The 229,961-nt window shown below is 73.0% G+C and carries 190 protein-coding genes, 11 tRNA genes, 4 pseudogenes and 1 riboswitch (2 of these 206 only partly in view); of the genes and pseudogenes, 105 read left to right on the forward strand and 100 right to left on the reverse strand.

Annotated features, from left to right (window positions below; translation table 11 throughout):
- Together ACZ7KX_RS09905 and ACZ7KX_RS09910 are read left to right on the forward strand one after the other, a co-directional pair.
- On the forward strand, positions 1-900 hold the 3' portion of the coding sequence (locus tag ACZ7KX_RS09905; RefSeq protein WP_470326053.1) for a pyridoxamine 5'-phosphate oxidase family protein. The gene continues 12 nt to the left of window position 1, outside the view; only the last 900 of its 912 coding nucleotides appear in the window; its start codon lies beyond the left edge, outside the window; the stop codon is at positions 898-900.
- Between the two features lie 11 nt (positions 901-911).
- Positions 912-1,226, forward strand: a pseudogene (locus ACZ7KX_RS09910) (peptidoglycan-binding protein); the annotation flags it as partial.
- Positions 1,227-1,253: 27 nt separating this feature from the next.
- Here the strand turns inward: ACZ7KX_RS09910 and ACZ7KX_RS09915 are convergent.
- From ACZ7KX_RS09915 to ACZ7KX_RS09935, 5 genes are all read right to left on the reverse strand, one after another.
- The gene (locus ACZ7KX_RS09915) at positions 1,254-2,006 is read right to left on the reverse strand and encodes a TrmH family RNA methyltransferase (RefSeq protein ID WP_470326054.1); all 753 of its coding nucleotides are present in this window, start codon (positions 2,004-2,006) and stop codon (positions 1,254-1,256) included.
- 335 nt (positions 2,007-2,341) lie between these two features.
- On the reverse strand, positions 2,342-4,456 hold the full coding sequence (locus ACZ7KX_RS09920; RefSeq protein ID WP_470326055.1) for an FUSC family protein: 2,115 nt from the start codon (positions 4,454-4,456) through the stop codon (positions 2,342-2,344).
- Positions 4,457-4,465: 9 nt separating this feature from the next.
- The gene (locus ACZ7KX_RS09925; protein ID WP_470326056.1) at positions 4,466-5,758 is read right to left on the reverse strand and encodes an HTTM domain-containing protein; all 1,293 of its coding nucleotides are present in this window, start codon (positions 5,756-5,758) and stop codon (positions 4,466-4,468) included.
- Positions 5,755-6,417: a DUF5819 family protein gene (locus ACZ7KX_RS09930; RefSeq protein WP_396549908.1), complete on the reverse strand. Its 663-nt coding sequence runs from the start codon at positions 6,415-6,417 to the stop codon at positions 5,755-5,757. Before ACZ7KX_RS09930 ends, ACZ7KX_RS09925 begins: the two co-directional genes overlap by 4 nt.
- A gap of 120 nt (positions 6,418-6,537) precedes the next feature.
- Positions 6,538-7,767, reverse strand: a complete 1,230-nt coding sequence (locus ACZ7KX_RS09935) for a rhodanese-like domain-containing protein (protein ID WP_470326057.1) — start codon at positions 7,765-7,767, stop codon at positions 6,538-6,540.
- Positions 7,768-8,015: 248 nt separating this feature from the next.
- Between ACZ7KX_RS09935 and ACZ7KX_RS09940 the strand changes: the two genes are divergently transcribed.
- Positions 8,016-10,877: an ATP-binding SpoIIE family protein phosphatase gene (locus ACZ7KX_RS09940; RefSeq protein WP_470326058.1), complete on the forward strand. Its 2,862-nt coding sequence runs from the start codon at positions 8,016-8,018 to the stop codon at positions 10,875-10,877.
- Between the two features lie 51 nt (positions 10,878-10,928).
- Here ACZ7KX_RS09940 and ACZ7KX_RS09945 read toward each other — a convergent pair whose 3' ends face one another.
- On the reverse strand, positions 10,929-11,621 hold the full coding sequence (locus tag ACZ7KX_RS09945) for a hypothetical protein (protein WP_350526472.1): 693 nt from the start codon (positions 11,619-11,621) through the stop codon (positions 10,929-10,931).
- Between the two features lie 277 nt (positions 11,622-11,898).
- Positions 11,899-13,728, reverse strand: a complete 1,830-nt coding sequence (locus ACZ7KX_RS09950; RefSeq protein WP_402806152.1) for a phosphatidylglycerol lysyltransferase domain-containing protein — start codon at positions 13,726-13,728, stop codon at positions 11,899-11,901.
- 342 nt (positions 13,729-14,070) lie between these two features.
- On the opposite strand from ACZ7KX_RS09950, the gene ACZ7KX_RS09955 reads away from it, so the two are divergent.
- Together ACZ7KX_RS09955 and ACZ7KX_RS09960 are read left to right on the forward strand one after the other, a co-directional pair.
- Positions 14,071-14,721 carry a response regulator gene (locus ACZ7KX_RS09955; protein WP_470326301.1) on the forward strand — a complete coding sequence of 217 codons (651 nt, stop codon included), beginning with the start codon at positions 14,071-14,073 and terminating at the stop codon, positions 14,719-14,721.
- Complete coding sequence (locus ACZ7KX_RS09960) at positions 14,718-15,863, forward strand: sensor histidine kinase (RefSeq protein ID WP_470326059.1); 1,146 nt, start codon at positions 14,718-14,720, stop codon at positions 15,861-15,863. Before ACZ7KX_RS09955 ends, ACZ7KX_RS09960 begins: the two co-directional genes overlap by 4 nt.
- Before the next feature lie 89 nt (positions 15,864-15,952).
- On the opposite strand, the gene ACZ7KX_RS09965 is transcribed toward ACZ7KX_RS09960, so the two are convergent.
- A tRNA-Leu gene (locus tag ACZ7KX_RS09965) sits at positions 15,953-16,036 on the reverse strand.
- A 420-nt stretch (positions 16,037-16,456) separates the two neighbouring features.
- On the opposite strand from ACZ7KX_RS09965, the gene ACZ7KX_RS09970 reads away from it, so the two are divergent.
- The 6 genes from ACZ7KX_RS09970 to pknB all read left to right on the forward strand — a co-directional run bounded on the left by ACZ7KX_RS09970 (position 16,457) and on the right by pknB (position 24,983).
- Positions 16,457-17,323, forward strand: coding sequence for an FhaA domain-containing protein (locus tag ACZ7KX_RS09970; RefSeq protein WP_396549896.1), 867 nt, complete (start codon positions 16,457-16,459; stop codon positions 17,321-17,323).
- Between the two features lie 46 nt (positions 17,324-17,369).
- Positions 17,370-17,936, forward strand: a complete 567-nt coding sequence (locus ACZ7KX_RS09975; protein ID WP_470326060.1) for an FHA domain-containing protein FhaB/FipA — start codon at positions 17,370-17,372, stop codon at positions 17,934-17,936.
- A gap of 53 nt (positions 17,937-17,989) precedes the next feature.
- On the forward strand, positions 17,990-19,615 hold the full coding sequence (locus tag ACZ7KX_RS09980) for a PP2C family protein-serine/threonine phosphatase (RefSeq protein WP_396549892.1): 1,626 nt from the start codon (positions 17,990-17,992) through the stop codon (positions 19,613-19,615).
- 160 nt (positions 19,616-19,775) lie between these two features.
- Positions 19,776-21,152, forward strand: coding sequence for an FtsW/RodA/SpoVE family cell cycle protein (locus ACZ7KX_RS09985; protein ID WP_350526487.1), 1,377 nt, complete (start codon positions 19,776-19,778; stop codon positions 21,150-21,152).
- Positions 21,149-22,606, forward strand: coding sequence for a peptidoglycan D,D-transpeptidase FtsI family protein (locus tag ACZ7KX_RS09990; protein ID WP_470326061.1), 1,458 nt, complete (start codon positions 21,149-21,151; stop codon positions 22,604-22,606). Before ACZ7KX_RS09985 ends, ACZ7KX_RS09990 begins: the two co-directional genes overlap by 4 nt.
- Positions 22,607-22,865: 259 nt before the next feature.
- The gene (pknB, locus tag ACZ7KX_RS09995; protein WP_470326062.1) at positions 22,866-24,983 is read left to right on the forward strand and encodes a Stk1 family PASTA domain-containing Ser/Thr kinase; all 2,118 of its coding nucleotides are present in this window, start codon (positions 22,866-22,868) and stop codon (positions 24,981-24,983) included.
- Positions 24,984-25,152: 169 nt separating this feature from the next.
- On the opposite strand, the gene ACZ7KX_RS10000 is transcribed toward pknB, so the two are convergent.
- The 5 genes from ACZ7KX_RS10000 to ACZ7KX_RS10020 form a co-directional block, all read right to left on the reverse strand.
- Positions 25,153-26,001 (reverse strand): class E sortase, encoded by an 849-nt coding sequence (locus ACZ7KX_RS10000; protein WP_470326063.1) that lies wholly within the window; start codon positions 25,999-26,001, stop codon positions 25,153-25,155.
- 37 nt (positions 26,002-26,038) lie between these two features.
- Entirely contained in the window at positions 26,039-27,151 is a 1,113-nt protein-coding gene (locus tag ACZ7KX_RS10005) for a class E sortase (RefSeq protein WP_470326302.1), read from the reverse strand.
- Positions 27,148-27,810 carry an aminodeoxychorismate/anthranilate synthase component II gene (locus tag ACZ7KX_RS10010; protein ID WP_470326064.1) on the reverse strand — a complete coding sequence of 221 codons (663 nt, stop codon included), beginning with the start codon at positions 27,808-27,810 and terminating at the stop codon, positions 27,148-27,150. Before ACZ7KX_RS10010 ends, ACZ7KX_RS10005 begins: the two co-directional genes overlap by 4 nt.
- Positions 27,811-27,864: 54 nt before the next feature.
- Positions 27,865-28,044: a hypothetical protein gene (locus ACZ7KX_RS10015; RefSeq protein ID WP_350526482.1), complete on the reverse strand. Its 180-nt coding sequence runs from the start codon at positions 28,042-28,044 to the stop codon at positions 27,865-27,867.
- A 69-nt stretch (positions 28,045-28,113) separates the two neighbouring features.
- Complete coding sequence (locus ACZ7KX_RS10020; protein WP_396549880.1) at positions 28,114-28,878, reverse strand: DUF881 domain-containing protein; 765 nt, start codon at positions 28,876-28,878, stop codon at positions 28,114-28,116.
- A 170-nt stretch (positions 28,879-29,048) separates the two neighbouring features.
- Here ACZ7KX_RS10020 and crgA point away from each other — a divergent pair, with 170 nt between their 5' ends.
- Positions 29,049-29,297, forward strand: coding sequence for a cell division protein CrgA (crgA, locus tag ACZ7KX_RS10025; RefSeq protein WP_189913287.1), 249 nt, complete (start codon positions 29,049-29,051; stop codon positions 29,295-29,297).
- A gap of 360 nt (positions 29,298-29,657) precedes the next feature.
- Here the strand turns inward: crgA and ACZ7KX_RS10030 are convergent, their stop codons facing one another.
- Positions 29,658-30,551, reverse strand: a complete 894-nt coding sequence (locus ACZ7KX_RS10030; RefSeq protein WP_470326065.1) for a rhomboid family intramembrane serine protease — start codon at positions 30,549-30,551, stop codon at positions 29,658-29,660.
- A gap of 215 nt (positions 30,552-30,766) precedes the next feature.
- On the opposite strand from ACZ7KX_RS10030, the gene ACZ7KX_RS10035 reads away from it, so the two are divergent.
- A complete protein-coding gene (locus ACZ7KX_RS10035) occupies positions 30,767-31,480 on the forward strand; it encodes a DUF5324 family protein (RefSeq protein ID WP_470326066.1) in 714 nt (237 codons plus the stop codon).
- A 90-nt stretch (positions 31,481-31,570) separates the two neighbouring features.
- On the opposite strand, the gene ACZ7KX_RS10040 is transcribed toward ACZ7KX_RS10035, so the two are convergent.
- The 13 genes from ACZ7KX_RS10040 to dnaA form a co-directional block, all read right to left on the reverse strand.
- A tRNA-Ala gene (locus ACZ7KX_RS10040) sits at positions 31,571-31,643 on the reverse strand.
- Positions 31,644-31,810: 167 nt separating this feature from the next.
- Positions 31,811-31,939 carry a DLW-39 family protein gene (locus tag ACZ7KX_RS10045; protein WP_014137031.1) on the reverse strand — a complete coding sequence of 43 codons (129 nt, stop codon included), beginning with the start codon at positions 31,937-31,939 and terminating at the stop codon, positions 31,811-31,813.
- A 385-nt stretch (positions 31,940-32,324) separates the two neighbouring features.
- Positions 32,325-32,398, reverse strand: a tRNA-Ile gene (locus ACZ7KX_RS10050).
- An 85-nt stretch (positions 32,399-32,483) separates the two neighbouring features.
- Positions 32,484-32,560: transfer RNA gene (locus ACZ7KX_RS10055), tRNA-Ile, on the reverse strand.
- 16 nt (positions 32,561-32,576) lie between these two features.
- On the reverse strand, positions 32,577-33,971 hold the full coding sequence (locus tag ACZ7KX_RS10060; protein ID WP_470326067.1) for a class I SAM-dependent methyltransferase: 1,395 nt from the start codon (positions 33,969-33,971) through the stop codon (positions 32,577-32,579).
- 260 nt (positions 33,972-34,231) lie between these two features.
- Positions 34,232-34,993 carry a DUF3566 domain-containing protein gene (locus ACZ7KX_RS10065; RefSeq protein WP_470326068.1) on the reverse strand — a complete coding sequence of 254 codons (762 nt, stop codon included), beginning with the start codon at positions 34,991-34,993 and terminating at the stop codon, positions 34,232-34,234.
- Between the two features lie 101 nt (positions 34,994-35,094).
- Positions 35,095-37,641, reverse strand: coding sequence for a DNA gyrase subunit A (gene gyrA, locus ACZ7KX_RS10070; RefSeq protein WP_470326303.1), 2,547 nt, complete (start codon positions 37,639-37,641; stop codon positions 35,095-35,097).
- A gap of 131 nt (positions 37,642-37,772) precedes the next feature.
- Positions 37,773-39,800 (reverse strand): DNA topoisomerase (ATP-hydrolyzing) subunit B, encoded by a 2,028-nt coding sequence (gene gyrB, locus ACZ7KX_RS10075; RefSeq protein ID WP_470326069.1) that lies wholly within the window; start codon positions 39,798-39,800, stop codon positions 37,773-37,775.
- Between the two features lie 279 nt (positions 39,801-40,079).
- Positions 40,080-40,664: a DciA family protein gene (locus tag ACZ7KX_RS10080; protein WP_470326070.1), complete on the reverse strand. Its 585-nt coding sequence runs from the start codon at positions 40,662-40,664 to the stop codon at positions 40,080-40,082.
- Positions 40,665-40,804: 140 nt separating this feature from the next.
- Positions 40,805-41,938: a DNA replication/repair protein RecF gene (gene recF / locus ACZ7KX_RS10085; protein WP_350526570.1), complete on the reverse strand. Its 1,134-nt coding sequence runs from the start codon at positions 41,936-41,938 to the stop codon at positions 40,805-40,807.
- A 72-nt stretch (positions 41,939-42,010) separates the two neighbouring features.
- A complete protein-coding gene (gene gnd, locus ACZ7KX_RS10090; RefSeq protein WP_350526571.1) occupies positions 42,011-42,886 on the reverse strand; it encodes a phosphogluconate dehydrogenase (NAD(+)-dependent, decarboxylating) in 876 nt (291 codons plus the stop codon).
- A 184-nt stretch (positions 42,887-43,070) separates the two neighbouring features.
- Positions 43,071-44,201, reverse strand: coding sequence for a DNA polymerase III subunit beta (gene dnaN / locus ACZ7KX_RS10095; protein WP_350526572.1), 1,131 nt, complete (start codon positions 44,199-44,201; stop codon positions 43,071-43,073).
- 933 nt (positions 44,202-45,134) lie between these two features.
- A complete protein-coding gene (gene dnaA / locus ACZ7KX_RS10100; RefSeq protein ID WP_470326071.1) occupies positions 45,135-46,991 on the reverse strand; it encodes a chromosomal replication initiator protein DnaA in 1,857 nt (618 codons plus the stop codon).
- Positions 46,992-47,344: 353 nt separating this feature from the next.
- Between dnaA and rpmH the strand changes: the two genes are divergently transcribed.
- The 9 genes from rpmH (at position 47,345) to ACZ7KX_RS10145 (ending at position 54,048) form a co-directional block, all read left to right on the forward strand.
- Positions 47,345-47,482, forward strand: coding sequence for a 50S ribosomal protein L34 (gene rpmH, locus ACZ7KX_RS10105; protein ID WP_030059672.1), 138 nt, complete (start codon positions 47,345-47,347; stop codon positions 47,480-47,482).
- Positions 47,483-47,500: 18 nt separating this feature from the next.
- Complete coding sequence (gene rnpA / locus ACZ7KX_RS10110; RefSeq protein WP_350526574.1) at positions 47,501-47,929, forward strand: ribonuclease P protein component; 429 nt, start codon at positions 47,501-47,503, stop codon at positions 47,927-47,929.
- Entirely contained in the window at positions 47,926-48,240 is a 315-nt protein-coding gene (gene yidD / locus ACZ7KX_RS10115; protein ID WP_470326072.1) for a membrane protein insertion efficiency factor YidD, read from the forward strand. Before rnpA ends, yidD begins: the two co-directional genes overlap by 4 nt.
- 3 nt (positions 48,241-48,243) lie before the next feature.
- A complete protein-coding gene (gene yidC / locus ACZ7KX_RS10120; RefSeq protein ID WP_470326073.1) occupies positions 48,244-49,401 on the forward strand; it encodes a membrane protein insertase YidC in 1,158 nt (385 codons plus the stop codon).
- A gap of 82 nt (positions 49,402-49,483) precedes the next feature.
- The gene (locus ACZ7KX_RS10125; RefSeq protein ID WP_350526577.1) at positions 49,484-50,014 is read left to right on the forward strand and encodes a Jag family protein; all 531 of its coding nucleotides are present in this window, start codon (positions 49,484-49,486) and stop codon (positions 50,012-50,014) included.
- 178 nt (positions 50,015-50,192) lie between these two features.
- Complete coding sequence (rsmG, locus tag ACZ7KX_RS10130) at positions 50,193-51,011, forward strand: 16S rRNA (guanine(527)-N(7))-methyltransferase RsmG (RefSeq protein WP_470326074.1); 819 nt, start codon at positions 50,193-50,195, stop codon at positions 51,009-51,011.
- Positions 51,012-51,256: 245 nt separating this feature from the next.
- Positions 51,257-52,228, forward strand: coding sequence for a ParA family protein (locus tag ACZ7KX_RS10135; RefSeq protein WP_402806199.1), 972 nt, complete (start codon positions 51,257-51,259; stop codon positions 52,226-52,228).
- Positions 52,225-53,298, forward strand: coding sequence for a ParB/RepB/Spo0J family partition protein (locus ACZ7KX_RS10140; protein ID WP_470326075.1), 1,074 nt, complete (start codon positions 52,225-52,227; stop codon positions 53,296-53,298). The genes ACZ7KX_RS10135 and ACZ7KX_RS10140 overlap by 4 nt, the downstream gene beginning before the upstream one ends.
- Before the next feature lie 132 nt (positions 53,299-53,430).
- Positions 53,431-54,048, forward strand: coding sequence for a GNAT family N-acetyltransferase (locus ACZ7KX_RS10145; protein ID WP_350526580.1), 618 nt, complete (start codon positions 53,431-53,433; stop codon positions 54,046-54,048).
- A 107-nt stretch (positions 54,049-54,155) separates the two neighbouring features.
- Here the strand turns inward: ACZ7KX_RS10145 and trxA are convergent, their stop codons facing one another.
- The 7 genes from trxA to ACZ7KX_RS10180 all read right to left on the reverse strand — a co-directional run bounded on the left by trxA (position 54,156) and on the right by ACZ7KX_RS10180 (position 64,857).
- Complete coding sequence (gene trxA, locus ACZ7KX_RS10150) at positions 54,156-54,482, reverse strand: thioredoxin (RefSeq protein WP_350525915.1); 327 nt, start codon at positions 54,480-54,482, stop codon at positions 54,156-54,158.
- Positions 54,483-54,614: 132 nt separating this feature from the next.
- A complete protein-coding gene (trxB, locus tag ACZ7KX_RS10155; protein WP_350525916.1) occupies positions 54,615-55,580 on the reverse strand; it encodes a thioredoxin-disulfide reductase in 966 nt (321 codons plus the stop codon).
- Between the two features lie 173 nt (positions 55,581-55,753).
- On the reverse strand, positions 55,754-56,761 hold the full coding sequence (locus ACZ7KX_RS10160) for a hypothetical protein (RefSeq protein WP_470326076.1): 1,008 nt from the start codon (positions 56,759-56,761) through the stop codon (positions 55,754-55,756).
- Complete coding sequence (sigM, locus tag ACZ7KX_RS10165; protein WP_470326077.1) at positions 56,758-57,498, reverse strand: RNA polymerase sigma factor SigM; 741 nt, start codon at positions 57,496-57,498, stop codon at positions 56,758-56,760. The genes ACZ7KX_RS10160 and sigM overlap by 4 nt, the downstream gene beginning before the upstream one ends.
- Positions 57,499-57,552: 54 nt before the next feature.
- The gene (locus ACZ7KX_RS10170) at positions 57,553-59,568 is read right to left on the reverse strand and encodes a protein kinase family protein (RefSeq protein WP_470326078.1); all 2,016 of its coding nucleotides are present in this window, start codon (positions 59,566-59,568) and stop codon (positions 57,553-57,555) included.
- Positions 59,569-59,870: 302 nt separating this feature from the next.
- A complete protein-coding gene (gene murJ / locus ACZ7KX_RS10175) occupies positions 59,871-62,372 on the reverse strand; it encodes a murein biosynthesis integral membrane protein MurJ (RefSeq protein ID WP_470326079.1) in 2,502 nt (833 codons plus the stop codon).
- Between the two features lie 58 nt (positions 62,373-62,430).
- Positions 62,431-64,857 (reverse strand): DUF6049 family protein, encoded by a 2,427-nt coding sequence (locus ACZ7KX_RS10180; RefSeq protein WP_470326080.1) that lies wholly within the window; start codon positions 64,855-64,857, stop codon positions 62,431-62,433.
- A 468-nt stretch (positions 64,858-65,325) separates the two neighbouring features.
- Here ACZ7KX_RS10180 and ACZ7KX_RS10185 point away from each other — a divergent pair, with 468 nt between their 5' ends.
- Positions 65,326-66,750, forward strand: a complete 1,425-nt coding sequence (locus tag ACZ7KX_RS10185) for a CCA tRNA nucleotidyltransferase (RefSeq protein WP_470326304.1) — start codon at positions 65,326-65,328, stop codon at positions 66,748-66,750.
- Positions 66,751-66,855: 105 nt separating this feature from the next.
- Here ACZ7KX_RS10185 and ACZ7KX_RS10190 read toward each other — a convergent pair whose 3' ends face one another.
- The 5 genes from ACZ7KX_RS10190 to ACZ7KX_RS10210 form a co-directional block, all read right to left on the reverse strand.
- Positions 66,856-67,857 carry an LppU/SCO3897 family protein gene (locus ACZ7KX_RS10190; RefSeq protein ID WP_470326081.1) on the reverse strand — a complete coding sequence of 334 codons (1,002 nt, stop codon included), beginning with the start codon at positions 67,855-67,857 and terminating at the stop codon, positions 66,856-66,858.
- A 56-nt stretch (positions 67,858-67,913) separates the two neighbouring features.
- Positions 67,914-68,567 (reverse strand): LppU/SCO3897 family protein, encoded by a 654-nt coding sequence (locus ACZ7KX_RS10195; RefSeq protein WP_470326082.1) that lies wholly within the window; start codon positions 68,565-68,567, stop codon positions 67,914-67,916.
- A 107-nt stretch (positions 68,568-68,674) separates the two neighbouring features.
- Positions 68,675-69,994, reverse strand: a complete 1,320-nt coding sequence (locus tag ACZ7KX_RS10200) for an MFS transporter (RefSeq protein WP_470326083.1) — start codon at positions 69,992-69,994, stop codon at positions 68,675-68,677.
- A gap of 198 nt (positions 69,995-70,192) precedes the next feature.
- Entirely contained in the window at positions 70,193-71,275 is a 1,083-nt protein-coding gene (locus tag ACZ7KX_RS10205) for an inositol-3-phosphate synthase (protein WP_350627479.1), read from the reverse strand.
- 129 nt (positions 71,276-71,404) lie between these two features.
- Positions 71,405-72,106 carry a PadR family transcriptional regulator gene (locus ACZ7KX_RS10210; protein WP_350525926.1) on the reverse strand — a complete coding sequence of 234 codons (702 nt, stop codon included), beginning with the start codon at positions 72,104-72,106 and terminating at the stop codon, positions 71,405-71,407.
- 517 nt (positions 72,107-72,623) lie between these two features.
- Here ACZ7KX_RS10210 and ACZ7KX_RS10215 point away from each other — a divergent pair.
- On the forward strand, positions 72,624-75,077 hold the full coding sequence (locus ACZ7KX_RS10215) for a transglycosylase domain-containing protein (protein ID WP_470326084.1): 2,454 nt from the start codon (positions 72,624-72,626) through the stop codon (positions 75,075-75,077).
- Positions 75,078-75,237: 160 nt separating this feature from the next.
- Positions 75,238-76,815, forward strand: coding sequence for a glycosyltransferase family 87 protein (locus ACZ7KX_RS10220; protein WP_470326085.1), 1,578 nt, complete (start codon positions 75,238-75,240; stop codon positions 76,813-76,815).
- Between the two features lie 27 nt (positions 76,816-76,842).
- Here the strand turns inward: ACZ7KX_RS10220 and ACZ7KX_RS10225 are convergent, their stop codons facing one another.
- The 3 genes from ACZ7KX_RS10225 to ACZ7KX_RS10235 all read right to left on the reverse strand — a co-directional run bounded on the left by ACZ7KX_RS10225 (position 76,843) and on the right by ACZ7KX_RS10235 (position 79,491).
- Complete coding sequence (locus ACZ7KX_RS10225; RefSeq protein ID WP_350525929.1) at positions 76,843-77,877, reverse strand: alanine racemase; 1,035 nt, start codon at positions 77,875-77,877, stop codon at positions 76,843-76,845.
- Between the two features lie 13 nt (positions 77,878-77,890).
- Positions 77,891-79,009, reverse strand: coding sequence for a lipid II:glycine glycyltransferase FemX (locus ACZ7KX_RS10230; RefSeq protein WP_396549833.1), 1,119 nt, complete (start codon positions 79,007-79,009; stop codon positions 77,891-77,893).
- Between the two features lie 182 nt (positions 79,010-79,191).
- Positions 79,192-79,491, reverse strand: a complete 300-nt coding sequence (locus ACZ7KX_RS10235) for a hypothetical protein (RefSeq protein WP_350525931.1) — start codon at positions 79,489-79,491, stop codon at positions 79,192-79,194.
- 317 nt (positions 79,492-79,808) lie between these two features.
- Here ACZ7KX_RS10235 and rpsF point away from each other — a divergent pair, with 317 nt between their 5' ends.
- From rpsF to rplI, 4 genes are all read left to right on the forward strand, one after another.
- Positions 79,809-80,099: a 30S ribosomal protein S6 gene (rpsF, locus tag ACZ7KX_RS10240; protein WP_063348486.1), complete on the forward strand. Its 291-nt coding sequence runs from the start codon at positions 79,809-79,811 to the stop codon at positions 80,097-80,099.
- 96 nt (positions 80,100-80,195) lie between these two features.
- Positions 80,196-80,795, forward strand: a complete 600-nt coding sequence (locus tag ACZ7KX_RS10245; protein WP_470326086.1) for a single-stranded DNA-binding protein — start codon at positions 80,196-80,198, stop codon at positions 80,793-80,795.
- A 79-nt stretch (positions 80,796-80,874) separates the two neighbouring features.
- Complete coding sequence (gene rpsR / locus ACZ7KX_RS10250; protein WP_030059640.1) at positions 80,875-81,111, forward strand: 30S ribosomal protein S18; 237 nt, start codon at positions 80,875-80,877, stop codon at positions 81,109-81,111.
- 17 nt (positions 81,112-81,128) lie between these two features.
- Positions 81,129-81,575 carry a 50S ribosomal protein L9 gene (rplI, locus tag ACZ7KX_RS10255; protein ID WP_470326087.1) on the forward strand — a complete coding sequence of 149 codons (447 nt, stop codon included), beginning with the start codon at positions 81,129-81,131 and terminating at the stop codon, positions 81,573-81,575.
- Positions 81,576-81,693: 118 nt separating this feature from the next.
- Here rplI and ACZ7KX_RS10260 read toward each other — a convergent pair whose 3' ends face one another.
- Entirely contained in the window at positions 81,694-83,019 is a 1,326-nt protein-coding gene (locus ACZ7KX_RS10260; RefSeq protein ID WP_470326088.1) for an MATE family efflux transporter, read from the reverse strand.
- A 450-nt stretch (positions 83,020-83,469) separates the two neighbouring features.
- Here ACZ7KX_RS10260 and dnaB point away from each other — a divergent pair, with 450 nt between their 5' ends.
- A complete protein-coding gene (gene dnaB, locus ACZ7KX_RS10265; RefSeq protein ID WP_396549828.1) occupies positions 83,470-85,104 on the forward strand; it encodes a replicative DNA helicase in 1,635 nt (544 codons plus the stop codon).
- A 62-nt stretch (positions 85,105-85,166) separates the two neighbouring features.
- Positions 85,167-86,624 carry an acyltransferase family protein gene (locus tag ACZ7KX_RS10270; protein WP_470326089.1) on the forward strand — a complete coding sequence of 486 codons (1,458 nt, stop codon included), beginning with the start codon at positions 85,167-85,169 and terminating at the stop codon, positions 86,622-86,624.
- 67 nt (positions 86,625-86,691) lie between these two features.
- Here ACZ7KX_RS10270 and manA read toward each other — a convergent pair whose 3' ends face one another.
- A complete protein-coding gene (gene manA, locus ACZ7KX_RS10275) occupies positions 86,692-87,891 on the reverse strand; it encodes a mannose-6-phosphate isomerase, class I (RefSeq protein WP_470326090.1) in 1,200 nt (399 codons plus the stop codon).
- 329 nt (positions 87,892-88,220) lie between these two features.
- On the opposite strand from manA, the gene ACZ7KX_RS10280 reads away from it, so the two are divergent.
- Positions 88,221-88,985: a polyprenol monophosphomannose synthase gene (locus ACZ7KX_RS10280; protein ID WP_470326091.1), complete on the forward strand. Its 765-nt coding sequence runs from the start codon at positions 88,221-88,223 to the stop codon at positions 88,983-88,985.
- Between the two features lie 192 nt (positions 88,986-89,177).
- Here ACZ7KX_RS10280 and ACZ7KX_RS10285 read toward each other — a convergent pair whose 3' ends face one another.
- A complete protein-coding gene (locus ACZ7KX_RS10285) occupies positions 89,178-89,588 on the reverse strand; it encodes a winged helix-turn-helix transcriptional regulator (protein WP_470326092.1) in 411 nt (136 codons plus the stop codon).
- Between the two features lie 106 nt (positions 89,589-89,694).
- On the opposite strand from ACZ7KX_RS10285, the gene ACZ7KX_RS10290 reads away from it, so the two are divergent.
- The 10 genes and pseudogenes from ACZ7KX_RS10290 (at position 89,695) to ACZ7KX_RS10335 (ending at position 101,244) form a co-directional block, all read left to right on the forward strand.
- Positions 89,695-90,342: an FMN-dependent NADH-azoreductase gene (locus ACZ7KX_RS10290; RefSeq protein WP_470326093.1), complete on the forward strand. Its 648-nt coding sequence runs from the start codon at positions 89,695-89,697 to the stop codon at positions 90,340-90,342.
- A gap of 115 nt (positions 90,343-90,457) precedes the next feature.
- Positions 90,458-91,399 (forward strand): MBL fold metallo-hydrolase, encoded by a 942-nt coding sequence (locus ACZ7KX_RS10295; protein ID WP_470326094.1) that lies wholly within the window; start codon positions 90,458-90,460, stop codon positions 91,397-91,399.
- A 31-nt stretch (positions 91,400-91,430) separates the two neighbouring features.
- A pseudogene (locus ACZ7KX_RS10300) lies at positions 91,431-92,373 on the forward strand (NTP transferase domain-containing protein).
- On the forward strand, positions 92,370-93,578 hold the full coding sequence (locus ACZ7KX_RS10305) for a molybdopterin molybdotransferase MoeA (RefSeq protein ID WP_470326305.1): 1,209 nt from the start codon (positions 92,370-92,372) through the stop codon (positions 93,576-93,578). Before ACZ7KX_RS10300 ends, ACZ7KX_RS10305 begins: the two are co-directional and overlap by 4 nt.
- A gap of 22 nt (positions 93,579-93,600) precedes the next feature.
- Positions 93,601-94,647, forward strand: a complete 1,047-nt coding sequence (locus tag ACZ7KX_RS10310) for a potassium channel family protein (RefSeq protein ID WP_470326095.1) — start codon at positions 93,601-93,603, stop codon at positions 94,645-94,647.
- Positions 94,648-94,768: 121 nt separating this feature from the next.
- Entirely contained in the window at positions 94,769-95,746 is a 978-nt protein-coding gene (locus ACZ7KX_RS10315; protein ID WP_470326096.1) for an NAD(P)H-quinone oxidoreductase, read from the forward strand.
- 138 nt (positions 95,747-95,884) lie between these two features.
- The gene (locus ACZ7KX_RS10320; protein WP_470326097.1) at positions 95,885-96,730 is read left to right on the forward strand and encodes a hypothetical protein; all 846 of its coding nucleotides are present in this window, start codon (positions 95,885-95,887) and stop codon (positions 96,728-96,730) included.
- Positions 96,731-97,039: 309 nt separating this feature from the next.
- Positions 97,040-97,654 (forward strand): bacterial proteasome activator family protein, encoded by a 615-nt coding sequence (locus ACZ7KX_RS10325; protein WP_470326098.1) that lies wholly within the window; start codon positions 97,040-97,042, stop codon positions 97,652-97,654.
- Positions 97,655-97,965: 311 nt separating this feature from the next.
- The gene (locus ACZ7KX_RS10330; protein WP_470326099.1) at positions 97,966-99,396 is read left to right on the forward strand and encodes a protein kinase domain-containing protein; all 1,431 of its coding nucleotides are present in this window, start codon (positions 97,966-97,968) and stop codon (positions 99,394-99,396) included.
- Between the two features lie 111 nt (positions 99,397-99,507).
- Positions 99,508-101,244 carry a protein kinase domain-containing protein gene (locus ACZ7KX_RS10335; protein WP_470326100.1) on the forward strand — a complete coding sequence of 579 codons (1,737 nt, stop codon included), beginning with the start codon at positions 99,508-99,510 and terminating at the stop codon, positions 101,242-101,244.
- A 5-nt stretch (positions 101,245-101,249) separates the two neighbouring features.
- Here the strand turns inward: ACZ7KX_RS10335 and ACZ7KX_RS10340 are convergent, their stop codons facing one another.
- The gene (locus ACZ7KX_RS10340; protein WP_470326306.1) at positions 101,250-102,290 is read right to left on the reverse strand and encodes a phosphotransferase; all 1,041 of its coding nucleotides are present in this window, start codon (positions 102,288-102,290) and stop codon (positions 101,250-101,252) included.
- 125 nt (positions 102,291-102,415) lie between these two features.
- Positions 102,416-103,075: a response regulator transcription factor gene (locus tag ACZ7KX_RS10345; RefSeq protein ID WP_350525949.1), complete on the reverse strand. Its 660-nt coding sequence runs from the start codon at positions 103,073-103,075 to the stop codon at positions 102,416-102,418.
- 425 nt (positions 103,076-103,500) lie between these two features.
- Between ACZ7KX_RS10345 and pdhA the strand changes: the two genes are divergently transcribed.
- From pdhA to ACZ7KX_RS10360, 3 genes are read left to right on the forward strand one after another with little or no spacing between them, the layout of a single operon-like run.
- Positions 103,501-104,655, forward strand: a complete 1,155-nt coding sequence (gene pdhA / locus ACZ7KX_RS10350) for a pyruvate dehydrogenase (acetyl-transferring) E1 component subunit alpha (RefSeq protein ID WP_350525950.1) — start codon at positions 103,501-103,503, stop codon at positions 104,653-104,655.
- The gene (locus ACZ7KX_RS10355) at positions 104,655-105,629 is read left to right on the forward strand and encodes an alpha-ketoacid dehydrogenase subunit beta (protein WP_396549807.1); all 975 of its coding nucleotides are present in this window, start codon (positions 104,655-104,657) and stop codon (positions 105,627-105,629) included. Before pdhA ends, ACZ7KX_RS10355 begins: the two co-directional genes overlap by 1 nt.
- Before the next feature lie 15 nt (positions 105,630-105,644).
- Entirely contained in the window at positions 105,645-107,093 is a 1,449-nt protein-coding gene (locus ACZ7KX_RS10360) for a dihydrolipoamide acetyltransferase family protein (RefSeq protein ID WP_470326101.1), read from the forward strand.
- A gap of 81 nt (positions 107,094-107,174) precedes the next feature.
- Here ACZ7KX_RS10360 and ACZ7KX_RS10365 read toward each other — a convergent pair whose 3' ends face one another.
- Both ACZ7KX_RS10365 and ACZ7KX_RS10370 read right to left on the reverse strand, forming a co-directional pair.
- Positions 107,175-108,137, reverse strand: a complete 963-nt coding sequence (locus ACZ7KX_RS10365; protein ID WP_470326102.1) for an LPXTG cell wall anchor domain-containing protein — start codon at positions 108,135-108,137, stop codon at positions 107,175-107,177.
- A gap of 279 nt (positions 108,138-108,416) precedes the next feature.
- Positions 108,417-109,385: a hypothetical protein gene (locus tag ACZ7KX_RS10370; RefSeq protein WP_470326103.1), complete on the reverse strand. Its 969-nt coding sequence runs from the start codon at positions 109,383-109,385 to the stop codon at positions 108,417-108,419.
- A 206-nt stretch (positions 109,386-109,591) separates the two neighbouring features.
- Here ACZ7KX_RS10370 and ACZ7KX_RS10375 point away from each other — a divergent pair, with 206 nt between their 5' ends.
- From ACZ7KX_RS10375 to ACZ7KX_RS10385, 3 genes are all read left to right on the forward strand, one after another.
- Positions 109,592-110,815 (forward strand): benzoate/H(+) symporter BenE family transporter, encoded by a 1,224-nt coding sequence (locus ACZ7KX_RS10375; RefSeq protein WP_470326104.1) that lies wholly within the window; start codon positions 109,592-109,594, stop codon positions 110,813-110,815.
- A 221-nt stretch (positions 110,816-111,036) separates the two neighbouring features.
- Positions 111,037-112,269 carry a M64 family metallopeptidase gene (locus ACZ7KX_RS10380; RefSeq protein WP_470326105.1) on the forward strand — a complete coding sequence of 411 codons (1,233 nt, stop codon included), beginning with the start codon at positions 111,037-111,039 and terminating at the stop codon, positions 112,267-112,269.
- Positions 112,270-112,601: 332 nt separating this feature from the next.
- A complete protein-coding gene (locus ACZ7KX_RS10385; protein WP_470326106.1) occupies positions 112,602-113,831 on the forward strand; it encodes an MFS transporter in 1,230 nt (409 codons plus the stop codon).
- A 58-nt stretch (positions 113,832-113,889) separates the two neighbouring features.
- Here ACZ7KX_RS10385 and ACZ7KX_RS10390 read toward each other — a convergent pair whose 3' ends face one another.
- Positions 113,890-114,762 (reverse strand): BRO-N domain-containing protein, encoded by an 873-nt coding sequence (locus ACZ7KX_RS10390; RefSeq protein WP_470326107.1) that lies wholly within the window; start codon positions 114,760-114,762, stop codon positions 113,890-113,892.
- Between the two features lie 125 nt (positions 114,763-114,887).
- A complete protein-coding gene (locus ACZ7KX_RS10395) occupies positions 114,888-115,709 on the reverse strand; it encodes a maleylpyruvate isomerase family mycothiol-dependent enzyme (protein ID WP_470326108.1) in 822 nt (273 codons plus the stop codon).
- 174 nt (positions 115,710-115,883) lie between these two features.
- Here ACZ7KX_RS10395 and ACZ7KX_RS10400 point away from each other — a divergent pair, with 174 nt between their 5' ends.
- From ACZ7KX_RS10400 to ACZ7KX_RS10410, 3 genes are all read left to right on the forward strand, one after another.
- The gene (locus ACZ7KX_RS10400; RefSeq protein ID WP_350519619.1) at positions 115,884-116,681 is read left to right on the forward strand and encodes a carbon-nitrogen family hydrolase; all 798 of its coding nucleotides are present in this window, start codon (positions 115,884-115,886) and stop codon (positions 116,679-116,681) included.
- Between the two features lie 160 nt (positions 116,682-116,841).
- Entirely contained in the window at positions 116,842-117,894 is a 1,053-nt protein-coding gene (locus ACZ7KX_RS10405) for a GntR family transcriptional regulator (protein WP_470326109.1), read from the forward strand.
- A gap of 114 nt (positions 117,895-118,008) precedes the next feature.
- Positions 118,009-118,656, forward strand: a complete 648-nt coding sequence (locus ACZ7KX_RS10410) for a hypothetical protein (protein WP_470326110.1) — start codon at positions 118,009-118,011, stop codon at positions 118,654-118,656.
- 53 nt (positions 118,657-118,709) lie between these two features.
- On the opposite strand, the gene ACZ7KX_RS10415 is transcribed toward ACZ7KX_RS10410, so the two are convergent.
- Positions 118,710-119,495, reverse strand: a complete 786-nt coding sequence (locus ACZ7KX_RS10415; protein ID WP_470326111.1) for an SLATT domain-containing protein — start codon at positions 119,493-119,495, stop codon at positions 118,710-118,712.
- Positions 119,496-119,863: 368 nt separating this feature from the next.
- Between ACZ7KX_RS10415 and purD the strand changes: the two genes are divergently transcribed.
- The 4 genes from purD to ACZ7KX_RS10435 all read left to right on the forward strand — a co-directional run bounded on the left by purD (position 119,864) and on the right by ACZ7KX_RS10435 (position 126,018).
- A complete protein-coding gene (gene purD / locus ACZ7KX_RS10420; RefSeq protein WP_470326112.1) occupies positions 119,864-121,111 on the forward strand; it encodes a phosphoribosylamine--glycine ligase in 1,248 nt (415 codons plus the stop codon).
- A 535-nt stretch (positions 121,112-121,646) separates the two neighbouring features.
- Positions 121,647-123,245: a hypothetical protein gene (locus ACZ7KX_RS10425; protein ID WP_470326113.1), complete on the forward strand. Its 1,599-nt coding sequence runs from the start codon at positions 121,647-121,649 to the stop codon at positions 123,243-123,245.
- A 218-nt stretch (positions 123,246-123,463) separates the two neighbouring features.
- On the forward strand, positions 123,464-125,005 hold the full coding sequence (locus tag ACZ7KX_RS10430) for a N,N-dimethylformamidase beta subunit family domain-containing protein (protein ID WP_470326114.1): 1,542 nt from the start codon (positions 123,464-123,466) through the stop codon (positions 125,003-125,005).
- 113 nt (positions 125,006-125,118) lie between these two features.
- Positions 125,119-126,018: a phosphoribosylaminoimidazolesuccinocarboxamide synthase gene (locus ACZ7KX_RS10435; protein WP_350519626.1), complete on the forward strand. Its 900-nt coding sequence runs from the start codon at positions 125,119-125,121 to the stop codon at positions 126,016-126,018.
- Positions 126,019-126,077: 59 nt separating this feature from the next.
- On the opposite strand, the gene ACZ7KX_RS10440 is transcribed toward ACZ7KX_RS10435, so the two are convergent.
- The 7 genes from ACZ7KX_RS10440 to ACZ7KX_RS10470 form a co-directional block, all read right to left on the reverse strand.
- Complete coding sequence (locus ACZ7KX_RS10440; RefSeq protein ID WP_350519627.1) at positions 126,078-126,698, reverse strand: response regulator transcription factor; 621 nt, start codon at positions 126,696-126,698, stop codon at positions 126,078-126,080.
- Between the two features lie 122 nt (positions 126,699-126,820).
- Positions 126,821-128,044 (reverse strand): sensor histidine kinase, encoded by a 1,224-nt coding sequence (locus ACZ7KX_RS10445; protein ID WP_470326115.1) that lies wholly within the window; start codon positions 128,042-128,044, stop codon positions 126,821-126,823.
- Positions 128,045-128,133: 89 nt separating this feature from the next.
- On the reverse strand, positions 128,134-128,970 hold the full coding sequence (locus ACZ7KX_RS10450) for an ABC transporter permease (protein WP_470326116.1): 837 nt from the start codon (positions 128,968-128,970) through the stop codon (positions 128,134-128,136).
- The gene (locus ACZ7KX_RS10455; RefSeq protein ID WP_470326117.1) at positions 128,967-129,977 is read right to left on the reverse strand and encodes an ABC transporter ATP-binding protein; all 1,011 of its coding nucleotides are present in this window, start codon (positions 129,975-129,977) and stop codon (positions 128,967-128,969) included. Before ACZ7KX_RS10455 ends, ACZ7KX_RS10450 begins: the two co-directional genes overlap by 4 nt.
- A 154-nt stretch (positions 129,978-130,131) precedes the next feature.
- Positions 130,132-130,204 (reverse strand) — tRNA-Gly (locus ACZ7KX_RS10460).
- A 40-nt stretch (positions 130,205-130,244) separates the two neighbouring features.
- A tRNA-Gly gene (locus ACZ7KX_RS10465) sits at positions 130,245-130,317 on the reverse strand.
- Positions 130,318-130,459: 142 nt separating this feature from the next.
- Entirely contained in the window at positions 130,460-130,777 is a 318-nt protein-coding gene (locus ACZ7KX_RS10470; RefSeq protein ID WP_030056585.1) for a histone-like nucleoid-structuring protein Lsr2, read from the reverse strand.
- Positions 130,778-131,244: 467 nt separating this feature from the next.
- On the opposite strand from ACZ7KX_RS10470, the gene purS reads away from it, so the two are divergent.
- The 4 genes from purS (at position 131,245) to ACZ7KX_RS10490 (ending at position 135,307) form a co-directional block, all read left to right on the forward strand.
- A complete protein-coding gene (gene purS, locus ACZ7KX_RS10475; protein ID WP_049654013.1) occupies positions 131,245-131,499 on the forward strand; it encodes a phosphoribosylformylglycinamidine synthase subunit PurS in 255 nt (84 codons plus the stop codon).
- Positions 131,496-132,173 carry a phosphoribosylformylglycinamidine synthase subunit PurQ gene (purQ, locus tag ACZ7KX_RS10480; RefSeq protein ID WP_350519631.1) on the forward strand — a complete coding sequence of 226 codons (678 nt, stop codon included), beginning with the start codon at positions 131,496-131,498 and terminating at the stop codon, positions 132,171-132,173. The genes purS and purQ overlap by 4 nt, the downstream gene beginning before the upstream one ends.
- Positions 132,173-134,428 (forward strand): phosphoribosylformylglycinamidine synthase subunit PurL, encoded by a 2,256-nt coding sequence (purL, locus tag ACZ7KX_RS10485; RefSeq protein WP_470326118.1) that lies wholly within the window; start codon positions 132,173-132,175, stop codon positions 134,426-134,428. The genes purQ and purL overlap by 1 nt, the downstream gene beginning before the upstream one ends.
- Positions 134,429-134,494: 66 nt before the next feature.
- Positions 134,495-135,307 carry a maleylpyruvate isomerase family mycothiol-dependent enzyme gene (locus ACZ7KX_RS10490; protein ID WP_470326119.1) on the forward strand — a complete coding sequence of 271 codons (813 nt, stop codon included), beginning with the start codon at positions 134,495-134,497 and terminating at the stop codon, positions 135,305-135,307.
- 9 nt (positions 135,308-135,316) lie between these two features.
- On the opposite strand, the gene ACZ7KX_RS10495 is transcribed toward ACZ7KX_RS10490, so the two are convergent.
- Positions 135,317-135,571 carry a hypothetical protein gene (locus ACZ7KX_RS10495; protein ID WP_470326120.1) on the reverse strand — a complete coding sequence of 85 codons (255 nt, stop codon included), beginning with the start codon at positions 135,569-135,571 and terminating at the stop codon, positions 135,317-135,319.
- A 213-nt stretch (positions 135,572-135,784) separates the two neighbouring features.
- Positions 135,785-136,573: a DUF3152 domain-containing protein gene (locus ACZ7KX_RS10500; RefSeq protein WP_470326121.1), complete on the reverse strand. Its 789-nt coding sequence runs from the start codon at positions 136,571-136,573 to the stop codon at positions 135,785-135,787.
- Positions 136,574-136,846: 273 nt separating this feature from the next.
- On the opposite strand from ACZ7KX_RS10500, the gene ACZ7KX_RS10505 reads away from it, so the two are divergent.
- Positions 136,847-137,266, forward strand: coding sequence for a DUF3151 domain-containing protein (locus ACZ7KX_RS10505; RefSeq protein ID WP_350519635.1), 420 nt, complete (start codon positions 136,847-136,849; stop codon positions 137,264-137,266).
- 88 nt (positions 137,267-137,354) lie between these two features.
- On the opposite strand, the gene fbaA is transcribed toward ACZ7KX_RS10505, so the two are convergent.
- Positions 137,355-138,377 (reverse strand): class II fructose-bisphosphate aldolase, encoded by a 1,023-nt coding sequence (gene fbaA / locus ACZ7KX_RS10510; protein WP_470326122.1) that lies wholly within the window; start codon positions 138,375-138,377, stop codon positions 137,355-137,357.
- A 351-nt stretch (positions 138,378-138,728) separates the two neighbouring features.
- Here fbaA and ACZ7KX_RS10515 point away from each other — a divergent pair, with 351 nt between their 5' ends.
- Positions 138,729-139,445, forward strand: a complete 717-nt coding sequence (locus ACZ7KX_RS10515; protein ID WP_470326123.1) for a DedA family protein — start codon at positions 138,729-138,731, stop codon at positions 139,443-139,445.
- Positions 139,446-139,569: 124 nt separating this feature from the next.
- Here the strand turns inward: ACZ7KX_RS10515 and pyrE are convergent, their stop codons facing one another.
- The 4 genes from pyrE to ACZ7KX_RS10535 form a co-directional block, all read right to left on the reverse strand.
- On the reverse strand, positions 139,570-140,106 hold the full coding sequence (gene pyrE / locus ACZ7KX_RS10520) for an orotate phosphoribosyltransferase (protein WP_350519638.1): 537 nt from the start codon (positions 140,104-140,106) through the stop codon (positions 139,570-139,572).
- Positions 140,107-140,149: 43 nt separating this feature from the next.
- A complete protein-coding gene (locus tag ACZ7KX_RS10525) occupies positions 140,150-141,232 on the reverse strand; it encodes an SRPBCC family protein (RefSeq protein ID WP_470326124.1) in 1,083 nt (360 codons plus the stop codon).
- 212 nt (positions 141,233-141,444) lie between these two features.
- Positions 141,445-143,097: a polyamine aminopropyltransferase gene (locus tag ACZ7KX_RS10530; RefSeq protein WP_470326125.1), complete on the reverse strand. Its 1,653-nt coding sequence runs from the start codon at positions 143,095-143,097 to the stop codon at positions 141,445-141,447.
- Between the two features lie 154 nt (positions 143,098-143,251).
- Positions 143,252-143,782 (reverse strand): DUF2617 family protein, encoded by a 531-nt coding sequence (locus ACZ7KX_RS10535; RefSeq protein WP_470326126.1) that lies wholly within the window; start codon positions 143,780-143,782, stop codon positions 143,252-143,254.
- 717 nt (positions 143,783-144,499) lie between these two features.
- Between ACZ7KX_RS10535 and ACZ7KX_RS10540 the strand changes: the two genes are divergently transcribed.
- Genes ACZ7KX_RS10540 through ACZ7KX_RS10550 form a run of 3 tightly spaced genes read left to right on the forward strand, consistent with a single transcriptional unit; the run spans position 144,500 to position 147,036 of the window.
- On the forward strand, positions 144,500-144,829 hold the full coding sequence (locus tag ACZ7KX_RS10540; RefSeq protein WP_470326127.1) for a WXG100 family type VII secretion target: 330 nt from the start codon (positions 144,500-144,502) through the stop codon (positions 144,827-144,829).
- A gap of 30 nt (positions 144,830-144,859) precedes the next feature.
- Positions 144,860-146,482 (forward strand): WXG100-like domain-containing protein, encoded by a 1,623-nt coding sequence (locus tag ACZ7KX_RS10545; RefSeq protein ID WP_470326128.1) that lies wholly within the window; start codon positions 144,860-144,862, stop codon positions 146,480-146,482.
- Positions 146,479-147,036 (forward strand): hypothetical protein, encoded by a 558-nt coding sequence (locus ACZ7KX_RS10550; protein ID WP_470326129.1) that lies wholly within the window; start codon positions 146,479-146,481, stop codon positions 147,034-147,036. The genes ACZ7KX_RS10545 and ACZ7KX_RS10550 overlap by 4 nt, the downstream gene beginning before the upstream one ends.
- A 118-nt stretch (positions 147,037-147,154) precedes the next feature.
- Here the strand turns inward: ACZ7KX_RS10550 and ACZ7KX_RS10555 are convergent, their stop codons facing one another.
- The 3 genes from ACZ7KX_RS10555 to ACZ7KX_RS10565 all read right to left on the reverse strand — a co-directional run bounded on the left by ACZ7KX_RS10555 (position 147,155) and on the right by ACZ7KX_RS10565 (position 149,609).
- Positions 147,155-148,315 carry a pyridoxal phosphate-dependent aminotransferase gene (locus tag ACZ7KX_RS10555; protein WP_470326130.1) on the reverse strand — a complete coding sequence of 387 codons (1,161 nt, stop codon included), beginning with the start codon at positions 148,313-148,315 and terminating at the stop codon, positions 147,155-147,157.
- Between the two features lie 102 nt (positions 148,316-148,417).
- Positions 148,418-148,882 (reverse strand): CYTH domain-containing protein, encoded by a 465-nt coding sequence (locus ACZ7KX_RS10560; protein WP_470326131.1) that lies wholly within the window; start codon positions 148,880-148,882, stop codon positions 148,418-148,420.
- A gap of 169 nt (positions 148,883-149,051) precedes the next feature.
- Entirely contained in the window at positions 149,052-149,609 is a 558-nt protein-coding gene (locus tag ACZ7KX_RS10565) for a type III secretion system chaperone family protein (protein ID WP_350519646.1), read from the reverse strand.
- A 412-nt stretch (positions 149,610-150,021) separates the two neighbouring features.
- Here ACZ7KX_RS10565 and ACZ7KX_RS10570 point away from each other — a divergent pair, with 412 nt between their 5' ends.
- Complete coding sequence (locus ACZ7KX_RS10570) at positions 150,022-150,306, forward strand: helix-turn-helix domain-containing protein (protein WP_470326132.1); 285 nt, start codon at positions 150,022-150,024, stop codon at positions 150,304-150,306.
- A 101-nt stretch (positions 150,307-150,407) separates the two neighbouring features.
- On the opposite strand, the gene clpB is transcribed toward ACZ7KX_RS10570, so the two are convergent.
- Together clpB and ACZ7KX_RS10580 are read right to left on the reverse strand one after the other, a co-directional pair.
- Complete coding sequence (gene clpB, locus ACZ7KX_RS10575) at positions 150,408-153,014, reverse strand: ATP-dependent chaperone ClpB (RefSeq protein ID WP_470326133.1); 2,607 nt, start codon at positions 153,012-153,014, stop codon at positions 150,408-150,410.
- Between the two features lie 72 nt (positions 153,015-153,086).
- Positions 153,087-154,043 (reverse strand): LysR family transcriptional regulator, encoded by a 957-nt coding sequence (locus tag ACZ7KX_RS10580; RefSeq protein WP_470326134.1) that lies wholly within the window; start codon positions 154,041-154,043, stop codon positions 153,087-153,089.
- A gap of 71 nt (positions 154,044-154,114) precedes the next feature.
- On the opposite strand from ACZ7KX_RS10580, the gene ACZ7KX_RS10585 reads away from it, so the two are divergent.
- From ACZ7KX_RS10585 to ACZ7KX_RS10595, 3 genes are all read left to right on the forward strand, one after another.
- Complete coding sequence (locus ACZ7KX_RS10585; RefSeq protein ID WP_470326135.1) at positions 154,115-155,227, forward strand: TDT family transporter; 1,113 nt, start codon at positions 154,115-154,117, stop codon at positions 155,225-155,227.
- A 764-nt stretch (positions 155,228-155,991) separates the two neighbouring features.
- Positions 155,992-156,987: a LuxR C-terminal-related transcriptional regulator gene (locus tag ACZ7KX_RS10590; protein WP_470326136.1), complete on the forward strand. Its 996-nt coding sequence runs from the start codon at positions 155,992-155,994 to the stop codon at positions 156,985-156,987.
- Complete coding sequence (locus ACZ7KX_RS10595) at positions 156,977-157,909, forward strand: helix-turn-helix domain-containing protein (RefSeq protein ID WP_470326137.1); 933 nt, start codon at positions 156,977-156,979, stop codon at positions 157,907-157,909. The genes ACZ7KX_RS10590 and ACZ7KX_RS10595 overlap by 11 nt, the downstream gene beginning before the upstream one ends.
- 177 nt (positions 157,910-158,086) lie before the next feature.
- Here ACZ7KX_RS10595 and ACZ7KX_RS10600 read toward each other — a convergent pair whose 3' ends face one another.
- Complete coding sequence (locus ACZ7KX_RS10600) at positions 158,087-158,266, reverse strand: hypothetical protein (RefSeq protein ID WP_470326138.1); 180 nt, start codon at positions 158,264-158,266, stop codon at positions 158,087-158,089.
- Positions 158,267-158,502: 236 nt separating this feature from the next.
- Between ACZ7KX_RS10600 and ACZ7KX_RS10605 the strand changes: the two genes are divergently transcribed.
- Positions 158,503-158,667 (forward strand): helix-turn-helix domain-containing protein, encoded by a 165-nt coding sequence (locus ACZ7KX_RS10605; RefSeq protein WP_470326139.1) that lies wholly within the window; start codon positions 158,503-158,505, stop codon positions 158,665-158,667.
- A gap of 346 nt (positions 158,668-159,013) precedes the next feature.
- Here ACZ7KX_RS10605 and ACZ7KX_RS10610 read toward each other — a convergent pair whose 3' ends face one another.
- Positions 159,014-159,640: a hypothetical protein gene (locus ACZ7KX_RS10610; protein WP_470326140.1), complete on the reverse strand. Its 627-nt coding sequence runs from the start codon at positions 159,638-159,640 to the stop codon at positions 159,014-159,016.
- A gap of 402 nt (positions 159,641-160,042) precedes the next feature.
- On the opposite strand from ACZ7KX_RS10610, the gene ACZ7KX_RS10615 reads away from it, so the two are divergent.
- Positions 160,043-160,228: a hypothetical protein gene (locus ACZ7KX_RS10615; RefSeq protein ID WP_470326141.1), complete on the forward strand. Its 186-nt coding sequence runs from the start codon at positions 160,043-160,045 to the stop codon at positions 160,226-160,228.
- A 7-nt stretch (positions 160,229-160,235) separates the two neighbouring features.
- Here the strand turns inward: ACZ7KX_RS10615 and ACZ7KX_RS10620 are convergent, their stop codons facing one another.
- From ACZ7KX_RS10620 to dnaK, 5 genes are all read right to left on the reverse strand, one after another.
- Positions 160,236-161,231: a hypothetical protein gene (locus tag ACZ7KX_RS10620; protein ID WP_470326142.1), complete on the reverse strand. Its 996-nt coding sequence runs from the start codon at positions 161,229-161,231 to the stop codon at positions 160,236-160,238.
- Between the two features lie 235 nt (positions 161,232-161,466).
- Positions 161,467-162,006, reverse strand: a complete 540-nt coding sequence (locus tag ACZ7KX_RS10625) for a heat shock protein transcriptional repressor HspR (protein ID WP_350519656.1) — start codon at positions 162,004-162,006, stop codon at positions 161,467-161,469.
- Between the two features lie 7 nt (positions 162,007-162,013).
- A complete protein-coding gene (gene dnaJ / locus ACZ7KX_RS10630; RefSeq protein ID WP_470326143.1) occupies positions 162,014-163,180 on the reverse strand; it encodes a molecular chaperone DnaJ in 1,167 nt (388 codons plus the stop codon).
- A gap of 145 nt (positions 163,181-163,325) precedes the next feature.
- Positions 163,326-163,943, reverse strand: a complete 618-nt coding sequence (gene grpE, locus ACZ7KX_RS10635) for a nucleotide exchange factor GrpE (RefSeq protein WP_350519658.1) — start codon at positions 163,941-163,943, stop codon at positions 163,326-163,328.
- Complete coding sequence (gene dnaK, locus ACZ7KX_RS10640) at positions 163,940-165,787, reverse strand: molecular chaperone DnaK (RefSeq protein WP_470326144.1); 1,848 nt, start codon at positions 165,785-165,787, stop codon at positions 163,940-163,942. The genes grpE and dnaK overlap by 4 nt, the downstream gene beginning before the upstream one ends.
- Before the next feature lie 374 nt (positions 165,788-166,161).
- On the opposite strand from dnaK, the gene ACZ7KX_RS10645 reads away from it, so the two are divergent.
- The 4 genes and pseudogenes from ACZ7KX_RS10645 to ACZ7KX_RS10660 all read left to right on the forward strand — a co-directional run bounded on the left by ACZ7KX_RS10645 (position 166,162) and on the right by ACZ7KX_RS10660 (position 172,093).
- Positions 166,162-168,387, forward strand: a complete 2,226-nt coding sequence (locus ACZ7KX_RS10645) for a (Fe-S)-binding protein (protein ID WP_350519660.1) — start codon at positions 166,162-166,164, stop codon at positions 168,385-168,387.
- A 384-nt stretch (positions 168,388-168,771) separates the two neighbouring features.
- A pseudogene (gene manB, locus ACZ7KX_RS10650) lies at positions 168,772-169,845 on the forward strand (mannose-1-phosphate guanylyltransferase); the annotation flags it as partial.
- 254 nt (positions 169,846-170,099) lie between these two features.
- A complete protein-coding gene (locus ACZ7KX_RS10655; RefSeq protein WP_470326145.1) occupies positions 170,100-171,116 on the forward strand; it encodes a YIP1 family protein in 1,017 nt (338 codons plus the stop codon).
- Positions 171,117-171,202: 86 nt separating this feature from the next.
- A complete protein-coding gene (locus ACZ7KX_RS10660; protein WP_350519662.1) occupies positions 171,203-172,093 on the forward strand; it encodes an alanyl-tRNA editing protein in 891 nt (296 codons plus the stop codon).
- A gap of 144 nt (positions 172,094-172,237) precedes the next feature.
- Here ACZ7KX_RS10660 and dcd read toward each other — a convergent pair whose 3' ends face one another.
- Both dcd and ACZ7KX_RS10670 read right to left on the reverse strand, forming a co-directional pair.
- Positions 172,238-172,813 (reverse strand): dCTP deaminase, encoded by a 576-nt coding sequence (dcd, locus tag ACZ7KX_RS10665; protein ID WP_350519663.1) that lies wholly within the window; start codon positions 172,811-172,813, stop codon positions 172,238-172,240.
- Positions 172,814-172,895: 82 nt separating this feature from the next.
- Positions 172,896-173,117: a hypothetical protein gene (locus ACZ7KX_RS10670; protein ID WP_030056617.1), complete on the reverse strand. Its 222-nt coding sequence runs from the start codon at positions 173,115-173,117 to the stop codon at positions 172,896-172,898.
- A gap of 277 nt (positions 173,118-173,394) precedes the next feature.
- On the opposite strand from ACZ7KX_RS10670, the gene ACZ7KX_RS10675 reads away from it, so the two are divergent.
- The 3 genes from ACZ7KX_RS10675 to ACZ7KX_RS10685 all read left to right on the forward strand — a co-directional run bounded on the left by ACZ7KX_RS10675 (position 173,395) and on the right by ACZ7KX_RS10685 (position 175,383).
- A tRNA-Gly gene (locus tag ACZ7KX_RS10675) sits at positions 173,395-173,468 on the forward strand.
- 321 nt (positions 173,469-173,789) lie between these two features.
- On the forward strand, positions 173,790-174,716 hold the full coding sequence (locus ACZ7KX_RS10680) for a hypothetical protein (RefSeq protein WP_470326146.1): 927 nt from the start codon (positions 173,790-173,792) through the stop codon (positions 174,714-174,716).
- Between the two features lie 286 nt (positions 174,717-175,002).
- On the forward strand, positions 175,003-175,383 hold the full coding sequence (locus ACZ7KX_RS10685) for an ACT domain-containing protein (protein ID WP_470326147.1): 381 nt from the start codon (positions 175,003-175,005) through the stop codon (positions 175,381-175,383).
- Positions 175,384-175,455: 72 nt separating this feature from the next.
- On the opposite strand, the gene ACZ7KX_RS10690 is transcribed toward ACZ7KX_RS10685, so the two are convergent.
- Positions 175,456-176,571 carry a nucleotide disphospho-sugar-binding domain-containing protein gene (locus ACZ7KX_RS10690; RefSeq protein ID WP_470326148.1) on the reverse strand — a complete coding sequence of 372 codons (1,116 nt, stop codon included), beginning with the start codon at positions 176,569-176,571 and terminating at the stop codon, positions 175,456-175,458.
- A gap of 202 nt (positions 176,572-176,773) precedes the next feature.
- Complete coding sequence (locus ACZ7KX_RS10695) at positions 176,774-177,556, reverse strand: alpha/beta fold hydrolase (RefSeq protein ID WP_350519667.1); 783 nt, start codon at positions 177,554-177,556, stop codon at positions 176,774-176,776.
- Between the two features lie 326 nt (positions 177,557-177,882).
- Between ACZ7KX_RS10695 and ACZ7KX_RS10700 the strand changes: the two genes are divergently transcribed.
- Entirely contained in the window at positions 177,883-178,362 is a 480-nt protein-coding gene (locus ACZ7KX_RS10700; protein ID WP_470326149.1) for a hypothetical protein, read from the forward strand.
- 432 nt (positions 178,363-178,794) lie between these two features.
- Here the strand turns inward: ACZ7KX_RS10700 and ACZ7KX_RS10705 are convergent, their stop codons facing one another.
- The 3 genes from ACZ7KX_RS10705 to ACZ7KX_RS10715 are packed head-to-tail and all read right to left on the reverse strand — an operon-like array spanning position 178,795 to position 180,826.
- Complete coding sequence (locus ACZ7KX_RS10705; protein ID WP_470326150.1) at positions 178,795-179,445, reverse strand: response regulator; 651 nt, start codon at positions 179,443-179,445, stop codon at positions 178,795-178,797.
- Entirely contained in the window at positions 179,442-179,585 is a 144-nt protein-coding gene (locus ACZ7KX_RS10710; RefSeq protein ID WP_470326151.1) for a hypothetical protein, read from the reverse strand. Before ACZ7KX_RS10710 ends, ACZ7KX_RS10705 begins: the two co-directional genes overlap by 4 nt.
- Positions 179,582-180,826, reverse strand: a complete 1,245-nt coding sequence (locus ACZ7KX_RS10715) for a sensor histidine kinase (protein ID WP_470326152.1) — start codon at positions 180,824-180,826, stop codon at positions 179,582-179,584. Before ACZ7KX_RS10715 ends, ACZ7KX_RS10710 begins: the two co-directional genes overlap by 4 nt.
- A gap of 340 nt (positions 180,827-181,166) precedes the next feature.
- Between ACZ7KX_RS10715 and ACZ7KX_RS10720 the strand changes: the two genes are divergently transcribed.
- From ACZ7KX_RS10720 to ACZ7KX_RS10750, 7 genes are all read left to right on the forward strand, one after another.
- The gene (locus ACZ7KX_RS10720; protein ID WP_350519670.1) at positions 181,167-181,727 is read left to right on the forward strand and encodes a GlcG/HbpS family heme-binding protein; all 561 of its coding nucleotides are present in this window, start codon (positions 181,167-181,169) and stop codon (positions 181,725-181,727) included.
- Positions 181,728-181,945: 218 nt separating this feature from the next.
- On the forward strand, positions 181,946-182,371 hold the full coding sequence (locus ACZ7KX_RS10725) for a YunG family protein (RefSeq protein WP_350519671.1): 426 nt from the start codon (positions 181,946-181,948) through the stop codon (positions 182,369-182,371).
- Between the two features lie 97 nt (positions 182,372-182,468).
- Positions 182,469-183,383: an NAD(P)-dependent oxidoreductase gene (locus ACZ7KX_RS10730; protein WP_470326153.1), complete on the forward strand. Its 915-nt coding sequence runs from the start codon at positions 182,469-182,471 to the stop codon at positions 183,381-183,383.
- Positions 183,384-183,600: 217 nt separating this feature from the next.
- On the forward strand, positions 183,601-184,209 hold the full coding sequence (locus ACZ7KX_RS10735) for a flavodoxin family protein (RefSeq protein ID WP_470326154.1): 609 nt from the start codon (positions 183,601-183,603) through the stop codon (positions 184,207-184,209).
- Between the two features lie 379 nt (positions 184,210-184,588).
- Positions 184,589-185,719 carry an LPXTG cell wall anchor domain-containing protein gene (locus ACZ7KX_RS10740; RefSeq protein WP_470326155.1) on the forward strand — a complete coding sequence of 377 codons (1,131 nt, stop codon included), beginning with the start codon at positions 184,589-184,591 and terminating at the stop codon, positions 185,717-185,719.
- A 138-nt stretch (positions 185,720-185,857) separates the two neighbouring features.
- Entirely contained in the window at positions 185,858-187,084 is a 1,227-nt protein-coding gene (locus ACZ7KX_RS10745) for a hypothetical protein (RefSeq protein WP_470326156.1), read from the forward strand.
- 79 nt (positions 187,085-187,163) lie between these two features.
- Positions 187,164-187,937, forward strand: coding sequence for a MerR family transcriptional regulator (locus tag ACZ7KX_RS10750; RefSeq protein WP_470326157.1), 774 nt, complete (start codon positions 187,164-187,166; stop codon positions 187,935-187,937).
- A 56-nt stretch (positions 187,938-187,993) separates the two neighbouring features.
- On the opposite strand, the gene ACZ7KX_RS10755 is transcribed toward ACZ7KX_RS10750, so the two are convergent.
- Positions 187,994-189,001 (reverse strand): helix-turn-helix domain-containing protein, encoded by a 1,008-nt coding sequence (locus ACZ7KX_RS10755; RefSeq protein WP_470326307.1) that lies wholly within the window; start codon positions 188,999-189,001, stop codon positions 187,994-187,996.
- 377 nt (positions 189,002-189,378) lie between these two features.
- On the opposite strand from ACZ7KX_RS10755, the gene ACZ7KX_RS10760 reads away from it, so the two are divergent.
- The 3 genes from ACZ7KX_RS10760 (at position 189,379) to ACZ7KX_RS10770 (ending at position 192,138) form a co-directional block, all read left to right on the forward strand.
- Positions 189,379-190,056, forward strand: a complete 678-nt coding sequence (locus tag ACZ7KX_RS10760; protein ID WP_470326158.1) for an RNA polymerase sigma factor — start codon at positions 189,379-189,381, stop codon at positions 190,054-190,056.
- Entirely contained in the window at positions 190,053-191,510 is a 1,458-nt protein-coding gene (locus ACZ7KX_RS10765) for a hypothetical protein (protein ID WP_470326159.1), read from the forward strand. Before ACZ7KX_RS10760 ends, ACZ7KX_RS10765 begins: the two co-directional genes overlap by 4 nt.
- Positions 191,511-191,844: 334 nt before the next feature.
- Entirely contained in the window at positions 191,845-192,138 is a 294-nt protein-coding gene (locus tag ACZ7KX_RS10770) for a hypothetical protein (protein WP_470326160.1), read from the forward strand.
- A gap of 115 nt (positions 192,139-192,253) precedes the next feature.
- Here the strand turns inward: ACZ7KX_RS10770 and ACZ7KX_RS10775 are convergent, their stop codons facing one another.
- Positions 192,254-193,753, reverse strand: coding sequence for an aminopeptidase P family protein (locus tag ACZ7KX_RS10775; RefSeq protein ID WP_470326161.1), 1,500 nt, complete (start codon positions 193,751-193,753; stop codon positions 192,254-192,256).
- A gap of 203 nt (positions 193,754-193,956) precedes the next feature.
- On the reverse strand, positions 193,957-195,438 hold the full coding sequence (locus ACZ7KX_RS10780) for a PP2C family protein-serine/threonine phosphatase (RefSeq protein ID WP_470326162.1): 1,482 nt from the start codon (positions 195,436-195,438) through the stop codon (positions 193,957-193,959).
- A 615-nt stretch (positions 195,439-196,053) separates the two neighbouring features.
- Here ACZ7KX_RS10780 and ACZ7KX_RS10785 point away from each other — a divergent pair.
- Positions 196,054-196,686, forward strand: coding sequence for a bifunctional DNA primase/polymerase (locus tag ACZ7KX_RS10785; RefSeq protein WP_470326163.1), 633 nt, complete (start codon positions 196,054-196,056; stop codon positions 196,684-196,686).
- Between the two features lie 193 nt (positions 196,687-196,879).
- Here ACZ7KX_RS10785 and ACZ7KX_RS10790 read toward each other — a convergent pair whose 3' ends face one another.
- The 4 genes from ACZ7KX_RS10790 to ACZ7KX_RS10805 form a co-directional block, all read right to left on the reverse strand.
- A complete protein-coding gene (locus ACZ7KX_RS10790) occupies positions 196,880-197,863 on the reverse strand; it encodes a DUF5926 family protein (protein ID WP_350519683.1) in 984 nt (327 codons plus the stop codon).
- A 130-nt stretch (positions 197,864-197,993) separates the two neighbouring features.
- On the reverse strand, positions 197,994-198,440 hold the full coding sequence (locus tag ACZ7KX_RS10795; protein WP_470326164.1) for an ATP-binding protein: 447 nt from the start codon (positions 198,438-198,440) through the stop codon (positions 197,994-197,996).
- Positions 198,441-198,846: 406 nt separating this feature from the next.
- Complete coding sequence (locus ACZ7KX_RS10800) at positions 198,847-199,671, reverse strand: glycerophosphodiester phosphodiesterase family protein (protein WP_470326165.1); 825 nt, start codon at positions 199,669-199,671, stop codon at positions 198,847-198,849.
- A 127-nt stretch (positions 199,672-199,798) separates the two neighbouring features.
- The gene (locus ACZ7KX_RS10805; RefSeq protein ID WP_470326166.1) at positions 199,799-201,247 is read right to left on the reverse strand and encodes a purine-cytosine permease family protein; all 1,449 of its coding nucleotides are present in this window, start codon (positions 201,245-201,247) and stop codon (positions 199,799-199,801) included.
- Positions 201,240-201,386: riboswitch (TPP riboswitch) on the reverse strand. It overlaps the preceding gene by 8 nt.
- 208 nt (positions 201,387-201,594) lie before the next feature.
- Between ACZ7KX_RS10805 and ACZ7KX_RS10810 the strand changes: the two genes are divergently transcribed.
- The 6 genes from ACZ7KX_RS10810 (at position 201,595) to ACZ7KX_RS10835 (ending at position 208,796) form a co-directional block, all read left to right on the forward strand.
- Complete coding sequence (locus ACZ7KX_RS10810; protein WP_470326167.1) at positions 201,595-203,478, forward strand: S1C family serine protease; 1,884 nt, start codon at positions 201,595-201,597, stop codon at positions 203,476-203,478.
- A 76-nt stretch (positions 203,479-203,554) separates the two neighbouring features.
- Positions 203,555-203,642, forward strand: a tRNA-Ser gene (locus ACZ7KX_RS10815).
- A 223-nt stretch (positions 203,643-203,865) separates the two neighbouring features.
- Positions 203,866-205,122 (forward strand): MFS transporter, encoded by a 1,257-nt coding sequence (locus ACZ7KX_RS10820; protein ID WP_470326168.1) that lies wholly within the window; start codon positions 203,866-203,868, stop codon positions 205,120-205,122.
- A 215-nt stretch (positions 205,123-205,337) separates the two neighbouring features.
- Positions 205,338-206,702 (forward strand): FAD-binding oxidoreductase, encoded by a 1,365-nt coding sequence (locus ACZ7KX_RS10825; protein ID WP_470326169.1) that lies wholly within the window; start codon positions 205,338-205,340, stop codon positions 206,700-206,702.
- A 466-nt stretch (positions 206,703-207,168) separates the two neighbouring features.
- Positions 207,169-207,501, forward strand: coding sequence for a hypothetical protein (locus ACZ7KX_RS10830; RefSeq protein ID WP_402802762.1), 333 nt, complete (start codon positions 207,169-207,171; stop codon positions 207,499-207,501).
- 506 nt (positions 207,502-208,007) lie between these two features.
- On the forward strand, positions 208,008-208,796 hold the full coding sequence (locus tag ACZ7KX_RS10835) for a pyridoxine/pyridoxamine 5'-phosphate oxidase (RefSeq protein ID WP_470326170.1): 789 nt from the start codon (positions 208,008-208,010) through the stop codon (positions 208,794-208,796).
- 107 nt (positions 208,797-208,903) lie between these two features.
- Here ACZ7KX_RS10835 and ACZ7KX_RS10840 read toward each other — a convergent pair whose 3' ends face one another.
- Positions 208,904-209,920: an EamA family transporter gene (locus ACZ7KX_RS10840; RefSeq protein ID WP_470326171.1), complete on the reverse strand. Its 1,017-nt coding sequence runs from the start codon at positions 209,918-209,920 to the stop codon at positions 208,904-208,906.
- A 152-nt stretch (positions 209,921-210,072) separates the two neighbouring features.
- On the opposite strand from ACZ7KX_RS10840, the gene ACZ7KX_RS10845 reads away from it, so the two are divergent.
- The 3 genes from ACZ7KX_RS10845 (at position 210,073) to ACZ7KX_RS10855 (ending at position 214,050) form a co-directional block, all read left to right on the forward strand.
- On the forward strand, positions 210,073-210,945 hold the full coding sequence (locus ACZ7KX_RS10845) for a DUF1906 domain-containing protein (protein WP_470326172.1): 873 nt from the start codon (positions 210,073-210,075) through the stop codon (positions 210,943-210,945).
- Positions 210,946-210,988: 43 nt separating this feature from the next.
- Entirely contained in the window at positions 210,989-212,236 is a 1,248-nt protein-coding gene (locus tag ACZ7KX_RS10850) for a hypothetical protein (protein ID WP_470326173.1), read from the forward strand.
- Positions 212,237-212,388: 152 nt separating this feature from the next.
- Positions 212,389-214,050, forward strand: coding sequence for a long-chain fatty acid--CoA ligase (locus tag ACZ7KX_RS10855; RefSeq protein ID WP_470326174.1), 1,662 nt, complete (start codon positions 212,389-212,391; stop codon positions 214,048-214,050).
- Positions 214,051-214,148: 98 nt separating this feature from the next.
- On the opposite strand, the gene ACZ7KX_RS10860 is transcribed toward ACZ7KX_RS10855, so the two are convergent.
- The gene (locus ACZ7KX_RS10860) at positions 214,149-217,661 is read right to left on the reverse strand and encodes a hybrid sensor histidine kinase/response regulator (RefSeq protein ID WP_470326175.1); all 3,513 of its coding nucleotides are present in this window, start codon (positions 217,659-217,661) and stop codon (positions 214,149-214,151) included.
- Positions 217,662-217,839: 178 nt separating this feature from the next.
- On the opposite strand from ACZ7KX_RS10860, the gene ACZ7KX_RS10865 reads away from it, so the two are divergent.
- The 7 genes from ACZ7KX_RS10865 to ACZ7KX_RS10895 all read left to right on the forward strand — a co-directional run bounded on the left by ACZ7KX_RS10865 (position 217,840) and on the right by ACZ7KX_RS10895 (position 224,518).
- Positions 217,840-217,933, forward strand: a tRNA-Ser gene (locus ACZ7KX_RS10865).
- A gap of 309 nt (positions 217,934-218,242) precedes the next feature.
- Positions 218,243-218,318: transfer RNA gene (locus tag ACZ7KX_RS10870), tRNA-Arg, on the forward strand.
- A 31-nt stretch (positions 218,319-218,349) separates the two neighbouring features.
- A tRNA-Arg gene (locus ACZ7KX_RS10875) sits at positions 218,350-218,425 on the forward strand.
- Positions 218,426-219,074: 649 nt separating this feature from the next.
- The gene (locus tag ACZ7KX_RS10880; RefSeq protein WP_470326176.1) at positions 219,075-221,648 is read left to right on the forward strand and encodes an Ig-like domain-containing protein; all 2,574 of its coding nucleotides are present in this window, start codon (positions 219,075-219,077) and stop codon (positions 221,646-221,648) included.
- Positions 221,649-221,842: 194 nt separating this feature from the next.
- Positions 221,843-223,132: an SPFH domain-containing protein gene (locus ACZ7KX_RS10885; protein WP_470326177.1), complete on the forward strand. Its 1,290-nt coding sequence runs from the start codon at positions 221,843-221,845 to the stop codon at positions 223,130-223,132.
- On the forward strand, positions 223,129-224,142 hold the full coding sequence (locus tag ACZ7KX_RS10890; RefSeq protein WP_470326178.1) for a C40 family peptidase: 1,014 nt from the start codon (positions 223,129-223,131) through the stop codon (positions 224,140-224,142). The genes ACZ7KX_RS10885 and ACZ7KX_RS10890 overlap by 4 nt, the downstream gene beginning before the upstream one ends.
- A 175-nt stretch (positions 224,143-224,317) precedes the next feature.
- Positions 224,318-224,518 (forward strand): hypothetical protein, encoded by a 201-nt coding sequence (locus ACZ7KX_RS10895; protein WP_350519712.1) that lies wholly within the window; start codon positions 224,318-224,320, stop codon positions 224,516-224,518.
- Positions 224,519-224,572: 54 nt separating this feature from the next.
- On the opposite strand, the gene ACZ7KX_RS10900 is transcribed toward ACZ7KX_RS10895, so the two are convergent.
- The 6 genes and pseudogenes from ACZ7KX_RS10900 to ACZ7KX_RS10925 all read right to left on the reverse strand — a co-directional run.
- Positions 224,573-225,589, reverse strand: coding sequence for an endo alpha-1,4 polygalactosaminidase (locus ACZ7KX_RS10900; protein WP_470326179.1), 1,017 nt, complete (start codon positions 225,587-225,589; stop codon positions 224,573-224,575).
- Between the two features lie 22 nt (positions 225,590-225,611).
- Entirely contained in the window at positions 225,612-226,307 is a 696-nt protein-coding gene (locus ACZ7KX_RS10905) for a spherulation-specific family 4 protein (protein ID WP_470326180.1), read from the reverse strand.
- The gene (locus ACZ7KX_RS10910; RefSeq protein ID WP_470326181.1) at positions 226,304-227,221 is read right to left on the reverse strand and encodes an NAD-dependent epimerase/dehydratase family protein; all 918 of its coding nucleotides are present in this window, start codon (positions 227,219-227,221) and stop codon (positions 226,304-226,306) included. Before ACZ7KX_RS10910 ends, ACZ7KX_RS10905 begins: the two co-directional genes overlap by 4 nt.
- Before the next feature lie 125 nt (positions 227,222-227,346).
- A pseudogene (locus ACZ7KX_RS10915) lies at positions 227,347-228,048 on the reverse strand (nucleotidyltransferase family protein); the annotation flags it as partial.
- A gap of 73 nt (positions 228,049-228,121) precedes the next feature.
- Complete coding sequence (locus ACZ7KX_RS10920; protein ID WP_350519716.1) at positions 228,122-229,114, reverse strand: SDR family NAD(P)-dependent oxidoreductase; 993 nt, start codon at positions 229,112-229,114, stop codon at positions 228,122-228,124.
- 149 nt (positions 229,115-229,263) lie between these two features.
- Positions 229,264-229,961, reverse strand: the final stretch of a protein-coding gene (locus tag ACZ7KX_RS10925) for a hypothetical protein (RefSeq protein ID WP_470326182.1). The gene runs 829 nt beyond the window's last position; only the last 698 of its 1,527 coding nucleotides appear in the window; its start codon lies beyond the right edge, outside the window — the gene reads right to left on this strand; it ends in the stop codon at positions 229,264-229,266.

Below are 229,961 nucleotides of genomic sequence, written 5' to 3' on the forward strand. Positions count from 1 at the left end.
AGCACGCCGTACCACGCCGGCGAACGGGCCGCCCAGGCCCGGGCCGGCCGGACCGAGCGGGCCGACCACGCCGGCCGGTCGATCCGCAGCACCGTTCCGGCGGTCGCCGCCCGCTTCCTGGCCGAGCGGCGGATGCTGGTCGTCGGCGCCGCCGACCTCGACGGCCGGGTCTGGGCCACCCAGCTGACCGGCCCGGCCGGCTTCCTGCAGGCCCCGGACGAGCGGACGATGTCGGTCGCCGCACGTCCGGCCGGGGCCGACCCGCTCGCCGAGGCGCTGGCCCGCCCGGCCCGGGTCGGCACCATCGCCCTCGACCCGGCCGGTCGGCGCCGGATGCGGCTCAACGGCGGCTCCGTCCCGGACGGCCGCGGCGGGCTGCTGGTCAGCGCCGACGAGGTGGTCTCCAACTGCCCGAAGTACATCCAGCGCCGCAGCCCGCTGGACCGCCCCGCGGCCGGCCCGCCCCGTACGGTCGCCGCCGGCCCGCGGCTGACCACCGCGCAGCGCCTGGCCGCGGCCACCGCGGACACCTTCTTCATCGCCACCACCGGGCCGGACGGCAGCGTGGACGCGTCCCACCGCGGCGGCTTCCCCGGCTTCCTGGAGGCGGTGGCAGCGGACCGGCTGCGCTGGCCGGAGTACCCGGGCAACAGCATGTTCCTGACCCTCGGCAACCTGGAGCTGGACCCCAGGGCCGGCCTGCTGCTGCCCGACTGGGAGACCGGCGGGGCCCTGCTGGTCACCGGCGAGGCCCGCACCGACTGGTCGCCGGAGGCCCGGCAGGCCGCCCCGGGCGCCGAGCGGATGGTCGAACTGGCCGTCACCGGCGTGCTCGAACTCGCCGACGCCACCCCGCTGACCTGGACGGACCCCGAGTACTCGCCCGCCATCCCGCGCTGATCCCGCATCGGATCCGCACCCCGGCACTACTCGGTCCCGCCCCGCCGCGCCGCGCCCGGACCGCCGAACGGGTCGTCACCCGCGCGGCGCAATCCGCCGCGCCGCGCTCCGCCTTCCCCGGTGCCCGGTACTTCGGTCCCGGCCAGGACAACGACCACGTCCGGCAGCTCGGCGAGCAGCTGGTCCGCACGGGCTTCGGCGGCTCGTACCGCGGCGGCGCCGGCCCGCGCTGGGGCGAGGCCGACCGCCGGGCGACCCGGGCCTTCCAGCTCGCCCAGGAACGGCACGGGCCCGAAGCCGGCGGCTACGCCGGCAAGGACACCTGGCGCCGCCTCCTCTCCTGCCCCGCCCCCTCAGCGCTTCCCGGACATCCAGTGGAAGAGGCCCATCGCCACACTGGTCGCCAGGTTGAAGCTGGACACCCCCGCCTGCATCGGCACCGCGACCAGCCGGTCCGCCCGCGCCTTGAGCTCCGCCGACACCCCGTGCCGCTCGGTGCCGAAGGCCAGCAGCGCGTCGTCCGGGAACGGCACGTCCCGGATGTCCGCGCCCTCCGGGTCCAGCACGAACAGCGGCCCGGCGGGCAGCTGCGGCAACGTCAGCCGCTCCACCGCCGTGGCGAAGTGCAGACCGGCGCTGCCCCGCAGCACGTTCGGGTGCCACGGATCCAGGTCCCCCGTGGTCACCACCCCCGTGGCCCCGAACCCCGCCGCCAACCGGATCACCGCCCCGACGTTCCCCAGGTTCCGCGGGTTCTCCAACACCACCACCGGCGCCCGCCGCGGCCGCGCCCCCAACGCCGCCAGATTGGCCCCGGGAGAAGGCCGCACCGCCAACGCCACCACCCCGGTCGGATGCAGCCGGGGCACCAGCGTCCGCACCACCGCCTCCGGCACCTCCACCGCCAGCCCGTCCACCGCCGCCACGACGTCCTCCGCCAACTCGGCGGCCAGCGCCGTCAACGCCCCCCGATCAACGGTCACCACCCGCCGAACGTCCCCGCCGAACCGCAGCGCGTGCTTCAACGCGTGGAACCCGTCCAGCAACACCACCCCAGGCTCCCGCTCAACCACCCGCCACGCCCGCACCAGATCCTCATCACCCATGCAGCCACTGTGCCACCCCCTGATCCCCACACCCCCACCCCTAACCCGCACCCCGTAAACCCCGCGCGCCCCCGTCCCCCCAACCCCCATCAACCCCCATCAACCCCCGCGCGCCCCCGTCCCCCCAACCCCTCCCTCCCCGGCGAGAGGGACGCGCTGCGGGAGGGGGCGGCGCAGGGGGTGGCCCGGAGCGGGGCGTTGCGGGTGATTTTCAGACTGCCAACGACGACCAACCCCCCACCCACAGAGTCGGCAGTCGGAAAATCATCCAGCCCCGCGCAGCGGCCACCCCCGGAGCCGCCCCCGCGCCCCCACCCTCCCGAAAGCCCCCCGAACTACCGACCCTCCGCACTGCCCCGCAAAGCCCGCTCCAGATCCCGCAACGCCTGCCCCACCAACCGCACCCCCGCCCGCACCACGTCCCGCTGCACCCCCGCCGGCGCCCCCGCCAGCCCCTCCTCCAGCCAGGCCTGCGCCGCCCGCACCGCCTCGAACTCCACCGCCTGCCCGGTCAGCAGCGCCGCCGCCGCGAGCGCCGTGGCGAGCCGCAGCTCCTCCGCGTACGCCGCCGTCCCCGGCACCGGATCGGCGTCCGCCACCGGCAGGTGCGCCTCCAGCAGCACCGCCGCCCGCCCGAGCGCTCCGACCGCCGCCACGGCCCGGTCGATCTGGCGCCGGCTCACCCCCTCCAGTCCGGACTCGTGCCGCCCCGGTTCGGCGTCGGCCCGCTGCATCGCCTGGACGAGTTCGGACCGCGCCTCCCGCGAGTCCAGCAGCGCGCTCCGCACGGCTCGCCCCCGCGGCGCCGCCGGTGTCTCGTAGCAGGCGATCACGGCTCCCGCGTACCGCCCGGCGGCGGCGAGCCACTCGGCGAGCCGTTCCCCGAGCCGCGCGGTCTGCCAGGTGGGGAACAGCGCGTACGTGACCAGCGCGATCGATCCGCCGAGCAGTGTGAGCCCGACCCGTTCGACGGCCGTGACCAGCGGGTTCCCCTCCTGCAGCCCGAGCAGGAACACCACGTAGGTGGAGATTCCGACGGTGGTCAGCGCGTACCCGGTCCGGAACGCGAGGTACGCCCCGCCGATGCAGACCACCGCGAGCGCGGCCAGCACCCACTCCCCGGGGTGGGCCAGCTGCACCACCAGCGTGGAGACCGCGACGCCGACGACCGTCCCGGCCAGCCGCGCGACGCCCCGGCTGTAGGTCTGCGCGAAGTCCGGCCGCATCACCATGGCGGCGGTCATCGGCGCCCAGTACCCGTGGTGGAACCCGGCCAGCCGGGCCAGCAGGTAGGCGGCGGTGACCACCCCGGCGAGCCGTACGGCGTGCTGGAAGATCGCCGAACGGGGGTGCAGCTGCCGCCGGACGGTCCGCGCCGCGACGGGCAGCATCCGGCCGATCGTCGGCTTGTGCAGCGCCCCGCCGGCGCCGACCACGGGGGTGGTGATGGTGTCCGCGTCGTTGCGGTCCAGGGTGTCCGCGGCCTTCCGCAGCAGTCCGCCGAGCCGTCGGGCGGAACGCCGGGCGGCGCCCCGCAGCCGTGGCCCCTCGTCGTCCGGCCGGATCAGGGTGAGCGCGGGCGCGGACCGGGGGAGCCGGACGGGGTCGCCGGTGCGGATCGCCCGGGCGAGGGCGTCCATGACCTCGGCGGCGGCGGCCAGCACCTCCCGGGCCCGGTCGCGTTCCGGCCCTTCCCCGGGGGCGCCGACCTTGGGGTCGGCGAGCGCGGCGAGGGTGGGCCGGACGCGTTCGGCGAGGCCGCGCAGGCCGCGCAGTTCGGGCGGCCGGTGGCGGTCCTGCCAGGGCGTCACGGCGGAGGCGTGCCGGGCGGTCATGAACGGTTCCGGGTCGACGTGCGCGGTCGGGTCCTGCCGCAACCGGCGTGCATAGTCGGCGAGTTCCGCGTAGGTGTCGGCGAGGGCCGCGCGTTGTGCGGTCCAACTCCCGATCGGCCAGACGGTGATGACGACGGCCTGGACGACCCCGCCGAGGGCGGCGACCAGGCCGTGGCCGAGCGCGGTGACGGTGCTGACCGGCAGTTGGACGACGATCAGCATCACCGAGACCGTGTTGGTCGCGACCACCCCGGCGGTGGGCCCGAGCGCCCAGGACAGCCCGGCGCCGAAGGCCCACACCGCGAGCAGCACCGGGAACAGCCCGTACACCCCCGCGGCCAGGTAGCCGAGGAAGGTGCTGATGCCGAGTCCGAGGCCGGCCGCGACGGCGAGGCTGGCGCGGGGCCGGAAGCTGCGCTGGAAGGTGGCCGAGCCGGCGATGAACGCCCCCATCGCGGCCGAGGTGGCGAGCGGGACGCCGCCGAGCGCGAGCGTCGGGAAGAGCACCAGTGCGACGGCGACCGCCCCGCGCACGGCCCGCTTGGGGTCGGTGAGCGCCCGGTCCAGGGTGAGTCCGGTCCGCGCGGTGTCACGAAGTGCGGCGAACCAGGACATACCGACATCCTAGGCTGGCTCCCGCCGGATCAGGCGGGTACGGATCCGACGCACGCGCGACGCCGCCCACAGCAGTGCCCCGGTCGGCAGGAACACCGCGTCCGCGGCGATCATCGCCAGCGAGAACACCGGCAGCCCGAGCACCACCGCGATCCCGATGTGCTCCAGCATCATGACGGCCAGCAGCACGTTCTTGACCCGCCGGTCGAGCAGCGTGAACGGGAAGGCCACCTGCAGGACCACGGTGCCGTACGAGATCAGGAAGACCGGCAGCAGCGCCGAGCCGACCATCGCGGACAGCCCGGGCCAGGGGGTGAAGTAGTCCAGGTGCACCGGGTAGTAGAGCGCGGTGCCGTCCTGCCAGCGCGAGCCCTGCACCTTGTACCAGCCGGCCGTGGCGTAGATCAGCACCACCTCGACGGCGATCACCAGCATCGCGCAGTTGTGCACCATGGTGGCCAACGCGTCGAGCACCGCCCGGAGCTCGCCGTCCGGCCGCAGCCGCCCGACGGTCCACCAGACCCCGGCCACCGCCCAGAGTCCCCAGAACAGCGGCGACCAGCCGAGGTGGGGAAAGTCGGGGCTGGTCCAGGTCAGGCTCCCGCCGGCGAAGCCGCCGAACTGGCAGACCGCCAGGACGACCCCGAGGACGGCCCAGAGCGCCACCCCGCCGGGGCCGTCCCGCCCGGTGCGCCGAGCCCGCCGGACGTCCAGCGACCAGACCTCGGCGCAGCGGGTGAAGACCAGGTAGACCGCCATCAGGTGGACGACGTTGTCGCCGCCGTCACCGAGGAAGACGTCGCGGTTCTGCAGCGACAGCACCGTCACCAGGAACAGCACGGTGCTCGCCCTGGTCCGCCAGCCCAGCAGCACGCCGAGGGCCGCCAGCACCGCCAGGTGGTAGACCAGTTCGAACCAGGGCCGGCCGCCGAACCAGGGCAGCACGGTGAACGCCCCGTCGTCCCCCAGCAGCCGGTCGGCCAGCTCCATCGACCAGGGGGAACGGTCGCCGTACAGCACCCGCCGGTTGGGCCACTCGCGCAGCAGGTAGGCGAGCCAGACCAGCCCGAACCCGATCCGCACCGCCGCGGCCTGGTGGCGTCCGAGCACCCGCCCGGTGAAGACCCCGACGGCCCGTCCGATCAGTTCGGTCGCTCCGGGCCCGCGCGTCGCCGGCGCGTCCGGCCCGGGTACGGGCGGCTGCCCGGCTGCGGCCTGCCCCGGAACGCCGTCCGCCGGCGCCGCGGCGTCCGGCACCGCGGCTCCGTCCGGCCGGGAGTCCCGCGCCGACACCCCGTTCATCCGAGCAGTCCCCGGTAGTCCTCGTCCGCGACCGGCCACCACGGCAGCTCCCGCACCTTGGGCTCCGGCGGCGCGGCCTCACCGCTCCAGGACGGCGGCGGCACGGTCACCGTGGTCACCCGGAACCTGATCTCCAGGATCCGTTCGCCGCCCGCCTCCCGGCCGATCCGCTGCAGCGCGATCCGCTTCAGGTACTGCTCGGCGAGCTTGCCGCGCGCGTTGGCCGGCGTCTCGTCCTGCGGGTTGTGCGAGCCGTCGTAGAAGTCCCAGGCCCGGCGCAGCAGGTTCTGGTCGACGTGGCTGGGCGCCGGGTTGCCCCGTATCGCGGCGATGTCCTGCGCGGTCAGCCCGGTCCAGTCGCGGGTGGTGGTCGCCCCGCCGGGCGCGACGGTCCGCACCTGGGCGTCCAGGCTGACGTTCTGCTGCAGCGGGTTGGGGGCGAACAGCTTCCAGTTCTGCTCGAACTCCGGGTACACCACGCCGTCGACCGCGGTCCGGTACTGCCGGGACAGCGCGTTGGCGGGCGCGACGTGCAGGAACACCGCGGCGAGGAACAGGCCGGTGCCGCCGATCAGGGCCGCCCCGGCGAGGCCGAGGACGAGCTGCGCGGGCTTCGACCAGGCCCTCCCCGCGGCCGGCCGGTCCGTCGTCTCCGTCATGGCCTCCCCAGCCCGGTCGGCGGGCGCCCCCGGCCCGGTACCGGCGCGCTCGCGCGCGCCCATCCTGCCCTACCGGGTGCCGGGCGAGGGTTCGACGACGGGCCCGGGAGCCCTGGGCCCCTAGAGGACGAAGGCGTCCTGGCCGGTGCTGCTCACCATCGGACGGCCGGCGCCCTGCCAGGCGTGCATCCCGCCGTCCACGTTCACCGCGTCCCGGCCCTGCTGGACCAGGTACTGGACGACCTGCGCGGAGCGGCCGCCGACCCGGCAGAGCACGTACAGCTTCTCGTCGGGCAGCTCGCCGAGCCGGGCGATCACCTGGCCCAGCGGGATGTGCAGCGCGCCGTCCACGTGCCCGGCGTCCCACTCGTCCTGCTCGCGCACGTCCAGCAGGGCGGCGTCGGCGGGCACGGCGGCGGCGTCGGCGGTGGGGATCTGCGCGAACATCGTGTGGCTCTCCTGGGCGTGGGAAGGCTGGGGGTGGGTCGGGTCCGTGCCATTGTCGCCCACCGGCCGGGAACCGTCGCCGTCCACCGGGCCGGGGCCGCCGAGCAGCCGCTCCAGCTCGGCCTGCCGGTCGGCGGCCTTGGCCAGCAGCTCCTCGGCGAGCTGCTCCAGCAGCCGGTCCGGGTCCTGCGGGGCGAGGGCGAGCAGCTGGCCCATCGGGGTCTGCTCCAGCCGGACCTGCTCGGTGGCGGTCTCGGCGATCTTGGCGGTCAGCCAGTCCAGCCGGCGGCGCAGCCAGTCCGAACGGTCGGGGGCGTCGACGGCGGGGGCGGCCTCGGGGGCGGTGGACCACTCTGCGGCCAGGCCCTCCAGTGCGGCGGCGTCGCCGAAGGCGTAGGCCTCGTTGACCCTGACCAGGAAGGCGGCCCGGCGCTGCTGCTCGGCCGGGTCGGTGGTCAGGTCGGGGTGGGCGCGGCGGACCAGCTCGCGGTAGATCCGCTGGGCCTCCCTGCCGGGCCGCACCCGGGTCGGCGCGGCGGGCGGCGGCGGGGCCGCCTCCTCCCCCCGGCCGGACTGCTCCCGCTGCTCCTGGACGGAGTCGAACAGCGCGTCCAGGTCGGGCAGTTCCTCGACCTGCTGCCGCGCCTCGGCGGCCCGGCGCAGGTCCTCGGGCCGGCCGGTGCGGGCCGCGACCGCCTCGGCGACGAGTGCGTCCAGCTCGTCCAGCCTGGCGTAGAGCGGGCCGAGCAGCTGGTGGTGGATCAGGGCGAAGTTGTCGATCTCGACCCGCAGCGTCTGCACGTCCACGTCCATGCTGAGCCAGGCGAGCTCGGCGGCGGCGACCCGCTCCTCCAGCTCCTGCTGCTCCGGGTCCGTCCAGCGGGCGGGGCTCTGCGCGCTCACTTCTCGCCTCTGTCTCGTCCGGGCGGCTGCGTCCTGCGGGGCCGCCGCGCGGGCGGTCCGGCCTGCCACCCTACCGCCGCGCGCGAAAGCCCCGTCCGGGTGAACCGGGGGTACGGACCGGCGCGCGACGCGCGACACGCAACCGATACTGAGGAATCTCCCCGTTTCGGTATCAAGCCCGGCCCGGTCCGTGCTTCGCTGGTATCCGCACAGCGTGCCTTCCTCCGGAGAGACGGCCGCCTCCAGGCGTGGCGGCCAGGCGGGAGCAGACCGAATCCATGGTGGCCGAGTCCAACTCCACACCGCGTCCGGCGGCCGACGGAACCGAACCGGGCGACCACCCGACGGGCGTGGCCGCCCTGCTGCGGCTCGCCCTCGTCCAGGTCGACCGGTCCGGCCGGATCACGCAGTGGGGCCGGGCCGCCGAGGAGCTGTTCGGGCACCGCGCCGACGTCGCCCACGGCCGCCCGGCCTCCGGCCTGCTGCCCGCGGTGGAGTCGCGGGCGCTCGGCCGGTGCTCCGTCCGCCGCGCCTGCGACGCCTTCGACACCCTCGCCGAGCTGACCGCGGCCGGCCGCCCCTGGGCCGGCCGGCTGACCGTCACCGACCGCGAGGAGCACCAGCGCGACGTGCTCTGGTGGGCCTACCCGCTGCCCGGCCCGGCCGGCGGGCTGCTCGCCCTGGCCGCCGACGCCCGCCCGCTGCGCACCGCCGGCCCCCGGCTGGCGCTCGGCGAGCGGCTGCTGCCGTTCGCCGCCGCCCCCGCCGCCCGGGGCGGCTTCCACGGGCTGGCCGCCACCCTCACCGCGCCCGCCGACCGGGTGCCCGAGCCGCTGGCCCGGCTGTTGCCGGCCGCCCACCGCCCGGCGATGCTGACCGCGATCGGGCTCGGTGGGCTGCCCGCCCTGCGGCTGGACGCGGTCACCGTGCTCCCGGTGCTGCCCGCCGACGCGCAGACCGGGACGGCGCACGCGGCCGCCGGCCTGAGCCGCCGCTACCCGACGCCACAGCAGCGCGCCGCCCGGGTCGGCCCACCGCAGCCCGAGCAGACCGCGCCCGGCCGCCGTCCGACCGCTCAGCTCCCGGCCCAACGCGACACGGCCCAGCGCGAGGCCGCCCAGCGCGACACCGCCCTGTGGGACACCGCCCCGCGCGACACCGCCGACCTGTCCGTCCCCCAGCCCGTCGCCCAGCCCGTCGCCGCAGTCAGCGGAGCCGCGGCGGGCGGCGGCCCGTCCGTGCCTCCCCCGGCCTCCGGCCGGGAGGTGCCCACACCCACGGGAGGAGGAGCCACCATCGACCGAGCCGCCGTCGAGTCGTCCGCCACGGACCACCCGACGCTCCGCGCCGACCAGGCCCCGCCCGCCGCCGTGCCCGTCCCGGTCCCCGCGCCCGCGAGCGCCGAGGGCCCGCCGTCCGGACGGCTCGGCCCGTTCCTCACCAACGGCCAGGCCGGCGAGCAGCTGGCGCTGCTGAACGAGGTCGGCGGCAAGGTCGGCACCACCCTGGACCTCGGCTTCACCGCGCACGAGCTGTGCCAGGTGCTGGTCCCCCGGGTCGCCGACTTCGCCTGCGTGGACCTGGTGGACGGGCTGATCTCGGACTCCGAGCTGCCGGTCGCCCGCCCGGACGACGACACCATGCTGCGCCGGGTCGCCCTGGTCTACAACCAGACCGGCGGTGCCTGGGACCACGTGCTCACCGAGGGCTCGCTGGTCAGCATGCCCCGCCGCACCCCGCCCGGGATGGCCCTGCAGCTGAACCAGCCGGTGCTGGTCCCGGTGGTCAGCGCCGACGTCGCGGTCGACTACGCGATCGCGCTCGGCGGCGCCCGGCTGGCCCCGGTGGTCTCCGGCCGCTCGATGCTGGTCGTCCCGCTCTCCGCCCGGGGCACCGTGCTGGGCATCCTCAAGCTGCTCCGGCTGCCCGACCGCGCCCCCTTCGACGAGAGCGACGCCGCGACCCTCAAGGAACTGGCCGTCCGCGCCGCACTGTCGCTGGACAACGCCCGGCTGCACCGCGCCGAGGCGAGGGTGGCCACCACCCTGCAGCGCTCGATGATCCCGACCCGCCCGCCGCAGATCCCCGGGGTGCAGATCGCCCACCGCTACCTCCCCGGCGACCCCAAGGCCGAGGTCGGCGGCGACTGGTTCGACGCGATCCAGCTGCCCGGCAGCCGGGTCGCCCTGGTGGTCGGCGACGTGATGGGCCACGGCATCCACTCGGCCGCCGCGATGGGCCGCTTCCGCACCGCCATGCAGACCCTCGCCGCCCTGGACCTGCCGCCCGGCCAGCTGCTGCGCCACCTGGACAACCTGGCCCACAAGCTCGGCGACGACCACCTCGCGACCTGCCTGTACGCGGTCTACGACCCGATCAACCGGACCTGCGAGCTCGCCAGCGCCGGCCACGTCCCGCCCGTCCTGGTGCACCCGGACGGCACCGGGGAGCTGCTGGAGATCCCGGCCGGCGCGCCGATCGGCGTCGGCGGGGTGCCGTTCGTCGCCAAGACCATCGACGTCTCGGACGGCTCGATGCTGGTGCTGTGCACCGACGGCCTGGTCGAGGTCCGGGGCGGGGACATAGGAGCGGGCCTCGCCGCGCTCTGCGGCAACCTGATCGACCCGCAGCAGAGCCCCGAGCAGGCCTGCGACGAGGTGCTGCGCCGCCTGCACACCGACGACCGCAAGGACGACGTGGCCCTGCTGGTGGCCCGCTTCGACGGGGTCGCCCCGTCCGAGGTGGCCACCTGGGACCTCACGGTGGACCAGCGCGAGGTCCGCCGCGCCCGCTCGCTGGTCCGCGAGCAGCTGGCCGGATGGCACCTGGAGGCCCTCAGCGACACCACCGAGCTGCTGGTCAGCGAGCTGGTGACGAACGCCGTGCGGGTCGCCCGGGACCGCGTCCAGCTGCAGTTGATCCGGGTGGACAAGCTGCTGGTCGAGGTCAGCGACGACAACCACAACCTGCCCTCGCTGGAGCCGGCCGAGCAGCTCGGCGAGACCGGCCGCGGCCTCACCCTGGTCACCAAGCTCGCCGAACGCTGGGGCACCGCCCGCAAGGCCGTCGGCAAGGTCGTCTGGTTCGAACTGCCCCTCCCGCACGCCTGACGGCCGCGTACGGGTGTCCGTACGCGGCCGTCAGGGGTGGACGGTCGTCGGTCAGGGGATGAGCGCCCCGGCGGGCCGGCGCCGCCGGGCCTCCACCGCGACCTCCCGCGAGGCGGCCGTGGCCACCGAGGTGGCGGCGCCGACCCCGGCCAGCACCCGCGGCCAGAAGTCCCCGAAGACCTCGACCGAGACGGCGATCAGCAGCGCGGTGATCACCGCGACCACGTGCTCCAGGCCCGCGAGGTTCGGCAGTACGACCGCCTCGCCGACCATCACGGCCACCACCAGGCAGGCGGTGAACCAGGCCCGGCACCGGAACGCGATGCAGATCGCCAGCGCCACCACCGCGGCCGACGGCCCGGTGTCCCGCACGTAGGCGACCCACTTCGGGAAGCCGAACAGGTGGTGCGGCCCGATCGCGACGCCCACCCGGGCGAAGAGCGTGCCCGCCAGGGTGCAGGTGTAGGCGACCACCAGGGTCATCCGCCGACCGAGCACGATCTCGGCGATCGCGAAGACCACGAACACCTGGGCCAGCGCCCCCCAGACCGGCAGGTCCAGCGCCGGGACGTACAGCGACAGCGGAGTCCGCAGCAGCGAGACGTCCAGCGGCAGCGCCGCCCGCACCACCCCGATCCGGTTGACGAAGTGCTCACCGCCCGGCAGGTGCTGGACGATGCTGAACAGCAGGATCAGAAACGTCGCCAGCGTGGCCAACGGAACCGCTGCGAACTTCTTTCGCACCACCGTGTTCCGCACCGTCACGAACAACGTTCCCCACTCGGCGACAGCGGCCGTTCTGGCTAGCGCCAGTGGCCCCTTTCGCACGCCCCCCGCGTGGGTCCTGAAAATCACAGCCGTTTCTCCGAATCCCCGAACTCTCGTCTAGTCCAACATTAGAAGCCTCTTAACAAAGGCACATCGGCACGGATGGGGATAAGGGTCATCCTCAGGGGGGAGACTCGTCCCCCCTCCGGACCCCCATTCGACCGACCGGCCCCCTCCGCCCCCCGACGGAGGGCTACCCCTTCCCGTCCCGGGCCGCCACCGGCTCCCGGGGCGCCACCACGGCGGTTCCGGCGTGCCGGCGTCGGAACAGGGCGGGCAGGCTCGGCGCGACGATGAAGCCCTCGGCGCGCGCGCTCGCGATGCCGATCCGCGGAATCTCGCTGCTCTTCTCGAACAGCAGGTAGCGCGGCTCCCAGATCGGCCGGTACTTGGCATTCGCCCGGTACAGCGACTCGATCTGCCACCAGCGCGAGAAGAAACCCAGGACGGAACGCCACAGCCGCAGCACCGGTCCGGCCCCCAGCCGCGAACCGCGCTCGAAAACCGAGCGGAACATCGCGAAGTTCAACGACACCCGCTTCAGCCCGACCTCGTCGGCGCGCTGCAGCAGCTCGATCACCATGAACTCCATCAGGCCGTTCTCGGTGTCCCGGGCCCGACGCATCAGGTCCAGCGAGAGCCCGTCCGGTCCCCACGGGACGAAGCTCAGCAGCGCCTTGAGCTCGCCCTCGCCGTCGCTGCACTCCAGCATCACGCAGCGGCCGTCGCCCGGGTCGCCGAGCCGGCCGAGCGCCATCGAGAAGCCGCGCTCGGTCGCCCCGTCGCGCCACTCGTCGGCCTTGGCCACCAGCGCGGCCATCTCCGCCTCCGCGATGTCCTCGTGGCGGCGGATCCGCACCGTGTACCCGGCCCGCTTGACCCGGTTGTACGCCTGCCGGACCACCCGCATCGCGCGGCCGTCCAGCGAGAACTCGTCCAGCTCGACGATCGCCTCGTCACCCAGCTCCAGCGCGTCCAGCCCGTGCCGGGCGTAGATCACCCCGGCCTCCTCGGAGGCGCCCATCACGGCCGGCGCCCAGGCGTGCTCGCGGGCCTCGGCCAGCCAGGCGTCGATCGCACCGGGCCAGGCCTCCGGGTCGCCGATCGGGTCGCCCGAGGCGAGCGAGACGCCGCCGACCACCCGGTAGGTGACCGCCGCCTTGCCGCTGGGGGAGAAGATCACCGCCTTGTCCCGGCGCAGCGCGAAGTAGCCGAGCGAGTCCCGCTCGCCCTGCTTCTCCAGCAGCCCGCGCAGCTTCGCCTCGTCCTCCGCGGTCAGCAGCTCGGTGCCCCGCGGGCTGCGGAAGGCCACGTACAGCACCAGCAGGAAGAGCACCCCGCCCATCGCGTTGATCGCGGCGTTCACCCAGGTCGGCGCGGCGATCACCGAGCGCAGGTGCTCGGACGGCGTGATGGTGATCATCCGGCCGACCGAGTACCGGAAGAGGTCCCAGAAACCCGCGCCGGACAGCTCGTTGGTCGCCCAGACCAACAGCGAACCGGCCAGGCCGCCGAACAGCAGCCCGCCGACGAAGGTGGCCGCCGCGGTCTTCGGGTTGGAGCTGTCCCCCTTGGACGTGAACTCCTTGCGCCCGACCAGCAGGGCCAGCACGAACAGGCAGGTCAGGATCGTGGAGAAGTAGTTGAGCGGATGCGCGTGGAAACGCTCGTCCGGAAGTGCCATGAGCGCCAGGTAGAGCAGCGCGAAGAGCCCGCCGAGCGCCGCGTTGAAGATCCACGCGGCCCGCTTCCGCCGCCGCATCGCGATGGCGAGGAACACCGACAGCACCGCGCTGGCCAGGCCCGAGGTCATCAGGTACGGGGTGAAGTACTCACCCTCGTTGTGCTCGCTGACCTGGTTGCGGAAGGGCACCAGCAGCACCGTCGCCACGTTCAGCAGCGCGATCAGGCGCAGGTACCAGACGGAGGCGACGGCGGCCCTCGGGCGCCAGCGGTCGAGCACACCGACGGGCCGGGGCCCGGGGGAGGTGGCGGACGGCTCCGACTTCACAGTGGACGACACAGCTCAATTCCAAACGATCAGATGGTGGGGCGCATCCGCGTACGGCCCGGCGCCGGGCGCCCGCACGGGCCCGACGGACTGACCGGCGACACCCGTCCGACCGTCCGCCCAGGTGGGGGAGCGGGCCGGAAAGGGTCAGCCAACTCCATGGTTCCCCACGAAGCCTGAGAATTACGTGAACCGGGTAGCGGATTCCCACCCCCGCCGAACGGCGGGGGTCGCCATCCCCCACACGTTCGGCGCCCCGCCCCCGCTACCCCTACCCTCGGAAACGACCCACGCGGACCGCCCCCACCCGGCCGCCCGAACCGAGGAGGCACCATCACCACCACCCGCGTGCTGATCGTCGACGACGAGATCCTGGTCCGTTCCGGCCTCGGCCTGATCGTCGGCTCCGCCCCCGACCTTGAGGTGGTCGGCGACTGCTCCGGGGGCCAGGCCGAGGAGCACGTCCAGCGGCTGCGCCCGCACGTGGTGCTGCTCGACATCCGGATGCCCGACCTCGACGGCATCTCCGTGCTGCGCCGCCTGCGCGCCCTGCCCGACCCGCCCGCCGTGGCGATGCTCACCACCTTCGACACCGACGAGTTCATCGGCACCGCGCTGCGGGGCGGCGCCGCCGGCTTCCTCCTCAAGGACACCGCCCCCGAGCAGCTGGTGCACGCGGTCCGGGTGCTCGCGGCCGGCGGCAACATCCTCTCCCCGACCGTCACCCGCACCGTGATCGGCGGCTACGTGGACGGCGGCGGCCCGGACGCCGAGGCGACCGCGCTCGCCCGCACCCTCACCAGCCGGGAGCTCGACGTCCTCGCGCTGCTCGGCGAGGGCCTGTCCAACGCCGAGATCGCCGACCGCCTCTTCCTCGGCACCGGCACCGTCAAGGACCACATCAGCGCGATCCTCGGCAAGCTCGGCGCCGCGAACCGGGTGCAGGCCGCCGTCCTCGCCCACCGGGCCGGCCTGGTCCGGCCCAAGCCCGGCGACGGGGCATGACGACCGCCGACCCGCTGCCGTCCCGACGGCTCCCGGCCTGGTGCACCGCGCCCTGGCTGATGCTGCTGCTGCCCGTCCTGTACTCCCTGCTGGACGCGGCCCTGGTGGCCCGCGACACCACCTGGTGGCAGCTGACCCTCTCCACCGTGGCCGCCCTCGCACTGTTCTGGCGCCGCCGCTTCCCGGTCACGGTGCTGCTGCTCACCATGCCCGGCAGTTGGGTGGAGGAGATCTGGCTGGCCCCGATCACCGCCGTCTACACGGTGGCCGCCGAGCGCCCCCGCCCGCGGATCGTGGTCGCCTGCGGCGTCCTCTTCGCCCTGGTCGAGTTCTTCCACTGGCCGTTGCCCGCCGACGTCTTCGACCTGAGCCGGGCCACCGCCCTCGACGCCATCCAGGCCGTGATGCTGGCCGCCGGCCCGGCCGCCACCGGGCTCCTCGCCCGCACCCGCCGCGAGCTGGCCGCCCGGCTGGACGAGCTGACCCGCGGCCAGGAGCGGGAGAGCCGGCTGCTGGCCGAGCGGGTGCTGATCAGCGAACGCGGCCGGCTCGCCCGGGAGATGCACGACGTGGTCTCGCACCAGGTCAGCCTGATCAGCATCCAGGCCGGCGCGCTCCAGGTCAGCACCACCGACCCGGCCGCCGTGACCACCGCCCGCACCATCCGCGAGCTGTCCGTCCGGACCCTGGACGAGCTGCGCCAGATGGTCGGGGTGCTGCGCGGCACCAGCGGCGTGCCGGACGCCCCGCTGGCCCCGCAGCCCCGGCTGGCCGACCTGCCCCGGCTGATCGAGGAGAGCGGCCTGGCCGCCGACGCCGAACTCAACCCCGGCGACCGCCCCTGGCCCGAGGCGGTGCAGCGGGCCGCCTACCGCACCGTGCAGGAGGCGCTCACCAACATCACCAAGTACGCCCCGGAGGCGGCGGTGCACGTGAAGGTCCGGGCGAAGGGCCGTCGGCTGCGGGTCGAGGTCCGCAACGACGCCCCGCCGGTGCACCCGGCCGAGACCCTCCCCGGCGGCGGCCACGGACTGGTCGGCCTGCGCGAGCGCGCCCAGCTGCTGGGCGGCACCCTCACCGCCGGCCCCACCCAGGACGGCGGCTTCGAGGTCCGCGCCGAGCTGCCCGCCACCCGCTCCTGAACCGAAGCGCCCGGCCGGGCCGGAACGATCCGGCGAAGCCGGGGAAACGAGAAAGCCCCGCAGATCCGTAGATCTGCGGGGCTTCGCTGTGCGCGAGGGGGGAGTTGAACCCCCACGCCCTTTCGGGCACTGGAACCTGAATCCAGCGCGTCTGCCTATTCCGCCACCCGCGCATGGGTGTTGTCCTCGTTGCCGACCGATCTTCCGAACCGCTCGGTACCATGAGGACTTCGCGCTTCTTCGTTCCGGCCTCCCTTTCGGGGCGGCCCTTCCGACGTGGAAAACATTAGCACGACCTGGAGGGCTGCTCCGAATCGGTTCTCCGGCGAGACCGACCGCATCCGAACGGGTGCCCGACGAACGCGTGCCCGAGGGACGGGCGGCGGCTCCGACCGGCACACCTGGCGTGCCGTACCCGGAATGCGTCACCCTGTGTGTCCGAGCCCACCCCCGGGCACCACACGGTCCGGGAACCGTACGGAAGGGCCCGGCGTGGATACGATCAGTACGGAAGTACCGCAAGTAGGCACGACCGGTTCCCCGACGGGATCCGGCCGGCAGGCAGGCGAACGAACCCTGGAAGGGGGTGCCCCATGGGAGTGCTGAAGAAGTTCGAGCAGCGACTTGAGGGTCTCGTCAACGGCACCTTCGCGAAGGTGTTCAAGTCCGAGGTCCAGCCCGTGGAGATCGCCGGAGCGCTGCAGCGCGAGTGCGACAACAACGCGAGCATCTGGAACCGCGACCGCACCGTCGTGCCGAACGACTTCATCGTCGAGCTCAGCCCGCACGACCACGAGCGCCTCAGCCCCTACTCCGGGCAGCTCGGCACCGAGCTGGCCGGCATGGTCCGCGAGTACGCGGAGGCCCAGCGGTACACCTTCATGGGCCCGCTCCAGGTGAACCTGGAGAAGGCCGACGACCTCGACACCGGCCTGTACCGGGTGCGCAGCCGCACCCTCGCCGCCGAGGAGCCCCAGCAGTACGCCCCGCAGCCGCAGCAGCCCGGCTACGAGCGCCCGCCGGCCGCGCCGGCCCCCGGCGCTCCGTGGCAGCAGCCCGGCGCCGGGCAGTACGGCGCGCCCCCGCCGCCGGCGGCGCCCCCCGCGATGCCCCCGGGCCCCCCCGCGCCCGCCGGCGGCAACGTCCGCAACCTCCCCGGCGCCGGCCACGGCGGTGCCTCGGTCCGCCGCTGGATCGAGGTGAACGGCTCCCGCCACCAGATCACCGGCTCCGCCTGCGTGCTCGGCCGCTCGACCGAGGCCGACGTGCGGATCGACGACCCCGGGGTCTCCCGCAAGCACGCCGAGATCCGGCCCGGCAGCCCTTCGATGGTGCTCGACCTGGGGTCCACCAACGGCATCGTGGTGGACGGACAGCACACCCAGCGCGCTACGCTCCGCGACGGATCCCGAATCGTCGTGGGCTCCACCACCATCGTCTACCGGCAGGTCGAAGGGTAGTGTCCGAATTGTTCGCTCGCCTCGCTCACCGACTGGCGGGACGGTCATGTCAGAACTGACCCTCACGGTCATGCGGCTGGGCTTCCTGGCCGTGCTGTGGCTGTTCGTCATCGTCGCGATCCAGGTGATCCGCAGCGACCTCTTCGGCACCAAGGTGAACCCGCGCTCCTCCCGTCGCGGTGCGTCCGCCACGGCGGGCGCCGCGGCCACCCAGGCCGCGGGTCGTCCCACGCCTCCCCCGGCCGGAGCGGCCGCCACGGCCACCGCGGCGCCCGCTGCGGCGGCCCAGACCCAGCCCGGCGGCGGACGCCGCCGCGGCGCCCCGACCCAGCTGGTCGTGGTCCAGGGCTCGCTGGCCGGCACCACCGTCGCGCTGCAGGGCCAGACCATCACGCTCGGCCGCGCGCACGACTCCACCATCGTGCTGGACGACGACTACGCGTCCTCCCGGCATGCCAGGATCTATCCGGATCAGACTGGGCAGTGGACGGTCGAGGATCTAGGCTCCACCAACGGCACCTATCTGGACCGGCAGCGCCTGACCGCGCCCACCCCGCTCCAGCCGGGCATGCCGATCCGTATCGGCAGGACCGTCATCGAACTGCGGAAGTAGTAGCGCATGAGGGACAGCATCCCGTCCATGACCCAGAGGGGGGCACAGGTCGCATGACCCTGGTGCTGCGCTTCGCCGCCGGCTCCCACAAGGGACTGATCCGGGAGGGGAACGAGGACTCCGGCTACGCCGGGCCGCGGCTGCTGGCCGTGGCCGACGGCATGGGCGGCGCCGCGGCCGGCGAGGTCGCTTCCTCCGAGGTGCTCGGCTCGATCGTCCGGCTGGACGAGGACGTGCCGGGCGCCGACCTGCTGACCCTGCTGGGCGACGCCGTCCAGGGCGCCAACGACCGGCTCCGGCAGATGGTCGAGGAGGACCCGCAGCTCGAAGGCATGGGCTGCACGCTGACCGCCATGCTCTGGACGGGCCAGCGGATGGGTCTGGTGCACGTCGGCGACTCCCGCGCCTACCTGCTGCGCGACGGTTCGCTGGTGCAGATCACCCAGGACCACACCTGGGTGCAGCGCCTGGTCGACGAGGGCCGGATCACGCCCGAGGAGGCCGAGACCCACCCGCAGCGCTCGCTGCTGATGCGGGCGCTGGACGGCCGCGGCCAGGTCGAGCCCGACCTGTCGATCCGCGAGGTCCGGGCCGGCGACCGCTACCTGATCTGCTCCGACGGCCTCTCCGGCCCGGTCAGCCACCAGACCCTCCAGGACACCCTCGGCAGCTACTACTCGCCCGAGCAGACCGTGCAGGAGCTGATCCAGCTCGCGCTGCGCGGCGGCGGTCCGGACAACATCACCTGCATCGTGGCGGACGTCATCGACGTCGGCGCCACGGACACCATGAGCGGCCAGTTCAACGACGTCCCGGTGGTGGTCGGCGCGGTCGCCGACGCCCCGCCGTCCTCGGCCGCCGCCGACCGCTCGATCGCGGACACCCCGGCCGGCCGCGCGGCGGGCCTCGGCCGCGGCCCGCAGGGCGCCTTCGGCCCCGCCGAGGGCTACGAGGCCGGCTACGACCCCGCCACGGGCGGCTTCGGCCCCGCCGAGGGCTACGAGGGCGGTTACGGCTACGGCTCCGCCGAGCCCTCGGTGTACGGCACCGAGGACTTCGACGAGGAGCCGCCCCGCAAGCGCAAGCGCAAGGGCCTGACGATCTCGGTGGCCGTCCTGGTCACGCTCGGCCTGCTCGGCGGCGCCGGCTACTTCGGCTACCAGTGGACGCAGGACCAGTACTACGTCGGCGAGGACGGCGACCACGTCGCGGTCTACCAGGGCATCAACCAGAACCTGGCCGGCCTGAGCCTGTCCTCGGTGCGCGACTCGTACAGCGGCATCCAGCTCAAGTGGCTGCCGCAGGACCAGCGCGCCCACCTGAACAAGACGATCTCGGTGAGCAGCCTGAAGGACGCCCAGTCGACCGTCCAGGAGCTCGACGGCTGGGTCCAGCTCTGCCAGAAGGCCGCCAAGGCGGCGGCCCCGGCGACGCAGGCCACCCAGGCCGCGTTCCTGACGACCACGCCCACCCCGACCGAGAAGAACCGCGGCCCCGCCGCGGCGGCCCCGAGCGCCGCCCCGTCGACCACGCCCACCCCGACCGCACCGGCACCGACCGCACCGAGCACGACCGCCCCGACACCGAACGCCACCACACCGGCGGCCGGCGCCCAGGGCGACCCGAACCAGTTGACCGAAGACGAACTCAGCCGGGCCAACGCCTGCCCGAAGCAGTGACGTCCGTGATCCGACATAGGACCGCCCCGCGCGGGCTTGCCGGCCGTCAGGGAGCGGTCACCACGTGAGCAGCTACGACCTGAGCGAAGACACCGGCCGGTCCGGCCGGCGCAGGGCAACGGCCGAACGGGCCGTCCCGCGCCGACGGGCCAACACCACCATCTCCCCGCAGGAGGCCCCGAACCGGCGCAACACCGAGCTGGCCCTGCTGCTCTTCGCGGTGCTGGTGCCGGTCCTCGCGTACGCCAACGTCGGCCTCGCGATGGACTCCAAGCTGCCCGCGGGCATGCTCGGCTACGGCCTCGGCATGGGCGCCCTGGCGCTGGTCGCGCACCTGCTGGTGCGCCGCTTCGCGCCGTACGCGGACCCGCTGATGCTGCCGATCGCCACCCTGCTGAACGGGCTCGGGGTGGTGATGATCTGGCGGCTGGACAAGGCGGGCAAGCTGCTCAGGGGCAACTACCCCGCGGCCGAGAACCAGCTGATGTGGTCGGGCCTCGGGATCGCCGGATTCATCGCGGTGATGGTCCTCCTCAAGGACCACCGGGTGCTCCAGCGCTACACCTACATCTCGATGGTGGTGGCCCTGGTCCTGCTCGCCGCGCCGGCCTTCTTCCCGTCCCGGGAGGAGGACTTCGGCGCCAAGATCTGGATCCGGATGGGCAGCTTCTCCATCCAGCCCGGCGAGTTCGCCAAGATCATCCTGACCGTCTTCTTCGCCGGTTACCTGATGGTCAAGCGGGACGCCCTGGCCCTGGCCAGCCGCCGGTTCATGGGCCTGTACCTGCCGCGCGGCCGCGACCTCGGCCCGATCGTCGTGATCTGGCTGCTCAGCCTGCTGATCCTGATCTTCGAGAACGACCTGGGCACGTCCTTCCTGTTCTTCGGCCTGTTCGTGGTGATGCTCTACGTCGCCACCGAACGGACCAGCTGGATCCTGTTCGGCCTGCTGATGTCGATCGGCGGCGCGGTCGCGGTCGCCTCGACCGCCGACCACGTGAAGGTCCGCATCAACGCCTGGCTCGACCCGATGGCCGCCTTCGCGCCGCACCCGCCGAAGGGCGCCACCGAGCAGATCGGCCAGTCGCTGATGGCCCTCGGCTCCGGCGGGGTCACCGGCTCCGGCCTCGGCCAGGGCCGCTCCTGGCTGATCGCCTTCGCCGCCAAGAGCGACTTCATCCTGGGCTCCTTCGGCGAGGAGCTCGGGCTCACCGGCCTGATGGCGATCTTCCTGCTGTACGCACTGCTGGTCCAGCGCGGCCTGCGCACCGCGATAGCCGCCCGCGACCCCTTCGGCAAGCTGTTCGCCGTCGGCCTGGCCTCGGCGATGGCGATCCAGGTGTTCGTCGTGGCCGGCGGTGTGACCGGGCTGATCCCGCTGACCGGTATGACCATGCCGTTCCTCGCCCAGGGCGGTTCGTCCGTCGTCGCCAACTGGGCACTCGTGGCGATCCTGCTGAAGATCAGCGACAGCGCCCGCCGCCCCGGGGCCGAACCGGCCCCGGCCACCGAGGGCCAGGGAGGACCCGCCCGATGAACAAGCCGATCCGCCGGGTCTCGATCTTCTGCCTCGTGCTGATCCTGGCCCTGATGGTGCGCACCAACTGGGTGCAGGGCGTCCAGGCCGACTCCTGGGCGAACAACAAGAACAACAAGCGCCAGCTGTACGACCGCTACGCCCACCCGCGCGGCAACATCATCGTCAGCGGCCAGCCGGTCACGAAGTCCGACTTCGTCAACGGCCTGCGCTACAAGTACAAGCGCTCCTGGGTCGACGGCCCGATGTACGCCCCGGTGACCGGCTACTCCTCCCAGGTCTTCGGCTCCAGCCAGCTGGAGAACCTGGAGGACGGCATCCTCTCCGGCACCGACGACCGGCTGTTCTTCCGCAACACCCTGGACATGCTGACCGGCGAGCAGAAGCGCGGCGGCGACGTCGTCACCACCATCGACGCCAAGGTCCAGAAGGCCGCCTTCGACGGCCTGGGCAACAAGAAGGGCGCGGCGGTCGCGATCGACCCGAAGACCGGCGCGATCCTGGCGCTCGTCTCCACCCCGTCCTACGACCCGGGCGTCTTCTCCGGCAGCGACTCGGCCGATTCCAAGGCCTGGACCGACCTCAACGCGGACCCGAACAAGCCGATGCTCAACCGGGCGCTGAAGGAGACCTATCCGCCCGGCTCGACCTTCAAGCTGGTCACCGCGACCGCGGCGTTCGAGAACGGCCTCTACCAGAACGTCGACGACGCCACGTCGACCCCGGAGCCGTACACCCTGCCCAACACCAGCACGCAGCTGAAGAACGAGAGCCCGAACGAGCGCTGCGAGAACGCCACCGTGAAGTCCGGGATGGACCAGTCCTGCAACACGGTGTTCGCCAAGATGGGCGCGGACCTCGGCAAGGAGAAGATGCGGGCGCAGGCCGAGAAGTTCGGCTTCAACAGCACCGTCGACACCCCGGTCCGCTCCGAGAAGAGCATCTTCCCGGACAGCCCCAGCCTGGACGGCACGGCGCAGGACTCGATCGGCCAGCACGACACCCGCGCCACCCCGCTGCAGATGGCCATGGTCTCCGCCGCGATCGCCAACAACGGCAGCCTGATGCAGCCGTACCTGGTCGACCAGGAGCGCTCGGCCTCGCTGACCACCATCTCCAAGCACACCGAGAAGCAGTTCTCCCAGGCGATGAGCCCGACCACCGCGGCGAAGATGCAGGACCTGATGGTCTCGGTGGTCGAGAACGGCACCGGCACCAACGCCAAGATCCCCGGGATCCAGGTGGGCGGCAAGACCGGCACCGCGCAGCACGGCGAGGACAACGCCGGACTGCCCTTCGCCTGGTTCACCTCCTGGGCCAAGGCCTCGGACGGCCGGTCGGTCGCGGTCGCGGTGGTCGTCGAGGACGGCTCGCAGAACCGCGACGGCATCAGCGGCGGCCGTCTCGCGGCCCCGATCGCCAAGGCGGTGATGCAGGCCGCACTCGGCAAGTAGGGGGCCGGTCCGGAGTGAGGGGAATGTCACGATCGACACCCCCATGCGGATACCGGTCTGATATCGGCCGACGGCTGACTCCGGTCCGATGGGGTGCGACCGGTAGCGTATCCGCCAGCAGCGGGTGTGCCCGTTGCCGCCCGCGAGGCACCGCACGGCCCGGCCGGAGAACCGGTCGCGGACCGCGCGGCGTCACCCAGAGCGTGCGGGGACACCTACGTCACAACCTCACCGGCGGGTGAGGGAGAGGGTCGGAACTATGGAAGAGCCTCGTCGCCTAGGCGGCAGGTACGAGCTGGGCGGCGTCCTCGGACGCGGCGGCATGGCCGAGGTCTACCTCGCCCATGACACCCGGCTCGGCCGTTCCGTCGCCGTGAAGACGCTCCGGGCCGACATGGCCCGGGATCCGTCGTTCCAGGCCCGCTTCCGCCGTGAGGCGCAGTCGGCGGCGTCCCTGAACCACCCCGCGATCGTCGCCGTGTACGACACCGGCGAGGACTACATCGACGGCATCTCCATCCCGTACATCGTGATGGAGTACGTCGAGGGGTCGACGCTGCGCGAGCTGCTGCACTCCGGCCGCCGGCTGCTGCCGGAGCGCGCGCTGGAGATGACCATCGGCATCCTCCAGGCCCTGGAGTACTCGCACCGGGCCGGCATCGTGCACCGCGACATCAAGCCCGCCAACGTGATGCTGACCCGGCAGGGCAACGTCAAGGTGATGGACTTCGGCATCGCCCGTGCGATGGGTGACGCCGGGATGACCATGACGCAGACCTCGGCCGTCATCGGCACCGCCCAGTACCTCTCCCCCGAGCAGGCCAAGGGCGAGCAGGTCGACGCCCGCTCCGACCTCTACTCGACCGGCTGCCTGCTCTACGAGCTGCTGACCGTCCGCCCGCCGTTCGTCGGCGACTCGCCGGTCGCGGTGGCCTACCAGCACGTCCGGGAGGAGCCGCAGCCGCCGTCGGTCTTCGACCCCGAGGTGCGCCCCGAGATCGACGCGATCGTGCTGAAGGCGCTCGCCAAGGAGCGGGACTACCGCTACCAGAGCGCCGACGAGATGCGCGACGACATCGAGCGCTTCCTCGACGGCCTGCCGGTGGCCGCCGCCCAGCAGGCCGCCTACGGCATGGGCGCGGCCGGCTACGGCTACGACCAGAACGGCTACCCGCAGCAGCACGACCCGTACGGCCAGACCAACATGCTGCCGCAGCAGCCCGGCGGAGGCCCGACCACCGTCCTGCCGCAGGCCTCCGGGCAGCCCGGTTACGGGCAGCAGGGCGGCTACCCGGACGACGGCTACGGCCAGACCTACGCCGGTGCGGGCGGCAACGACGGCTACGACGACGGCCGGGGACGCGGCGGCCGGCGCGGCGAGGACCAGCCGAAGAAGAGCAACACCTCCTGGATCGTGCTGGCGGTGGCCGCCGTGCTGGTCCTGGTCGGCACCTTCTTCGTGGCCCAGGCGATGTTCAGCGACAAGGGCGGCAAGGACGCCCCGAAGGTCGCGGTGCCGAACCTGGTCGGCAAGAGCCTGGCCGACGCCAAGACCGCCGCCGCCGCGGCCGGCGCCAAGCTGGTGGTGACGGAGGGCGAGAAGATCGCCTGCCCGGACGCCAACGTCAAGAAGGACCAGGTCTGCACCCAGAACCCGGCGACGGGCGCCCAGGTCGCGGAGACCTCGACCATCACGGTGCAGGTGTCCTCCGGCCCGGCGAAGGCGACCGTGCCGCCCCTGGTCGGCAAGACCAAGGACCAGGCGCTGCAGGCCCTGGCCGCGGCCGGGTTCACCAACGTCGGCACCCCCGAGTACAAGGACGACGACACCGCCGCGCAGGACACCGTCACCGCCCAGGACCCGGCGGCCGGCCAGACCGCGGACCCGACCGCCCCGGTCAAGCTGACGGTCTCGCAGGGCAAGAGCAAGATCAACGTCCCGAGCGTGGTCGGCTCCCAGAAGGACGACGCGACGAACCAGCTGCAGACCGCGGGCTTCCAGGTCGACGCCTCGAAGACCACGCCGACCAACGACCCGACCAAGGTCAACACCGTCGCCTCGCAGTCGCTCCAGCCCAACACCAAGGTGCCGGCCAACAGCAAGATCGCGCTGACGATCTTCAAGGCCCCGGAGAAGTCCCAGGTCCCGCCGCTGCAGAACCAGAAGCTGTCGGACGCCATCGCCCAGCTCGCGAAGGTCAACCTCGGCTACACCGTGGTCAACGGTCCGTCGGACCCGAACGCGATCGTCCAGATGAGCAACCCGGGCGCCGGCACCATGCTGGACCCGAACACCCAGGTCCAGCTGTTCACGAAGGCTGCCGATCCGACCAAAGGGGGCGACCCCACCACCCCGCCCGCCAAAGGAGACCACTAGGCCTCCGATCTTCCCCTGGTTCGGCTGAGCCGGGGAGCCGGAGCCCGGTAGGACCGGACAGCGACGCCCGAGGGCCCGCCGCGACACACGCGGCGGGCCCTCGGGCGTTCCCGCTCCTGCCGCGCGGCTCCCCGGCACGGGAGAGGTCCGGACGGCCCGTCAGGCGGCCTCAGGAGTGCCGCAGCTCCGGCGGCGGGGTGCGCTTGGCGTCCACGTCGTCCACCCGCACCAGGCTCCCCCAGACCGCCATCCGGTACCGCGAGGTGTAGACCGGCGTGCAGGTGGTCAGGGTGATGTAGCGGCCGGGGCCGGCGTACCTGGAACTCGCCGGCACGGGCGCCACGATGCCGGTGTCGAACTTGGAGGTCTCCGGCAGGGTGTTGTCGACCTTGTAGACGTACCACTTGTCCTTGGTCTCGACGACGACCGCGTCGCCCTTGTGGACGGCGTCCAGGTCGTGGAACTTGGCGCCGTGGCCGTCCCGGTGGGCGGCCAGCGCGAAGTTGCCGGCCTGGTCCCAGGGCATCGCGGCCTTGTAGGGCTGCTCGTAGACGCCCGCCACGCCCTCGTCCAGGACCTCGGTGGAGGTGCCCATCCGGATCAGCACCTGGAAGTCCCGGCCCATCGCCGGGACGTGCAGGAAGCCGACGTCCTCACCGGCCGCGAACGGCTTCGAGCCGGGCGGGGCGGAGGCGCCGGCAGCGGCACCGGCACCGGGGGCGGGAGCCGGGGCGGGGGCGCCTCCCGGGGCGGCCGGGGCGCCGGCGCTCGGGCCCGCGGCCCAGGAGCTGCGCAGCCGGTCGGAGGCCTCCGACGCCGCCTGGTCGGCCTGCACGTTGGTCCACCACAGCGAGTAGGCCACGAACAGGCCGAGCACCAGGCCCAGGGTGATCAGCAGCTCGCCGAACACCCCGAGCGCGGCCAGCGCCCGGCCCCTCCCCCGCCCGGTCGGCCGCGCGGGCGGGGGGAAGGCGTCCTGCCCCGGTCGGGCCGCCTGCGCGGCCTCGTCGTCCTGCATGTGCGATGGTCCCCCTCCGGGCCGGGCGGCCGGGCGGCTACCCGCCCGTGATCGCGGCCGGCTTGCCTTGGCTGCGCGGCCGTTCCTCGATCATCTTCCCAAAGACGATGAGACGGAACTTGGAGGTGAACTCGGGGGTGCAGGTGGTCAACGTGATGTAGCGGCCGGGGCCGGCGTAGCCGGAGCCGTTCGGCACCGGCTTGATCACGCTCACGTTGCTCGGGGACGTCTCCGGGATGCCCCCGGTGACCTCGTAGGTGTAGTAGCCGGCGGCGGTCTCCACCACGATCTTGTCGCCCTTGGCGAGCTGGTTGATGTACCGGAACGGCTCGCCGTGGGTGTTGCGGTGGGCGGCCAGCGCGAAGTTGCCCGCCTTGTCGCCCGGCATCGCGGTGCCGGGGTAGTGGCCGACCAGGCCCTTGTCGAGCACCGCGGTCTTGGAGGTGCCCTCGGCGATCGGGAACTTCAGCCCCAGCTTGGGCAGGTAGACGATGGCGAAGCCCTTGCCCGGCTCGAACACCTCGGGCTTGTTCGGGTCCGGAGCCGGCTGCCCCGGCTGGGCGGGCGCCTGGGCGGCGTCGAACTGCTGCTCCAGCTGGTCGCGGGCGCCGGAAGCGGCCGCGTCGGCCTGCACGTTGGTCCACCAGAGCTGGTAGGCGACGAAGAGCAGCATCACCAGGCCGAGCGTTATGCACAGCTCGCCGACGGCCCGGGCGGTCACGACGAGCGCGGACTCCTTGGGGCGCACCCGTCCCGCGGACCGGCCCCGCGCCCGTCGCCGTCCGTTGCCCGACCGGATCGCCGTACGGCCCTGGGCGGCCCGGCGGCGCTCGGCCCGGCCGCCGGTCGGCGGGGCCGGCTCGGCGGCCGACGCCCCGAGCCCGGCGGGCAGCCGCAGCTGGAGGGTCTGGTCGGGCAGCCAGGGGTACTCGGGCCCGCCCGCGAGGGGCTCCTCGGCCTGCTCGTACACGCCCCAGGCGTCCTCGGCCACGGTCTGACCCGGGGACCCCTGGTGGTGCGGGGCGGCGCCGGCCCCGTCGTACTGCGGGCTCGCGTACGCCTGGGCGCCGTCGAACTGCCGCCCACCGCCGTACGGGTCGGCCTCCGGCTGGTATCGCCCCTCCGGACGCAGCGTGGTCACGCCGCTCAGCCCCGGCCGATCACCGGGGCGAGCCCGGCCGACCGGTCCACCGCCTGCGGGAAGCCGCACTCCGCGAGCCAGTTGGCGAGCATCCGGTGCCCGCCCTCGGTGAGCACCGACTCGGGGTGGAACTGCACGCCCTCGACCGGCAGTTCACGGTGCCTCAGCCCCATGATCACACCGCTCTCGGTCCGCGCGGTGACCACCAACTCCTCCGGCACGGTGGACGGTTCGACCGCGAGCGAGTGGTAGCGGGTCGCGGTCAGCGGCGAGGGCAGGCCCTCGAACACCCCGCCGTCCTCGTGCTCGACCGGCGAGGTCTTGCCGTGCAGCAGCTCCGGCGCCCGGCCGACCACCGCGCCGTACGCGACCGCGAGCGACTGAAGGCCCAGGCAGACCCCGAACACCGGCAGCCCGATCTGCGCGCAGTGGTGCACCATCTCGATGCAGACCCCGGCCTCCTCCGGCGCGCCGGGCCCGGGGGAGAGCAGCACCCCGTCGAAGCCCTCCTCGCCCGAGCGGCGGACGGCGTGCTCGACGCTCACCTCGTCGTTGCGCACCACCTCGCAGGTGGCGCCCAACTGGTACAGGTACTGCACCAGGTTGAAGACGAAGCTGTCGTAGTTGTCCACCACCAGGATGCGGGGCGGGTTCGACTGGGTGGTCATGCGCGCGTGGTCTCCGTGGGATGCGGTGCTGGATGGAAGTGCCGGGCCGGCGGCTCAGCCGGCCGCGGCGCCGTCGCCGCCGTCCACTGTGACGTCACCGAAGGGGAGCAACGGTTCCGCCCACGGGAAGACGTAGGTGAAGAGCAGGTAGACGATCCCCAGGATGAGGAGCACCGAAATGACGGCCTTCACCAGGGTGTTCCCCGGGAGGTGACGCCAGATGAAGCCGTACATGGTGCTCCCTCGTCGTAGCAGACTGGGTCAAGAGTAGACCCGCCTCCCACGGCCGCGAGGCCGGTCCGGCTACTGCTGCCCGCCCGCCGACCGCAGCTCGGTGGTGCCGGAGTACCCCGGCAGGGTGAGGTCCCCGCTCTCCTGGACCTTCCAGCCCAGCCCGTACGCCTGGACGTACTGCAGGTAGTTGCGGATCGTCGGGTCCGCGTCGACGGCCGAGCGCAGCGCGTCGGTCTTCCCCACCGCCTTGACCACGTACGGCGGGGAGTAGACCCGCCCCTGGAGCAGCAGGGTGTTCCCGACGCAGCGGACGGCGCTGGTGGAGATCAGCCGCTGGTCCATCACCTGCACGCCCTCCGCGCCGCCCCGCCACAGCGCGTTGACCACGGCCTGGATGTCCTGCTGGTGGATGACCAGGTCGTTGACGCCGGGCTCGGGGACGCCGGGGATGCGCGCGGTGGCGTTCGGCGGGGCGTCGTTGAGGGTGACGGTCAGGCCGCCGCCCTGCAGCGGCTCCAGGGCGGCGCCGAGCCGCAGGCCGTCCAGCCGGGCCGCGTCGGCGGGGCTGTGGCCCTGCTGCTCGGTGAGGTCCTGGGCGCGGGCCTGGAGGTCCGCGAGCTGGGACTGCGCCTGCTGGTTCTGCGCGCTGCGCTGGCGGATCACGTCGCCGAGGCTCAGCAGCGAGTTGTCGGTCCGCAGGTCGGTGCCGCGGGCGGTCTGCGCGCTGATGTAGAAGAGCAATCCGGCGAGCGCGAAGACGGCGCAGGTCAGGGCACGTCCGACAATTCGGGTGCCGGAGCGGCGGGTACGGACCGGCTCAGGGGGAATCGACAAATTAGTCACCGTACCCTTATCTCCTCAAGACCCGCCGAGCCACTACGCTAACGGACGTCGGTGGCATGTGCGGAGCGGTCCTCAGAGCGTTCTCACGGCCGACCGCCGTCACCCGACCCACCCGCTGCACCTCTGCGCGGTCTCACAGCGCATCGACAGGAGAACCCCTCGTGCCGAAGTCTCGACTCCGCAAGAAGTCCGACTACACCCCGCCGACGACGGCCGTGGTGAAGATCAGCTCGGGCCGCGGCTGGGTCGCGCCGCTGATGCTGGCACTGTTCCTGATCGGCCTGGTGTGGATCGTCACCTACTACGTGACCAGCGGCACCTACCCGGTCGAGAGCTGGCGGAACTGGAACATCCTGGTGGGCTTCGGCTTCATCGCCGCGGGGTTCGGCGTCTCCACCCAGTGGAAGTGACGACCCGCTCGTCCTGAGGCCCGGAACCGGGCCGCTCCCCGCCGCTCCGGATCGCTCGTCCCGGGGCGGCGGTCAGGCGTGCCCGGACACCGGCGGGAACCCGGTCGGTCATACCCATCATCCGACTGTCATGCTTATCCACATGGTTATCCACACTGGGGAAAAGTCTCCCCACCCTGTGGATAACTTTCCCGGCCGGGACCGTCCACAGCTGTGCACAACTCCCCGGAAGCGGGAGAACCGCACAGCAGGACACGCGTAGAACAACAGTCCACAGCCCGGGCGCCGCACAGCCTGTGCACAACCCCGCACCCGCTGTGGACAAAGCCCCGGACACCAGGGCGCCGTGACGACCGGCCCTCAGGCGCCGTAGAGGGACATCCCGATCAGCAGCATCGCCGCCTCCACGGCCAGGGCCCCCGCCACCACCAGCGCCTGGACCGGGCCGCGGTGCTCGCGCGGGGCGTACATCAGACCGGCCGCGGTCAGCGCGCCGAGCACCAGGCCGCCCAGGTGCGCCCGCCAGTCGACGCCCGGGCGCGAGAAGGTGACGACCAGGTTGAAGACCAGGAAGGCCACCACCGGGGCCAGCGGGCCCCTGTTGTGCAGCTGGAGCACGATCGTGGCGCCGATCAGCCCGAAGATCGCCCCGGAGGCCCCCACCGAGTTCATCAGGTTCCCGGCCACCAGGAAGGCGAGGGTGCTGCCGCCCAGGGCGGAGACGAGGTAGAGGGCCAGGAAGCGGAGCCGGCCGAGCGCCTCCTCCAGCGGCGGGCCGAGCCAGAGCAGCACCACCATGTTCAGCCCGATGTGCCACCACTCCACGTGCAGGAAGGTGGCGGTCAGCAGCCGGTACCACTGGTCCGGGCCGTCCGCGATGCCGGCCGGGCCGCCGAGGACGTCCCGGCCCGCGCTGAACAGCGACCAGGTCTGGCCCAGCTGCGGGGTGAGGACGTAGGCCGCCAGCAACCAGACCACCACGTTGACGCCGACCAGCACCCGGGTGACCAGCCCGCCGTCGGCCGCGAGCGCCCCGCCGAAGCGGGTGGTCGCCCGCCGGCTCCCGGCGTGGCCCCGGCTGACGCACTCGGGGCACTGGAAGCCCACCGCGGCGGGCACCATGCACTCCGGGCAGATCGGCCGCTCGCACCGGGTGCAGGAGACCCCGGTGGCCGTCCCGGGATGGCGGAAGCAGCCGGGCGGTCCGCCCTCCGGGGACGGATCGGCCGACGACCGCGGCTCGTCCGGAAGCATCAGCGGGTCCCCTTCCCGTACGCGACCTCCGAAACAGCCAGCCTACTGCCGCACCCCCGCCCAGCGGCCCGCTCCCCCGCATCCCGCCGCCCCGCGCGCGCCCACCCGCCGCCCCGCGTACGGCCCACTCCGACGTGCCGTCGGACAAATCGGCATGCATGATCAGCATTCAGGTGGACAGGTGCATAAAGGACGCCACCCAGGAGGAGAGACTCGTGAGCTTTTCGGACTCAGCCCGTGAGACGGCCACCAGGACCCGGGACACCGCCGCGCACTTCGCGGACGGCGCCAAGCAGCGCATCGGCCCCGCCTTGGACGCCCTCGGGCCGATGACCACCCAGGCCGCCCACAATCTCCGTGTCCAGTACGACAAGCACCTCGCCCCACAGTTCGGCCAGGTCTTCGCCAGCCTGCCGCCGGAGGCCCAGCAGAACGCCCTGAAGGCCCTCCACCGGGCCCAGGAGGCCGCTCTGGCGGCCCGCCTCTCCGCCGCCCGCGCCGCGGACCAGGCCCGCACCACGGTCGGCCCCAGGGTGGCCCAGGCGGTCGGCGACGCCCGCGCCGCGGTCGTCCCGGTCGCCCAGGAGGCCCAGTACCGGGGCGCCGCCGCGCTGACCGCCCTGCAGGGCCACGTCAGCTCGGCCGAGATCAGCGAACTGGCCGCCCGCAACGCCAGGAGGGAACGGTGCCGCGGCTGGACCACCGGCCTCACCGTGGCCGGCCTGCTGGCGATCGGCACCGGCCTGGTGGCCTGGCAGTGGTGGCGCCGGCACAGCAACCCGGAGTGGCTGGTCGAGCCCCCGTCCGCGCAGGAGCCGCAGCAGGGCGGCGCGCACGCCGCCTCCGCCCCGGTGAACGGGGCCGGCCCCGAGGGCGGGACGGCCGAGCCCGGAGAGCCGGCCGGCGGCGCGGGCCCAGCGGCGGACTGACCGTGCGGAAGGCGCGGAGGGGCCCGCGAACGCCGATCGGCCGCTGACCGGGATTCCGGTCAGCGGCCGATCGGCTACTGCTGTGAACCGTGGAGCATAGGAGACTCGAACTCCTGACATCTGCCTTGCAAAGGCAGCGCTCTACCAACTGAGCTAATGCCCCTCGACGGCATCGCGCGTGCCGACGGGCACTAGCGTACCGGGTCCCGGCGCGTTTCCCAGCGCCGTCCCCCGAAGGGAACCGGCCGGTCCGGTCGGTCGACCGGGCCGGCCGGCCCGGGAGGCGCCGACGGGCGCCCCCGAAGATCGTCGATCGTCAGATCGCCGGAGTCAGCGACCGGCCGGGACCGGGTCGGTGGCCTCGGTCCACAGGTCCTGCTCGGCGCGGTCCGCCTGGACCTGACGGTAGACAAAGAAGCCGCCGAGGGCGACCAGGGCGACCAGGAGAAGCTTCTTCACCGCGGGACCTCGTCCTTCTTGCGTTGGTGGACTCAAGAGCCGGATCCGGCCGGACTGACCGGGCCGACGAGTCCAGATGTGTTTCGAGCGCAAACGGGCGGCCGGGTGCCAGACTGCCCTTGCGGCCGATGATACACACCGGTGTCCCAATCGTGACCAGCCACCGGTGCGGCCAACCCGGCGGTCCGGTCCGAGGATTGACGCAGCACCTCCTGCCGGGTGCTCCGTCCGCGCACGGCCGGCCCCGGAATCCCGGGTCAGGCCCGGTCCGGCGGGGCCCCTCCGGGCGGAGCAGCACGGCAACCTTGGCGGGCGGACGGTCCGGGACCCGCGGGCGGGAACGTCGAAGGCCCCGGAGTGGATCACTCCGGGGCCTTCGGGGAGGTGGGCCTAACAGGACTTGAACCTGTGGCCTCTTCCTTATCAGGGAAGCGCTCTAACCGTCTGAGCTATAGGCCCTCGCCGAACAGAGAGCGTACCCGAATCCGGCCGATCCGCGAAAACGTCGAAGGCCCCGGAGTGGATCACTCCGGGGCCTTCGCGGTGGTGGGCCTAACAGGACTTGAACCTGTGGCCTCTTCCTTATCAGGGAAGCGCTCTAACCGTCTGAGCTATAGGCCCTCGCCGCACTGAAAGATTAGCGGACCGACGGCCGATCTCCCAAATCCGGTTCGGCCGGACCGGCGGCGGGGACCCCGACGGCCTGCTGCGACGCGTCGGCGGCGGGACGCAGCAGCCACTCCTCGCGGGTCGACGGGAGGCCCGCCGTGCCCTCCTCGGTGCTGCGCACGGCGAGGACCTGGTTGATCCCGATCCGGTTCTGCTCGAAGGCGAGCGCGGAGGCCGCCATGTACAGCCGCCAGACCCGGGCGCGGCCGCGGCCGACCAGCCGGACCGCCTCCGTCCAGTGCGCTTCGAGGTTGGCCACCCACTCGCGCAGGGTCAGCCCGTAGTGCTCGCGCAGCGACTCGACGTCGCGGACCTCGAAGCCGGCCTCCTCCAGCCGGGCCACGGTGGAACCGACGGGGGAGAGCTCGCCGTCGGGGAAGACGTAGCGGTCGATGAAGGGACTGGCGTGGTGCTGCTCACCGGGGTGGTTCGGGCGGCGGGCGATCTGGTGGTTGAGCAGCCGGCCGCCGGGCGCCAGCAGCCGGTACAGCCCCTCGGCGTAGACCAGGTACTGCTCGGAGCCGACGTGCTCGGCCATCCCGACGCTGGAGATCGCGTCGAACGGCCCGTCGGCGGTCTCCCGGTAGTCCTGGAGCCGGACCTCGACCCGGTCGGCCAGGCCGGCCTCCTCGACCCGCGCACGGGCCAGCGCGACCTGCTCCGCGGAGATGGAGACGCCGACCGCGGTGACGCCGTAGTGCCGGGCCGCGTGCAGCAGCAGCGACCCCCAGCCGCAGCCGACGTCCAGCAGCCGCAGGCCGGGCCGCAGTCCGAGCTTGCGGCAGATCAGGTCGAGCTTGGCCTCCTGGGCCGCCTCCAGGCTCTTCGCCTCCGGCGTCCAGTAGGCGCACGAGTAGACCATCGACGGGCCGAGCACGAGGCCGTAGAAGTCGTTCCCGACGTCGTAGTGGTGGCTGATGGCCGCGCGGTCCCGGCTGCGGCTGTGCAGCCGCCCTGCGGCCTTCCGGACCTCCTCCCGGGGCGGTGCGGGCTCGGGGCCGAGCGCCCCGGCCCGCAGGGCGGCCGCGAGGACCCGGCGGCCCTTGGCGCCGAGCACGTCGCGCGGCCCGAGGTCGAGGGTGCGGATCTCCGGCCGTTCGGCGAACCGGCCGACCACCGAGAGCACCTCGTAGAGGTCGCTGCCGGGGGCGATCTCCAGGTCTCCCGCGACGTAGGCGCGGGCCAGTCCCAGCTCGCCCGGCTGCCAGAGCAGGCGGCGCAGTGCCCGGCGGTTGCGCAGGACCAGGGTGGGCGCTCCCGGCGGCCCGGCGACGCTGCCGTCCCAGGCCTGCACCCGCAGCGGTACCGGAACCCCCAGCAGCCCGTCCAGGGCCTCGACCAGTTGACCTGCGAGCTTTGCCACCGCGCGCCTCCGTCCAGTCGTCCTGCTGAACCTCACCTGGCCCGGTCGGGCGGACCGGGGGGCGGCCTGCGGCACTCCCAGGCGCGGAACGGGCGGCACCCAGCTAATCCCACGGCAGCCGACCGGCTTCCGGACGGCACGCCGCGGGGTGCCGGCTGTCACCCGAATGCCGACGGGCCCCACCGACCTGAACAGTCGGTGGGGCCCGTGCATTCCGTCCGTGGACGGGGAGCTGAGCGCGGGTCAGGACCCGGCCGGGGTCAGTCCTCCTCGGCCAGGGTCAGCTCGACGCCGCCGGTGAAGCCGGCCGCCGCGTTGTAGATGAACGCGGAGAGGGTGGACAGCGCGGTCAGCAGGACGACGTCGACCACGGCGATCAGCGTGGTGAAGGTCATCACCTTGCCGAAGCCGACGTAGTCCATCAGGTTCACGCCGCCGCTGCTGTCGGAGCCGGTGACGTCCTTGAGGGTCTTGCTCAGGGAGTCGAAGACGCCGAGCGAGTCCAGCGTCATCCACAGCACGGCCGAGGCCACGATGATGATGATGCCGACGGCCAGCGACAGCAGGAAGCTGACCTTCATCACCGACCACGGGTCGACCTTGGTCACCCGCAGCCGGGCCTTGCGGGTCCGGCCGAGGCCCGGTCCGCCGGCCGCGGCCGCGGGCGCGGCGGCGGGACGGCGCGCCGCCCCGGGGACGGGGGTGCCGCCGGCCGGGGTGTTGCCGGAGGTCCGGGTGCCCCGGGCCGGGGTCGGCTGCCCCTTGGCGTAGGTGGTCGGCTGGGAGAAACCCCCCGAGCCGGGCGCCGGGGTCCCCGGCGCCGGGGGCGTCTGGCCGCCGACCGGCGGCATCAGCGAGGTGGACGCGGTCGAGTGCTCGGTCGGCGGCTGCGGCACGCCGTACGAACCCCCGCCCTGCGCGCCCGGACGGCCGCCGGAGGTCCCTCCCGCAGCACCCGTGGCTCCACTCACCTGGTCCTCCCGCACTTCCACCAGGGCGGCGGCGCCGCCCTGCTTCGTCACTCGTCATCCAGCGCCCGGCGGGATTGCCCGGAACTGGTCGGCGTCCGGTGTCGCCACGCCCTCTGTGTGTGGACGCGGCGACACCGGTCTGCGGTTTCGGGTCAGGCCCCGGCGTCTCCGCCGATCGCCGTCTCCGTACCCTCGGCCGTCTCGGTGGCCTCGGTGGACTCGGTGCCAGCGACCTCGTCCTCCACCGTGTCCTCGTCCTCGGCCTCCGCGTTGCGGGCCATGCCCACGACCGCATCGCGCTTCCCGAGGTTGATCAGTTGGACGCCCATCGTGTCACGTCCGGTTTCACGAACCTCGGAAACCCTCGTGCGGATCACCCCACCCGAGAGGGTGATCGCCATGATCTCGTCGGTCTCGTCGACCACGAGCGCGCCGACCAGCGAACCCCGGCCCTCGACGATCTTCGCCGCCTTGGTGCCGTAGCCGCCGCGTCCCTGGACACGGTACTCGTCCACACCGGTGCGCTTGGCGTACCCGCCGTCGGTGGCGGTGAAGACGTAGGTGCCCGGACGGACGACGTTCATCGAGAGCAGCTCGTCGTCCTCCCGGAAGGCCATGCCCTTGACGCCGGAGGTGGCGCGTCCGGTGGGCCGCAGGGCGTCGTCGGTCGCGGTGAAGCGGATCGACTGGGCCTTCTTGGAGACCAGCAGCAGGTCGTCCTCGGAGGAGACCAGCTCGGCGCCGATCAGCTCGTCGTCCCGGCCCTCCTCGTCCTGGCGCAGGTTGATCGCGATCAGGCCGCCGGAGCGCGGGGAGTCGTAGTCCTTCAGCGGGGACTTCTTCACCAGGCCGGCCCGGGTGGCGAGGACCAGGTACGGCTTGTCCTCGTACGTCCGGACGGCCATCACCTGGGCGATGTGCTCCTCCGGCTGGAAGGCCAGCAGGTTGGCGACGTGCTGGCCGCGGGCGTCGCGGCCGGCGTCCGGCAGCTCGTAGCCCTTGGCGCGGTAGACCCGGCCCTTGTTGGTGAAGAACAGGATCCAGTTGTGGGTCGTCGTCACGAAGAAGTGGTCGACGATGTCGTCCTGCTTCAGCTGGGCACCGCGCACGCCCTTGCCGCCGCGCTTCTGCGAGCGGTAGAGGTCGGAGCGGGTCCGCTTGACGTAGCCGCCACGGGTGATCGTGACGACGATGTCCTCCTCGGCGATGAGGTCCTCGATGGAGAGGTCGCCGTCGGAGGGGATGAGCATGGAGCGCCGGTCGTCGCCGTACTTCTCGACGATCGCGGTGAGCTCCTCGGAGATGATCTCCCGCTGACGGGTCGGCGAGGCCAGGATCGCGTTGTACTCGTCGATCTTGCGCTGCAGCTCGTCGTGCTCGTCGGTGATCCGCTGGCGCTCCAGGGCGGCCAGGCGGCGCAGCTGCATCTCCAGGATGGCGTTGGCCTGGAGCTCGTCGATGTCGAGCAGGCCCATCAGGCCGGTGCGGGCGGCGTCGGCGCTCGCCGAGGCCCGGATCAGCGCGATGACCTCGTCGATCACGTCCAGGGCCTTGAGCAGGGCGCGCAGGATGTGAGCGCGCTCCTCGGCCTTGCGCAGCCGGAAGCGGGTGCGCCGGACGATGACCTCGACCTGGTGGTTGACCCAGTGCCGGATGAAGGCGTCCAGCGACAGGGTGCGCGGCACGCCGTCGACCAGGGCCAGCATGTTGGCGCCGAAGTTGGTCTGCAGCTCGGTGTGCTTGTACAGGTTGTTCAGCACGACCTTGGCGACCGCGTCGCGCTTGAGCACGACCACCAGGCGGGTGCCGGTGCGGGACGAGGACTCGTCGCGGACGTCCGCGATGCCGGCGATCTTGCCGTCCTTGACCAGGTCGGCGATCTTCAGCGCGAGGTTGTCCGGGTTGACCTGGTACGGCAGCTCGGTGATCACCAGGCACTGGCGGCCCTGGATCTCCTCGACCTCGACCACGGCGCGCATGGTGACCGAGCCGCGGCCGGTGCGGTAGTAGTCGTCGATGCCGCGGCGGCCGACGATCAGCGCGCCGGTGGGGAAGTCGGGGCCCTTGATCCGCTCGATCAGGGCCTCCAGCAGCTCCTCGTTGGAGGCCTCCGGGTTCTCCAGGTACCAGAGCGCGCCGGAGGCGACCTCGCGGAGGTTGTGCGGCGGGATGTTGGTGGCCATGCCGACCGCGATGCCGGTGGCGCCGTTGATCAGCAGGTTGGGGATGCGCGCGGGCAGGACGGTGGGCTCCTGCGAGCGGCCGTCGTAGTTGGCCGCGAAGTCGACGGTGTCCTCGTCGATGTCGCGCATCATCTCCATGGCCAGCGGCATCATCTTGCACTCGGTGTAGCGCATGGCCGCGGCCGGGTCGTTGCCCGGGGAGCCGAAGTTGCCGTTGCCGTCCACCAGCGGCATCCGCAGCGACCACGGCTGGGCCAGGCGGACCACGGTGTCGTAGATCGAGGTGTCACCGTGCGGGTGGTAGTTGCCCATCACGTCGCCGACGACGCGGGCGCACTTGTAGTAGCCCTTCTCGGGGCGGTACCCGCCGTCGTACATCGCGTAGAGCACGCGGCGGTGCACCGGCTTGAGGCCGTCGCGGACCTCGGGCAGCGCACGGCTGACGATCACGCTCATCGCGTAGTCGAGGTACGAACGCTGCATCTCGGTTTCGAGCTCGACCGGCTCGATCCGCATCGTCGCCTGGGCGGTGGCCTCGGCGGCCTCGGGGGTCTCGGGCTGTTCGCCTTCGGGACGGTTGTCGTCGACCACTGGTGGTCAGTTTCCTTTCACGCGGACTGGTACGTGCGGGGCCTGGGGTGCAGGCGTCACACGTCCAGGAAGCGGACGTCCTTGGCGTTGCGCTGGATGAAGGAGCGGCGGGCCTCGACGTCCTCGCCCATCAGCACGGAGAACAGCTCGTCGGCGCGGGCGGCGTCCTCCAGGGTGACCTGGAGCAGCAGCCGGTGCTCGGCGTCCATGGTGGTGACGCGCAGCTCCTCGGCGTTCATCTCGCCGAGACCCTTGAAGCGCTGGATCGCGTCGTCCTTGGGGAGCCGGCGCCCGGCCTCCACGCCGGCCGCGATCAGCGCGTCGCGCTCGCGGTCGGAGTAGGCGTACTCGAAGTCGTCCTTGCCCCACTTGATCTTGTACAGCGGAGGCATGGCCAGGTAGACGTACCCGGCCTCGACCAGCGGCCGCATGAAGCGGAACAGCAGCGTCAGCAGCAGGGTGCGGATGTGCTGACCGTCGACGTCGGCGTCGGCCATCAGCACGATCTTGTGGTACCGCAGCTTGGACTCGTCGTAGTCCTCCTGGATGCCGCAGCCGAAGGCCGAGATCAGCGCCTGGACCTCGGTGTTCTGCAGCACCTTGTCGATCCGGGCCTTCTCGACGTTCAGGATCTTGCCGCGGATCGGCAGGATGGCCTGGGTGCGCGGGTCACGGCCCTGCTTGGCCGAGCCGCCGGCGGAGTCGCCCTCGACGATGAAGATCTCGCACTCGGACGGGTCCTTGGACTGGCAGTCCGACAGCTTGCCCGGCAGCGAGGCGGACTCCAGCAGGCCCTTGCGGCGGGTGAGGTCGCGGGCCTTGCGGGCGGCGACGCGCGCGGTGGCGGCCTGGATGGACTTGCGGATGATGTCCGCGGCCTCGTTGGGGTTGCGGTCCAGCCAGTCGTTCAGGTGCTCGTGGACGACCTTCTGGACGAAGGTCTTGGCCTCGGTGTTGCCGAGCTTGTCCTTGGTCTGGCCCTCGAACTGCGGCTCGCCGAGCTTGACCGAGATGATCGCGGTCAGGCCCTCGCGGATGTCCTCGCCGGAGAGGTTGTCGTCCTTCTCGCGGAGCAGCTTCTTGTCGCGCGCGTAGCGGTTGACCAGGCCGGTCAGGGCCGCGCGGAAGCCCTCCTCGTGGGTGCCGCCGCCGTGGGTGTGGATGGTGTTCGCGAAGCTGTAGACGCCCTCGGTGTAGGAGGTGTTCCACTGCATCGCGATCTCCACCGAGATCGCCTTGTCCTTGTCCTCGGCCTCGAAGTCGATCACCGAGGGGTGGATGACCTCGCCCTTGCGGGAGTTGAGGTGGGCGACGAAGTCGGCGATGCCGCCGTCGTACTTGTACGTGACGGAGAGCGGCTTGCCCTCCTCGTCCACGTGCTCCGGGCGCTCGTCGGTCAGCGAGATCGACAGGCCCTTGTTGAGGAAGGCCATCTCCTGGAAGCGCCGGGAGAGCGTCTCGAAGGAGTAGACGGTGGTCTCGAAGATGTCGGCGTCGGCCCAGAAGGTGACGCTGGTGCCGGTGCGGTCGGCCTCCTCGGCGGCCAGCTCGGTGCTCGCCAGGGCGGCGGTCGGGGCGCCCATCTTGTAGTCCTGGGTCCAGCGGCGGCCGTCCCGGAGGATCTCGACGGAGAGCCGGGTGGACAGCGCGTTCACCACGGAGACGCCGACGCCGTGCAGACCGCCGGAGACCGCGTAGCCGCCGCCGCCGAACTTGCCGCCGGCGTGCAGGACGGTGAGGACGACCTCGACGGCCGGCTTCTCCTGACCGGGGACGATGTCCACCGGGATGCCGCGGCCGTTGTCGACGCAGCGGACCGCGCCGTCGGGCAGGATCGTGACGTCGATGTGCGTGGCGTACCCGGCCATCGCCTCGTCGACGGAGTTGTCCACGACCTCCTGCACCAGGTGGTGCAGGCCGCGCTCGCCGGTGGAACCGATGTACATGCCGGGGCGCTTGCGGACGGCGTCGAGGCCTTCCAGCACCTGGATGTTGCTACCGGTGTAGGAAGCCTGGTCGGACTGGTCTGGGGTCTGGCTGGGGTTGCCGGAATCGGCCACGAAGCGCCCTCTCTGGCACAGCACGGGCCGCATTCCCGCCCCGTGCGGGCGAGCGTGCGACCACGGCGTTTCGACTCGGTTGCCACTAGCAACAGTGTTTGGCTCTCAGTCTACCGGTACGACTGACAGAGATGGGCGTTTGGCAGCCCTTGAAGGCAGATACGCCGCCCTGAATCCCCTCTGCACATGTCCCGATACTCGCCCGGGGGCCCCAGAGCGCCTGGGAGGGCTGTCAGGGGTTCCGGAAGATCGCCATCCGATCGGCACGGGGCGGGCGCCTGGGCGACACCGCGCCGGCACCCGTCAGCCCCAGGTGTCGCCCGGCCCCTTGCTCCCCGGCGCGCGCAGCCGGCCGTAGCCGCGGGCGGGCGCCGCGGGGCCCAGCACCTTGATGGTCTTCACCGTGCCGTGGCCCAGCTCGTGGTTCAGACGGGCCACCAACTGCCGTGCCAGCCAGCGAAGTTGGGTGGCCCAGGCGGTGGAGTCGCACTGCACGGTGAGCACCGCGGCGGCCTCGTCGTAGGAGGAGGGGTGGCAGTGCGCAGCGATGTCCGGGCCGACGATCTGCGGCCAGCGGCCCATCACCCCGCCGACGGCGGCCGAGGACTCCCAGCCGCGCTCGGTCAGCAAACGGTTCAGCGCGGCGCCCAGCGGGACCGGGTCGCGGCCGTCCGAACGGGCACCGCTGCGCAGACCGTGCCGCTTCGCCTCGCGCTTCTCCCGGACCTGCTCGCCGCGCTGCTTGGCCTGGGCCCGGGCCGCCCGCAGCGCGGAGCGGGCGAGGTCGGCACCGGTCGGCTCGGGGGCACCCGTCCCGGGGGCACCGGGCTTGGGCGTACCGGGCTTGGGGGCGCCGGGCTTGGGGGAGTGCTCCGCCGACTCGCTCACGGCGATCTCCTTTCCCCAGCCTGTGGACAACGGTCGCGGTCACGCGCCCGCCGAGCCGTCCAGCCTACGGGAGTACTCGGACGCCGTGGATCGCGGTGGGCCCGGGGGAGCGCGACGGGGGTCGTGGAACGGCTGCGCGGTCAGCCGTCGACGCGACGTACGGCGCCGTCGGACACGGCGAACCGGGCGCCGGCCAGCGCCTTCGGGACGTCCTCGGCGACCGCCGCGGTCACCAGCACCTGCTCGCCGTCGGCCACCAGTTCGGCCAGCCGGTCCCGGCGGGCGGCGTCCAGCTCGGCGAACACGTCGTCCAGGATCAGCACCGGCTCACCGCCGTCGGCGCGCAGCAGCTCGTACGAGGCCAGCCGCAGCGCCAGCGCGTACGACCAGGACTCGCCGTGGCTCGCGTAGCCCTTGGCGGGCATCGGGCCGAGCTTGAGCCCCAGCTCGTCGCGGTGCGGGCCGACCAGGGTGAGGCCGCGGTCGACCTCCTGCTTGCGGACCGCCTGCAGCGCGCCCAGCAGCTGCTCCTCGGCCTGTTCGCGGCTGGTCGGCAGCTCGCCCTCGAAGGAGCTGCGGTACTCCAGGGCGGTCTCGCCGCCGCCGGGGGCCAGCTGCCCGTAGGCGGCCGTCACCAACGGCTGCAGGGCGGCCACCAGCTGGATCCGGAAGGCCGTCAACTCGGCCCCGGCGCGGGCCAGGTGGCCGTCCCAGACCTCCAGGGTGGAGAGGTCCGCGCCCTTGCCGCCACCCGCCCGGCGGGCCATCGCGGCGGTCTTCAGCAGGGCGTTGCGCTGCTTGAGCACCCGCTCGTAGTCCTGCCGCACGCCGGCCAGCCGGGGCGCACGGGCGGTCAGCAGCTCGTCCAGGAAGCGCCGGCGCTCGCCCGGGTCGCCCTTGACCAGGCTGAGGTCCTCGGGGGCGAACAGCACGGTGCGCAGCAGGCCCAGAACGTCGCGCGGGCGGACGTTGTCGGAGCGGTTGATCCGGGCGCGGTTGGCCTTGCCGGGGGTGAGTTCCAGCTCGACCAGGGTGGACCGGCCGCGGTCCACCACCGAGGTGCGGATCACCGCCCGCTCGGCGCCCAGCCGGATCAGCGGGGCGTCGGTGGCGACCCGGTGGCTGCCCAGGGTGGCGACGTAGCCGATCGCCTCGACCAGGTTGGTCTTGCCCTGGCCGTTGGGCCCCACGAAGGCCGTCACGCCCGGGTCGAGGGGAACCTCGGCCCGGGCGTACGACCGGAAGTCGGCGAGCGACAGGTGCGCGACGTGCATGGCTGTGGACTGCGCCCGCCTTCTGTGGATGAACCGGGGCCGCGCCCCGGTGGGGCCGGTCCCCGGAGGGAACTACTTCGACTCGACCGCGTGGCCGCCGAACTGGTTGCGCAGCGCGGCGATCATCTTCATCTGCGGCGAGTCGTCCTGGCGGGACGCGAAGCGGGCGAACAGCGAGGCGGTGATCGCCGGCAGCGGCACGGCGTGGTCGATCGCGGCCTCGACGGTCCAGCGACCCTCGCCGGAGTCGGCGGCCCAACCGCGCAGCTTGGCCAGGTGCTCGTCCTCGTCCAGGGCGCGGACGGCCAGGTCCAGCAGCCAGGAGCGGATGACGGTGCCCTCCTGCCAGCTGCGGAAGACCTCGCGCACGTCGGTGACCTCGGGCGCGGCCTCCAGCAGCTCCCAGCCCTCGGCGAAGGCCTGCATCATCGCGTACTCGATGCCGTTGTGGACCATCTTGGCGAAGTGGCCGGCGCCCACCGCGCCCGCGTGCACCGAGCCGAAGTCGCCCTCGGGCTTGAGCGCGTCGAAGACCGGCTGGACCCGCGCGACGTGCTCGGCGTCGCCGCCGTACATCAGCGCGTAGCCGTTCTCCAGGCCCCAGACGCCGCCGGAGACGCCGCAGTCGACGAAGCCGATGCCCTTGGCGGCCAGCGCCTCGGCGTGCTTGACGTCGTCGGTCCAGCGGGAGTTGCCGCCGTCGACGACCACGTCGCCGGGGGAGAGCAGCTCGGCGAGCTCGTCGACGGTCGCCTGGGTGGCGGCGCCGGCCGGGACCATCACCCAGACCACGCGCGGGCCCTGCAGCTTGGTGACGAGTTCCTGCAGGCTCTCGACGTCGGAGATGTCCGGATTGCGGTCGTAGCCGATGACGGTGTGGCCGGCGCGGCGGATCCGCTCGCGCATGTTGCCGCCCATCTTGCCGAGACCGATGAGGCCGAGCTCCATGACCAAGTCCTTACCTGTGGTGACGTGCCTGGCGGCGGCGCCGTTGCCGCACTCCCTGAGCCTACGCGCTGAACCACCGGCTCCTGCCTGTGGTCCGGCCGAGCGGGGGAGACGTCCACAGGCTGTGCACAGCGGGTGTGCACAGCCTGTGGACGGTCACGCGGAAGCGGAGCGGATCGGCGGATCAGCCGGAGAGGCGGACCGGCATGATCAGGTACTGGTACGCCTTGTCCTCCTCGGCGTCCACCGAGACCTTGCCGCTGAGCAGGGCGGGCTTGGTCGGGGTGGTGAAGCTCAGCTGGGCGTAGGCGGAGTCGATGGCCTTGAGGCCCTCCTCCAGGTAGCCCGGGTTGAAGGCGATCGAGATGGCGTCGCCCTCCAGGGAGGCCTCGATCCGCTCGGTGGCCTGGGCGTCGTCGCCCGAGCCGGCCTCCAGCGTCAGCACGCCCTCCTCGAAGTTGAGGCGGACCGGGGTGTTGCGCTCGGCGACCAGCGAGACGCGCTTGAGCGCCTCCAGGAAGGGCTGGGTCTGGATCGCGGCGATCGCGTTGAACTCGGTCGGGAAGAGGCTGCGGAACTTGGGGAACTCGCCCTCCAGCAGCCGCGTGGTCGTCCGGCGTCCGGCGCCCTCGAAGCCGATCAGGCCCTCGCCCGCGCCGCCCGAGGAGAGGGCGATGGAGACGTTGTCGCCGCTGCCCAGGGACTTGGCGATGTCCTGCAGGGTCTTGGCCGGCACCAGGGCGACCGCGGAGATGTCCGACTGCTCGGGCTTCCACAGCAGCTCGCGGACGGCGAAGCGGTAGCGGTCGGTGGCGGCCAGGGTGATCCGGTCGCCCTCGATCTCGACCCGGACACCGGTGAGCACCGGCAGGGTGTCGTCCCGGCCGGCGGCGACCGCGGCCTGGCTGACGGCCGAGGCGAAGACGTCCCCGGAGACGGTGCCGGTGGCGGTCGGCATCTGGGGCAGGGCCGGGTACTCGTCGACCGGGAGGGTGGGCAGGGTGAAGCGGGAGCTGCCGCACACCACGCTGACCCGCTGGCCGTCGGTGGAGATCTCCACAGGCCTGTTGGGAAGGTTGCGGGAGATGTCGTTCAGCAGTCGACCGGAGACCAGGACGGTGCCGGCCTCCTCGACGTCCGCCTCCAGCTCGACCCGGGCCGAGACCTCGTAGTCGAAGCCGGACAGCGCCAGGCTGCCCTCCTGCGCCGTCAGCAGCAGGCCGGCCAGCACCGGCACCGGCGGCCGTGCCGGGAGGCTGCGGGCAGCCCAGGCCACCGCCTCCGCGAGGACGTCACGCTCCACCCGGAACTTCACCGGTAACCGCCTCCTGGATCGAGCGCTCCCGCTCGCACTCTGGTTCGTCTGATCTTGATCGTCGGTCGGGCTGTCCGCCGAGCTCTGCCCGCTCCGCTTCCAGTCGCAAGGACAGTCTGACGTACTCCGCCGACAGACGGGGCAGACGGGCGGAAGCGAGCCGAACAGATGTCGGGGCGCGGTTGTCCACAGATTTCGGGCCCACCCACTTTGAAAGCAGGTTCACGGTCTATCTGTGTAGTGGTAGTAGTAGGGCCTGTGGAAACCGTGGATAACCCCGTTTCCGCAGGTCAGGGCCCGAATTTTGTCCACAGCGCATGTGGACGGCGGCTGTGGACGGGCAGGCCGCGCTGTGGACAGCCGAGCGTTACCCACAGGGCACGCAGGGTATCCACAGGTTATCCCCAGGGCTATCCCCAGATCCGGGCCCGGTTATCCACGGGCGCCGGTCAACTTTTCGTGACGCCTTTCACACCAGGGTATGAACGACAGCACACGGTTGTCGAACTGTGGACGCCGCTGTGGACAACCTGGGGATAACCCGCCCCGGCCTGGGGACAACCGGTGGACAACCCGGACGGCCCACTGGCGGGCCGTCAATTGTCCACACCCTGTGGATAACCGTTGTGCACAAGTCCACAGGCACCTGACCTGCGCGGAAGAGCGTAGCGGGGACGGGCTTGTGGACGAATTCTGGATAACTCCGGGCTCCCCGGCCTGTGGACGGCGGGGAGGGCACCCGTCCTGTGGACAACGTCCTTGCGCGCCCCGGGTTTTCGAATCACCGGTCAGTTGTTCGGCGCGGGCTGTGGACTGGCACACCGTCCGTCGACGGCATTCCTGCCCGGCCGGCGGCGGGTGCACACCTGTGGATGCGCGAAAAGGGCGTCAGGATCGCTCCTGACGCCCTCGGGCCGCGGTGCGCGGCGGTGGCTAGCTCTTGATGCGGTTGGTGAGTTCGGTGACCTGGTTGTAGATCGAGCGGCGCTCGGCCATCAGCGAGCGGATCTTGCGGTCGGCGTGCATCACCGTGGTGTGGTCCCGGCCGCCGAACTGCGCGCCGATCTTCGGCAGCGACAGGTCGGTGAGCTCCCGGCACAGGTACATCGCGATCTGGCGGGCCGTCACCAGGACGCGGCTGCGGGAGGATCCGCAGAGGTCGTCCACGCCCAGGCCGAAGTAGGCGGCGGTCTGCTGCATGATGACCTGCGCGGTGATCTCCGGCCCCGCGTCCTCGTCGCCGCCGGGGATCAGGTCCTTGAGGACGATCCCGGCCAGCTCCAGGTCCACCGGCGCCCGGTTGAGGTTGGCGAAGGCGGTGACCCGGATCAGGGCGCCCTCCAACTCCCGGATGTTGCGGGTGATCCGGGACGCGATGAACTCCAGGACGTCGGCGGGAGCGTTGAGTTGCTCCTGGATCGCCTTCTTGCGCAGGATCGCGATCCGGGTCTCCAGCTCCGGCGGGGTGACGTCGGTGATCAGACCCCACTCGAAGCGGTTGCGCAGCCGGTCCTCCAGCGTGGTGAGCAGCTTGGGCGGCCGGTCCGAGGAGAGCACGATCTGCTTGTTCGCGTTGTGGAGGGTGTTGAAGGTGTGGAAGAACTCCTCCTGCGTGGACTCCTTGCTCGCGAGGAACTGGACGTCGTCCACGAGCAGGATGTCCATGTCCCGGTAGCGGCGGCGGAAGGTGTCCGCCTTGCCGTCCCGGATCGAGTTGATGAACTCGTTGGTGAACTCCTCGGAGGACACGTAGCGCACCCGGGTGCCCGGGAAGAGGCTGCGCGAGTAGTGCCCGATGGCGTGCAGCAGGTGGGTCTTGCCCAGCCCGGACTCGCCGTAGATGAAGAGCGGGTTGTACGCCTTGGCCGGGGCCTCGGCGACCGCCACCGCCGCCGCGTGCGCGAAGCGGTTGCTCGCGCCGATGACGAAGGTGTCGAACAGGTACTTGGGGTTCAGCCGCGCGGCCGGTTCGTCCTTGCGGGAGCCGCCGGCCGGGGGAGCGCCGGGCGGGGCGGGCACGCCGGGGACGGCGGGGCGCTCGCCCGGCCGCTCCGGGGCCGCCTTCTCGGCCGGGCGGCCGCCGGTGGGGCGGGAGCCGGTGGAACGGCGGCCGGCGCCGCCGCGGGGCTGCTCGTTCGGGCCGGGGCCGTAGGCGCCGCCGAAGAGGTCGCCCTGGGTGGTCGCGGGCGGGCCAGGCAGGGGCCGCGGCGCCGTACGGGGCGCGGGCTCCTCGTGCTCGTAGGAGGCGGGCGGCTGGTCCTGGTAGCCCGGCCAGCCCTGCGGGCCGGCGGAGGGGCCGCCGTAGGGGGCCGGGCGCTGCTCGTAGCCGCCGGTGTCGTAGCGGGGGCGCTCGTAGTCCTGCTCGTACGGCTGGTCCTGCTCGTACCGCTGCCGCTGTTCGTAGGGCTGGTCCTGCTCGTACGGCTGCTGGTAGTCCTGGCCGCCGTAGCCGCCGGTGTCCTCGGCGGGACCGGGGTAGGGCTCGGCGGGGGCCTGGGGGGCGGGCGCGGGGGCGGTCGGTGCGGCGTTGGCGTCGACCATCACGGCGATCCGGACCGGGCGGCTGAGCTCACGGCTGAGCGCCTCGGTCAGCTGCGGCAGCAGCCGGCCCTCCAGCACCTGCTTGGCCCGCTCGTTCGGGGTCGCCAGCAGGGCGGTGTCGTGCATCATCCACATCGGCTGGGTGCGCTGCACCCACTGCTTGTCCATCTCCCCGACATCGGGGTCGCTGACCAGCCGCTCGACGACCCTGGCCCAGACCGGGACGAGGTCGCTGTTGACATCAGCCACTGGTGCACGCTTTCCAAGAACAAACCAGACAAGTTCTGCAACGGTAGTCAGCGAACAGGGCGGGATCAAGTCGTTGTCCACAGGCTGTGGGTAAAGCGGGCCGGAGAGGCTGGTTTGACCCTCGTGCCCCGTCCCGCGTACCGTAACCAGGTCGAGTTGTCGATGGCCGCTGCCGCATGTCCGCGGGTCCGCCCGCTCCATAAGGCGCGCAGCACGGGCGCCGTGGATTGCCTCAGACCCCAGCCGAACTGGGGCGATGGGCCGGATTTCCGAATTCAGGGGAGATCACGCGGACGCACGGTGACGGCCAAGCGACTCCCCGTCATCCTACGATTCACCTCAGGAGCCCCCGAGTGAGCAAGCGCACCTTCCAGCCGAACAACCGTCGTCGCGCGAAGACCCACGGCTTCCGGCTGCGTATGCGTACCCGCGCCGGCCGCGCCATCCTGGCTGCCCGCCGTGGCAAGGGCCGCGCCAGCCTGTCCGCCTGATCCGCGCCAGAGTCTGTCGTGCTGCCCTCCGAGAATCGGCTGCGGCGGCGCCAGGACTTCGCGACCGCGGTGAAACGCGGTCGCCGGGCCGGCCGGCCCCTTCTGGTCGTCCATCTCAGCAGAGAGGGTGACCCCCAGGGGCAGACCGACCGGACCAGCGACTCCCGCCCGCACGTCGCCGAGGGGACTCCTTCGGCGCGTGCGGGTTTCGTCGTGAGCAAGGCCGTTGGTCCGGCGGTCGTCCGCAATCTGGTGAAGCGCAGGTTGCGTCATCTCGTTCGTGATCGTCTGTCCAGGCTGCCCGCCGGTAGCCTGATAGTGGTGCGTGCGCTGCCCCAGGCCGCGTCCGCCTCGTACCAGGACCTCGAACGGGACCTGGACGCGGCGCTGAAGCGGTTGCTGAGGGCCGAGCCCGCCGCCACGGCGCCGACGGGAGCAGGGCGATGAAGTACCTGCTGATGGGTCTGATCAGGGTCTACCAGTGGACGATCAGCCCACTGCTGGGTCCGGTGTGCCGTTACTACCCCTCCTGCTCGCACTACGGCTACGAGGCCGTGAAGGTACACGGGGCGGTCAAGGGCGGCGGTCTGACCGCGTGGCGCATCCTGCGCTGCAATCCATGGACGCCCGGCGGGGTCGATCACGTCCCGCCGCGCAAGCATCCGGTGTGGCACCGCCGGCTGCGTGATCTTCTGAGCCCCCAGAGCGGGACCGCCGAGCCGGAGCCGGTGGCGAAGCCCGATGCCCAAGGAGTCTGACCGGTGACCTTCGGTTTTCTGAGTCCCCTCTACACAGCAGTGTCCTGGATCATCGTCCAGTTCCACTCGCTGTACAGCCACATCTTCGACCCGGACGGTGGCTGGGCCTGGGGTCTGTCCATCGCCTCGATGGTGGTCGTCATCCGGATCTGCCTGATCCCGCTCTTCGTGAAGCAGATCAAGGCGACCCGGGCCATGCAGGCGATCCAGCCGAAGATGAAGGCCATCCAGGAGCGCTACAAGAACGACCGCCAGCGCCAGTCCGAAGAGATGATGAAGCTGTACAAGGAGGCGGGTACCAACCCGTTCTCCAGCTGCCTTCCCATCATCGTGCAGGCGCCGTTCTTCACCGCGCTCTACGGCGTGCTGGCCAAGGTGGCCAAGGGCCAGGACATCGGCGTCATCCACGGTGACCTGCTGGTGAGCGCCGGCAAGGCGCACATCTTCGGCGCCCCGCTCTCCGCGACCTTCCTCGGCAGCAGCGAGACCAGCGTCAAGATCGTCACCGCGGTGATGATCATCCTGATGTCGCTGTCGCAGTTCGTCACCCAGCGCCAGCTGATGACCAAGAACGTCGACCTCACGGTCAAGACGCCGTTCATGCAGCAGCAGAAGATGCTGATGTACGTCTTCCCGGTGATGTTCGCCGTGATGGGCATCAACTTCCCCGTCGGTGTCCTGGTCTACTGGCTGACCACCAACGTCTGGTCGATGGGCCAGCAGCTGATCGTCATCCACAACAACCCGACCCCGGGCAGCAAGGCCTTCCAGGAGCGCCAGGCGCGGCTGAAGAAGGCCGGCCGGCTGCGTCCGGACGGCACGGAGATCAAGGGCGCGCTCTGGGGCATCCTGCCCCCCTCCAAGGAGGCCCTCAGCGCCGCGTCGAGTGCGTCCGCGGTGGTCGAGGAGTCGGTGCAGGCGCGCCGCCAGCAGCCCCGTCGGCAGAGCAAGTCGCAGCGCCAGCACGGTGGCGCCGGTCACGCGACGGCCGAGCTGAGCAAGGACACCCCGGCCGAGGAACCCGCCGACGCCGTCCCGGCCGAGCCGGAGACCAAGTCGACGGCCGCCAAGCAGGCCGCGGCCAAGCCGACCGGCACCAAGCAGGGCACCCGGCAGCAGCCGAAGCGCGGTGGCGGCCAGCGGCCGAAGAAGAAGTCCTGACCGGCCCCGGGCCTGTTGTGACAGCCGCGAAGAGCTTCGTTCCCGGCCCGCCAGACGGGCCCATCTCCGAAGGAGTCCATCAGTGACGGAAGGCACCACCTCCGCCGTCGAGGCCGAGGCCGCCGCCAGCGCCGACGAGAGCCTCATCACCCGCCTGGAGCAGGAGGGGGACATCGCGGCGGACTACCTGGAGGGTCTGCTCGACATCGCGGACCTCGACGGTGACATCGACATGGACGTCGAGGGCGACCGCGCCCTGGTCTCCATCGTCAGCGACGGCAACGACCGTGCGCTGCAGCGCCTGGTCGGCCAGGACGGCGAGGTGTTGGAGGCGCTGCAGGAGCTGACCCGGTTGGCTGTCCACCGGGAGACCGGCGAGCGCAGCCGCCTCATGCTGGACATTGCCGGCTTCCGGGCCCGCAAGCGTTCGGAGCTGGCCACGCTCGGTGCCCAGGCGGCCGAGCAGGCGAAGAGCAGCGGCGAGCAGGTCAAGCTGCGTCCGATGACGCCGTTCGAGCGCAAGGTCGTCCACGACGCGGTCGCCGCGGCCGGTCTGCGCAGCGAGTCCGAGGGCGAAGAGCCCCAGCGGTGCGTGGTCGTGCTGCCGGCCTGAGGCCGGCGGATCGATGACCGGCCGCGGTGGCGGCCGGAGAGCTTCACCGGACGCGACCCCGTCCGCCTCGTGCGGGCGGGGTCGTCGTCCCTTCCGCGGGCAGCGGCCCGGCGGGAGACGTTTCACGTGAAACAGTGCGTTGAGCGGGTCGGTGGATCCGGGGATCGGAGAGGTCGAGATGGACACGGAGAACGCGGCTGCCGGCCGGCCGGGGGCGGACGTGGATCCGGCCGCCGAGGGGCGGGCCGCCGAGGTGGTGGCGCCGCCGGAGGCACCGGCCGTCGCCCGGGAGGTCTTCGGCGACCGTTACGACGCCGCCGTCCGGTACACCGAGCTGCTGGCGACCGCCGGTGTCCAGCGCGGGCTGATCGGTCCGCGCGAGGTGCCCCGGCTCTGGGACCGCCACGTCCTCAACTGCGCCGTGCTGGCCGAGCTGCTGCCCGCTGGCACCACCCTGTGCGACGTCGGCTCCGGCGCCGGCCTGCCCGGCATCCCGGTGGCGCTGGCCCGTCCGGACGTCTCGGTGACGCTGCTGGAGCCGCTGCTGCGCCGGACCACCTTCCTGGAGGAGGTCGTCCGGGAGCTGGGGCTGGAGAACGTCACGGTGCTGCGCGGCCGCGCCGAGGAGATGGTCGGCAAGCTCGCGGTGGACGTGGTGACCGCCCGCGCCGTGGCGCCGATGGAGCGGTTGGCCGGCTGGGGCCTGCCGCTGCTGCGTCCGCACGGTCAGATGCTGGCGCTCAAGGGGGACAGCGCCGAGCAGGAGCTGGCCGACTCGCGCGCCGGGCTGGCCAAGCTGGGCGCGGTCGAGTGGAGCGTGATCTCGGTCGGCGCCGGCACCCTGGAGACCTCCACCCGGGTGGTCCAGGTCAAGGCGGGGGAGAGCCCCGGCGGTGTGAAGGCCGCGACCCGGCGGGCCAAGGCGGCCCGGGCGGGCCGCACCGCGAGCGCCCGCAACGGCGAGCGCGGCCGGGGCGGGCGGCGCCGCGCCCGCTGAGCCGGGTGACGCGGAAGACGTACGGAGACGGGCGGACGGGCCTCCTGGACGGGAGGCGCGTCCGCCCGTCGTCGTCCGGGTGGCCAGCGGGACGACTCCGGGACACCGGAGTGTCGCAACGTCAGATTTCCGGCAAACCGGGCATGGTGTTTCACGTGAAACGTCGCTCCTTGCTCTCGGGCATCCTCCGCCGTGACCGGGCGGCGACTGTTGCCGCTCCGGTTTCACGTGAAACACTGACCCCCATGCAGGACTCGGAGACCATCGACCAGATCGATGACACGCCCATCGCGCGGGCTGCCCAGGCTGCGGTTCAGGCGATCGGCCGAGCGGGTGAGGGGCTTCCCCGGCCCGCCGCGACCCGGGTGATCGTGGTCGCGAACCAGAAGGGTGGGGTGGGCAAGACCACCACCACCGTGAACATGGCCGCCTCGCTGGCCATGCACGGCCTGCGCGTCCTGGTCGTCGACCTCGACCCGCAGGGCAACGCCTCCACGGCACTGGGCATCGACCACCACGCCGAGGTGCCGTCCATCTACGACGTCCTGGTGGAGGGCAAGCCCCTGGCCGACGTGGTGCAGCCGGTGCACGACGTCGAGGGGCTGTTCTGCGTCCCCGCCACCATCGACCTGGCCGGCGCCGAGATCGAGTTGGTCTCCCTGGTGGCCCGGGAGAGCCGGCTCCAGCGCGCCATCGCGGCTTACGAGCAGCCGTTGGACTACATCCTGATCGACTGTCCCCCCTCGCTGGGCCTGCTGACGGTCAACGCCTTGGTCGCCGGCCAGGAGGTGCTGATCCCGATCCAGTGCGAGTACTACGCGCTGGAGGGCCTCGGCCAGCTGCTGCGGAACGTCGAGCTGGTGCGCGCGCACCTCAACCCCGCGCTGCACGTGTCGACCATCCTGCTCACCATGTACGACGCCCGGACCCGGCTGGCCGCCCAGGTCGCCGAGGAGGTCCGGACCCACTTCCAGCAAGAGGTGTTGAGCACGGCGATCCCGCGCTCGGTACGCATCTCGGAGGCGCCCAGCTACGGGCAGACGGTGCTCACCTACGACCCGGGTTCGACCGGGGCGCTCTCCTACCTGGAGGCCGCCCGCGAGCTCGCGCTGCGTGCGGTGGGCCAGGGCGGCTCGCTGGTGGGTCAGCAGCGGGACGGCCAGCAGGGGCACGACGCCCCGGTGGCACAGCACGGCACGACGGAGGGTCATCAGTGAGTGGTCGCAGGGGTCTGGGTCGAGGGCTGGAGGCGCTGATCCGCCCCGCCGCGCCGGTGGACGGCGGGGTGGCGGCGACGCCTGCGACGGCCACGCCCGCACCGGCCTCGGTGGTGGCGAACGGCGCGCCGACGCCGGCCACGGTGCCGCCGCTGCCGGGTGGCCGCGGCACGGTGGCGGCCCGGGCGGCCGCGGAGAAGCAGGCCGAGCAGGCGCAGCCGGCGGGTGCCTACTTCGCCGAGCTGCCGCTGGACGCGATCACCCCCAACCCGCGCCAGCCGCGTGACGTCTTCGACCCCGACAAGCTGGCCGAGCTGGTCACCTCCATCAAGGAGGTCGGTCTGCTCCAGCCGATCGTGGTGCGCCAGGCCGGGGCCGACAGCTTCGAGCTGATCATGGGCGAGCGCCGCTGGCGGGCCTCCCGGGAGGCCGGGCTGGACCGGATCCCGGCGATCGTCCGGGCCACCGAGGACGACAAGCTGCTGCTGGACGCCCTCCTGGAGAACCTGCACCGGGCCGAGCTGAACCCGCTGGAGGAGGCCGCCGCCTACGACCAGCTGCTGCGGGACTTCTCCTGCACCCACGAGGAGCTGGCGGACCGGATCGGCCGCTCGCGGGCGCACGTCTCCAACACCCTGCGGCTGATGAAGCTCGCGCCTTCCGTCCAGGTCCGGCTGGTGGCCGGAACGCTGATGGCGGGGCACGCCCGCGCGCTGCTCGCGGTGCCGGACGCCGAGCAGCAGGAGCGGCTGGCCGCGCGGATCATCGCCGAGGGCCTCACCGTGCGCAACGTCGAGGAGATCGTCGTGCTGATGCGCGCCGAGGAGGAGGCGGACAAGCCCAGGCGCCAGACGCCCAAGGCGGGCAAGCTGCTCTCCCCGGCCTTCAGCGACCTGGCGAGCCGGCTGTCGGACCGCTTCGACACCCGGGTGAAGGTCGAGGTCTCGCAGCGCGGCGGCAAGCTGGGCAAGGGCAAGGTGGTGCTGGAGTTCGGTTCGGTGGAGGACCTCAACCGGATCCTGGACAGCATGGCCCCCGGTGAGGACGGTCTGCGGCTGTCGCAGGGCTGAGCCGGGCTCCGGGCCCGGGTGCACCGACCCGATGGGTGCATGCTTCACGTGAGCGCTGTTTCACGTGAAACATGCACCCATCGGTGTTCGTGGGGGAATGCTCGACCGTGAAGTGGAGGAGGAGGTGCGGGCATGGGACGCCGGATCGCTCCGCTGACGCTGGACAACCTCGGGGACCTGCCGGACGGCTGCCGCTCCTGTGTGTTCTGGGAGCTGGACCCGGTCAGCGCCAAGGCGGCGGTGGAGTCCGGGAAGACGGAGTCGGAGAAGGAGGGGTGGATCTCCACGGTGCTGCTGGAGTGGGGCTCCTGCGGTCGGATCGTCTACGTGGACGACCGGCCCGCGGGGTTCGTGCTCTACGCGCCGCCCGCCTACGTCCCCCGCTCGCAGTCCTTCCCGACCAGCCCGGTCTCACCGGACGCCGTTCAGCTGATGGTCAGCCGGGTGCTGCCGGGCTACCAGCGCCAGGGGCTGGGCCGGGTGCTGGTGCAGACGGTGGCCAAGGACCTGATCGGGCGGGGGGTCCGGGCGATCGAGGCCTTCGGCTCGGCCGGACGGTCGCCGACCAGCTGCGTGCTGCCGGCCGATCACCTGCTGGCGGTCGGCTTCAAGACCGTCCGGCCGCACGCCCGCTACCCGCGGCTGCGGCTGGAGGCGCGGACCACGCTCTCCTGGCGGGGGGACGTGGAGGGGGCGCTGGAGCGGCTGCTCGGCGGCGGGCGCAAGGAGCCGGCACTGCGACCCTTCTGAGCCGCGCGGGAGGCGACGGCCGGAAGAGGACCGGAAGCGGGCCGGAAAACGGCGGCGGGGCTCCCGGATGGGGAGCCCCGCCGCCGCGCGGTCGACGATCCGACGACCTAGATGAAGCCGTCCAGCTCACGCAGCAGCGCGGCCTTCGGACGGGCACCGGTGATGGACTTCACCGGCTCGCCGCCCTTGTAGAGGATCAGGGTCGGGATCGAGATGACGCCGTACTGGGCGGCGGTCGCCTGGTTGGCGTCCACGTCGAGCTTGGCGATGGTCAGCTTGTCGGCGTGCTCGGCCGCGATCTCGTCCAGGATCGGGGCGACCTGGCGGCACGGGCCGCACCAGGTGGCCCAGAAGTCGACCAGCACGGGCTTGTCGCTGTCCAGGACGTCGGACTGGAAGGTCGCGTCGGTGACGGTGGTGGTGGCGCCGGCCACGGGGACTCCTCGGGTTCGGACGGAGGGGGCTGCTGCCAGGTGAACAACGGGCGGGCCCGTTCTGTTTCTGCCCGGCGGGGTGCGGGGGTGTTACGGGGGACACCCCCGCGGGGGTGGGTCGGTGGCCCGGGGTCAGACCGCCACGGTGGCGGCCTGGGCCTCCAGGTCGTCCAGCGCGGCGAGGTAGCGCTCGGCGTCGAGGGCCGAGGAGCAGCCGGTGCCGGCGGCGGTGATGGCCTGGCGGTAGGTGTGGTCCACGACGTCGCCGGCGCCGAACACGCCCGGGATGTTGGTCCGGGTCGAGGGGGCCTCGACCTTGAGGTAGCCCTCGGCGTCGAGGTCCAGCTGGCCCTTGAACAGCTCGGTGCGCGGGTCGTGGCCGATCGCGATGAACAGGCCGGTGACGGCCAGCTCGCGGGTCTCGCCGGTGGTGGTGTCGCGCAGGGTGACGCCGGTCAGCTTCGGGTCGCCGTGGATGGCCTCGACCGCGCTGTCCCACTCGAAGCGGATCTTCGGGTCGGCGAAGGCGCGCTCCTGCATCGCCTTGGAGGCGCGCAGGGTGTCCCGGCGGTGGATGATCGTGACGCTCTTGGCGAAGCGGGAGAGGAAGGTCGCCTCCTCCAGGGCGGTGTCACCGCCGCCGACCACCGCGATGTCCTGGTCGCGGAAGAAGAAGCCGTCACAGGTCGCGCACCAGGAGACGCCGCGCCCGGAGAGCTTGTCCTCGTTCGGCAGACCGAGCTTGCGGTGCTGGGAGCCGGTGGTGACGATCACGGCACGGGCCTTGTGCACGTTGCCCTCGGAGTCGGTGACGGTCTTGACGTCACCGGTGAGGTCGACCGCAACGATGTCGTCGGGGATCAGCTCGGCGCCGAAGCGCTCGGCCTGGGCCCGCATGTTGTCCATCAGTTCGGGGCCCATGATGCCGTCCCGGAAGCCCGGGAAGTTCTCGACCTCGGTGGTGTTCATCAGCGCGCCACCGGCGGTGACGGCCCCCTCGAAGACCAGCGGCTTGAGGGAGGCACGGGCCGTGTAGAGCGCAGCCGTGTACCCGGCCGGGCCGGAACCGATGATGATCACGTTACGGACGTCGCTCACTGCTTCTCCTGGTTCGCATCGCGACCCGCGTTTGCTGCGGGGAGGGCGGTCCTGCTCCGCCGCCCGGGACAACGACTGACCAGTGTCTCGCATTCCCAGGCGGATCAGTACCAGGCGCCCGAACTCCGGAAGCGGCGTGCCGCGCTGGGCGTGGATCGCATGGGAACCGCTGGTCAGCGGCTGGGAACGCTCTGGTGCAGGACGATCCGGCCGCAGTCGGGGGCGCGCAGGTAGACGTCCACGAGGTCGGGCCGTCCGGGCACGGGGTAGACCAGGACGTCCACCGGGGCGCCGTCGAAGCTGCCCCGGTCGGTGGCGACCGGGACGCCGGGGGCGGGGGCCGGGCAGCCCGGCGACGGGGCGGAGGAGGACGGAGCCGGGGAGGAGAGCTCCGGCCGGGCGCCCTCGGCGGGCAGGACGCTCTGGGGCTCGGCCTGCCCGGTCGGCTTCAGTCCCGGTGCGGTGGCGGCGTTCCCCGAGCGGGCCAGCAGCTGCTGGATCTGGGTGGCGAGCACATCGGCCCGGTAGACGGTGCCGGCGCTCGCCGCGTGCGGGGTGCGGGCGTTCTGCGCCGCGGCGGCGGTGGTGTCCGCCGGGGCCCCCGCGCTGACCGAGGTGCCGGCCCGGTCGTCGGGGTGGAGCAGCACCGCCCCGCCGATGCCGACGGCGGCCAGGGCGGCGGCGGCACCGAGCAGCAGCGCGAACCGTCGGCGGGGGCGCGGGCGGCCGGGCCCGGTGGAGGCCGCGGGCCGGGACGGCGGCGCGGAGCGTCCCGAGGCGGCGCGGGCGGGCGGAGCCGGGGTGCCGGGACGGCGGCCGGGGGAGGGCTCCTGCGGGCCCGCCACGGCCGTGTGGCGGGCGCCGGGCGCGGCGTCCGGGGCGTCGGCCGACCCGGGCACGTCGGTGGCCTCGGCGGTGGCCTCGGCGGCGGCGCGCGCCAGTGCGGCGTCCAGTCGGGCGGCGACGTCGGCGGGCATCGGCGGGGTCTCGACGGAGCCGAGCAGTTCCTGGACCTCGGCGAGGGCGTCGACGGTCTCCCGGCACTCGGCGCAGTCGGCGAGGTGCCGGTGCAGTGCCTCGACGGCCATGGGGGAGTCGATCAGCCCTTCGGCGAGGTCGGCGAGTTCGTCGACCGGGGGGTGCCCCCCGGCGTGGTCGGGGGAGGAGGGGGTGGCGGTCATCGTGTGCTCGCGTCTCCTTCCAGCATCGTCCGACCGGTGCTCGGGCCTGTCCCTCTGACGGTGCGGGGGCCCGTCGGGTTCCCCGGGGTGCCCCGCCCCGGTGGGGCAGAGCCCGGGGCGCCCGGTGTTTCACGTGAAACATCCGGCCCGCCGCCGCCCTCGCGCAGGTGCCGCACCAGCGGGAGCAAGCGGGCCCGGCCGCGCGCGCAGCGGCTCTTCACGGTGCCCACCGGGACGCCCAGCAGCTCGGCGGCCTCGGCGACCGGGTAGCCCTGCATGTCGACCAGCACCAGCGCGGCCCGCTGTTCGGGGGGCAGTTCGTCGAGCGCCGCGGTCACCTCGCGGTGCAGCTCGGCTCGGACCACCGTGGAGTCGGCCGGCTCGGCGGTGCCGACCAGGGTGTCGAGCCGCTGCGGGTCCTCGTCGAGCGGGGTGGTGCGGCGGGTGGCGCTGCGCCGGGCGCGGTCCAGGCAGGCGTTGACCACGATCCGGTGCAGCCAGGTGGTGACGGCCGAGCGGCCCTGGAAGCCGGCGGCGGCGCGGAAGGCGGAGACCAGGGCGTCCTGGAGCGCGTCGGCGGCCTCCTCGCGGTCGCCCAGGGTGCGCAGGGCGACCGCCCAGAGCCGGTCGCGGTGGCGGTTCACCAGCAGACCGAAGGCCTCCCGGTCACCGGCGACGTGCCGGGCGAGCAACGCCGCGTCGTCGTCCGTCCGGTCCACGCTGTCCGCCACCGCCACCTCTTCGTCTCGCCGTGCGGGTGTCGCCCCACGGCCCGCCGCGGGACCGTCGGGTCAGCCGGTGACCTTGACCTCGGCGACGCGGCCCTGGAACTTGCCCTCGGAATTCTTCGGCAGGCCGGTCAGCCAGATCAAGAGGTAGCGGGTGGTGACCGGGTTGTCCAGGGAGAAGTCGGCCGCGGGGCCGCTCTTCTTGCCCACCACCGAGTAGTCGCTGAGCGGGGCGCCCTTGGGGTTCGCCGTGGCCGCGGTGTTGGGCACCCGGAGCTCCGCCGTGTGGTTCCCGACGAACTGGACGTTCACGGAGTTGACGGACTGCGGCGAGCCGAGGTCGATCAGCAGTCCGGTGCCGGCCTTGTAGAGGTTCGGGGCGAACTGGTCCTCGTACCACTGGGTGATCCACTGCGTCTCGGGCTTGCCGTCGATCGCGTTGGCCAGGGTGTCCTTGCCCTCCGCCCCGTCGCCCAGCGGGTTGTACGACTGCGCGTCCTTGATGGCGATCGGCGCCGGGTTGTGGCTGCTGGGCTGCGGGCTGGGCGCGGTGCTGCTGACCGAGGGCAGCGGGGACGAGGTCGCGGCGGTGCCGCCGCCGTTGTCGGTGTGGCGCAGGTGGTCGACGAACTGCCACGAGGCGACGCCGATCGCGCCGAGGGCGACCGTCCAGGCGGTGGCCTTGGCCACCCGGCGCAGCCGCCGCTTCATCCGGCGGGAGGCGGTCGGCCGGGAGGAGGCGGGCAGCGGGGCGACCGCCGGGTCGGCGACCCGGGTCGGGTTGGGCGCGGTCGGCAGGGAGTGGGTGTTGTGCCGGGGCGGCACGGGGTAGGCGGGCAGCTCCGGCTCGGGCTGGCGGATCCGGGGCATCTGCGCGATCGCCCGGACCAGCTCCTCCGGGGTGGTGATCGGCTCGGCGTGGTGCGGCGGGTGGTCGAACAGGGCCCGTGCGGCCAGCTCGGACAGGCCCTTGTGGACCCCGGCGCGGACCTGGTCGGGCGCGACGTTCTGGAGGCCCTTGGGCAGGCCCCGGAGGTCGTAGCGGTCCTCCGGGTACGGCCAGCGGTGGGTGAGCGCGGCGAACAGCAGCGCGCCGATCGCGCGGGTGTCGGTGCGCTGGGCGTCCTCGGCGGAGTCCTCCGGGGGCAGCCCGCGCAGGGCGGCGTCCACCGCGATGCCGTTGATCCGGTACTGGCCGCTGTCGGTGCGCAGCACGCAGCGCGGGGTGAGCCGCAGGTGGGCCTGGCCGCGCCGGTGGGCGGCCGCGACCGCGTCGGCGACCTGGCGGACCATCTGGTACGCCTCGTGCGGCTCCATCGGCCCGTTGGCGAGCAGCCGGGCCAGGTCGGAGGAGTGCGGCAGCCACTCCCGCACGACGACGACCAGCTCGCCCTCCTGGACGGCGTCCAGGACCTGGACGAAGCGCGGGTCGCCGAGCAGGGCGGCGGACTTGGCCGCGGCCAGCACCTTGCGGGCCCGCTGGTGGCCGGAGGCCATCAGGTGGATGCCGACGGCCCGGCGCAGCTTCTCGTCGACGGCGCGCCAGCTGCTGAAGGTGTCGGTCTCGGAGATGCACTCCTCCAGCAGGTACCGGTGGCCGATCATGTCGCCGCTGCGGTGCTGGGGGGCGGGGAGGGTGCGCGGGAGGGTGGCGGTGTCGCGCGGGTCGACCGTGGGCTGCGGGTCGGTGGGGCGGCGTTTGGCGGGCGCCGGCGCGGCGGCGGGGGCCGGCTTCTTCCGGGCGGAGCCCGCGGCGAGTTCGGCGGCGATCTCCTTCACCGAGAGCGGGGCGGTGATCTCCGAGGTCTCCTCGCTCACGGAGGTCTCCGGTCCTCGCGCGGCGGCGTCCCCGGGAGCGTCCCCGTCGGTGCTCCCGCCGGTGTTCTTCCCGTCGACGTCCGCGCGGTTCTTCCCGGGAGCGGCGGCAGCGGTGGGGGCGACCCCGCCGTCGACGGCGGAGGCGCGCCCGGCGGTGTCCTTCGCGACGGCGAGCTCGTCGATCGCCGCGGCCAGCGCGGCTTCGTCCGCCGCCGCGTCAGCTGTTGACGTGTCGACGACCGCCTTGGTGCCATCAGCCACCGTGGTCCTGCCTCCCCTTGTGTCGCCCCGGCTGAGAGAGTCGCTGGAGCCCGCGGGTTGGCGGCCCTGTGCTCCAGGACAATTGTGCCCACTCTTCTCCACCGGGTACGACCGCTGAGGGGGCGTCTCGGTTGCCCACCGGTGGAGAGATGTGGTGCAGATAGGACACCGGGTCACCATCAGGCCGCCGGGCGGGCCCGGGGCGACTGGCGGCCCAGCAGTCGGCCGGACGAGCGGCGGAGCTGTCCGCTCCGGTTGACGCCCGCTCAGGGCGCCCGCTCGTCCGGCCGTCGAAGGGGCGGTCAGCGGCCCAGTCGGCCGCGGACCATGCCCAGCATGGCGTTCAGTTCCTCGATCCGCAGGCGCTTGGCGATCAGCACGAAGACCGCCAGCTGCAGGCCGCCGGCCACGACGAGCGAGGCCACGCTGCCCGGCCAGCCGCCGAGCACCTGCTGGACCGCCAGGCTGGCGCCGAGGCCGACCAGGGCGGCCGGGACGCAGGCGGCGGCCAGCCGGCTGTACGTCTTGCCGATCCGCTTGGTGTCCAGCCCACCGATCTTCTTCTTCAGCTTCGGCACGGCCACCATCACCCCGATGGCGTAGGCGAAGCCGTAACCGAAGGCCATGCCGATCACCGTCCACTGCGGCGGGAGCAGCAGCCAGCACAGCACCGAGAAGGTCGCCTGGCAGACGGCGACCCAGACGGTGTTGGAGAACGGCGTCCGGGTGTCCTCGTAGGCGTAGAAGCCGCGCAGCATCACGTACTGGGCCGAGTACGGGATCAGGCCCAGGGCGAAGGCGGAGAGCATCAGGCCGACGTTGGTGGCGTCGTTCAGGACGGACTCGTTGCCGCCGACCGCGTAGATCGAACGGCCGATCACCGGACCGAGCGACAGGAACAGGAAAGCGGCCGGTACGACCGCCACCGCGGTGGTGCGCAGACCGTAGGAGATGTCGTCGCGGACGGCTCCGGCGTCCTCGTCGGCGGCCGCCCGGGACAGCCTGGGGAGCACCGCGCTCATGATCGAGACGGTGATCACGGCCTGCGGCAGCTGCCAGATCAGCAGGGCGTTGGAGAACGCGGCCAGGCCGACGCCGGTGTGGCCGGCCGCTGCGGCGGCGTCGCCGGCGTTGGTGGACAGCTGGGTGATCACCAGGTAGCCCGCCTGGTTGGCGAGCACGAAGAAGAACGTCCACTTGGCCAGCCGGGCGGCCTTGCCCAGGCCGTGGCCGCGCCAGTCGAAGCGGGGCCGGAAGCGGAACTCGGCCGCCCGCAGGTACGGGATCATCGCCAGCGACTGGACGACCAGGCCGATCAGGGTGCCGAGGCCGAGCAGCCGCACGCCCTCGGGCGAGATGGCCTCCGGGGTGACGTGGGTGGTGCCGAACCCGCCGTAGACCCAGATGTAGGCGGCGAAGGTGAAGATCACCACGATGTTGTTCAGGACCGGGGTCCACATCATCGCGCCGAACCGGCCGCGGGCGTTGAGGATCTGGCCCATCACCACGTGGATGCCCATGAAGAAGATCGTGGGCAGGCAGTAGCGGGCCAGCGCCACCGTGGTGTCGGCCCGCTCCGGGTTGGACATCATCGGGTGGGCGATCAGCTGGACCAGGACGGGCGCCCCGAGGACCGCGAGGAAGACCACGCCGCCGAGCCCGACCATCACCAGGGTGAGCAGCCGGCTGGCGTAGGCGGTGCCGCCGTCCTCGTCGTTCTTCATGCTGCGCACCAGCTGCGGCACGAAGACCGCGTTCAGCGCGCCGCCGCCGATCAGGATGTACAGCAGGGTCGGCAGGGTGTTCGCCGCGTTGTACGAGTCACCCATCACGCCGACGCCGATGGCCAGGGTGATCACCATGGTCCGGACGAAGCCGGTGCCGCGGGAGACCAGCGTGCCGGCCGCCATGATCGCGCTGGAGTTCAGCAGGCTCGCGACCTTGCCGCCCCCGCCGGCCGCCGGGGCCGCCGCGGGCTCCGGCTGTGCGACGTGCTCCTCGGCGGCGAGGTCCGCCAGCGGCTCGACCGCCGGGGGCACCGCGACGGCGGCCACCTGCATGGTGGCCTCCTCCTCGGAGAGCGGCGGGTCGAACTCGATCGGCGGCACGAAGGGGCGCTGCCCGTCCGGACCGCCGTGCTGCTGCCGACGGCCCGGGTGGCCGCCCGCCGGCGGGTACGGCGCGGGGCCGCCCGGCGCGCCCGTGCCGCCGGGCGGCACGGCTCCGGGCATGCCCGGGTGGGCGGCCTGCGGGGGCTGCGGGGCGTGCGGGGCCTGCGGCACCGGCGGGGCCGCGGTCTCCGCCTGGCGGCCGCCGAAGAGTGCGTCCACCCCGACGTACTCGGTGGTCTCGGTGTCCCAGGCGGAGTGCGCCGGGCCGGGCTCCCACTGCTGCTGCGGCTGCTCGGCGCCGCCCCAGTGGGGGACGGCCGCCTGGGCCGGAGTCGCCTCCGGCTGCCAGCCGGCCTGCGGCGGGGTGTCCCAGCCGGGCTGCACCGGCGGCACCGGCGGCGAGAACTGGTCCGCCGCCTGGTACGGCGCCGGCGGCACCGGCGTGGGGTAGCCGCCGCCCTGCGGCGGCAGCTGCGGCGGCACGTCATACGCGGCGGCCTGCTGCTGCGGCTCGGCCGGCCGGCCGGCCCGCAGACCGTACGGGTCCTGGCCGTCCTGCGCGGTCCCGTAGGCGTCGGCCGCGTACGGGTCCTGGGCGTAGGTGTCGGCCACGTACCAGTCGCCGGACGGCGACTCGGCACCCGGCCGGCTCTCACCGCGGCCCGGCGGCCGCTCCTCGCTGCGCCCGGTCATGTCACCTCTTCGATGTCGTGGGGGGAGGCCGGCCCGGCGTCACGGGGGGTCGGCGGTATCAAGGACCAACCTTCTCATCACTGGCGGCCCGATCCCGGCCATCCGGGCTGCTGGCGCGCAGTGTCTGCGCGGGACCCTCACCAGCGGCATCGTCCGCCGGCCCGTCCCCGTCGGAGCCGGTGTTCCCGCTCTCCCCGTCCGCCGTCGGCTCCCCGGCCTCGGCGCCGTCCGCGGCCGGGCCGTCCCCGACCGGCTGGTCGCCGTCCTGGTGCGGCTGACCGCCCCGCCGCTTGCGCTGGCGCACGAAGCGCACCGCGGCCAGCAGCAGCAGCAGGCCGGCGCCCGCGAAGACGTACAGCACCCCGTTGGTCACCGAGGTCACCTCGACCGTGAACGTGCGGGCCTCGCCGTACGGTCGCGGGTTGGGGCCGGTGGTCCACAGCTGGGCGGTCATCTGGACCGGCCCGTTGTTGTGGGCCTCGGCCTGGTAACGGAGGGTGGCGCTCTGCGAGGCCGGGAGGACCAGGTCCTCCGGGTTGCTCACCTGCAGCCTGTTCGGCTGGAGCGAGGTGAGGACCAGCTTCAGGTTGGTGACCGTCTGGGTCAGGTCGTTGCGGACGCTGACCTGCAGCAGGCCGGTGTCGCCGGCCAGCGTGACCGAGGTCTTCTCCGGTACCTGGACGGCCTTGGTCAGCTCCTTCAGGTACTGCGTGACGCCCGTGCGGTAGGCGCCGCCGGCCGGGGCCTGGGAGCGCCACTCGGTGGACAGCGAGCGGACCATGGCGGCGTTGAACGGGCCGCGGACCCGCTGCGGCAGGGTGAGCACCCGCATCAGCGTGTCCAGGTCGTACTGGATGCGGTTGGTGCTGTCCAGGTCGGTCGCCGTCAGCTCCGAGGCGCGGGCCTGGGTCGGGTAGTCGGTGGCCGCCGGGACGCCGGTGTTGGCCTTCTCGTCGGGCGAGGACTGGGCCACCGCGTCCAGCTTGACCGGGGCGATCCACTTGCCGGTCGCCTGCTGCAGGGCGTTCGCCAGCACCTTGGCGGTGGCGACGCTCAGCTCGCGCGGCGGCATGATCAGCAGACCGCGCTGGTTCTGCGGCTGCTCGTGGGTGATCGCGAAGGTCTCGGCGAGGAAGCGCTGGGTCGACTCGGTCTGGTCCGTGCCGGCGCCCAGGTCCTTCTGGAAGAGGTCGGAGACCGTCTCGTCGGCGACCACGGCGCTCTGCCCGTTGCCGATCGGGCGCGCCGCGCTCGGGGTGTAGTTCAGCGCGTCCGGCTCCGGCATGCTCGCCCCGTTCGCCAGCAGCAGGCCGCTGCCCGCCTGCTGGGCGAGCGAGGCGATCTTCTGGTCGACGTAGCCCTGGTAGGGCCAGGCGATGTCGGAGCGGGTGTCCACGGAGAGCCGGCCCTCGACGGTCAGCCGACCGGCCGTGGCCGCCTTGTTCAGCGCCGTGGGCATCCCGGGCAGGTCGGCGCCGTTGTGCGCGATCGAGGCGATGTCCGGGTCGGCGTACGGCAGCGCCACCACCTGGCTGTCCGGCTTGGCGACGGCGGCCCGCAGCTTGTCCAGCCAGGCGGCGGCCGCCGCCGAGCCGTTGCGCGCGACGGTGTTGTCGTCCCTGGCCGGCTTGCCCGCGGACTCGGTGCCCGGGTTCTGCACCCGGTACGGCTTGGTCATCGCGAGCGCGGCGTCCAGCAGGTCCGGGTCGACCACCCAGGTCAGCCCCGGCAGCTTGGCGCCGGTGTCGACCAGCTCGTACAGCCGGCCGCCCGGGGCGAACTCGGCGGCCAGGCTGTCGTCGCGCAGCACCGGCACGGACTGCTCGTTGTCGGCGACGGTCTGCGCGGCCAGCACCGGTGCGTGCACCAGCGGCCACAGCGTGGCGACCTTCGTCGGCTGCGCCTCGGCGCCGCCCGGGTTGTACGGCAGGAAGCTCCGGGCGATGCCCAGGGCGCGGTCGTGCCCGTTGTCGGCGGTCGAGCCCCAGGCGTCCACCGCGAGCTCGTACACGCCGCTCGACGACAGCCCGAGGTCGTTCACCGCGACGCTCAGGGTGTACGGCAGCGTCTGGCCCGGGTTGAGCTCCGGCAGGGCGTACTGCGGGCTGTCCAGCTCGACGCCGTCCCGCTCGATCGGCGTGGTGCGGCCGGCCACGTTGGCCAGGTCGCTGCGCCGGTCCAGCGGCCTGCCGGAGTACGGCTTGCGGACGGCCGCGTGGGCGTTCTTGAGCGCGGACTTGCCGGCGTTGGTCACGTGCCCGGTGATCGTCACGGTGCCGTTGGGCACGGCCACCTGCGGGGCCAGCGACTCGATGCTCAGGACCACCGGGTACTCGGCCGAGGCGGCGTTGCCGGCGGCCGGGTGGGTGTCCCCGCCGGCCGGGTGGGGGTCTCCGCCGGCCGTCAGCGCACCGGCCGGGGCGGCCGTGAAGAGGGTCAGGGCGGCCGCGCAGGCGGCGGCGAGGCGCAGGCCCGCCCGGCGCACCGGATGACGTCCCGCGGCGGGGCGTTCGGCCCCTCCAGGCTGTCGGTGCGCCCCCAGGCCCGAGTGCCGTGCCGGCTCACTCACTCGCTTCGCCCTCGCCGTTCTCGATCGCTGCTGATGCTGTCCGTCCCGTCCGGCGCGGTCGCCCGACGGTGTTCGCTTGGAACTCTTGAAATTCTTGAAACGCTTGAACTGTTCGTCCGACGCCGTCGCCGCACCGCTTCCGCGGGAGTTCCGCAGGCCGTGGCGGCACGCGACACCGCATCCCCTGTCCGGTGCCCGAGACTCGTCCACCGGCATGGTAACGATGCAGCCTGCGGTGCAGTGTTGCGGGCTGTGGGGTGAGACGCCCAAAACGCGCGGGCGGTTGACCTTCCGGGGCACGTACCCTTGTGAGCCGTGTCCACTGCCAATGAGCCCACCACGCGCACCGACCGTCCCAGCACCGCCGTCCGGGCCGTACCAGGCCTGAGCGAGGCCCAGACCCTCGGTCTGCAAGAGCTGCTGCGGGTGTCGCCGGTCGCCGACGAGATCGCCCGCCGCTTCCAGGCGGCCGGTCACCGGCTGGCGCTGGTCGGCGGCTCCGTCCGGGACGCGCTGCTCGGCCGGCTCGGCAACGACCTGGACTTCACCACCGACGCCCGCCCGCAGCAGGTGCTCAAGCTGGTGAAGGGCTGGGCGGACGCGGTCTGGGACGTCGGCATCGCCTTCGGCACGGTCGGCGCCCGCAAGGACACCGCCGAGGGCTCGTTCCTGATCGAGATCACCACCTACCGCTCCGAGGCCTACGACCGCACCTCCCGCAAGCCCGAGGTGACGTACGGCGAGAGCATCGAGGAGGACCTGGTCCGCCGGGACTTCACGGTCAACGCGATGGCCGTCGACCTGCCCGGTCGCGGCTTCGTCGACCCGCACCACGGCCTGGAGGACCTGGAGGCCCGGGTGCTGCGCACCCCCGCCACCCCCGAGGAGTCCTTCTCCGACGACCCGCTGCGGATGATGCGGGCCGCCCGCTTCGCCGCCCAGCTCGACTTCGACCCGGCGCCCGAGGTGGTCGCCGCGATGACCGCGATGGCCGAGCGGATCACCATCGTCTCGGCCGAGCGGGTCCAGGCCGAGCTGAACAAGCTGCTGCTGGCCAAGCACCCGGTGAAGGGCCTGCGGCTGCTGGTCGACACCGGCCTGGCCGGGTACGTGCTGCCCGAGCTGCCCGCCCTGCGGCTGGAGCGCGACGAGCACCACCGGCACAAGGACGTCTACGAGCACTCGCTGACCGTCCTGGAGCAGGCCATCGGCCTGGAGCAGGACGGCCCGGACCTCACCCTGCGGCTGGCCGCGCTGCTGCACGACATCGGCAAGCCGCGCACCCGCCGCTTCGAGTCGGACGGCCGGGTCTCCTTCCACCACCACGAGGTGGTCGGCGCCAAGATGACCCGCAAGCGGATGCGCGAGCTGAAGTACTCCAAGGAGCTCACCGAGGACGTCTCGCGCCTGGTCGAGCTGCACCTGCGCTTCCACGGCTACGGCGGCGGCGAGTGGACCGACTCCGCGGTGCGCCGCTACGTCACCGACGCCGGGCCGCTGCTGGAGCGCCTGCACAAGCTGACCCGCTCCGACTGCACCACCCGCAACAAGAAGAAGGCGGCCACCCTCGCCCGCACCTACGACGGTCTGGAGACGCGGATCTCCGAGCTGAAGGCGCAGGAGGAGCTGGACGCCGTCCGCCCGGCCCTGGACGGCAACCAGATCATGGAGCTGCTCGCCATCAAGCCCGGCCCGCAGGTCGGCAAGGCGTACAAGCACATGCTCGAACTCCGCCTGGAGCACGGCCCGATGGAGCACGACGAGGCGGTCGCGGCGCTGCGCGCCTGGTGGGCGGAGCAGCAGGGCTGACGCCGGCCGGGGCTTCCGGCACGACGCGAGGGGTGGTCCCGGCACCGGCCGGGGCCACCCCTCGCGTCGTGCGGCGGGCTGTCCGAACTGCCCGGGCCACGAGAGCTACGAGAGCTTCTTGAGGCAGAGCACGTAGTTCAGGGACGGGAAGTTGGTGTAGGTGCGGGTGTACCAGCTGTCAGCCTTCGACTGCTTCTCGCAGACCTTCTCGTCGGACGTGGCGAGGTACTTGTAGATCACCTTGTACTGCGCCTTGGCGTCGGTGCAGGGCAGGACCGAGACCTTCGGGTGGGTGTCGGTGGTCTCGCCGGCCGGGCCGTTCTCGTTGTGCAGGCAGTCGCCCGCCTTGGCCTGGTCGACGCTGTCCGTGTCGGCGGTCGGGGTGGTGACCGGCGGCAGCGTGATGCTCGGCACCGCCGGCATCGTGAAGGTCGGCGACGGGAAGGCCGGCGGCGGCGAGGGCGTGAAGGTGAAGGACGAGGCCGACGGCGAGGGAGCCGCGATGATCGGGTCGGACGGGTCGTCGTGCTTCGCCGGGCCGAGCACGCCGGTGGCGGCCAGGGCGACGGTGACCGCCAGCGAGACCGGCACCACCAGCATCGCGATGTGCGGGCGGCGGGTCAGCGGGACGCCCGGGTCGAGCTGCGGGCCGTGGCTGCCCGGGACGGGCGGCTGCAGCTGCTTGAACCGGTTGTGCGGGCCGAGGTTCATCAGCAGCGTGATCGGGGTCAGCAGCCACGACACCAGGCTCCACCAGCCCTGGACCAGCGTCCGGGCGGACATGTCGCGCACGGTGGCCGTGCCGCAGGTGCGGCAGAACGGGCCGGACATCCGAAGCATGCGGTAGGCCACGAGCAGGCCCTGGTGGCCGCGGACGGTGGCGTTCACCGCCGGGTAGCCGCCGCAGAACCGGCAGGTCAGGCCGTCCACCGGGCCCTGGGGCGGGTACCCGTAGCCGTAGTCGGCCGGGGGCTGCTGGTAGCCGTACGGCTGCTCCGGTGGCGGGGCGCTCGGATAGCCGTACCCGGGCTGGCCGGGCGGCGGCGCACCGTAGCCACCGCCGGAGGAGTAGGGGTTGCCGTCGCCCGGCGGCGGACCGTACGGCATCTGGGGCGGAGGCGGAACGGACAAGTGGTCCCCCGGGGACGGAGTGGCGGAAGGGTTCAGGACTTCTTCACCGGCGGGACGCCGGTGGAGGCGGGTGTCATCGGGCCGAGGCAGAGCACGTACCGCTTCTTGTTCCAGCGGCGGCCGCTCTTGCCCGAGACGGCGCTCGTGGTCTGCGGCGTCTGCTTGCACCGGTTCACGTCGGTGGTGCCTTCGAACTTCGACAGTACGCGGTAATTCGCTTTGGAATCAGTGCACTTGACGATGTCGACATCACGGGAGCCGCTCACCCGCACACAGTCGCCGGGCTTGGCGCTGCTGACGCTCGGCCCGGCGACGAAGTACCCGACCGCCAGGGCTATGCAGCCGCCGACCAGGCCCACGGCCTTCAGCTTGGACTTGGTGCCGAGCTTCTTCGCGGGGGCGTTCGGCGCTGCGGGCGCGGCCTGCGGGTAGCCGTACGCCCCGGCGGGCGGCTGCTGCCCGTACGGAGCCTGCCCGTACGGGTTCTGCCCCGGAGGCTGCTGGCCGTACGGCTGCTGCCCGTACGACGGCGGCGCCCCGTAGCCGCCCGGGGCGGGCTGCCCGTGGCCGGGCGGCGGACCGTACGGCGCTGCGGGCGGGGGGACGGGCGCACCGTACGGCGGCGCGCCGGGCGGCCCCGGCGGGGCCGGTTGCGGCGGCCCGTACGGGTTGGGCGGTGTGCTCATCAGTTCGTCCCCCGAGACAGAGTGCTGTCGCTCCGACAGGTCTGACACCTTAGCGACTCGGTCGGACGCCATCCGTCCCGAGCCCCGGGGGATCCCGTGGGAGCAGGTCAGGCGAGCGGCCGGCGGCGGGCGGCGCGCAGGTAGACGACCGCCGTGACGGCGTACACCGCGGCGACCCCGACGACCACCGTGACGGAGCGGCCGGACATCGGCAGCACCAGCGCGGTGACCACGGCGGCGGCCACGAAGGCGACGTTGAACAGCACGTCGTAGATGGCGAAGACCCGCCCGCGGTACTCGTCCTCGACCGTCTCCTGCACCACGGTGTCGGCGCAGATCTTGGTGCCCTGGGTGACCACCCCGAGCAGCAGGGCGGCGATCAGGCACGGCACCAGCGTGAAGCTCAGGCCGAGCGCGGGGACGAAGACCACCGGGGCGACCAGGCAGGCCGTCATCCAGCCGGTCAGGCCGAGCTTCCGGGTGCACCAGGGACTGATCACGGCGGCGACGAAGAAGCCGGCGGCGGAGAGGGCGACCGCCTGGCCGAGGGTGACCAGGCCGGCCGCGGGGTCGGCCGGGTCGTTGAAGGTGTACCGGGCGAGTATCACCACGACCACGATCAGCACGCCGTAGCAGAACCTGGCCGCGGTGACGGCGGCCAGCGCGTGCACGGCGGGCCGGCAGTCCCGCACCAGGTGGCGCACCGCGGCGCCGAGGTCGACGGCGGCCCGGACCAGCGCCTGGCCGAGCGCCGGGCGGTCGGCGTGCTGCTCCGGTCCGAGCAGGTCGCGGTCCATCCGGCGGGCGGCCAGCGCGGCCGACAGGTAGAGCAGCGAGGCGACCGTGACCAGTGCGGCGTCCGCCTTCGGGCCGGGGGTCATCACCTGGTGCAGCAGGAAGCCGATGCCCCCGCCCGAGGCGGCGGCGACCGTCCCCAGGGTGGGGGAGAGCGCGTTGGCGGTGACCAGGTGGTCCTGCTCCACCACCCGGGGCAGGGCGGCGGAGAGGCCGGCCAGGATGAACCGGTTGAGCGCGGTGACCAGCAGGGCGGAGGCGATGAACAGCCAGTTCGGCACCCCGGCCAGGAGCAGCGCGCCGGTGCCCAGGCCCAGCCCGAAGCGGGCCAGGTTGCCGAAGTACAGCACCTGGCGGCGGCGCCAGCGGTCCAGCAGCACCCCGGCGAACGGGCCGACCACCGAGAACGGCAGCAGCATCCCGGCGAGCACCGTGGCGATGTCGGCGGGGGAGGACTGCTTCTCGGGTGAGAAGACCACGTAGGCGGCGAGCGAGACCTGGAAGACGCCGTCCGAGAGCTGGGAGAGCACCCGGGCGGTCAGCAGCCGCCGGAAGTCGCGGCCCCGGAGCAGGTCCAGGAGCGTGGCGCGGTGCGCGGGCTGGTGGGTGCTGCCGTTCTCGGTGATCGCCACCCGCCCAGGGTGCCATGGAACCGGTGGCTGTTTCACGTGAAACATTGGCCGGGAAAAGGTGAAGGGCCCACGATCCGGTGATCGTGGGCCCTTCCGAGGAGCTATCGAGCGGTCAGCTGCTCAGCGCTCGGTGCTCGACGGTCGCGAACCTCGCTGCGCTCAGCGCTCGGTGCCCGACAGTCGCGAACCTCGCTGCGCTCAGCGCTCGACCTCGCCGCGGATGAACTTCTCGACGTTCTCCTTGGCCTCGTCGTCGAAGTACTGGACCGGCGGGGACTTCATGAAGTACGAGGAGGCCGACAGGATCGGGCCACCGATGCCGCGGTCCTTGGCGATCTTCGCGGCGCGCACCGCGTCGATGATGACACCGGCGGAGTTCGGGGAGTCCCAGACCTCCAGCTTGTACTCCAGGTTCAGCGGGACGTCGCCGAACGCACGACCCTCCAGGCGGACGTAGGCCCACTTGCGGTCGTCCAGCCAGGCCACGTAGTCCGAGGGACCGATGTGGACGTTCTTGGCGCCCAGCTCGCGGTCGCGGATCTGCGAGGTGACGGCCTGGGTCTTGGAGATCTTCTTGGACTCCAGGCGCTCGCGCTCCAGCATGTTCTTGAAGTCCATGTTGCCGCCGACGTTCAGCTGCATGGTGCGCTCAAGGATGACACCGCGGTCCTCGAACAGCTTGGCCATCACGCGGTGCGTGATGGTGGCGCCGACCTGGGACTTGATGTCGTCACCGACGATCGGCACGCCGGCCTCGGTGAACTTGTCCGCCCACTCCTTGGTGCCCGCGATGAACACCGGCAGGGCGTTCACGAAGGCGACCTTGGCGTCGATGGCGCACTGGGCGTAGAACTTGGCGGCCTTCTCGGAGCCGACCGGCAGGTAGCAGACCAGGACGTCGACCTGCTGGTCCTTGAGGACCTGGACGACGTCGACCGGGGCCTCGTCGGACTCCTCGATGGTCTCCAGGTAGTACTTGCCCAGGCCGTCGAGGGTGTGGCCGCGCTGGACGGTGACGCCGGTCGGCGGCACGTCGCAGATCTTGATGGTGTTGTTCTCGCTGTTGCCGATGGCGTCGGCCAGGTCGAAGCCCACCTTCTTGGCGTCGACGTCGAAGGCGGCGACGAACTCCACGTCACGGACGTGGTAGTCACCGAACTGGACGTGCATCAGCCCGGGGACCTTGCCGGCCGGGTCGGCGTCCTTGTAGTACTCGACACCCTGCACCAGCGAGGCGGCGCAGTTGCCCACGCCGACGATGGCTACGCGAACCGAACCCATTTCCGGTTGCTCCCTGTGATCTCATGAGGACCGCCGGGACCGGCGGAACTCGTCCTGCTTCTTCGATGACTGCTTGTAAGGGCGCGCGAGGCGCCCACTCCTGCCGCGCGGCACAGGGCTGGCGCGGTGTCAGCGCTCCTGGGCGGAGCGCCCCGGGCGGTCGTACGGTGGCCCGGACGGGTCCGAGGACCCGGTCTCCTGGCCACGGCCGTCCGAAGTCTTGTGGGGTACGGCGGAGGGGTCGCCGCCGGTGGCGGGACCGGTCCGGCCGGTGCGGTTGGACCGCTCGGTCTCGATCAGCTCGTTGAGCCAGCGGACCTCGCGCTCCACCGACTCCAGTCCGTGCCGCTGGAGTTCGACGGTGTAGTCGTCGAACCGCTCGCGGGCACGGGCGAGCGAGTTGCGCATCCGCTCCAGGCGCTCCTCCAGCCGGCTGCGGCGCCCCTCCAGGACGCGCATCCGGACGGCCCGGTCGGTCTGGCCGAAGAACGCGAAGTGGACGCCGAAGTGCTCGTCCTCCCAGGCGTCCGGGCCGGAGTCGGCGAGCAGCTCCTCGAAGCGCTGCTTCCCCTCGGCGGAGAGCCGGTAGACGATCTTGGACCGCTTGCCGTTGAGGGCGGTGGCCGGGACGTACTCGACGTCCGGGTTGTCCTCGACCAGGAAACCCTGGGCGACCAGGCTCTTCAGACAGGGGTAGAGCGTTCCGTAGGAGAGTGCCCGGAACGTGCCGAGCAGGATGTTGAGCCGCTTGCGCAGCTCGTAGCCGTGCATCGGAGCGTCGTGGAGCAGGCCGAGAACGGCGAACTCCAGCACTCCTGAGCGCCTGCCCACTGCCGTGGTCCTCCTCCCTCTCGGCCCTCGTCCGGCCGCTGCATCCGGCGGTATTCCGCTTCGATGTATCGGCTCGATATATCGAGAACAGTAAACCCGACCCCCGGAACGGGCAAGGGGGGCACGCGTGAATGTGATCACAAGCCGACGCGCAGGTGAGCTTGGCAACGGGCGTGTAATGATCTGTCGCCGTTTTGCGGTTATTGGCGACTGATGCCCGATTAGTTGTATTTCCGTGCTGCGTACGCTGTCGCGTGTGCACGAGGACCACCTCCGGGAGTCAGGGCGGTTTTGCGGGCATCGGACGTGAACCCTGCCTTCAGGCTGGAGACGCCTGGCGAGGAGTGGCTGGAAGATGAGCGAACGACGGCGAAGGACGCCCGACCCGGGCGGTGACGGGCAGCAGCCCCCGGGAGGCGGCGGCCGTCGGGGAGGGCCGACGCCCGACGAGTTGACCTCGGACGGGATCGGCCGCCGGCGTCCGTCGGGCGTCCGGGAGACGGCTCAGCAACCCCGGATGACCCGTGCGGAGATGCGCAAGGCGGGACAGAAGAAGGGCAAGGGGAGCGGCAAGCAGGGCGCCGCCGCGGCTTCCGCCGCGGCCGCGGCGTCCGGCAAGAAGCGCTTCATCGACTACCCGCGGTTCGGCAAGACCGGCGTCCGGCGCTGGCTGCCGTCCTGGAAGCAGCTGCTGAGCGGCTTCCTGCTGGTCTTCGCGTGCTTCGTGGGCGTGGTGTTCTACCTGTACCAGACCACCCAGATCCCCGACATGAACAAGCTGGTGCAGGGCCAGAACACGATCTACTACTGGGCGGACAACACGGAGATGGCCCGCAAGGGCCAGACCAACCGCCAGATCGTCCCGCTCAAGGACATCAGCCCCCACCTGCAGGACGCCGTCATCGCCGCGGAGAACCAGGACTTCCGCACTGACCACGGCATCGACCCCAAGGGCATGCTCCGCGCCGTCTACAACATGGCGAAGGGGGGTGAGACCCAGGGCGCCTCGACCATCACCCAGCAGTACGTCAAGAACGCCTACCTGAGCCAGGAGCAGACCCTCAGCCGCAAGGTGAAGGAGTTCTTCATCACGCTGAAGGTCGACCAGAAGCAGAGCAAGGAGGAGGTCCTCACCGGCTACCTGAACACCAGCTGGTTCGGCCGCGGCGCGAACGGTGCCCAGGCCGCCGCCCAGGCGTACTACGGGGTGGACGCCAAGGACCTCGACGCCTGCCAGAGCGCCATGCTGGCGGGGCTGCTGAAGGGTGCGGCGTACTACGACCCCACCAACCCGGCAAACAAGGAACGGGCCCAGGGCCGGTGGTCCTGGATCCTCGACAACATGGTGAAGACCAAGGCCCTCACCCCCGAGGAGCGGGCCAAGTGCACCACGTTCCCGACCCCGATCCCGCTGAAGCCCAGTTCCAACCTGAACGGTGAGATCAGCTACCTGGTCGACACCGCCAACAAGTACGTGATGAACACCGACAAGAACATCACGCAGCAGGTGCTGGACAAGGGCGGCCTGAAGATCTACACGACCTTCGAGAAGGACAAGGTCGACGCCCTGAAGAAGGCCGTCGACGACGTCAAGGCCGAGAACCTCGACCCGCAGAAGCGCCCGGACAACGACACCAACATCCAGTTCGGCTCCGCCAGCATCCGCCCCGGCGACGGTGCGATCGTCGCCCTCTACGGCGGCGACGGCGTGGAGAACGGGCACTTCGACAACAACGCCGACGCCACCGGCGTCCAGGTCGGCTCGACCTTCAAGCCGTTCGTGCTGGCCACCGCCATGCAGGTCGGCGTGCAGACCGCGAAGGGTGACGACGGCAAGCCGAAGCGCATCAACGCCGACAGCCGCTACCTGGCCGACGACCTCTCCGAGATCCGCAAGCCGGACGGCTCGCTGGTGATCGGGGACGACGGCAAGACGTACCACCAGAAGAACGAGGACTCCAGCAAGCACGGCTACGTCTCGCTGCGGCAGGCCATGCAGTACTCGTACAACGTGCCCTTCGTCCAGCTCAACCAGGACGTCGGCGGCCAGAACGTGGCCGACATCGCGGTGCAGATGGGCATCCGGAAGGACAGCCTCGCCGACCCGAAGACCGCGACCTTCCCGCTCGGCACCTCCACCATCAGCCCGATCCGGATGGCCACCGCCTACGGCACCCTGGCGGCCAGCGGCAAGGAAGCCGAGCCGTACTCGGTCACCAAGGTCGAGTGGGACGGCGTGGCGCGCACGGGCTTCGCCAAGAAGGAGACCAAGGTCGCGCTGGAGCCCGCGGTCGCCGACAACGTCACCGACGTGCTGGTGAACGTGGCGGCGAAGGGCACCGGTACCAAGACCCTCGCGCTGGGCCGCCCGGTGGCGGGCAAGACCGGTACCACCGACGAGAACAAGTCGGCCTGGTGGGTCGGCTACACCCCGCAGCTGGTGACCAGCGTCGCGATGTGGCGAGAGGACCCGGCCGCGCACCAGCGGCAGTCCCTCAACGGCACCGGCGGCAAGGCGTCGATCCACGGTGGTGACATCCCGACGGACGTCTTCACCCGCTACATGAAGGTCGCGCTGGCCAACGAGAAGAAGCTGGACTTCCCGAACCCGCAGCCGATCGGCTCCGAGGTCGACTCCTCCGGAGCGCCGTCCACGGCCACGGCCGTGCCGACGCCGACCACGGCCGACACCCCGTCGGCCACGGCGCCGACGCAGCAGCCGACGCAGCCCGCCCAGCCGCAGCCGCCGCAGCCCACCCCGACCTGCGTGCCGGGCGTGGACTGCCCCGGCGACCAGCCGAGCCCGACGAAGACCAAGCCCCCGCACCCGACCAGCACGTGCATCCCGTTCATCAACTGCCCGACGACGCCGTCGCCCACGGACACCACGACGCCGGGTGGCGGTGGCAAGCCGACCGGTGGCAAGCCGACGTCGACCGCCACCGGCGGCCCGCCGGCCGTGGGGGGCTAGCAGCCCGCGGCGAGCATCGGTGACGGCGGTGGCGGTCCTCCTCGGAGGGCCGCCACCGCCGTTTTCGTCACGGTTCGCGGACCCGCCGGCCCGCGGAGCTCCGCAGACCGTTGCGGGGTCCTCCTCGTCCCGGCCGGGATGGTGCGGCAGGATGTCCGGCATGACGTCGAGCGATCGTGACGAAACCGCCGGCCCGGTCGGGTCCGGCGGTCTCGCAGGGCCCACCCCGGAAGCCGTCGCCGCGGCCGCGCCGCCGGCCAACACCGTGGTCGTCCCGGCCGACGAGGACCCGGTGGCGGCGGCCGGCAGCGAGGTGATCGGCGGGCCGCCCGGACGCCGGGCGCTGCTCGGGGTCTCCTGGTGGATCCCGGCGCGCTTCCTGGCGCTCGCGGTGATCGTGGTCTCGGTGCTCGGCATGGTGCAGAAGCTGCCCTGCTACGAGCAGGCCTGGTTCCAGCCGGGCTCGCCGCAGTACATCCACGCCTGCTACAGCGACATCCCGCACCTGTTCTCCGGGCGCGGCTTCGCGGCCGGCCTGCACCCGTACGTGGACCGCATCCCGGGCTCCACGGGGGACCTGCAGTACCTGGAGTACCCGGTGCTGACCGGCCTGTTCATGCAGGTCGCGGCCTGGCTGACGCCCGGCGGGGGCGACCAGCAGAGCCAGGAGCAGTGGTTCTGGGCGATCAACGCCGGGCTGCTGATGGCCTGCGCGGTGGTCGCGGTCGTGGCGCTCACCCGCATCCACCGCCGCCGCCCCTGGGACGCGCTGCTGTTCGCGCTCGCGCCCACCCTGCTGCTCAACGGCACCGTCAACTGGGACCTGCTCGCGGTCGCGCTCGCCGCCGTGGCGATGGCCTGGTGGGCCGGCTCCCGGCCGGGCTGGGCCGGCGTCTTCATCGGTCTGGCCACCGCCGCCAAGCTCTACCCGCTGCTGCTGGTCGGCCCGCTGCTGGTGCTCTGCTGGCGGGCCGGCAAGTGGCGCGAGTTCCGGGTGATGCTCGGCGGCGCGGTGGGCGCCTGGCTGCTGGTCAACCTGCCGATCATGCTCGCCAACTGGCAGGGCTGGTCGACGTTCTACGTGTTCAGCAAGCACCGCGGCGAGGACTACGGCTCGTTCTGGCTGATCCTGATGCAGGTCCGCGGCGTCGGCCTGGCCGACCTCGACCTCTACATCGGCGTGCTGATGGTGCTGGGCTGCCTGGCCATAGCGTGGCTCGGCCTCTCGGCCCCGCGCCGCCCGCGCTTCGCGCAGCTGGCCTTCCTGGTCGTCGCGCTGTTCGTGCTGGTCAACAAGGTGTACTCGCCGCAGTACGCGCTCTGGCTGCTGCCGCTCGCGGTGCTGGCCCGGCCGCGCTGGCGGGACTTCCTGATCTGGCAGGCCTGCGAGGTGCTCTACACCCTGGGCATCTGGTCCCACCTGGGCTTCGTCACCGGGCCCAAGCAGCACGGGATCGGCGAGGCCTGGTACCACTTCGCGATCGGGCTGCACCTGATCGGCACGCTCTACCTGGTCGGCCTGGTGGTCCGCGACGCCCTGCACCCGGAGCACGACCCGGTCCGCTGGGACGGCAGCGACGACCCCTCCGGCGGGGTGCTCGACCACGCCCCGGACGTGGTCGTGCTGGGCACCGCCCGACGGCTGCGCGAGGAGGAGAGCTACGCCGCGTACGCGCCGGCCGGCCCCGGGCAGTGGCTGAGCGAGCCCGAACTGTCGGAGCCGGCCGAGAAGCCGTGACCCGTCACGCGTGACGGGTCCGGAGGTCTAGCGGTCCACCACGCGGTCGAAGTGCGTGGTGGTGTGGCGGACCTGGAGACCGAGCTCCTCGCCGATCGCGGGGGGCTTGGTCTCGCCGTCCAGGAACAGCAGCGAGACCTGCATGTGCGGGGGCTCGGCGAACCAGAGCTGCTTGCCGGCCCAGTGGAACGGCGACTTGGTCTTGTTGACCGTCGCCAGGCCGGCCCGGGCGATGCCCTTGGCCCGCGAGGCCATGCTCGCCACGTACTTGGGCGCCTCCAGACCGATGCCGTGCGCGGTGCCGCCCGCGACCACCAGGAGGTGGCCGTCGGCGGGCGCCGGGTGCTGGCGGTAGCCGTAGCGGTCGCCCTTCTTGACCGGGGTGACGTCCAGGACGGTGGCCCGGACCTCCAGCGCGGCGTGGTCGCCCAGCCAGAGCCGGGTGCCGATCCGGGCCCGGAAGACGGTCTCCGGGTAGCGCTGGGCCAGCTGCTCCATGCCGGCCGCGCCGAGGTGGCTGACGAACACGGTGTGCACCGGGATGCCGGCCGCCCGGGCGGTGTCCACCCAGTACGCGACCTCCTCGACCGGGTTGGAGCCGTCCGGCCGGTCCATCGGCAGGTGCAGCGCCAGGCCCTCGAAGGAGACGCCGCCCAGCTCGGCGGCGACGGTCTGCAGGTCGGCGGCGCTCACGCCGTGGCGGCGCATGGTGGTCATGCACTCCAGCACCACCCGGGTGCCGTGCAGCGTCCGCAGCGCGTCCACGCTCGCCACCGTGCGGATCACCCGGGCGTGCGGCAGCGGGAGGACCTCCTCGCCGACCCGGTACGGGGTGAGCACCAGCAGCTCGCCGCCGTACCACTCGGCGGCGTCGGCCGCCTCGTACGCGGTACCGACGGCGAGCACACCGGTGCCCAGCCGTGTCGCCTCCTCGGCCAGCCGGTGGTTGCCCAGGCCGTAGCCGTTTCCCTTGGCGACCGGCACCAGGCCGGGGAACTCGGCGAGGACGGAGCGCTGGTGGGTGCGCCAGCGTTCGGTGTCGAGGTAGAGCGACAGCGTCATCGGGTCAGCCTCCTCAGCGGCGGGACATGTAGAGGTCGAGGGCCTTGTGCAGCAGCTTGTTGAGCGGGAAGTCCCACTCGCCGAGGTACTCGGCCGCCTGGCCGCCGGTGCCGACCTTGAACTGGATCAGTCCGAACAGGTGGTCGTTCTCGTCCAGGGTGTCACTGATGCCGCGCAGGTCGTACACCCCGCCGCCGAGGGCGTAGGAGTCGCGCATCATCCGCCACTGGATGGCGTTGGACGGCTTGACCTCGCGCTTGTGGTTGGCCGAGGCGCCGTAGGAGTACCAGACGTGCTCGCCGACCACGAGCATCGTGGTGGCGGCCAGCGGCTCGCCCTCGTGGTAGGCGATGTAGAGGCGCATGCGGTTCGGGTCCTCGGCGGTGAGGGCCTTCCACATCCGCTGGAAGTACGACAGCGGGCGCGGGGTGAACTTGTCGCGCTCGGCGGTGACCAGGTAGAGCTGGTGGAAGATCGGCAGCTCGTCGTAGCCGCCCTGGAACACCTCGACGCCGCTCTTCTCGGCCTTCTTGATGTTGCGGCGCCACAGCTGGTTGAAGTTCTTGTGGATGTCGTCCAGCGAGCGGTTGGCCAGCGGCACCTGGAAGACGTAGCGGGGCTGGACGTCGCCGAAGCCGGCGCCGCCGTCCTCGCCCTGCAGCCAGCCGGCCTTGCGCAGCCGGTCGGCCACCTCGAAGGCGCGCGGCTCGTACCAGTCGGCCTCGACGTCGCGCAGCCGCTTGGCCTGCTTGGCGGCGATGGCCTCCTTGATGGTGGGGGCGTTCCAGCGGCGGATGACCACCGGCGGGCCCATCTTCACCGAGAACGCGCCCTGCGACTTCAGGTGCGCCAGCATCGGCGAGAGCCAGCGGTCGAGGTCGCGGTCGAACCAGTCGATGACCGGGCCCTCGGGCAGGTAGGCGAGGTAGCGCTTGAGCTTCGGCAGCTGGCGGTAGAGGACCAGGCCGGCGCCGACGAGCTGGTCGGCGTCGTCGAACCAGCCGATCGACTCGGACCGCCACTCGGCCTTCACGTCACCCCACGACGGCACCTGCATGTGGCTGGCCGAGGCGCGGCTCCTGATGAAGGCGAGGTGCTCCTCGCGGGTGATCGTCCTCAGGCGCAGGCTCATTGCTCGGTGCTCCTCGTCGGTCGGGCTGCATTGGGCCCCGGGTTCTCGGGCTGACCTTATCGTCCGGGGCCCGGGCGCCCGTCGCTGCGGGCACGACGGCGCCCCCGTCGCGTACCTGTCTTCTTCCAGATACGCGGCGGGGGCGTCAGGGGTTCCGGCGGGGCCGGCCCGGAGGGCCCGGATCAGCCCCAGAGGCCGCCGCGGGCGATGCCGAGGTAGAAGCCCACCGCGGAGGCGCCGAGCGAGACCATCAGGACGAAGCGCTCGGCGGTGGTGACCGAGACGAACACGCCCCAGAACCCCGTGACGATCCCGGCCAGGCCGGTCCACGACGTCAGCAGGTGCAGGTTGTAGAAGAACGAGGTGGTGAAGGCGATCACGCCGAAGACGGCGGTCAGTGCCACCAGGGTGTTCTCGCGGGGGTGCGGGTGGCCGTCGGTGTTCAGCGTGAGCGCGGGCATGTGGTGGACGGACTGGGCCATGAGTCCCACCTCCAGGCGTGGAGACGAACGGGCAGGAATCCCGTTCCGTCCAGACTGCGGTGGTTGCGCCGCTCTCACAACCCCTGTGCGTTTTGTTCGGCCGTACGGGTGCGGGTAGGCTGTGCCGTCTGCACTGGTGTAGTTGTGCCCCCTTGCGCCCTCTTCCGGGCGACACCCCTCCGGGGTGGGCGGGGCCGACTGTCGGACCCGCCCGCTACGGTGGGCCGGAGTCGTCACCGCACCGGTGCCGACGCTACGCACAACCCTCCTGCCACGGAGAGACCGTGGCCGCTGAGTCCAAAGGAGGTGGGTTACCCATGCGTCACTACGAGGTGATGGTCATCCTCGACCCCTCGGTCGAGGAGCGCGCTGTCTCCCCCCTGATCGAGAACTTCCTCACCGTCGTCCGCAACGCGGGCGGCAAGGTGGAGAAGGTCGACACCTGGGGTCGTCGCCGTCTGGCTTACGAGATCAACAAGCAGTCCGAGGGCATCTACTCGGTCATCGACCTCAAGGCCACGCCTGAGGTCGTCAAGGAGCTCGACCGCCAGATGGGCCTGAGCGAGTCGGTTCTGCGGACCAAGGTCCTGCGCCCGGACACCCACTGAGCCACCTCTGAGGCCTTCGGGTCTCGGGTAGCTCGCGTCCGCTGTTTCACGTGAAACAGCGGTGAACGGACATCTTCCCGAGAGGTCATCACCACCATGGCAGGCGAGACCGTCATCACCCTCGTCGGCAATCTCGTCGACGACCCCGAGCTGCGCTTCACCCCGTCGGGTGCGGCGGTCGCGAAGTTCCGCATCGCGTCCACCCCCCGCACCTTCGACCGTCAGACGAACGAGTGGAAGGACGGCGAGAGCCTCTTCCTCACGTGCAACGTCTGGCGGCAGCCGGCGGAGAACGTGGCCGAGTCGCTGCAGCGCGGCATGCGCGTCATCGTGCAGGGCCGACTGCGCCAGCGGTCTTACGAGACCAAGGAAGGCGAGAAGCGGACGGTCTTCGAGGTCGAGGTCGACGAGGTCGGCCCGAGCCTGCGCTCGGCGACCGCCAAGGTCACCCGGGCCAACCGGTCCGGCGGCCCCGGTGGCGGCTTCGGCGGCCAGCAGGGCGGCGGCCAGGGCGGTGGCAACTGGGGCGGCGGTGGCGGCCAGCAGGGCGGCAACTGGGGTGGAAACTCCGGCGGCCAGTCCGGCCCCTCCGACGACCCGTGGGCTTCCAGCGCCCCGTCCGGTGGCAACCAGGGCGGCGGCTGGGGTGCCCCGTCCGGTGGTGGCGGCGGCTACTCGGAAGAGCCCCCGTTCTAAGAGCTGACAGATTTCGTGCGGCCCGGCCGCCGGTGTCCCCGGACGCCCGCCGGGCCGTGAACCCCAAATGGAGCACACAATGGCGAAGCCGCCTGCTCGCAAGCCGAAGAAGAAGGTTTGCGTCTTCTGCAAGGACAAGGTCAACTACGTTGACTACAAGGACACGAACCTGCTGCGGAAGTACATCTCCGACCGCGGCAAGATCCGTGCCCGCCGGGTCACCGGCAACTGCACCCAGCACCAGCGTGACGTCGCCACGGCCGTGAAGAACAGCCGTGAGATGGCGCTGCTGCCCTACACCAGCACCGCGCGCTAAGAGAGGGTGACCGAGTAATGAAGATCATCCTCACGCACGAGGTGCCGGGTCTCGGCTCCGCCGGCGAGGTCGTCGAGGTCAAGGACGGCTACGCCCGCAACTACCTGGTCCCGCGCGGCTACGCCATCCGCTGGACCAAGGGTGGTCAGAAGGACGTCGACGCCATCCGTCGCGCCCGCAAGATCCACGAGATCCAGACCCTTGAGGCCGCCAACGAGGTCAAGGGTCAGCTGGAGGGCGTCCAGGTCAAGCTGGCCGTCCGCTCGGGTGACGCCGGCCGTCTGTTCGGCTCGGTGACCCAGGCCGACGTCGTCGAGGCCATCAAGGCCGCCGGCGGCCCGGCTGTGGACAAGCGCGCCGTCGCGATCGGCTCGCCGATCAAGACCGTGGGCACCCACAAGGTCTCGGTCAAGCTGCACTCCGACGTCCAGGCCAACCTGGACATCGCGGTCGTCGCTGCCTGAGTTCCGTAGCAGTGGCTTGAGGGCCGGACTCCTTCGGGAGTCCGGCCCTCGGTCGTTCCCGGGGACGGGTGCCGCCGCCGCTGCGGGGGCGGGGTGCCGCTCCGGGGGGGCGGGCACGCTACCCGCGGACGGCTCCGGTGACCAGCCACTCGCCGCCGCGGGCGCGCCAGACCAGGAAGCCCGCGCGGACCAGCATGAACAGGTTCATCGCCCACCAGAGCCCGGCCAGCCCGGCGCCGGTGGCGGGGACGGCGACGGCCGCCGGGGCGAACACCGCGAGCGTCGCGAGCGCCGCCCGGGCCAGGTACGGACCGTCCCCGGCGCCCATCAGCACCCCGTCCAGCACGAAGACCAGGCCGGATACCGGCTGGCTGAGCGCGAGCAGCAGCAGGGCGGTGTCCAGCTGCGCCTGCACGGCCGGATCGGGCGTGAACAGCGGGACGTAGAGCGGGCGGGCGGCCACCACCAGCAGGCCGAGCACCACGCCGGAGCCGACGCCCCACTCGACCATCCGCCGGGTCGCGGCCCTGGCACCCGGGACGTCCGAGCCGCCGAGGCAGCGGCCGATGATGGCCTGGCCGGCGATCGCGATGGCGTCGAGCGCGAAGGCCAGGAAGCTGAACAGCGTCATGGTGATCTGGTGCGCGGCCACCTGGTCGTCGCCCAGCCGGGCGGCCACCGCGGTGGCGATCATCAGCACCGCGCGCAGGCTGATCGTCCGGACCAGCAGCGGGCCGCCCGCCTTCGCACAGGCCCGGATGCCCGTCGGGTCCGGCCGCAGCGAGGCCCGCTCGCGCCGTGCGCCGCGGACCACCACGACCAGGTAGACGGCGGCCATCCCGGTCTGCGCGAGCACGGTGCCCCAGGCCGAGCCGGCCACCCCCAGCCCGGCGCCGTAGACCAGGCCGGCGTTCAGGCCGATGTTGGCGGTGAAGCCCGCGACGGCCACCAGCAGCGGCGTACGGGTGTCCTGCAGGCCGCGCAGCACGCCGGTGGCGGCCAGCACCATGAGCATCGCCGGGATGCCCAGGGAGCTGATCCGCAGGTACGTCACCGCGTAGGGCGCCGCGGTCGGCGAGGCGCCCAGCACGTCGGCGACCCAGGGGGCCACCAGCAGGGTCAGCAGCACCACCGGTACGGCCAGCCCCAGGGCGAGCCAGATGCCGTCGACGCCCTGCTGCACGGCGCCCCGGCGGTCCCCGGCGCCGATCCGGCGGGCGACCGCCGCGGTGGTGGCGTAGGCGAGGAAGACGAACACGCCGGTCGCGGTGGTGAGCGCGGCGGAGGCCACGCCGACCCCGGCCAGCTGGGCGGTGCCGAGGTGGCCGACGATCGCCGAGTCGGCCATCAGGAAGAGCGGCTCGGCGACCAGTGCGCCGAAGGCCGGGACGGCCAGGGAGAGGATCTCCCGGTCGTGGCGGCGTCTGGAGGGCGTGGCGGTCATGGCGTCCAGGCTACTCATCCACAGGTAACGACTGCCAGGGGTATTAGGGCATTACTCGATATCTTGACCGGGGCCGTTCGACCACTCTGTGCCCACAGCCATTCGGAGGTGTGTGAAGAATTTCTCATGCACAGGCCCGGGAAGAGGTAATCCCAGGTCAGCAAGTTGACGGTGGATCGATGGTCCGGTTATCCACAGGGGCGTCCACAGGGGTGTCCACAGCTTTGCGGCAGTTCTCCACAGGTCGGGGCCGCTCATCCACACCCCCTGTGGATAACCGCCTTGGCGCAAGGGCGTCCGGCGCTTTAGCGTGGGCCCTCCGCCCGACACTCGCACCGCCCCGGCGTCCGATTTGTCGGAGCCGTGGCGTACAAAGAGGAGCGGATCCGCTTCACCCAGCCACCGGCAAGCCCGCTCCAACTCGCACCACTCGCTGATCGGGGAACACGCGTGACCGGCCCCCAGTACGACGACCACGACGCCCCGCCGCCGGAGGAGGACTGGCAGACCGCCGAGGACCCCTTCCCGGCCGGTGCCTTCGACGACGCACCCTTCCCGGACGGCCCCGGCGACCGCCTCCCGGTCTCCCGCGGCCGCGGCGGCCAGGGCGGCGGCCGCGACGGCTTCCAGAAGGACGGCTTCCAGAAGGGCGGCTTCCAGGGCGGCAAGGGCGGCCGGAACGGCTCCTCGCGCGAGGGCGGACAGCGGGACGGCGGCTGGCAGCGCCGGGGCGAGGGCGACGGCGAGGGCGGGGTGGACGGCTTCGAGCGCGTCCCCCCGCAGGACCTCGCCGCCGAGCAGTCCGTCCTCGGCGGCATGCTGCTCTCCAAGGACGCCATCGCCGACGTGGTCGAGGTGCTCAAGCCCGCCGACTACTACCGGCCCGCGCACGAGATGATCCATGGCGCGATCCTCGACCTCTACGCCCGCGGCGAGCCGGCCGACCCGATCACCGTGGCCGGCGAGCTGACCAAGCGCGGCGAGCTGCAGCGGGTCGGCGGCGCCTCGTACCTGCACACCCTGGTCAACTCCGTTCCGACGGCGGCCAACGCCGAGTACTACGCCCAGATCGTCGCCGAGCGCGGGGTGCTGCGCCGACTGGTCGAGGCCGGCACCCGGATCGCGGGCATGGGCTACGCGGCCGAGGGCGACGTGGACGAGATCGTCAACTCCGCCCAGGCGGAGATCTACGCCGTCACCGAGCAGCGCACCAACGAGGACTACGCGCCGCTGGCCGACATCATGGAGGGCGCCCTCGACGAGATCGAGGCGATCGGCTCCCGCAACGGCCAGATGTCCGGCGTGCCGACCGGCTTCGCCGACTTCGACGCGCTCACCAACGGCCTGCACCCCGGCCAGATGATCGTCATCGCGGCCCGCCCCGCCATGGGTAAGTCCACCCTGGCGCTGGACTTCGCGCGTGCCTGCTCGATCCACAACAAGCTGCCGAGCGTGATCTTCTCGCTCGAAATGGGGCGCAACGAGATCGCCATGCGTCTGCTCTCCGCCGAGGCCCGCGTCGCGCTGCACCACATGCGCTCCGGGAACATGACGGACGACGACTGGACGCGGGTCGCCCGCCGGATGCCCGACGTCAGCGAGGCCCCGCTGTTCATCGACGACTCGCCGAACCTGTCGATGATGGAGATCCGCGCGAAGTGCCGCCGGCTCAAGCAGCGCAACGACATCAAGCTGATCGTCATCGACTACCTCCAGCTGATGCAGTCCGGCGGCTCCCGCCGGGCCGAGAACCGCCAGCAGGAGGTCTCGGACATGTCCCGTAACCTCAAGCTGCTGGCCAAGGAGCTGGAAGTCCCCGTCATCGCGCTCTCCCAGCTGAACCGTGGCCCCGAGCAGCGCACCGACAAGCGGCCGATGGTCTCCGACCTGCGTGAATCGGGCTCGATCGAGCAGGACGCCGACATGGTCATCCTGCTGCACCGCGAGGACGCCTACGAGAAGGAGTCCCCGCGCGCGGGCGAGGCCGACCTGATCGTCGCCAAGCACCGTAACGGTCCGACCGCGACCATCACGGTGGCCTTCCAGGGCCACTACTCGCGCTTCGTCGACATGACCCGGGACTGATCCGGGACCGGGCTGACCAGGGGCCGGCCGGGGCCGGCCCCGGATGGGCTAGTGTCCGGCGGATGACGATCAAGGGGCCACCGGTCCGACGGGGGCTGCGACCGGTCGGGCGGCGTGAGCGCGCCGCCGCACCGGGGAGTCGGCTCGGGTGGCTGGACGCGCTGCGCGGGATCGCCGCGCTGGCCGTGACGGCCCACCACTTCGACATCCTGAAGCTGGTCCCGCACGGCGGCACCGTCGCGGCCCACTTCGACCTCGGCTTCTACGGGGTCATGGCGTTCTTCGTCGTCAGCGGGTACATCATCCCGGCCTCCCTGGAGCGGCGCGGTGACGTCCGGGCCTTCTGGATCGGCCGGGTCTTCCGGATCCACCCGGCGCTGATCGTCACCGTGCTCTTCGCCGAGCTGGTGCTGCCGCACGCGTACCAGGTCCTCACCTTCGACGGCTACCGGCACGACCTGCTCTGGCTGGCGGGCAACGGCCTGATGCTGACGGACGTGCTGGGCGTGGTGAACGGGCTCGGCATCATGTGGACCCTGACGTACGAGATGCTCTTCTACTTCTTCGTCAGCAGCCTCTTCACGTTCGGCCTGCACCGGCGCAGCGCACCGATCGCGGTCGGGGCGGCGGCGATCGCCCTCGCGCTGGGCGTCCTGATCCCGTCCTACGGCCTGCAGACCAGCCTCGACGCGATCAGGAACCTCGTGGTCGCCGCCGTGGTCATCGTGGTCACGGGAGTGTTCTGCATGCTCAGCGGCCGTGCTTCCCTGGCCCGGACCGGCGGTCTGCTGCTGGGCGGGTTCGGCCTGCTGCTGGTGTTCACCAACGGCCGGACGCCGGCCTACGAGACCTTCACCATCTTCGCGACGATGTTCGCGGGCACGGTGGTCCACCGCGCGCAGCACGGACAGGTCGAGCGGATCGAGGCCTGGCTGACGGTCGGTTTCGTGGTGGTGGCGGGCGCCCTCGTGGGCCCGATGTACAACCGGGGCGCGATGGCGGACGCGACCTCGACCTTCAGCTGGTCGGCGTGGACGTTCGCCTACCTGGCGGCGTGGGCGTCGTTCGGCGTGTTCTTCCTGCTGCGCAACCGGCGGTTGGCCCGCCCGCTGGTCCGGCTGGGGGCGGTGAGCTACTCGGTCTACCTGCTGCACTGGCCGGTCAAGAGGTTCCTGCTGTGGCGGCTCGGCTGGGACGGCACCCGCTACCCGGAGAAGCTGGCCGCGATGCCGTTCATGGAACGGTGGTCGTGGGTGCTGGGGTACTTCGCGGTGCTGCTGGCGGTCTGCTGGGCGGTGTACCGGCTGGTGGAGCTGCCGTTCCAGAACCTGGGCCGCAGGCTGACGACGGCGGCGAACCGGCGGTGGCCGCCGCAGGTGCCGGAGGGGCCGGCACCGGTCGCGGCGGTGGCCGCCGTCCCGGCGCAGGCCCCGGGCCCCGCGGCGGAGCCCGAGCCGGCGCTGGTGGCGGCGGGCCCGGACGGTGACGGATCGGGCGGCCCGGGGAAGCCGGGCGACTGAGCGGGGCCGGGCAGCAGGAACCCTCCCGCTGCCCGGCCCCGGTCGGTGGCGCGTCGGTGTCCGCCGGTCAGATGGTCACCGTGGCGCGGAAGACGGTGCCGGCCGTGCTGGAGAGGCGGGTCGGGGTGCCGGTCGCGGGGAGGAAGGCGGAGCCGCCGCGGGCGAGCTCCAGGACAGTGCCGTCGGCGGCGGTGAGCCGGACACCGCCCTCGGTGCAGAGCAGGATCTGCGGGGTGCGGCCGTCGATCGTGCGCTCGACGCCGTCCAGCGCGAACCGGGAGAGCCGGAACTCGTCGATCGGGACGGGGTAGAGCTCCTCGCCCGGGGTGTCCCCGACCGGGACGGGGGCCACCACCTCGGGGGCGCCGCTCTCGAAGACCACGACCTTCAGCAGCTCCGGCACGTCGATGTGCTTCGGGGTGAGGCCGGCCCGCAGCACGTTGTCGGAGTTGGCCTGCAGCTCGACGCAGACGCCGGACAGGTAGGCGTGCGGCACCCCGGCGCCCAGGTAGAGCGCCTCGCCGGCCCGCAGCCGGACGTGGTTGAGCAGCATGCCGGCGATCAGGCCGCGGTCGTCCGGGAAGTCCTTGGCGATCCGGGCGTACGGGGCGTAGTACCAGTCCGGGTCCCCGGTGTCGTACTCCGCCAGCGTCTCGGCGGTCTCCCGGACGGTCTTCGCGGCCGTCTCGTCGTCCATGGTGAGGATGGCGGCCAGGGTGCCGCGCAGCGCCTCGGCCTCGTCCTCGACGCCCAGCAGGTCGATCAGCGGCTCCAGGCCGTTCACCGAGAGCCGGGCCATCAGCTCGGCCGCCTCGGCGGTCCCGCGGAAGCCGCACAGGCCCTCGAAGTCGCCCAGTGCGCAGACCATTTCGGGCTTGTGGTTGGCGTCGCGGTAGCTGCGCTCGGGGGCGTCCAGCGGGATGCCGAGGGCGTTCTCGGCGGCGAAGCCGGCGCGGGCCTGGTCGAGCGTGGGGTGCGCCTGGATCGACAGCGGGGTGCCCGCGGCGAGGACCTTGAAGAGGAACGGCAGGGTCGGGCCGAACCTGGCGACGCTCGCGGCGCCCAGCTCGCCCTCGGGATCGGCCGCGATCAGCTCGTCCAGCCGGCGCGGGCCGTCCCCCCGGTCGGCGCGGGACGGGTCTCCGGGGTGGGCGCCCATCCACAGCTCGGCCTGCGGCTCGCCGGTCGGCTGCTGCCCGAGCAGTTCGGGCAGGGCCGTGAGCGACCCCCAGGCGTACGGGCGGACGGTGTTGACGAGCCTGTCCATGCGCGCGGTCCTACTCCTTCACGGTCTGTGCGGGCGTGCCGGATCGCCGGGGGCGAGCCCGGCGGTGCGGGCGGTCCGGGCACGGGCAAGGGCATCGACCCTAGCCGAACGGTGTCACCCACGGGGAAACGGTGGGCGTCCGGTGGGAGTGCCATGGGCGGACCGGTGGTTCCCGGGCGCGGTAGTAGGATGCCAGCACGCAGTAGTCTCCGCCCTGCGCGCAGTTCTCCACCGTGACCACCCCGTCGGAGGGCAGCCGGTGGAGCCGCGTTCCAGCGTGCGGGCGACGGTGCTGTGAGATTCCCCGCCATCGGCCGAGAGGTTTGTACGTGACCGTGAACCAGCAGAGTTTTGCTGATCTCGGCAGGGTCCTGGTGATCATCCCGACCTACAACGAGGCGGAGAACGTCGAGCGGATCGTCGGCCGGGTCCGTGCCGCGGTGCCCGAGGCGCACGTGCTGGTCGCCGACGACAACAGCCCCGACGGCACCGGCGAGCTGGCCGACAAGCTGTCCGCCGAGGACGCCAACGTGCACGTCATGCACCGCAAGGGCAAGGAGGGCCTGGGCGCCGCCTACCTGGCCGGCTTCCGCTGGGGCATCGACAACGGCTACGACGTCCTGGTCGAGATGGACGCGGACGGCTCGCACCAGCCCGAGGAGCTGGACCGGCTGCTGGGCGCGCTGCGCGGCGCCGACCTGGTGCTGGGCTCCCGCTGGGTGCCGGGCGGCCGGGTGGTGAACTGGCCGAAGTCGCGGCTGCTGCTCTCGCGCGGCGGCTCGACCTACTCCCGGCTGATGCTGGGCGTGCCGATCAAGGACGTCACCGGCGGCTACCGGGCCTTCCGCAAGGAGACCCTGCTGGGCCTGGGCATGGACGAGGTCGCCTCGGCAGGGTACTGCTTCCAGGTCGACCTGGCCTGGCGCACGGTGAAGGCCGGGTTCAAGGTCGCCGAGGTGCCGATCACCTTCGTCGAGCGCGAGCTGGGCGCGTCCAAGATGAGCCGCAACATCGTGGTCGAGGCGCTGTGGCGGGTGACCTCCTGGGGTCTCTCCGACCGGCTGGCCCGGCTGCGCGGCGCACGGAAGCGCTGAACGACCGGCGCGGGAAGCGCCGATGACAACGGATCCACGTAAGTGAGGGGCCCGTCCGCTGGTGACAGCGGGCGGGCCCTTCCGCATGTCCGGGCCCTTCCGCATGTCCGGGCGCGGGCGTCGCCGAGTGCGCGGGCGCATGCGAGCGCGGGGGGAGGGCGCGGCGCGGTGGCGCCGGCGGGCCCTCCGGGGTCAGCAGCCGCCGTTCTTGAGGGCGCTCTCCGGCAGGTAGCGGTCGGCCCAGACGGCCAGTTCGTTCAGCGCGGGCTTGAGCGCGATGCCGCCCTCGGTGAGCCGGTAGCTGACCCGCAGCGGCGGGCCGGCGTCGACCTCGCGGACCACCAGCCCGGCTTCGGCCAGCTCCGTCAGCCGGTCGGAGAGCATCCGCTCGCTGATGCCCGGGACGGCGCGGCGCAGCTCGGAGAAGTAGGCCTGGCCGCTGTTGTTGAGCACGCCCAGGAGCATGCCGGTCCAGCGCTTGCCGAGCAGGGTGAACACCCGGCCGAGGGCCAGGTCGACGTTCTGGCAGGCGCCCCGGGCGCCGGTGTCGCACGCGTCGAGGGCGGTCGGGGCTCCGTCGGTCACTACCTCGTGCTGGGCCATGGATCCAGGGTACTCGACCGGCACTAGTGACTGCAGAAAAGTAAGCTGCTACCTTACTTACAGCTGCAGCGAAATCAGCAGCTACTTATTCTCTGGAGGCCCTGCCATGCCCACGCTCCTGCACATCGACTCCTCCGCGATCACCGAGGGCTCCGTCTCCCGCGAGGTCACCGCCGCGTTCCGGGCCGCCTGGGAGGCCGAGCACCCCGAGGGCACGGTGATCTACCGGGACCTCGCCACCGCCCCCGTCCCGCACCTGGACGCGCACGGCATCACCGCCGGATTCGCCCCGGCCGAGACCCACAGCGCCGAGCAGGCCGCCGCCTTCGCGCTGCGCGAGGAGCTGATGGCGGAGCTGGAGGGGGCCGACGCCGTCCTGATCGGCAGCCCGATGTACAACTTCACGATCCCGTCGACCCTCAAGGCCTGGCTGGACCAGGTGGTCCTGATGGGCCGCACCGCCGGCGAGGCGCCCTCCGCCAAGGGCACCCCGGTCACCGTGGTCGCCTCCCGCGGCGGCTCGTACGCGCCCGGCGCCCCGCGCGAGCCGTTCGAGTTCGTCACCACCTACCTGGAGAAGGTCCTGGCCGACGGGCTCGGGCTGGAGGTCGACTTCATCGTCCCGGAGTTCACCATGGCGCCGGTCGTCCCGGCGTTGGCCGAGTTCATCCCGAACGCCGCCGAGTCCAAGGCCCGGGCCCTGGAGCAGGCCGCCCTGCGGGGCAAGGAACTCGCCGCCCGGGCCGCGGTGTGACCGTGACGTGAGCCGGAGGCGTGCCCCGCCGGGCGCGCCTCCCGCGCATTCGGGCACCGGTACTCCCATGCTGTAGGGCGCAGGAAGACCGTCCGCCGACAGAGGGAGCAAACCCGTGACGTCGTCCCCGCCCGAGGAGAGCGCCGGCGCGGAGCGTGCGGGCGCCTCACCCGCCGCGCCCCCGGAGGCCGAGCGCTCCGCCCGGCCGCTGGAGGTCGCCGTCTTCACCGGGCCCGAGTCGGCCTTCTTCGCCACCTCCACCCTGATCCTCGGCGAGCGGACCGCGATCCTGGTCGACGCCCAGCTCACCCGCAGCGCCGGGCGGGAACTGGCCGAGTGGGTCGCGGGCAAGGGCCGCCGGCTGCTCGCCATCGTCGTCACCCACCGGCACCCCGACCACTACTTCGGCGCCGAGGAGGTGCTGAAGCTCTTCCCCGACGCGCAACTGCTGGCCGCGCCCGCGGTGGTCGAGGGCATCCGGACCACCGCCGCCGCCAAGGTCGCGCAGTGGAAGCCGGTGTACGGCGACGACATCCCCGACCACCCGCTGATCCCCGCCCCGCTGCTGCCGCAGCCGCTCATGCTGGACCGCCAGGTGATCCCCGTCCTGCTGCTCGGCCAGGGCGACTGCGGGGACTCCACCGTCGTCCACGTGCCGAGCATCCGGACCGTGATCGCCGGGGACTTCGTCTACAACGGCACCCACGTCTGGACCGCCGACACCACCCCGGCCCAGCGCACCACCTGGGGGCACAACCTCGGCCGGATCGCCGACCTCGGCGCGGACCGGGTGATCGCCGGGCACCGCGCCCCCGACCAGGGCGACGACGCGGCCCGGGTGCTCGCCTTCACCGGCGAGTACCTGAAGGACTTCGACCGCCGGCTGGCCGAGCACCCGCACGACCCGGAGGCACTGGTGACCGCGATGAACCGGCGGTACGGAGAACTGACGCTGCCGGCCATCCTGGAACTGGGCGCGGCGGCCAACACCGCCCGGGCGGCGGAGGAGGACGGGATCATCGACGCGGAGATCGTCGAGGACGACCAGGACGAGTAGGTCCCGCCGCGGCGGGGCGGATACTGGCCGCATGACGCCGTACGACGTGATCGTTCCGGCGGGCGGGGCCGCGCGGCGCCTCGGCGGGGCCGACAAGCCCGGCCTGACGGTCGGCGAGACCACCCTGCTCGACCGGGTGCTCGCCGCCTGCGCGGACGCCCGCACCACCGTCGTGGTCGGCCCCGCCCGGCCGACCGTGCGCACCGGCGTCCGCTGGACCAGGGAACAGCCGCCCGGCGGCGGGCCGGTCGCCGCCGTCGCGGCCGGGCTCGACCTGGTCACCGCGGACACCGTGCTGCTGCTCGCCGCCGACCTGCCGTTCCTGGACCGGCGGACCGTGCATCGGCTGGCCGAGGCCCTGGACGGGGCCGGGCCCACCGTGGACGCCGCCGTGCTGGTCGACGCGGGCGGCCGCGACCAGCCGCTCGCCGCCGCCTACCGCACCGCCCCGCTGCGCGCCGCGCTGGCCGCCCTCGGCGACCCGGCGGGCCGACCGCTGCGCCGCCTGGTCGGCGGGCTGGCCCGGCTGAGGGTCGCCGACATCGACGACGTCGCGTACGACTGCGACACCTGGGAGGACCTGGAGCAGGCCCGCGAGCGGGACCGGAGCTGAACCTCACGGCGCGGGCCGCCGGACTGTGAGGGAAACGACGCGCCCCGCACACGGGGCGAACACCTCCGGGAAACAGCCGATCAGGCAGCATGGGCGCATGGAGCGCACGCTGGATGACTGGATCGCCGAGGTCAAGGCCGACCTGGGCATCGACCTGGACGTCGACGTCCGAGGTCTGCTCGACACGGCCCGGGTGGTCGCGCACGGGGTGGCCCGGCCGGCCGCGCCGCTGACCGCCTTCCTGGTCGGCTACGCGGCCGCACAGCGGGGCGGCGGGCCGGAGGCCGTCGCCGAGGCCGCCCGGCGGACCGAGGAGCTCGCCGAGGCGTGGGTCGCCGCCGACCGGCCGGGCGAGCAGTGAGTGCGGTCGGGCAGACCACCGTGGCCGCCCCGTCCGCCGACCCCGCCGTACCCGGCTGGTCCCGCGCCCGCGAGACCGCGCGCCGGGCCGGGCTGCGCCCGCTGCCCGGGATCGGGCTGCCGCTGGCCGAGGCGCTCGGCCACACCCTCGCCGAGCCGCTCGGCGCGCTGACCGACCTGCCCGCCTTCGACACCTCCGCGATGGACGGCTGGGCGGTCGCCGGGCCCGGCCCGTGGCGGGTCGCCGGCCGGGTGCTGGCCGGACCGGCCGCGCCGGCGCCGCTGGCCGACGGCACCGCCGTGGAGATCGCCACCGGCGCCCAGCTGCCGCCCGGCGCCACCGCCGTCCTGCGCCGTGAGCACGGGCGGACGGAGGGCGCGCTGCTGCGCGACTGCGGCCCCCGGCAGTTGACCACCGGGCAGGACGTCCGGCCGCGCGGCCAGGAGTGCCGCCGGGGCGAGGAGCTGCTGCCTGAAGGCACCCCGGTCGGGCCGGCCGTGCTCGGCCTGGCCGCCGCCTGCGGCCACGACCGGTTGGTCGTGCGCCGCCGACCGGTCGTCCAACTGCTCGTCCTCGGCGACGAGTTGCTCGCCTCCGGGATCCCCGGGCCGGGTCTGGTCCGGGACGCGCTCGGGCCGCTGCTGCCACCCTGGCTACGGGCCGCCGGCGCCGAGGTCGCCGAAGTGCGCTGCGTGCGCGACGACTTCGGGCTGCTCCGGGACGCGCTGCGGCACTCCACCGCCGACGTCGTGGTCACCACCGGCGGGACGGCCGCCGGACCGGTCGACTTCCTGCACCGGGCGCTCGCCGAGTCCGGCGCCCGACTGCTGGTCGACGGCGTCGCCGTCCGGCCCGGGCACCCCATGCTGCTGGCCGAACTGCCCGGCGGGCGCCACCTGGTCGGCCTGCCCGGCAATCCGCTGGCCGCGGTCGCCGGGATGGTCACGCTCGCCCTGCCCCTGCTGCACGCCCGCAGCGGACGGGCGGTCGGCGCCCCCGCCCTCGCACCCGCCGCGGCCGTACTGCCCGGGCACCCGGCGGACACCCGGCTGCAGCCCGTCCGGCGCACGGCCGAGGGCGTCGTCCCGCTCGCCTTCGACGGGCCCGCGATGCTGCGCGGTCTGGCCCGGGCCGAGGCGCTGGCCGTGGTCCCGCCCGGCGGGGCGGCGGTGGGGGAGACGGTCGAACTGCTGGAGGTCCCGTGAGCCGGCGAAGCCGGTCGGGCGGATGAGCCGGCCCCGACGCGTCCGGGAGGCGGAGACGGAGCCCTGGGCGGACGCCGGGATCGTGCTGCCCGCCCGCCGGGCCGCGCCCGCCCTGCGGCAGGTGGGCTCGCGGCTGCTGCTGGCGCTCGCGGTGCTGGTCGTCACCACACTGCTCGTCTACGCCGACGGGGCCGGCTACAACGACAACGCCGGCGGCGGGGTCAGCTTCCTCGACGCGGCGTACTACGCCACCGTGACGCTCTCCACCACCGGGTACGGCGACATCACCCCGTACAGCGACAGCGCCCGGCTCACCAACATCTTCGTGATCACCCCGCTGCGCGTGCTGTTCCTGATCATCCTGGTCGGCACCACGCTGGAGGTGCTCACCGAACGCACCCGCCAGCAATGGCGGTTGAACCGCTGGAGGTCCACCGTGCGCGAGCACACCGTCGTCATCGGGTACGGGACGAAGGGCCGCAGCGCCGTCGACACCCTGCTGGGGCAGGGGGTGAAGAAGGAGGAGATCGTCGTCGTCGACCCGCAGCGCAAGGTGGTCGACCAGGCCGCGCAGCACGGTCTGGTCGGAGTGGTCGGCGACGCCACCCGCACCGACACCCTGGTGCGGGCCGCCCTGCCCACCGCGGCCCGGGTGGTGGTCGCGCCGGAGCGGGACGACACCGCCGTGCTGATCACGCTGACGGCGCGCCAGTTGAACAAGGGCGCCACCGTGGTCGCCGCCGTGCGGGAGGACGAGAACGCCCCGCTGCTGCGGCAGAGCGGTGCCGACGTCGTGGTCACCAGCTCCAGTTCGGCCGGGCGGTTGCTCGGGCTGTCGATGCTCAGCCCGCGCGCCGGGGCGGTGATGGAGGACCTGCTGACGTACGGCACCGGGCTGGACGTGGTGGAGCGCCCGGTCACCCGGGCCGAGGCCGGGCACGGCCCGCGGGAGTGCGCGGACCTGGTGGTCGCGGTGGTCCGCGGTCGGCGGGTGATCAACTTCAACGACCCGGAGGCCGCCGTGCTGCAGCTCACCGACCGGGTGATCGTGATCAGGTCGAACGGCTGACTCGGCGTCGACGGGCCGGTGCGGCGCCGAAGGCACTCGCGGCGTCGGCCGGACGGCGCGGACCCCGCCCGGAGGACCGCCCTGTCCGGTGAACCGCCCTGACGCGCAGTAGGTTCGGGGCATGCATGCGATGACGATTCCCGTACCCGGCGGCCCCGAGGCGCTGGTGTGGGCCGAGGTGCCCGATCCGGTGCCCGGTGAGGGCGAGGTCCTGGTCGAGGTGGCGGCCACCGCCGTCAACCGTGCCGACCTGCTCCAGCGGCAGGGCCACTACAACCCGCCGCCCGGCGCCTCGCCGTACCCGGGGCTGGAGTGCGCCGGGCGGATCGTCGCGCTCGGGCCGGGCGTCGCCGGCTGGGCGATCGGCGACGAGGTGTGTGCGCTGCTGTCCGGCGGCGGCTACGCGCAGCGGGTCGCGGTGCCGAGCGGGCAGCTGCTGCCGATGCCCGCCGGGCTGAGCGCGGAGCAGGCCGCGGCGCTGCCGGAGGTCGCCTGCACGGTGTGGTCCAACGTCTTCCTCACCGCGCACCTGCGGCCCGGCGAGACCGTGCTGCTGCACGGCGGTGCGAGCGGCATCGGGACCATGGCGATCCAGCTGGCCAAGGCGGTCGGCGCCCGGGTGGCGGTCACCGCGGGCAGCGCGGCGAAGCTGGCCCGGTGCACCGAGCTGGGTGCGGACATCGTCATCGACTACCGCGAGCAGGACTTCGTCGAGGTGCTCCGGGAGGCCACCGGCGGGGCCGGCGCGGACGTGATCCTGGACATCATGGGCGCCAGGTACCTGCAGCGGAACGTGGACGCGCTGGCGGTGAACGGGCGGCTGGTGATCATCGGGCTGCAGGGCGGGGTGAAGGGCGAGCTGGACCTCAACGCGCTGCTGCGCAAGCGGGGGGCGGTGATCGCCACCAACCTGCGCGGGCGGCCGCTGGCGGAGAAGGCGGCGATCGTGGCGGCGGTGCGGGAGCACGTGTGGCCGCTGGTCGAGGCCGGGGTGGTGAAGCCGGTGGTGGACCGGGTGCTGCCGCTGACCGACGCGGGTGAGGGGCACCGGGTGCTGGAGGCCGGGGAGCAGGTCGGGAAGGTCGTGCTGCGGGCCTGAGACGGCGGCGGGGGTGCGGCGGTCGGCGCCGATGTCGCCCGAAATGCCCGGATTGTCGGATCGTGCGAGGCTGGTTCGGAGCTGTCCCGCCGCCGACCCTGCCCCCGGGCGCGGTCGGCCGTCGGAAGGACTCCGACCGTGGCCGCATCTCCGCACGCGTTCCTCGGGCCGCTGCCCGTGGCGCCGCACCGCCGTCGTACCCGTCGCATCCTCCGTACCCGTCGCCTGCCGTGCCCGGCCCGCGCCCAGCGGCTGTTCGCGGCGGCCGTGCTGGGGCTCGCCCTCCCGCTGGCCGCCGCGACGGCGGCGGTGGGGATGCCGTCGCCCTCGGCGGGCGTCTCGCCGCTTCCGTCCCCCTCTCCGGCCTCTCCCGCTTCTCCCGCTTCTCCCGTGCCGATGCCGGGCAGCGATCCGGGCGAGGCGGGGGCGGGGGCGGAGGTGGACCCCGAGGAACCGGCGGTCGCCCCGACCGCGCACAAGCCGGCCGCCGTGCCGCCGCAGCACCCGGCACCCCGCCCGTACCAGGGGGACGAGCTCGCCCGGCTCCACCGGCACCGACCGGCGTCGCTGCCGGAGCGCCCGGACGCCACCGTGGACCAGGCGCCGGACCAGGCGCCGGACCAGGCGACCGGCCGGGCTCCCGGCCGGGCCCCCGGCCAGGCCGCCGATCAAGCCGGCGCGCAGGCTCCCGGCCAGGCCGCCGGGCAGGCTCCCGACCAGGCTGGCTCGCAGGTTCCCGACCAGGCCCAGGACCAGAGCGCGGAGGCCGATCCGGAGGGCTCGGACCCGGCGGCAGCCGGTGACGCCGTCGCACCGGACGCCGTCACGGCCGCCCCCGGCCTACCCGTCGCGGCCGTCACCATCCCGATCGTCCTCCCCGCCCGCTGGCAGGACGCCTCCACGACCCAGCTCCCGCTCGGCGTCGGCCTCGGGCTGATCGGCTGCGGCCTGGGGCTGATCGGCGTGAAACTGCGGAAGGGCTGAGCCCCCCCCGGCCGGAGCCGGGAGCCGCGCGACGGGCGGTGGGGGCGGGCGGGCGTCACCCGCCGTGGCCGGGCGGGTGCGGGCGGGATCGACGTGCCCGGCGTCCGGTGCGGGTGGGGGTGGAGGTTCGGTGCGGGTTCCGTGCGGCGGGAGCGTCGGCGGGCGGTCGGCCTGCGGGGTGCGGGATCTGAGTAGCCGTACGGATTCCCGCGCGGCGGGCGGGGGCGTACCGTCGTCACGGGTGTCGCAGGACGGCGGGACGAGCGGGGGCTTCCGCCCGACCAACCCCAGTGAGAGAGAATGTTGTTCATGACGAATCCGATGAACGAGCGCTCGTCGCAGGAGCCCTACCAGGCCGCCGGCGGGCAGCCGCAGGACGGCCAGAAGGTGCTGATCGTCGGACCGGACGGGTTGCCCGTGGGCCAGGGGTTCACCGGCCCGGCGGGGGACGGGGACGACGACGGCGACATGCCGCGTGAGCTCCCGGTGACCGAGATGGTCGAGCAGCCCGCCAAGGTCATGCGCATCGGCAGCATGATCAAGCAGTTGCTGGAGGAGGTCCGGGCGGCTCCCCTCGACGAGGCGAGCCGGGTCCGGCTGAAGGACATCCACGCGAGCTCGATCAAGGAGCTCGAACTCGGTCTCGCCCCGGAGCTGGTGGCCGAACTGGAGCGGCTGTCGCTGCCGTTCACCGAGGAGACCATCCCGACCGAGGCCGAGCTGCGGATCGCCCAGGCCCAGCTGGTCGGCTGGCTGGAGGGCCTGTTCCACGGCATCCAGACCGCGCTGTTCGCCCAGCAGATGGCGGCGCGGGCCCAGCTGGAGCAGATGCGGCGGGCGCTGCCGCCGGGACTGCACGGCGGGGACCCGGACGAGGACGACCCAGGTCACGGCCGCGGCATCCGCTCCGGTCCGTACCTCTAGCCCGGCACCCGTCGTAGCCCGCGCCCGGAGCCGGCGTCCGCCGGTGGGCCGGGACGGTCCGCCGGACCGGACGTACCACGACGATCCGCCCCGGGCCGTCGCCGCCGGGATCCGGCGCCGGCGGCCCGGGGCCAGGACCGGCCCCGGGGCCGGTCACCGTCGGCGCGAGCCGATACCCTGACCCCTGTCGCAGGCCGGTCGAGCCGCCGCGACAGGGGTCCGCCAGGCCAGCGGGCCGGGCCCACCAGCACGGACGAGACCGAACGTCACGGTTGCGGCAGTACGGCCGCGCCGAGGGGGAGCAGAGGACCATGAGCGAGCACGGCAACGCGGCGGTCGAGGGCTTCTCCCTGGGCAACGGCCGTTATGTGCTGCAGCGGCTGCTGGGCGAGGGCGGCATGGCGTCCGTGCACCTCGCCTACGACAGCGTGCTGGACCGGCAGGTCGCGCTGAAGAGCATGCACAGCGAGCTCGGCCGGGACGACTCGTTCAAGGAGCGGTTCCGCCGCGAGGCCCAGGCCGTGGCCCGGCTGGAGCACCCGAACATCGTCACGGTGTACGACAGCGGCGAGGACGTCGCCCCGGACGGCTCCAGCACGCCGTACATCGTCATGCAGCTGGTCGACGGCAAGGGCCTGCGCGAGGCGATCAACGAGGCGGTCGCCCAGTACGGCGCGATGCCGACCGAGGAGGCCCTGAAGGTCATCGTCGGCGTGCTGAACGCGCTGGAGGCCTCGCACGACATGTCCCTCGTGCACCGCGACATCAAGCCCGGCAACGTCATGTTCGACCGCAAGGGCAACGTCAAGGTCATGGACTTCGGCATCGCCCGGGCGCTGGAGTCCGGCGTCACGTCGATGACCCAGACCGGCATGGTGGTCGGCACCCCGCAGTACCTCTCGCCCGAGCAGGCGCTCGGCAAGCCGGTCGACGCCCGCTCCGACCTGTACTCGGTCGGCGTGATGCTCTTCGAGATGCTCACCGGCCAGCTGGTCTTCGACGGCGACTCGGCGTTCTCGATCGCCTACAAGCACGTCCAGGAGGAGCCGCCGGCCCCCTCCACCCTCAACCGGTCGGTCACCCCCGAGGTGGACGCCTTCGTCGCCCAGGCGCTGCGCAAGGACCCGGCGCACCGGTTCCAGAGCGCGGCGGCGATGCGCGACGAGGCGGAGCGGCTGATCGCGGCCGCGAAGGGCGGCGGCAGCGGGCACCCGCTGCAGGCCAGCACCCCGCTGGTGATCAACGAGGGCCCGCGCTCGGTGCACGCCGCCCCGCAGGCCCCGCACACGCCGCAGCCGCAGTACCTCCAGCAGGGCGGTCCGCAGGCGCCGCAGTACCAGACGCCGCCGCCCGCCTACCAGACGCCGCGTCCGCAGGCGCCGCACACGCCGCACCCCTTCCCGCAGCCCCAGGCGCCGCAGTACCAGACGCCGCCGCCGGCCTACCAGGCGCCGCGTCCGCAGGCGCCGCACACGCCGCACCCCTTCCCGCAGCAGGCGCACACCCCGCCGCCGCAGCCGATGCCGCCGTACCAGCAGCCGAAGGCGCCCGGCGGTGGCGGCTGTTCGACGGTCGTGGTCGTGGTCGGGATCATCATCGGCGTGCTCGTGCTGGCCGGCATCATCATCGCGATCGTGGTCAACAACGCCGACAAGAAGACCAACGGCAAGTTCAGCCACTCGGCCCGCCCCGCGAACGTGCTGGTGGTCGACCTCGCGGCCGACCGGAATGGCCGGTCCTGACGGTTTCCGACCGGTTGGCGGGTGCCGGGGCGCGCGCCGGAAGCGGTAGCGTTCGGGGATACGTAAGCGACAGGGCACCGCGATCCGAGCGAACGCCCGGGGCGAGGAGCGATGGCACAGACGCAGCATCCGGACGACGACGCTGGTGCCCGAGCGGTCGGCCGGACCGGCGGGACGCCGAGGATCCCCGAGCCGGGCAGCGAGGCCCCGACCTCGGCGCTGCCGCCCTTCGCCGGCGGGCCGCACACCCCCGGTCGCGGGTCCGCCGTGCCGCTGGGCACCGTCGGTGACGGCCGCTACCGGCTGACCCACCGGCTGGGCCGCGGCGGCATGGCCGAGGTGTTCGCCGCCGAGGACGTGCGGCTGGGCCGCACCGTCGCCGTCAAGCTGCTGCGCGGAGAGCTGGCCCAGGACGACGTCGCCCGGATCCGCTTCACCCGCGAGGCACACGCCGTCGCGGCGCTCAACCACCACTCGATCGTCTCGGTCTACGACACCGGCGAGGAGTACGTCGGGGACGAGTCCACGCCGTACATCGTGATGGAGCTGGTCGAGGGCCGGACCGTCCGGGAGCTGCTGGCGGACGAGGACGCGCCGCCCGTCGACCAGGCGCTGATCATCATCGCCGGGGTGCTGGAGGCGCTCGCCTACAGCCACCGGAACGGCATCGTCCACCGGGACATCAAGCCCGCCAACGTGATCATCACCACCACCGGCGCGGTCAAGGTGATGGACTTCGGCATCGCCCGGGCGCTGACCGGCGGGGCCACCACGATGACCCAGACCGGCATGGTCATGGGCACCCCGCAGTACCTCTCGCCCGAGCAGGCGCTGGGCAAGCCGGTCGACCACCGGTCCGACCTGTACGCGGCCGGCTGCATGCTGTACGAACTGCTCACGCTGCGCCCGCCGTTCACCGGCGACACCCCGCTCTCGGTGGTCTACCAGCACGTCCAGGACCCGCCGGTGCCGCCCTCGCAGGCCAACGGCCGGGTGCCTGCCGGCCTCGACCCGCTGGTGCTGCGCTCGCTCGCCAAGAACCCGGACGACCGCTTCCAGGACGCCGACGAGTTCCGCGCCCACGTGCAGCACGCGCTGCGCGAGATGCACGGCGCGGCCGGGGCCGGCTGGGTCGGCGTGCCGGGGGGCACGGGCGACACCGGTGCGACCCAGGTGCTCCGGCCGGACCAGACGGCGGCCACCGCGGCCTTCGGCGTGGTCCGCCCCGGTGACAAGACCTCCGCGCTGCCCTACCAGAGCGACTCGCAGACCCCCTTCACCCCCTACTCGGGGCACGGCGGCCCGTACGGCGGCGGTGGGGACGACGGCGGGGACGACGACGGGCACCGCCGGCGGCGCGGGCCGTGGGCCTGGGTGGCGGGCGGCGTCGCCGTGCTGGTCGCGGCCGGTGCCGGGATCGCGTTCGCGCTCAGCGGCACCGACCACGTCACCAAGGACCCCAAGGTGCCCACGACGCCGGCGCCGGTGGTCAGCACGGCCGAGCCGACCACGCCGACCCAGAGCGGCCTGCCGAGCCCGCCGGCGTCGGTGTCCGGCAGCAAGAAGCCGCAGCAGCCGACCGACACCGGCAACAACAACAGCAACAACACCGGCAACAACAGCGGCAACAACATGTCGCCGTCGCCGAGCACGGGCAAGCACACCCCGACCCCGACGCCGACGGGGACCTCCACCCACACGGCGACGAGCAGCGCCTCCGCGACCCCGACCGGCGGGTCGACGGGCGGATCGACGCCGACCTCGGGCGGGGGCGGCGGCGGCACGCCCACCAACCCGCCGCCGAAGCCGGACCCGAAGCCGACGGGGACGCTGCCGGCCGGGGGCTGACCCGGTCAGTTGGCGAAGGCGTCCAGGACCTGCTCGTACTCCTGGCACCACCACGCCAGTTGGCCCGCCGAGGCGGGGTAGAGCGGGTCGGCCCGGTGGTCGGCCCGCTGGTACCGCCACTGCAGCATCCAGAAGTCGTTCAGCCGCTCCCACCACACCCGGTGGGCGGCGGCGGCTAGGTGCTCGGCGGTGGCGGCGCCGGAGGCCCGGTAGGCCTGTGAGTAGCGGCGGACCCGGACCAGGTCGAGGGCGCCGGACACGCGGTCGTTGAACAGCAGGGTGGCGGCCCGGACGGCCTCCTCGGCGCGCGGCTGGGTGCCGAGCTTGTCCCAGTCCAGGACGGCGGCCACCCGGCCGCCCGCCGGGTCGTCGCCGTACAGCAGGTTGAGGCCGTGGAAGTCGCCGTGGGTCCAGCCGGTGGGCGGCGCGGCCTGCGGGGCGGGGCGGCGGTGGGCGTGCTCGGCGAGCAGTTCCAGCCGTTCCGTGAGCCGTTCCTCGACCAGCGCGTCCAGGTCCCCGTACGGGCGGTGCTCGCGGGCGCGGTGCCGCAGGTCACGGGCCAGCCCGGCGCTGTCGGCCGGGTCGGCGGTGCGGTAGCCGGCGGGCTGCTCGAAGGGGGCGCAGACGTCGTCGAGCGCGCCGTGCAGCCGGCCGAGCAGCGCTCCGAGCGCCTCGCACTGCGGGAGACCGAGCTCGGTACCGTGCCGGTGTCGGCCATCGGTCCACGGGAACAGCGCGAACATCCGGCCGCCCCGGCCGGCCACCGTGCCCGAGCGTTCGGCGCAGGCCAGCGGGGGTGCGACGGGCAGCCCGAGGGTGTTCAGCGCGGCCATCGCGCGGTGGTGGGCGAGGATCTTCGGTCGGCTGGCGGTGGCGGTGTCGACGTAGCACTTCAGGAAGTAGCGGCCGGCCTCGGTGGTGACCCGGTACCCCCGGTTCAGCAGGCCTTCGGCGACCGGTTCGGCGGTCAGTGGGCGCCCCACCCGGTAGCGGGCCAGGACCTCGACGAGCGCGGTGTGCGGGACGGGCGGGCTGAGGGTCCCCATCGGCGGTGCGGAGAGGTCGGGGCGGGCCGGGGCGCAGGCGAGGGTCTGGCTGAAAGTCACAGCCAGAGGGTATGGCCCCCTCGCGGGGGCCCTTGACAGATCGTCAGTTGTGTGCAGCCCTAAGGTCAGTACTGGTGGTCGGCCTGGTGCCGCGCCACGAAGGCGGCCGCCTGGGTGCGTCGCTCCATGCCCATCTTGGCGAGCAGACTGGAGACGTAGTTCTTCACCGTCTTCTCGGCCAGGTGCAACTCGTTGCCGATCTGACGATTCGTCATCCCCTCGCCGATCAGATCGAGGATCCGCCGCTCCTGCTTGGTGAGTTGGGACAGCCGCTCGTCCTCCTTCCCGCCGCCGTCGCGCAGCCGGGCGAGCACCCGGCTGGTGGCGACCGGGTCGAGCAGGGAGCGGCCGGCCGCGACGTCCCGGACGGCGGTGATCAGGTCGGTGCCGCGGATCGCCTTCAGGACGTAGCCGGAGGCGCCCGCCATGATCGAGTCGAACAGCGCCTCGTCGTCCGAGAACGAGGTCAGCATCAGGCACTTGATGTCCGGCAGCAGGGACCGGACCTCGCGGCAGACCTCGACCCCGTTGCCGTCGGGCAGCCGGACGTCGAGCACCGCGACGTCGGGGTGGACCGCGGGGATCCGGGTCAGCGCCTCGGCGGCCGTGCCGGCCTCGCCGACCACCTCGATGTCGTCCTCGACCGAGAGCAGATCGTGCACGCCCCGCCGGACGACCTCGTGGTCGTCGAGCAGGAATACCCTGATTTGTCCGTTATCAGTCACGTCCAAAGCCTCCCATAACACCGTACGAAAGACCTATCGCTCACATCGCCGTAAAGACGTGATCCGGCCAGAGACATCCGAAACCGATACCGAGAACCCCCTTACGTACGGGCGTCCGCCCGGATAACGTGCGCTGGTGTCCTGAAGGCGCTCGAATTGAGAGCTGCGTCACGTCGCCCGTCACCCCCACCCTTCCGACGGCGGTCCGAGCGCGGCACCCTCGGGGTTGTGACCCTGAACAAGTAGGACGTCCTAGCGCAAGCGCGCCAAGGGCGGACGCTGGGTAACGTTCTCGTGAGGGACGCCGTCGGAACAGGATCACCACCTGCCCCGCAGTAGGTGCGCACACCCACGCGCGCCCCGCGGGGCGGTGACCGGACCGGTCACCGGCGACCCCGGGCGGCCGGACAGACCGAGGAGTGAACGTGACCGTCAAAAGCACGGCGAGGACCCGCAAGAAGGCGGCCCCCGCTGTCCCTGACACCCTCCGCGCCACGGGTAAGGACGCCCAGCCGGAGCTCGTCCAGCTGCTCACGCCGGAAGGCGAGCGGGTCGAGCACCCGGACTACCCCCTCACCACCACTCCGGAGGAGCTGCGCTCCCTCTACCGCGACCTGGTGCTGGTGCGCCGGTTCGACGGCGAGGCCACCGCGCTGCAGCGCCAGGGCGAGCTGGGCCTGTGGGCCTCGCTGCTCGGCCAGGAGGCCGCCCAGGTCGGTTCCGGCCGCGCCATGCGCACCGGCGACTACGCCTTCCCCACCTACCGCGAGCACGGCGTGGCCTGGTGCCGCGACGTCGACCCGCTGAACCTGCTCGGCATGTTCCGCGGCGTGAACCACGGCGGCTGGGACCCGAACGAGAAGAACTTCCACCTGTACACCATCGTGATCGGCTCGCAGACCCTGCACGCCACCGGTTACGCGATGGGCATCACCAAGGACGGCGCCGACGACGCGGTCATCGCGTACTTCGGCGACGGTGCCTCCAGCCAGGGCGACGTCAACGAGGCCTTCACCTTCGCCTCGGTCTACAACGCTCCGGTGGTCTTCTTCTGCCAGAACAACCAGTGGGCGATCTCCGAGCCCACCACCACCCAGACCAAGATCCCGCTGTACCGCCGCGCCTCCGGCTTCGGCTTCCCCGGCGTGCGCGTCGACGGCAACGACGTGCTGGCCTGCCTCGCGGTCACCCGCTGGGCGCTCGACCACGCCCGCAGCGGCAACGGCCCGGTGCTGATCGAGGCGTTCACCTACCGCATGGGCGCCCACACCACCTCCGACGACCCCACCCGCTACCGGCACGCCGAGGAGACCGAGGCCTGGAAGGCCAAGGACCCGATCACCCGGCTCCGCGCCCACCTGGAGAAGGAGGGCCTGGCCGACGACGAGTTCTTCGCCGCGGTCGACGCCGAGAGCGAGAAGCTGGGGCTGCGGGTGCGCGAGGGCGTGCGCAGCATGCCGGACCCGGACCCGACCCTGATCTTCGACCACGTGTACAGCGAGCCGCACGCGCTGGTCGATGAGGAACGGGCCGAGTACGTCGAGTACGCGGCCTCCTTCGAGGCGGGGGAGAACCTCTGATGGCCGGTCAGCTGAGCATCGCCAAGGCGCTGAACGAGGCGCTGCGCAAGTCGCTGGAGAACGACCCGAAGACCCTCCTCATGGGCGAGGACATCGGCAAGCTCGGTGGCGTCTTCCGGATCACCGACGGCCTGCAGAAGGACTTCGGCGAGGGCCGGGTGATCGACTCCCCGCTCGCCGAGTCCGGCATCGTCGGCACCGCGATCGGCCTGGCACTGCGCGGCTACCGCCCGGTGGTGGAGATCCAGTTCGACGGCTTCGTCTACCCTGCCTTCGACCAGATCGTCTCCCAGCTGGCGAAGATGCACGCCCGCGCGCTCGGACACGTCAAGATGCCGGTCACCATCCGCATCCCCTATGCGGGTGGAATCGGCGCGGTCGAGCACCACAGCGAGTCGCACGAGGCGTACTTCGCGCACACCGCCGGTCTGCGCGTGGTCACCCCCTCCAACGCGCACGACGCGCACTGGATGCTGCGCCAGGCCATCGAGTCGGACGACCCGGTCATCTTCCTGGAGCCCAAGCGCCGCTACTGGGACAAGGGCGAGGTCGGCGACGCCGCCGACCTGGGCCTGCACGACGCCCGGATCGTCCGCCCCGGCACCGACGCGACGCTGATCGCGTACGGCCCCATGGTCAAGGTCTGCCTGGAGGCCGCCGCGGCCGCCGAGGAGGACGGCCGCCGCCTGGAGGTCGTCGACATGCGCTCGCTCTCCCCGGTGGACTTCACCACCCTGGAGGAGTCGGTCAAGCGCACCGGTCGGGCCGTCGTGGTGCACGAGGCACCGGTCTTCCTGGGCATGGGCGCCGAACTGGCCGCCCGGCTCACGGAGAAGTGCTTCTACCACCTGGAGGCACCGGTCCTGCGGGTCGGCGGCTACTACGCGCCGTACCCGCCGTCCCGGGTCGAGGAGGCCTTCCTCCCCGACCTGGACCGCGTGCTCGACGCCGTCGACCGCGCGCTCGCGTACTGATCCAGGGGAGCGAAGATGACCACCGAAGTTCGCTCGCTCCGCGAGTTCAAGATGCCCGACGTGGGCGAGGGCCTCACCGAGGCCGAGATCCTCAGCTGGTACGTCAAGCCCGGTGACACCGTCACCGACGGGCAGGTCGTCTGCGAGGTGGAGACCGCCAAGGCGGCCGTGGAGCTGCCCATCCCGTTCAACGGGGTGGTCGAGAAGCTGCACTTCCCCGAGGGGACGACGGTCGACGTCGGCACCGTGATCATCTCGGTCGCGGTCGCCGGGGAGGCGGGAGCCGAGGCCCCGGCCGCCCCCGCCGCGGCTCCGGCGGCCCCGGCTCCCGCCGAGGAGGCCGAGCCGGAGCGCCGCGAGGTGCTGGTCGGGTACGGCCCGCGCACCGGCGGCAGCCAGCGCCGGGCCCGCCGGACGACCACCACCACGGTCACCGCGACCAAGCCGGCCGCCGCGCCCGTCGCGCCCGCGCCGGCGGCCCCGGTCGTCCAGCCCGCTCCGGCGGCTCCGGTCGCCCCGGCGCCGGCAGCCGGAGTCCCGGCCGGCGAGCGGCCGCTGGCGAAGCCGCCGGTCCGCAAGCTGGCCAAGGACCTGGGCGTCGACCTCCGCGAGGTGACCCCGACCGGCCGGGACGGCGTGATCACCCGCGAGGACGTGCACGCGTTCGCCGCGGCCAAGGCCGCTCCGGCGGCGCCGGTCGCCCCGGTGGTCGAGGCCGCCGTGGCCGAGCCGGCCGCGGTGTCGGTGCCGGTGCCCGGCGCGGGCGACGTCCGCGTGCCGATCAAGGGCGTCCGCAAGGCGACCGCGCAGGCGATGGTGGCCTCGGCCTTCACCGCCCCGCACGTGACCGAGTTCGTCCAGGTCGACGTGACCCGCACGATGAAGTTCGTCCGCCGGCTCAAGGAGAGCGGCGAGCTGGGCCGGGACGTCCGGGTCAGCCCGCTGCTGCTGGTCGCCAGGGCGCTGCTCACCGCGGTCAAGCGGCACCCCGAGATCAACGCGCAGTGGGACGAGGCGGCCCAGGAGATCGTCATCAGGGGCCAGGTGAACCTCGGCATCGCCGCGGCCACCCCGCGCGGCCTGATCGTCCCGAACATCAAGGACGCCGGGTCCAAGACCCTGTCGGGGCTGGCCGTCTCGCTCGGCGAGCTGGTCGAGACCGCCCGCCAGGGCAAGACCTCGCCGGCCGACATGCAGGGCGGCACGATCACCATCACCAACGTCGGCGTCTTCGGCGTCGACACCGGCACGCCGATCCTGAACCCGGGCGAGGCCGCCATCCTGGCCTTCGGCGCGGTCCGGGAAATGCCGTGGGTGCACAAGGGCAAGGTGGTCCCGCGTCAGGTGACCACGCTGGCACTCTCCTTCGACCACCGCCTGGTGGACGGGGAGCTGGGCTCCAAGGTGCTGGCCGACGTGGCCGCCCTGCTGGAGCGCCCGAAGCGCCTGATCACCTGGGGCTGACGGCCCGAGCGACGACGAAGGGGCCCCTCCTCCGCACCGCAGTGCGGAGGAGGGGCCCCTTCGTTGTGGGCCGTTCGTCGACTAGCGCTGGGGACGGAGTCGGCGGACGGCGATCAGGACGCCGGCTCCGAGGGCGAGGAGGGCGGCGGAGGAGAGGGCGAGGAAGGTGTTGGTGGAGGAGGCGCCGGTCTGGGCGAGTTCCGGGGTGCCGGCCGGGGCGGTGGTCGCCGGGGTGGTGGAAGTGGCCTGCGGCGCCGGGGACTTGGTGGTCTCGGCGGCGGGCTCGGTGACCTTGGCGGGGGTCTTGTCGGCGGCGGGCTCGGCCTTCTTGGTCTCCTTGGCCGGGGTGGTCGGCGCGGGCTTGGTGGGCTTGGTGGGCTTGGCCGGGGTGGTCGGCTTCGCGGCCGCCTGCGGGTGCGTCACCTTGATGTCGGTGATCGCTCCCCGGCCGTTGCTCGGCGTGACGATGACCTGCAGCCCGTCGATGTCCTTGGCCACGTCGGCGGAGAGCCCGACCCGGAAGCGGTAACGGACGGCGCGGCCGTCGGCGAGCGGGCCGCCCGCGGACGGGGCGGAGCCGCCGACCGCCGGGTCGCAGCCGTTCGCCAGCGCCACGCGCTGCCATCGGCCGTTCGACATGATCTCGGCGGTGAACTGCGAGGGCCTCGGGGTAGCGCCGTGCGTGTTGAAGAACGCGATGCTCGGGACGACCCGGTGGTAGTCGGCCCCGGTTCCGTTGAAGAACTGGACGTCGATCTCTGCCTTGGGGCCGCCGGCGACGATCGCGGCGGGGGTCGAGAGGAACACGGCGGTGGCGCCCTGGCCGTGCAGCTCGACGGACTGGTCGTCCTCGTTCGCGGTGGTCGGCTTCGCGGGGGCGGTGACCGGGGCGTTGTCCGGGGCTCCGCAGGCCCAGGCGCTGTCGGTGGCGAGGAACTGGATGCCGCCGGCGAGGACGGTGGTGGCGGCGAGGACGGCGATGCGGCGGCGGCCGGAGAGCGCGCGGTCGTTCTTCGTGAATCGGGTGATAACGGACGTGCGCATGACGTGACTCCCCAGGGTCATGTGACTGACGGTGTGTGTGGGTGAAGACGACCGGCCCCGCTCCTCCTGAGCGGAAGCGCCCCCCGGCTCTGCCGGTCTCGCTCTCCGTGCCTTCATCCGTATAGACGCGCATCCCCGGCAGGGGTTGCAGGTGGATCCAAAAGTTTTTTCGGGCGTTCGGAAGGGGCTTCGGCGGCGCTCGGGAACGCGGAAGGGGTCCCCCTTCACCGCACCGTGGTGCGGTGAAGGGGGACCCCTTCGTTGTGGGCCGTTCGTCGACTAGCGCTGGGGACGGAGTCGGCGGACGGCGATCAGGACGCCGGCTCCGAGGGCGAGGAGGGCGGCGGAGGAGAGGGCGAGGAAGGTGTTGGTGGAGGAGGCGCCGGTGTGCGCGAGCTCGGGGGTGCCGGCCGGGGCGGTGGTCGCCGGGGCGGCGGACGGGGTCTCGGCCGGGACGGCGGGAGCGGCGGCGGGCGCCTTGGTGGGCTCGGCGGCCTTGGCGGGGGTCTTGTCGGCGGCCGGCGCGGCCTTCTTGGTCTCCTTGGCCGGAGTGGTCGGCGCGGGCTTGGTGGGCTTGGCCGGGGTGGTCGGCTTGGCGGACTCGGCGGTCCGGGCGACGCGGTAGGTGTGGCTCTCGCCGATCTCGTCCGGGAAGCCCGGGGACGTGGCGATCGTGCCGACCTGGATCTCGGTCACGTCCTTCGGCGCCTTCGCGGAGAGGCCCACCCGGAACATGAAGTTGGCGGCCCGGCCGTTCTCCAGGCGCGCGGTGGTGGTGGCCGGGGAGACGGCGGTGAAGAGCGTCGGGTCGCAGCCGTGGTGGAGGGCGACGGGCTTCCAGCCGCCGGAGGTGGCGACCTCGACCGTGAAGTCCTGCAGGTTGGTGCTGCCCTTCGGGTTGAACAGCGCGAGTCCCGCGGAGACGTTCTGGTACGGGGCGCCGGTGAAGTTGGTGACGGCGACGCCGATCTCGACCTTGGGGCCGCCCGCGGTGATGGTCTGGCCGTCCGGGGTCATGTGGAAGCCGGCGCTGTAGTTGCCGTCGTGCTTGGCGGTCGGGGCGCTCTTCGCGGGGGCGGTGACGGCCGTGGTGTCTCCGGCCCCCTCGCCGCAGGCCCAGGCGCTGTCGGTGGCGAGGAACTGGATGCCGCCGGCGAGGACGGTGGTGGCGGCGAGGACGGCGATGCGGCGGCGGCCGGAGAGCGCGCGGTCGTTCTTCGCGAATCGGGTGATAACGGACGTGCGCATGACGTGACTCCCCAGGGTCATGTGACTGACGGTGTGTGTGGGTGAAGACGACCGGCCCCGCTCCTCCTGAGCGGAAGCGCCCCCCGGCTCTGCCGGTCTCGCTCTCCGTGCCTTCATCCGTATAGACGCGCATCCCCGGCAGGGGTTGCAGGTGGTTCCGAAAACTTTTTCGGGAGCCTTCGTCAGGTCTCCGGGATACTGCCGGGATGACGGATGAGCTGACGATCCGACCGGAAACGACGCCGGTCGGCAGCGGGGAACGTCGGTCACTGCGGCGGGACGCGTCGGGGCCGGCACTGCTGGCCGGGCTGGTGTGCGTCGCGGTGTCCTTCTCGGGACCGCTGGTGGTGGTGCTCGCGGCGGCCGCGGCCGGACGGCTGGACACGGCGCACACCGCCTCCTGGATCTGGGCGGTGGCGATCGGCAGCGGGGTGAGCGGCTTCGCGCTGAGCTGGTGGACCCGGACGCCGGTGATCACCGCCTGGTCCACGCCGGGGGCCGCGCTGCTGGTGACCAGCCTGGGCGACTACCCCTACCGGGAGGCGGTCGGGGCGTTCCTGGTGAGCGCGGTGGTGGTGGCCCTGTTCGGGGTGACCGGCTGGTTCGGCCGGCTGATCGCGGCGGTGCCGGTCGGGATCGTGAACGCGATGCTCGCGGGCATCCTGTTCTCCTTCGGTGCCGGGATCTTCGGCGCGGTGCACAGTGCGCCGGTCCTGGTGGTGGGCAGCTTCGCGGCCTTCCTGCTGGCCAAGCGGTTCGCGCCGCGGTACGCCGTACCGGTCGCGCTGCTGGTCGGCGGGGTGCTGGCGGCGCTGACCGTCGGACTGCCGCTGCACCCGGGCTCGGGCGGGCCGACCGTGCCGGTGCTGACGGTGCCGGCGTTCTCCTGGTCGGCGCTGGTGGGGCTGGCGCTGCCGCTCACGATCGTCACGCTGGCCTCGCAGAACGCCCCGGGCCTCGGCGTGATGCGGGCCTTCGGCTACCGGGCGGACGACCGGCTGCTGATCGGCTCGACCGGTGCGGTGTCGATGCTGATGGCCCCGTTCGGCTCGCCCGGGGTGAACCTGGCGGCGATCACGGCGGCGATCTGCTCGGGCCCGGAGGCCCATCCGGACCCGCGCCGCCGGTACGTCGCGGGCATGTCCTCGGGCGCGCTGTACGTGCTGGTGGGCAGCTTCGGCGGGGTGCTGGTCAGCCTGTTCACCGGGCTGCCGAAGGAGCTGATCGCGGTGATCGCCGGGGTCGCGCTGCTGGCCTCGCTGCAGGGCAGCCTGGCGGCGGCGGTCGCGGAGGAACGCGGGCGGGACGCGGCGGTGGTGACCTTCCTGGCGAGTGCCTCGGGGATGAGCCTGTTCGGGATCGGCTCGGCGTTCTGGGGGCTGCTCTTCGGGCTGGGCACCCATCTGGTGCTGGGCCTCCGGAAGGCCTGACCGGGACTGCGGGAGGGCGCCTGGGCGGGGACGGTTCGGGCGGGGTGTGGTTGGTATGACACGCATGACCTGCATGATCCTCATGGCAGGGAGGATGTGGATCGTTCGGCCAGGTCGGTGACATTTGCGCCCGCCGGTGGGGGCGACACGCCGGTCCGGGTACGTCTCCGCTCCACCACCCGGGCGACACCGGGTGACCGGAGCCCCGAGGACGCACCCGTATGCCGCCTGGCAACCCTGGCCGTCTCGTCCGGAGTCTGGCCGCCCTCGTGCTGGTGTCCACCGCCCTGCTGCCCGCCGCCCTGGAACTGGTCGGCCCCTCGCCGTTCGGCGTGATCGGGCCCGGCGCCCCCGCCGACCGTGCGGTGCCGCCGCACACCGCGCTCCGCGCCGACCAGCGAATAGCCGGGGCCGCCCCGACGGTCGACATACGTCGGACCGGCGACCCGGCCAACCGGATCACGCTGGTCCTGCTCGGGGACGGCTACACGGCGGGCGAGCAGGACCTGTTCCGGCAGCAGGCCGACAAGGCCTGGCACGCCCTGATGGACATCGAGCCCTTCCGCACCTACCAGGGCTTCTTCAACGTACGGCGGGTCGACGTGGTCTCCCCGGTGTCCGGGATAGCCGAGACCGAGAGCCGCGGCCGCAACCCGGTCACCCCGCTCGGCATGCACTTCTGGTGCGAGGGCACCGCCCGGCTGCTCTGCGCCGACGAGGCCGCCACCGCCCGGTACGCGGGGGACGGCAACGGGCCGCAGTACCTGATCGCGCTGGCCAACTCCACCGAGTACGGCGGTGCCGGCGGCACCGGGGTGACCACCCTGGCGGGCGGCAGCCAGGACGCCGGGCGGATCATCCAGCACGAGATCGGGCACACCGTGGGGGACCTCGGCGACGAGTACGACAGCGCCCCCGACGACGCCGACTACCCGAACCTCTCCACCCTCAACGCCGACGACATGCGCAAGAAGCAGACCAAGTGGTGGCGCTGGCTGGGCGCCGAGTCCCCGGACGGTGCCGGGGTCGTCGGCGCGTACCGCAGCGGCAACGGCCTCTACCGGCCGACCCCGGACTCGGTCATGCGCACCCTGGGCAGCGCGTACAACCTGCCCTCGCGCGAGGCGATCGTCGAGGAGCTCTACCGCAAGGTCCGGCCGACCGACGCCCCGCTGCCGGCGCCCGGCGAGGTGACCGGGCGGCCCCGGCTCGACGTCCGGCCGCTGCCGCTGAACGGGGCCCGGCAGCTGAAGGTGGAGTGGAAGGTGGACGGCGTTCCGGTGGCACCGCAGTCCGCGGACGCCTCCTGGCTGGACACCGCCCGGCTGGACCTGGCCCCGGGCCGGACGGCCACCGTGACGGCGACCGTCCGGGACACCACGGACTGGGTGCGCGACGAGGCCTTCCGGGACCGCTTCATGACCCGGTCGGTGTCCTGGACGCTGACCGGCTGAGGCCGGCCGGGGCTGTCGGAGGCTCGCCGGGGCCGGCTGTCGCCGGGGAGCGCACCGGCGGATCCACCGGCCCGGGGGGTCGCGGCTTCGCACCCGGGCGACCGAACCCCGCCCTGGGCGTCCAATCATGGGATGACTAATCTGGTCACACTATGTCCGTGGAGCCCGCCCCTTCAGCCGCGCCCCCGTCCGCCTCCGCTCCCCGAGCCACTGCCGGGCCCCCGACCGCCCATGCGCCCGCGCCCGCACCCGTTTCCGGCCCCGCACCCGTTTCCGGCCCCGTTCCCGTTTCCGGCCCCGTTCCCGCGCCGCCGGGTGGCCGTGCCGCCTGGGTGGCCTGGTCCGTCGGCGTCAGCGTCTACGTCCTGGCGGTCATCCACCGCACCAGCCTCGGCGTGGCCGGGCTGGACGCCGCCGACCGCTTCGGCATCGGCGCCTCGGCGCTCTCCACCTTCTCCATCCTCCAGGTGCTGGTCTACGCGGCCATGCAGATCCCGGTCGGCCTGCTGGTGGACCGCTTCGGGCCGCGCCGGGTGCTGCTGCTCGGCGTCGTGCTGCTCAGCACCGGTCAGCTGGCCTTCGCGTTCAGCTCCTCCTTCGCCCCCGCGCTGGCCTCCCGGGCGGTGCTCGGCTGCGGCGACGCGATGACCTTCATCAGCGTGCTGCGGATCGCCGCCCGCTGGTTCCCGGCCGCCCGGAACCCGTTCGTGGCCCAGCTGACCGGTCTGGCCGGGATGGGCGGCAACCTGGTCACCACCGTGGTGCTGGCGCAGGCGCTGCACAGCGAGGGCTGGACGCCCACCTTCGCCGCGACCGCGCTGCTCGGCGTGGCGGTGTTCGCGCTGGTCGCGCTGTTCCTCCGGGAGGCCCCGGCGCAGGCGGAACCGATCCGGCCGGTCGAGCACCGGGAGCGGCCCGGGGTCGGCCGGCAGGTCCTGGACTGCTGGCGGGAGCCCGGCACCCGGCTCGGTCTGTGGATCCACTTCACCACCCAGTTCCCCGGCAACGCCTTCGGCCTGCTCTGGGGCCTGCCCTACCTGGTGCAGGCGCAGGGCATGTCCAGGGCCGGGGCGGGCGGGATGCTGACCCTGCTGGTGCTCAGCAACATGAGCTTCGGGTTCCTGTTTGGCCGCCTGCTCTCCCGCACCGCGCGCGCCCACATGCCGATCGTGCTGACCGTCATCGCCACCACCGCGCTCGGCTGGGCGCTGGTGCTGGCCTGGCCCGGTGGGCACCCGCCGGTGTGGCTGCTGGTCGGGATCATCCTGGTGATGGGCAGCAACGGCCCGGCCTCGCTGGTCGGCCTGGACTACGCGCGCTCCCGGAACCCCGCGGAACGGCTCGGCACCGCCTCCGGAATCGTCAACATGGGCGGATTCATCGGCACGATGATCACCCTCTTCGGCGTCGGCGTGCTGCTGGACGCCCTCACCCCGGAAGGCATCGACGGCTACCCGGCCGATGCCTTCCGCTGGGCGTTCTGCTGGCAGTACGTCCCGCTGGCGGTGGGGACGCTGATGATCCTCCGGTTGCGGCGGAGGGTCGTGGCGTCGGAGACGTAGGGTTTCCGACCTGCGAAGACGTGCCGTCCCTCGCTTCACCCGAGGGTCGGCGGGGGCATCAGCGGCCGTAGGCCCGCAGGAACGCGGCCATCTGCGGCGGAGTCCCGAAGAGCCGGGCGCCGTGCAGTTCCGCACGCATCGGCCCGTGGTGGGGCCCGGGCCCGGGCCCGGTGTCGGGGGCCGGTCGCGCCTCGCGCCGCAGGCGGATCAGGTCCACCAGCTTCAGCTTCGGGCATCCGGGGACGACCCGGCTGCCCCGGATCCCGACCCGCTCCCCGCCCGGGCAGGCGAAGTACGCGCCGAACGGCGGCCCGCTGTCCTCCTCCCGGGTCGGCAGGTGGAGGACCATCTCCCCGTGCCGGCAGTGGACCGTCCCGTCGGCGTGGACGGTCAGCCCCGGCCAGTCCTCGTGGTCGATCTCCGCGACGATCTGCACCTGCTGCCCGATCGCCTCGGCCAGGGTCTCCGCCATCCGCCGCTGCTGCGTCGGGACGTCGGTGTCCCCGCGGCGGACGGAGGGGAGCAGGTCGCGGGTGACCCAGTCCTGGAAGGGCCGGGCATTGGGCTTCCTCGACCTCATCACGAGGGTGTACAGCCCCGCCTCACTGACGACGCTCAGCAATGGATTTCCGCGGACGGGTCCATTCCCACCTGCGGAAACGTCGTATGGGTGAGTTGAACTCACCCATACCGAGCGAGTGTCGACGGTCCGCTGGTCGGCGGGGCCGACCATTCGTCCGGCCCAGCCCGGGCTGCCTCGGTCGAGCACGGCGCACACGTCCCGGGTCGCGAACCACGGCTCGCCGTCGATCATCACGACCCTGATCGGTTGCCCCGTGACCGGGAAGCTCGACCGCACCAGCACCATCCGTTCCTGCTGTTCCCGTTCGTCGTCCATCGGGACGTTCCTCCTTCTTCCGGGTGATGGCATGACTGCCCGGAACAACGAGGCCGAACGGGTGAGGTGGCTGGTGCTGCATTGACGTGCGGATGCACGAGAGGTGCCGACCCGGCGTGCGTTGGTGCGTGTACGCCGGGTGGCGTGCGCCGTGGGCCTCAGATGGTGACGGAGAAGTTCGCCAGCACCCGGTCGGCCAGTTCCTTGTCGCCCTCCACCGACACCGGTCCCGGGCGGCCGCGGCCGCAGGCGAGCCGGACGTACGTCTCCCAGCCCATGCTGAGCTGGACGTCGGGGGCCAGGCTGATCGACTCGTCCACGGTGCAGTGGCCGGTGGCGTCGACCCGGACGGTGCGCAGGAACTCCACCGGGCCGGTGATGTCCAGCACCATGGCCGTCCCGGCGGGGACGCCGGCCTTGTTGGCGACGGCCTTGGGCAGCAGCTCCAGCAGGAGGTCCCGGGTGATCAGGGCGGCCGGGGCGTCCAGGTTGCCGGGGGCGTCCAGGGCGCGGCGCAGGTCCTGCTCGTGCACCCAGACGTCGAAGGCCCGCATCCGCAGGAGCTCGTGGTACGGGACGTCCCGGGCGAGCGGGCCGGCCGGCCAGCGGACCGGCTCGCCGGGCGTCTGCTTGGCGTTCCGCAGCGCCCGGGAGCGGCGGATGATCGTGTACTCCAGCTCGCTGGTCATCTCCAGCGCGGTGTGGCAGCGGCGCTTGTCCACCGGCAGCTCGACGTAGCGGGCGAACTCGGTGGTCACGTGACGGAGGTCACGCGGCAGGGAGTGGATCGGGCGGGGGTCGCCGAGGAGCTCGGACTCGACCGCGATGACGTGCGAGACGACGTCCCGGACGGACCAGCCGGGGCACTCGGTGGCCCGGTTCCAGGAGCCCTCGGGGAGGGGGGCGACCAGCTCCGATATGGACTCGATGCTCTGGGTCCACGCCTCGGTGTAAGCCTGCACGGTCTGGTTGTCCGTCACGGGAATCTCCGGCCCTCCGTCAGCTTCCTTGCCGCCTGTGCCCCGCCGTCACCGCCGGCCGGGATGGTCCGGCTTTCCGGGCGCACACGCTAACCGCACGTTACGCTGCCGGGGAACAGCAGGGCAGCGCTTTCGGGTGACGATCGTAGGACTCTTGCCGTGGACGGTGGTACTGTGCGCGCTTCATTGATCCAACTCGCGGTCTCCGACGCCGAGCCGCCCGCCGAGCGGCGGGCCAGGGCGGCGGCGCTGGTGCGGGCCCAGCAGGGCGCCGACCTGGTGGTGCTGCCGGAGCTGTGGCCGCTCGGCGGTTTCGCGTACGACCTCTGGTCGGACGGTGCGGAGGGCCTGGACGGGCCCACCTCGGACGCGATGGCGGCCGCCGCCCGGGCCGCCGGGGTCTGGCTGCACGCCGGTTCGATCGTCGAGCGGGACCCGGACGGGCCGATCTACAACACCTCGATGCTGTTCGCCCCGGACGGCGAGCTGGTGCACACCTACCGCAAGATCCACCGCTTCGGCTTCGACAGCGGCGAGGCCGTGGTGATGGGCGCCGGCCAGGAGATCGTCACCGCGCCCACCGACTTCGCCACGCTGGGCCTGGCCACCTGTTACGACCTGCGCTTCCCGGAGCTGTTCCGGGCGCTGCTGGACGCCGGTGCGCAGCTGCTGGTGGTCCCGGCGGCCTGGCCGGCCCGGCGGCGCGAGCACTGGACGCTGCTGGCCCGCGCGCGGGCGGTGGAGGAGCAGGCCTTCGTGCTGGCCTGCAACACGGCCGGGACGCACGCCGGGGTGGAGCAGGCCGGGCACAGCATCGTGGTGGACCCGTGGGGCCGGGTGCTGGCCGAGGCGGGGACGGAGGAGGAGGTGCTGACGGTCGACTTCGACCCGTCCGAGGTGGCCGCGGCGCGCAAGGACTTCCCGGTGCTGCGGGACCGCCTGCTGGGGATCCCGGCACCGGTCCAGCGCTAGTCGGTCCGGCCCCGGTCGGACCGGCAGGGGCCGGGGGACCGTCTTGTCGGAGGGTTGGTTCGGACCTGGCCCGGGCGGGTTTGAGAAGATGAGCACTCGTCGTGTTCCCGCCGGTCCGTCCAGGGTCGGCACGGTCGGCCCGCCCGAGGAGGTCGCGCCCATGCCTGTCGACGGCGCAGGCACCCCCCGTCCCGTCATCCACCGCAACAGCCTGCGCGAGCAGATCGCCGGCGCGCTGCGGGAGGAGATGATGGCCGGCCGACTGGCGGCCGGCCGCAACTTCACCGTCAAGGAGATCGCCGAGCTGTACGGCGTCTCCGCGACCCCGGCCCGCGAGGCGTTGGTCGACCTCGGCGCCCAGGGGCTGCTGCGGGCCGAGCACCACCGGGGCTTCACCGTGCCCGAGCTGTGCTGGGACGACTTCCTGGAGATCTTCGAGTCCCGGGTCCTGCTCACCGACAGCTTCCACCGGCAGTTCTCCACCCGCCGGGCCCTGCCCGACCTCAGCCGGCTGCCCTCGCTGCGCCGCCGGGCCGACGCGGCCGTCCGGGCCGCCCGGGCCGGGAACCTGGACGTGATGGTGGGCTGCGACCGCCGGTTCTGGCAGGAGGTCGCCGGACTGCTGGGCAACCGGCGGGTCGCCGACTACCTGGACTGGCTGCGGGTGCAGTCCTGGATGTTCGCCGCGCCCTACCTTCGGGAGATGCCCCGCCTGGCCGGGGTCTGCTGGGACCGCCACCAGGACCTGGTCGGGGCGGTCGAGGCGCACGACCTGGCCGGCGCGTACCGGATCATCTGCGAGTACAACCTGTCCACCGTGCGGCTGCTGGCCGAGCTGGCCGGGCAGCCGCTGGAGTCGGTGACGGTCCTGGGGCTGCTCACCGAGACCACCGGGACGCAGCCGCCGCCCGTCCCGGTCGGGCCGTCGGCCGCCGAGCCGGGGCCCGGCTCCGTCGTCGAGCCCACACGGCCCACACAGCCCACCGAGCCCGTCGGCCCCACCGAGCCCGGCGGGCCCGGTGCGGTGCGCGGCGAGCGGCCGCTGCGCGGTGACGAGGTCGGCCGTGAGCTGGGCCGTGAGCTGGGGCTGGGCCTCGGCCTGGTGCCGCAGCCCCGCGCGGTGCCCCACGGCCGGTTCGGCCGGCGGCCGTCTCCGGCGCCCCCCGAGGCCCCGCTGGGACGGCCCGACCCGCACGCCGCCCCGGGCCGGTAGGGTGACGGGCGTCGAACCGGGCGTCCGCGAAGGGCCGTCCGGGTACCGACCCCGCCCCCGTCGTCGCCCCGCCCCGCGGGCGATCCCCCACCGCCCGGAGAGGAACTGCCGGCCATGGCCTGCGACCTCTGGCTCGTCCCGCTGGTGGACGTGCTGAGCCACAGCCCCGACAACCCCTTCCGGGACGATCTAGCCCTCTACAACGAGGTGTTGGCCTCGCGCGGGCTGCCCGGGGTGCCGGTCTACCAGTACGTCCCGGGCATCAGCGGCGCGGTCGAGCCGATAGCCGCCTTCGACTACGACTCGCTGCACTTCCTGCGCCGCGCCTACCTGCTGGGCCTCACCGGCCTGGACATCACCCCGGTCGACGCGCTCGGCGGCGACTACGAGCAGCTGCTGGAGATGTTCGAGAGCAGCGCCGAACAGTCGCACCTGGTCTGGCACTTCGACCACGCGGGCGCGTACGTTCCGGTCGAGTTCGCGGTGCCGCTGGTGGACGAAGCGCTGCTCGCCTCCGGCGGCCCGCTCGGCTCCAGCCACGGACTGCTGCGCGAACTGCAGGCGGTGGCACCGGCGCTGGGCATCGACCCGCTCAACCCGCCGGACCCCACCCGGCCGCTCGGCCCGACCGGCCTGGAGCAGCCGTTCGGGCCGCCGATCGACGACGTGCACCCCTTCGCCCGGGAGCGGCACGCCTGGTCGGGCCTGTACGCGGCGGCGACCAGGAGCGTCACCCAGGGCTCGATGATCGTCTTCGCCTAGTGCCACGGAGGCCTGCCGGCGGCCCACCGTGGCTCGGCGTGGGCCTCCGGGCCCTAGCGCAGCGGCCCCTCCGGCGGCCGCTGGCGCGGCATGGTGGGCCGGGTGCCCGGCGGCGGCAGCACCCGCACCTGGGCGCCCACCCCGGGCTCGGAGCGGCCGCCCCAGCTCCCGGGGGCCTGGGTGGGCAGCTGGGTCATCGAGGCGCGGAACTCCAGCATCCACTCCGAGGTCTCGGTGCGGACCATGTCCGAGACGTCCTCGCAGAACCGGCGCAGCACGCCCAGGCAGCGTTCCGCGGCCTCGCCCGCGGTGCCCTCGGTGGGGCCGAGCACCTCGCGCACGCACTCCGAGGCCCAGTCGAACTGGAAGGCCTCCAGCCGGCGCTGCAGGGCCTGCCCGGTGGAGACGTCCCGCATCCAGCCCGAGCTGAGGCCGAAGGCCCGGTCGGCGCCGTAGCAGGCGGCGGAGAGCGCCAGGCCGACGTAGCCCCAGCTGGCGCCGTGCGCGAAGCTGCCGGCGAGGTCGACCAGCGGGGCCGTCACGGCGCCCACCGCGAACCCGGCCGAGCCGAACCGCAGCAGGCGCGCCCACCGGCGCTTCCAGACCCGGTCCCGGCGGTACCACTCGATCGCCTCGACCGCCCGCTCCTCGGACCAGCGGTAGAGCTCCTCCAGTCGCTCGGCCGGCTCGCCCCAGTCCCCGAGGGGGAACTGTCGGGTGCTCAGATCGGTTCGGCGGCGGGTGGGCTCCCGGCGGACCACGGCGGTGGCGGGCGGGTCCTCCTCACCGATCTCCTTGCCCCAGGCACTCTCCTCGGGCTGCATTTCCGGCTGGCTCACCTGTGGGGCTCCCTGTGGCGGGCGGGCGGCTGGGTCTGGCGGCGCATCGGCTGACGTGGCGTCTGCCGGTGGTTGTCCAACAGCACTTCTTACCGCCAAATGGCTGACCGTGGGGGAGCTTCCCGGTTGATCGTTACCGGTTCAAGCCATCGGAACCCGAGGTGAGCGGGTTGCGGGGGGCGGCGAGATTTCACCCGTCCGAGCGAGGGCCCGGTGACCCGTGGTCGTGACCCGGACACCCAGCGCCCACCCGGGGCGCCCGGGCTTGGAGGATCCTCCGGTATCGTCGGCGTACGGATCTCTTCTCCTGGAGGATCCGACGGGACCGGAGAGCGGCCGGAACAGGCCACCGACTACGCTTGCGTGGCGTGAAGGTCCTCGTCATCGGCGGCGGCGCCCGCGAACACGCCCTGTGCCGCTCTCTGTCCCAAGATCCCGCTGTCACCGAGCTGCACTGTGCCCCGGGCAACGCCGGGATCGCACGGGTGGCGACGGTCCACCCGGTCGACCAGCTCGACGGTGCCCAGGTCACCGAGCTGGCCCGGCGGCTCGGCGCCGCCCTGGTGGTGGTCGGCCCGGAGGCCCCGCTGGTCGCCGGCGTCGCCGACGCCGTGCGCGCGGCCGGCATCCCGGTCTTCGGCCCCTCCGGCGCAGCCGCGCAGCTGGAGGGCTCCAAGGCCTTCGCCAAGGACGTGATGGCCGCTGCCGGCGTCCCCACGGCCCGCTCCTACGTCTGCACCACCGCCGCCGAGGCCGCCGAGGCGCTGGACGCCTTCGGCGCCCCGTACGTGGTCAAGGACGACGGCCTGGCCGCCGGCAAGGGCGTCGTGGTCACCTCCGACCGCGAGGCCGCGCTGGCGCACGCCGCCTCCTGCGAGCGCGTGGTCATCGAGGAGTACCTGGACGGCCCCGAGGTCTCGCTGTTCGCGATCACCGACGGCACCACCGTCCTCCCGTTGCAGCCCGCGCAGGACTTCAAGCGTGCGCTGGACGGCGACGAGGGCCCCAACACCGGCGGCATGGGTGCCTACTCGCCGCTGCCGTGGGCGCCCGCCGGGCTGGTCGAGGAGGTGCTGGAGACCGTCCTGCAGCCGACCGTGGACGAGCTGCGCCACCGCGGCACCGAGTTCTCCGGCCTGCTGTACGCGGGCCTGGCGCTCACCTCCCGCGGCACCCGGGTGATCGAGTTCAACGCGCGCTTCGGCGACCCGGAGACCCAGGTCGTGCTGGCCCGGCTGCGCACCCCGCTGGCCGGCGTGCTGCTGGCCTCGGCCAACGGCACCCTGGACCAGCTGGAGCCGCTGCGCTGGGACGACGGCGCGGCCGTCACCGTGGTCGTCGCCTCCGAGGGCTACCCGGCCGCGCCGCGCACCGGCGACCCGATCGAGGGCCTGGCCGAGGCCGAGGCGGACGGCACCGCGTTCGTGCTGCACGCCGGGACCGAGGCGGGCGAGGACGGGCAGGTGCTGAGCGCCGGCGGCCGCGTGCTGTCGGTCACCGCGACCGGCGCCGACCTGGCCGAGGCGCGCGAGCGCGCGTACGCCGCGGTGGACCGGATCTCGCTCAAGGGCGGCCAGCACCGCACCGACATCGCGCTGAAGGCGGCCACCGCGTAGGGCAGTTAGGCCGAGCCGAGCCCGTACCGGGGGCGCTGCGGACCGTGGGAATCAACCCCATGGACGCAGCGCCCCCGGCGTTTCGGGGCCGGACCGCTTCCGGGGGCCGACGCACCGATCGGCCGACGGATTCCAGCCCATCGGGTGACAGCGCCCGCATCCGGCTGACGTAACGGGGCGCCCGGCCTTATGGTGCGCTGGATCGCAGTGCGCGGGGCCCGCGCGCCGGGGGCGCCGCCGGGTAGCGGCGCCCCTGCGGGGGGATGCTGGACGGCGTCCGGCCGGGCGGTCGCCGGGTGCTTCGCACCGGACCGGTCGCGGGCGTCCGGAATCCGGGCGACGTCACCGGGACGAGTGGAAACCGGGGCGATCCGGAACGACCACCCGCGCCGGGGCGTCGAAAATGTCAATAGCGCCACGCAGCATGCACTACCGGGATCGGACGCCTCCGCTTCCCGGTCGGAACTGATCGTTTCGAGTCGGCTCAGGGCCCGTCGTCGGGCGCCCGAGGGCTCCGAAGGGGGTGCCGCACCGTATGGCCGCTGTCGACACCGCGCGCGCTCACGCCCAGGCGGTCCTGCGGGTCCGAGGCCTCGCCCTGGCCGCCGCCGTCCTGCCCGCCGCCGTGGCGGTGGTCCTGCTCGCGGGCCGGTTCACCGGCCGGATCGGCGCGCCCGGCGCCGCCGACGCCGCCGGCTGGGACGCCGTCCGCTGGGCGGTCTGCGCGGTCGCCGCGCTGACCCTGCTGGTCGCCGGGCTGACCGCCCGCGCCCTGCACCGGGCCGAGCCGCCCCGGACCCCCGCCGTGCCGCTGGAACGCGCCGAGGCCCCCGAGCTGTACCGGCTGATCGCCGAACTCGCGGACCGGCTGGACGTCCCCGCGCCCTCCGCGGTCGCCCTCACCCCGGACTGCGACAGCTGGCTGGAGGACGTCCCGCCGGTGCGGCGGCCGGGCCCGCCACGGCCGCACCCGCTGCGCCCGCACCCCGAGCCGCCCGCCCCGGTCCTGGTGATCGGTTCGCCCTTCCTCTGGTGGATGCGGGCCGGCGAGTTGCGCGCCCTGCTGGCCCCGGTGGTGGCCGGCGCCGCCGCCTCCGCCGATCCGGAGATCGCCGCCGCCCGCCGGTTCCTGCGCAGCCTGGACGCCTGCCTGGACTCCGGCCGGGGCACGTCCCCCGGCCTCGGCGGCGGAACCCTGGCCGCCCCGCCCCGGCCGCCGCGGCGCGGTCCGGCCGCGCTCGCCGACCGGATCGCCCGCCGGATCGCCCGTCGGCTGCTCGGCGCCTGCCGCGGCCACTCCGCCGAACTGGAGCGCTCCGTCGCGAGCTGGGCCTCCGAGCAGGCCAGGGTGGTCGACTACGGCCTGCGGATCGCCGCCCAGGAGCAGGTCGGCCTCGCCTACGCCGGCTGGGACCGGCTGCTCACCCGGGTCGCGCTGCCCGCCTGGCGGCTCGGCCGCCACCCCGCCCACCTCAACGCCGGCGTGGTCGCCGCCCTCACCGAGCTGTCCCGCCGCGACCGGCTGGCCGACGGCTACGGCACCCGGCTCGGCGACCGCCCCGCCTGCGACCTGCTGGAGGAGCCCGGAGCCGTCGACCGGGCGGTCTCCCGGCTCGCGGCCGAGCTGTTCTTCGGCCGCCCGGCAGCCGGCGCCTGGCACGAGCTGGAGTGGGCCGACTACCCGGCCGACGTGGTGGACGCCGGCTGGCGGGCGGGCGCCGCCGCCCTGCAGGCCCCACTGGACCGGCTCGCCCCGCACTCCCGCCCCGGCGCCCCGACCCTCACCCGGCTGCTGCTGCGGCTCGCCGAGGGCGACGGCGAACGGCTGGCCGCCGCGCTCGCCGCCCAGGTGGCCCGCACGACCGCCCCGGCCCCGCTGCTGGAACCCGACCGCACCGGTCGCGACCTGCTGGTCGACCACGTCACCGCGATGGTCTGCTGCGCGGCCGTGGACACCGCCGGCGGCGCCCCCGGGCTGGACTGGCTGGACGGCCCGGTGCTGCTGCTCGGAGGGGTCCGCCGCACCGACCTGGCCGGCCCGGTCGCCCAGGCCGTCGAGCAGGGCCAGGACGGCCCGCTGCGCGCCTGGCTGGACGCCGCCGACGTCCGCCTGGAGAAACCCGTCCGGCTGTGACGGGTGGGACGGCGCTCGACACCCCCGCACGCGCCCCCGGACGACTCGGCCGCCGGTCGTCTCCGCAGGCCGGAGGCCCCCTCCGGGCGGACCGCGAGATTCCCGGCACCAATTGCCACCGGAGGGTGACGGAGCGCCAGCACTCTGTGGTGTATTAGACCGCACGCACATCCGGGGGGCACGTGCCAACCGGGCGGAAGTGCACCTGGGAGGGGCGCGTGGGCACCGAACTCAACCGCCGCTGGGAGTCCGGAACGCACGCCTACAGCGTCTCCGACCCCTTCGGACAGGGCCCGCTGCCCTGGCTGCGCAGCCCGGACCAGTACCTGGCCGGAGCGGAGGGCGCCGTCCCCTGGTACGTCTCGGTGGACGCGCCCGGCCAGCAGCCGCTGACCGCCGGGGCCCGGCCCAAGCCGTCGGTCGGCACCCCGCAGAGCTCCAACGACGTGGACCAGCAGATCAAGGGCTTCGCCTCGGCCGGGGTGATCCGCCCGGGCGGCTCGGTGGACTTCCGGGTCACCGTCAACCCGCCCCGCGAGTTCACCGTGAGCGTCTTCCGGATCGGCCACTACGGCGGCGACGGCGCCCGCCACATGACCACCAGCCCGCCGGTCTCCGGCCTCGCCCAGCCCGCCCCGCTGGTGGTCGACCGGACGGTCTCCTGCCACCACTGGTGGCACTCCTGGCGGCTGCAGATCCCGGCGCACTGGAAGCCCGGCGCGTACGTCGCCGTGCTGACCACCTCGGACACCGCGCACCGCAGTCACATCCCGTTCACCGTGCGGGACTTCGAGGACCGCGGGCACAACACCGCCGAGCTGCTCCTGGTGCTCCCGGACGTGACCTGGCAGGCGTACAACCTCTTCCCGGAGGACGGCCGCACCGGCGCCAGCCTCTACCACGCCTGGGACGGCCGGGGCGGCCTGCTCGGCGAGCCGGAGGCGGCCGTCACCGTCTCCTTCGACCGCCCGCACGCCACCGCGGGGCTGCCGCTGCACGTCGGCCACGCGTACGACTTCATCCGCTGGGCCGAGCGCTACGGCTACGACCTCTCCTACGCCACCGCCACCGACCTGCACGCCGGCCTGGTCGACCCCGCCCGGCACCGGGCGCTGGTCTTCCCCGGCCACGACGAGTACTGGTCCGCCCCGATGCGCCGGGCCGCCGAACGGGCCCGGGACGGCGGCACCTCGCTGGTGTTCCTCTCCGCCAACACCATGTACTGGCGGGTCGAGCTGACCGCCGCCGCCTCCGGCGAGCCCAACCGGCTGCTCAACTGCCGCAAGCGGCAGAAGGTCGGGCCCGGCAGCCCGGCCGCGGGCGTGTCCGGCTCCGCCAGCGCGCTGTGGCGGGACGCGGGGGAGCCCGAGCAGCACCTGCTCGGGGTGCAGTACTCGGGCCGGGTCGCCGCGCCCGTCCCGCTGGTCGCCCGGCACACCGCGCACTGGCTCTGGGACGGCACCGGCCTGCAGGAGGGCGACGAGCTGCCCGGCCTGGTCGCCGGCGAGGCCGACCGGTACTACCCCAAGGTGGCGCTGCCCGAGCACACCGAACGCGTGCTGCTGGCCCACTCGCCCTACCAGGACCTGTCGGGCCGCACCCGATACCAGGAGACCTCGCTGTACCGGGCGCCCAGCGGCGCGTACGTCTTCGCGGCCGGCACCTTCGCCTGGTCGCCCGCGCTGGGCCGCCCGGGACTGACCGACGAGCGGATCCAGCGGGCCACCGCCAACCTGCTGGACCGGCTCTGCAAGAACTGAGCCCCGGCGGCCCCGGGGGAGCGGGACCGGCGGTCGTGAAAGACTGCGGGGGCAGTGACCTCCCCTTTCGCAGTGCCCCGCGCCCGCGAACGACCCCTGAGGACTGAGACACCTTGAGCGGATTTGTCACCAAGCCCGAGCCGGTCCAGGTACCCGGCCTGGTCCACCTGCACACCGGCAAGGTGCGCGACCTCTACCGCACCGAGTCGGGTGAGCTGGTCATGGTCGCCAGCGACCGGACGTCCGCCCACGACTGGGTGCTGCCGAACGAGATCCCCGACAAGGGCCGCGTCCTCACCCAGCTGTCGCTGTGGTGGTTCGAGCGGATCGCGGACATCGTCCCCAACCACGTGATCTCCACCGAGGTCCCGGCCGGCGCCCCCGCCGACTGGAAGGGCCGCACGCTGGTCTGCCGCAGCCTGGACATGATCCCGGTCGAGGCCGTCGCCCGCGGGTACCTGGCCGGCTCCGGCCTGACCGAGTACGAGCAGAGCCGCACGGTCTGCGGCATCGCCCTGCCGGAGGGCCTGGAGAACAGCTCCGAGCTGCCCGCCCCGATCTACACCCCGGCGCTCAAGGCCGAGGTCGGCGAGCACGACGAGAACGTGCCCTACGAGGAGACCGCCCGCCGGATCGGCGCCGAGCTGGCGAACCAGCTGCGCCGCACCACCCTGGACGTCTACGCCCGCGCCCGGGACATCGCCCGCGAGCGCGGCATCATCCTGGCCGACACCAAGTTCGAGTTCGGCCTGCTGGACGGCGAGCTGGTGATCGGCGACGAGGTGCTCACCCCCGACTCCTCGCGCTACTGGCCGGCCGACGAGTACCGGCCGGGCCGCTCGCAGTCCTCGTTCGACAAGCAGCTGATCCGCGACTGGCTGGTCTCCCCGGCCTCCGGCTGGGACCGCCACGGCGAGCTGCCGCCGCCGGCGCTGCCGGACGAGGTCGTCGAGCAGACCCGGGCCAAGTACATCGAGGTCTACGAGCGGCTGACCGGCACCACCTGGGCCTGACGCCCACGGGGACGCCCCCACGGGGACGCCCCGAGGACGCCCGCGGGCACGGCTGCGGCTCAGATCCAGCCGTGCTCGCGGGCGATCCGCACCGCCGCGTGCCGGTTCTCCGCGCCCAGCTTGGTGGCCGCCGAGGACAGGTAGTTGCGGACGGTGCCCTGGGAGAGCGCGGCCCGCTCGGCGATCTCGGCGATCGGGGTGCCGTCGGCGGCGAGCTCCAGGACGTCCGTCTCGCGCGGGGTCAGCGGGGTCTCGCCCGCGCTGATCGCGTCCGCCGCCAGCTCCGGGTCCACGTACCGGCCGCCGGAGCGCACGGTGCGGATGATGCCCGCCAAGTCCGCCGCCGAGACGGTCTTCGGCAGGAAGCCGCGCACCCCGACCTCCAGCGCCCGCTTCAGGTAGCCGGGGCGGCCGTGCCCGGTGACGATCATGCAGCGGCAGTCCGGCAGCAGCCGGCGCAGCTCGGCGCTCACCTCGATGCCGTCCTTGCCGGGCATCTGGAGGTCCAGCACCGCGACGTCCGGCCGGTGCGCCTGCGCCATCGCCAGGGCCTCCGGGCCGGAGCCAGCCTGCGCGACCACCTCGATGTCGTCCTCCAGCGAGAGCAGCGCGGCCAGCGCGCCCCGGATCAGGTGCTCGTCGTCGGCGAGCAGGACGCGGACGGGCGCGGTGTCGGTCATCGGTCGGCACTTCCTCGGGTCGCTCGGGTCGTTCGGGGCGCCCGGGTCGTTCGGATCGCCCGGGTCGTTCGGGGCGCCCGGGTCGTTCGGGGCGCCCCGGTCCGTTCGGTTCGGCCGTCCGCTCAGTTCGGCAGCGGGACGGTGGCGAGCATCCGGAAGACGCCGGGCCCGGAGGTCGGCACGGTCAGCTCGCCGTCGTGGGTGGCGAGCCGCTCGCGCAGGCCGTGCAGCCCGGTGCCGCCGCCCTGGGAGGGGAGCGGCACGGCGGGCACCCCGTCATTCTCCAGCTCCAGCACTGCCCGTCCGCCCTCCCGGCGCAGCCGGATCAGGCAGCGCTCGGCCTCACTGTGCCGCAGCACGTTGGTGGTGGCCTCGCGGATCACCCAGCCGAACACCGCCTGGACGTGCGGCGGCAGTTCGTCGGCGTCCTCGCCGAGGTCGATCTCGCAGGCGACGTCGGCGGAGCGGAGCACCGCGCGGGCGCCGATCGCCTCGGCGTGCAGGTCGGCGGTGCGGTAGCCGCGGATGACGTCGCGGACCTCGCGCTGCGACTCCTGGGCGATCCGCTGCACCTCGGCCATCTGCTCGGCGGCCTCGGGACGGCCCCGGCGGGCGAGCTGGACGGCGAGTTCGCTCTTCAGCGCGATCGTGGTGAGGTTGCGGCCCATGACGTCGTGCAGGTCGCGGGAGAAGCGCAGCCGTTCCTCGGCGACGGCCAGCCGGGACTGCGTCTCGCGGGCGCCGTCCAGTTCCCAGACCACCGCGGTCAGCCAGGCGAAGCTGCGGCAGCTCAGCGCGATCAGGGGCATTCCGAGCAGCGTGCCGATCAGCTGCCCGACGGTGGTGCCGGCACTCACCCCGGCCAGCACCATCGCCGGGGCGACCGCCGCGGCGAGGGCGACGGCGGCCGGGGCGGACCACCGCAGCCGGAGGCCGACGGAGATCGGGCCGTAGGCGACGATCAGCAGGACGGTGGCGACCAGGACGGTGGACGGCGGAGTGCCGGTCCCGTCCGCCCGCGGGCCGGCCAGCAGCAGTGCCCAGATGCCGCCGACGGTGACCGCGCCGTTGATGACGAGCCAGCGGCGGTGGTCGGCCGGCCGGCCGAGGTAGTGGTCGAGCGAGGTCCGGCAGGCCCGGATGCCGACCAGGGTGGTGACCAGCGAGACGGCCAGGGAGACCCGGGCGGCGCCGGGCGAGTACTCGTCGAGGTGGGCACCGAGGCTGAGCAGCGCCACCGGCACCGCGGCCAGCGGCATCAGGTAGATCGACCAGCGGAAGTAGAGCTCCGCGCGGTGGGGTTTGCCGTAGCCCTTCCACCTGCGCAGTGGTGAGCGCATGTCCATGTGTCGTCCCCCCAGTTCCACCATGATCGTGCTGCTGCCTTCATATCAGAGGTCGAACCGGGGGAAATCCTTGGTTTGCTGTCGAGTGGTCAGCGGCGCGGCTCCCAGCGGAAGTAGCGCACCGCGCCCCAGACCGCCAGGCCCAGCCAGATCGCACCGATGACGAGGTGCGGGCCGGCGGCGCCCCAGCTGCCGGCGAAGCCGGTCGCGGCGGCCGAGCCGTCGGTGCCGAACCAGCCGACGCGGATCAGCTGGAAGGCCGGGGTGGTCGGCAGCAGTCGGCAGGCGTCGGCCAGCTGCGCGGGCATGACCTCCAGCGGGACGAACAGGCCGGAGCCGAGCTGGATGATCAGCATGACCGGCAGGGTGGTGATGCCGGCGCTCTCGACGGTCCTGGTGAAGGCGCTGGACAGCGCGGCCAGGGCGATCATCGTGGCCAGCACCAGCACCAGGCCGACGACCATCAGCAGCGGGTTGACCGGCACCGCCAGGTGCAGTCCGACGCTGCCGCCGATCCCGATCAGCGCGGCCATCAGCAGGCCGAGCGCGAGCGAGGGGACGGCCGTGCCGAGCAGGATCTCGATGTCCCGGGCCTCGCCGGTGCGCAGCCGCTTGAGGACCAGCTCTCCGCGCCGGGCGACGTAGGCGGCGGTCAGGTTGTAGTAGACGACGAAGGACAGCATCATCCCGACCGAGCCGTAGACCAGCAGCGAGTCGACGTCCAGCCCGGGGTTGTCCTCGGCCTGCTTGCCGAGGGTGCCCTTCAGGGAGAAGACCAGGAGCAGCGGCAGCAGCAGCGCGGTGAACATCGCCGTGCGGTTGCGCAGCAGCAGGACGGCCTCGGCGCGGCCGAGGGCGAGGAGTCGGCGGGCGGTGGTGCCCTGCGGGCCGGTGGCGGTGGGCGCGGCGGTGGCGGCGGTGGTCATCGGGCGGATCCGATCAGGCGGCGGCGGGTGGGACGGGCGGGGGCGGCGGGGGCCTGCGGCGGGGCCTGGTGGGCGGCCTCGGAGGCGATGGCAAGGAAGGCCTCCTCCAGCGAGGCGCTGCGGGCGTCCAGGGCGCCGAGCGCGACGCCGTGCCGGTGCGCCCAGTCGAGCAGGGCGTGGAGGGTGTGCTGGAGGTCGCCGGTCTGCACGGTGACCTTGCGGCCGTCGACGGTGACCTCGGCCGGGGCGAGCGGCGGGAGCGAGGTCCCGGCGAACTCGGGCAGCTCGAAGCCGATCCGGGACGGCCGTCCGGCGATCACCTCCGCGACGGTGCCGGAGGTGATGATCCGGCCGCCGTGCATGATGGCCAGCCGGTCGGCCAGCTCCTCGGCCTCCTCCAGGTAGTGCGTGGTGAGCAGCACGGTGGTGCCCTGGGCGCGCAGTTCGCGGACCAGTCGCCAGACGGCGGCGCGCGCCTCGGGGTCGAGGCCGGTGCTGGGCTCGTCCAGGAACAGCACCTCGGGACGGCCGAGCAGGGCCATCGCGAGGTCGAGTCGGCGCCGTTCGCCGCCGGACAGCTGCTTGACCCGGACGTTGCGGCGGTGGGTGAGGCCGACGAGCTCCAGGGCCTCGTCGACCGGCCGGGCGCCACTGGTCATCCCGGCCCAGACGCGGCCGGTCTCGGCGGCGGTGAGGTCGCCGGGGAAGCCGCCCTCCTGGAGCATGATGCCGATCCGGGGGCGGACGGCGGCGCGCTCCCGGTGGGGGTCGTGGCCGAGCACCCGGACGGTGCCGTCGCTGGGGGCGGCCAGGCCCTCGATGAGCTCCATGGCGGAGGTCTTGCCCGCCCCGTTGGTGCCGAGCAGGGCGAACAGCTCGCCGCGGCCGACGGTCAGGTCCACGCCCCGGACGGCGTGGTGGCCGGTGGCACCGCTGCCGTAGTGGCGGTGCAGGTCGGTGACCTCGATCACATGGTCGCTGGGGCGGGAGGGGCGGCTCGTTTCCATGCCCCAAGCCTTCCGCCGGCCCGGCCGTGCGGGCAGTGCGCGCCGTCATGACATCGCGGTGGGGATCCACGGGTCGGCGATGACAAATGTCATGGAGCATTCGCGGGCGGGAATGCCGAAGGGCCCCCTCGATCGAGGGGGCCCTTCGTTCCAGAGCGGACGACGAGATTCGAACTCGCGACCCTCACCTTGGCAAGGTGATGCTCTACCAACTGAGCCACGTCCGCATGGTCAAACTATTGAGTTGTGCTGTGCTCGCGCACTGCGAGCGGACGACGAGATTCGAACTCGCGACCCTCACCTTGGCAAGGTGATGCTCTACCAACTGAGCCACGTCCGCATGGTGCCTGGTGGGGCACCCGCCGCCTCTTCGGATCTCTCCGTTGCGGCGACGAGGAATACTCTACAGCATCGTTCGGGGTGGTCGCCCCACCCTTTCGATCCGGGCGGGCAGGGCGACCGGGGGCCTGGTGCCCCGGGGGTCAGTTCGCCTCGGCGAACGCCTCGTACACGTGCTTGGGGATGCGGCCGCGGGCCGGCAGTTCCATGCCGCGGGACAGGGCCCAGGCGCGGACGGCGGCGGGGTCCGGGGTGAGCGCGGTGCGGCGGAAGGACTTTCCGGTGCGGCTCTGGCGCCGCCCGGCGGCGACGAACGGGGCGAGGGCCTCCCGCAGCTTTTCCGCGTTGTCCACGGACAGGTCGATCTCGTACGACTTCCCGTCGACGCCGAAGTGGACGGTTTCTGCGGCGGCGCCGCCGTCCAGGTCGTCGGAGAGCGTGACAACTACACGCTGAGCCATGGGTGTCAATCCTCTCGGGCAATTCGGCCACCGGTCCACGGGGGTGCTCCCGGGGCCTGATGTGCACCAACTCGCGCAAGCGCATACGGGCAGGCCGGTGGCCCGCCTGATACGCAGCACTTGCCGCGACAGGTGGCCCTATTCTGCACCCGAAGGGGGTCGAAATCGAAGAGTCCGGCATTCTTTTCCGGATATTCACGTGTCTTCGCGGGACTGTCGGATACCGATGTGCGGGACGGGCGGATCTGTCCCCAAGTGCCGTATTCGGGTGTTCTCCGGAGGGGGCGGTTCCGGGCGTCGAAACCCCGGAAACGGGCCGCTCCGGACGGGGGGCCGGGGCGGCGGATCCCTTGCGGCGTAAGGGGCCCGGGTCTACGCGCGTCGCTATCCCCGGCCAGCAATCCTGCCCGAAACCACCGGTAGTCTGGAGTTCCCCCGCCTCACCGAAGACACCACCGGGAGTGCCAGTGGCACGCGTCGTAGTCGACGTCATGCTCAAGCCGGAGATCCTCGACCCCCAGGGACAGGCGGTGCAGCGTGCACTGCCCCGTCTCGGATTCACCGGGATCGCCGACGTCCGCCAGGGCAAGCGTTTCGAGCTGGATGTGGAGGGCCCGGTCGACGACGCGGCGCTCGCCCGTATCCGCGAAGCCGCCGAGACCTTTCTCGCCAACACCGTGATCGAGGACTTCACCGTCCGGGTCGAGGAGGAGGGCAAGTGACCACCCGCGTCGGCGTCGTCACTTTCCCCGGCTCCCTCGACGACCGCGACGCCCAGCGGGCGGTCCGTCTCGCGGGCGCCGAGCCGGTCGCCCTGTGGCACCGTGACAAGGATCTCCACCAGGTCGACGCCGTCGTCCTGCCGGGCGGATTCAGTTACGGCGACTATCTGCGCTGCGGTGCGATCTCGCGCTTCTCCCCGGTGATGGAGACCGTCATCGAGCAGGCGAGGCTCGGAATGCCGGTCCTCGGTATCTGCAACGGCTTCCAGGTGCTCTGCGAATCCCACCTGCTGCCCGGTGCGCTCACCCGCAACGACTCGCTGCACTTCATCTGCCGCGACCAGAAGCTGCGCATCGAGAACGCCGGCACCGCCTGGACCCGGGATTACGCGGCGGGACAGGAAATCGTCGTCCCGCTGAAGAACGGCGAGGGCCGGTTCGTCGCGGACCAGCACGTCCTGGACGAGCTGGAGGCGGAGGGCCGGGTGGTCGCCCGTTACCTGGACGTCAACCCGAACGGTTCGTACCGCGACATCGCCGGCATCACCAACGCCGCCGGCAATGTCGTCGGCCTGATGCCGCACCCGGAGCACGCCGTGGAGCCGCTCACCGGTCCGACCACCGAGGGCCTGGGCTTCTTCACTTCCGTCCTGAAGCAGCTGGTGAACGCCTGATGAGCCTCGACACCGTCAAGAACGCCGAGCAGACCCCGGACGCCGCCCAGCCCTGGGCCGAGCTCGGCCTCAAGGAGGACGAGTACGCGCGCATCCGGGAGATTCTCGGCCGCCGCCCGACCGGCGCCGAACTCGCGATGTACTCGGTCATGTGGTCGGAGCACTGTTCGTACAAGAGCAGCAAGGTCCACCTGAAGCAGTTCGGCGAGAAGAAGCCCGATTCGGACGCGATGCTCGTCGGCATCGGCGAGAACGCCGGTGTGGTCGACGTCGGCCAGGGCTACGCCGTCACCTTCAAGGTCGAGTCGCACAACCACCCGTCGTACATCGAGCCCTACCAGGGCGCGGCCACCGGCATCGGCGGCATCGTGCGCGACATCCTGGCGATGGGCGCCCGCCCGGTCGCCGTGATGGACCCGCTGCGCTTCGGCGCGGCCGACCACCCGGACACCCGGCGCGTGCTGCCCGGGATCGTCGCGGGCATCGGCGGCTACGGCAACTGCCTGGGCCTGCCGAACATCGGCGGCGAGGTCGTCTTCGACTCCTGCTACCAGGGCAACCCGCTGGTCAACGCGCTGTGCGTGGGCGTCATGAAGCACGAGGACATCCACCTCGCGCAGGCCTCCGGCGCCGGCAACAAGGTCGTCCTGTACGGCGCCCGCACGGGCGGCGACGGCATCGGCGGCGTCTCGGTGCTGGCCTCCGAGACCTTCGACGACACCAAGCCGGCCAAGCGCCCGGCGGTCCAGGTCGGCGACCCGTTCCAGGAGAAGCTCCTCATCGAGTGCACCCTGGAGATCTTCCGCGAGAAGCTCGTCAAGGGCATCCAGGACCTCGGCGGCGCCGGACTGTCCTGCGCCACCAGCGAGTTGGCCTCGGCCGGCTCCGGCGGCATGCGGATCGAGCTCGACACCGTGCACCTGCGCGACCACACGCTCTCGCCGGAGGAGATCCTCATGAGCGAGTCGCAGGAGCGCATGTGCGCGATCGTCGAGCCCGACAAGATCGACCGCTTCCTGGAGATCTGCGAGAAGTGGGACGTCATCGCCAACGTCATCGGTGAGGTGACCGACGGCGAGCGCCTGGAGATCTACTGGCACGGCGAGCTCGTGGTGGACGTCCCGCCGCGCACCGTCGCCCACGAGGGCCCGACCTACGAGCGCCCGTTCGCCCGCCCGAGCTGGCAGGACGCGCTGCAGGCCGACGCCCCGACCGCCGAGCGGCTGGCCCGCCCGACCACCGGCGAGGGCCTCAAGGCCGACCTGCTGAAGGTCGCGAGCCACCCGAACCAGGCCTCCAAGTCCTGGATCACCGACCAGTACGACCGCTACGTGCTCGGCAACACCGTGCTCTCGCACGGCGAGGACTCGGGCATGATCCGGATCGACGACGAGACCAACCTCGGCGTCTCGGTCGCCACCGACGGCAACGGCCGCTTCGCCAAGCTGGACCCGTACACCGGCGCCCAGCTGGCCCTGGCCGAGGCGTACCGCAACGTCGCGGCCGGCGGCGCCAAGCCGCTCGCCGTCTCCGACTGCCTCAACTTCGGCTCCCCCGAGGACCCGGACGTGATGTGGCAGTTCGCCGAGGCCACCCGCGGCCTGGCCGACGCCTGCCTGGTGCTCGGCACCCCGGTCACCGGCGGCAACGTCTCGCTGTACAACCAGACCGGCGAGGTCGCCATCCACCCGACCCCGGTGGTCGCGGTGCTCGGCGTCATCGACGACGTCACCCGGCGCACCCCGGTCGCCTTCGCCGAGGAGGGGCAGCTGCTCTACCTGCTCGGCGACACGGCGGACGAGCTCGGCGGCTCGGCCTGGTCCCAGGCGGTCCACGACCACCTCGGCGGCCTGCCGCCCGAGGTGGACCTGGAGCGCGAGCGGCTGCTCGGCGAGATCCTGATCGCCGCCTCGCGCGACGGCATGATCGACGCCGCGCACGACCTCTCCGACGGCGGCCTCGGCCAGGCGCTCGTGGAGAGCTGCCTCAAGGGCGGCCACGGCGCGCGGATCATCGTGCCCGAGGGCGCGGACCCGTTCGTCCTGCTGTTCTCGGAGTCCGCGGGCCGCGCCGTCGTGGCGGTGCCGCGCAGCGAGGAGCTCCGGTTCAACGACATGTGCACCGCGCGCGGCCTGCCGGCCACCCGGATCGGTGTCGTGGACGGCCAGGACCTGGAGGTCCAGGGCCAGTTCAGCGTTTCGCTGGCCGAGCTGAAGGACGCCCACACCGGCGTCATCGAGGCCCTGCTGGGCTGACGGCACCCGTCCCGAGGGGCGGCCGGCTCTGCGGAGCCGGCCGCCCCTCGGCGTATCTTGGGGCCCATGCCTCCCAAGTCCCGCACGTACCAACCGCAGAAGGTCCGCGCCGCACTGGCCGCCCAGACCGGGGCGCTGCGCTCCGTCGTGGGCGGCCTCACCGCGGAGCAGCTGGACCTGCCGACGAGGCTGGGCGATTGGACGGTCCGGGAGCTGGTCGCGCACCTCGCCGTCCAACTCGACTACGTGCCCGCGCACCTGGACGATCCGCTCCAGGGCCGCCCGCCCCTGGGCCTGTCGGGGTGGGTGGCGGCGGTCGGCACGGTGGCGGCGGTGCTGGACGAGCAGGCCAGGGAGCGGGCCTCGGCGGACTTCGGCGGGGATCCGGCCTCGGTGGCGGCGGCCTTCGGACGGGCCGCCGACGCGCTGACCGGACTGCTGGAACGGCCCGAAGCGGCAGACCCGGCACGGCGGTTCGAGATCCGGCTCGGCTCGATGACGCTCGCCGACGTGCTGGTGACCCGGCTGGTGGAGACCGTCGTGCACGCCGACGACCTGGCCGACGCGCTCGGCCTGGACGCCTTCCCGCACGACCGCCAGGCCCTCGCCGCCGTCACCCGGATGCTGGCCGACGCCTTCGCGGACCACGTCCCCGGCGGCGCGGTGGAGCTGCGGATCCCGCCGTACGCCGTCGTCCAGGCCGTCGAGGGCCCCCGGCACACCCGGGGCACCCCGCCCAACGTGGTCGAGACCGACCCGCTGACCTGGATCCGGCTGGCCACCGGGCGGACCGACTGGGCGGCGGCGGTGGAGGCGGCCGCGGTGTCCGCCTCGGGGGAGCGCAGCGACCTGCGGGCGCACCTGCCGGTGCTCGGGTAGCCGGCCGGCTCAGCGCAGTTGCCCCGCCAACGCCTCGGCGACCTTGCGCAGCGGCTCGCCGGTGAGGGCCCGGTCCGGCTCGGCGGCGGCGTCCTGGGACAGCAGCAGGACGATGTCCCCCTCGCCCTCGGGCATGATCCGGGCGAGCGCCGCGGTGCCCTTGCCGGGGAGGAGCTTCGTCTGCCCGGGGCCCGGCTGGTCGGAGGCGACCTGCTGGAGTTCGGAGACGCCGATGCCGGCGGCGCGTTGGATGACCGGCAGCATCAGGTTGACGGCGACCCCGCGCTGGGTGGTGGCCAGCAGCTCGACGTCCAGCCCGGTGGTGCCGACCCGCCGGCTGCAGGAGACGTCGGCGAGCGGCGGCTTGGCCGGGATCGACGGCAGCTCCGGTGGGTGGCTGACGCCGGACGGCCACGGCTGCTTCGTCGACGATGTCCCGACTCCGTTCCGGTGCGGTCGGGTTCGGGACCGCCGGGGCTACGGGACGGCCGGGCCGCTGAGGTAGGTGCCCTCCGCCGAGTACGGCCAGGCGTTGGGCGTGCAGCCCTTGAGGCCGTAGATCTGCTGCATCATCGCGGGTGCCGGCTTGCCGGGGGCGGGGCAGCCCTCGTGGCCGTGGCCGATCCGGTGGCCCACCTCGTGGTTGACGATCAGCGCCCGGTACTCCTCGATCGGCCCGCTGAACTGCGGTGAACCGGTGTTCCAGCGCTTGGAGTTGACGACCACCTGGTCGCCGACGTTGCAGTTGACCTCGCCGTGGGTGTCCAGGCCGGAGGCGCCGCAGATCCGGTCCACGGTGGCCGGCGAGGCGATCTTCACGGTGAAGTCGTACGAGCCGGTCGCGACCAGCTGGAAGCCGTTCCGGCGGTCGTTGGTCCAGCCGCGCGGGTCGCCGAGGATGCCGTGGATCTGTGCGGCGGCGTCCGCCGCGTCGATCCCGATGCCGTCCTCGACCTCGACCCGGTAGCGGCGCACGTTGCCGCGCCCGACCGCCTTGGCGCCGGCCGGGGCGGTGGTGAAGGTGCCCGGGCCCTTGGTGGGGCCGGGATCCGGTGCGGTGGGGGTGGGCGTGGGCGGCGGGGGCGTCGGTGTGGGCGTGGGGGTGGCGACCGGGGTGGGGGTCGGCGTCGCCGCGGCGGTCTCCTCGCCGGGCGGGACGGCCCGCGCCTGGGTGGTCGGGGCGGCGGCCGGAGTGTCGGAGTGCCGGTGCAGCAGGACCGCGGTCGCGCCCAGCAGCACGGCGGCTGCCACCACTGCCGTGAGCATGCCAAGGCTCACTCTCCGACGCGGCCGGCGGCGTCTGCGGCCGCCCTTCTTCTGCTGGGCGGCTCGCCTACTGGCGGGTCGGACTGCGGGCACGACCGTCACCTTGGCATGGCGAACGGGTGAATGTCCATGTACCCCGTATGCAGATCGCCGGGCCTTCCTCCACACCGGGCCGTGCGACGGCGCCGTGACATCGCCGATCGACCGCACCTCGGACGATGCACCCACGGTGCGGCGGTTGACCCCTGCGTCTCGGGTGGCAGACTTCAGGGCATGGCGATTCACAGGAATCTTCTCGACGGTCCCGAACCGACCCTCCTGCCCGAGGAGGAGCGGCCCTACCGCATGCTGGCGGAGGAGTCCGCCTCACCGACCCAGGTGGCGGCCGAGTTCCCGTCCTTCTGCCTGGCCTGGGCCATGCTCGCCGACGACGCCTACGCGGCCGGCCGGTACGTCGAGTCGTACGCCTACGCCCGTACCGGCTACCACCGGGGCCTGGACGCGCTGCGGCGCAACGGCTGGAAGGGCCACGGCCCGGTGCCGTGGGAGCACCGCGGCAACCGCGGCTTCCTGCGCTGCCTGGCGGCGCTCGCACGGGCGGCCGGCGCGATCAAGGAGACCGAGGAGGAGGCCCGCTGCTGGCAGTTCCTGAAGGACAGCAGCGCGGAGGCGTACGCGGAGCTCAAGCAGTAGGACCCGGACGTGCGGGTGCCCCCGGCGGAGGACCGCCGGGGGCACCCGTGTTCCACGCGGCGGCCGCGCTCGCACGCGGCCGCCGGGCTCACTTCAGGCGCTTGCCCGCCGAACGCAGCTGCTCGGCGGCCTCGACCACGCGGGCGGCCATGCCGGCCTCGGCCAGCTTGCCCCAGGTGCGGGGGTCGTAGGTGTTCTTCTTGCCGACCTCGCCGTCGACCTTCAGCACGCCGTCGTAGTTGGCGAACATGTGGCCGGCGACCGGGCGGGTGAAGGCGTACTGGGTGTCGGTGTCCAGGTTCATCTTCACGACGCCGTTCTCCAGCGCGGTGGCGATCTCCTCGGCGGTGGAGCCCGAGCCGCCGTGGAAGACGAAGTCGAACGGGTCGGTCTTGCCGTACTGCTTGCCGATCGCGTCCTGCAGCTCGCGCAGCAGCTCCGGCTTCAGCACGACGTTGCCCGGCTTGTACACGCCGTGCACGTTGCCGAACGAGGCGGCCAGCAGGTAGCGGCCCTTCTCGCCCAGGCCCAGCGCCTCGGCGGTGCGCACGGCGTCGTTGACGGTGGTGTACAGCTCGTCGTTGATCTCGTGGGTGACGCCGTCCTCCTCGCCACCGGTCGGGGTGATCTCGACCTCAAGGATGATCTTGGCGGCGGCGGCCTGGGCCAGCAGCTCCTGGGCGATGGCCAGGTTGTCGGAGAGGGTCTCGGCGGAGCCGTCCCACATGTGCGACTGGAACAGCGGGTTCTCGCCCTTGGCCACGCGCTCGGCCGAGACCGCCAGCAGCGGGCGGACGTAGCCGTCCAGCTTGTCCTTCGGGCAGTGGTCGGTGTGCAGCGCGACGGTGACGTCGTACTTGGCGGCGACGATGTGCGCGAACTCGGCGAGCGCGACCGCGCCGGTCACCATGTCCTTGTTGTGCTGACCGCCCAGGAACTCCGCGCCACCGGTCGAGATCTGGATGATGCCGTCGCTCTCGGCCTCGGCGAATCCACGCAGCGCGGCGTGCAGGGTCTGCGACGACGTGACGTTGATGGCCGGGTAGGCGAACTTGCCCGCCTTGGCCCGGTCGAGCATCTCGTTGTAGACCTCGGGAGTTGCGATGGGCATGCGATCCGCTCCTGTCGGGTTGCGGCGTACGGACGGTGCTGTCCGACGCTGTGTACGCCTTCGTGACGACTCCGTGCCGGCCCGCCGACGCGCGGCGTTGCGATGTGGCTCTCCGGCACCAAGGTTCGAGCGACCTCCGCGGTACGGCCATGAGGGTGGTGGGCCGCCGCGGACCGGACGCCTCGGCCATCTTCCCAGACTCGTGCCCGCAGGTCAGCAGGAGCCCGCCTGTCGGAACGCGGCACCGTGCGGCCGGTGGGGCGGGTGGGGCCCGCGTGCGACGGGCGGCGTCGGGACCCCGGCGCACGGTACGCCCGCCCGCCCGCAAGGTACGCCCGCTATCCTGCGCCCGTGGACTACAACCAGCTGGCCGTCAACCTGCTCGACGCCAAATCCCTGATCTCGTCCCTCGGCGCCATCGGGCTGATCGCGATCATCTTCGCGGAGACCGGCCTGCTGGTCGGCTTCTTCTTCCCGGGTGACTCGCTGCTGATCATCGCGGGCGTCGCCGCCTCGAACGCCGCCTCGTCGGTGCTCGGCGACGGTGCCAGGCTGCCGATCGCGGTCCTGCTCATCGGCTGCCCGGTGGCGGCGATCGCCGGCGCCCAGCTGGGGCACCTGATCGGTGCCAAGGTCGGGCCGAAGATGTTCGACAAGCCCGATTCGAAGATCTTCCGACGCCAGTACGTGCAGAAGGCGGAGGAGTACTTCAACAAGTTCGGCTCCGGCAAGGCCGTGGTGCTGGCGCGCTTCATCCCGGTCGTCCGCACCTTCCTGAACCCGGTCGCCGGCACCCTGGAGATGCCCGCCCGGACGTTCTTCCTGTGGAACGTCATCGGCGGTGTGCTCTGGACCGAGTCCATGCTGCTGATCGGCTACTTCTTCGGCGAGGCGCTCGCCCCGGTGATCGACAAGTACCTGATCCCGGCGGCGCTGCTGATCGTGCTGCTGTCGATCTCGCCGATCCTGATCGAGGTCATGCGCGAGCGGAAGAAGAAGAAGGCCGGCGGCGGCGACGTCGGCGACGGCCACGCGCAGGCCGGTGGCGGTCGGCACCGGCGGAGCTGAGCGCCCGGCCCGTAGGACGGACGGAGGGCCGGGTCTGTTTCACGTGAAACAGACCCGGCCCTCCGTCGTTCGTGCGTCCGTCCGCAGGCGGGGGGTCGTCCGGAGACGTGGGGTGGTCGGGAGGTCAGAGACCCAGGTCGTCCAGGGTGTACGCGGTCACGTACTCCAGACCCTGCTCCTGGACGGCACCCGCGCCGCCGCGCTCCACGATCACCGCGACGCCGACCACCTCGGCGCCCGCCTCGCGCAGCGCCTCGACGGCGGTCAGCACCGAGCCGCCCGTGGTGGAGGTGTCCTCGACCGCCAGCACCCGGCGGCCCTTCACCTCCGGACCCTCGATCCGGCGCTGCAGGCCGTGCGCCTTGCCGGCCTTGCGGACCACGAAGGCGTCCAGCTTCTGCCCGCGCGCCGCGGCGGCGTGCAGCATCGACGCGGCCACCGGGTCGGCGCCCAGGGTCAGACCGCCGACGGCGTCGTACTCCAGGTGCGAGGTCGCGTCCAGCATCACCCGGCCGACCAGCGGGGCGGCCTCGCCGTCCAGCGTGATCCGGCGCAGGTCGACGTAGTAGTCGGCCTCCTTGCCGGAGGAGAGGGTGACCTTGCCGTGCACGACGGCCTTGTCCTTGATCTGTGCCAGCAGGGCGTCGCGGTCGTTGCTCATGAGCGTTCAGTCTAGGGCCTGGCGACGCCCCCGGCGCTCCCGACTAGCGGCGGCGCAGCGCCCTGACCAGCACCACGGCACCGCCCAGCAGGGCCACCGAACCGCCGATCACCCACGGCATCGCGTTGCGGCCGCCGGTTCCCGGCACCACGATCCCGCCGGCCTCGCCGCCCCACCGGGACGCCGCCCGGGCCCGCGCACTGCGGGCCGGCAGCGCCGGGGCGTACGGGCCGCGCGGCGGGGCGTGGTCCACCTCCTCGGCGGACCGGCCGACGATGCTGCGGCGCACCGGGCCGGTGAGCGCCGGCTCCTCCTCGTACGCGAAGAGCGGCTCGACGGGGATCTCCTCGGCGACGGCGTCCTGCTCCGCGGCGCCGGGCTCGACGTCGTCCTCGGGTTCGACGTCGTCCCGGTCCTGGCCGGTGGCCCGGTCCGTGTCCTCGTCCTCGTCGGCGGAGCCGGTGGGGAGGCCGAAGCGCTCGGCGTCGGCGTCGGAGAAGGCGATCAGGTCGGAGAGGTCGTCGTCGAGGTCGTCACCGGGCTGGTCCTGGCGGTCCTCGATGAAGATCACCCCGGCGGTCTCGGGCTCGGTCCCGGCCTCGGCTTCGGTCCCGGTTTCGGTCTCGGCTTCGGTCGCCGCCTCGGCGTCGGAGTCCTCGTCCTGGTCCCGGTCCTGCTCGCCCTCCGGGGCGACCAGGGCGGCGGCGAACCTGTCCAGCAGGCGGCGGCCGGTGGCGTCGAGGGTCTCCTCGTCGAACTCGGTCAGCCGACCGGTGGCGCTGAGGTCACCGGTGAAGCGGATGACGGCGGTGCCGTCCTCGGCACCGTCCGCGACGCTGACCCGGACGGTGGCCGTCGCCTCGCCGCTGCCCCGGGCTTCCTGGCCCTCGGCGAGCACGGTCAGAACGCCCTCCCGGCCCTCGATCAGCGACAGCACGCCCTTGTACGTGATCGTGGAGCTGCCGACCCGCAGCTTCAGCCGCCCGCTGATCTCCTCGGCGAGCCCGGCCCCGACCGCAGCCGGCTCGGTGCTCAGCCCCGGCACACTCCGCGCCAGCAGCGCCGGATCCTGCAGGGCCTGCCGCACCAGCTCGGCGGGCATCGGGACGACAACCTCATGCTCCATGCAACGGAGCCTACCGACCCAACCCCGCCCGGTCCCTACCCACCACCACCCGACTTTCCCCACCCCACCCGCCCCACCCCGGCCCGCCGCCCCGCCTCCTCGGCCCGTCGAGGAGGCGGCCCCGCTCCGCGCGGGGCGTCCACGGCCGGCGGTGTGCGGCGACCCGTGGGCTGCGCCTGCTTCGGCGACCCGTGGGCCGTGGGCTCTCGTGGTCAGTGCGGGCTGAGGAGGGTGAGGGCGGCCGGGGGGCGGGCGGGGCGGAGGGCGGCGAGGCGGGTGGTGGAGGTGCGGAGGGTGTCGGGGGTGAGAGCCCGGGGCGGTGGGGCGTCGGGGGCGAGGGCGAGCGGGGGGTGGGTGGCGGCGGCGAGGAGGTAGTTCTGCCCGGACGAGTCCGGCTGCCCGGGACGGCAGCTGGCGCTGGGGCTGCCCGGGACGGCGTACGGGGCGGTCTGCAGTCCGGCCGTGCGCAGGCCGGAGTCGATCTGCCAGAGGCCGGTCAGGTCGCTCCCGGCCCGGACGGCGATCCGGCCGCCGGGGGAGAGCAGCCGGGCGGCGAGGCCGTAGAACTCCTGGGAGTGGAACTTGACCGGCCCGCCGTCGGCCGGTGCGGGCAGGTCGGCGAGCACCACGTCGTACGGTCCGTCGTCCTCGGTGGCGTTCGCGCCCGCGCCGCGCAGCCAGGCCAGCGGGTCGGCGGCGGTGGTGCGGACCCGCGGGTCGTCCAGGGAGTGGCCGCCGAGGCCGGCGAGCCCGGGGTCGGTGCGGGCGAGCCGGGGGAGGGCGGGGTCGGCGTCGACCAGGCGGACGGAGCGGACGCCGCGGTGGCGCAGCACCTCCCGCAGGGCGAGCCCGTCGCCGCCGCCGAGCAGCAGGACCCGGCCGTCCGGCCCGGCGGCCATCGCGGGGTGGACCAGGCCCTCGCTCGCCCGGTACTCGTCGGGCCCGCACACCGCGAGCCGTCCGTCGAGGTAGAGCCGCAGCGGGCCCTCGGCGGGGCCGGTGAGCACGATCTCCTGGTTCCGGCTGCGGGTGGCGAAGCGGACCTGGTCGCCGTAGAGGGCGTGCCGGGCGGCGCGTTCGATCGCGTCGGAGCCGGCCGCGGCCGCGGCGAGCAGACCGAGGACGAGCAGGCAGCCGCCCCAGAGCAGCCGTCGTATCCGAGGGGCGGGTTCCTCCCGGAAGAGCCAGAGCACCAGGGCGGCGCCCGCGACCGCGTTGACGGCGCCGGTGAGGAGCGCGCCGTCGCCGGGGCCGAGCGTCGGCATGATCAGGAACGGGAAGGCGAGTCCGCCGATCAGTGCCCCCACGTAGTCGGCGGCGAACAGGTCGGCTGCCGCGCGCCCGGCGTCCTCGCGTCTGATCCGTTGGACGAGGGTCATCAGCAAGGGGATCTCGGCGCCGATCAGGATGCCGATGAGGCAGGTGAGGCCGACCATCACGGCCTGGTAGCGGCCGAGCCAGGCCCAGCAGGAGTAGAGGGCGAGGACGGAGAGGCCACCCGTGAGGGCGAGCGCGCACTCGACCAGGGCGAAGGCGGTGGCGGGCCGGCGGGTGAGCCGTTTGGCGAGCAGCGAGCCGAGGCCCATCGCGAAGACCATGACGGAGAGCACCACGGAGGTCTGGGTGACGGTGTCCCCGAGCAGGTAGTCGCCGATCGCGACGAGTTCGAGTTCGTAGACCAGTCCGCAGGCCGCACAGACGAAGGCGGCCGTCAGGACGGCCAGCCGGGCGAGCCGGGGGCGGGAGCGCAGCCGGGATCGACGGCGGGCGGGCAGTGGGGCGAGGCCGTGCCCGGGCCGGGGCGGGGCGCCGTCGTCGAGGTCCACTCGCGGGCGTGCGGGCGGACCGGCCGGATGGTTGATCACGAACAAACGCTAGGGGACGTGCGGGACGGATAGCTGCGCCCATCCGACGGACAGTGGGCCACGCCGGATTGACGAACCGTTCCTGCGTACGATTCGAAGGGCTTTGCTGGGCAGCCTGTGGCCGGGTCGGTGTTCGCGTCCCGGCTTTCGGGAGTCACGGCCCCGACACCACGAGCGAGGAGCGGGTGCACACCAGCTGCCCCTCCTGCGGGTAGGCGTGCCAGGTCCGCCAGAGCAGGCGGTCGGTGCCGCCCTGGGTGACCAGCGCGGTGAAGGCGCTCGGGTCGCCGGGGAAGACCCCGGCGAGGCCGCGCGGGTGGCCTTCGACCAGGGCCAGCAGCTCCTGGGCACGGGCGGCGAAGTCGTGCGGCGGCAGCGCCTCGATCCGGGCGGCGAACTCGTACTCCCAGCCGCCGACCTGCTTGGCCACCCGGGCCGGCAGCGGGGTGCGGCGGCCGGGCAGGCAGGCGACGGTCTCCAGGCACCGGCCGGGACCGGCGTCGATCACCACCTGGTGCGAGGCGCCCAGCAGCCGCAGCTGGAGGGTGCCGGTCGCGCCCGCCCGGCCGCCTCCGTCGAGTCTCAGGTCGCGGACCGCGAGAGCGGGCAGCGGGTCGCCGCCGAGGCACCAGGCGAGGTCACCGGCGCGGGTGTCCGTGTAGGAGGTCTGCAGTGTGGTGAGCATGCTCGGCTCCGCGTTTCAGCTCCGTGCGCGCCCGCCGAGCAGCAGCGAGTAGGCCTAGGCGATGGCGAGGCTGTTCGTGGCTGTGCGGCCCTGGGCGCGGCCGACCGTGGAAGGAAGGATTCCGGCTGGAGATTCAGCAGCAGAGAAGCACGAATACGCCGGGTCCGCCGGTGATTTACCCAACTTTGTCAAGCATTCACCGTTTCGAGCACACCTGCTTCCCGGCTCTGATCGACCCGGTGTGCGACTTTGCACAGCGCGCGCCCCTACCACCGGGTCGTGCGCCGTGCGCGCCGGTTGTGCGCCGCCAGCGCGCATCACGCGCCGCCGCCCTCCATGCACGGGGCGGGGAGGGCGGCGGAGGTGTGCCGGAAGGTGCGCCAGTTTTGCCCTGGCTGCGGCAAACGGGCCGTCCGGTCAGGCGAGTTGATGGCCTATCAGGATAGGCGTCCGGCCGGCGTCGACCGTCGTCGTGTGGCGTGAAAGGGGGCGCGCGGGCCCTCGAAGGCGCCGCAGGCGGGACACGCGCTCCCGGCGGACGTCATCCCTTTTGCAGGAAGTGAAGCGGATCAGGCTACGGCCGGCGTCGGAGGCGTCGCCCGGTGCGGCACGGCAGGTGTGACCCGCCTCACGCGCGTCAGTCGAAACTGCGTCAGCTCCCCGGGCCATCTCACTCATCGCACTGATCCGAGGTGCGGACAGCATGGGGGTGTCGTTGTGGCGGATGACGGGGCGAAGGCGGGCGGGCCGGAGTTCAAGGTCCGGCCGGGGGAGTTGACGGACGCCGCGCCGACCTTCGAGAACCAGAGCAAGGCGCTGAAGGAAGCCCTCGACACGCTCAAGCGCAGCCTCGCTGACGCGGGCAGTCCGTGGGGTGGTGACAAGCAGGGCAACGAGTTCGCGACGGCGTACAACGGTCCGCACGACAAGGTGCTCTCGGCGCTGGACGTCCTGGTCCAGGGGCTCGGCAGCATCGGCGCGGGGCTGCGTGCCCACGCCGACAACCATGCCGGGGCCGACGACCACGCCAAGAACCTGCTGTCGTGACCCGTCCCGTTCCCGGCCGGGGGCCGGCCCGTGGGTGAGTCCACGGTCGCGAAGGCCGTCCAGAAGGTCACCGGCATGTGGTGGCCGGATGCCGACCCGGACAAGCTGCGCAAGGTCGCCGACGCGTGGGAGGCGATGGCCACCGCCATCGACAACGTCACCGCCCCGACCAACCAGGCCGCGGCCGCCATCGTCGCCAACAACCACGGTCCCGCGATCGACGCCTTCGGCACGTTCTGGGGGCAGTACTACGGCGGCAAGGACAGCGCGGGCAAGGGCAAGGGCTGGCTGCCCGACACCGCGGAGGCGTGCCGCAGCCTGGCCAAGGCGCTGCGCGAGTTCGCCCACGAGGTCGACAAGGCGATCAAGAAGCTGGAGGAGGAGGCCGCGATCGTCGGCGGCACCCTGGTCGTCGGCGCGGCCCTCGCGTTCGTGACCTTCAGCATCTCGGCGGACATCGCCGCCGCCACCGCCGCCGGCATCGTCGCCACCGCCGCGTCGGTCGGCGTCGCGGTCTCCGAGGTCGTGGCCACGATCGCGGCCACGATCCTGGTCGGTGCCGTCTTCGGTGCGGTCGAGGCGATCGCCGTGGACGTCGCCGTGGCCCAGCCGATCCGGGTGGAGTTCTTCGGTGACGGCGGCTACAGCCTCACCGAGGCCGCCGACTCCGCGAAGACCGGCGGCATCATGGGCGCGGCCGGCGGCGGCCTCGGCGCCGGCGGACGTGCCGTGGCTGCCGCCGCTGAGAGCGCCGAGAGCGCTTCGGTCGTCCTCAACGGTCTCGCCAGGGTGGCCAACGCCGCGGACACCCTCCCCGGCCGCATGGTCACCGGTGCCGGCCTCACCTACGGCTACGACGCCGCGTTCAAGACCGGCCCGGTCATGCCCCTGGACCTCATCGTCGGCGCAGTCGGCGCCGCGGCCGCGCCCGGAGGTGCCCCGAAGCGCCGCCCGAGCTTCACGGGGGCCGAGGCCAACGGCTTCTCGCGCACACCTGACGGCGCTCCCGAGCCGTGGGTGTCGGAATCCGGATCCCGGTACGTGCACGACCCGGAGAGCAGTACGGGAATCGACCCCCGGGCCGTCAGGATCTACGAGGAATACCGCACCAGGACCGACGACATCGCGGAGGTGGCCACCGACGCCAAGGTCGATCCGCGAATCGTCGAAGTCGCGAAGAACAACCTCATGGTGAACCGCCACGACGTTCAGATCGGCCCGGGTGAGAAAAACGTCATGAAGGACGTCTACTTCGAACCCGAATGGGAGATCGCGCGGCGCTGGAACGCCATCGTGAAGGGCATCCCGGCGCCGAAGGACAAAATCGAGATCATCCGCTCCGTCATCGCCCACGAGTACGTGGAGGCCAAGCTCTTCGAAGCCGGCCTCCCGTATCTGCCCAGCCACCCCGACTGCTGGGTGGGCGCCAGGCCGGAAGCCCATCCCGAACACTTCAGCGCCCACCAGCTGGCGCCCAACAGCTTTGATAAGATTGACTTTTCGAGCGACAACATAACCAGTTCACTCTGGATCTGGAAGAAGTACGGTATCGAGGTTCCGCCCGTTCCGATTGCCGACGATCTCTCGAATCTCGACGTTCTGGTCGACGCGATTAAATCCCACCTCCGGGCGAAAGGTTACGACCTCAAGTGAGTTCCGACGCTGTGCAGTCGATGGTTGATCGCCTCAAGGCCGTCGACTGGAAGTCCCCGGGCGAGGCCATCGAGAAGGGCTATTCGCGCGCTGCGCTGATGGAGGAGTACTTCCGGCGGGCCGCGCTCTGGCTCGACGCCTACGGCGAGCCCCAGATGTGGCCCTTCTTCGACCTCGCGGAGATCGTGGACCCTTCCGTCCGTGCCGACCCGGCGGTGATCGCGGACATCGAGAACTTCATCGACGACGCCTCCGGCTCGTCGTACGCCATGGACAGCGGCGCGGCCGCCGTCCAGTGGGCCGCCCTGACCAGTGCGCCCGGGGTGCAACTGCCCCCGCTGCCGGATCCGTTCGAGCCCCTGCTCCGCCTCTACGAACGCGGCGGCTCCAGCTTCCGCTTCACCAACGGCTTCATCGACTTCGGCATGACCATGGTGCCGCGCAGCACCTGGCGGAAGCACCTGTCCCCGAGCCCGGCCGTCGAACTGGACGACCGGGCCCTGGACGCACTGGATGCGGAGGGCTGGGCCCGTTTCGACAATCCGACCGGCTGACGTCGACAACCCGGCCGGCCGGCGTCGACAACCCGGCCGGCCGGCGTCCACAACCCGGCCGGCCGGCGTCCACAACCCGGTCGGCCGGCGTCGACATCCCGACCGGCCGGCGCGCCGGTCAGAGCCGCTGGAGTCGTGCCACCGCCTCGCGCAGGACCTCGTCCTGCTTGCAGAAGGTGAAGCGGATCAGGCTGCGCCCGGCGTCGGCGTCGTCGTAGAAGACGGCGTTGGGGATGGCGACGACGCCGCAGCGCTCGGGCAGGGCGCGGCAGAACTCGACGCCGTCCTTCTCGCCGAGCGGGGTGATGTCGGTGGTGACGAAGTACGTGCCCTCGGGGGTGAAGGCCCGGAAGCCGGCCGCGGTGAGGCCGTCGACCAGCAGGTCGCGCTTGCGCCGCAGGTCGGCGCGGAGGGTGTCGAAGTACGCGTCGGGCAGCCGCAGCGCCTCGGCGACGGCGTACTGGAACGGGCCGGCGCTCACGTAGGTGAGGTACTGCTTGGCGGTGCGCACGGCGGAGACCAGGGCCGGGCTCGCGGTCACCCAGCCGACCTTCCAGCCGGTGAAGGAGAAGGTCTTGCCGGCGGAGGAGATGGTGACGGTGCGGTCGCGCATGCCGGGCAGGGCGGCCATCGGGTGGTGGGTGGCGCCGAAGACCAGGTGCTCGTAGACCTCGTCGGTGACCACCAGCAGGTCGTGCTCGACGGCCAGTTCGGCGATGGCCGTCAGCTCGTCGGCGGTCAGGACGGTGCCGGTGGGGTTGTGCGGGGTGTTGATCAGCAGCAGCCGGGTGCGCGGGGTGATCAGGGCGCGCAGCTCGTCGAGGTCGGGGCGGAAGTCCGGGGCCCGCAGGGTGAGCGGGCGGCGGGTGGCGCCGGCCATCGCGATGCAGGCGGCGTAGGAGTCGTAGAAGGGTTCGAGGGCGATCACCTCGTCGCCGGGCTCCAGCAGGGCCAGCAGGGTGGCGGCGATGGCCTCGGTGGCACCGGCGGTGACCAGCACCTCGGTGTCGGGGTCGTACCCGAGGCCGTGGAAGCGCTGCTGGTGCTCGGCGACCGCGGTGCGCAGCTCGGGGATGCCGGGGCCGGGCGGGTACTGGTTGCCGCGGCCCTCGCGCAGGGCCCGGACGGCTGCTTCGCGGACCTCCTCGGGCCCGTCGGTGTCCGGGAAGCCCTGGCCGAGGTTGATCGAGCCGGTGGCCGTGGCCAGGGCGGACATCTCGGCAAAGATCGTCGTGCCCATGCCCGCCAATCGGCGGTTCAACAGCGGCCTCGTACTCATGCCCGGCTCCTCGTGGCTCGTCGGTGGGGTCCATCCTCCGGGGCGGGCGGACGCGCGAACAAGACCGTCGGGCCGTGTCGTTCGACCCGGTCGAGCGCTACGTCACGGCGCCGACGACCCGCGGACGGCCAGGGCCTGGTTCCGGTAGCGGTCCTGTCCGGTGATCTCCTCCCCGAACCAGGCCGGGGGCTCGAACGCCTCCGCCTCGGCGGGCGAGTCGAACTCCACCTCGACGGTGCGCAGGCCCTGCAGCGGGCCGGCGTACACGTCCAGGTAGGCGGTGGTCGGACCGAGCGGCACGGGCGTCCTGGTCTTCTCCAGCCGGGCGCCGTCCGTGGCGGGCCACAGTTCGGTGAACTGCTCCGCGGAGAGCTCGACCTCCAGCTCCGTGCGGACGAGGCCCGAGCCCTCCTTCACGGTGAGGAAGCAGCGCTCGCCGTGGCGCCGCAACCGGACCTCCTTCGGGCGGAGCGCCACGTACCCCTGGAGGATGCGCTCGCCGGCGGTCGCCGCGGGCTCCAGCTCCGGCCGGTCCGCCAGGTACTTCCGCTCGATCTCCACGCCCATGACCGTGACCCTCCTCGTCCACGTGCCGTCGTCCACGTACCTGCGCCGGAAGGCCCGGACCGGGCCCAGGGGCCCCGGGCGGCCCGAACGGGGCCGGGGCCGGGAACGAGCACGGCCCGCCACCGGCGCGAGCGCCGGGCGGGCCGTACCGGACGGTGCCGGGGAGGGATCAGGCCTCGTCGGTGCCCTCGGGGGCCTCGCCGTCCTCGCCCTCGATCTCGTTCTGCAGGCCCAGGCGCTCGACGATCCACTGCTCGAAGCCGACCGCGGCCTGGGTCCAGTTGGCGGTGGTGGTCACGAAGTAGTCCAGGTTGACGCCGTGGCCGACGATCATCTGGGCCTCGCCGATCAGGCGGACGACGCCGTCCTCGTGGGTGTGGGTGTAGACCTTGGGCCAGAGGGTCTCGCGGTTCCACTCGTCGATCAGGTCGAGGACCTCGCCCTTCTTCTCCAGCGGGTACGCGCGGTCGTAGAAGGCACGGACCGCGAAGAGCTCCTTCTGGTCGCCGCGGAACATGTAGTAGACGCGGAAGCCCTCCCAGGGGGCGGTGAGGTCGCCCTCCTCGTCCACGACGTGCTTGAGCTGCATCTGGTCGAGCAGCTGGGCGACCAGGCTCTGGTCCGGCACGATGATCGGCGGGGGGCCGGCCGGCTGCCCGCCCTGGCCGCCGGGCTGTCCGCCCTGGGGCGCGCCGAAGGACGGGATGGACGACGGGTCGATGCTCATGGGGGTCCTCTTCCTCAGTGCACGTGGTGGCCGGCAATGAGAGGCCGCCCTTTCCACCTCCCATCCTGCCTCATTCGGGGCTCCGCTCACAGGGGCACCCGGGGGCGCGTCGATCTTCGCCGCGGCGCTGTTCGGGGGTCTGCCGGGGGGCTCGGGGAGGGCTCCCGGCGGGTCTCCTGACACGGCTCGCGACGGGGCTCGCGAAGGGGCTCACGGCGGGCGGCGGTCACGGAGGGTGTCCGGTCGGTGCGACGGGCCGCGCGACGGCGCTTGAGTGAGCCACGTCACGCGCCCGGCGCACGGGTTCGCCTGCCGGGCGGGCCGGATGCGGTTAGCGTGCGATGGAACTCGCTTCACACAAAGCCCGTTCTGCAAGGGCAAGTTGAGCTGTTCCGAGTCGAGGGGGGAACACATGGACGGAACGGTGACGGGGGAGGGGGCATCGCTCGGGGCACTGCTGCGGACCATCCGGCTGGACCGGGGGATGACGCAGGAGCAACTGGGTGACGCCACGGGGTTGAGCGTGCGGTCGATCCGGGACCTGGAGCGGGGCGTGTCCTGCCCGCGGGTCTCGACCCTGCGGCTGCTGACCCAGACCTGGAACCTGCCGGACGCGCAGGGGGCCGAGCTGCACCGGCTGGCGCGCAGCTGGCGGGACCGGTCGAGGCGGCGGCAGCGGCGGGGCGCGGCCGACTGACGGCGGGCGCCGCGGCCGGCCGCACGTACGGGCCCGGCCGGCCGGACACGGCTGCGCGGGCCGCCCCCGTCCGGGTGGACGGGAGCGGCCCGCGCACGGCACTACTTCTCCAGCGGCCCCCGGCCGCGGACGGTGAGGCGGTCGCCCTCCTCGTCCCGCTCGACCAGGACGGTGTCCCCGTCGTGCACCGCGCCGGACAGGATCGCCCGGGCCAGCTGATCGCCGATCGCGGACTGCACCAGCCGGCGCAGCGGGCGGGCGCCGTACGCCGGGTCGTAGCCGGTCAGCGCCAGCCAGTCGCGGGCGGCCGCGGAGACGTCCAGGGTGAGCCGCCGCTCGTTCAGCCGCTCGCCGAGGCGGGCGACCTGCAGGTCGACGATCCGGCTGAGCTCGCGGGTGCCCAGCGGGTCGAAGACCACGATGTCGTCCAGCCGGTTGAGGAACTCCGGCTTGAACGCGGCCCGGACGGTGTCCAGGACCAGTTCCTTCTTCCTCTCCTCCGGGGTGTTCGGGTCGACCAGGTACTGGCTGCCCAGGTTGGAGGTGAGGATCAGGATCGCGTTGCGGAAGTCCACCGTGCGGCCCTGGCCGTCGGTGAGCCGCCCGTCGTCCAGCACCTGGAGCAGGACGTCGAAGACCTCCGGATGCGCCTTCTCCACCTCGTCCAGCAGGACGACGCTGTACGGGCGACGGCGGACCGCCTCGGTGAGCTGGCCGCCCTCCTCGTAGCCGACGTACCCGGGCGGGGCGCCGACCAGGCGGGAGACCGAGTGCTTCTCGCCGTACTCGCTCATGTCGATCCGGACCATCGCCCGCTCGTCGTCGAACAGGAAGTCGGCGAGGGCCTTGGCGAGTTCGGTCTTGCCGACACCCGTCGGGCCGAGGAAGAGGAAGGAGCCGGTCGGACGGTCCGGGTCGGCGATGCCGGAGCGGGTGCGCCGCACCGCGTCCGAGACGGCCTGCACGGCCTCCGCCTGGCCGATCAGGCGCTTGCCCAACTCCTCCTCCATGCGCAGGAGTTTGGCGCTCTCGCCCTCCAGCAGGCGGCCGGCCGGGATGCCCGTCCAGGAGGCGACCACGTCGGCCACGTCGTCCGGGCCGACCTCCTCCTTGACCATGGAGGCGGACGCGTCCTGGTCGGCGGCGCGCTCCTGGGCGTCGGTGAGTTCCGTCTCGGCGGCCGGGATCTCGGCGTACATCAGCTTGGAGGCCCGCTCGAAGTCCCCGTCGCGCTGGGCGCGTTCGAGCGCGCCGTGCAGGTCGTCCAGCCGCTCCTTGAGCTCACCGACCCGGTTGAGGCTCTTCTTCTCCTGCTCCCAGCGCGCCGTGAGCACGCTCAACTGCTCGTTCTTGTCGGCGAGATCGCGCCGCAGCCGGGCGAGCCGGTCGACCGAGGCCGGGTCCGACTCCTTCTCCAGGGCCAGCTCCTCCATCCGCAACCGGTCGACGGCGCGCTGCAGTTCGTCGATCTCGACCGGGGAGGAGTCGATCTCCATCCGCAGCCGGGAGGCCGCCTCGTCGACCAGGTCGATCGCCTTGTCGGGCAGGAAGCGGGAGGTGATGTAGCGGTTGGACAGGGTGGCCGCGGCGACCAGGGCGGCGTCCGAGATCTGCACCTTGTGGTGCGCCTCGTACCGGCCCTTGAGGCCGCGCAGGATGGCGATCGAGTCCTCCACGCTGGGCTCGCCGACCAGCACCTGCTGGAAGCGGCGCTCCAGGGCGGGGTCCTTCTCGATCCGCTCGCGGTACTCGTCCAGCGTGGTGGCGCCGACCATCCGCAGCTCGCCGCGGGCCAGCATCGGCTTGAGCATGTTGCCCGCGTCCATCGCGGAGTCGCCGCCCGCGCCCGCGCCGACCATGGTGTGCAGCTCGTCGATGAAGGTGACGACCCGGCCGTCGGAGGCCTTGATGTCGTTCAGGACGGCCTTCAGCCGCTCCTCGAACTCGCCGCGGTACTTGGCGCCCGCGACCATCGCGCCGAGGTCCAGCGCGACCAGCCGCTTGCCGCGCAGCGACTCGGGCACGTCGCCGGCCACGATGCGCTGCGCCAGGCCCTCGACCACGGCGGTCTTGCCGACGCCCGGCTCACCGATCAGCACCGGATTGTTCTTGGTCCGGCGGGAGAGCACCTGGACCACCCGGCGGATCTCGTGGTCGCGGCCGATGACCGGGTCGAGCTTGCCGTCCCGGGCGGCCTGGGTGAGGTCGGTGCCGTACTTCTCCAGGGCCTTGTAGGTGCCCTCGGGGTCCGGCGAGGTGACCTTGCCGCTGCCGCGGACGTCCTTGAACGCGGAGAGCAGGGCCTTCGGCGTCGCGCCGTGCTGCACCAGCAGCTCGGCCACCGGACCGCCCTCGGCGGCCAGGCCGACCATCAGGTGCTCGGTGGAGACGTACTGGTCGTCCAGGTCGTCCGCGCGCTTGCCGGCCTCGGTGAGCACCGCGAGGGTGTCCCGGGCGAGCTGGGGGGCGGCGACCGTCGAGCCCATCGCGCTGGGCAGCGCGGCCGACTGGCGGCGGGCCTCGGAGCCGACCCGGGCGACGTCCGCCCCGACCGCCTCCAGCAGGGGCCGGGCGATGCCCTCGGGCTGCTCCAGCAGGGCGATCAGGATGTGCACCGGCTTGACGTCCGGGTTGCCGGCCGCGCCCGCCTGCCGGATCGCGGCGGACAGGGCGTCCTGCGTCTTGGTGGTGAACTTGCTGGCGTCCACTGCTGGGGGGTCCTCCCTCGTCGTCCTGCACTTCTGATGCCTACAGCATGCACTAAGTTGAGTCTATTCCGCTCAACCTTCCGCGAAACCGTCCCGGGGGCGACTTCCGGCCGAACGCTCGGGGACGCTCCGGCGGGTCAGCACCAGCAGCTCCCGGGCCGGGCCGCCCGGCCGCTGCCCGGCCGGCCACACCGCGCGCAGCGGCCGCCGCAGGTCCAGCCCCGCCGCCAGCGGCACTTCGACCAGCCGGCGGGTCGCCAGCTCCTCCACCACCGCCAGCTCGCTCAGGCAGACCGGCCCCGCCCCGGTCATCGCCGCCGACTTCAGCGCGGTCGACGAGGCCAGTTCGAGCCGGGGCTGCGCGGCGCCACCGAACGGCCGCAGGGCCGTCTCCAGCACCTCCCGGGTGCCCGAGCCGGGCTCGCGCAGCACCAGTGGGGTGGCCGCCAGCTCGGGCCCGGTCAGCGGGGTGCGGCGGCGCGCCCACGGGTGGCCGGGCGCCACCACGACCACCAGCCGGTCGGCCGCCACCACCGCGCCGGCCAGCCCGGGCGGGGTGGCCGGGCCCTCGACGAAGCCGAGGTCGGCGTCCCCGGCCAGGACGTGCCCGGCGACCTCCGCCGAGTTCGCCGTCCGCAGCGTCACCGCGGTGCCCGGACTGGCCTCGGCGAGCCCCATCAGCCAGCCCGGCATCAGGTACTCGGCGACGGTCAGACTGGCCACCACCCGCAGCTTGGCGTCCCGCCGCTCGCGCAGCGCGTCGATCCCGGCGTCCAGCGCCTGCGCCGCCTCCACCACCTGCCGGGCCCACTCGACCACCAGCCGGCCCGCCTCGGTCGGCTTGCTCCCCCGGGGCGAGCGGTCCAGCAGCGGGACGCCGATCTGCCGTTCCATGCCCTTGATCCGGGCGCTGGCGGTGGGCTGGCTGACGCCCAGCTCGGCCGCCGCCCGTCCGACGCTGCCCAGCCGGGCCACCGCGAGCAGCAGTTCCAGGGCGCCGAGTTCGGGGACGCGCGGGGAGAGTGCCATAGGTCCAGGCTATGCCCCCATAGGATCCTCGGCGCTACCGTCGGCCGGCCTTCGGACCCATGGTGGTGAGCATGTCCACCTTGGCCGAACCCCGCCTCCTCACCCGCCCCGCCGCCCGCCGTTCCCGGTACGACCTCGCCCAGCTCGGCCCCAACTGGTACGCCGCCGTGATGGGCACCGCGATCCTCGGCAACGGCGCCGCCGTCCTGCCGGTGCGACTGCCCGGGCTGGTCGGCTTCGGCGAGGTGATGTGGGCGCTCGGCCTGGCCGCCCTGCTGGTGCTGGCCTCGGCCCGGCTGGTCCACCTCACCCGGCACCGCGGGGCCGCGCGCGCCCAGCTGCTGGACACCCCGGCCACCGCCGTCTTCTACGGCTGTCCGCCGATGGCCGTGCTCGCGGTCGGCCTCGGGACGGTGCTGCTCGGCTCCCGGGTCATCGGCACCGGCCCGGCGGTCGCCGTCGACGCCGTGCTGTGGGGTGTCGGCACCCTGTACGCGCTGGCCGTCGCCGGCGGCGTCCCGTACCTGATGATCACCCGGCACCGGCTCTCCGCCCTGGAGGCCAACCCGACCTGGCTGCTGCCGGTGGTCGCCCCGCTGGTCGCCTCCGCCTGCGGACCGGTGTTGGTCCCGCACCTGCCCTCCGGAGCACCGCAGCAGGCCATGCTGTACGGCTGCTGCGCGCTGTTCGGGATCGGGCTGCTGGCCACCCTGGTGCTGCTGCCGGTGGTGTTCACCGGCCTGCTCCACAGCAAGCTGCCGACCCTGGTGCTCACCCCCTCCCTCTTCCTGGTGCTCGGCCCGCTCGGCCAGTCCGTCACCGCCGTCCACCAGCTCGCCGACGCCGCCCGCCCGGTGCTGCCCGCACTGGCGCCCGTCATGCTGGACCTCGCCGAGCTGTACGGCGTCGCGGTGATCGGGGTCGCCGTGCTCTGGCTGGCCGTCGCGCTCGCCGCCAACCTGCGGGCCCGCCGGGCCGGGATGCCCTTCGCGATGACCTGGTGGGCGTACACCTTCCCGATCGGCACCTGCGTCACCGGCGCCTCCGCGCTCGCCCGGCACACCGGGTTCGGGGGCTTCACCGCGCTGGCCGCCGGGCTGTACCTGCTGCTGGCGTTGGCGTGGGCGCTCGCGGCGGGCGGTACCGCGGCCGGGCTGGCGCGCGGTCGGCTGCTGGCGCGCTGAGGCGGCCGGGCCGGGCCGGGCCGGGCGGGCGGACGGGGCGGGCGGACGGGGCGGCCGGGCGGGGTCCGATGGTCACCGCGCGTAGACATGCAGCTCAGGACCATGAGGCCGCTGCAGGAATGCGCACCCGCACTCTGACCGTGCACAGCCAACCGGCGGTACCGCCGGGCGCCACCCGCACCCCCCGCTGGCCTCGGCCTTTACCGGAACCCGCCCCGCCGCCCGTCTCCCCGCGCCCGCCCCGCGGTGCAGATAGCTGCAATTGCGCGAACATGCACTCGGGCGGCACTTGTTCACCGGCCGTCACGCTGTGATGGTGGAGACACGCCAAGTCGTCCGGGCAACCGCAGCCCGATGGTGGCGACTTGCTCTTCGGAACTGACCGCAGGCGCACCAATCCCGCGCCAGTGGAACGGGGGGGAAGAGCGCCGGCCGGGGACCATGTGTGGTGATGGCCCCCGGAACCGGAGCCGTCGAGGCGTTGCTGCTCCGCCTCGACGGAAGTGCCGTGGCATTGGCGTGCGGACGGCGGCCCCCGGACAGCCCGGCGTGCGACGGCACCCGGACCCGGGGGCCCGCCGTCACGACGGATGCCGTGACCGCCGGACCGCATGATCACGCCGTACCGGCACCCGGTACCGTGAGCGCCCGGCAACCGGCAACCGGCCGACGACCGGTACCCGCGGCTCGGGCGGCTCGCGCGGCGAGCCGGCGGGGTGACGCGGGCAACACCAGGCACACGCGTCCGGCAGGGAGAGTGCGACGTGACGGCTGAACCGGCGGTCGCGCCGCACCAGGCGGCGCCCGTGATCGAGGAACCCGACGAAGCCGCCCGCCAGCTGTACCTGGCGATCATCGCCGAAGGCGGCCGCATCCCCTGCGCAGGGGTCACGGACACCGACCGGGCCGCCCTCCAACAGCTCATCGACATCGGCCTGCTGATGGTCAACCCGATGGACCGCTGCTACACCGCCGTCAGCCCCCGCTCGGTCAGCGACCGGCTCGGCGCCGAACTCCGCAGCGAGGCCACCCGGCTCCTGGTCCGCGCCGAGAGCCTCCCCGGCGCCCTGGACGGCCTCACCCGCGCCTACGACGCCATGCCTCGCCCCTCCGGCCGGTCCGGCGGAGCCGTCCACGTCGAAGGGCACGTCCACATCCGCCAGCGGATCTCCCAACTGGTCTCCGACTGCCGCTTCGAGGTCCTCACCGCACAGCCGGGCCACCGCCCCGCCGACACCCTGCAGGTCGCCGTCCGCCAGGACGTCCAGCTCCTCCAGCGCGGCTGCTCGCTGCGCACCATCTACCAGCCGGTCGCCCTCGCCGAGCCGCCCGCCCTCGCCTACGCCGAGGAGGTCACCCGGCACGGCTCCCTCATCCGCGTCCTCGACGAACCCTTCCAGCGGCTCATCGTCTTCGACCGGACCGTCGCCGTGATCTCCGCCAGCGACGACAACAGCACCGCCGCCTTCATCAGCGACCCGGCCACCATCACCTTCCTGGTCGGCACCTTCGAACGCGACTGGGTGCGCGCCGACACCACCGAAGCCGCCGCCGCCCTCGGCCAGGGCCCCGCCCGCACCATCCCCGACCGGGTCGGCCGCCTGCTCGCCCGCGGCCTCACCCAGCGCGCCGTCGCCACCCGCCTCGGCCTCAGCGAACGCACCGTCGCCGCCCACATCTCCCGCCTGCGCGACCGCTACGGCGCCCAGACCCTCTTCCAGCTCGGCTGGCTGATGAGAGGCGCCCGCGATGACCGATGAGCCCGGCCCGGCCGAGCGGGCCCTCTACCTCACCGCCGTCCGGGCCGGCGGCCGGCTGCGCCCCGAACACCTCGCCCCCGCCGACCGCCCCGCCTTCGCCGCCCTCGTCGCCCGCGGCCTCCTCACCGCCTCCGCCACCGGCTGGACCGCCGCCAACCCACGAGCCCTCGGCGACCGCATCGGCACCGAACTGCGCACCCGCGCCACCCGGCTGCTCCAGTACGCCGAACAGCTCCCGGGCGCCCTCGCCCCGCTCACCCTCGCCTACGACGCCGTCCGCCGACCGGACGGACCGCGCGGCGACGCCGTCCGCATCGACGGCAACGTCGACATCCGCCAGCGCATCTCCGAACTCATCTCGGAATGCCGGGAAGAAGTCCTGGCCGCCCAACCCGGCCCGCGCCCGGTCGACGGCCTGCGGATGGCCCTCGCCCAGGACCTCTCCCTGCTCCGCCGCGGCTGCTCACTGCGCACCGTCTACCAGCCGGCCGCCCTCGCCGACCACAACGTCCGCCGCCAGGTCGCCCTCCGCACCCGCCAGGGCGCCCGGGTCCGGCTCCTCGCCGAACCGTACGACCGGCTGCTGGTCTTCGACCGCACGACGGCCGTCGTCCCCGCCTCCGACGACCGCAGCCGCGCCACCTTCCTCACCGACCCCGCCGTCGTGGCCCACCTGGTCGCCCACTTCGAACGCGACTGGGCCCGCGCCACCCCCGCCGACCGCCACCTCGACCCCCCGCACCCCACCACCGTCCGCATCGGCCGCCTGCTCGCCCGCGGCCTCACCCAGCGCGCCGTCGCCACCCGCCTCGGCCTCAGCGAACGCACCGTCGCAGCCCACATCTCCCGCCTGCGCGACCGCCACGGCGCCGACACCCTCTTCCACCTCGGCTGGCGCCTGCGCGGGGAGCACCATGACTGACACCCCCTCCACGCACCTCGCCGCCGCCCTCCCGGACCCGGCCGCCCGCGAGCTCTACCTCGCGATCCTGCGCGAGGGCGGCCGCGTCCCGATCGCCGACATCGGCGCGGAGGACGAGTCCGCCCTCCGGCGGTTGGAGGAACTCGGCCTGCTGGTAACGCAGTTGCAGGACGCCGCCTACAGCGCGGTCGACCCGAGGGTCGCCACCGAGCGGATCGGCACCGGGATGGCGGAGCTGCTGCCCGACTCCCGCGACCGCGCCCGGCGCATCCACGAACGCGGCCGCACCGTCAGGACGTCGTACGAGCCCTCGGCCGAACTCGACCCGCTGACCGTCCGGTTCGCAGCCGAAGTCACCGGGCTCGGCTGCACCACCCGGGTCGTCTCCGTCCCCTTCGAACGCTTCCTGGTCTTCGACCGGACGGTGGCCGTCATCCCCGCCGCCGACGACTACAGCAGCGCCGCCGTGGCCGGCGGACCCGGCGACGGTCGGCTTCGTCGTCGACACCTTCGAACAGCTCTGGCAACAGGCCGAAGGCGTCGACTGGGCGGCCCTCGCGAACGGTTCCGCCACGCCGACGGTCCACGAGCAGGTGGCCCGCCTGCTCGCCCAAGGCCACACCCAACGGGCCATCGCCACCCGCCTCGGCCTGAGCGAGCGGACGGTCGCCGCCCACATCGCCCGGCTGCGCGAGCTGCACGACGCCGGGACCCTGTTCCAGCTGGGCCGGCAGATGAGGGGCGCCCGTGATGCCTGAGCTCGGTCCGCCCCGGGCCCACCGCACGGCGTCCCGCCGGAGGGAAGTCGACCGGCGGGACGCTTTCGAGGGCTGGGAGCGACCGGATCCGGCCTGTGATCGCCCGGTTCGTCAGGGACTGTCCGCACAAGGCCCTGACTTCCCGGCCGAGCAGGATCCACCGGTCGGCGCCCTCCTGTTGCTGCGTCGGGCCCGGGTCTTCGATCGCACCGTCGCGCTGATCCCGGCGACCCCTGGCAACGGGGTCGCCGCCGTGGTGGCGGATCCTGCGATGGTGCTGACGGTGCCGATGGGCCTGAGCGAGCGGACGGTCGAGGGTCACACCGCCCGGCTGCGTGAGTGCTGCTCAGCCGGTGGCGGCGCCGGTCGGCCAGTAGCCGGGGACCGGGGGCTGCTGCCGGGGGACGTTGAACTGCTCGCCGGGGGCGGTCCAGAAGCCCTCGCGCAGGGAGAGCGCCATGCCGGCCCAGTCGAGGGCGGTCTCGACCGTGTGGTTGAGGGCCTCCTGCGACCAGGTGTCGTCGAAGACCAGCGGCAGGACGGGGGCGACCTGCTCGATGGTGGCGATCAGCGGGTTGTGGGTGATGGCCTCGTCGACGAGGAGGACGATCGGCTTCCGCAGCGCCGACGCCCAGCCCAGCTCCAGGCTCACGCCGGCCGAGAGCGGCGCTCCCACGTAGGCGAACACCAGGTCCGCGGACTGCAGGGCGCGGAAGTCGGACGGAACGCGGGGCTCCGGGGCGCGGCCGGAGATGGTCCAGGCATCGCTGTGGTGCGCGCTGTACACGGCGGCACCGCTGCGGAGCAGCGTGGTGCGGAGCGTCGTCAGCCGCGTCCGGCTGGCGAGCGTCACCACGCTGTCCGCCGGCCCGGTGAGCCGCATCAGCGGCGCGGCCAGGAACACACGTGCACGCCGGCCCTCGGGGGCGTTGTCAAGGTGGCGGGTCGTGGAGCCCTGGTAGTGGTCAGTCATGTCGACTCCGTTGAAAGGCCGACCGGGTCGGGGACGGGTCCCAGTGGCTGCTGCTGTTTGGGGAGATACTCGTGCCTGCGACACTTGAGCTTGCGTGCATTATTGATGTGGACACATCCGTCTGTGTCGCAACTTCACGCGGCGATCAGTCGGTGCACTGATCGTGTCGCTGAGCCCGCCTGGGAGTCCACTGGCATGAGGTGTCATCTCGCTGCCTGGCAGAGAGATGACATGCTGATCGGCCTCGTGGCGGGCCTAAGGCTTGGAAGAGTTGTCATGGGGGCGAGCATCACCGAGGACTACTCGCTGACACGTTCGGGATCGTGCAGCATAATCAGCGCTGCGGCTCATGCGGAGCCGATTGGCTGAAAGCTCAACGTTGTCGGAGAGGGAGTGGTCACAGTGGCCAAGGCGCGCCGGTTCGCGACCGCAGTGGTGCTGGCTGCAGCGGCGGTCCTGCTCGGTTCGACCTCTGCGCAGGCTGACGTGATCTGGACCATGCCGCAGGCGCACGTTCAGCAACCGTCGTCCGTCCTTGCGCAGGGGCCGGCTGTGGCGTCTCAGGCGGACGATGTGATCTGGACCTGAGCCGGGCTCAGTAGAGCGTCTCGCTCTGATCGAACAGCGGCGCGTCGCGGCGACTCTCGGCCAGCTTCCACCCGAGCTGGAACAAGGTCTCTGCGGCGTGTTCCTCACGCATTTCCGCGAGGTGTCTCGCGAGGGTGCGTTCGCTCAGGCCCAGATTCCTGGCGATGACGCGATGGCCGACCCCCTGAAGCATCATCCTGACGATATTCTCGCGCAGTCTGGACACGACTTCTGGTGGAACGTCGAGCCCCCCCTGGAACGGTATGGCCCGCTCCCAGAAGCTTTCGAACAGGCTGACCATGAAGCCGATCACGGCCTCGTCCTGAATGAATGCGGCCCGGGGCTGATCGCCGGTCAGTGGAATGAACGCAGCCGTACGGTCGACGATGATCATTCTGGTGAACGGCTCGCCCAGCGTGCGGACCTCGCCGCCGGCAGCGGTCATGGCCGCCACGTACTCGCGCGTGGGGGCCGAGTACCGCGTGCTCGGCTGGTAGAGGGTCCGCCGTGAGACCCCTCGGCGAAGCATGTCGGTGTCCAGGGCGATCGCCGCCTCGGTGGGGAAAGATCGCGATCCTCCGCCCGGTTGGGCGCTCAGCACCTCCTCACGGCTGCTCTCCATGAGTTCGACCAGGCGACGGTTGATCTCGGCCAGGCCGTGGAGGTGCTCGATCGAGCCGCCACCGTGACCGCGGCGCTCCCCGTTGCCGTAGGCCTGGGCAAGTTCCTGGAAGTCTGCGGGCAGCGCGGCGGCTCGGCTGAGCAACTCAAGCGCCTTGCGCTGCCACGCGGCCGCGAGGCCATTGGTGAGCTGCTTCGGGTCGACGGCGACGAGCATTCCGGGATTCTCTGTATCCGGTACCAGCAGCCCAATTTCGACCAATTCGCGGAGAGAGTCGTCGCTCTCCTCACGCTCAGCCGGAACCACTCTGCCGTCTTGCTGAACAACGGCTTTGTAGAGCGATCTGGCCCCGGGGGAGAGCTGGTTGTGCGTGCTGGTCATGGGACCGGATCCTTCAGTCCCACCCATCTGTCGCTCCTTGCCGTCGGCGTGGGCCTTTCGGCCTTGCTCAGTCGTATCCCATGCCAGATTTCCGATGCAACTGTCGCACAGGCATTCGCCGACGCGCAGCTGAACCGGTACCCGTCCGGCAGGAAGGAGGCTGCCACACCGACGCAGCCGCCGGCACCCCCCGAACAGGAGGGGGCCGGCGGCGGTGTCCGGGCGGGGCCGTCGGTCAGCGCTTGGGGCGCCAGACGACGAGGGCGCTGGACTGGGGGGTGGGCGGCTGGTACGGGACGAGGTCGCGGCGGTAGGAGGCGTGGACGGCGGCCTCGCGCTGCTGGAGGGCGGTTGCGGCGCCTTCCAGGGAGTCGACCAGTTCCGCGACGCGGGACTGCAGGGCGGTGACCTGGTTCTCCAGCTCGATGATCCGCTTGATGCCCGCCAGGTTGATGCCTTCGTCCTGGGAGAGCCGCTGGACCTCGCGCAACTGCTGGATGTCGCGGGCCGAGTAGCGGCGGCCGCGGCCGGCGGTGCGGTCGGGGCAGACCAGGCCGAGGCGGTCGTACTGGCGCAGGGTCTGCGGGTGCAGGCCGGACAGTTCGGCGGCCACGGAGATGACGTACACCGGGGTGTCCTCGGTGAGGACGTACGGCGGCGCGGCCGAGGGGGCCCGGCGGGTGCGGCGGGTGCCGTCCCCGGGCAGGCCTTCGCCGACGCCGGGGCCGATCGAGCCACCGGGGTTGACCGGGTTGATCGGATTCATCGGGGACATCTGGTCGTCACGCTCCCTTCGCCGCCCGGAAGAGGGCTGCTCGCGGATCGTCGGAGGCGGTGGCCTCGCGGTACTGCTCCAGGGCGTCCAGCGCGTCGCCGCTGACGTGCTGGGGGACCACGACCTCGACGGTGACGAGGAGGTCGCCGCGGGTGCCGTCCTTGCGGGTGGCGCCCTTCCCGCGGGCGCGCATGGTGAGGCCGTTGGCGCTGCCCGGGGGCAGCTTGAGCTTCACGGAGGGCCCGCCGAGGGTGGGTACTTCGATGGTGGCGCCGAGGGCCGCCTCGGGGAAGGTGACCGGGACGGTCACGGTGAGGTTGTCGCCCTTGCGCCCGAAGACCGGGTGCGGGTCGACGTGCACGGTGACGTAGAGGTCGCCGGGCTGGCCGCCGCGTTCGCCCTGGGCGCCCTTGCCCTTGAGCCGGATCCGCTGGTCGGCGTGGACGCCGGCCGGGATGCGGACCTGCATGGTGCGGGCCGAGCTGGCCCGGCCGCTGCCGTGGCAGTCGGTGCACGGGTCGTCGACGATCATGCCCCGGCCGCGGCAGTCCTTGCACGGCTCGGAGAGCGCGAAGGCGCCCTGGCCGCGGCTGACGGTGCCCGCGCCGACGCAGGTGGGACAGACCCGCGGGGTGGTGCCGGACTTGGCGCCGGTGCCGTTGCAGGTGCGGCAGGGGGCCTGGCTGGTCATCCGCAGCGGGACGGTCGCGCCGTCGACCGCTTCCTCGAAGGAGAGGGTCACTTCGGTCTCGACGTCGGCGCCGCGCCGCGGCTGGGCCTGCCGGGTGCCGCCGCCGCGGTTGAACAGGCCGCCGAAGACGTCGCCGAGCCCGCCGCCGGCGCCGCCGCCGCCCTGGGTGCCGCTGAAGAGGTCGCCGAAGTCGAAGCTGTAGCTGCCGGTGCCGCCGGGGCCGCCGCCGGCCCGGAAGCCGCCGTTGGCGAAGAGGCTGCGGGCCTCGTCGTACTCCTTGCGGCGCTTCTCGTCGGAGAGGACGTCGTACGCCTCGGAGATGTCCTTGAACCGCTCCTCGGCCTTGCTGTCACCCTTGTTGGCGTCGGGGTGGAACTCGCGCGCGAGCTTGCGGTAGGTCTTCTTGATCTCGGTGGCGGTGGCGTCCTTGGGCACGCCGAGGACCTTGTAGTAGTCCTTCTCCACGTAGTCCTTACCGCTCACGGCTTGAGCCACCTCCCGAGTCCATCGTCACTGTGCTGTCAACAGCAGCAGAACGCAACGCCGTTGACAGCGCGCTGCGGAGCCGGCCGCCGTACTGGCCGGCGTACGACTCCGCAGCGCACTGGTTGTCAGCTGTCACAGGTTGTCAGCTGTCCGAGCCACCGTCGGACTTGTCCGCGTCGCCCGACTTGGCGTCGGTGTCGGCGGCCGTCTGGCTGCCCGGCTGGGGCTCCGCGACGGCGACCATCGCCGGGCGGATGATCCGCTCGCCGATGCGGTAACCGGGCTGGAGGATCTGGACGCAGGTGTCCTCGGTGACGTCCGAGGAGTAGCTGTGCATCAGCGCCTCGTGCATGGTCGGGTCGAAGGGCTCGCCCTCCTTGCCGAACTGCTGCAGGCCCAGCTTGGCGACGACCGTCTCCAGCGAGTCGGAGACGGACTTGAAGCCGCCGGTGACCTCGCCGTGCTCGCGGGCGCGGCCGATGTCGTCCAGGACCGGGATCAGGGACTCCAGGATGTTGGAGACCGCGATCTCGCGGACGGTCAGCCGGTCGCGCTCGACCCGCTTGCGGTAGTTCTGGTACTCGGCCTGCAGACGCTGCAGGTCGCCGGTGCGCTCGGCCAGTTCGCGCTTGGCGGTGGCGAGCTCCTCCGAGGCGCCCTCGGCGGCACCGGCCGCCGCGGCTTCCTCGGCGGCCTTGATCACGGCCTCCTCGGCGGCGGAGTCGTCGCCGGGCTTGCCGCCCTGCGGCTTGTCCGTCATGCCGACGCACCGCCCTTGGGCTTCTCGTCGTCCACGATCTCGGCGTCGACGACGTCGTCCTCGGCCTTGGCCTGGGCGGAGTCACCGGCACCGGCCGCACCGGCGGTGGCGTCGGCGTTGGCGTACAGCGCCTGGCCGAGCTTCTGCGCGGTGGTGGAGACCTTCTCCGAGGCCTCGCGGATCTTCGCGATGTCCTCGCCCTTCAGGGCCTCCTTGAGCTCGCCGATGGCGGTCTCGACCTCGGTCTTGACGTCGGCGGGGAGCTTGTCGGAGTTGTCCGCGATGAACTTCTCGGTCGAGTAGACGAGCTGCTCGGCGGAGTTGCGGGTCTCGACGGCCTCGCGGCGCTTGTGGTCGTCCTCCGCGTACTGCTCGGCCTCGCGGCGCATGCGGTCGACCTCGTCCTTCGGCAGCGAGGAGCCGCCGGTGACGGTCATCTTCTGCTCCTTGCCGGTGCCGAGGTCCTTCGCGCCGACGTGCATGATGCCGTTGGCGTCGATGTCGAAGGTGACCTCGATCTGCGGCAGGCCGCGCGGCGCCGGCGGCAGGCCGGTCAGCTCGAACATGCCGAGCTTCTTGTTGTACGCGGCGATCTCGCGCTCGCCCTGGTAGACCTGGATCTGCACGGACGGCTGGTTGTCCTCGGCCGTGGTGAAGATCTCGGAGCGCTTGGTCGGGATCGTGGTGTTGCGCTCGATCAGCTTGGTCATGATGCCGCCCTTGGTCTCGATGCCGAGGGACAGCGGGGTGACGTCCAGCAGGAGGACGTCCTTGACCTCGCCCTTGAGGACACCGGCCTGGAGCGCGGCGCCGATGGCGACGACCTCGTCCGGGTTGACGCCCTTGTTGGCGTCCTGGCCGCCGGTCAGCTCCTTGACGAGCTCGGCGACGGCCGGCATGCGGGTCGAGCCGCCGACGAGGACGACGTGGTCGATCTCGGAGAGCGAGATGCCGGCGTCCTTGATGACGTTGTGGAACGGGACCTTGCAACGCTCCAGCAGGTCCGCGGTCAGCTGCTGGAACTGGGCCCGGGTGAGCTTCTCGTCCAGGTGCAGCGGGCCCTCGGCGGAGGCCGTGATGTACGGCAGGTTGATCGAGGTCTCGGAGGACGAGGACAGCTCGATCTTGGCCTTCTCGGCGGCCTCGCGCAGACGCTGCAGGGCCATCTTGTCCTTGGACAGGTCGACGCCGTGGCCGGACTGGAAGACCTTGACCAGGTGGTCGACGACGCGCTGGTCCCAGTCGTCACCACCGAGGTGGTTGTCACCGTTGGTGGCCTTCACCTCGACGACCCCGTCGCCGATCTCCAGGAGGGAGACGTCGAAGGTGCCGCCGCCGAGGTCGAAGACCAGGATCGTCTGGTCGTCCTTGTCGAGGCCGTACGCGAGGGCGGCCGCGGTCGGCTCGTTGACGATGCGCAGGACGTTGAGGCCCGCGATCTCACCGGCCTCCTTGGTGGCCTGGCGCTCGGAGTCGTTGAAGTACGCCGGGACGGTGATGACGGCGTCGGTGACGGTCTCGCCCAGGTACGCCTCGGCGTCGCGCTTCAGCTTCTGCAGCACGAAGGCCGAGATCTGCTGCGGGTTGAAGTCCTTGCCGTCGATGTTGATCTTCCACCCGGTGCCCATGTGGCGCTTGACCGAGCGGATGGTGCGGTCGACGTTGGTGACCGCCTGGCGCTTGGCCACCTCGCCGACCAGGACCTCGCCGTTCTTCGCGAAGGCGACGACGGACGGCGTGGTCCGAGCGCCCTCGGCGTTCGTGATGACGGTGGGCTCGCCACCCTCCAGAACGCTGACGACCGAGTTCGTCGTGCCGAGGTCGATGCCGACCGCGCGTGCCATCGTAGATACCTCCACGGAAGAGTTGAGCTTTACAGGCTCAAGGATGCATGACCCGACGGGTAGCGTCAACAGCCATGAGCGGGTGTCGCTCAACTTTGCTGAGCGTCACTGCGCGGCGGGGCCGTTGCGGGGCCGTTGCGGGGCCGGTCCGGGCCGGCGGGGCGCCGGTCCGCCCGGACGGCGGGCGGCGCCCCGTCGTGGCGCGGCTGCGACCGCGTGACTGCCGCCATAGCTTGGGAATCTTCTGGAGAAGTGTTAGCGACCGGTAATGTCCGGGCCGTCGGCCCGGCAAGTTACCCACCAGTACAATCGAAGCCGACAACCGTGGAACACAGAGACTGCTCAACCGCAAAGCCGCAGGAGACGGAGAGCCGATGCAGCTAGCAGCGATCGTCATCTCGCTGGTCACGTTCGTGATCGGCACCGCGCTCGCCGCCCGTGCGGCGCTGTACATCTACAAGGTGGTGCGCACCGGTGCGCAGGACTCCACCCGCTTCGGGCAGCCCGCCCAGCGGGTGAAGACCGTCGCGACCGAATTCGTCGGTCACACCAGGATGAACCGCTGGGGGATCGTGGGCATCGCCCACTGGTTCGTCGCCGTCGGCTTCTTCAGCCTGGTGCTGACCATCGTCAACGCCTTCGGCCAGCTGTTCGACGCCGACTTCGCGCTGCCGATCATCGGCCACTGGATGATCTGGCAGCTCTTCGTCGAGCTCGTCGGCACCCTGACCACGCTGGGCATCCTGGTCCTGATCGTGATCCGGCTGATGAGCCTGCCGTCGCGCTCCGGCCGCAAGTCCCGCTTCGCCGGCTCGATCGCCTGGCAGGCCTTCTACGTCGAGTACACGATCCTCGGCATCGGCCTCTGCATCCTGATGCTGCGCGCGCTGGAGGGCGCCCTCAACGGCGTCGACTCGTACGGTCCGGAGCACCTGGTCTCGTACCCGCTCGTCACCGCCCTCAGCGGGCTGTCGCACGGCACGCTGGAGAACCTGATCTACCTGTTCGCGATGCTGAAGATCTGCATCTCGTTCGCGTGGGCGACCACCATCGGCCTCAACCCCTCGATGGGTGTCGCCTGGCACCGGTTCCTCGGCTTCTTCAACATCTACTTCAAGCGCGAGGAGGACGGCGGCACCGCGCTCGGCGAGCTCCGTCCGATGACCAGCAACGGTCAGCCGATCGACTTCGAGGACCCGGCCGACGACGCCGTCTTCGGCGTCTCCCAGGTCGAGCACTTCTCCTGGAAGGGCATCCTCGACTTCTCCACCTGCACCGAGTGCGGCCGCTGCCAGTCGCAGTGCCCGGCCTGGAACACCGGCAAGCCGCTCTCGCCGAAGCTGCTGATCATGAGCCTGCGCGAGCACGCCTACGGCAAGGCCCCGTACCTGCTGGCCGGCGGCGGCAAGGACATGGAGGGCAACGAGCAGGCCACCTCCGAGCAGCTGAAGGACGTCCCGGCGGCGGCCCTGGCCGAGGCCGAGCGCCCGCTGATCGGCACCGCCGAGGAGAACGGCGTCATCGACCCGGACGTCCTGTGGTCCTGCACCACCTGCGGCGCCTGCGTCGAGCAGTGCCCGGTGGACATCGAGCACGTCGACCACATCGTCGACATGCGCCGCTACCAGGTGATGATCGAGAGCAACTTCCCGACCGAGGCCGGGACGATGCTCAAGAACCTGGAGAACAAGGGCAACCCGTGGGGCCTGGCCACCAAGGCGCGCCTGGACTGGGTCAAGGAGCTCAAGAAGGAGACCGGCATCGAGGTGCCGGTGATCGGCGAGGACATCGACCCCGCCGAGGTCGAGTACCTCTACTGGGTCGGCTGCGCCGGCGCCCTGGAGGACCGCGCCAAGAAGACCACCAAGGCCTTCGCCGAGCTGCTGCACACCGCGGGCGTGAAGTTCGCCATCCTCGGCAAGGAGGAGACCTGCACCGGTGACTCCCCGCGCCGCCTGGGCAACGAGTTCCTCTTCCAGATGCTCGGCGCGCAGAACGTCGAGACGCTGAACGCCGCGCTGGAGGACGCCCCGACCAAGCGGATCGTGGCCACCTGCCCGCACTGCTTCAACACCATCGCCAACGAGTACCCGCAGCTCGGCGGGCACTTCGAGGTGATCCACCACACCCAGCTGCTGCAGCACCTGATCGACGAGGGCAAGCTCGTCCCGGTCAACCCGGTCGAGGGCCTGATCACCTACCACGACCCCTGCTACCTGGGCCGCCACAACAAGGTCTACAGCCCGCCGCGCGAGATCATGGACAAGGTCCCGGGTCTGCGCCAGCAGGAGATGCACCGCCACAAGGAGCGCGGCTTCTGCTGCGGCGCCGGCGGTGCCCGGATGTGGATGGAGGAGCGCATCGGCAAGCGGATCAACACCGAGCGCGTGGACGAGGCGCTGTCGCTCAACCCCGACATCGTCTCCACCGCCTGCCCGTTCTGCCTGGTGATGCTCTCCGACTCGGTGAACGGCAAGAAGAACGAGGGCGCGGCCAAGGAGAACCTGAAGGTGGTCGACGTGGCCCAGCTGCTGCTCGACTCGGTGAAGGCCACCCCGCCGGCCGAGGCCGAGGAGCGGCCCGCGACGGTGGACGCCTAGCAGTCCACCGGCCGAAAGCCCGCTGTTCGACAGTTCTGCTACAACTGCCCGGCCCGGTGGACGCCGCCAACGCGCCCACCGGGCCGGGCTTTTGGGTCGTTGCCGAGGCGCGCGGCGACACCGGCCGCGGGCGGCGAGTGATCTCCGTCGCACAGGCGCCGGACGGGCATTCGGTTGGAAGGAAATACAGTAGGCGCCGGACCGGCTCCGTGCCGGTCGACCCGCGCCGGACACAAGGCCGGACGGGTGCCGACCCGCGCCGGCCGGACGGGTCGGGAAGACCGACTGCAGAACACCGATTCCAGAACACCGACTCCAGAACACCGACGGAGGCACCGGCCGCCGGGCCGGGCCGCAGAGACCACAAGGGGAACAGCGCAGACCATGACCGAGGCGATCATGCTGGTCGGTGGTAAGGGCACGCGACTGCGTCCGCTGACCACCCACACCCCCAAGCCCATGCTGCCGGTGGCAGGCGTCCCGTTCATCGCGCACCAGCTGGCCCGTGCGGCCGCCGCCGGCGTCACCCGCGTCGTGCTGGCCACCTCGTACCTGGCCGAGGTGTTCGAGGACCACTTCCAGGACGGCACGCCGTACGGCATCGAGCTGGTCTACCTGACCGAGCGCGAACCGCTGGGCACCGGCGGGGCCATCCGCAACGCCGCCTCCGGCCTGACCTGCGGCCCCGACGAGCCGGTCCTGGTCTTCAACGGCGACATCCTCTCCGGCCTGGACATCGCCGCCCTGCGCGACGGCCACGTGGCCGCCGGGGCCGACGTCACCCTGCACCTCACCCGGGTCGAGGACCCGCGCGCCTTCGGCCTCGTCCCGACCGACGAGAACGGCCGGGTGCTGGAGTTCCTGGAGAAGCCGGAGACCCCGGAGCAGATCGTCACCGACCAGATCAACGCCGGCTGCTACGTCTTCACCCGGTCCGTGATCGACCGCATCCCGGCCGGCCGCGAGGTGTCCGTCGAGCGCGAGACCTTCCCCGAGCTGCTGGCCACCGGCGCCCTGCTGCGCGGCGTGGTCGACACCTCGTACTGGCTGGACCTCGGCACCCCGGCCGCGTTCGTCCGCGGCTCGGCCGACCTGGTGCTCGGCAAGGTCGACTCCCCGGCCGTCCCCGGTCCGACCGGCGACGCCCTGCTGCTGCCCGGCGCCACCGTCCACCCGGGCGCGGTGCTCAGCGGGGGCAGCGTGGTCGCCGAGGACGCGGTGGTCGAGGCCGGCGCGATCGTCGAGGGCAGCGTCATCCTGCCCGGCGCGGTGATCGGCCCGGACACCCTGGTCAAGGACTCGATCGTGGGCGCCTTCGCGACCATCGGCGACCGCTCGGCGCTGGACGGCGCGGTGATCGGCGACGGCGCGATCGTGGAGTCGGACAACGAGCTGCCGAACGGCATCCGGATCGCCTGCGGCACCCTGCTGCCGGTCGGCGCCGTCCGCACCTCGGCCGGCCCGGGCGGCTGCCCGGCCGGCACCAGCGCGGCGGCGGCGGTGCACGGGCCGTCGGTCACCGCGCAGCGGTAGCACCGGCTCCGCGGGAGCCCCGCCGCCCTTCGGCCGTCCGGTTCGCCCGGTCGTCCGGTCGTCCGCCCACGGGTGGGGCGGGGGCGGCTTTCGGCCCCGTTCGTCTCAGCCTCGCTGCAAACCGGCCCCGGCCCCGTCCGGGGCCGACGCGCGTTGGGCCGGACGGGTACCTTCAGAGCGTGGCTGGTAATCGATACGACAGCGGTCAGGGCGCCGACCGTCCGCACGGCGGGTGGTCGGCCCCACCGCCGCCGGCGGGGGCGCCCGGGGGGCACGGGCGGACGGACGGGCCGGAGTACTTCACGGCTCCGCACCCGGGAACCGCAGGCGGACCGGGGGGCACGGCCGACGACGGGTACGACCCGTACGCGGCCGACCGGCCCGGGAGCACCCGCGCCTTCCCGACGGGCGCCCCGTACGCGGGCGGCGGCCCGTACGGGCAGGAACCGCCGCACCAGGGCTACTACGACCAGGGGCACCACCCGGACCAGGGGCAGTACGGGCAGTATCCGCCCGACGGGTACGCCCCCGACGGCTACGGGCAGCAGCCGCCGTACGAGCACCGGGCGTACGAGCAGCAGCAGCCGCCGTACGGCCAGGACAACGTCGCCGTCTACCGGGCCGGCGGCCAGTCCGCCCCACAGGCGACCGGCCCCCGGCCGCAGTGGCGCGAGCTGTTCGTCGGCCTCTTCCGCAGCCCGACCGCGATGTTCGACCGCACCCGCGACCACCAGGTCTGGCTGCCCGCCCTCACCGTCTCGCTGTTGTACGGGGCGCTCGCGGTGCTCGGCATCGGGCTGACCCACGACGACATCGTCAACTCCACCTTCACCGTGGCGCTGACCGGCATCCTCGCCGCCGCCGTCGGCTTCACCGTGGCCGGCGCGGTCTTCGGCGGGGTCACCTACGCCCTGGCCCGCCAGCTCGGCGGCGACGGCCCGTGGAAGGCGACGGTCGGCCTGGCCGCGCTGATCGGCTGGCTGACCGACGCGCCCCGGCTGCTGCTCGCCCTGGTGCTGCCCTCCGGCAGCGCCGTCGTCCAGGTCGTCGGCTGGGCGACCTGGGCGCTCTGCGCGTTCCTGCTGACCGGCATGGTCCGCCGGCTGCACGACCTGCCCTGGGGCAAGGCGGCCGGCGCCGCGGCGCTGCAGCTGCTCGCCCTGCTGGTGCTGATCAAGCTGCCGACGCTGGGCTGACGGGCGAAGGGCAGAATGGTGGACGGGCCGCGGCCGAGCGCCGGGGCCCGTCCACCCTCTTCGCCCCACGTCCACCGGAGCCAGGCATGACCCTCCCCACCACCCACGTCAGCTTCCCGGCCGGGGCGGTGACCGGCGAGTCCCCGGTGCTCGCGGTGCACCCGCTGGCCGACGGCCGGTACGCCGTCGTGACCGGCGCGACCCCGTTCCACCCGCTCGACCACACCTGGCCCGACCAGCCCGCCGACCTCGGCACCCTGACCGTGGACGGCACCGAGCTGGCCGTGGTCGACTGCCTGACCGGCGCGGTCGGCCCGGACGACGACGCGCTGCTGGTCGGCGCCGACATCCCGGTCCGGCGCGGCGACGAGGAGTGGTCCTGGCTGGTCCTGCACGTCCTCGACACCGACCCCGGTGACATCGTCGGCCGCACCGCGGCGCTCGCCGTCGACGCCGACCGCCGGGGCGCCCTCAGCGCCTCGCACAGCGGCTGCCACCTGCTCGCCCTCGCCCTCAACGCCGCGCTCGCCCCGCGCTGGCGCAAGGACCCGGGCCGCTCGGACGCCTTCGGCAACCCGGACTTCGACAGCCTCGCCATGGCGAGCTCGGTCATGGACACCCAGGCCAGCACCGACACCTACCGGCTCGGCAAGTCGCTGAAGAAGAAGGGCTTCACGGCGGACGCCACCGAGGAGTTCCCCGCCCTGGCCGACGCCCTGCCCGCCCTCACCGAGGACGTCAACGCCCGGCTCGCCGCCTGGGTCGCCGCCGACGCCCCGGTCCGCATCGAGGTCCCCGGCCCCGAGCTCACCGCCCGCCGCCAGTGGCACTGCGAGCTGCCCGAGGGCGGCGCGCAGATCTTCTGCGGCGGAACCCACCTGCACCACCTGGGCGAGCTGGCCGAGCTGCGCACCGAGCTGCGGCTGTCCGAGGACGGCACCGAGCTGGTCGCCGTCACCAGCCCCAAGCGGGCCTGAGAACGCCGCGGGCGGCCACCCCTCGCCCGAGGGGTGGCCGCCCGGCCTGCGTGCGCGCTCTGCTGGGTCCGGCAGGTCCGGCAGGTCCCGCAGCTCCGTCTGGACTGCTGGGACCGCCAGGACCGCTGGGTCCCCGCCGTGTGCTCAGACCGCGCTGCGGTGGAAGTTCAGGTACGAGCGGGACGGCGTCGGGCCGCGCTGGCCCTGGTAGCGCGAGCCGTAGCGCTCCGAGCCGTACGGGTGCTCCGACGGCGAGGAGAGGCGGAACAGGCAGAGCTGCCCGATCTTCATGCCGGGGTACAGCTTGATCGGCAGCGTCGCGACGTTCGACAGCTCCAGCGTCACGTGGCCGCTGAAGCCGGGGTCGATGAAGCCGGCCGTGGAGTGGGTGAGCAGGCCCAGCCGGCCCAGGCTCGACTTGCCCTCCAGGCGGGAGGCCACGTCCTCGGGCAGCGAGATGACCTCGTACGTCGAGGCCAGCACGAACTCGCCCGGGTGCAGGATGAACGCCTCGTCGCCCTCCGGCTCGACCAGCCGGGTCAGGTCCGGCTGCTCCTCCGAGGGGTCGATGTGCGGGTACTTGTGGTTCTCGAACACGCGGAAGAAGCGGTCGAGGCGCACGTCGATACTCGACGGCTGGATCATCGACGGGTCGAACGGGTCGATGACGACCCGGCCCAGGTCGATTTCGGTCCGGATGTCCTTGTCAGAGAGCAGCACGCTTCGAGGTTACGTGCAAGAAAGGGCCCCGGACGAATCCGCCCGGGGCCCCACTGCGTCCTCCTGGTCCTACCGCCGACCGTCAGGCCAGGAACTCCGCGGCCTCCAGCCGCATCGCCTGCGCCAGTTGCGGCTCCGACAGCTCCCGCACGTCGGCCAGCACCGAACTCCGCAGCCGTCCGCACTGCGGACAGCGGATCAACCGCCCGGGACCGAGCCGGCCCGGACCGAGGTTCTGCATCGGGAACGTGGTGGTGCTGAACAGGTGCCCCTCGGCACAACGAACGACGGCGCGCTGCTCCATCGATCCCCTTCCCATCCCTAACCCAGTACTCACCCGTACTCGCGCGCCCCGGCGGCCGAGCCCCGGGACAGCGTCACATTAGGGGATGTTCCGGACATTCCTCGCCGTGGCTCGCCGCCCCCGACCCCGCCCGCCGGAGCGCTCGTACGCGGCCCACACAGTACGCCTCCGGACCCGCCCCCACCCCGCTCCGCCGCGCCCCCGGATCCCTCGTGCAACCGCAGTCACGGATGGGGTACAGTGGCACTGGATCGAGCGGTCTCTGACGGCTCATCAGGCGGGCGTAGTTTAATGGTAGAACATGAGCTTCCCAAGCTTAGAGCGCGAGTTCGATTCTCGTCGCCCGCTCCAGCAGTAAAGGCCCAGGTCAACGACCTGGGCCTTTTGCGTTGTCCGGACCGGTCCGGGCCCGCTGCGCCGGATCCGGGCCAGCGGGCCGCCAGGCCGGGCGCCGGATCCGGGCCGGAACGCTCCTGGAACCGCAGCCGCCCCATTGCGGGTGTTTTCGGATCTTCGGATGGCGACTGCGGCGGCGTTGGTGCCCTCGCAGGTCTCGGCCCGCTGCCGACACTGCCGGCGCCGGCCGGGGCCGACGGGTGCGGGCGCTGAACCATATGCACCTTTGCGGCGTCTTCTGCCCCAACACCCATCCTGATCAAGGAGCTCCCCGCCGTGGACGTCCACCCCGTCACCGCCCTGTTCCCGATGCTCGGCCCCGACGAACTCCTCGACCTCGCCGAGGACATCGAGTCCAACGGTCTGACCGAGCCCGTCGTCCTGGACGAGGACGGTGTCCTCCTGGACGGCCGCAACCGCGTCGCGGCCTGCGAACTGGCCGACGTCGAAGTCCGTTTCACCATCTATCAGGGCGACGACCCGGTCGGCCTGGTCGTGTCCGCCAACCGTCACCGCCGGAACACCAACCCCGGCCAGCGCGCCATGATCACCGCGATGGCGCGCTCGCTCTCACAGCACTCCTTCCCCTCCGCCATCGCCCGCCACGGCATCAACCTCACCCGCCTGTCCATCGCCACCACCGTGCTCGAACACGCCCCCGACCTCGCCGAACAGGTCCGCGCCGGCACCCTTTCCCTGAACGCCGCCTACACCACCGCCCGTAGACGCAAGGCCGATGCCAAGGCCCTCCTCGCCCAGCACGCACGGCTGCGTCGGCAGGCCCCTGACCTCGCCGAGCAGGTCATCACCGGTCACCTCGCCCTCACCGAGGCCACTGCGGCCCTCGACGCCCGGCACGAGGAGGAACACCTCCGCAGGCGCGTCGAGGAGATCGACGCCATCCGCCTCGCCGACGGCGACACCGAGCCCTCCTTCGCCCGGGCCGCCGAACGCGGCGACACCGACTGGCGCCACGCCCACGAGCGCGCGGAGCAGTACCTCGCCCAGCGCCACGACGCCATCCGCCAGATCCAGCAGGGCCTGGCCGGCATCGCCGAAGCCTGGAGCGCCGTCCAGGAGCTCGCTCACCACCCCCGGAGCCCGTACGCCCGGGAAGTCCTCAAGGGCCTCACCGGTCCGGCGCGCGCCCTCGCCAACCGTCTCATCGCCCTCGAAGCCGCTTGCGCCATGGGTGGTGTGTGACGCGGCATCTCGCCGTCCTCACAGCCACGGTGGCGATCCGACGTCCCACGGGCGGAACCCGCGCACCCGCGCGGTGCTGACCGCGCTTCAGTCCGCCGACGCGGGAGCGATCCTGCGTCGGCCGGCTGAAGTGCGGCCGGGGCGCCCGTCAGCCGGGGAGCACCGTATGCGGGTACGCCTGCACCGGTAGGAACAGCCCGAACAGGTGGCCTTCTGCTGTCGTCCGCGTGGGGGCGGTTCCGGGGAAAGCCCGGTCGGGGGTGGGTGTGCGTCCTAGGATCGGCGGGTGACCGATGCGACCTCGCAGCAGCTGCGCGTTCTTCCCGAGGCCCTGTGCGTCGAGCGGCCGGCCGATGAGGCGTCTGCCCTGGCGTCGGCGTGGATCTCGCTGGTCCGGGCGCCCGAGGGGCTGACCGTGGTGCGTGTGGTGGACGAGCGGGTGGACGGTGCGTCCGTCGAGCGCTGGAGGGCGCTGTACAGCGGCGACGAGGCCCACGGGCTCGACCTGCCGGGTGTGCTGTCGCGGCTCCTCGCGCCGTTGGCGGCGGCCGGGGTGCCGGTCTTCGTGGCGTCGACGTTCAACGCGGACCTGGTGCTGGTGCCCGCGGAGCGGCTCGCCGGGGCGGTGGAGGTGCTCCGCTCGGCCGGTCACCGCGTCGAGGGCTGAGCAGGGCGGGCCGGGGCGACAGCCCGGCCGCCCCCTCGGAGGCCGGACTGTCGGGTTCGGTCGGGCGCCGGCTCAGCGGTTGGCGAGCGCTTCGAGGGTGGGGACGAGGGCGGTCGGGGTGGGGAGGGCGGCGTTCTCGGCGCGGAGCCGGTGGGCGGTGTCGCGGAGGCCCTGGTCGGTGATGAGGCGGTCGAGGAGGGCGGTGTCCACGGCGTCGGAAGCCGAGCTCAGGGCGGCGCCGGTCGCGGTGAGGGCCTCGGTGTTGATGAAGTGGTCCGCGCCCTGGGGGAGGAGCAGCTGGGGCAGGCCGGCCTGGAGGGCGGTCAGCATGGTGCCCGAGCCGCCGTGGTGGATCAGCGCGTCGGCGCGGTTGAGCAGTTCGTTCAGCGGGACCCAGGGCAGGCCGCGGACGTTGTCGGGCAGGGTGCCGAGCGGGGCGAGGTCGGCTCCGCCGACGGCGAGCGAGAAGTCGGCGTCCACCTCGGCCGCGGCCTCGACCAGGCGGACGACCGCCCGGACGCCGTCGAGCTCGGCGAGGACGGTGCCCAGGGTGACGACGATCCGCGGGCGGTCGGCGGGGCGGAGGAACTCGGTCGGGACGACGCCGCCGCCGTTGTAGGGGATGTAGCGCATCGGCAGGCCGTCCGGGTCGCCGCCGAGCGGGCCGACGTTGAGCGCGGTGGAGGCGGCCGGGCCGGCCAGGCCGTGCCGCTCGTAGACGTCGGTGAAGTGGGAGGCGAGCAGGTCGCTCATCGGGAGGCCCGCGCTGACCCCGAAGTTGTTGATCACCGACGGGATCTTGAGCAGGGTCGCGACCAGCGGTGCGGCGGCCTGGAAGGAGTCGTGGACGAGCAGGTCGGCGCCCCAGTCGGTGGCGGCCTCCAGCAGCCCGTCGACGCCGGGGCGGGAGGCGTGCGCGAAGATCGCGGCCGCCATGTCGAAGATCTCTTCCTGCGGCTTGTCCGGGGAGACGTACTGGATCTTGCCTTCGAGGCGCTCCTCGAACAGTTCCCGCAGGCTCCTGCCGTCGCCGATCTCGACGATCGGGAAGCCCGCGCTGCGGAGCTGGTCGAGCGGCTGCCCGCAGGCGAACAGGACCTCGTGCCCGGCGGCGCGCAACGCCTGGGCGGTCGGGACCATCGGGAAGAGGTGACCGGCCGCGGCGGGGCCGGTGAAGAGTATGCGCATGGTGGACTCCTTGCCAATGAAGATTACGAAGCAGTCTCACCTTGAAAGTTGACGTTCAGTCAATTTGATTCCAATCACCATGCGCGCTAATCAGCCGTTTTGATCAGGGGCTTGTCTCCCGGGCGGCGGTGTGCTCCCAATTCCTGCCCGCCGCCCGGTGACCCTGTCCCCCGCCCGGTGTCATCCGCCCGCTGCGCGCCGCTCATGCGGCGTCGAGGAACTCCCGGACGGTCTTGACGAACGCCTCGCCCTCCTCGGCGAACACGATGTGGCCGGTGTCGAACTCGGCGTAGACGCTGCCCGGGAGGGCGGCGTGCAGGCGCCGCGGGTTCTGCACCGGGACGGTGGCGTCCTGGGTGCAGCCGACCACCAGGGCGGGGGCCTGGACGTGGGGCAGCAGCGGGGTGAGGTCCAGGTCGAGGTCGAGGGCGACGTGCCGCAGGGTGCCGGGAGTCGGCTGCATGTAGGCGGCGTTGGCCTCGACCGCCTCGCGGCCGATCCGGTCGAGGAAGCCGCGGCTGAAGGCGGTGAGGGTGGCGTAGCCGCCGAACGCGGCCGGGTTGTCGGCGAGGGACAGCCAGGTGGCCATGGACAGGCGCATGTACTCGTCCTGTTCGGCGCTGATCCAGCCGGCGGCGGCGACCAGGCGGCGGACCTGGTCGGGGCGCTGGGCGGCGGCCGCGGTGGCGACGACGGCGCCGAGCGAGAAGCCGAAGACGTCGGCGGGGCCGCGCCCGGCGTCGTCGATCACGGCGTTGACCTGGGTGGCGAGGGTCTCCAGGGTCAGCGGGGAGCCGTCGTCCTCGGCGGCCTCGCTGCCGGAGAGGTCGGGCAGCAGCACGGTGTAGCGGTCGGTGAAGGAGTCCAGCAGGCCGTCCCACATGCCGGAGCCGGGGCCGGTGCCGTGGACCAGGACGAGGGTGTCGGGGCCGTCGCCGACGACGCGGTAGGGGATGCGGGCGGTGTCGACGGTGATGGTGGGCATGTCGGGTTCCTCTCGGAGTCGGTGGTGCCGGTGGGCGGCGGGCTGTTCCCGTCGGCGGCACGAGAAGTAAACTACACAGTGCAGAGCATTGATGCAACTGCACCGTGCAGTGCACTTTGAGGTGTGGAAACGGTGGGGGATGGAACTGTCCGTACCCGTCCGCCGTCCAAGCAGTGACGGAATCCCAGCCCGGGTTGAACGCCGGGAGGAGTACGGAGGGCCCTGTGCAGTCAGGTGGTGCCGAACTCAACGTCGGATGCCCGGGTGGGCGCCCCGGTGGCGCGCCGGCCGTGCCCGCCTGGTGGTGGTCGGGGCCGGAGCCCGGGGTGACGGTCGATCAACTCGGTGCCGCAGAACGCTGCGAGACGCTGCTCCAGGACACCGTGGACGCCATCGACCCGTCTCCCGCCTGGCAGGAGGCACCGCCCCGGTCGGGCGCGCGGCTGCCGAAGCCGGGGCGTGAGCCGGCGGTGCTCTGGTACGTCACCCGGGGTCGGGACATCCTCACGGTCGTCTCGCTGCCCCGGCGGTCGGTGCTGGTCGGAGTGGTGGAGCGGCACTGGCGGCGGCGCGGCCTGACGATCACCTCGCTGAACGCCGACCCGTACTGCCCGGGGGTGGCCGCGACCACCCGGGACGGCTATCGACTGGCGCTCTGCTTCGGGGAGTTGGGCGAGGCCGGACTGACCGCGAGCTCGCCCGGGGTGGCCCGCTCGGAGCAACTCCCGGCGCCGGCGGGGGACGGTGGCCGCGGCTCGGCGCCGGTGCCGTCCGTGTGTTGCCCGTACTGGAGCGCGCTGGCGTAGTCCGCCGCGGCAAGGGGATCGGGGGAGGCGTGGAGCGAGTCCCCCCGGACTCGCTCCACGCCGCCTCGTCGCGCGGCTTCGGCGTCGCCGCTCCCCCCGACACCCCGGCAAGCCCCGCCGGCCCCCCTGGCCCCACTCTCCGGCGAGAGCGGTCCGCACAGGCCCCGGCAGGTCCCCACCCCCGGGGACGTCGTTGGTCTCACGCTAACAAACCGCGTGGTTGGTTTGTCAATAGTGGAATCCACGAAACATCCACATTGTGGCGATCGTCCCGGACCGGCCCGAAAGGCTCCGGAGCAGGCGGTTGTGGGCCCGTCAGGCGCATCGGCCGACGGCCGCGCGCGCCGGGCCGGGCCGCGTGCCGCACACACGTCGGGACGGAATCCGACATTCCGAGCATCATGGCAGCACGCAGCGGCACCGCGCGAGCGCTCAGCGCAGCAGCCGGCGCTCCTTGGCCACTGCCACCGCACCCGCCCGGGTGTCCACGCCCAACTTGTCGTAGATCCGCCCGAGATGCGTCTTCACCGTGGCCTCGCTGATGAACAGCGCCCGCGCGATCTCCCGGTTGCCCAGCCCCTGCGCCAGCTGTTCGAGGATGTCCAGCTCACGGTCGGTCAGCTGCGGCGCGGGTGCCCGCATCTGGGCCATCACCCGGGAGGCGACCGGCGGCGAGAGCACCGTCCGGCCCTGCGCGGCCGCGTGCACGGCGGCGAACAGCTCCTCCGGCCGCTCGGCCTTCAGCAGGTAGCCGGTGGCGCCGGCGGCGATCGCCCGGGTGATGTCGGCGTCGGTGTCGTACGTGGTGAGCACCAGGACGTGCGGACCGCCCGGAGTGGCGGTGATCCGCCGGGTGGCCTCCACGCCGTCGATTCCGTCTCCGAGTTGGAGGTCCATCAGCACCACCTGCGGCGTCAGCCGGGCGGCCAGCGCGACGGCCTCCTCCCCGGTGCTGGCCTCGCCGACCACCTCGATGTCGCCCGCGCTGGCGAGCAGGGCGAGCAGACCGGCCCGGACCACCGCGTGGTCGTCGCAGACCAGCAGCCGGACGGGAGCGGTACGGGCCGGCGCGCCGCTGCTCATGCGCTCACCGTGCCGCGGAGGTCGTCGAGTTCGTCCACGTTGCCGAGTCGGTCGAGTTCGTCGACGTCGCTGAGGTCGTCGAGTTCGTCGAGTTCGTCGACGTCGCCGCGTCGGTCGAGGACTTCGGTTCGCGCGTTCATCGGTGCTCCAGGGGGATCACGGCGGAGACGACGGTGCCCTCGCCGGGGGTGCTCTCCACGGTCAGCGTGCCACCCAACTGGCGCAGCCGGGCGCGCATCGCGGGCAGTCCGTACCCGCGGCCGCCCCCGGTGCCCGCGGCCTCCGGGTCGAAGCCCAGCCCGTCGTCCGCGATGTCCAGGACGGCCTGGTCGCCGAGGAAGGACAGCGTGATCGCCGCGGTCGAGGCCCCGGCGTGCTCGCGGACGTTGGCCAGCGCCCCCTGGGCGATCCGCAGCAGCGCGGACTGCGCGGCGGTGGGCAGCGGTACCGGCGCGCCGTCCAGGTGGAAGCGGACCGGCAGGCCGCTCTCGGCGGACTCCCGCCCGGCCAGCGCCCGCAGCGCCCCGTCGAGGGTGCGGCCCTCGGCGAGCTCGGCCGGCGCGAGGTCGTGGACGAAGCGGCGGGCCTCGGCGAGGTTGCGGGCGGTCACCTCGGCGGCGGTCCGGACGTGGGTGCGGGCGGTCGCCGGATCGGTGTCCCAGGTGCGGTCGGCGGCCTGCAGCAGCATCTGCTGGCTGGACAGGCCCTGCGCCAGGGTGTCGTGGATCTCCACGGCCAGCCGCTCGCGCTCGGCCAGGGTGCCCTCGCGCCGTTCGGTGGCGGCGAGTTCGCGCCGGGTGCGGACCAGGTCGGTGATCAGCGCGCGCTGCCGGTCGGCCTGCCGGGCCATGAAGAGGAAGACGCCGGTGCCGAGCGCGGCGACCGTGGGCGGCAGCAGGACGAGGGTGGCGTCCACCCCGCCGGGGAGCCGGATCTCGGCGATCACCACCAGCAGGGTCAGTGCGCCGACCAGCGGGATCGCGGCCCTTGCGGGCAGCGCCCGCAGGGCGGTGTAGATCAACGGGACGGCGCACCAGGCGAAGCTCGGGGCGAGCAGCACCAGCACCACCCAGAGCGTGACCACCAGTCCCAGCGGCCACCTGCGGCGCCGGCCCGACGCGGTCGGACGGTGGTGGTCGAGCCAGGAGCCGGCCGGCTGGGCGACGGCCAGGGCGGCGCTCAGCCCGATCACCCAGGGCGCCTGGGGGCTGCCGGAGTGGTGGCTGAGGTAGCGGTTGAGCGAGGCGGCGAGCAGGACCACGAAGGCGGAGTCCAGCAGCACCGCCAGCCGGCCCGCGTCCGGATCGCCGGCGTCGCGGCCGGCGGTACCGGGCAGGCCGACACTGCCGGGCCGGCCGGCGGCGGGGCGGGGCTGCGGCACGGGTGGCTCCTGGTCGGACGGGCGGCGCGCGGTCCGGGTGGCGCGCGGTCCGGGCGGCGCGGGGGCTGCCCACCGGCACCGACCGCGCACCGGGTGCGCGCGGGCGGCAGACCGTACCGACCTGCGCCGATCCCTCGATGGTGACCCGTCCGGCCCGGTCCCGCATCAGCCGATCGGTTGACGCCGCCGTCCCCCATCATGCCCGGACGCACGCGCCGGACCGTCGATGTGGCGGCCCCGGTCCCGGACGGAGGATCGGAGCACACCGCCGGGCGGTCCGCCTCGGCCCGGCGCCCCCTGATCCCCGCACCACCCCGCAGAACCGTCGAGGAGCTGGACCATGAAGAAGACCTCCGTGCGCACCCGGGTGCTGACCGGCGCCGTCGCCGCCGCCGCGATCGCCGCCGCCACCGTGGGCGCCGTCTCGGCCAGCGCCGAGACCACCGAGACCCCGGCGGCTCCGGCCGCGGTGAAGGCCGACACGCAGAACAAGAACCTCGCCCAGAGCACCGGCCTGACCATCGACGCCGCCACCCGCGCCGCCCAGGCCGCCCTGGACGCGGCGACCAAGGCCGGCCAGCACGTGTCGGTCGCGGTCGTCGACCGGGACGGTGTCACCCGCGTGCTGCTGAAGGGCGACGGCGCCGGCCCGCAGGCCCCGGAGTCGGCCGAGCGCAAGGCCTTCACGGCGGTCTCCTGGAACGCGCCGACCTCGGAGCTGGCCAAGCGCCTGGCCCAGGCCCCGAACCTCAAGGACATCCCCGGCACGCTGTTCCTGGCCGGCGGCGCCCCGGTGCAGTCGAAGGGCGCTCCGGTCGCGGCGGTCGGTGTCGCGGGCGCGCCCAGCGGCGACCTGGACGAGCAGTTCGCGCAGGCCGGCGTCGCCGAGCTGGCGAAGTGACGCTTCCCCGCCCCGTCGCCTCGTCGGCGGGGTGACCTCACCCCGCACCCCGTCGGCGGGGTGACGCCCGGCCGGTCGGCCGTCCCGTGACGCGGGATGGCCGACCGGCCGGTTTCATTGACTCATTCGGGTGAACGCCGGGAGGGTCGCCGCAGAACACGGGGTGACCCTTCGAAAAGCCGCTGCCGCTGTCAGTGCCGCGTGGCAGGCTTCCCGGTATGACGGCGTGGACCCTCAACGACATCGAACGTGCGATCCGCTCCTCCTGGGGTGTCGACACCTGTGCGCCCGAGGATCTGGCCCACTGGCGTCCCGACAATCCCGCCCGCGGCCAGTGCGGGGTGACGGCGATGGTGGTGCACGACCTGCTCGGCGGCGAGCTGATGATGGGCGAAGTGCACGTCGACGGGGTCCGGACCGATCTCCACTGGTGGAACCGTTTCGCCACCGGCTTCGAGATCGACCTCACCCGCGAGCAGTTCGGGCCGGACGAGCTGGTCGGCCCCGGCCGCCCGGTCGCCCGCCCGGCCCGTCCCGGCCGACTGCAGGCCCAGTACGAGCTGCTGCGCGGCCGGGTGATCGCCGAGCTGGAGCGCGGGGCCGCCGCGCACCGCACCCGGATGCCGGCGCGCGCCTGCGCCTGACCGGCCCCGGGCGCAGTGACCGGCCCGGGCGTTCCGAGCGGCCAGGGCGCCGTGACCGGCCGGGGTCCGTTCGCATCCTGACGTACAGTCGGCCGCAGTGATCGACAGCGGCGACGGGAGTGCGCGGATGACCGGGACGACGGTCGGCTTCGTGGGGCTGGGTTCGATGGGGCGGGGCATGGCCGGCAGCCTGCTGCGGGCCGGTCACACCGTACGGGTCTGGAACCGCTCGCCCGAGCCGGTGGCCGCCCTGGTGGCCGAGGGCGCTCAGGCGGCCGACTCGCTGGCGGAGGTGTTCGACGCCGACACGGTGGTCTCCATGCTCGCCAACGACGACGCGGTCGAGCGCCTGCTGCTCGACCCCGCCCTGCTGACCGGCGCCACGGCGACCCTGCACGTCAACATGGCCACCGTCTCTCTCGCGCTCGCCGAGCGGGCCGAGGCACTGCACGCCGAGCACGGCATCGGCTACGTCGCCGCGCCCGTCCTCGGTCGGCCGCCGGTCGCGGCCGAGGGCCGGCTGAACATCCTCGCTGCGGGCGCCGCCGACCTGCTGGCCAGGGCCGAGCCGCTGTTCGCCGCGATGGGGCAGCGCACCTGGCACTTCGGCGAGAGCCCCCGGCAGGCCAACACCGCCAAGATCAGCACCAACTTCCTGCTGGCCTGCGCGATCGAGTCGCTGGCCGAGGCGTGCAGTCTGGCCGACGCCCACGGTGTCCGGCCCACCGACCTGGTCGAGATGCTCACCAGCACGCTCTTCCCCGGGCCGATCTACTCCGGCTACGGCGCGATGGTGGCCGAGCGGCGGTACGAGCCGGCCGGCTTCCGGCTGCCGCTCGGGCTCAAGGACGTCGGCCTCGCGCTGGAGGCGGGGGCCGCCCGCCACGTGCCGCTGCCCTTCGGCAGCATCCTGCGGGACGCCTTCCTGGACGCGCTGGCGCACGGCGACGGCGACAAGGACTGGGCGGCGGTCGCCGCCGTCGCCCGCCGCCGGGCGGGACTGCCGGAGTGACCGGCGGGCCGCCCGCGTAGCCGACGGCCCGGCGCGGGTGCGGGTGCGGGCGCGGGCACGGGTCATGGGGAGGGGCGGGCATGGGGAGGGGCGGGCATGGGCCAAGGACGCGCCAGGGACGAGGACCAGGGCGCGCGCAGCGGCGCGGGCGCGGAATAACCGGAGTGGGCCGGGTGCTCGCACCCCCGTCCGCGCCGTGCGACCCGGGGGAGATCCGATGTCCGACCAGCAGCCGTCCGACCAGCAGTCCTTCGACGAGCCGTCCGGCGCCGGGGAGCCGCGCCGCTTCCTGTTCCTCGACGCCGGCGCGCGCACCGACGGCAACTCCGCCCGACTCGCGCGGCTGGCCGCCGAGTCGAGCCTGCCGGCCGGGGCCGAGCAGCGCTGGCTGCGGCTCGACGAGCACCCGCTGCCCGTCTTCCGGGACCTGCGGCACGACGGCGACGGCAGCTACCCCGACCCGGTCGGCCACGAGCGGACCCTGCTGGACGCCACCCTGGCGGCCACCGACCTGGTCCTCGTCGCGCCGCTGTACTGGTACACGCTGCCGACCAGCGCCAAGCTCTACCTCGACCACTGGTCGGGCTGGCTCCGCGTGCCCGGACTGGACTTCCGCACCCGGATGGGCGGCGCCACCCTGTGGGGAGTCACCGCCCTCAGCGGATCGGACGACAAGGCCGAGCCGCTGATCGGCACGCTCCGGCTGACCGCCGAGTACATGCGGATGCGCTGGGGCGGCGTGCTGCTCGGCAACGGCACCCGCCCGGGCGACGTGCTGCGCGACGAGCGGGCACTGATCGCGGCCAAGTCCTTCTTCGCGGGCTGACGCGGACTGGCGCCGGCGGACGCGGGCTGACGCGCGCTGACCGCCCCGGCGCCGCGCGCCCGCTCCGCCCCCGGCATCGCGCTCACGATCCGACCCCGGGACCCGTACCGCTCCCGCCCCGGGTGCGGTACCGTCCTCCGGACGTGTACCCGTCACTCCCGGTCATCTTTTGGCAAAGCGCAAAAGCCTTGTAACTGGACGGAGTTGGACGAACCGGGCGCGTCACTTCCACCGCTCGGGCACAGTGCGGCACCCGCCTTCCGGCTCGGCCGGATCGTTCGGTACTCTCCGTCGCACTTTCAGCTTCGCGGGGGGACGGGGCGTCTGCGGCCGCCCCCTCGCGCCCGGGCCTCGCCCGGAAACGTCCGTGAGGTCTCCCTTGTCCATACGTCGCAGTCTTGCCCTCGCCGGCGCCGCCGCGCTCGCGTCCTCGCTCGTGCTGGCCGGTGCCCAGGGCGCCATGGCCGTCGGAGTCACCGGCTCCGCCTCCGCGTCCGCCCCGGCCGAGAAGGCGGGCCACAAGGCCCTGGACCTCTCGGTGCGCGGTGTTCCGGACACCTTCATCGCCGGCGGCGACGCCCGCGTGTTCACCTACCGGATCGACAACTCGACCAAGAGCGACTTCGTCGCCTACCCGCTGCTGAAGTTCAAGAACAAGGCGGGCTCGCTCAAGGCGAAGGACCTCAAGGTCGAGTACAAGCTGCCGGCCGGCCTGCCCGGTGGCGGCACCTGGAAGACCGGTGCCGTCGCGCCCGGCGGCGGCGACGGCGACGACAGCGCCGTGCTGATGCTGCTCGGCGACGTCACCGACGGCAACGCCGCCGACGACGCGCTGCTCTACATCTCCCAGGGCAAGCACATCGACATCGACGTCCGCGTCTCCTTCGACCAGGACACCCCGCTGGGCAAGGCCGGCGTCGTCCCGGTGGTGTTCTCCGCCGACACCGGCAACCCGGACGACCACGGCAGCTTCAGCTGTGACGGGATCAAGGGCGCCGGCTTCACCATCAAGGCCGGCGGTGGCAAGCCCACCCCGACCGCCACCCCGACCAAGACCGGCAAGCCGACCCCGACGACGAGCCACTCGCCGACGGCCACGGCCACCGCGACCGCCACGGCGACCGCGACCGCCACGGCCACCACGACGGCCACGGCCACCACGACGGCGACCGCGACCCCGACCACCCCGGCGCCGACCACCCCGGCCCCCGGCACCGGCTCGCCGTCCGCCTCCGCGACCACCGCCGCTCCGGCGCCGTCCGGCAGCAGCACGGACGTCCAGCAGCCGATCGACTTCCCGGTGCAGACCCCGACCGTCACCCCGCCGAAGATCACCCAGGGCGGCGTCGAGAAGGCCAAGACCGCCTCCGACAACGCGGACAAGGCGCTGGCCCAGACCGGTGGCGGCGACGACACCACCGCGATCGCGGCCGTCGGCGGCGCCGTCCTGGTGGCCGGTGTCGGCACCCTCGTGGTGCTGCGCCGCCGCAAGACCGGCCAGCACAGCTGACCAGGGACAACCGTTCCACGGGTGCCCCCGTGTCGCCCGCGCCGTCCACCGGACGGTCATGCGGGCGGCACGGGCGGTACTCCTCCGTCACATAGGATGTCCGGCCGGAGGGGGGCGGAACCGGCGGGGAGAGGACAGGTGCGGGAAGCACGCACGGCACGGGCCACCACGGATTACGAGGCGGCGACCGGGCGGATCGCGGGACTGCCGCTCCGCAGGCACCACGTCCTGCTGGTCGCCTGGACGGTCCTCTGGTTCTTCCTGGTCGAGCCGAGCGGCGGCTTCTCCTGGCACTACCTGCGCCAGGGCGAGCAGCTGCTCTTCAGCGGCCAGGCCGACGGCGGCCTGTCGCTCTACGCCCACCACCCGGAGCTGCAGATCGGCCCGGTCAGCCTCGCCGCGGCCAGGCTCACCGCTCCGTTCTCACCGCACACCGGCCAACTGGTCGCCGAGGCGGCGAGCGCCGCGCTCGGCCTGGTGATGCTGGTCGTGATCGGCCGCACCGCGGCCCTCTACTACCTGGGCACCGGCACCAACCACCGCCGGCTCCAGCAGCGGCTGCTGATCGCCGGACTGGCGTTCATCCCGATGTGGGTCGAGGTGTCGGTCCGCTTCGCGCACCTGGACGACGTCCTCGCGCTGTTCTTCACCACTCTCGCCGCACACGCCCTGGCCCGCGGCAAGCCCACCCAGGTCGCGATCTTCCTGGCGCTGGCGGTGGACTCCAAGCCCTGGGCGATCGCCTTCGCCCCGCTGATCCTGGCACTGCCCCGGCGCACCTGGCTGCGCACCGCGATCTGGTTCGCCGTTCTGGTGGCGATCGCCTGGCTGCCGTTCTACCTGGGCAACCTGGACACCATGGCGGCGGCGAAGTTCACCATCCCCAACCAGCCCGCCTCCGCGCTGCGCTGGTTCGGGGTGACCGACCCGGCCACCCCCTGGTGGGACCGCCCGACCCAGTTCGCGCTCGGCATCGGCCTGGGCGCCATCGCGGTGTGGCGCGGCCGCTGGCCGGCCGTGGTGCTGCTCGGCGCGGACGCGCGGATCCTCCTCGACCCGAGCGTCTACACGTACTACACGGCCTCGATCCTGCTCGGCACCCTGCTCTGGGACGCGGTCGGGCAGAAGCGGCTCGTCCCGTGGTGGAGCTGGATCGCGCTGGCCGCGCTGTACGGCGGCACGCTGTTCCTGCCGTCCGACTCGGCCCGCGGCTTCGTCCGGCTCGCCTTCGTGGTGGTCTCCGCCGCGTACGTGCTGCTCTGGCCCACCCAGCAGTCCCGTCGGCCGCGGTCCGGCGGCCAGGGCGACGGCGGACGCCGGGCGGCCCGGCGGCGCGAGCGGGCGCTGGTCGGCGCCGACGCCTGAGCGGTCGCCCGGAAAGACGGCTTGACCCTCACGCGACGTGAGAGCCGAGGGTGGTGGTCAGCACCAGGGAGGAACTCCGATGACCAGTGAGGGCTACTCGGTCGGCGCCGTGGCGAAGATCGCCAAGGTGACCGTCCGCACGCTGCACCACTACGACGAGATCGGCCTGCTGTCCCCGGCCGGCCGTACCCGCTCCGGCTACCGCCGGTACGTGGACGCCGATCTCGACCGGCTGCAGCAGATCCTCTTCTACCGCGAACTCGGGTTCCCCCTGGAGGAGATCGCGGCGATCCTGGACGACCACTCGGTCAGTCCGAGCGAGCACCTCCGGCGGCAGCACCAGCTGCTGACCGACCGGATCCGGCACCTCCAGGACATCGCCGCAGCCGTCGAACACGCCATGGAGGCACGGAGAATGGGCATTCAGCTGACCCCGGAGGAGAAGTTCGAGATCTTCGGCGAGGGATACCAGGAGGAGTGGGAGCAGGAGGCCGAGCAGCGCTGGGGCGACACCGCCGCCTGGGCCGAGTCCCAGCGCCGCACCGGCGGCTACTCCAAGGCCGACTGGCAGCGGATCCAGGCCGAGATGACCGAGCTCAACACCGCACTGGCCGCGGCGATCACCGCCGGCGAGCCCGCCGACGGCACGGTGGCCACGGACCTCGCCGAGGCGCACCGGCAGCACATCTGCCGGAACTTCTACGACTGCACGTTCACCATCCACCGTGGGCTGGCCGGCCTGTACGTCTCCGACCCGCGCTGGACGAAGGTGTACGAGGAGCTCGCCCCGGGCCTGGCGCAGTGGCTGCACGACGCCATCGTCGCCAACGCCGACCGGCGGGAGAACGCGTAACGGCTCGACACGGCCGTCAGGCCGTCACGGCCTGACGGCGTGACGGCGTGACGCGATCAGGCGACCCCGCGTCCGAACGAACGCCGGTAGGCGGTCGGCGAGGTGCGCATCACCCGGCCGAAGTGGTGGCGGAAGGTCGCGGAGCTCTCGAAGCCGACGGCCGCGGCGATCTCCTCCACCGTCCCGTCCGGCGACTCCAGCAGCGGCAGGCTGGCCGCGATGCGCTGGGTGACGACCCAGCGCATCGGGCTGGTCCCGTTGCGGGCGGTGAAGTGCCGCAGGTACGAGCGGTCCGACATCCGGGCGGCGCGGGCCAGCACCGGGACGGTCAGCGGGGACGACAGGTGGTCCAGCGCCCACTGCATGCTGCGGGCGATCCCGTCGTCCTCCTCCTCGACCGTGCCGACCGCCGCCTCGATGAACTGGGCCTGACCGCCGTCCCGGTGCGGCGCCACCACGAAGCGGCGGGCCACGGTGTTGGCCACCTTGGCGCCGTGGTCCCGGCGGACCAGGTGCAGGCAGAGGTCGATCCCGGCCGCACTGCCCGCGCTGGTGAGCACGTCCCCGTTGTCCACGTACAGCACGTCCGGGTTGACCCGCACCGCCGGGTGGCGCTGTTGCAGCAGCTCGGCGTACCGCCAGTGGGTGGTCGCCTCCCGGCCGTCCAGCAGCCCGGCGGCGGCCAGCGCGAAGGCGCCCGAGCAGATCGACACGATCCGGGCGCCGCGCTCGTGCGCCGTGCGCAGTGCCGCCACCAGCCCGGGGGAGACTCCCCCGGCCTGGCGGCCGGGAGGTGCCCCCACGCCGCCGAAGGCGTTCGGCACCCCGGGGACCACCACCGTGTCGGCGGCCGCCAGTTCGTCCAGCCCGTGCCGGGCGGTCAGCGTGAAGCCGCCCACCGCGTCCAGTGCCGTCCCGGGCCGGTCGGCGCACACCTTCAGGCCGTACCAGGGGGTGGCCAGCAGCCCGGTCAGCTCGGGCCGGGCCAGCCCGAACACCTCGACCACGACGCCGAGTTCGAACGGGGCCATGCCCTCGAAGGCGTACACCGCGACATCGTGCACGGGCTCCGGCCGCCGGCCGATGGCGACGGCCACCGGCCGCTGCCCGCTGGCGACGGCGGTGCCGGTGGCGCTGGCGACGGCGATTCCGGTGTCGATGCCGGTGCGGGCGCCGACCGCGCCCTCGACGTCCTGCTCGGCCATGCGAACCCCCTGCTCACGGGTGGCGGAACGCCGGTGAGTCTAGTCGTCCGGGCTCCTCGGACATTTCTTCGAACCCACCTGCAACCTCCACCCCTGCTGCACGTCCACTAGGTGTGGGGGCGGAGGGAACCGCGGCGAGGGCAGCTGGGAGGATCCCCCCGATCACGATCTTGATCAGGTGGACCTGACGGTCCGGCGAACGCCGTCACCGTCACCGGGGGAAAGCGGAAACGCACATGTCCATGGCCATCGGGCCGACCGTCGTGCCGGGGAAGGCGCACGGTTTCACCGTCCGCGGTGTGGTCGCCGCGCTGTTCGGCGCGCAGGAGGTCGGCGAGCCCCTCGCCGGCCCCGTCACCGAGCAGGAGGTGAAGCAGCGCCGCTCCGGCTTCCGGCTGCTGCGCGGCGGTCGCAAGCCCGCGGAGGAACGGCCCACCCTGACCGACCTCTACCACGCCCACCGGCTCGGCCTGGTGCGGATGGCCGTGCTCCTGGTCGACCACCAGGACCTGGCCGAGGACGTCGTCCAGGAGGCCTTCACCCAGCTCTACCAGCGCCACGGCGAGGAGCTGGACGACCTGGACAACGCGCTCGGGTACCTGCGGACCTCCGTGGTCAACGGCGCCCGCTCGATGCTGCGCCGCCGCAAGACCGCCCGCGAGTACGTGCCGCCGCACGAGCCCGACGCCGCTTCGGCGGAGGACCACGCGGTCCTCAACGACGAGCACCGTCGGGTCCTGGTGGCGATGCAGGAATTGACTCCCCGCCAGCGAGAGGTGCTGGTGCTGCGCTACTGGTCCGACATGTCGGAGGCGCAGATAGCCGAGACCCTGGGGCTCTCCCGGGGTGCCGTGAAGTCCACGGCCAGTCGTGCCCTGGACGCCTTGGAAAAGCACCTGGAGAAGGTTAGATGACCGACAAGTTCCCCCGCCGTATCGGCGGCGACGGCGACGGGCCGGCCGAAACCCCGACCGAACGGCTGCTCCGCGAGGCGATGGGCGCGCGTGCCGCCCTGGTCACGGCGAACAGCCTGCGCCCGGCCGCACCCCCGAAGAGCCGGATCCGCCGACTGCGCCCGGTGTACGCCGTCACCGTCCCGCTCGGCCTGGCCGCGGCGATGGCGCTCGGCGTGCTCACCTTCCACGGTGAGCCGGTCGCCCACGACCAGACCCCGCCGCCGCCGGCCGCCTCGCTGACGGCCTCCCCGAGCCCGACCGCCGAGCCGACCGTCCCTCCCACCCCGTCGGTGACCCCCACCGGCACCGACACCCCGACGGGCGAGCCCGAGACCGACCTCCCGCTCGCCGACGGCGTCCCGTCCTCCAGCGCGTCGGCCACCAGCACCGCACCCCCGGTCGGCCCGGCGTCGTCGTACTCGTTCCGCGGCGTCAAGTTCAAGGTGCCGGCGGGCTGGAAGACGGTTTCGCTCAACTCCTTCACCGTCTGCGTCCTGAGCCCGGGCACACCTGCCGAGTCGCCGAAGGGCTGGTCGCAGGACGTTTGCGAGCCGTACGGCGTCATGGTCACGGCCTACAACACCCAGGAGGAGGTCGACGGCGGCGGCTGGCCCAAGATGGCCTTCATGGACACGGACTCGGGTTGGGGCAACCAGCCCTACTGCCCGGTCTGGGACAACCCGCACACCCCCACGGGCGAGCCGATCAACAGCACAGGGCCGACGAAGAGCACCCCGACCGTCGCCGGCCGCTCCGCCCAGAAGTCGCAGTGGCAGGTGACCTGCGGCAAGTCCCCCTTCACGGCACAGGTCTGGGCCCTGCCCAAGGACCAGGTCTTCGTCTCGGCGGTCGGACTCAAGAGCGACTACCAGACCGGCCTGCAGACGATCGTCAACAGCCTGGACGTCAGCGGCCACAAGGCGCCGGGGCCGACGCCGTCGGCGGCTCCGGTGAGTGACAGCGACATCGGCATCTCCTTCAGCGGGATCCTTCCGGCGGGGCTCATGTCCGCGAAGGACTCGCCGGTGACGTTCGCGGTGACGTACAAGAACACCAGCCAGAACACCTACGACGCTGTCCAGCCGGTGCTCGTCACCGAGCCCTACGCAGGGTCGCCGGCGAGCGAGACCGAGCCGGTGAACTCGGGCACGCTGGAACGTCAGGACGGTGGCACCTGGGTCCCGATCCCCATGTCACCGGTCGCGAGCATGCGTCACCTGACCGTGGGCAGGCCGGCTGCCTTTCCGCTGGCGCCGGGCCAGAGCAAGACGGTGATGTTCCGCCTCGCGATCGACGGCGCGGACGGCGCCGGGGCGATGCCGGTGACCGCTCAGGCGATCCTGCCGTACGACGGCAAGGGACGGCTGACCATGCTCGGCACGGCGACCATCCGGCAGGTCGTCGTGAAGTAGCCGATCGCAGGCCGCCCCCGAGGCGCCGTGTCCAGGAAAACCGCCTGGTCACGGCGCCTTTCGGCGTTCCGGGGCGGGGTCGCGGAGAAACCTTCGGATCCGGCTGCAACCCCCCGCCGGGATGGACGTCTATCAGGGTGAGAGGCGGGGAGAGCGAGCCGGCGGGGCCGGGGCTCGGGCCGGTTCCTCGGGACGCAGGCAAGGCGTCCGCTCATCCGACATCACCAGCACCATGTCCTCTGGGGGACTGTCACATGAACGCGTCCGTCATTGCCCGTATTGCGAAGAATCCTTCAAGGTCTCGTCGCCGGACGGGTCGGCCCTGCTGCGCCCGATGGTGCGGCTGTACCTGCCCACCGGCACGGGCCTGACCGGATCGGACGTCACGGTGGAGGCCAAGGTCGGCAACGCGTGGAAGTCCTTCGAGGTGACCGCGGACCGCAACGGCCGCCTCGGGGTGGCGCCGGCCGAGCTGGTCGGCGTCATGCGGGGCAACCCGGTGGAGTACACCTTCCGGCTGGGCCTGAAGCGGACCGGCAGCGCGGGCCCGGTGGAGATCCGGGTCGGCGGGGACTCGGACGGTCACTACGGCGCGACCGTCGCCGTCCGGCCCGCCGTCCAGCGCTGACCTCCCCGGACGCAGCCGACCACCCCGAACGCACCGGGGCCCGGCCTCCCGAGCGGTTCGGGAGGCCGGGCCCTTCGGCGTACGGCGCTCGGTCGGGGTTCGGACCGGGTGAGGCTCAGGCCAGCGAGGCCATCCAGGCCTCGACGTCCTCGGAGCGGCGGGGCAGGCCGGCCGAGAGGTTCTCGTTGCCGTCGGCGGTGACCAGGATGTCGTCCTCGATCCGGACGCCGATGCCGCGGTACTCCTCCGGCACGGTCAGGTCGTCCAGCTGGAAGTACAGGCCGGGCTCGACGGTGAGCACCATGCCGGGCACCAGCAGGGCGTCGACGTGCTCCTCGCGGCGCGAGTGGGCGCAGTCGTGGACGTCCAGGCCGAGCATGTGCCCGGTGCCGTGCAGGGTCCAGCGGCGCTGCAGGCCCAGCTCCAGGACCTTCTCGACGTCGTACGCCGAGGCGTCCAGCAGGCCCCAGGCGAGCAGGCGCTCGGCGAGCACCCGCTGCGAGGCCTCGTGGAAGTCGCGGAAGCGGGCGCCGGGCCTCACCGCGGCGATGCCGGCCTCCTGGGCGTCGTACACCGCGTCGTAGATCTTGCGCTGCAGCTCGGTGAAGCGGCCGTCGATCGGCAGGCTGCGGGTGACGTCGGCGGTGTACAGGGTGTGGGTCTCCACGCCCGCGTCCAGCAGCAGCAGCTCGCCGGGGCGCACGTCGCCGTCGTTGCGGACCCAGTGCAGGGTGGTGGCGTGCGGGCCGGCGGCGGCGATGGTGCCGTACCCGACGTCGTTGCCCTCGACCCGGGCGCGGCGCCAGAAGGTGCCCTCGATCCAGCGCTCGGAGGTGGCGACGGCCTGGCCGAGCTCGCGGACCACGTCGGTGAAGCCCTTGACGGTGGCGTCGCAGGCGGCGCGCAGCTCGCCGATCTCCCACTCGTCCTTGACCAGCCGCAGGCCGCTCAGGAACTCCTTGAGCTCGGCGTCCTTGTCGGCGTCCAGGGCGTCGGCCAGCGCGGCCTCCAGGCCGGCGTCGTAGCCGCGGACGATCCGGGTGGGGACGGTGGAGTCCCCAGCTGCCGCGGCCAGCTCCTCGGCGGCCTTGCGGACGTCGCGGGCGGGCAGGCCGAGCAGCTGCTCCTGCTCGCTCAGGCTGTGCCGGCGGCCGACCCACAGCTCGCCGTGGCCGTCCAGCCAGAACTCGCCGTTCTCGCGGTCCGAGCGGGGCAGCAGGTAGAGCGCGAACTCGTGGCCGGTGCCGCCGGTCGGCTCGGCGACGAGCACGGCGTCCTCGGTCTGGTCGCCGGTGAGGTGCACGTACTCGCTGGAGGCGCGGAAGGCGTAGTCGGTGTCGTTGGAGCGCACCCGCAGGTTGCCGGCCGGGACGACGAGGCGCTCGCCCGGGTAGGCGGCGGACAGCTTGGCACGGCGCTCGGCCGCGTACGGGGCCTGGGCGACCGGGGAGAGGCCGTGCAGCTCGGTGTCGGCCCAGCCGGACTTCATCGAGGCGGCCAGCTCGTCGGAGATCTCGCCGTAGAGCCCGTTCTTGCGGCCCTTGAACTCCTGCGGCTCGTCGCCGCCCTCGGCCTCGGGGTTCTCGGCCACCGCGGGGGTGCGGTCCTCGGTCACGTGCAACGCCTCCTTGGGGGTGGTACCGCCGCCCCTCGGGGGAGTGTCGGATCGCGACACGCGCGGGCGGCCGTGCGTCCATGGTACGGACGCCCGGTCGCTCGTCGGTTCGGGCCCGGTACATCCGTCCGGGCCCGGTCCCGGTGCGTCCGTCCGGGCCCCGCGGACCTCGGGGAGACGGGTGCACGCGCGGGAACGCGCGGCTACTCGAAGCGGGCCGCCAGCAGCATCAGGTCGTCGGTGGCCGTCGTCGCGGCCTCCGGGGCCGGGCAGACGGCGAGCAGGTGGGCGCAGAGCCGGTCCGGGTCGATCCGCACGTCGCGCGGGGCGTCGGCGGCGGCCCGGCGCAGGTTGGCCTGCCCGGCGTGCAGGGTCGGGCCGCAGCGGCGGGCCAGGCCCTCGGTGTAGAGCAGCAGGGTGTCGCCGCGCTCGGCGGTGAACTCCACCCCGGGCGCCTCCCAGCAGGCCAGCATGCCGAGCGGGGCGGACAGCGAGGTCTCCACGAACTCGGCACCGCGCCGGCCGACCAGGACGGGCGGGCAGTGCCCGGCGCCGGCCAGGGTGACCCGGCGCTCCTCGGGTTCCACCCAGGCGTAGACGGCGGTGGCGGTGCGGGTCGGCTCGGTGGTCTTGAGCAGCAGCTCCAGGTCGCCCAGGACGGAGACCGGGTCCTCGCCCTCCAGTACCGCGTAGGCCCGCAGTGCGGCCCGCACCCGGCCCATCGCGGCGGCCGCACCGGGGGCCGAGCCGGGGCCGGCGCCCGGGCCGTCGCCGGAGACGGAGCCGACGGTGAGGCCGACGGTGCCGTCCGGCAGCGGGATCGCGTCGTACCAGTCGCTGCCGCAGGAGCGGTCCAGCCCGGCCGGGACGAGCCGGGCGGCCAGTCGCAGCCCGGCGGTCTGGGGGAGGTGGTCGGGCAGCAGGCCGCGGCGCAGCGCCTCGGTGGTGCGCCGGATCCGTTCCGCCTCCAGCTGCTTGGCGAGCAGCGGGGCGGCGATCGCGCAGTAGTGGCGGGCCAGTTCGCGCCGGCACTCGGTCGGCTCGGCGGGCTCGTCCCAGAACCAGAGGACGGCGGCGAGCGGGCCGTCCTCGGGGGTGGCGAGCGGCAGGCCGAAGGCGCCGCCGAGGCCGAGGTGGACGGCGAGTTCGCGCAGCCGGGCGCCGATGGCCGGGTCCTCGGCGAGGTCGGGGGAGTGCAGCTGCTCGGGCCGGTCCCGTTCGCGCAGCAGCCGTCCGAGCAGGCTCTGCTCGGACGGGACGGTCTCCAGGGCGCCGAGGCTGGCGCGGTCGAGGCCGAGGCCGACCGGCTGACCGGGGCCGCCGCCGGGCATCCGGGTGACCAGGACGCCGCGGCGGGCGCCGAGCAGGGCGGCGCCGGAGGCGAGGAGGGTGTCCAGGGTGGTGGCGAGGCCGCGGGCCCGGGCGAGCCGCTCGGTGTGCTCGTGCAGGGCGGTGATCTCGGACAGGCGTCCGGCCAAACGGTCCTGCACGGTGGTGGACGGTGCCGTGCGGTCGTCGGCCGGGCCGTCCGGTGCGCCCGGTGCGTCCTCGGGGCCGTCCTGGGCGTCGGCGGGGCCGGGGAGTCCCGGCGGGTCGAGGACGGTGAGCCCGCCTGCGCAGCCGGTTTCGCCCGGCTCGGCGGTCGTCGTCGACGGGAGGGCCGTCGGCGGGTGGGACTCGGTCATGCCGCCACTCCTGACGCGGTGCTACGTGCCATGCGAAACCCCCAGGTACGGCCAAGGTGGAGCGAGCACGGCCAAAGGGCGTGTTTCGCCTCGATTCGCTACTACTCGTCATTGATCGACAGCAATGCCACCACTTCTACACAGGCCATTCGGGGCATGTCCAGATCCAGGACGACGCGGTGGCCGGTTCCACGGCCATTGCGACCCGGTCGGAGGGCGTGCGGGGTTCGTGTGCGCGCCGGTCGGACCGGGAGGCATGGAGCGAGCCGCGAGCGGGCAGAACCGAGGGGACGGACCGGGCGGCCGTCCGGATCGTATGCCCGTGCCGCCCGGGAGCCGGGTCGGCCGGAAGTCTCTCACTCGTACGGTGGAACCAAACGCGCCCGGGCGGCGTCCATCCGGTCGCATGCGGGATTCTCGTTCCAAGGGCTGTTTCCAGTGCACGGCCCTTCTCATGTCGTGCTCCACACCGTGCTCCACGTCGTAGCCGCCCCGTCCGCATTGCCGCCCGCTCCGCACCGCCCGGGGCCGTGCCGCGGCGGGCCCGCGCGGAGGATCCCGACGGATGCCGACGGAGCGGAGCGAGCCGAGCGGTCAGGGAAAGGAACGAGCGCCATGCGTGAGAACCCGAAGGACCGGTCGGAGGAGCGTGCCGCCCGACTGGCCGCGGCCCTGGCGGCCGCCGTCGACCACCGCTGGCCCGTGGTGCCGGGCACCGTGCTGAGCGGTGGGCGCTGCTCCTGCGGCGACCGGGACTGCACCGTCCCCGGCGTGCACCCGCACGACCCCTCGCTGCTGGCCGCCACCACGGACGCCCGGATGGTGCGCTGGTGGTGGGAGCGGCAGAGCCCGGACGCGACGGTGCTGGCCGCCACCGGCTCCACGGTCTCGGCGGTCAGCCTGCCCGCGGAGGCCGGGGCGCGGGCGCTGGCCTACCTGGGCGCGTTGCGGATGCCGCTCGGCCCGGTGCTGGCGATGCCGGGCCGCTACGCGCTGCTGGTGGCCCCGTACTCGTTGGATGCGCTCGGCGAGATGCTCGCCCAACTCCCTTGGGTGCCGGGATCGTTGCGCTATCACGGGCCGGGCGGCTTCCTGCCGCTGCCGCCCGGCGGCTCGGCCGGCCGGGTGCGCTGGGTGCTGGCGCCGCGACCGGGGGCGGGCGGGGTCTGGCTGCCGCAGGTCGGGCCGCTGCTGGGCGAGTTGGTCGATGCGACGGTCCGGTTGGACAGCGGCCGCTCGGCGTACTGATCCGCGGTGATCCACGCGGTCCGCCGGAAAAACAAAAGATCCGGCCGCTGGCGACGGGGGATGCACCAGCGGCCGGACTCTTTAGACAGTAACAAGGATCCGCGCCCGCGCCAATTTCCAAGACGCCCTCCACGCCCGGAAATTGCGCGTTCACCGCGACAATGTGACGCGTATCACGCGGATCCTGCGCGCTTTAGTTCAGGGTGACCTGACGGTTCACCAGGTTGGCGCGGGCGCGACGCTCCTCGGCGGTCAGCGGGGTCGCGTCGGCGAGGACGGCAGCGAGCCGCTCGCCGAACTCGGCGGCCGGCTTCTCGCAGTCGGCGGCGGTCATCGCGAGCGGCAGGTCCCACACCGGGACGGTCAGGCCGTGCGCGCGGAACGAGCCGACCAGACGGGTGTCCGGGCCGAGCGAGGCCTCACCGGCGGCGTTCAGCCGGGCCAGCGCGTCCAGCAGCTGCTCCTCCGGGACGGTCATCACCCAGCGCAGGTGGTTCTTGTCCGGGGTGCCGCACCAGTAGGCGGCGTCGACACCGGCCAGCTTCTCGGTCGGGATGGCCGAGGCGTTGGCGCGCTCCAGGGAGGCGGCGACCTCGCCGGTGGCGGTCTCGGCGTCCTCCAGCCAGAACTCGAAGCCGGTGTGCACGGCGGGCGCGAAGGCGGCGGTGGCGTCCAGCATGTCCTGCAGGCGGCGCCCGCCCGGCACGGTCCGGCGGGCCGGCACCGGGGTGCCCGGCTCGGTGGCCAGGGCCAGCTCCAGGGCGTCGCCGAGGTCGCGGCTGAGGTCGCCGGAGGAGGACTGGGTCTGCAGACCGAGCAGGATCGAGCCGTCCTGGCGGCGCAGGGCCGGCCAGGCCAGCGGCAGCACGGTGGCCAGGGTCACCGACGGGACCTCGCCGTTGGCGCCCTCGGCCACCCCGGCGGCCAGCGTCAGCGGCACCGTGGCGGCGGGCACCAGCTCGCGCAGCGCCACCCAGTCGGCCTCGCCCGACAGGCCCTCGAACGGGCGGTGCACCAGCTCCTGCACCGCGTGCGAAGCCTCCCGGCCGTGGCAGGCCTTGTAGCGGCGGCCCGAGCCGCAGGGGCAGTCCTCTCGGGCCCCGACCACGGGGATCTCGCCCGTGACGGCGGTGGTGGACTGACGCTGCGGCGCCTTCTTGGCGGCCTTCTTGCCCATGGTGCGGCTCTCCCGGGAACGGTGGTCCTGTGTCCCGGGAAGCCTACTGACGTTCCTCCGGCACCTGCGCTACCCCCGGCGCGCGCGAACGCGCCGGGGCGCGCCGGCACCGGGGGCGCGAGGACGGGCCCTACGCGCTGCGGGCGTCGCCCCCGGTGCGCCGGGCGTGCCGGCTGCGGGCGGGCAGCGCCGCCCAGACCGTCACCTCGCCGGGCGCGTCGCGCACGCCCCAGTCGCTGGCCAGTTGGTCGACGATGCCCAGGCCGCGGCCGCCGCGCGAGGTCAGCGAGGGACTGGCGGGCAGCGGCCGGGTGGCCGCGCCGCCGTCGGTGACCTCCAGGGTGAGCACGCCGTCGGCGTGCATCTGCCAGCGGACCAGCACACCGCCGTCCGGCTCGTCCGTGCCCTCGCCGTGCTCCCGGCCGCCGTCCGCGGCGTGCGCCCCGGACGGGACGGAGGGGCCGGACGGGACGGACGGCACGCCGACCAGCACCTGCCCGAGCACCTCGGCCCGGGCGCCGCGGCCGAGCGCCGGCAGCGGGCCGAGCGGACGGGCGTACCGGCACGCATTGCTCAACAGTTCGGAAAGGATCAGTACGGCATCATCGATGACCGGTTCGGGTATCTGCCGGTCACCCAGATCTCGACGCAGTCGGCGCCGTGCGACCCCGACACTCGCTGGGCCGTGCGGCACTGCCATGGTCGATGAAGTCGGCACTTCACGCGCCACCATCAACGCCACCCCCGGACCTCCTTCAGCGTATGCCGAGGGAGAGATGCCCCTTGGTAATGCGTCGGAAACGAGCACCGGACGATCCCGCGAGCCCATTTCGAGCACGGCGACGGACGGTCGACCGGAGGTCATTCCGTGCTCACCCTCTGTCGCCCGGGGCAAGGAATTCCGGCAATATCGTGCGCGGAAGGTTTGACTGCCGACCAGACCGATCAGTCCGCACCGGCACGGCCGTCGGTGCGTCGGCGGATCACCTGCCGAGCTGCGCCAGCACCTCGGCGGGCCGGTTGGTGATGATCGCGGACACACCGAGTTCCAGGCAGAGCTCGACGTCGGCCGGTTCGTCCACCGTCCACACGTGCACCTCGTGCCCCAGCTCCCGCAGCCGGGTCACCAGCTGCGGGCGGGCCCGCACCAGCTCGATGCCGGGCCCGGCGATCCGCGCCCCGCCCGGCAGCGCCGCGCCCTCGCGCAGCCGGCCGACCAGCGGCAGCGCCCGCTCGAACAGGAACACCCGCCGGAACTCCGGCGCGGCGGCGGCCACCCGGTTCAGCGCGACCGAGGAGAAGCTCATGATCCGGGCGGACGGGCGGTCGTTCTCCCGGGCCGCGCCGATCTTGAACCGCTCCAGCATCCGCAGCAGCTCGGCCTCCACCAGGCCGCGGAAGCGCACCGGGTGCTTGGTCTCGATCGCGAGGTCCACCGGGCGGCCGCAGTCCACCACCAGCTCCAGCAGGCGCTCCAGCCGGAGCACGCCGCGCAGCTCGGGGTCGGTGCTGGGGCGGCCGGTCTTCCAGGCGCCGAAGTCGTACGCCTCCAGCTCGGCGAGCGTCATCGCCGAGACGGTGCCCCGGCCGTTGGACACCCGGCCGATCCGCCGGTCGTGCACGCAGACCAGGTGGCCGTCGGCCGTCACCCGGACGTCGCACTCCAGCGCGTCGGCGCCCTCGTCGAGCGCGCGCCGGAAGGCGGCGAGGGTGTGTTCGGGCAGGGCGTGGGAGGAACCGCGGTGCGCGATCACCTGGGCGGGCACCGCGGTGCGCGCCGCCGCCGAGGACAGGTCTGGGCTGGTCACAGGGCCAACGATAGGCGGCGGAGGTGACGGGGAGGCGAAGACGGCCCCAACCCGTGGGGCCGTCTGCCGGTTGCCGGGGGTCGCCGGGCGTCCACGCGGGGGACGCCGGGCCCCCGAGCGCGGGGCGTCAGCGCGCCGTGCGGCGGGAGAGCGGGGTGAGCGCCCAGGTGGCCAGGGCGGGCACCAGGAAGGCGAACAGCGAGGCGGAGGTCCACTCCTGCGGGGTGAAGTGCAGGGCGTCCTGGGCCGAGGTCCAGAAGTCCGTCCACCAGCCCGCCACCTTGGTCGGCGCGATGAACTGGTAGACCGCGAAGCCCAGCACCCACGGCAGCAGCATCGTCCAGCGGGCCGGCGCGTCCTCGGCGAGGTTCCAGCCGCGGCGCCCGGCGCCGAGGAAGAAGTCCACCGCCAGCACCGCCAGCAGCGGCACGAACACCGAGCCGATCAGGCCCAGGAAGTTGTAGTAGCTGTCGGTGAACTTGTCGATCTGCAGCGCCAGCACGGTGGTCAGCACGCCGATCCCGCCGCTCAGCACCCGGCGGTCCACCTTCGGCAGCAGGTTCTGCACCGACATCGCGGTCGAGTACACGTTGGCGAAGGACTGGTCGGTCTCGCGCAGCACCAGCACCAGCAGGAACAGCCAGCCGGCCCAGACGCCCAGGAAGGAGTCGAAGATCTTCTCCGGGTCGCCGCCGGACTGCAGCAGCGCCATCAGGCCGAGCACGTAGCACCAGACCTGGGCGATCGTGTAGCCGGAGAAGCTGCCCCAGAACGCCGAGCGCGCGGTGCGCGAGTGCCGGGTGTAGTCGGCGGCCAGCGGGACGAAGGAGACCGACACCGCGATCATCGCGTCGGTCGCGCCGAGGAAGCCGTGCCAGTTGCCGGCGCCCGGGTCCGGCACGCCCTGACGCCCCAGCTGGACGGTGAAGTACACCATCGCCACGGCCACCGCGCCGGCCACGAAGCGGCGCAGCACCGCGATCGAGCCCAGCGGCCAGATCGTCAGCGCGGTGGTCAACGCTCCCGCGAGCAGCACGAACAGCCAGCGGTAGCCCGTGGTGTGGGCGACGGTCTGGGCGCCCGCCGAGATGGTGAGCAGTTCGAAGACGCCCCAGCCGATGCACTGGACGATGTTCAGCACCGTCGGCAGGTACGACAGCCGGGTGCCGAACAGCCCGCGCAGGTTCGCCATCGCGGGGGCGCCGGTCCGGGCGCCGATCAGCGCGGCCACGCCGAGCATCGCGGTGCCGACGGCCGTGCCGACCACGATCGCGGTCACCGCGGCGGCCAGCGACAGCTCGCTGCCGGGGGCGCCGAGCACGGTGGCGGCGGTGGAGAAGCCGATCAGGCTGACGCCCAGGTTCATCCAGAGCGCGAAGTGGTCGCGGAACCGCAGCGTGCGCGGCGGTTCGGTGTCCAGGACCAGCGGCGCCTCGACGCGTTCGAGGCGCTCGGGGCGGTCCAGGACGGCGGTCGCGGCGCCCGTGCCGGCCGCGGGGCCGGAGGAATCCGCGGGGGCGGGGAAATCTCCGGAGCCGGAGGCACCCGAAGAAGAGGATGGCGAAGCAGACGGCATGGCCGATACTCCCTACGCCGGCATTACCCGGACAGGTTCCGGCGGTCTGCGCCCCCTCGACCGTGCGCCTCGCTCGCGTGGCGTACGGTCGACATGCGCACTCTCAGCCTGGTCGGTCCAAGCTCCCGCGTGTCAGTTTGGAGCGACAGGCTAACCGGCAGGGGGGCGAACGCCCAAGGCCACGGCGTGCGCGGTCCGCATCGCGGGACGCCAGGCGGGGAGGGGAGCCCCCGGCCGTCGGCACCGGCTAAGGATTCTTATGAGTTCTTCAGAGGGGTCCTTACGGCAATCGAATCGACAATGCGAAAAACTATGGTCCTTGGTTCTGCCAGCTATGGAGGTCGTCCGTGAGCACCGAGCGCGAGGTTGGGCCCACCGGGCCGCAGGGGGAGCAGCCCGCCGGCCAGGGGGCGGCTGAGTCGGCTCCCGACGGCCCCGCTCAGGGCGGGCACAAGCCGACCATGGCCTTCCGGCGGGTCACCGAGCCCGAGGCCGCGGGCGACGCCGTCGACGCCGCCCCGGCGGACGCGGCCCACGCCGGTGCCGCTCCGGCGGAGGGCGGCCACAAGCCGACCATGGCGTTCAGCCGGGTGCCCGAGTCCGCGGCCGAGCCGACGGGGTCGGAGCCGGCCCCCGAGGCCGCCGCTCCGGAGGGCGGGCACAAGCCCACCGTGGCCTTCACCAAGGTCCCCGCGCCGCAGGCCCCGGCCGAGGCGCCCGCCGCACCCGTCGCGCCGGCTGCCGAGGAGCCCGCCGTCGACCCGGCCACCGGGTACATCGACGCGCCGCCGCCGGTCCTGCCGCCCGCGCCGGCCGCTCCCGCGGCCCCGGTGCTGCCGCCGGCCGCGAACCCGTACGCCACGCCGACCCACGGCGTCCCCGCCGCCGGCGCGCACGACCCGTACGCCGCCGCGTCCGCCCCCGGCACCCCGGCCGCGCCCGGTGCGCCCGCCGCACACGGCCACCACCCGTTCGGCGCCGGCCAGCCGCTCGGCGGCTGGGGCCCGACCCACGACGCCACCTCCGGCGGCGCGGGCTACCCCGGCGGCCCGTCCGGCCCGCCGGGTTACCCGGCCGACTACCCCGGTGGCCCGACCGGCGGCGGCCCGCGCAAGAAGCGCGGCGGTCTGGTCGCCGTGATCGCGGCCGTCGCGCTGGTCGCCGGCGTGGCCGGCGGCGCCGTCGGCGTCACCGTGGCCGACCGCAACGGCAGCAGCAGCTCCGCGGACGACCACCGCAGCACCACCGTCCAGGCCAGCGACACCCAGAAGAACGAGCCCGCCCCCGGCTCGATCGCCGCCATCGCGCAGAAGGCGCTGCCGAGCGTCGTCACCATCAAGGCGCAGGGCAACGGCGAGTCGGGCACCGGCACCGGCTTCGTCTTCGACACCGAGGGCCACATCCTCACCAACAACCACGTGGTCGCGCCGACCCTCAACGGTGGCAAACTGACCGTCAAGTTCGCCGACGGCACCTCGTACAACGCCTCGGTGCTGGGCCACGCCGAGGGTTACGACGTCGCCGTCGTCAAGATCGACAACCCGCCGAAGAGCAAGCTGGCCCCGCTGCCGCTGGCCGACTCCGACAAGGTCAACGTCGGCGACGCCACCGTCGCGATCGGCGCGCCGTACGGCCTGGAGTCCACCGTCACCAGCGGCATCATCAGCGCCAAGGACCGCCCGGTCGCCTCCGGCGACGAGACCGGCTCGCAGGCCTCGTACATGAACGCCCTGCAGACCGACGCCTCGATCAACCCCGGCAACTCCGGCGGCCCGCTGCTCGACTCCGGCGGCGCGGTGGTCGGCATCAACTCGGCGATCCAGTCCAACGCCTCGGCCAACGGCCGGGCCGGCAGCATCGGCCTGGGCTTCGCCATCCCGATCAACCAGGCCAAGTGGGTCGCGGACACCCTGATCAAGACCGGCAAGCCCGTCTACGCCAAGCTCGACGTGCTGCGCAACGACGACTACAAGGGCGACGGCGCGCAGATCCAGACCAAGGACATCCAGGGTCAGCCGGCCGTCACCCCCGGCGGCGCGGCCGACAAGGCCGGCCTCAAGCCGGGCGACGTCATCACCAAGCTCGGCGGCGTGCCGATCGAGAACGGCCCCGCCCTGGTCAGCCGGATCTGGACGCACAAGCCCGGCGAGACCGTCGACGTCGAGTACACCCGCAACGGCCAGACGCTCACCACCAAGGTGACCCTCGGCCAGCGCGACGGCGACCAGTGACCCCCGCCCACCGACCCGAACGCTCCCGAACCATGTGCGCCGAACCCCGCCGGACCCGTTAGGCTGACCTCCGCCTGGAGAGCTGCCCGAGCGGCCTAAGGGAACAGTCTTGAAAACTGTCGTGGCGTGACCCGTCACCGTGGGTTCGAATCCCACGCTCTCCGCCGGTAGGAGAACCACCTGCTCAGGGCGGGTGCCGACATCGAGTCGGCACCCGCCCTCTGCGTTTGCGGGTCCCGGTCCCGGCGTCGCGGCGGGCCCAACCGGCCGCTGTGGCCGCGGGTTACGGGCCGGGGGCGGTACGCCCGCGGCGGAGGTCGAGGCGGTCGTCCGGCCGGTGGACCGTGCTTGCCCTCGACCGGGTCGAGGGTCCTAGCGTCGCCCGGCATGACCGACGCCGCCGTTCCCACCGCCGCCGATCCCGACGCCACCGTTCCCCGGGCTGCCGTGCGGTCGCCGCTGCCCCGGCCCTACCTGCTCTGGCTGGCCGGCACCCAGGCGGGACTGCTGGGCGACGCCGCTCTGTACTTCGCCCTCGGGTGGGCCGCGTCCGCGCACGGCGGCGGGGCGACCGGGCTCGTCCTGACCGCGATCACCGTGCCCCGGACGGCGCTGGTACTGCTGGGCGGCGCGGTCGCGGACCGGGTCGGCGCCCGCCGGGTGATGCTCGCCGCGGACGCGGTGATGCTGGTCGCGACCGCCGCCCTGGCGCTGGTGGCGGGCAGCCGCGGCACCCCGCTGTGGCTGCTGGTCGCGGCGGCCGCCGTGATCGGGACCGTCGACGCCTTCCACCTCCCGGCGAGCGGGTCGATGCCCAACCGGCTGGTGCCCGCCGACCGGTTGCCCCGGGCGCTCGCCCTGCGCCAGGCCGGCGGGCAGGGCGCCGCGCTGCTCGGGGCGCCGCTGGGCGGCCTGCTGGCCGCCGTCGGCGGGCTGCCCGGTGCGGCGGTGGCGGACGCGGCGAGCTTCGGGGTCGTCCTGCTGGTCCTGCTGCGGCTCCGGCCGGGGGCGGCCGCGCCGGTCGCCGCGCCCTCCGACGCACCGGCCGGCCTGCTGCGCGAGGCGGCGTCCGGCGTCCGGCTCGCCCTGCGCGACCCGCTGCTGCGCGCCGCGCTGCTGCTCACCGGCGCGGCCGCCGGCGCGCTGCTGCCGGTGATGTCACTCCTCGCCCCGCTGCTCGCCCGGGCGCACGGCTGGACGGCGGGCACGGCGGGGCTGGTCACCGGCGGACAGGCGGCCGGGGTGCTCGCGGTGGCAGGCCTGGTCGCCTGGCGGGGCGGGCTGCCCAGGGCGGGCGTCGGGGCGGCGGCCGGGCTCTGTACAGCGTCCGTGGGGGTCACGATGCTGGCGCTGGCCGCGGGACCGGTGGCAGCGGTGGCCGGCAGCACGGTGACGGGCGTCGGCTCCGGACTCTTCGGCTGCCACCTCGGACCGCTGGTGGCGGCCGGCGCGCCGGACTCCCATCTGTCCCGTGTGCAGGCGCTGTTGACGCTCGTGCAGAGCGCGGCCCTGGTGCTCGCCAACGCGCTGCTGGGCGTGCTCGCCGACACGGCGGGCGCGACCCTGCCCACCCTCCTCTGCGCCCTCGCCGCCGGCGCCGCCGGCCTGACCGCCCTGGCCGGCCCCACCCTCCGGCGGGCGTGACCCGTAACCGGGGTGTGCGGGTTGCGCCCGGGCGCGACGGTTGCCGCGGGCGCCGGGAGCCCCGGCCCGGGTGCCTTCCTGCGGCTCTCCCGCCGCCCGGCGGGCGTCCCTCCCCGTCCCTCCCCGTCCCGTGCCGCCCGGGGCCCACTTGCCCCTCTCCCGGCACGCGGGCAGAGTGCGACGTGGAGCTGGTCGGGCGGCGAGCGGAGGCGGCGATGGGTGATCTGACGGACCGGCTGGCGCAGGGCCTCCCGGCCGGGGCCGTGGTGGTGGATCCCGACGTGACTGCCGCGTACAGCCGCGACATGGCCGGGTTCTGCGCGGCCGGCGTGCCCGCCGTGGTGGTGTTCCCGGAGACGGTCGAGCAGGTGCAGCACGTGATGCGCACGGCGACCGAGCTGCGCGTGCCGGTGGTGCCGCAGGGTGCCCGGACCGGGCTGTCGGGTGCGGCGAACGCGGTGGACGGTTGCGTCGTGCTGTCGCTGGTGAAGCTGAACCGGATCCTGGAGATCGACCCGGTGAACCGGATCGCGGTCGTCGAACCGGGTGTGGTGAACGCCGAACTATCGCGTGCGGTCGAGGAGTTGGGATTGGCGTACCCGCCGGACCCGTCCAGCTGGGAGTCCTGCACGATCGGCGGCAACATCGGCACCGGCGCGGGTGGGCTCTGCTGCGTGAAGTACGGCGTCACCAGTGAGTACGTGCTCGGACTGGACGTGGTGCTGGCGGACGGGCGGCTGCTGTCGACCGGCCGCCGGACGGCCAAGGGCGTGGCGGGGTACGACCTGACCCGGCTGTTCGTCGGCTCGGAGGGGACGCTCGGCGTGGTGGTCCGGGCGGTGCTGGCTCTGCGGCCCGCGCCGGCCCCGCAGTTGGCGCTGGCGGCGGAGTTCCCGAGTGCGGACGCGGCCGGTGCGGCGGTCTGCGAGGTGATGGCGCGTGGTCTGACCCCTTCGCTGATGGAGCTGATGGACGCGGTGTCCGTGCGGGCGGTCAACGAGCTGGGGCAGATGGGGCTGCCGGAGTCGACCCGGGCGCTGCTGCTGGTGGCGTTCGACGGCCCGGACCGCGCGGGCGAACTGGCGCGGGTCGAGCAGCTGTGCCGGGAGGCCGGGGCGACCGAGGTGGTGCCGGCCGAGGACCAGGCGGAGTCCGATCTGCTGCTGGCCGCCCGGCGGCTGGCGCTGCCCGCGATGGACCGCTTGGGCACCACGATGATCGACGACGTGGCGGTGCCGCGTTCCCGGCTGGCCGAGATGCTGAACGGCGTCGCCGCGATCGCCGAGCGGCACGGGCTGACCATCGGGGTGGTCAGTCACGCGGGGGACGGCAACACCCACCCGATCGTGATCTTCGACGCCTCGGACGAGGAGCAGGCCGCCCGTGCCCAGAGCTCCTTCGACGAGATCATGGCGCTCGGACTGGAGCTGGGCGGCACGATCACCGGGGAGCACGGCGTGGGGCTGCTCAAGCGGGACTGGCTGGCCCGCGAGCTGGGACCGGTGGCGTTGGACCTGCAGCGGCAGTTGAAGGCGGTCTTCGACCCGCTGGGAATCCTGAACCCCGGCAAGATGGTCTGACGTTCACCGCGGTCCGCCGGCGGTCCGTTCGCGGCCCCTTGTGGCCCACGGTGGCCCCCGTTTCGGTGTGACTTTCCGATGGTCTGCGAATGGCCGGAAAAGTCGACATGGAAGGGTGGTCGAACTTTTCCGGGGCGCATGGGCGATCGCTCTGCGCCGGGGTGGTGCGCATGGCGGTTCGCGTCGCGTCGAAGCGCCGTTCCGGATCGCCCGCGAACCGGCAGTCGTACGGGCAGAATCCCAGCTCGATGGCGGTGTGTCGGTGTGCTGTCCGGTTTCCTGTCCGTTATGCGCGGCCCGGGTGGATATCACGCTAACGGGCGAAATCCACTGGTCGAGCTAGTGCTTTGTCGATTTGTTGCGGAAGTCTGTCTCCCGGCGTCGCAGCCCGCAGGTGTTCGTCTGGCCGGCGAACCCTGCACACCATGCTCGACATTGCACGATCAACAGCTTTCTGGAGGCTTTCATGGCTCGCATCCATACCCGCCGGGTGGCCGGACTCCTGTTCGCCGCCCCGCTCGCGGCCGGTCTGCTGCTCGCGGCGGCCGCCGGTGTCGCCGTCGCCGACAACGGCGCGGGCGCCGCAGGCGGTTCCAACGCCGGGGTGGTGTCCAACGTGGGCACCGGCAACGTGTTCGGCGGCGTCGACGGCAACTACGTCTCCACGCAGCAGACGGCCACCGGTTCCGGGGCCTCGAACCAGAACAACACCCTCGCGGTGAAGGACAACGCCGGCGCCGTCCTGGCCGGCCAGGGCAACAAGAACGTCAACGTCATCTTCGCCCCGATCTTCCCCTGACCGTACGACCGTGCCGGGTCCCACCGAGCACCACCGAGGGCGGGGGCGCCCGAAGTGAGCGGCCACGGGTGAACTGAGCACCCGCGGACGGGCTCGGACCGGATCGAACGGCCGGGGAACGGCGAAGTCCGGCTCGGGAAACCGAACCGGCCGGGGAACAACGAACAACCGGCTCGGGAACAGCGAGCCGCACCAACCGCAACAATCGCGACAACTGCGACAACCAGAGGGAACCGCGCATCACCAAGGGAACAGCGCATGACCGGCCAGCGGAAAGGGTCACCGCGAAACCGGCTCCGTGGGCGGTGCCGCCATCGGCACCGCCCACGAGTGCGCCCGGGGCCGGCCACCGCCGACCCGGGCCCGATCCGTCCACCGAGGGCCCGCGCCCGGGGCCGTCGGCCCGCGGCGGTACGGTTGCGCTCCGACAGCGCACCGCGCCGGGGCCCGGAAAGGGACGGCCCGGCCGGGGTGGCGACCGCGGCATTCGGAAGGAAGGGCGCGCGATGGCGGCGGAGGAGGAGGGCCTGACCGGCCCGGACGGGGCCAGGCCCGTACCGGAGCCGGAGGCGCGGGCACGCCCGGAGCAGACGGCCGATCCGGCCCGCGAGCACCGGCCCGAGCCCAGGTCCGTCCCCGAGCTGCTGCTCGGCCGCCCGCCGATGGCGCGCCCGCTGCCGTTCTTCGACCACGAGGCCGCTCCCGCCGAGCCCGGCCCGCTGTTCGTGGACTGGCTCGCCACCGCCCTGGACGCCGGGGTGCTGGACCCGCAGGCGTTCACCCTCTCGACCGTCGACGCGGACGGCATGCCGGACGCCCGGGTGCTGGTGCTGCGCGACGTCGATGCAGCCGGCACCGGCTGGAACTTCTCCGCCGCCGCCGACAGCCCCAAGGGCCGTCAGCTCGCCGACCACCCGGCCGCCGCGCTGACCGTCTACTGGCCGCAGCTGGGCCGCCAGGTGCGGGTGCGCGGCACCGTCGAGCGGGCCGCCGACCTGGTCGCCGCCGCCGAGTTCGCCACCCGCTCGCCCGCCGCCCGGGCCTCCTCGCTGGTCGGCCGGCAGAGCGAGCCGCTGGCCGCGCTGGTCGAGTACGACGAGGCGGTGGCCGTCGCCCGCCGCCGGCTGGAGGCGCACCCGGACGTCGTCCCGCCCGGGCACGCCGTCTACACCCTGTGGGCGCACGAGGTGGAGTTCTGGCAGGGCGACTCCGACCGCCGGCACGTCCGGCTGCGGTACACCCGCACCGGCCCGGTCAGCTCCCCGGACTGGTCGCGCACCCTGCTCTGGCCGTGAGCCGCCGACGCCGGCAGCCGACGGGCCCCCGACGTCGGTAACCGGCGGGAACCCCGGCGCCAGCCGCCGGGTGCCCCGGGTGGCCCACCGGCGTCCGCGGACGGGCCCTACCGGCGCCCGGTCAGCGTGGCGCCCACACTGGCCGCCACCACGCAGCCGATTCCGGCCAGCTGCGGCACGCCCAGCAGCTGGCCCAGCACCACCAGGCCGACCAGCGCGCTGACCGCCGGCTCCAGGCTGACCAGCACGCTGAACACCCGCTGCGGCATCCGGCGCAGCGCGGTCATCTCCAGCGCGTACGGGATCACCGGCAGCAGCAGCGACACCCCGGCCACCGAGGCGAGCAGCACCAGCGGCGAGGCACCCGGCGCGGTCAGCCCGTGCCAGGCCTCGCCGAGCCCGAGCGGCGCCAGCGTCAGCGCGCCGACCGTCATCGACACCGCCAGCCCCTGGAATCCCTGGAAGGTCGCGCCGACCTTGTCGGTGAACAGGATGTACGCGGCGTAGCAGGCGGCCGCGCCGAAGGCGCACAGCAGGCCGACCGGGTCGAGCGAGCCGCCGCCCTCCCCCTCGCCGAGCAGCGTCAGCAGCACCACGCCGGCGGCCGCGAGCAGTGCCCAGAGCAGGTGGCTGGCGCGCCGGGCGAAGACCAGGGCGACCGCGAGCGGGCCGAGGAACTCGATGGTCGCGGCGGTGCCCATCGGCAGCCGGTCGATCGCCCCGGCGAACAGGCAGGTCATCCCGGCCGAGGCCACGCCGAGCAGCGCGGCGGCGCCGAGGTCGCGCGGGCGCTTGTCGCGCAGCTTCGGCCGGGTGACGGCGAGCAGGATCGCGGCGGCGAAGCCGAGTCGCAGGAAGGTCGTGCCGCTGACCCCGAGCGGGCCGAAGAGCGGCTTGGACAGGGCGATGCCGGTCTGCACCAGGAACATCGCGGTCAGGCAGAGAACCGGCGCCGGGATCCTCCCCCAGCCTTCGGCCGCGGGGCCGGACGCCTCACCTCGTCGCCAGCCACCCCGCTCGCCGGCCGGCTCGCCCTTGAGGGCGGGCGGCATGGCAAGAGCCTCGGCGACGGCGGCGGCCGACGACGAGGCGGTGGAGGTTTCGCTGGTATGGGAGGTGGGCATGCAGGCGAGTTTGCCGTAAGGAGTGATGTGGCGGCAAGCTCGTTACAAATATCGGGACGGATGCGGACGGGTGCATCCGAAAGGGTGGACCCGCGCGCGGGTGGCGGCGTGGCTGCCGCATTCGTCCGACGATCCGTCAGTATCAAGGCCGGGTGCGCTATCTCCGCCCCGCGGCCCTCCTCGCCGCCTCCCTCGTGCTCCTGCTGGCCACCGACGGGACGGGCGCGAGCGCCGAAGCCACCGCCGCCGCGCGAGCCGCCGTCCCCCGCATCCGGGCCGTCACCCTCCCCGACCGGGGCGCCCCGCCCCACCCCCACGACGACTGGAACGGCCCCGCCTTCGACGTCTGCACCGCACCCCCGCTCGACACCCTGCGGGCCTGGCGCGGCGCCTCCCCGTACGGGGCGGTCGGCATCTACACCAGCGGCTCCCAGCGCGGCTGCGCCCAGCCCCGGCTCACCGCCGAGTGGGTGCGCCAGGCGCGTGCGACCGGCTGGCGCTTCCTGCCGGTGCACGTGGGAGCCCAGGCGCCGTGCGGAGACCCGAGCCGCAGGCCCGCGCGGATCGACCCGGCGAGGGCCGTGCAGCAGGGCCGGGACGAGGCGGGCGAGGCCACCCGCGCGCTGCAGTCGCTCGGGTTCGACCCGGGCAGCCCGGTCTACCTGGACATCGAGGCCTACCCGATGCACGACCGGGCCTGCGGACAGGCCGTGGTCGACTTCGCCCTGGGCTGGACCCAGGCCCTGCACTCGGCCGGCTACCGCTCCGGCTTCTACTCCAGCCTCGACTCCGGGATCGCCGACCTGGCGGCCGCGGCCCGGGCCGGCAGTGCCCCGTTGCCCGACGCGTTCTGGTACGCCCGCTGGGACGACCGCGCCGACACGGCCGGCTCCGGCGCCCTCGACCCCGGGCTGTGGAGCCTCCACCAGCGCGTCCACCAGTACCGCGGCAACGTCGCGGAGACCCGCGGCGGCGCCACCCTCACGATCGACCGCAACCAGGTCGACGCCCCCACCGCGGGCTGAGGCCGCCGGTAGGGTGGCCCCCGATCCGGCACAGGGGGGCGGAATGACGAACAGCCACGGACACGGCGGCGAGCACGGGTACGGCACCGCGGGCGGGTACGGCGCGTTGCCGCCGCAGAACCCGTACGGGCAGGCGCCGTACGAACAGAACCCGTACGCCCAGCCGGTTCCGCCGCAGCCGTACGCCGCCGCTCCGCAGCCGTACGACGCCCAACCGCCCGCCGCCCAACCGCCCGCCGCAGCACCGCAGTTCGCTGCTCCACCGCACACGCAGCCGCAGCCGCAGCCGCAACCCGTTGCCTTCCCCGGCTTCCCCGGCCCGTTGCCGCGCCGCAGCCGCCTCGCCGTCCTGCTCCAGTTCCTGCTGCAGTGGATCTACGCCCCGCTCTGGATCGTCAGCCTGGTGATCCTCTTCGCCGTCCTGATCCTCTCGGACTACAACGGCGGCGGCCCCAGCTCGGACGGCTGGCTGAAGGTCAACCGCACCTTCATCCCGCCGCGCCGCCTGCGGGCCGAACTCACCGGCCGCCCGGAGGAGTGGGAGCGCTACGTCACGCCGATCATCCGACGCCGGATCGCCGCCGCCGAGGCCAAGCACGCGGCCGGCGGCGGCGAGGTGCAGGCCGACCTCGGCCGCGAGGTGTCGGTCGGGCTCGCCGATCGCCTCTACCGGGGCCTCGGCGCGGCCGGCGTGGTCCGGATCGGCGAACGGCACGGCTGGCACGGCGTGCTGCCGTCCGGTCCGAACACCGTGCACATCCGGCTCGTCCGCCGCTTCCCCGCGCCGGCCGGCCTGAACGCCCCCGCTCCGCACGACCCGCCGGCCGCCCCCGGCACCCCGTGGGGCCCGCAGCCGACCCGCTCCGCGCTGCTGCTGCCGTTCGTCTTCCTGCTCCAGATCGTCTACGTCCCGGTCTACGGCCTGGCCACCTTCTGGATCGACCGCCCCGAGCCCGACCACTGGGAGCGCTGGGGAGCCCGCTGGACGGTCGGCCCGCGAGCCTTCCGGGCCGAGTTCACCGGCAGCCCCGCCGCCTGGGACCGCCACATCCGCCGCATCCTCCAGCGCGACACCGAGCGCGAACTCACCCGCACCGCCGACAGCTACGCCAGGCTCACCACCCCCGACGGCACCTACTTCCGGCGCATCCAGCTCCACCGCGCCACCTACCGCGGCGCCGGCGCCCACCGGGCCCTGTCCATCGCCGCCGAGGACGGCTGGACCCTCGACCCCGCCTACACCCCCGACCCGGCCAACTCCCTCCGCCTCTGCCGCCGCGAACAGCGCTGACGCGGGGCCGACGGGGGCCCGTGATCCGTGCAACGGGGTCGGGATGCTGACAGCGGGCCGTGAGGGCGGCAAAATCGGGCAGGTCGGCGCGCATTACCGCCCGGTAGGTGCCGCAGGCGATTCCGCCAGTGCCGCCAGGTCAAGGAGGACCCGTGTTCAGCACGATGCAGGACGTACCGCTCACCGTCGCCCGAATCCTGGAGCACGGGTCCACGATCCACAGCCGCTCGACCGTCACCACCTGGGACGGCACCGGGCCGGTCGTCCGTACGTACGCCGAGGTGGGAGCCCGTGCCGCGCAGCTCGCGTGCGCGCTGCGCGACGAGCTCGGGGTGACCGGGGACGACCGGGTCGCCACGCTGATGTGGAACAACGCCGAGCACCTGGAGGCGTACCTCGCCGTTCCGGCGATGGGGTCCGTGCTGCACACGCTCAACCTGCGGCTGCCCGCCCAGCAGCTGTCGTTCATCGTCAACCACGCCGCCGACCGCGTGATCATCGTCAACGGCACCGTCCTCCCGCTGCTGGCCGCCGTCCTGTCGGACCTCGCGCCCACGCTCAAGCACATCGTGGTGAGCGGCCCCGGCGACCGCTCGCTGCTCGCGGGCTTCGCGGGCGGCGTGCACGACTACGAGGAGCTGATCGCCGGCCGCCCCACCACGTTCTTGTGGCGGAGCGACATCGACGAGCGGCAGGCCGCGGTGCTCTGCTACACCTCCGGCACCACCGGCGACCCGAAGGGCGTGCTCTACAGCCACCGCTCGGTCTACCTGCACTGCCTGCAGGTCAACACCGGCGACAACTTCGCCTTCACGCCGCGCGACACCGCGCTGCCGGTGGTCCCGATGTTCCACGTGAACGCCTGGGGCATCCCGCACGCCGCCTTCATGTCGGGCGCCAACCTGCTGATGCCGGATCGTTTCCTCCAGCCCAAGCCGATGGCCGAGATGATCGCCGCCGTCCGTCCCACCGTCAGCGCCGCCGTCCCCACCATCTGGAGCGGCCTGCTGGACGAGCTCGACGCCGGCGACTACGACACTTCCAGCCTGCGCATGGTGGTCATCGGCGGCAGCGCCTGTCCGCCGTCGCTGATGGAGGGCTTCCAGGAGCGCCACGGCATCCGGGTCATCCACGCCTGGGGCATGACCGAGACCTCCCCGCTCGGTTGCTTCGCCCAGCCGCCGGGCGGCCTCACCCCAGAGGAGGAGTGGCCGTACCGGATCACCCAGGGCATCTTCCCGGCCTCCGTCGAGGCCCGGCTGATCGGCCCGGGTGGCGAGCGGATGCCGCACGACGGCGTCTCGGCCGGGGAGCTGGAGGTGCGCGGCCCGTGGATCGCCGGGGCGTACTACGGCGGCGCCGGACAGGACCCGGTCCGCCCGGACGACAAGTTCTCCGAGGACGGCTGGCTGCGCACCGGCGATGTCGGCACCATCACCGCCGACGGCTACCTGACCCTCACCGACCGGGCCAAGGACGTCATCAAGTCCGGTGGCGAGTGGATCTCCTCGGTCGACCTGGAGAACCAGCTGATGGCGCACCCCGAGGTGGCCGAGGCCGCCGTGGTCGCCGTCCCGGACGAGAAGTGGGGCGAGCGCCCGCTGGCCACCGTGGTGCTGCGCCCGGGCGCGACCGTCGGACTGAAGGAGCTGCGGGCCTTCCTGGCCGGGCGGATCGCCTCCTGGCAGCTGCCGGAGCGCTGGTCGATCGTGGAGTCGGTGCCGAAGACCTCGGTCGGCAAGTTCGACAAGAAGGTGATCCGGGCCGACTACGCGGCGGGCGGGCTGGACGTCACGGTGCTCGGCAAGGAGTAGCCGCAGGGACGGGAAGAGGGCCGGCCGCCCCCGTACGCAACGGGGGCGGCCGGCCCTTCCACGTGTCCCGACCGGCGTCGGCCCGCGTCCCCGGCGGGTCAGCCCGCGGCGGCCACGTCCGCCTCGCCCATCGTGCCGATCCGTCCGAGCAGGTCCACGATCCGGCCCTGGACGTCGTCGCTGGTCGAGCGCTCGGCGAGGAACAGCACCGTCTCGCCGGTGCGCAGCCGGGGCAGTTCGCGCGGGTCGAGGTCCACCGAGGTGTAGACCACCAGTGGGGTGCGGTGCAGCCGGTCGTTGGCGCGCAGCCAGTCCAGCAGGCCGACCCGGCGGCGGCGGATCTGCAGCAGGTCCATCACCACCAGGTTGGGCTGCACGCTGCTGGCCCGGGCCACGGCGTCGTTCTCGTCCACCGCGTGCTCGACGTGCATGCCGCGCCGCTCCAGGCTGCTGATCATGGCGGCGGCGATGTCCGGGTCGCCCTCGACCAGCAGCACCCGCGGGGCGTGGTGCTCGCCGTCGCGGGGCGCGAGGGCGCGCAGCAGCACGGCCGGGTCGGCCCCGTACACGCCGTCCCGGGTGGCCTGGCCGAGGCCGGCGGTGACCAGCACCGGGACGCGGCGGTTGAGCGCCGCGGTGCGCAGCGACTGCAGCGCGGTGCGGGTGATCGGGCCGGTCAGCGGGTCGACGAAGAGGGCGGCGGGGAAGCCGGCGGCCTGGGCGTCGACCTCCTCGCGGGAGCTGACGATCACCGGGAGGTACCCGCGGGCCTGGAGGGCCTGCCTGGTCGCCGGGTCGGGCTCCGGCCAGACCAGCAGCCGACGGGTGTTGGCCAGTTCGCCACCGGTGGCCGGCGGCTGATCGGCGGCGGGCCGTTCGTCGGCGGGCGGGAGTTCGGCCATCGGGCGCGGGGCGGTCCGGGCCTCGGCCGGGACGGCCGACTGCGCCGGAACGGCGGACATCGGCGGGGGGCCGAGCGGGCGCGGCGGGGCGAGCTCGCCCAGGCCGGTGCCGACCGGGCGCGGGGCCGACGGCTCCTCGGCCGCGGGCAGCGCGGGCCGTGCGGGCTCCAGGGCGGTGCCGGGGGCACCCGCGTCCCGGCCGGACGGGCCGGCGGGAAGGGCCGGCGCAGCGGGTGCGGCCGGACCGGCGGCGCCCGTCGACGCGTCCGGCCCGGGCCCCGGCGGGACGGCCAGCCGGCGGCGGCGGCCGGTCGGCGCGGCGGCCGGTTCGGGCAGCGCGGGCGCCGGGCCGGCCGGCAGGGCGTGCTCCAGCCCGGGGTAGACCGGGGTTTCGGGCGCTCCGGGCAGGGCGAAGCCGCCGGAGGAGTCCTCGGCGGAGGGCAGGGCGCGGCGCCGACGCGGCTTGGGCTCGCCCGCGTTCTCGGCCGGGGCGGCCCCGTCGGTCGGGGTGCCGGCCGGCGGGGTGCCGTCGGCGGCCGGGGAGGCGGCGGTGGTGGGGGCCGGGCCGAGCGCGAGCGGCTCGCGACCGCCGGACCGGTTCTGCTGAGCCCGCTCGCCCTCGACGGGCACGGCGTAGGCGGGGCCGGAACGGCCGTCGTCCTTGCCCCACGGGTCGCGCTGCGCACCGTCCGGGCCGGGCAGGCCCTGGCGGCCGTACGCGGGGTCGTTGCCGGTGCCGTTCCACTGCTCCGGCACGGCCCGCTCGACCCGGGCGGGGGCGTTCGGCCACTGGTCGGCGGGTGCGGCGGGCGCGGCCGGCGCCGGGGTCTCGGCGGCCGGGCGGCCACGGCGGCCGCGCCGCTCGGGGGCCGGGGGCTCTTCGGCGGGCGCCTGGTCGGCGGCTGCGGCCTCGACGGCCTTGCGGCCCGGCTGTTCGCCCGCCGACGCGGCGGGCCCGGCGGCCTCGCCGCTGCTGGGCAGCTGCGGGATGCCCGGCAGCTCGGGCAGGACGGCGCTGTCGCTCTCCTTGGGCCGGTCGGAGCGGCCCTCGGCGGCGGCGCGCTCGGCGGCGGCCTTCGCCGCGGCGGGGTCGAGCGGCAGTTCGACGACGTACGTGGTCCCGGACTTGCCGGGCAGCTCGTGCGGCTGGAGCACGCCGCCGTGCCGCTCGACCACCGAGCGGGCTATCGGCAGGTGGACGGGGCTGCCGCCGACGCCGGGGCCGCGGATCTCGACCCGGGCGACCTCGCCGCGCTGGGCGGCGGCCAGGACGACGGTCGGCGGTTCGGGGGCGGTCGGCACCGTGGGCGCCGCGCCGCCGGCCAGACCGGGGACGGCGAGGCCGGGGGAGGGGGTGGTGGGGGCGTCCAGCGCGAGGCGGACGCCGCTGACGTCGGCGACCAGGTGGGCCAGCGCCTGGGCGAGTCGCCGCTCGTCGGCGATCACCTCCACCGCGGCGGCGTGCACCGAGAACCGCACCCGGCCGGGGCCGACCAGCTCGCCGGCCTCCTCGACGGCCCGGCGGACCACCGTGTCCAGAGCCACCGGCACCTGCACGGCGGACTTCCGACGACCCTTGACGTCCTTGCCGTCCTTGGGGTCCTTCGGGTCCTTGCCGTCCTTGGCCTCCGCCGCGCCGGTCTCGCCGGCCTCGCTGCGCTGGTGGTCGAGGACCCCGTCGATCAGCTTTCCGAAGCGGCGGCACTCGTCGGCGAGCCGGCGCAGCGTCCAGTTGGCCTCCGGCCAGAGCTGCCCGGCCGGGTCGGCGGCGAGCGCGTCCAGCCGCTGGTTCAGTGCGCTGAGCGCGCCGCCCAGCTCGCTCTCCAGGACGGCGGTGAGGTGCTCGTTGCGGGCGATCAGGGCGAGTTCGCGGCTGCGGTCGGTGAAGGTCATCACGGCGCCCACCAGTTGGTCGCCGTCCCGCACCGGGGCGGTGGTGAGGTCGACGGTGACCGGACGGCCGTCCTTGCGCCACAGCACGGTGCCGCGCACCCGGTGCTTGCGCCCGGAGGTCAGGGTGTCCAGCAGCGCGGACTCCTCCAGAGCCAGCGGGGTGCCGTCGGCCCGGGAATGCTGGATCAGCGGGTGCAGCTCACGCCCGCCCAGCTCGCTCGCCCGGTACTCAAGGATGTGCGCGGCGGCCGGGTTGACCAGCACGCAGCGGCCTTCGAGGTCGACCCCGAGCACGCCCTCGGCGGCGGCGCGCAGGATCATCTCGGTCTGCTTGTGCTGGCGGCGCAGCTCCGCCTCGACGCCGAGCCGGCCGGAGAGGTCGCGGACCAGCAGCAGGAGCAGGTCGGAGGAGGACGACGAACGGGAGCCCTCGCGGTACGGGTCGTACGGGACGAGCGGGGAGAGCGCGTAGCCGCGGCTGCTGTCGTTGTCGTCGGCGAAGTCGTTGCCGGAGACCTCGACCGGGAACGTGGTGCCGTCGGTGCGGTGGGCGGTCATCCGGACCGGGCGGTCGAGGGCGTCGCCGTCGCGGCCGGCCGGGCGCATCGAACCGGGGATCCGGCTGGGGTCGAAGTCGGGGAGCAGGCCCAGCACGCCCATGCCGACCAGCGAGGTGCCCGGCGCCTGCAGGGCCTGGACGGCCGCGCTGTTGGCGTCCACGACGGTGCCGTTGCTGTTCACCAGCAACAACGCGTCGGGCAGGGCGTCGAGTATGGCGGCGAGGCGAGCAGCGCCTCGGATCGGCCTGCTGCTCACGTCGACAGGTCTCCTCGGCTCGGGGCAGCTCCTCCGGAGACGGCAGTATCTCATTCTTCTTTGCGGCGGGGACGACCCGCCTAGTAACGTTGGCGGTGGTTGGTGCCGAACCCCAGGGTTGTGGCATCATCACTGACACACGGAACGGGTCCGCTTCGCGCGGATGCGGTCCATGTGGGGAGGCTTCGCCTAGTCCGGTCTATGGCGCCGCACTGCTAATGCGGTTTCGGGGTTATTCCTGATCGAGGGTTCAAATCCCTCAGCCTCCGCCAGTCGGGAGCCCCCGTCGACGATCTCGTCGACGGGGGCTCTTTGCGTTCCCGGGGGCTGTTCGGACCGGGGCCGGGTCGGTTGCCGCCTCGACCCACCCCGGCGTGGGCCGGCCGGGCCGGCGGAGGTCGGCAGCGGTCCGGGGCCGGTCCGGGGCACCGGTCCGGGGTGGGTCGGGGAGCCTGCCGGGGGCGGGTCCGCAGGAGGTCGCATGGGGTCCGCAGGGGGTCCGGGAGCAATCGATTTCGCCCCACGTCGCAGGTCATGTAATGTTGTCCCCGCAACGCCCCGGGGCAACGTTCACGGGGCGAGCGCTCATAGCTCAACGGATAGAGCACTTGACTACGGATCAAGAGGTTGCAGGTTCGAATCCTGCTGAGCGCACCAAACTCCGCAAGATCGGGTTCGCCCGTTCCTTGCGCTCATAGCTCAACGGATAGAGCACTTGACTACGGATCAAGAGGTTGCAGGTTCGAATCCTGCTGAGCGCACCATCGAGAAGCCCCCGGCCACCGGCCGGGGGCTTCTCCCGTTTCCGGGCTCCACCAGCTCGGCCCGGCGGAGCACGCCGGCCCGGCGAAGCGGTCGGGCCGTTCGAACAGGGCCCCTCGAAGAATGGTCAGGTCCCGGACGCTGGGGTCCGTCGGATCGGCCGGGAATTCCCATTCCCGCGTCCGTTCGGGGGTGCTGATTCCCGTCTAATGGATGAAATAAGGCCGTTTCGGGTACATCCCGTCCTGCCGCCCGGACGACCGCCAAACGGGTGGGACCCGGTCAAAAGCGCAGGTGTCGCAGTTTGACCGATCCGGGATCGTGATTCCTTTTTGTCGGATCTTGTGCCCAGACTGCCCGTCGCCCCGGCAGCCGACCGCGAAGGAGAGCCGGATGAGCCGACAGTTTCCCCGCACCGCTGCCGCCCTGGCCGTCCTCACGACCGGGCTGCTGACCGGCTGGAACGTTCCGCTCTCGGTGGCCCAGCAATCCCCTGACTCCTGGTCGGGGGAACACCGGGCGGTGCTGCCCTCCGGCCTTTCCGTCCGGATCGATTTCGACGCCTCTCCGGGAGTGGGCGTCACCGCCGGACCGGGACAATTGGCGGGCCGGTCCGGAGGGGGGCGATCCACCACTCCCTATGCGGACGGAATGCACTCCGGAGACCCCGCACAGACCTTCGAACCCACCCCGGACCGTGCGCAGGCGGACGGTTCCTGGCGCACCGCGGGAACGCTCCGGCTGACGTTCTCCCGGCCCGTCCGCAACCCCCGGCTGCACCTCAGCGGGCTCGCCGCGGTCGCCACCGGCACGTCCGGCACAACCGCCACCGCGGCACGGCTGACCCTCACCGGCGGCTCGCCCGTCGCGCCCACCCTGGTCAACCGCACCGACTGGTCCGGCTGGACGGTCGACGGCAACACCCTCGCCCCCGCGGGCCGCGACGGCGCCTCCGACGGCGCGCCCGGCTCCGCCGCCGAAGGCTCGCTGGAGCTCGTCGGGACCTTCAGCACCGCGGTGTTCCGGGTCGAGCAGCGCTCCACGGCCCGGGCCGGCAGCACCACCGTCCCGCCCGTCCTGCGCCAGGCCTACACCGTCACCGTCGACGAGGGCGTCGGCACCGCGCCGCAGGGCTACGGCAACGCCTCACACGTCGTCTCCGACCTCTTCCTCGGTGCCGACGCGGCCGATCCGTCGCGGCGCGCCCGGCCCGGGGCCGGCGAGGTCGTGGACGACGAACCGATGGTCCGGCTCGACCACGGCGCCTCCCTGCTCAGCCCGTTCGCCGGCCCGTTGCCGCCCAAGCTCCAGCCCGGCCGCAGCGAGTACCACGGCGCCGACCCGTCGATCGGCTTCCCCACCGAGGCCGCGATCGGCCGCTACTACCGGCTGACCGTCCCGGTCGAGGTGGGCGACCAGCCCGCCACCCTGGCCGGCTGGATCGACTTCGGGCACACCGGCCGGTTCGAGCCCGCCGAGCGGGTGCAGACCGAGGTCCCGCCCGGCGCCGACACCGCGACCCTGGAGTGGACCGTCCCGCCCGGCGCCGCCTCCGGCGAGACCTGGGCCCGGCTGCGGATCGGCCGCGACACCAGGCAGCTCGTCCCCTCCGGCGGCTTCGCCGATTCCGGGCAGGTCTCCGACCAGCGGATCAAGCTGGCCGTCGGGGCGGCCCGGCCGGAGATCGCCGAACCCGTCGACGGCACCGTCCTCGCCGACGCCCGCCCGGAGATCGGCGGCGAGGGCGCGGTGCCCGGCGCCACGGTCGACATCCGCGAGGGCGAGACCTCGCTCTGCCGGGCCAAGGTCGGGCGCGGCGGCGGCTGGTCCTGCCGCCCGGCCGCGCCGCTCGCCGTAGGCCCGCACGGCCTCACCCCGGTGGAGACCACCACCGGCGGCGTGGTGCTGCGCGGCGAGCCGGTCAGGGTCACCGTGAAGACCGCGCCGCCGACCGCCCCCGCGCTCGCCCTGCCCGCCTACACCAACGACCCCGGGCTGCAGCTCACCGGCACCGGCGACGCCGGCAGCACCGTCTCGGTCACCGACCGTCCCGCGGGCGGCGAGCTCTGCAGCACGGCGGTGCGGACGGACGGCCAGTGGGCCTGCCTGCCGGTCGAGAACCTGGCGGACGGGAAGCACCAGCTCACCCCGGTCGCGGTCGACGCGGCGGGGAACCGGACGGCCGGGCAGTCGGCCGTGCTCGTCGTCGACACCGTCCCGCCGGCCCGGCCGACACTCGGCTCGCCCGCTCCGGGGGAGACCCTGCGGGGCAGCCGTCCGAGGCTCGCCGGACAGGCGGAGCCGGGCGCGAGCGTCCTGGTCACGGCGGGCGCGGGCGCTGGCCCGGACCAGCGGACCGTGTTGTGCGGGGCTACGTCCGCCCTCGACGGGAGCTGGACCTGCACCGCCAACCGGGACCTGACGGACGGGGAGCAGTGGCTGACCGTCACGGCCACCGACCCGGCGGGCAACGGGGCCTCGGCGGACCCGGTGCGGGTGCGGGTCACCGCCGCGGTGGCGCCTTCGCCGGCGACACCTTCTCCGTCGGTGCCTTCTCCGGCCGCCCCGAGCACGTCGACGGCGAGTCCGTCGGCCTCGGCCTCGGCCTCGGCCTCCGCGTCGACGACGGTGGCGGCGCCCGTCGCCTCGACCACGGAGGCGCCGACCGAGGTGCCGGCGCCGGTCCCGCCGGGGCTGTTGCCGATCGTCGTTCCGACGGCGCCGCCCGCCGTTCCGCCGGCTGCGGCAAGCCCGGTGTCGTCCGGCCCGTCGGCGGTTCCGTCGGCCTCCGCCGTACCGTCCGCTCCTGCCACGACCGCCGCCGCTCCCTCGCCAGCCGCTCCCTCGCCGACCGCCACCGCTCGTCCGACCCCGAGCCCGAGCCCGACCTCTGCTACGAGCCCGAGCCCGACCCCTGCTCCGAGCCCGACTCCGCCCCCGACGCAGTCCGCTGTCGGCGGCTCGGCCCGGGCCGCGGTCCTCGCCGGGAGCGGCCGGCCGTCGCCGAGCGGTCCGGCCGGGGCCGCGGACGGGTCCGGGGAGTACGGCGAGGCCGTGGCCCGGTCGCTGTCCGTGCCGCCGACGGAGGGCCCGCACGGTGTGGTGGGCCGGTCCGAGGAGGCCGGCCGGCGCGGTGGGCTCGCCGGGATCCTGCTGGTACTCGCCGGGATCGGGCTGATCACCCGTCGGGTGTTCGCCCGCGGTCCCGGTGTGCGACGGCGCTGACCTGCGCCGAACTGTCCCGACCATCCGCCCATGTGCCCGCGCGTCAGGTCGGCTTTGGATGATTCGTCAGTAAATGTCGACACACCTTGGCTCAAATGTCGCATTTGATGACGTATGAACTTAGCCTGACCCTGGCACTGCCCGTCAGATCCGGGCCGCCCGTTGCGCGACACACCGACCCAGAGGACCCGTGCATGGACGTCACCCGCGATTCGTCGCAGCGACCCGAAAACCCGCCCGAGATGCTCCCGCCGGCACTGCCGGAACGTTCCGCCTCCGGCTCCAGCAGGCTGGCCAGGGTCACGGCGGTCACGACCGTCAAGCCCGCCGAGCCGGTCGGTCCCGTCGACGACGGACCGGCGACCACCCCGTTGGCCGTCGTCCCCGGGCCCTCGTCCGTCGGCCCGGCGGACCTGCGGGACCCGCTGGACACGGCCGCCCAGGAGACCGTCGGGTGGCCGGACGCCACCCCGGCCGGGGCCGCCGCCGCCACCGCCTCGACCTCCCGGCGCCCCCCGCGCGCCGACCAGGCGCTGCGTGAGCACGGCGCCGCCGCGCTGCCCGGCTGGACCGCCCTGCTGGTGGTGCTGCTCGGGCTCGCCGGGGTCCTGTTCGTGCTGCTGCGCACCGGCGTCGTCCCGCACTGGGACGCGCTGCCCGACCCGCGCGGCGCCACCGCGCGGGCGAACGGTCGGCCGGCGGTCGACGCCGCGGCGATCGCCGCGGTCAGCGCGGCCGGCCTGCTGGTGGTGGTCGCGCTCGCCGGGCTTCTGGCCAACGCGGGCGGCGAGACCCGGGTGCTGAGCCGCTGGGGCCGCTACCGCGGCACCGTCCGCCGGACCGGTCTGGTCTGGGTCAACCCGCTGCTGCGCCGCCGCCGGGTGGACGTCCGCCTGAGGCACTGGCGCAGCGAGCCGGTGCGGGTGGTCGACCGGACCGGCACGCCGATCGTGGTCCGGCTGCTGATCGTCTGGCGGGTCAAGGACACCGCTCGGGCGCTGCTGGCCATCGCGGACCACGAGGGCTACCTGCGCGAGCAGGTCCAGGCGGTGCTCACCCGCACCGCGTCCCTGCTGCCGTGCGACAGCAACGCGGCGCCCGGCCCCGCGCTGCGCGACGGGCAGTGGTTCGCCGACGAGATGACCAGGGCACTGGCCGCCGAGGTCGCCCCGGCGGGCCTGGAGGTGTACTCGGCGCAGCCGCTGGGGCTGGACTACGCGCCCGAGGTCGCCGAGTCGATGCGCCGCCGCCGGCTGGCCGACCTGGACGCGGGCCTGCGGACGGTGCTGGTGGACGACGCGGTGGAGGTGGCGGCGCTCGCCGTCCGGCGTCTGGAGCGCGCCACCGCCCACGAACTGGACGAGGCCGCCCGCAGCGCCCTGATGGAGCAGCTGCTGGTCGCCTTCGTCGCCCCGGCCGGAGTGGCCGCCTCGGTACCGCCCCCGGCCGCCCGCGCCGGGCGGAAGGAAGGACGACCCGCATGAGGATAGCCACCGGCGCGTACGCCGAACCCGGCATAGGCCTCGACGAGGACCCCGGTCCGATCGACTTCGAGGAGCGGCTCGGCAGCATCCCCGCGATCGCCGGCTGCGGCTGCCCGAACTGCGCGCCCCGGCCGCGCACCGCCCACCGCCCCGGGCCGGCCGGCGGCAGCCGAATACACCGTGCGGTGCGGAGCACCTGCCTGGCCACCACCGTGCTGGCGGGCGCCGGCGTGGTCGGCCTGACGGCCGGAGCCGGGTCGGCGCACGCCGCGGCCGGGAAGCAGGGCTGGGACGGCTCGAAGTACTGGTTCAAGAACGCTGCCGGCGAGTGGCGTTGGACCAGCCACTACGACGTCTACGCGAGCCGCACCGGCCGGTCCGGCGGATCCGGGGGTGCCGGCGGATCCGGAGCCTCCGGCACCAAGGCCCCCTCCAACGGATCGGCCTCCAACGGATCGGCCTCCTCGAACGGCCCGCGCCAGGGCTGGGACGGGTCGAAGTACTGGTTCAAGAACGACAGCGGCGAGTGGCGCTGGACCAGCCACTACGACGTCTACCTGAACCGCACCGGGCAGTCCGGCGGCGGTTCGGCCCCCGCACCGGCCCCGCCCGTGAGCCGTGAGCCCCAGGACACCGCGCCGGCCTCCGGGAGCAAGGAGGCGGCCGTCGACTACGCGCTCGCCCAGCTGGGCAAGCCGTACGTGTGGGGCGGCAACGGCCCGTCCGGCTACGACTGCTCGGGACTGGTGCAGCAGGCCTACCGGCGCGCGGGGATAAGCCTGCCGCGGGTGGCGGACGACCAGTACGCGGCGACCACGCCGATCGGCGCGGGGCAGCTGCGCCGCGGTGACCTGGTGTTCTGGTCGGACAACGGCCGCGCCTCGGGGATCCACCACGTGGGGATATACCTGGGCGGCGGCACCTTCGTGGAGGCGCCCCGGCCGGGCAGGACCGTCCGGGTCTCGACCCTCGACGCGGGCTACTACCCGACCCACTTCGGGCGGCCGTAGCGCCGCGGACGCACCCGAACCCCGACCGCGCGCCGCCGTCGGGGGCCGGGCTCCCCGCGGTGTTCACGAGCCGGTCGCACCACCGTCGCACCGCCGCCGCACGGCGGGTGGTGCGACGGTTCCGAAGGGGGTCCGGGCTGTGCCTGAGGTGGGCCGATTCGTTAGAGTCCGTGCCATGGCTGACAACGACTACGACCCCGCCGGCAGCACTCAGATGTTCCGGGCGTTCGTCGACGAGACCCCGGCTCGCCAGGAGCCGGCCACCGTTTCCACCTACGGCCGCAGCGGCGGCGGCAGCCGGACCGGCGTGATCGCGCTGGTCGCCGTCGTCGCCCTGGCCGTGCTGGGCGCCGTCATCTGGCTGGCGGTCAAGTGACCCTCGCGCGGGTGACCCTCGTCCGGGTCACCCGCGCGACGGGAGCGGAACACCTCAACAGGGCTTGCGCCAGGCGTTCAGGTCGAGCTTCTTCTGCATCGAGCTGAAGCCGAGCGACTTGGCCTTGGCGCAGAACTTGTCCGTGTCGAGCTTGTACTCGACGTGGAAGACCGCCTTGCCCGCCTTGACGAAGGGTGCGACGCGGTCGCACTCGTCGAACTGCGAGCACTCCTCGTTGACCGCGAAGTCGAAGTCCGGCAGCAGCGCGGGGATCTGGTCCAGGTCGTTCTTCAGACCGATGGCCAGGCCGCGCTCGTGCGCGAGCTGCGCCAGCATCCGGTTGTACTTCAGCTGGTCGTCGGGGGTCAGCGGGAAGCCGCTGTTCTGGTTGTAGGCCTCGATGGTGTCAGGCTCGATGGCGTCGAAGCCCTTGCTCCTGCACATGTCGAAGCGGGCGGCCATCAGCGGCTTCAGCTGGTCGAGCTTGCGGATGTCGAACCACTTCTCCCCCTTCCAGCCGGTGTCCGAGCCCTGCAGCGCCTTGGCGAAGGCGGCGGAGTCGGGGCGGAAGTCCTCCCAGGAGCCGGCGTTGATGTAGCAGATCACCTTGCGGCCCTTGGCGTGCAGCGCGGCCACCACCGAGGCGTCGTTCTCGAAGCCGTCGATGTCGTAGACCGGCACGTCCACCGACTGGTCCACGGGGCCGCCGCCGAGCTGCCACTGCCAGGCCAGCCCCGGGGCGGGCTGCCAGCGGGCGCCGTTCGGCGCCGGGGCGGTGCCGCCGGGCGGGGTGGTGCCCGGGGTGGTGGTGCCGCTCGGGGTGCCCGGGGCCGTGCTCGTGGCGGGGGCGCTGGGCGAGTCCGGGGCGGGGGTGGCGTCGGGAGTGCCGTCGGGGGTGCCCGGGGCGCTGGTGCCGGGTGTGCTCGGGGCGGTGGCTGCGGGTGGGGTGCTCGGGGAGCCGTCGGCGTCGTCGTCGTCCTCCGAACCGGAGCTGCTGCACGAGGTGGCCAGCAGGGCGGTGGCGGTGGCGAGGGCGAGGGCGGCCGGCAGGAGCCGGTTACGGCGGTTCACGGTAGTCGAACTCCGAGTCGGGTCAGGTCAGTTCGGCGGCGGTCAGACCGTACGGCAGGGTGCGCCAGGGGTTCTCCCCGGCGCCGGGGACGGCGCAGCCCACGCCGGCCCGGCGGGCGGCGATCAGGGCGGCGGCGTCCTGGGCGTGCTCGGGCGGGACGTCGTAGACCAGGTGACAGAACCGGGAGGACGCGTGCCGGCCGGTCCACAGCGGTTGGGTCATCGCACGGTAGGTGTCCCAGTCCCCCTCGAAGGTGACCAGCAGGTCGGCCAGGCCGACTTCGGCGTACCCGGGATCGGGGTGCTCGCCGTGACCGAAGATCACGGTGCCGCACCCGGCCGCGCGGGCCGCCGTGGCCAGTCGCCGGTAGTGCGCCAACGCGCCCGGGTGGGTGGTCACTTGGTCGAGGTAGACGCCGGTGATGCCGTGGCGCTGGCGGTACGTCAGGATGTCGGCGACGACGGCCGCGTGCGGTCGGCGGCCGTAGTCGGTGTCGGCGTACCCGACCAACGGCAGCCCGGCCGCGCGCAGTTCCTCCGCGGCCTCGGCGAAGACGCCGTCCTGGACCTCGCCCGGACCGTCGGCGAGGTTGAGCACGACGGCGGCGATCCGGGTGGGGTCGGCGGCGGCGACCGCCCGCCAGGCCGCTGGGTCCACCGCGGGGTGGACGTACAGCGGCACCAGCAGGCGGCCGTCGGGGAGGTGCCCGGTGGTCATGCGACCACCGGGGTCGGGGCGGGCTCGGGGGTGGCGAGCCACAGGTCGCGCAGGGTGTCGGCGAGGTCCGTCTCCGGGTGCCAGCCGAGCGCCCGGGCGGCGGCCGAGACGTCGGCCTGCTGCCAGGAGACCGCGGTCGAGCGCTCCGAACCCACCCCGCTCTCGTCGATCCGGCCGGTGAACCCGGCCGCCGCGACCAGTCCGTCGGCGATCGCCCGGACCTGCTTGGCCTGCCCGGAGGCGAGGTTGAGCACCCGGGGGAGCGGGCCGTCGGCCGCGACGGCCAGGCCGATCGCCTTGGCGATGTCCCGGGCGTCGACGAAGTCGCGGTAGGCGGAGAGGTCGCCGACCGTGACCACGCCGTCCGCGCCCTCGGGCGCCACCCGGCGCAGCTCGGCGGCCAGCCGGCCGGCCAGCGAGCCGGCCGGGGCGCCGGGGCCGACCGGGTTGAACACCCGGAGCACCACGGCGTCCAGCGGCGAGCCGGCCACCGCGAGGGAGCCGGCCAGCTTGGTCGCGCCGTACACGCCGACGGGGCGGGCGTCGGCGTCCTCGGGCAGCGAACTGCCCTGGTCGCAGACGCCGTACTCGCCGGCCGAACCGATGTGCACCAGGCGGGCCTTCGGGGCGCCGAGCTCCAGCGCCTCGCAGAGCACCGCCGGGCCGCGCGCGTTCACCTCGGCGAGCTTGACCGCGCTGCCGGCCACCGCGCCGGCGAAGTTGACCACCGCGTCGGGGGCCAGTGCGGCCAGTTCCTCGCCGAGCGGGCCGACCTCGGCGGTGGCCAGGTCGAGCCGCAGGTCGTGCTGGGGCCGCCGGCCCGCGGTCAGCAGGGTGGCGTCGGGCAGCGACCGCAGGACGGCGGTGGCGTGACGGCCCAGGAAGCCGTCGGCGCCGAGAAGCAGGATTCTCACGCGGCACGTCCGTCACTCTCGGCGCCCGCGGCGGCGGGCTCGTCGGCGGAGTCGCTCGCGGCGGTGCGGGCGGCCGGGATCGGCAGCTCCGCGACGCCCGGTGCGACACCGGCCGACTCGAAGGGCATCAGGACCGGGCGGATGGTCGAGAACTCGGCGTTGGCCCGGTCGTAGTCGTCGGGGCGGCCGATGTCGAGCCAGTAGCCGCCGAAGTCGTACGAGGCCGGCGGGGTCTTCGCGGCCAGGAGGTCCAGCACCAGCTCGTCGAAGCCCAGCGGCAGGCCGGGGGTGTACTTGGCGAGCGCCGAGCGCGAGACGCCGTACACGCCCATCGAGACGCGGTAGTCGATGCTGGGCTTCTCCTGGAAGCCGGTGATCGCGCCGGAGTCGGTGGTCAGCACGCCGAAGTCGATCTTGACCTGGCGGGCGTAGGTGGCGATGGTCAGCGGGGCACCGGACGCCTCGTGGTGCTTGAGCACCCCGGCGAAGTCCAGGTCGGTGAGGATGTCGCCGTTCATCACCAGGAAGTGCTCGGGCAGGCGGTCCTGCATGGTGAGCAGCGGGCCCATGGTGCCGAGCGGGCTGTCCTCGACGGCGTAGCCGACCCGCAGGCCCCACTGGGAGCCGTTGCCGACGTAGGCGCGGATGATGTGGCCGAGGTGGCCGATGGCCAGGGTGACGGACTGGAAGCCCGCCGCGGCGAGCTGGCGCATCACGATCTCCAGGATCGCGTGCTGGTCGCCGATCGGAACGAGCGGCTTGGGAAGCGCGGTGGTGTAGGGGCGGAGACGAACGCCCTTGCCGCCGGCCAGGATCACTGCATGCATGGTGTTTCCCCCACGGAAAGGATGTGCAGTACACGAACCTTGGTTACCAGGACGAGCATGAACGCGAAGGCGGTCAGACGTTGTAGATGTCGGTCTTGTAGCGCGCCAGGTTCGCCGGGTCGCGGAAGAACTCGATGGTCTGCTCCAGGCCCTGCTCCAGGCTGAACTGCGGGGCCCAGCCGGTGGCCTCGCGCAGCCGGGTCGCGTCCGCGACCAGGCGCATGACCTCGGAGTTGGTCGGACGGATGCGCTGCTCGTCCTCCTTCACCACCAGGTCGACGCCCATCAGCTTGCCGACCAGGGTGACCAGGTCGCCGACCGAGATCTCGCCGCCGGTGCCGGCGTTGAAGGTCCGGCCGACCACCGACTCGGCGGACGCGGTGCCGACCGTGCGGAACGCGTTGGCGGTGTCCTTGACGAACATGAAGTCGCGGGTCGGGCGCAGGTCGCCGAGGGTGATCTCGGTCTGGCCGGCCGCGACCTGGGCGATCACGGTCGGGATGACGGCGCGCATCGACTGCCGCGGGCCGAAGGTGTTGAACGGGCGCAGCGTGACGACCGGGGTCTCGAAGCTGGCGTGGTAGCTGTCGGCCAGCCGGTCCCCGCCGGCCTTGGAGGCCGCGTACGGGGACTGGGTGTTGATCGGGTGGTCCTCGGTGATCGGCACGGTCTGCGCGGTGCCGTAGGTCTCGCTGGTGGAGGTGTGGACCAGGCGCGGGATCTCCAGGTGGCGCACCGCCTCCAGCACGTTCAGGGTGCCGGTGACGTTGGTGTCCACGTACGAGTGGGGGGCGCGGTAGGAGTACGGGATCGCGATCAGGGCGGCCAGGTGGTAGACCGCCTCGGTGCCCTTGACCAGGCCGTTGACCGAGCCCGGGTCCCGGACGTCGCCGAGGATGATCTCGACCGAGTCCAGCACCTCCTCGGACAGGGTCTCCAGCCACCCGAAGGAGGAGAAGGAGTTGTACTGGACCATCGCGCGGACGTGGTGCCCGTCGGCGACCAGGGTCTCGACGAGGTGGGAGCCGATGAAGCCCTCGGCTCCGGTAACCGCGACGCTGCTCATGCGGGGTTCGCTTTCTCGATCTGCCGTGGCGGGCCGGACGCTCTGTGGTGGTCGGCCGCCGGTTGGTCAGGTTGGGTGTTTCGGGTGAAACGGGTACGACGGTGCACGCAAGGGGGCGTGCGGGATTTTCGGTGTGATTCGGAAGTGGTTCAGCGGTGCTGGGTGGTGCGGCCGAGCGCGGGCCCGGCGATGGAGGTGAGGACGACGGCGGCCGCCCCGCAGCCGGTGAGCTGCAGGACGATCGGATCCACACCGGTCAGCAGCCCGGCGCTCTCGGCACCCGCGGCGGCCAGACAGATGAGGGCGGTGCTCCAGCTGAACCCGAAGGCGTTCAGCAGCAGCGCCAGCCAGAGCGAGCCGCCGAGGAGCAGCATCGCGCCGAGCTGCGGCACGCCGAGCGCGGGGGCGCCGGGCCACAGCACGGTCGCGGCGGCGTCCAGCGCGGCCACGGTGGTGAGGTAGATGAAGAGGCAGCCGAGCAGGATCCCGCCGGTGCGGCGGGTGAACTGGCCGGTGGTGTGGCTGGTGCGCAGGGCGGCCACGGCCATCGCCCGGTAGCGGAAGAGCAGCCACTCGGCGAGGCCGAGACTGAGCGTCAGCGCGATCATGGCCGGTCCGGTCGGGGCGGTCGACGCCCCCTGCGGGGCGTGGCCGCCGGTCTGCACGGCCTGGTGGATGGTCGTGCCCAGGCCGGCGATCAGCGTGAGCGCGCCGCAGGCCAGGCCGAACAGCAGGTGCGGGACCTCCTGGCGGAGCGGCAGCTTGAGCTCCACGGACTCCCGTTCGCCCCGGCGGACGCAGAGGAACAGCTCCCGGACGGCCAGCCCGACGGCCAGCAGCACCGAGG

Source organism: Kitasatospora sp. NPDC038210 (assembly GCF_055600605.1).

Excerpts from the sequence above, each read along its gene's own strand:
- ACZ7KX_RS09915 (WP_470326054.1), bottom strand. The coding sequence starts at position 2,006 with ATGGGTGATGAGGATCTGGTGCGGGCGTGGCGGGTGGTTGAGCGGGAG.
- ACZ7KX_RS09920 (WP_470326055.1), bottom strand. The coding sequence starts at position 4,456 with ATGTCCTGGTTCGCCGCACTTCGTGACACCGCGCGGACCGGACTCACC.
- ACZ7KX_RS09925 (WP_470326056.1), bottom strand. The coding sequence starts at position 5,758 with ATGAACGGGGTGTCGGCGCGGGACTCCCGGCCGGACGGAGCCGCGGTG.
- ACZ7KX_RS09930 (WP_396549908.1), bottom strand. The coding sequence starts at position 6,417 with ATGACGGAGACGACGGACCGGCCGGCCGCGGGGAGGGCCTGGTCGAAG.
- ACZ7KX_RS09960 (WP_470326059.1), top strand. The coding sequence starts at position 14,718 with ATGACGACCGCCGACCCGCTGCCGTCCCGACGGCTCCCGGCCTGGTGC.
- ACZ7KX_RS09970 (WP_396549896.1), top strand. The coding sequence starts at position 16,457 with ATGGGAGTGCTGAAGAAGTTCGAGCAGCGACTTGAGGGTCTCGTCAAC.
- ACZ7KX_RS09975 (WP_470326060.1), top strand. The coding sequence starts at position 17,370 with ATGTCAGAACTGACCCTCACGGTCATGCGGCTGGGCTTCCTGGCCGTG.
- ACZ7KX_RS09980 (WP_396549892.1), top strand. The coding sequence starts at position 17,990 with ATGACCCTGGTGCTGCGCTTCGCCGCCGGCTCCCACAAGGGACTGATC.
- ACZ7KX_RS09990 (WP_470326061.1), top strand. The coding sequence starts at position 21,149 with ATGAACAAGCCGATCCGCCGGGTCTCGATCTTCTGCCTCGTGCTGATC.
- pknB (WP_470326062.1), top strand. The coding sequence starts at position 22,866 with ATGGAAGAGCCTCGTCGCCTAGGCGGCAGGTACGAGCTGGGCGGCGTC.
- ACZ7KX_RS10000 (WP_470326063.1), bottom strand. The coding sequence starts at position 26,001 with ATGCAGGACGACGAGGCCGCGCAGGCGGCCCGACCGGGGCAGGACGCC.
- ACZ7KX_RS10010 (WP_470326064.1), bottom strand. The coding sequence starts at position 27,810 with ATGACCACCCAGTCGAACCCGCCCCGCATCCTGGTGGTGGACAACTAC.
- ACZ7KX_RS10015 (WP_350526482.1), bottom strand. The coding sequence starts at position 28,044 with ATGTACGGCTTCATCTGGCGTCACCTCCCGGGGAACACCCTGGTGAAG.
- ACZ7KX_RS10030 (WP_470326065.1), bottom strand. The coding sequence starts at position 30,551 with ATGCTTCCGGACGAGCCGCGGTCGTCGGCCGATCCGTCCCCGGAGGGC.
- gyrA (WP_470326303.1), bottom strand. The coding sequence starts at position 37,641 with ATGCGGATCGAGCCGGTCGAGCTCGAAACCGAGATGCAGCGTTCGTAC.
- recF (WP_350526570.1), bottom strand. The coding sequence starts at position 41,938 with ATGCACGTCGCGCACCTGTCGCTCGCCGACTTCCGGTCGTACGCCCGG.
- gnd (WP_350526571.1), bottom strand. The coding sequence starts at position 42,886 with ATGGAGCTCGGCCTCATCGGTCTCGGCAAGATGGGCGGCAACATGCGC.
- yidD (WP_470326072.1), top strand. The coding sequence starts at position 47,926 with ATGAAGTACCTGCTGATGGGTCTGATCAGGGTCTACCAGTGGACGATC.
- rsmG (WP_470326074.1), top strand. The coding sequence starts at position 50,193 with ATGGACACGGAGAACGCGGCTGCCGGCCGGCCGGGGGCGGACGTGGAT.
- ACZ7KX_RS10135 (WP_402806199.1), top strand. The coding sequence starts at position 51,257 with ATGCAGGACTCGGAGACCATCGACCAGATCGATGACACGCCCATCGCG.
- ACZ7KX_RS10145 (WP_350526580.1), top strand. The coding sequence starts at position 53,431 with ATGGGACGCCGGATCGCTCCGCTGACGCTGGACAACCTCGGGGACCTG.
- ACZ7KX_RS10160 (WP_470326076.1), bottom strand. The coding sequence starts at position 56,761 with ATGACCGCCACCCCCTCCTCCCCCGACCACGCCGGGGGGCACCCCCCG.
- murJ (WP_470326079.1), bottom strand. The coding sequence starts at position 62,372 with ATGACCGGGCGCAGCGAGGAGCGGCCGCCGGGCCGCGGTGAGAGCCGG.
- ACZ7KX_RS10190 (WP_470326081.1), bottom strand. The coding sequence starts at position 67,857 with ATGCCGTACGGTCCGCCGCCGGGCGACGGCAACCCCTACTCCTCCGGC.
- ACZ7KX_RS10195 (WP_470326082.1), bottom strand. The coding sequence starts at position 68,567 with ATGAGCACACCGCCCAACCCGTACGGGCCGCCGCAACCGGCCCCGCCG.
- ACZ7KX_RS10205 (WP_350627479.1), bottom strand. The coding sequence starts at position 71,275 with ATGGGTTCGGTTCGCGTAGCCATCGTCGGCGTGGGCAACTGCGCCGCC.
- ACZ7KX_RS10215 (WP_470326084.1), top strand. The coding sequence starts at position 72,624 with ATGACCCGTGCGGAGATGCGCAAGGCGGGACAGAAGAAGGGCAAGGGG.
- ACZ7KX_RS10220 (WP_470326085.1), top strand. The coding sequence starts at position 75,238 with ATGACGTCGAGCGATCGTGACGAAACCGCCGGCCCGGTCGGGTCCGGC.
- ACZ7KX_RS10225 (WP_350525929.1), bottom strand. The coding sequence starts at position 77,877 with ATGACGCTGTCGCTCTACCTCGACACCGAACGCTGGCGCACCCACCAG.
- ACZ7KX_RS10230 (WP_396549833.1), bottom strand. The coding sequence starts at position 79,009 with ATGAGCCTGCGCCTGAGGACGATCACCCGCGAGGAGCACCTCGCCTTC.
- ACZ7KX_RS10235 (WP_350525931.1), bottom strand. The coding sequence starts at position 79,491 with ATGGCCCAGTCCGTCCACCACATGCCCGCGCTCACGCTGAACACCGAC.
- rpsF (WP_063348486.1), top strand. The coding sequence starts at position 79,809 with ATGCGTCACTACGAGGTGATGGTCATCCTCGACCCCTCGGTCGAGGAG.
- ACZ7KX_RS10245 (WP_470326086.1), top strand. The coding sequence starts at position 80,196 with ATGGCAGGCGAGACCGTCATCACCCTCGTCGGCAATCTCGTCGACGAC.
- rpsR (WP_030059640.1), top strand. The coding sequence starts at position 80,875 with ATGGCGAAGCCGCCTGCTCGCAAGCCGAAGAAGAAGGTTTGCGTCTTC.
- rplI (WP_470326087.1), top strand. The coding sequence starts at position 81,129 with ATGAAGATCATCCTCACGCACGAGGTGCCGGGTCTCGGCTCCGCCGGC.
- ACZ7KX_RS10260 (WP_470326088.1), bottom strand. The coding sequence starts at position 83,019 with ATGACCGCCACGCCCTCCAGACGCCGCCACGACCGGGAGATCCTCTCC.
- ACZ7KX_RS10270 (WP_470326089.1), top strand. The coding sequence starts at position 85,167 with ATGACGATCAAGGGGCCACCGGTCCGACGGGGGCTGCGACCGGTCGGG.
- manA (WP_470326090.1), bottom strand. The coding sequence starts at position 87,891 with ATGGACAGGCTCGTCAACACCGTCCGCCCGTACGCCTGGGGGTCGCTC.
- ACZ7KX_RS10285 (WP_470326092.1), bottom strand. The coding sequence starts at position 89,588 with ATGGCCCAGCACGAGGTAGTGACCGACGGAGCCCCGACCGCCCTCGAC.
- ACZ7KX_RS10290 (WP_470326093.1), top strand. The coding sequence starts at position 89,695 with ATGCCCACGCTCCTGCACATCGACTCCTCCGCGATCACCGAGGGCTCC.
- ACZ7KX_RS10310 (WP_470326095.1), top strand. The coding sequence starts at position 93,601 with ATGAGCCGGCCCCGACGCGTCCGGGAGGCGGAGACGGAGCCCTGGGCG.
- ACZ7KX_RS10315 (WP_470326096.1), top strand. The coding sequence starts at position 94,769 with ATGCATGCGATGACGATTCCCGTACCCGGCGGCCCCGAGGCGCTGGTG.
- ACZ7KX_RS10325 (WP_470326098.1), top strand. The coding sequence starts at position 97,040 with ATGACGAATCCGATGAACGAGCGCTCGTCGCAGGAGCCCTACCAGGCC.
- ACZ7KX_RS10330 (WP_470326099.1), top strand. The coding sequence starts at position 97,966 with ATGAGCGAGCACGGCAACGCGGCGGTCGAGGGCTTCTCCCTGGGCAAC.
- ACZ7KX_RS10335 (WP_470326100.1), top strand. The coding sequence starts at position 99,508 with ATGGCACAGACGCAGCATCCGGACGACGACGCTGGTGCCCGAGCGGTC.
- ACZ7KX_RS10340 (WP_470326306.1), bottom strand. The coding sequence starts at position 102,290 with ATGGGGACCCTCAGCCCGCCCGTCCCGCACACCGCGCTCGTCGAGGTC.
- ACZ7KX_RS10355 (WP_396549807.1), top strand. The coding sequence starts at position 104,655 with ATGGCCGGTCAGCTGAGCATCGCCAAGGCGCTGAACGAGGCGCTGCGC.
- ACZ7KX_RS10360 (WP_470326101.1), top strand. The coding sequence starts at position 105,645 with ATGACCACCGAAGTTCGCTCGCTCCGCGAGTTCAAGATGCCCGACGTG.
- ACZ7KX_RS10365 (WP_470326102.1), bottom strand. The coding sequence starts at position 108,137 with ATGCGCACGTCCGTTATCACCCGATTCACGAAGAACGACCGCGCGCTC.
- ACZ7KX_RS10370 (WP_470326103.1), bottom strand. The coding sequence starts at position 109,385 with ATGCGCACGTCCGTTATCACCCGATTCGCGAAGAACGACCGCGCGCTC.
- ACZ7KX_RS10375 (WP_470326104.1), top strand. The coding sequence starts at position 109,592 with ATGACGGATGAGCTGACGATCCGACCGGAAACGACGCCGGTCGGCAGC.
- ACZ7KX_RS10380 (WP_470326105.1), top strand. The coding sequence starts at position 111,037 with ATGCCGCCTGGCAACCCTGGCCGTCTCGTCCGGAGTCTGGCCGCCCTC.
- ACZ7KX_RS10390 (WP_470326107.1), bottom strand. The coding sequence starts at position 114,762 with ATGCCATCACCCGGAAGAAGGAGGAACGTCCCGATGGACGACGAACGG.
- ACZ7KX_RS10405 (WP_470326109.1), top strand. The coding sequence starts at position 116,842 with ATGCCTGTCGACGGCGCAGGCACCCCCCGTCCCGTCATCCACCGCAAC.
- ACZ7KX_RS10410 (WP_470326110.1), top strand. The coding sequence starts at position 118,009 with ATGGCCTGCGACCTCTGGCTCGTCCCGCTGGTGGACGTGCTGAGCCAC.
- ACZ7KX_RS10425 (WP_470326113.1), top strand. The coding sequence starts at position 121,647 with ATGGCCGCTGTCGACACCGCGCGCGCTCACGCCCAGGCGGTCCTGCGG.
- ACZ7KX_RS10440 (WP_350519627.1), bottom strand. The coding sequence starts at position 126,698 with ATGACCGACACCGCGCCCGTCCGCGTCCTGCTCGCCGACGACGAGCAC.
- ACZ7KX_RS10445 (WP_470326115.1), bottom strand. The coding sequence starts at position 128,044 with ATGGACATGCGCTCACCACTGCGCAGGTGGAAGGGCTACGGCAAACCC.
- ACZ7KX_RS10450 (WP_470326116.1), bottom strand. The coding sequence starts at position 128,970 with ATGACCACCGCCGCCACCGCCGCGCCCACCGCCACCGGCCCGCAGGGC.
- ACZ7KX_RS10455 (WP_470326117.1), bottom strand. The coding sequence starts at position 129,977 with ATGGAAACGAGCCGCCCCTCCCGCCCCAGCGACCATGTGATCGAGGTC.
- ACZ7KX_RS10470 (WP_030056585.1), bottom strand. The coding sequence starts at position 130,777 with ATGGCTCAGCGTGTAGTTGTCACGCTCTCCGACGACCTGGACGGCGGC.
- purL (WP_470326118.1), top strand. The coding sequence starts at position 132,173 with ATGAGCCTCGACACCGTCAAGAACGCCGAGCAGACCCCGGACGCCGCC.
- ACZ7KX_RS10490 (WP_470326119.1), top strand. The coding sequence starts at position 134,495 with ATGCCTCCCAAGTCCCGCACGTACCAACCGCAGAAGGTCCGCGCCGCA.
- ACZ7KX_RS10495 (WP_470326120.1), bottom strand. The coding sequence starts at position 135,571 with ATGCTGCCGGTCATCCAACGCGCCGCCGGCATCGGCGTCTCCGAACTC.
- ACZ7KX_RS10500 (WP_470326121.1), bottom strand. The coding sequence starts at position 136,573 with ATGCTCACGGCAGTGGTGGCAGCCGCCGTGCTGCTGGGCGCGACCGCG.
- ACZ7KX_RS10505 (WP_350519635.1), top strand. The coding sequence starts at position 136,847 with ATGGCGATTCACAGGAATCTTCTCGACGGTCCCGAACCGACCCTCCTG.
- fbaA (WP_470326122.1), bottom strand. The coding sequence starts at position 138,377 with ATGCCCATCGCAACTCCCGAGGTCTACAACGAGATGCTCGACCGGGCC.
- pyrE (WP_350519638.1), bottom strand. The coding sequence starts at position 140,106 with ATGAGCAACGACCGCGACGCCCTGCTGGCACAGATCAAGGACAAGGCC.
- ACZ7KX_RS10525 (WP_470326124.1), bottom strand. The coding sequence starts at position 141,232 with ATGGAGCATGAGGTTGTCGTCCCGATGCCCGCCGAGCTGGTGCGGCAG.
- ACZ7KX_RS10535 (WP_470326126.1), bottom strand. The coding sequence starts at position 143,782 with ATGCTCACCACACTGCAGACCTCCTACACGGACACCCGCGCCGGTGAC.
- ACZ7KX_RS10555 (WP_470326130.1), bottom strand. The coding sequence starts at position 148,315 with ATGAGTACGAGGCCGCTGTTGAACCGCCGATTGGCGGGCATGGGCACG.
- ACZ7KX_RS10560 (WP_470326131.1), bottom strand. The coding sequence starts at position 148,882 with ATGGGCGTGGAGATCGAGCGGAAGTACCTGGCGGACCGGCCGGAGCTG.
- ACZ7KX_RS10565 (WP_350519646.1), bottom strand. The coding sequence starts at position 149,609 with ATGAGCATCGACCCGTCGTCCATCCCGTCCTTCGGCGCGCCCCAGGGC.
- ACZ7KX_RS10570 (WP_470326132.1), top strand. The coding sequence starts at position 150,022 with ATGGACGGAACGGTGACGGGGGAGGGGGCATCGCTCGGGGCACTGCTG.
- ACZ7KX_RS10580 (WP_470326134.1), bottom strand. The coding sequence starts at position 154,043 with ATGGCACTCTCCCCGCGCGTCCCCGAACTCGGCGCCCTGGAACTGCTG.
- ACZ7KX_RS10585 (WP_470326135.1), top strand. The coding sequence starts at position 154,115 with ATGTCCACCTTGGCCGAACCCCGCCTCCTCACCCGCCCCGCCGCCCGC.
- ACZ7KX_RS10595 (WP_470326137.1), top strand. The coding sequence starts at position 156,977 with ATGACCGATGAGCCCGGCCCGGCCGAGCGGGCCCTCTACCTCACCGCC.
- ACZ7KX_RS10610 (WP_470326140.1), bottom strand. The coding sequence starts at position 159,640 with ATGACTGACCACTACCAGGGCTCCACGACCCGCCACCTTGACAACGCC.
- ACZ7KX_RS10620 (WP_470326142.1), bottom strand. The coding sequence starts at position 161,231 with ATGACCAGCACGCACAACCAGCTCTCCCCCGGGGCCAGATCGCTCTAC.
- ACZ7KX_RS10625 (WP_350519656.1), bottom strand. The coding sequence starts at position 162,006 with ATGTCCCCGATGAATCCGATCAACCCGGTCAACCCCGGTGGCTCGATC.
- grpE (WP_350519658.1), bottom strand. The coding sequence starts at position 163,943 with ATGACGGACAAGCCGCAGGGCGGCAAGCCCGGCGACGACTCCGCCGCC.
- dnaK (WP_470326144.1), bottom strand. The coding sequence starts at position 165,787 with ATGGCACGCGCGGTCGGCATCGACCTCGGCACGACGAACTCGGTCGTC.
- ACZ7KX_RS10645 (WP_350519660.1), top strand. The coding sequence starts at position 166,162 with ATGCAGCTAGCAGCGATCGTCATCTCGCTGGTCACGTTCGTGATCGGC.
- ACZ7KX_RS10660 (WP_350519662.1), top strand. The coding sequence starts at position 171,203 with ATGACCCTCCCCACCACCCACGTCAGCTTCCCGGCCGGGGCGGTGACC.
- ACZ7KX_RS10670 (WP_030056617.1), bottom strand. The coding sequence starts at position 173,117 with ATGGAGCAGCGCGCCGTCGTTCGTTGTGCCGAGGGGCACCTGTTCAGC.
- ACZ7KX_RS10690 (WP_470326148.1), bottom strand. The coding sequence starts at position 176,571 with ATGCGCATACTCTTCACCGGCCCCGCCGCGGCCGGTCACCTCTTCCCG.
- ACZ7KX_RS10695 (WP_350519667.1), bottom strand. The coding sequence starts at position 177,556 with ATGCCCACCATCACCGTCGACACCGCCCGCATCCCCTACCGCGTCGTC.
- ACZ7KX_RS10705 (WP_470326150.1), bottom strand. The coding sequence starts at position 179,445 with ATGAGCAGCGGCGCGCCGGCCCGTACCGCTCCCGTCCGGCTGCTGGTC.
- ACZ7KX_RS10710 (WP_470326151.1), bottom strand. The coding sequence starts at position 179,585 with ATGAACGCGCGAACCGAAGTCCTCGACCGACGCGGCGACGTCGACGAA.
- ACZ7KX_RS10720 (WP_350519670.1), top strand. The coding sequence starts at position 181,167 with ATGAAGAAGACCTCCGTGCGCACCCGGGTGCTGACCGGCGCCGTCGCC.
- ACZ7KX_RS10725 (WP_350519671.1), top strand. The coding sequence starts at position 181,946 with ATGACGGCGTGGACCCTCAACGACATCGAACGTGCGATCCGCTCCTCC.
- ACZ7KX_RS10735 (WP_470326154.1), top strand. The coding sequence starts at position 183,601 with ATGTCCGACCAGCAGCCGTCCGACCAGCAGTCCTTCGACGAGCCGTCC.
- ACZ7KX_RS10750 (WP_470326157.1), top strand. The coding sequence starts at position 187,164 with ATGACCAGTGAGGGCTACTCGGTCGGCGCCGTGGCGAAGATCGCCAAG.
- ACZ7KX_RS10760 (WP_470326158.1), top strand. The coding sequence starts at position 189,379 with ATGTCCATGGCCATCGGGCCGACCGTCGTGCCGGGGAAGGCGCACGGT.
- ACZ7KX_RS10765 (WP_470326159.1), top strand. The coding sequence starts at position 190,053 with ATGACCGACAAGTTCCCCCGCCGTATCGGCGGCGACGGCGACGGGCCG.
- ACZ7KX_RS10770 (WP_470326160.1), top strand. The coding sequence starts at position 191,845 with ATGGTGCGGCTGTACCTGCCCACCGGCACGGGCCTGACCGGATCGGAC.
- ACZ7KX_RS10780 (WP_470326162.1), bottom strand. The coding sequence starts at position 195,438 with ATGACCGAGTCCCACCCGCCGACGGCCCTCCCGTCGACGACGACCGCC.
- ACZ7KX_RS10785 (WP_470326163.1), top strand. The coding sequence starts at position 196,054 with ATGCGTGAGAACCCGAAGGACCGGTCGGAGGAGCGTGCCGCCCGACTG.
- ACZ7KX_RS10790 (WP_350519683.1), bottom strand. The coding sequence starts at position 197,863 with ATGGGCAAGAAGGCCGCCAAGAAGGCGCCGCAGCGTCAGTCCACCACC.
- ACZ7KX_RS10805 (WP_470326166.1), bottom strand. The coding sequence starts at position 201,247 with ATGCCGTCTGCTTCGCCATCCTCTTCTTCGGGTGCCTCCGGCTCCGGA.
- ACZ7KX_RS10820 (WP_470326168.1), top strand. The coding sequence starts at position 203,866 with ATGACCGACGCCGCCGTTCCCACCGCCGCCGATCCCGACGCCACCGTT.
- ACZ7KX_RS10825 (WP_470326169.1), top strand. The coding sequence starts at position 205,338 with ATGGGTGATCTGACGGACCGGCTGGCGCAGGGCCTCCCGGCCGGGGCC.
- ACZ7KX_RS10830 (WP_402802762.1), top strand. The coding sequence starts at position 207,169 with ATGGCTCGCATCCATACCCGCCGGGTGGCCGGACTCCTGTTCGCCGCC.
- ACZ7KX_RS10835 (WP_470326170.1), top strand. The coding sequence starts at position 208,008 with ATGGCGGCGGAGGAGGAGGGCCTGACCGGCCCGGACGGGGCCAGGCCC.
- ACZ7KX_RS10840 (WP_470326171.1), bottom strand. The coding sequence starts at position 209,920 with ATGCCCACCTCCCATACCAGCGAAACCTCCACCGCCTCGTCGTCGGCC.
- ACZ7KX_RS10850 (WP_470326173.1), top strand. The coding sequence starts at position 210,989 with ATGACGAACAGCCACGGACACGGCGGCGAGCACGGGTACGGCACCGCG.
- ACZ7KX_RS10880 (WP_470326176.1), top strand. The coding sequence starts at position 219,075 with ATGCACTCCGGAGACCCCGCACAGACCTTCGAACCCACCCCGGACCGT.
- ACZ7KX_RS10885 (WP_470326177.1), top strand. The coding sequence starts at position 221,843 with ATGGACGTCACCCGCGATTCGTCGCAGCGACCCGAAAACCCGCCCGAG.
- ACZ7KX_RS10890 (WP_470326178.1), top strand. The coding sequence starts at position 223,129 with ATGAGGATAGCCACCGGCGCGTACGCCGAACCCGGCATAGGCCTCGAC.
- ACZ7KX_RS10895 (WP_350519712.1), top strand. The coding sequence starts at position 224,318 with ATGGCTGACAACGACTACGACCCCGCCGGCAGCACTCAGATGTTCCGG.
- ACZ7KX_RS10905 (WP_470326180.1), bottom strand. The coding sequence starts at position 226,307 with ATGACCACCGGGCACCTCCCCGACGGCCGCCTGCTGGTGCCGCTGTAC.
- ACZ7KX_RS10920 (WP_350519716.1), bottom strand. The coding sequence starts at position 229,114 with ATGAGCAGCGTCGCGGTTACCGGAGCCGAGGGCTTCATCGGCTCCCAC.